Here is a 164,149-nt window from a genome sequence, read left to right on the forward strand (position 1 = left end):
CGGGCGGTTTCACGGACCTGCGCGGCGGTGGCCGCGGATTTCAGTTCCTCGAGGACGGTGAGGCGGTCGAGGGCGTCGGCTTCGGTTGCCGCCGAGGTCATCTCGACGAGTGAGGTGAGGACTTGACGGATATCGTCGGTCGTCTCGAACATCCCACCCCCACTTGATATCGAATATGTGTTCCATGGTACACGCGTGTGAGGATGCACGCCATAGGAAAATCGTTGACAGAGAACCTTTTTCCGTCGACCGAGCCGCAATTACGTTGACAGCGCTCGGTTTCCATTGATCGCGAGTGCGCCCACTGGATGTCACCCGCCGCGGGGCGATCGCGATCAGAAACCGCTCGGTGGTGTCGGGCCGGACTTCTTGCGTGAGGACCGGAAGAGCATGGCGCCGCCGTAGATCGCCAGGGCGATCAGGGCGACCCAGAACAGGCCCTTGAGGATCGGCCCGATCATCGCCAGGGCGATCAGTGCGACAGCGATGATGCCGAGGATCTTCCAGAAGGTCAGTCCGGATTCGGAGGTGGTCTTGTGTGATTCGGTTGATGTGTTCATGACTCCACGATGACGCGTCGGAAGGGAAATTTCACTGGTCAGAGCACGCTTTGGGGGAAAGATCAGGGGACTCCCCCATGCCGGTGGGCACCGCACTCAGCCGATGTGCGGGGCCGCACTGGGCGCGGTGTAGCTACATCCGAGTGCCGTCGGACTCGGGAAGGCGCGGCGGTCGCGGAACCAGGCGACGCAGATGCCGGCCACGGTTCGCCGGGATCGACTGAGGAGGTAGCCGTGAGTGCAGTCGCGGAAGCGATCCTCGTAATTCCACCGGTCGAGCATCGCGTTCGGCACGGTGTACGCGGCCACCGCCGGAATATCCATCACCGCCGTCGACAACCGCACCATCATCGTCCGTTCACGCAGCACCACGATCTGAGCGCAGGGCACATCCAGGTCATCATCGTCGGCATCCCCGGACCCGTCATGATCGGACGGACCGAGATCGAGCACCGCACCGGCGGGCATACCGGCCAGGGAATCGACCAGCCAGTCGTACATCGCCGACCATGCCGCGGCCTGCCGGACGCCCTCCGGATCGGAGCTGTGCGCGGCATCGGGGCCGTGTGCATCGAACATGAAAACCTCCTGGAGAAGATCGGATGTCCACAGTGAAGCACCGGCCACCGACAAGTTCGTCGAACGCGAGTGCGAAGCGTCGACGAGGCCGTCCCTACCGGGCGTCGTCCCCGGTCTCGCCACGCTCCCGGGCCGAATCCCGCTTCTGCTGCTCGTACTCCTCGGCGATGTTCTCGTCGTCGAAGGTGATGAGCGGCTCGCCGCCGAACTCCCGGTAGAGGGCAAAGGCGGCGAGCACCAGTCCCAGCACGCCACAGAGCCAGGTACTTCCCGGGACGTCGCCCACTCCGCGGTTGATGACGTCCACCAGCGCCCACACCACTCCGGTGAGACCGATGACGACCATGACCAGCCAGATCCCGATACCGCCCTGCGCGCTCGGTGCGCTACCGCCCTGAGGAGTGTTCACCCGGCGATCTTCCCACGATCGTCGATGCCGCGGGCCGATCCGACGGGCGCGTCGCCCGCCGGGCAAGATGGCACCCATGCCGATCCCCGAGTTCATCCGCGACCTACGCTCCCACGTCGGACATGCGCCGCTCTGGCTGTCCGGTGTCAGTGGGGTGGTCACCGATGACGCGGGACGGGTGCTGCTGACCCGACGCGCCGATACCGACGAGTGGGCCGTGGTCTCCGGGGTCCTCGAACCCGGCGAGGAGCCGGCCCGGGCGATCGTCCGGGAGATCGCCGAGGAGACCGGGGTGAGTGCCGAGGTCATCCGCCTGACCAGCGTCGATGTCACCGACATGATCACCTACCCCAATGGGGATCAGACCCGCTATCTGGACGTGTGCTTCCTCGCCCGACACATCTCCGGCGAGCCGCGGGTCGCCGACGACGAGAACACCGCGGTGGCCTGGTTCGCTACGGACACCCTCCCCGAACCGCTCGCCCAGACCTCGAGACTGCGCCTGGACAAGGCTCTCGCCGGCGACCCGCAGGCCTGGTTCCACCGCTGAGAAGATCGTCGGTCACCGAACCCCGGGAACCACGGGCGGATCACCCACCGGGCCGAGCGGCGTGGTGTCGGCTGCCACGCCGGTCGGCGCCTTGCCAACCTGGCCGAGGACCCGGGTCTCCCCCGGAAACTGCTCGAAATCACGGTCGTAGTCGCCGAACTCGTGATGGAGCGGGAGATTGAGGAACGGGCCGAAAGACGTGTGGTCGCCGGCGCCGTCGGTATGCAGGACCCTCGTCTGACCGTCGGGCAGATATTGATAGGTCTCCATTGACGGGTAATCGGTCACGTAACCCGAGATGCGGGCACCGCCCCCGTCACCCTCACCGGGCGTGATGATCGTCTGACCGTTGACCGACCAGCCGGCCTCCGCCGTCCCCGGCGGCGCAAGCGGATCCGCGGCGTCGTAGTTGACGAGAACGGTTCCGTCATCCAGTTGCGAAGCCCGAACCCGCGGCGTCCCGGTGCGCACGGTCGTCCCGTCGGCGGTCGCCGACGGATTCTGTCGGGCGATCACCAGTCCGGTCTCGTAGTCGACGACGTAGGTCACCCTCGTATCCTCCGGATCGAAGGCCGGGTCGAAACCGCGGTTGTCACCGAGGTGATCGTCGGTGCCGCCGTGCACCGTCGCAGTCGGGATGAACAGTCCGGTGGCCACAACCCCCTGCCCCGGAACCGGATTGATGCGCACCACGCTGATCTGCGGTGGTACGCCGTGGTTCTTCGGGGAGTAACTGTGCGGGTCGAGCACCTCGGCGACCCGCCAGTCGTTCTCCGAAATCGGCGGCCGCCCATAGAGCGAGCGGAACGCTGCGATCTGGTTGGCCTGTCGCGCAGCGGGATTGAAATCCGGGGTCTCGCCGACGGCGGTGAGCGCGATCCCGCCGCTCGCGGCGTTGAGCAACGCCGCCACACCGTCGTCGAAACGCTCTGCCCGGCTGCAGATCTCGGCGACGCGACGCGTGATCTCGGCGATGGCATCCTGATGGGCCTGCCGCTCCGCAAATGACCACCCCGCCATCGACGGCCACAGCGGGTCGGTCACCGCACCGGTGACCGGATCGATGATGAATCCACGCCCATCGGCTTGCGCCTGAACACTTCTCGCGTCACGGACGAGTGCCGTCGCCTCGTTGAAGCAATCCCGGGCGGCGGCGGCCACCTTCGCGTTCTCCACACCGTAGCTGTCGATGTCGACGCGTACCCGCCCCGCTGCCGCGCGTGCCGCGTCGGCGGCATCACCCTGCCACGACGACAGACTGTCCAGTGAACGAACAGTGGTGCCCAGCGTCGAGCAGGTCGCCTGCTGCGCGGAGCAGATCGCGAAGATCGATGAGATCTGTCCAGGGTCGAACCGCAACACATCACCGAAACCGACCATCTACAACCGCAATTCGATGTCGGATGGTCCTGCCGCATCAGGGCGATAAGGCATCACGCGCAACGACGCAGCACTCGTGTCGTCGGCGGCGAGGTAGGCGGTATCGGCCGCGGTGAGCATGGTCCCGTGGTCACCGACCACGCCGGCCAGTCCCATCCCGCGCCGTCGCCACGATTCGGCGAGAGTCATCAGCGCCTGACCGCTGTTGTCCCACAATCCGGTTGAGATCTCACACAGCGATCGGTGATGGCCGTCGAACTCGCGCGCGGCGTCGTCGGCGCCCGCGACGAACACCGACGACATCCACCTGAGCTCCGAACCCACGGCCTCGACGCGTCTTTCGGTCATGCGCTCCCCCTTCGCGTATCCCTGTCTGCGTATCTCTGGCGGCCTCACGACTGCGCCGACCATACGGGGAATCCGACCCGCCGCCGGCGCTCCCGCGCCCGCCTGTGGACAACCGCCCGTGAACAACTCACGGTCACGCATTTCGGACAATCGTGAGCGCAACGGAATAGTCGATGACCCGCCCGCCTTGAAGCTGTCATGGCCGACACGAGTGAGACCAACGAGAACACCCTCGACATCGACTCCGCCGCCGTCACCGCACGGCAGATGGTCGCCACCGCCTACGGAGATCCCGCGCAGGTGATCGAGCTGATCAAGGTGGAGTTACCCGTCCCCGATCCGGGCCAGGTAGTCGTGACCGTGCAGGCCATCAGCGTGAATCCGTTCGACGCGAAAACGGTGAGCGGCGTGATGGGCACCGACGAGTCGAAACTTCCACTGCATCCGGGTAGCGAACTGGCGGGGGTCGTCAAGTCGCTCGGACCCGATGTCACCGAATTCGCCGTGGGCGACGCGGTGATCGGCTACCCGGTGGCCGGCGCGTACGCCGACCATGTGGTCGTCGACGCCGACCGGCTGCACCGGCGACCGGAATCGCTCGACGTCGAGCATGCCGCCGGGCTGCTCCTCGTCGGCGTCACGGCGGCCGACACGGTCGCCACCGCGGGCGTCGGCGACGGCGACGTGGTTCTCGTCCACGGGGGTGCCGGCGCTGTCGGGTCGATCGCGGTGCAGCTGGCGGTGCGCGCCGGGGCCACGGTGATCGCCACGGCCGCCGAGGCCAATCACGACGCGCTGCGCGCGCTCGGGGCGATCCCGGTGACCTACGGTGACGGCCTCGCCGACCGCGTGGGTGCCGCCGTGCCGGCCGCGGTGACCGCGGCCATCGACACCGCGGGCACCGACGAGGCGATCGACGTCTCGCTGGAACTCGGCGTCGAACCGTCGCGGATCGTCAGCATCGCCGCATTCGGCCGCGCCGACGACGGCATCATCGTGATCGACGGATCGTCGGAGGCGACAAAGCGCCACCACGCCGAGGCCGTCGAGCCACTCATCGCCGCGGCCGCCGACGGCTCGCTGACCACCGAGGTCGCCGCGACGTATCCGTTGGAGCAGGCCGGTCGGGCACTCGCCGACGTCACCGCCGGCCATCCGCGCGGAAAGCTCATCCTGCTGCCCTGAGCAGACCACCTCATCATCGTCCACAACAAGTGAAAGGTGTTCCATGACAGTCCCTTCCATCACCCTCAACAATGGTGTCCAGATCCCGCAGCTCGGCTTCGGGGTATTCCAGATCGAGCCGCAGGACACCGTCGAGGCCACCCTCTCGGCATTCGAGGTGGGCTATCGCCACATCGACACCGCGCAGATGTACGGCAACGAGAAGGAGGTCGGCGAGGCGTTCGCCAAGTCGGGTCTGCCTCGCGACGAGGTCTTCATCACCTCCAAGCTCAACAACAACAAACACGCCTACGACGACGCCCTCGCTGCGACCGATGAGACCCTGGAGCGGCTCGGCGTCGATCAGGTCGACCTGTTCCTGATCCACTGGCCGCTGCCGGAGGTCGGCGACTTCGTCGAGACCTGGAAGGCGCTGGAGAAGATCTACGCCGACGGCAAGGCGCGGGCGATCGGCGTCTCCAACTTCCAGAAGCACCACCTCGAGCGTCTGTTCGCCGAAACCGAGATCGTGCCGGCGGCCAACCAGATCGAGGTGCATCCGTATCTGACGCAGGACGAGTTGCGCGCCTTCAACACCGACCACGGGATCGCCACCGAGGCGTGGTCGCCGATCGCGCAGGGCGATGTGCTCGACGACCCGGTCCTGGTGAAGATCGCCGAGGAGAAGGGCCGCTCGACCGCGCAGGTCGCGCTGCGGTGGCACATCCAGCGCGGCGACATCGTCTTCCCCAAGTCGGTGACCCGGTCGCGCGTGGAGGAGAACTTCGCGCTGTTCGACTTCGAGCTGACCGCGGCAGACGTGTCCGCGATCGATGGCCTCAACAAGAACAAGCGCCGTGGCCCGGACCCGGACACGTTCAACTGGGTGCCCTGATCTGACGCCACCGGCCGAACCACCGCGCCCGTCGCGCAGAATGTACCCATGCACATCTCGCGACGGGCGCAGCACGTGGCGCCGTTCTACGCGATGGAGTTCGCCAAGAAGGCCGGCGCCGTGGAGGCGGCCGGGCATCGGGTGATCCGGCTCAACATCGGTGAACCCGACTTCGGTCCGACGCCGCAGTTCCTGGCCGCGGCCCGGGAGGCCGCCGATGGCAGGCCGATGACCTATACCGATGCGCTGGGTACCGCGCAACTGCGCGAGGCGATCGCCGGGTTCTACCGAACGCATTTCGGCGCCGACGTCGATCCGTCGCGGGTGGCGGTCACCACCGGCGCATCGGCGGCGCTGCTGCTGGCCTGCGCCGCCCTCGTCGACCCCGGTGACGGGGTGCTCATCGGTGACCCGTCCTATCCGTGCAATCGGCAGTTCGCCGAGAGCTTCGGCGCCGACGTCACCCTCGTGCCGACGACGCCCGACACCCGCTTTCAGCTGACCCCTGACCTCGTCGACGACGCGTGGCGGCCGTCGACCCGTGGTGTCATCGTGGCGTCACCGTCGAATCCGACGGGCACCTTGGTGCCGCACGACGATCTGGTCGAACTGTGTGCTCGGGTGGCCGCCCGCGACGGCTGGAGCATCGTCGACGAGATCTATCTCGGGCTCGCCGATCCGGGCCCGGACGGCCATCCGCCGCACAGCGTGCTCTCCGAACCCGGAGCGCATACCGCGAACACCGCGGTCATCAACAGTTTCTCGAAGTACTTCGGCATGACGGGCTGGCGACTCGGGTGGGCCATCCTCCCCGACTCCCTGGTCGATGTCACCGAGCGTCTGGCGCAGAACTTCTATGTCAGCCCGCCGACGCCGGCGCAGTACGCCGCGCTGGCCTGCTTCACGCCCGAGTCGCTGGCGGTGGCGGAGGACCGCCGCCGCGAGTTCGTCAACCGCCGGCGCCTGGTGCTCGACGGTCTGGAACACATCGGATTGCGGGTTCCGGTGCAGCCCGACGGCGCGTTCTACGTCTACATCGACGTCTCCGACACCGGCCTGACGTCGGCGCAATTCTGCGACCGGGCCCTCACCGACGCCCACGTGGCCCTCACGCCGGGCAAGGATTTCGGCATCGCCACCGCCGACGACCACGTGCGGTTGTCCTACGCGGCGTCCACCGCCGATTTGGAGGAAGCGCTGGCGCGGCTGGACGCGTTCATCGGCGTGCTGTCGCGAACCGTGTGATGGCCCAGAAGAAGCAACCGTCGGCCCGGACGATGCTCGTCTGGCAGGTCATCGTCGCAGTCGGCGGGCTGGGTCTGGGTGCGCTGTTCTTGACCATGGGGATCGGCGGCGGCTTCGTCCAGGGACCCACGTGCGCCGACCGGCCGATGGGGCCGCTGGATCGGTGCGTCTTGATGCCGGGCACCAAGTACACGCATCCGGAACTGCTGGTGCCACCGGCCTTCGACCCCGCACATCCGGGACAGGATGTGCCGGCGGCAGACGGCCGGACACCCGACGAGGTGATCCGGTCGCAGCGCATCGTCGGGGTGATCCTGATCGTCGTGGGGTCGGTGAGCCTGCTCATCGGGTTGTCATCGGCGCAGCTGGTCGCCCGCAAGATCATCGCGCACCGTCGCAGTTCGGACCCCTCCGGCGAGGTGCCGGCGCCCACGGGGCACGATGGCTGAGATGAGCCACGATCCGACACTGCCCGGCGTCATCACCGGGGTCACCAACCGCGACGCCACGATCCACCTCGATGCGCACGGTCCGCGGACGGTCGGCGAACCCGAGGAGTTGCGCACCGACGCGATCCTCGCGATGTATTCGGTCACCAAGTCGTTGACGGCGACCGTCGCCGTTCAGCTCGCCGACGACGGACTCCTGGATCTCGACGTCCCGGCCGCCGAGTACGAGCCCCGCCTTCGCGGCGTCGAGGTGCTCGACGGATTCGAGGCCGACGGCACAGTCCGACTCCGGCCGCCCCGAACGTCGTTCACCACCCGGCAGTTGCTCACGCACACATCCGGTTTCGGCTACACCTTCTTCGACGAGGCGACGTCCCGCGCGGCAGAGGCACTGTCGGTTCCCGACGTCGCCGCCGGCAGCGTCGAGTCGCTGGGCACTCCCCTGGTCTTCGATCCGGGGACCCGGTGGTTGTACGGGATCGGCCTGGACTGGGTGGGCCTGGTGATCGAGGCCGTCGCCGGACGCCGACTCGGCGAGGTCATGCGCGAACGTCTTCTCGACCCACTGGGCATGCGCGACACCGCGTTTGCTCGTGACGATGCGATGCTCGAGCGGGCCGCGAGTCTGCATGCACGGCTACCCGACGGCAGCCTCAAACCGCTGCGACGACCGACCCGGCCGGACGCTCCCGCGGTCGATCTCGGTGGTCAGGGACTGTATTCGACGGTCGACGACGTCCTGCGCTTCCTGCGAATGTGGCTGTCGGACGGTCGATCCGACGACGGCGAGCAGATCCTGCGCCCCGACACCGTGGGCGCAGCCACGGCCAATCAGCTCGGCGATCTCGCCGTGACGGCGCTTCCCGGGATCGATCCCCGACGCACACACGACATGGAGTTCTTCCCCGGCCTCCGCAAGGGCTGGTCACTCGTCGCGATGACCAACGAGCTCGACGCCCCGACCGGCCGGACCGCGGGCAGCCTCGGCTGGGCGGGTCTGGCCAACACCTACTTCTGGATCGACCGTCGGGCGCAGATCGCCGGTGTGTGGGCGACCCAACTGTTCCCGTTCGCCGATCCGGTGGCCCTGCACTCGGCCATGGAATTCGAGACGTCGGCGTACCGCGCGATGAGTTCCGGAGCCGGGATCGGTCCATCCTCCTGACCTCACCGCATCACCACCGGCTCAGCGGCAGCGGCCAACTGGTGCGCGCGATGCCGTCGGACGGCCTGATCGACGAACTGCACCTGCTCGTCTACCCGTCATCCTCGGTGCGGGCGCCCGGTTGTTCGACGGCACCGGCGAGGCGGGCTTGCAGCCACTGGACCAGGAATCCTTCGACAACGGCGTCGTGCATCTGAGCTACGGGCCGGTCCGACATTTCCCCACCCGCCATCCGGCGGGCATCAACCACCGATTTCGCGTCGGGTCGGCGGTACCGGGCACTCCACAACCCTGCCTAGACTGTGACCCATGACACGTCCGAGGCCCGAGTTCGATCCCGAGCTGCGGGCCGGTCTCGCCGTCGTCGGCGGAATGTTCCCACCCACCGTCACACCCGAGCTGATCGGTTTCATGCGGCAGTCCTATGCCTCCCGCCCCGTCGACGAGACAATGCACGGCCGAGAGGTCACCCACACCGATTATGAGGTCCCCGGATACCGCGGCGACCCGATCACGGTGTCGGTGTTCCGATCACCCCGAGCCAACGGAGAGCGGCCCGTCATCGTCTACGCCCACTCCGGTGGCCTGATGTTCGGCGACCGGTTCAACGCGCTCGACGCGACGCTGGACTGGGTGGAGCGTCTCGGCGCCGTCCTGATCACGCCCGAATACCGCCTGGCCCCCGAGTACCGGGATCCCTATGCCCGCGAGGACATGTACGCGACCCTCGAATGGACTGCCGGCCAGTCGAATTCACTCGGAATCGACTTGCGACGGCTGATGGTCGCCGGCGCGAGCTCGGGCGGCGGGCTGGCGGCCGGCCTGGCCCTGGCCGCACGCGAACGCGACGGCCCGGCGATTCGCGCCCAAATGCTCAGCTATCCCATGCTCGACGACCGCGGAATCGCGCCATCGACAACACAATTCGACGGCGTCGGAGTGTGGGATCGGGTATCCAACGAAACCGGTTGGCGCGCATACCTCGGCGATGCCTACCGGTCACCCGAGGTCAGTCCGCTCGCCGTCCCGGCACGAGCCACCGATCTCACCGGTTTGCCGCCCGCGTTCATCGACGTCGGCGACTGCGAGATCTTCCGCGACGAGGCCATCGACTACGCCGGAGCCCTGTGGGGTGCGGGGGTCAATACCGAACTCCACGTGTGGCCCGGCGCATTTCACGCCTGCGACATCTTCGCCCCGCACACCGCCCTGGCGAAATCCATGCTGCACACCAGATTCGCCTGGATTGCCCGCATGCTCGCCGACTGACCTCGTCGAGAACCCGGGACAACTTTCCACCGCCCCATCCGCTTCACGAGAAAGAGGAATCACCATGAGTACACCCATCGTCAGTTCCAAGCGGGTCGCCGACGCCGCGGACGCCGTCGTGGCAGCCGCATCCACCGGCGACGATCGAGTGCCCGGTGTGGTCGCCGGCGTCACCACCGACCGCGAGACGATCCATCTGAGCGCATCAGGTCTGCGAGCGCTCGACGAGGACACCCCGATGAGCACCGACTCGGTGTTCGCGATCTTCTCGACCACCAAGGCGATCACCGGGACCGCCGCGCTGCAGTTGCTCGAACGCGGCGAGCTCGACCTCGACGCACCCGCCCGCGACTACGAACCGCGGATCGGCGAGATCCAGGTGATCGAGGGCTTCGACGACGCCGGCCAACCCCGACTGCGCGCCCCGAAGTCCGATATCACCACACGCCAATTGCTCACTCACACAGCAGGCTTCGGCTACGACTTCTTCAACGAAACGTACGCCCGACTGGCCACCGAACACGGCCAGCCGAGCATCGTGACCTCCAGCATGGCCGCACTCCAGTCGCCGCTGTTGTTCGACCCCGGAACACAGTGGGAATACGGCTCCAACATCGACTGGACGGGACTGGTCATCGAGGCCATCACCGGCAAACGCCTCGGCGAGGTGATGCGCACCGAGATCCTCGAGCCTCTCGGAATGACCGACACCGCGTTCACCCGCACCGACGACATGCGTGCGCGCACCGCCACCATGCATCACCGCAACGCCGACGGCTCGCTGACCCCCGATCACGACTTCGCCCTGCCGGACGATCCGGAGGTGCACATGGGTGGGCACGGCCTGTATTCGACGGTCGGTGATTACCTCACCTTCATCCGGATGTGGCTCAACGACGGCCGCTCGGATTCCGGGGAGCAGATCCTGCGTGCCGAGACGGTGTCACTGGCCGAGCAGAACCATCTCGGCGAACTGAAGGTGAAGATGCTGCCCGGCGTCATCCCGAGCCTGTCCAACGACGCCGAGTTCTTCCCCGGCATGCCCAAGTCGTGGGCGTTGACCTTCATGCTCAACGACGAGGTCGCCCCCACGGGCCGTCCGGCCGGCTCCCTGGCCTGGGCGGGTCTGGCGAATCTCTACTACTGGATCGATCGGCGCAACAAGATCGGCGGCTACTGGGCCACCCAGATCCTCCCCTTCGCCGATGCCAACTCGGTGGGCGGGTATCTCGACTTCGAGACCGCCGTGTACGGCGCGCTCGAGGGCTGACACGGCGTTCGAGGGCTGACACGGCGTTCGAGGGCTGACACGGCGTTCGATCGCGCCGGGAGTCGCACCCAACGATTTCCCGGCGCGATCGCACCGTGCGCGAGACACTGGAGCGCGCACCCCGGCCGACGCATCATCGTCGGCCGACAGAGACGACGCCGACAGAGACGACGCCGACAGCGACGACGCCGACAGAGACGACAAGGACACCCACACGTGCAGGAACTCCTCGGACGGATCGCGGCGCTGGACCCGTCCGCGAGCCTCGGCCTGCGGGTGATCGCCTGCTTCGACGAACTCGTGGTGGGCAACGTCAACCTGCACGGACTGCTCGCCACCGCCGCCGCCCTGGCCGGATGCCCCGCCGGAGTGCGCCGCGGCGATGCGGTGACGCGGGTGTCGGTACTCGGTGAGGCCCTGAGCGGTGATGCGCCCGGCGAGGTGCACGCGCTGGAGGTCGACGCGGGCACCGGCGGCGTTGCCACCCGGGTGTGGCTGGAACGTCACGGCCCCGAACTGGCCAACGACGCCATCATCGTGGAGCGTTTGGCGCTGGCCGTCGGAATCCGATACTCGGGAGGGTCGGGCGGCGCCACCCGCGACGTCGCGCGGCTGCTCGATCGCGACGCCGATCTCGATCGCCGACGTGAGGCGGCGGCGCGGCTGCATCTGTCCCCGACCGCGTCCTACCGTGCACTGGCGACGCCGCTGTTCGCCGACTGGTCCAGCCATCCGTCGTGGCCGGCCGATGTGACCGCCACCGCCATCGGCACCATCCACGCCGTGATCGCCCCCGGGGATCTCAACGTGTCGGCCGCCCCATCGACACCGTGCGGGCTGGGCGTCGCGACGACGATCGACGGCCTGGCCGACTCGTTTCGCACGGCCCTGATCGCCCTGCAGCTGTGCGAGCGACCCACCACCACCGTCGTCGACGCGGCCGAGTACGGCGGTCTCGTCCACCTGCTGGCCGAGTCACCGTCGGACGCCCGCAACCCCGACGCCGACAGCCTGGAGTCGCTCATGACGCACGCGTGGGCGCGCCCAACCATCGCCGCGCTGCTCGATGCCTCCAGCGTCCGGCAGGCCGCCCGAGCGCTCGACATCCATCACTCGACCATGCAGACAAGGCTCGAAAACGTCAGTGCCGGATTGGGTTTCGACCCGTTGGACGGTATGGGCCGGGCGCGTCTGGGCGTGGCGTTCCTGACCTGGCGGATGCGACACTCCCGCGCCCTGGAGCTCCCGCCGCAGCGCTGAGCGGCACCGCCGGAGAACGTGGGTTCTGTTGGAGAATATGAGTGCTAGCGCCTCCACGTTCGCATACACGACCCACGTGCTGTTGGCGGTGGGTGACCCGGCTCATAACGCCATCATCTCCAGTTGGACCAGCCACTGACCGATGAGTTCGACGACGCGGCCGGCCTCGAGGTCTGCCCACGTCCAGCCGATGACCATGACGTCCATGCTGCGGAGCTTGTCCTCGCGGGCCTTCTCGCGCAGGCTTCGCCCCGAGGCGCAGCGCGGAGTCGAAGACGGCGAGTGCCTGCGGGAAGGTGGCTGTGGCACAGGCGATGTCGACTGCTGTTCGCTCGATGATGGTGACGGCGACCCCCGCCACACCACCGATCCAGGTCAGTGAATGTGTGGTCAGTCTCACAGTGAGACGGGTGTGATTGCCATCACGAGGTTGTATCAATAGCGCTTCAGCCCGCAGGCCGGCACGTAGCCGGCTCTTCTACAGGAGGCGCACATTGAGCAGGCAGAGCTTGACCAAGGCCCATGCGAAGATCACCGAGCTGTCGTGGGAGCCCACCTTCGCCACCCCGGCAACCCGGTTCGGAACCGATTACACCTTTGAGAAGGCACCGAAGAAGGATCCGCTCAAGCAGATCATGCGGTCGTACTTCCCGATGGAGGAGGAGAAGGACAACCGCGTCTACGGCGCGATGGACGGTGCCATCCGCGGCAACATGTTCCGTCAGGTGCAGGAACGCTGGCTGGAATGGCAGAAGCTGTTCCTGTCGATCATCCCGTTCCCGGAGATCTCGGCCGCCCGCGCGATGCCTATGGCCATCGACGCGGTACCCAACCCCGAGATCCACAACGGTCTCGCGGTGCAGATGATCGACGAGGTCCGGCACTCGACGATCCAGATGAATCTCAAGAAGCTGTACATGAACAACTACGTCGATCCGGCCGGGTTCGACATCACTGAGAAGGCGTTCGCCAACAACTACGCCGGCACCATCGGCCGCCAGTTCGGTGAGGGCTTCATCACCGGCGACGCCATCACCGCCGCCAACATCTACCTGACGGTGGTCGCCGAGACCGCATTCACCAACACACTGTTCGTCGCCATGCCCGACGAGGCCGCCGCCAACGGCGACTACCTGCTGCCGACGGTCTTCCACTCGGTGCAGTCCGACGAATCGCGTCACATCTCCAACGGCTACTCCATCCTGCTGATGGCCCTGGCCGACGAGCGCAATCGTCCACTGCTGGAACGCGATCTGCGTTACGCCTGGTGGAACAACCACTGTGTGGTCGACGCCGCGATCGGCACCTTCATCGAGTACGGCACCAAGGACCGCCGCAAGGACCGCGAGAGCTACGCCGAGATGTGGCGTCGGTGGATCTACGACGACTACTACCGCAGCTACCTGCTCCCGCTGGAGAAGTACGGCCTGACCATCCCCCACGACCTCGTCGAGGAGGCCTGGAACCGGATCGTCAACAAGCACTATGTGCATGAGGTCGCCCGCTTCTTCGCCACCGGCTGGCCGGTCAACTACTGGCGCATCGACGCCATGACCGACACCGACTTCGAGTGGTTCGAGGAGAAGTACCCCGGGTGGTACAACAAGTTCGGCAAGTGGTGGGAGAACTACAACCGTCTCGCCTACCCGGGCAAGAACAAGCCGATCGCCTTCGAGGACGTCGACTACGAGTACCCGCACCGCTGCTGGACCTGCATGGTGCCGTGCCTCATCCGTGAGGACATGGTCACCGACAAGGTCGACGGCCAGTGGCGCACCTACTGCTCGGAGACCTGCGCGTGGACCGATAAGGTGGCCTTCCGCCCCGAGTACGAGGGCCGGCCGACCCCGAACATGGGACGCCTCACCGGATTCCGTGAATGGGAGACCCTGCACCACGGCAAGGATCTCGCCGACATCATCACCGATCTCGGCTACGTCCGTGACGACGGCAAGACGCTCATCCCGCAGCCGCATCTGGATCTCGATCCGAAGAAGATGTGGACGCTCGACGACGTCCGCGGCATCCCGTTCGCCAGCCCCAACGTGCTGCTGAACGAGATGAGTGACGACGAACGCCAGTCGCACATCGCCGCGTACATGGCCAACAAGAACGGCGCCGTCACGGTCTGACCCGTCTGCGTCCGTCGGTCGAGTGGTCCGAGCCCCGTGGGGCGACTACTCGACCGACGGGCACGCGGATCAGGAATCGACCGCCCCAGCCCAGGAGATTTCATGGCCGATACGCATCGGATCAGTTTCGAACCCGTCGACATCGAGATGGAGGTGACCGAGGACGAGACCATCCTCGACGCCGCATTCCGGCAGGGGATCCACCTCATGCACGGATGCCGGGAGGGACGGTGTTCGGCCTGCAAGTCCTACATGCTCGACGGTGACGTGCAGATGGACGACTACTCCACCTTTGCCTGCAACGACTCCGAAGAGGCCGAGGGGTACGTACTCCTTTGTCGCACATACGCATACAGCGACTGCGAGATCGAACTCCTCAACTTCGACGAGGACGAGCTGCTCGGCGGCGCACCCATCCAGGATGTGCTCACCCGCGTCGCGGCGATCGAACCGATGACCCGGGACATCGTCTCGCTCAAGCTCGACGTCGTCGAACCCGAGACCATCGAGTTCAAATCGGGTCAGTACGTCGACCTCTTCGTACCGGGCACCGAGGAGAAGCGGTCCTTCTCCATCGCCACCACCCAGGCCACCCCCGACCGCCTGGAATTCCTGATCAAGAAGTATCCCGGCGGTCTGTTCGCCGGCATGCTCGAGGACGGACTGTCGGTCGGCGACGAGATCAAGGTGAACGGCCCGTACGGTTCCTGCACCCTGCGCAGCGGTCATGTGCTGCCGATCGTCGCGATCGGCGGCGGTGCCGGCATGGCACCACTTCTCTCCCTGGTACGCCACATCAGTGAGACCGGCCTGAGCCGGCCGGTGCGCTTCTACTACGGCGCACGCACCGCCGACGATCTGTTCTATCTCGACGAGATCGCCACTCTCGGTGAGAAGATCGCCGACTTCACCTTCACCGCCTGCCTGTCGGAATCGGTCGACGGTGCCCCCGACGGCGTCACCGTCGCGGCGGGCAACGTCACCGACATCGTCAACGACAACGAAGCCGACCTGGCCCGAACGGAGGTGTATTTCTGCGGTCCCCCACCCATGGTCGACGCGGCTCTCGCACTGGCTGAACAACATTCGATGCCCAGAGACCAGATCTTCTACGACAAGTTCACCAGCCCGGCATTCGACTCCTGACCCCTGGTCGCCGAGTCCGCCTGAACGACAGGAACGAAAGGTATGTCCGCACCAGCACAACCACGGGAACGCAGCTTCCCCTCCATCGAGTTCACCGACGCCGAGGCCGGCGCACGGGAATTCCCGAGCAGCCGCAGCCGCAAGTACAACTACTATCAGCCGGCCAAGAAGCGGGCCACGATCTACGAGGACGTCACCATCGACGTCCAGCCCGATCCCGAACGCCACCTGACCCAAGGCTGGATCTACGGCTTCGGCGATGGCCCGGGCGGCTACCCCAAGGAGTGGACGTCGGCGCAGTCGTCCAACTGGCATCAGTTCCTCGACCCCAACGAGGAATGGGAGCAGACGATCTACCGCAACAACTCGGCGGTGGTCCATCAGGTCGACCTGTGTCTTCAGAATGCCAAACGCGCCCGCGCCTACGACGGCTGGAATTCGGCCTGGCTCAAGTTCATCGAACGCAACCTCGGTGCCTGGATGCATGCCGAGAGCGGCATGGGCCTGCACGTGTTCACCTCGATCCAGCGTTCCGCGCCGACCAACATGATCAACAACGCGGTCTGCGTGAACGCCGCCCACAAGCTGCGGTTCGCCCAGGATCTGGCCCTGTTCAACCTCGACCTGGCCGATGCCGAGGAGGCCTTCGACGGATCGGCACACAAGGAGGTCTGGCAGTCCGCCCCGGAATGGCAGCCCACCCGCGAGGCCGTGGAACGACTGACCGCGATCGGCGACTGGGCCGAGTTGCTGTTCTGCTCCAACATCGTCTTCGAGCAGCTCGTCGGCTCGCTCTTCCGGTCGGAACTGGTGATGCAGGTGGCCGCCCGCAACGGCGACTACATCACCCCGACGATCGTCGGCACCGGTGAGTACGACTACGACCGCGATCTCAACTACTCCCGCGCACTGTTCCAGATGCTCGCGCGCGACGAGAAGTACGGGGTCGACAACCAGAAGCTGTTCGCCGACTGGATGGCGGTGTGGGTACCACGCTGCCTCGACGCGGCCCGCGGACTCCAGCCGATCTGGTCGCAGCCGGCGGACAAGTCGGTCACCTTCTCCTCCAGCCTCGATCACGCCAAGACCAAGTTCGCCGACGTGCTGACCGCCATCGGCCTCGACATCCCAGAGGAGCTGAACAAGTGAGCACAATGCAATTCGGGGCCGACACCGAGTTCTCCAACATGTGTGGGGTGACGCTGATGAACACCCCCATCGGCCGGATCGTTGCCGACGTGATGGGCGCCAAGGACGGCGTCGAACTCACCGAGTACCCGTCGATGATCCGCGTCGACGGCGTCAACCGCCTCATCTTCGACTACGACGAACTGACCGACGCCCTCGGCCAGGAATTCGACGGGTCGATCTTCGAGGAGATCAGCTCCACCCACTACGGACGGATGGTGCACCTCGACGAACAGACCATCCTGTTCGCCAGCCCGGAGGACGCGGCCGAGTTCATCGGCTTCGACCTCACAGCTTCCTGATCGGGTAGCGGATCAGACTTCGCCGCCGGGGCCCCGCCCGCCCCCTTGTCGGCCCCGGCGGCGAATTCCATCCGATCCACCTCTCAGCCAACAGTTTCCAGCCCCACAGTTTTCAGCCCCACAGTTTTCAGCCCAGTACCAGCCCCCACAGCCCCGTCAACGCCGCGAGAGAGCGAGTGAGACCGATGTATGAGAAGAACGGCGAGAAGTATTTCATCGTAGATGCCCATGTGCACCTCTGGGACGGACGCGAGTCCAACCACCGCAACATCCATGGCAAGCAGTTCATCGACTGCTTCTACGACTACCACCGCAACCTGAGCCCGGAATCGGAGCTGTGGGACTACGACACCTACTGCTACTACGGTCCCGAACGGCTCATGCAGGATCTCTTCGTCGACGGGCCGGCCGACCACGCGATCTTCCAGGCCACGATCCTCAAGGACTTCTACGTCAACGGCTTTGCGCAGGTGGACGATTCACTCAAGCTGTGCCAGGACAATCCGGGCAAGCTCACTTACAACCACGCCTACGATCCGCGCGACGGCGAGGACGGCCTCGAGCAGTTGCGTCGTGACGCCGAAACCATGGACCTCAAGGGCGTCAAGCTCTACACCGCCGAATGGCACGGCGATTCCCGCGGGTACAAACTCGACGATCACTGGTCGCGACGCTACCTCGAGGAGTGCATCGAGCTGGGTATCAAGAACGTTCACGTACACAAGGGACCGACGATCCGTCCGCTCGATCGCGACGCCTTCGATGTCGCCGACGTCGACAAGGTGGCCACCGACTACCTCGACCTCAACTTCATCATCGAGCACGTCGGCCTGCCCCGCCTGGAGGACTTCTGCTGGATCGCCACCCAGGAGTCCAACGTGTACGGCGGACTGGCCGTGGCGATCCCGTTCATCCACACCCGGCCCCGCTACTTCGCGCAGATCATCGGCGAACTCCTCTACTGGATCGGCGAGGACAAGATCCTCTTCGCCAGCGACTACGCGCTGTGGACCCCGCAGTGGCTCGTCGAACGGTTCGTGGATTTCCAGATCCCCGAGGACATGACCGAATACGCGCCGATCACCACCGATCAGAAGCGGAAGATCCTCGGCCTCAACGCCGCAGCGCTGTATCCGCACATCGAGGTTCCCGAGGAGCTGCGGATCCCCACCGACGCCGCCGATCCCGGTGCGGAGGTGGCGGCCGGCGCGCAGGAGGCGGTGAACGCATGACCGCGCTGTCGGACCGCCACCACGTCGAAAGCGGGACGGTGCAGATCGAGGACACGGTGATGATGACAGACGCCGTGCTGGGCGCACTCGATACCGTTCTCGATCCGGAACTCGACCAACCCATCACCGAATTGAACTTCGTCCGTTCGGTTTTCATCGACGACGACGGGGTCACCGTCCATCTGCGGCTGCCCACGTCCTTCTGTTCACCGAACTTCGCGTACCTGATGGCCTCGGATTCGCTGGATGCCCTCGAGGACATCGAGGACGTCGGTCAGGTGCGGGTGATGCTCGATGATCACCACGACTCGGACAAGATCAACGCCGGTCTGGCCGCGCACGCCGGCTACAAGGGCACCTTCGGGGTCGAGGCCGAGCAGGATCTCGAAGAATTGCGGATGACCTTCCTGCGCAAGGCCCACACCGCGTCGATGGAACGCGCGGTCAGTGCGCTCATAGCCTCGGGGGCGGCCACCGCCGCCGACTGCGAGCATCTGCTGCTGCGGGACCTGCCCGACGGGCCCGCGAAGTACGCACTGCTACGGCGACGGGTACAGATCGGTCTGGGTGTGTGCCCGAACTGCCGGGTCGTAGTAGACGAGGACGGCAGTCCGTTGCCACCGGAGCAGGTGCCGGTGCGGCTGAGATTCGCACGGTCGGTGCGGATCTCGGTGGAGGGCAACTCGCACTTCTGCCGCGGCCTACTCGCCACCCGCTACGCCGACGACGATGCATGCGACGGCACCAGCGGACCGGTCATCACCAACGTGCGCACCCGCGCACTCCCCGACAGCAATTTCCTTCAGGAGAGGTCATCATGAGAGCCGTCCAGGTCGTCGGATATCACGACAAACTGCAACTCAACGAGATCCCCGACCCGACGATCACCGGTCCGCTCGACGTGATCGTGCGGATCGGCGGGGCCGGGGTGTGCCGCACCGATCTGCACATCCTGGAAGGTCAGTGGGAGGCGAAAAGCGGTGTCACACTGCCCTACACCATCGGACACGAGAACGCCGGCTGGGTGGAGGCGATCGGAGATGCGGTCACCAACGTCTCCGTCGGCGACAAGGTGATCCTGCATCCGCTGATCACCTGCGGACTGTGCCGGGCCTGCCGCGACGGCGACGACGTCCACTGCGAGAACAACCAGTTCCCCGGGATCGACACCGACGGCGGCTACGCCGACTATCTCAAGACCACCGCCCGCAGCGTCGTCAAGATCGACGATTCACTCGAGCCGTCGGATGTGGCCGCGCTCGCCGATGCGGGCCTGACCGCCTATCACGCCGCGGCCAAGGTGGCCCGGATGACGCGTCCCGGCGACACCTGCGTGGTCATCGGCGCAGGTGGCCTGGGGCACATCGGGATTCAGGTGCTCGCCGCCATCTCCGGGGTGACCATCGTGGTGGTCGACCGCAACCCGGATGCGGTGGCCCTGGCTCTCGAAGTCGGAGCGCACAAGGGCATCGTCGCCGACGGCACTCAAGTCGACCAGGTGCTCGCACTGACCGACGGGAAGGGCGCCGAGGCGGTCCTCGACTTCGTCGGTGAGGGTGGTGCCACCGCCGAGGGGGTGGCGATGCTGCACCGGGCGGGCAACTACTTCGTCGTCGGCTACGGCGAGAACATCAACGTCCCCACCATCGACATCATCTCCACCGAGATCAACTTCATCGGTAATCTCGTCGGTTCCTACAACGATCTCACCGAGCTGATGACCCTCGCCGCGCAGGGAAAGGTCAAGCTGCACACCGCAACCTATGCACTCGACGACTACCAGAGCGCTCGACGATCTGGATGCCGGTCGGGTGCGGGGCCGCGCGATCCTGATTCCCTAGAACTCCGTCACGGGACCTGCCCCGAGCTTCCCGGCTGACACGTCGAGTCACGGAGGTGTCCTCGATACACCTCCTCGCTTGGCTCGTCGGCACTCGGAGGGCGGGCGGACAACTGAATACAGCCCGACCACAACAACACCGAACACAGAGAAGAGGTTGACGACATGGCCAAAGAGTTGCGCTACAACGCCGAAGCGCGGCTGCGGCTGGAGCGGGGCGTGAACGCCCTTGCCGACGCGGTCAAGGTGACACTGGGCCCCAAGGGCCGTAATGCGGTCCTGGAGAAGCTCACCGGTCCCCCGACGATCACCAACGACGGTGTCACCATTGCCCGGGAGATCCAGCTGCGCGACCCATTCGCCAACATGGGCGCCCAATTGGTCAAGGAGGTGGCGATGAAGACCAACGGTGTCGTCGGTGACGGCACCACCACCGCAACCGTGTTGGCGCAGGCGATGGTGCGCGAGGGGTTGCGGGCCGTCGAGGCCGGCGCGAACCCGATGCGGGTGCGCCGCGGCATCGAACGGGCCGTCGCCGCGGTACTGGAATCCTTGTCATCCCAGGCGGTTCAGATCGGTGGTCGCAGTGACCTCGAGCGCATCGCATCGCTGGCCGCCAGCGATGACGAGGTGATCGGTGCGGTCATCGCGGCCGCCGTCGAACATGTCGGCAAGACCGGGGTGATCACCACTGAGGAGAGCGACACCCTCGGCCTGTCCGTCGACGTCGTCGACGGCATCGAATTCGATCACGGCTACATCTCCGGCTACATGGTCACCAATCCGGAACGGATGGAGGCGGTCCTGGACAATCCGGTGATCTTGTTGACCAACAAGAAGATCACCTCGGTGCAGGAGATCATGCCGGCCATCGAGACGGCCAAACGCGCCGACCGCCCGCTGCTTGTCCTCGCCGAGGACGTCGACGGACCGGCGCTGCAACTGCTCGTCGGTGGCAACATGCACAAGACGATGCTGTCGGTGGTGGTGCGCGCACCGGGCTTCGGACATCGCCGCATCGCCGAACTCGAGGACCTCGCGGTGGCGCTCGGCGGCCACGTGATCGCCAAGGACACCGGCATCGATCTGCACGAGGTGTCGATGGAACACCTCGGCACCTGCGATCGGGTGACCGTCACCGAGAACGAGACGACCATCGTCGGGGCGCACGGCGATCAGGAACTCGTCGACTCCCGGGTCCGGCATCTGGAGGCCCAACTCGAACGTGCCCGCATCGACGCCGATCGCGACGCCCTCGAACTGCGCATCGCACGATTGACCGGCCGGGTCGCGGTGATCCGGGTCGGCGGTGTGACCAGCGTCGAACTCAAGGAGCGGATGCTGCGGGTGGAGGACGCCCTCGCCGCCACCCGCGCCGCGGTGGAGGCGGGCATCGTCTCCGGCGGCGGCACCGCGCTTGCCCAGGCGCATCGGGCGCTGGAATCCCTCGAGGCCACCGGCGACGAGAAGGTCGGCATCGAGGTTGTCCGCGATTCCCTCGCCGAACCGCTGCGCTGGATCGCCACCAACGCCGGCTTCGACGGTGACGAGGTGGTCACGGTGGTCTCCGGACTACCGCTCGGACACGGCTTCAACGCCCTGACCGGTGGTTACGGCGACATGTTCGACGAGGGCGTCATCGATCCGTGCAAGGTCACCCGGGCCGCGCTGGAGAGCGCGGCGTCCATCGCGGCGCTGCTGATCACCACCGAGACCGCCGTGGTCGAGGAGGTCATGGGCAATCCCGGCGCGATCCCGGCGCCCGGTTTCGGTGACCTGGCCGAGGGTATGGTCCGCCCGTCCAACATCTACTGAACTGATCTGATCTTGTCCGGTCGGGGACACCGCGTTCGCCCGGTGAGGTGATTCCCGACCAGCCCCGGACTGGGCCGACCGCGATCCGAACGGGATCTGCCGTTCGCGGCGTTGATCGCGGTCGGCCCTCCCCTTCCCCCGACGAGGTAGACTCGTCGGAGAGGTGAGATACAGATCACAGAGGAGTCGCTTGCTCGGTGATTTCACAGCCCCCAGCCCAGCCCAGTACGTCCACCGCCACGGTCGCCCGCGCCCGGGAGAAATTCCTGAGCGACGACGGACTCGATGACGCCGTCCGAGAATCGATCTCGACGTCGTGGCGGCGATCCCGCGCGTTCAATGTCCGCGCCGATCGCCTCGAACTGCCTTTCGTCCGGGAACCGAACACCGACGGGCCGTTGATGACGGCCGCACGCCCGATCATCGATCAGCTCGCCGGCGATCTGTCGTCGGAGCCGATGTCGATCATCCTGACCTCGGCCGACGGCGTGGTGCTCTCACGCACCACCGCCAGTACCGGACTGCGTCGGATGCTCGACGAGGTGAGTCTCGCACCGGGATACAGCTACAGCGAGGAGTTCGCGGGCACCAACGGCATCGGCACCGCACTCGAGACCCGCCAACCCACCGTGGTCAGCGGCTCGGAGCATTACGCCGACAGCCTCGGCCCGTTGACCTGCGCGGGCGTGCCGATCGTGCATCCGATCTCCGGAGCGGTGGTCGGCGCTCTCGATCTGACCTGTCGCAGCGAACTCGAGCAGCCGTCGACGTTGTTGCTCTCGCTGGCCAAGTCAGCGACCTCGCAGATAGTGCAGCGCATGGTGTCGCAGGCCAGCGAGCGCGAATCACGACTGTTGAACGCGTACCTGGCCACCTGCCGGCGGGCACCGAATGCCATGGTGCTCGCGATCTCCGGCGACGTGGTCCTGATGAACCGGCGCCTGCGTCACAGCGTCGACCCGGCCGACCAACTCGCCATCCTCGAGCACGCCGTCGACCAGTCGCCCACGCGCGGAACACCGGGCCGGGTGAGCACGCTGCCCAGCGGGCGGGTCGCGCGGCTGTCACCGGTGTCGGAGTACTGCGACGACGGTGCGCAGATCGCGGTCTTCCGGGTGCATCTCGTCGACGCCGCACCCGCACCGTCGGTGGCCGCGCCGAAAACGCCGACGGCAACCCTGCCCGGAGTGGTGGGGCGTAGTTCGTCGTGGCGGCAATGCTGTTCGCGGATCGTCGGTCACGTGCGGGCCGGCCAATGGATCGCGGTGTCGGGCGAGGCGAGATCGGGGCGGACCGCGACCTTGCGTGCGGCCGCCGAACGCTACCAACCGGCCACCACCCGGGTGTTCGCCGCCGACGACTTCGCCGCCGACGACTTCGCCACCGACGCCCTCGACGACACCACGGGCGTCGCCGAGGACACCCTCGACGCGCTGGCCACCGAACTCGATCGGGACGGCTTCTGCGTCATCATCCGCGACATCGACACCATCGGCGCCGACGCCCAGGCGGCCATCGCAGACCTGCTTCCCGGCCGCGAACACGCCGGGTGGCTCGGCGTCACCACCGCGGCGTCCGCGGTCGAGGCGGGGACCACGCTGCTGCCCTTCTTCGGCCACACCGTGGAACTCCCCCCACTGCGGCATCGGATCGAGGATCTGCAGGATCTGGTGCCGACGTTGCTGCGGCAGTTGACGCGCGGCCGTGAACTGAGTGTGGCACCGGATGCGATGCGCCAACTCAGCAAGTATTCGTGGCCGGGCAATGTGGCCGAACTGCGCCAGACACTGCGTGAGGTGGTCACCCATCAACGCTCCGGCGTCATCGGCGTCGGTCAGCTGCCACCGCGGTGTCGCACCACCAGCCGGCACACCCTGACCCGCATCGAGGCCCTCGAACGCGACGCGATCGTGCGCAGCCTCGAGGAGAACGGCAACAGCAAGGCCGATGCCGCGGCCGCACTCGGCATCTCGCGGGCGACGATCTACCGCAAGATCAAGGAGTTCGGGATCGTCACCTGACGACGACCCATTTCGTCTTTTTGCGACGGCGCGCGCTATTGTTCATGACAGTCATTTTCAACAAGGAGCTGTCATGAAGGTTCGCGTATCCCTCCGATCCATCAAGAATCAACCGGGCGCCCAGGTCATCCGACGACGCGGCCGTGTCTTCGTCATCAACAAGAACAATCCACGATTCAAGGCACGCCAGAAGTGAGCCCCGCGGCCGCGCACCTCGGGCACAATCGAGCCGCTTGTCCTCCACATGCATGTCGATGGGTCTAACGTCGATGGGGTGGGCATCGACGATCACCGCGCCTCTCTGTGCGCGGCCGCGCATCATCTCGCGGCCTCGGCCGGGCTCACCTCCCGCACCGACGGCAACCTGTCGGTCCGCTCCGGCGACCACATCCTGCTGACACCGACCGGATGCCGACTCGACACCGTCACACCGGATCAGCTGGTCATCGTCGACCTCGACGGCGTCGTCGCGGTTCCGACGCCGTACCGCCCGACCAGTGAACTCGGTCTGCATCTGGAGATCTATCGCACCACCTCGGTGTCCGCGGTGGCCCACGCCCACTCGATCGCATCGGTGTCGGCAGGCACCGTCGTCGACGAACTGCCGGCCATCCACTACACCGCGGCCATGCTCGGCGGCACCGTACGCGTCGCGCCCTATGCCGTCTTCACCAGCCTGGAACTGAGTGAGCTGGTGGGCGCCGCTCTGCACGAGCGCACCGCCGCCCTCATGCGCAACCACGGTTCGATCGCGGTCGGCAGCAACATCGAGACGGCATGCGAGCATCTCGAACTCCTCGACTGGCTGTGCGAGGTCTACCTCCGGTCCGTCAGCGCCGGCACACCGGCCGCGCTCGACGATGCACAACTCACCGAGATCGTCGCCTCGGCCGCGCGGCAGTACTACACCCCGTTCCCCGGAACCGATCACTGATCACTGATCACTGATCACTGATCACTGATGGCCGACCTCAGGTCGCGAGCACCATCCGAAGGGCCATCCGCGCGTACATCTGCCCCACCGTCGCCGGGTCCCGGTGCGTCCGCGTGGGGAACCATCGGCACACGTCGACGCACAGCGACGAGATCGCGAGGACGACGTCGTCGGGATCGTCGGCCGCGAACTCACCCGCCTCGACCCCGCCGGCCACGATCGTCGCGATCATCTCGGTGGTCTTCCGCCGCAGTGCCGCGATCGTCCGGAAGTGCGACGGCGTCAACGCCCGCATCTCGTACTGCACGACCTTGGCCAGTTGTTGATGGCGCGCCTGCCAGCCGGCGAAGGCCGCCACCACCGCGGTCAACCGTTCGGTGTGCGACGCACTCGCGTCGTCGGCGGCGGCGATCGCCTCGTTCACCGATCGGTGCCCCTCCAGCGCGATCGAGTACAGCAGTTCCTCTTTGGAGCGGAAATGGGGATACATCGCCGCCGCACTCATCCCGAGGCCGGCCGCGATCTGCCGCGTCGAGGTACCGGCATAGCCGGACTCGGCGAACGACGCGATGGCTGCCTGCCTAATGCGCTGTGCAGCGGCGGATTCCGTGACGCGAACCGTGGTCACTCGAACCGGCCTCCTGTTGGTGATCGCCCGGCACTATTGACCCATCCGGGGGGTTACGGGCAGTATAAGCGAGTGCTTATAACTGAGCGAGTGCTTAGGTGCACGCACGACCGAACGGAGATGTGATGGCCGACCCCTTGTCGCGGCGCGACCTCGAATTCCTGCTCTACGAGTGGCTCGACGTCGAATCCCTCACCAGCAGGCCGCGCTTCGCCGACCACTCACGAGAGACCTTCGACGCGGTCCTCGACCTCTCGGCCGACATCGCGATCAGCCGGTTCGCACCGTTCAATCGTCTCGGCGACTCCCACGAGCCGTTCGTCGGCGACGACGGCACGGTGGTACTGCCCGACGAGATCACCGCGGGCATCCACGAATACCTCAAGGCCGGCCTGGTGGCCGGCTCGTTCGACGACGCCCTCGGTGGCATGCAACTGCCCACCGTCGTCGGCCACGCCTCCTCGGCCTGGTTCCAGGCGGCCAACGCGGCGATGTCGTCGTACGCCTTCCTGACCGTCGGCAACGCCAACCTCCTCGCCGAATACGGCACCCCCGAACAGATCGACACCTGGGTTCGCCCCATGATCGAGGGCCGCTACTTCGGCACCATGTGCCTGTCCGAACCCCAGGCCGGCTCCTCACTGGCCGACATCACCACCAAGGCCGCCCCCGCCGACGACGGCACCTACCGCATCACCGGCACCAAGATGTGGATCTCCGCGGGCGATCACGAACTCGGCGAGAACATCGTGCACCTCGTCCTCGCCAAGGCCCCCGGCGGCGGCCCGGGCGTCAAAGGCATCTCACTGTTCATCGTTCCCAAGTTCCTGCCCGACGGCACCCGCAACGACGTCGCGCTGGTCGGCCTCAACCACAAGATGGGCAACCGGGCCACCACCAACTGCCTGCTCAACTTCGGCGACGGGAGTTTTGCCACCGCTCGCTCCGCTCCCGGCGCGGTCGGCTACCTGGTCGGCGAGGAGCACAAGGGCCTGTCCTACATGTTCCACATGATGAACGAGGCCCGCATCGGAGTCGGATTCCTCGCCACCTCACTGGGTTACGCCGGATACCTCGCCTCACTGGAGTACGCGAAGGTGCGCACCCAGGGCCGCCCGGTGGACCAGAAGGACCCAGACGCCAAGCCCATCCCGATCATCGAGCACGCCGACGTCAAGCGAATGCTGCTGGCGCAGAAGTCCTATGTCGAGGGCGCATTGGCACTCGGGCTGTACTGCAGCAAGCTCGTCGACCTGCAGCAGACCGGCGACGAGACCGAGAGCGCCCGCGCCGGACTGCTGCTCGACGTACTCACCCCGATCTCCAAGTCGTGGCCGTCGCAGTGGTGCCTCGAGGCCAACAACCTCGCCATCCAGGTCCTCGGCGGCTACGGATACACCCGCGAATTCCCGGTCGAGCAGTACTACCGCGACAACCGCCTCAATCCCATTCACGAAGGCGCGCACGGCATTCACGGCCTCGACCTGCTCGGCCGCAAGGTCACGATGGCCGGCGGGGCCGGGCTCGCGCTGCTCGCCGAGACCATCGGCGACACCATCACCCGCGCAGGCCGGGTTCCTGAACTCAGTGAATATGCTGCGGCGCTGCGTGATTCGATCGACACCCTCGTCGCGACCACGGCCACGGTCTGGTCGGCCGGCGACGTCGCGGTGTCACTGGCCAATGCGACCGCCTACCTCGAGGCGACCGGACATCTCGTCATCGCCTGGATGTGGCTCGAGCAACTCCTCGCCGTGGGCGGAAAGTCCGGGGACTTCTACGACGGCAAACGAGCCGCTGCGGCATACTTCTACCGCTACGAACTGCCCAAGACCGCGGTGCAGTTCACCCTGCTGGCAGCCCTGGACCGCACCACCCTCAACACCGACCCGGCCTGGCTGTAGCGCGCCCGATACAGTCAGCGAATCTGAATCATTCAACAGCTTCTCGACAACAGCTTCTCGACAACCAAGGAGTGACCGCGTGTCCGTTCTCGACCTGTTCTCCCTCACCGACAAGGTCGTCGTCGTGACCGGCGCATCGTCGGGTCTGGGCGTCTCGTTCGCCACCACCTTCGCCGAGGCCGGCGCCGACGTGGTGCTCGCCGCCCGCCGCACCGACAAGCTCGCCGACACCGCCGCCAAGGTGGAGGCGATCGGCCGAAAGGCGTTGTCGGTCACCGCCGACGTCGCCGATCCGGAGTCGTGCCAGAAGGTCATCGACACCGCGATGGAGACCTTCGGTCACGTCGACGTGCTGATCAACAACGCCGGCGTCGGCACCGCCGTCCCCGCCACCCGGGAAACCCCGGAACAGTTCCGCAGCGTCATCGACATCAACCTCAACGGGTCGTACTGGATGGCGCAGGCCGCCGGTCGGGTGATGACTCCGGGCAGCTCCATCATCAACATCTCCTCGATCCTCGGCATCACCACCGCATCCCTGCCGCAGGCGGCGTACGCGGCCAGCAAGGCCGGGGTCATCGGTCTCACCCGCGACCTCGCCCAGCAGTGGGGCGCCCGCAAGGGCATTCGCGTCAACGCCCTGGCGCCGGGCTTCTTCAAATCGGAGATGACCGACGGCTACAAGGACGGCTACCTGGACTCGCAGATGCCGCGCGTGCTGCTCGGCCGCACCGGCGACCCCACCGAACTCGCCGCCACCGCGGTCTGGCTGGCCTCACCGGCCGGCGGTTACGTCACCGGACAGACACTGCCCGTCGATGGTGGGATCACCGTCACGTAGCGTCGCCCGACGTCGCATTCTCCGCGCGCTGGCGCTAGAACTCGTCGTTCTGGAAATCATTTGCATTACAGGTCGACGGAGAGGTTCCACAGATGGCGATGCATGCACTGTTGGTGAAGGCGGGTTCGGCGGTGGCCACCGGGATTGTCGGCGCCGCGGCGTATGACCTCGCCCGCAAGGCCGTGGCGAAGGCCCCGCTGCGCGAGGGTGCGGTGGTGGTCACCTCGTGGGGACTGTTGGGAACCCGCAAGGCCGAGGCCATCGCCGAGGACGCACGCCTGCGCACCGCCGACATCATCGCCGAGGCGTAGGATCGCATCGGCGAAGAGGCGAATCCACCCGGGGTGTCGGAACCGCACGATCACGAGCACTGATCCGCGGTGACCGTCGTCGCAGCCGACATCCGCTCGGATGCCGCCGGCCGACTCCGGCTGATCACACCCGATCTCCGTGGCGCCCCTGCCCGGCGGGCGGTGGCCGTCGAGGACGCACTGATGGCCGTGCCCGGTGTCCGTGCCGCACACGTCTACCCGCGCACCGGATCGGTGGTGGTCTGGTATCGCTCGACCACCGATCGCGCCGCACTGCATTCGGCGCTCGCCGACGGGCTGTCGGTCGACCTGACCAGCGTCGCGCGGGCTCACCCGCATTCGGCCGACATCACCAACACCGAGCTGGTCCGGCTCGGTATCGGCGCCGGGGCTCTCGTGCTTCTGGGCTTGCGGCGCTACGGTTTCCGGCGTCCGCCGCTCCTCGGGCCCGCGTCACGCACCGTTGCCACCGGCGTCACCATCTTCTCCGGGTATCCGTTCCTCAAGGGTGCGCTGCGGTCGCTGCGCGGTGGTCGCGCCGGCACCGACGCACTGGTCTCCGCGGCCACTGTCGCCAGCCTGCTGCTGCGCGAGAACGTCGTCGCACTGACGGTGCTGTGGCTGTTGAACATCGGTGAGTTCCTGCAGGATCTGACGCTTCGCCGGACCCGCCGGGCCATCTCGGATCTGTTGCGCGGCAACACCGACACCACCTGGATCCAGCTCGACGACGGTACCGAGGTGCAGGTGCCCATCGACTCGCTGGCCGTCGGCGACGTCATCGTCATCCACGACCACGTCGCCGTGCCGGCCGACGGGACGGTCGTCGACGGCGTCGCGGTGGTCGATCAGTCCGCCCTGACCGGCGAGAATCTGCCGGTGACCGCGGCGGTCGGTGATCACGTGCACGCCGGCTCGGTGGTGGTCAGCGGACGACTGGTGATCCGCACCTCCGCGGTCGGGACCGACACCGCCATCGGTCGCATCATCTCCCGAGTCGAGGAGGCCCAGCACGACCGGGCGCCGATCCAGACCGTGGGCGAGCAGTTCTCCCGGCGGTTCGTGCCCGCATCCTTCCTGCTGTCGGCGGCCACCCTGCTGGTGACCCGGGATCTCCGTCGCGCGATGACGATGCTGCTCATCGCCTGCCCGTGTGCTGTCGGCCTGTCCACCCCCACGGCCATCAGCGGCGCCATCGGCAACGGCGCGCGGCGCGGCATCCTGATCAAGGGCGGCTCGCATCTCGAGGCCGCCGGACGCGTCACGGCGATGGTGTTCGACAAGACCGGAACGCTGACCACCGGGCGTCCGATCGTCACCAACGTCATCTCCTTCGACGACGCCTGGACCCCCGAACAGGTGCTCGCGCACGCCGCGAGTTCGGAGATCCACTCGCGACATCCGTTGGCCGAGGCCGTGATCCGATCCACCACCGACCGTCGCATCGAGATCCCAACACACGCCGAATGTGAGGTCATCGTCGGGTTGGGGATGCGTACGCTGGCCGATGACGGCCGGGAACTGCTGTTGGGTAGCCCGGCCCTGTTCGCCCAGCATGACGTCGCCCTCAGCGACGACGCCCGGGACTGGGTCGATCGGCTCCGAAACGATTGCGAGACACCTCTTCTGCTGGCCGTCGACGGTCGGCTGGTCGGTCTGGTGAGCCTGCGCGACGAGGTCCGCGAGAATGCGCGCGAGGTCTTGGACGTCCTGCGGTCACGCGGTGTCGAACGCATCGCGATGCTGACCGGCGACCATGCCGCCACCGCCGCCGCGATCGCCGAGTCGCTCGGTATCGACGAGTGGCGTGCCGAGGTCCTCCCCGACGACAAACTCGCCGCCGTACGCGAACTGCAGGCGCAGGGCCACGTCGTGGCGATGGTCGGCGACGGAGTGAACGACGCACCGGCGCTCGCCGCGGCCGACGTCGGCATCGCCATGGGTCTGGCCGGCACCGATGTGGCCGTCGAGACCGCCGACATCGCGCTGGCCCGGGACGATCTCGCGATGCTGCCCGCCGTAGGCGATCTGGGCGATCACACCCTGGGGGTGATCCGGCAGAACTACGGAATGGCCATCGCCGTCAACGCCATCGGTCTGCTGATCGGGGCGGGTGGTGCGCTGTCCCCGGTCCTGGCGGCGATCCTGCACAACGCCTCGTCGGTGGCGGTGGTCGGGAACTCCGCCCGGCTGATCCGGTATCGGCTGGACTGACCGATCACTCAGTCACCGGCGTCGTCGTCGGCCCCCGCGTCATCGCCACCGCGGGCCCGCGCCGCCGAGATCGCCGGCGCCATCACCACGGCGAGGTCGGCGGCCACGTCGCGGTCGCTCTCCGGTGGCATCGCCACGTAGCTCAGGGCCATGCGGACGATGGCCCGCGCGATCGGGAGGGCGTCGTCGTCACCGAGTCCGATCCACGACGTGGTGAGCGTGTCGATGAGGGCCGCACTCGCGGTGGTGATCAATGGACCCGCGTCGGTGGTGATCAGGCGCAGCAGGTCGGGTTTGGCCTCGCCCCGCTGGAGGGAACCGATGAGAGGGTCGTCGGCTGCGGTGCCGAAGAAGTCGGTGAATCCCTGATACAGCGCGGCGTCGACATCGCCTGCGGTACGTGTGATCGCGTCGGAGACGATCGCGGAGAATTGCTGAGCCAACCGCATGGCGTAGGCCTCGGCGATCCCGTGCCGCGAGCCGAATTCGTTGTAGACGGTCTGGCGGCTCACCCCGGACACCCGCGCCACGTCGGCGACGGTCACCGACGGCCAATCCTGTTCGAGGAGCAGGTCATGCAGGCCGTCGAGCAGCGTCGTCCGCAGGAGTTCCTTGCTCGCCTCTGCGAATGTCCGCCTCGTCCTCACCCCGACGAGACTACCGAGGCACTCCCCGGCCGCCCGCCTCGCCGGGGTCGGGGCTCTCATACCGTCAGCCGGGTCAGCTCGGCGGTGATCTCCTCGCGCGCCGTACGACCCGCTCGCGGCCGCCCGATCGCCACCGCGCCGACGAGTTGTCGGTCGTCAAAGCACCGCACCACCGCATCACGTTCGGCGAGCGAGCCGTCGATCTCATACCGCGTCCCCGAGGCGGGCCACCCGGCGATCTGGAAGTTGACTCCGTAGTGAATCGTCCAGGCGAGCGGGACCTCGCGGTAGGCCGGCGCCGACCCTCCGGCGAGATCGGCGGACACGCTCAGCGCGGCCGCCATGCCCTGCTTGGTGGCCGACATCCAGTTCTCGGTGCGGGCGGGCCGCCCCGTACGCGGGTGCGGCGGCGCGGCCACATCGCCTGCGGCGTAGACGCCGTCGGCGCTGGTGCGCAGGTGGTCGTCGGTGTGGATTCCCGCCGCAGCCACCTCGATCCCCGCGGCAACGGCCAGCGTGACATCCGGGCGCAGTCCCAGCGCCGCCACCACCGGACCGTCGAGTCGCGCACCACCGCTCAGGGTGAGTCCGGCAGCGTCGGCCGAAGCCACCCGGGCGCCGCATCTCAGCACCACCCCCCGCTCGCTGTGCAGCTCGGCAATCACCTCGGAAACGATCTCGGGTACAACGCGTTCCATGACACGATGGGCGCGCTCGACGACATCGACCGGGTATCCGGCGGCCGCCGCGGATGCGGCGATCTCGAGGCCGATGAGCCCACCGCCGACGACCGACACACGCCCGGTGTCCGCGATCGACTCCCGGATTCGCTGCGCGTCGGACCGGGTACGCAGCGTCGGCACCCCGGCCATCGGTTCCGCGCTGGCGGCGCGACCGCCGGTAGCCAGGATGAGCGCATCGTAGGGCAGCGTCCGTCCGTCGGACAGTCCGATCAGCCGGCCGGCGGTGTCGAGGTCGGAGGCCATCACCCCACAGCACACCTCGATATTCTTCTCGGTCCAGAACGCCGACGGCCGCAGCCTGATCCGATCTGCCGACAGATCCGCGCGCAAGAGATCCTTGGACAGTGCGGTGCGCCGGTAGGGATCCTCGGGTTCGCTTCCGATCACCGTCACCGGACCACCGAACCCGTTGTCCCGCAATGTCTGGGCCGCCGTCATCCCGGCGATCCCGGTACCGACGATGACGACACCACCCGTCACGGCCGAGCCACCTCGATCATCTCGAAGTCGGATTTGGCGGCGCCGCAGTCCGGACAACTCCAATCGTCGGGGATGTCGTCCCAGCGAGTGCCCGGCGCGATCCCGTCGTCGGGCCAGCCGAGTGCCTCGTCATATTCGAAACCGCATTGGACGCAACGGAACAGCTTGAAGTTCATGATCGTTCTCCTGGAGTGAGTTGAGGAATGAGGGGCGGGCGATCGCTCACACCGCGGCGCGGACGGGCTCGAAGTCGACCTTTTCGCGGACGCCGCAGTCGGGGCAGGCCCAGTCGTCGGGGACGCCGTCCCACGTGGTGCCGGCCGGAAAGCCCTCGCGCGGAGCGCCGATCGTCTCGTCGTAGATGTAGTCGCAGATGGGGCATCGGTACGCGCTCATCGGGTGAGCCCCCCGCCGTTCGCGGCGGATGCCCCGTGCCGGGCCGCGATCCTGTCCGCCTTGCGCGGGTGCAGATTCACCCTGCTGATATCGCCGTCGTAGTGGTCGAGGACGCGGTGATCCATCACCCGCCGCCACAACGGCGGAAAGTAGGTGAGGCCGATCATGCTGGCATAGCCGCTCGGCAGGCTCGGCGCCTCGTCGAAGGACCGCAGTGTCTGATAACGCCGGGTGGGGTTGGCGTGGTGATCACTGTGTCGCTGCAGGTGATACAGGAAGATGTTGGTGCAGATGTGATCGGAGTTCCAGCTGTGCCGGGGCGCGCAGCGTTCGTAGCGACCGCTCGGGGTCTTCTGCCGCAGCAGTCCGTAGTGTTCGAGATAGTTGACGGACTCGAGCAGGCAGAATCCGTAGACCGCCTGGATAACCGCGAACGGCAGGACCTGCCAGCCGAAGATCGCGGTAAGGACACCCCACAGCACGATCGTCATCGCCCAGGCATTGAGCACGTCGTTGCTGTGGTGCCAGACGGGCCGCTCAAGGCGCCGCATGCGTGTGGCCTCCAACTCCCATGCCGACCGAAGGCTGCCGAAGATGCTGCGCGGCAGGAACATCCAGAAGGACTCCCCGAATCGTGAACTCGCCGGGTCCTCGGGCGTGGCCACCCGAACGTGATGTCCGCGGTTGTGCTCGATGTAGAAGTGGCCGTAGGCGGTCTGGGCGAGCGTGATCTTGGAGAACCAACGCTCGAGCTCGTCCTTCTTGTGTCCCATCTCGTGCGCGGTGTTGATCCCGATGCCACCCATGACGCCAATGGTCAGTGCCACACCGGTTTTCGAGACCAGGCCGAGGCCGCCGTCGATCCCGAGCCAGGACAGATCCGATGCCGTCCACAGGTAGCAGGCGAAGATCAGGCTGGCGAACTGAAACGGGATGAACGCGTAGGTGCAGTACCGGTAGTACTTGTCGTTCTCCAGTTGCTCCATCAACTCATCCGGCGGATTCTCCCCGTCGGGACCGAAGAAGATGTCGAGAATCGGCAACAGTCCGTAGATGAGGATCGGTCCGATCCACCACCACACCGGCGCGGCCACGTCCCAGCCGATCGCGGTGAATCCGGCGACCAGGCCGGCCGCGAGGAACAGCGCCGTGGGCGGGATCAGCCCCATCAACCACAGATACCGCTTCTTGTCTCGCCACTCGAGCGTGGGCGCGCTCGTCGACGTCGAGTCGTCGATGCTCATCGATTTACCTCCTGGTGTGTTGTGCATCACGAATGAACATGACAATAGATGGTGATTGATTCGTTGTCTAGACGAAAACGTGCTATTTGTACACTCTGGGAACTGATGACGGACCTATGTCAGGCACCTGCAGGCGTGAACCGACGCGTCACGACACGGAATGACCACGCGGACGGGCAGACCGAACAGCACGGAACGGCGCCCGCGACACCATCGGATCCGGCGCGGATTCAGACCTCGATCAGGCCGCGCAGACGATCGACGAACGCCACCTGGGCAGGGTTGAGCTTGATAGCCGCATCCGCAGTCGAAACCCATTGCGCCCGATCGACTTCCGGAAACTTCTGCACCCGCCCCGACCGCGGCGGCCAGACCATCTCGAAGGTGTTGCTCGCCACCATCGACACATCGAGATCACCCTCGACGGCGAAGGCGACGACCCGTTTACCGCTCTTGAGCCGGACCACGCCGAGATCAAGGACCTCGCCCTCAGGAGCGGGTTGCCCGATCTCCTCGGCGAATTCGCGTCGGGCGGCGGCCAGAAGATCCTCACCCTCGTCGACGAGGCCCTTGGGGATCGACCACGCGCCGTCGTCCTTGCGTGCCCATAACGGTCCGCCGGGATGGGCGATGAGGATCTCGATCCCGGTGCCGGACCGCCGGTACATCAGCAGCCCCGAACTGAGCTGGGAGGTTCGAGGCGCCATGCGGATATATTCTGCCGGAAACACATTCGACACACGAGCGCGTCAAATCGGAAATCTCGCCCTCGTAGACATGGGGAATGTCAGTTCTCGACACCATCAAGCACGGGCGCAGCACCGACCATCCGGTCGACGACATCCCCCCGTTCGCCAAGCTCTTCCCCCTCGGCCTGCAGCACGTCCTGGCAATGTACGCCGGTGCCGTCGCGGTGCCGTTGATCGTCGGTGGCGCGATGATCAGCGCGGGACAGATGCAATCCGACGAGATGGTGCATCTGATCACCGCCGACCTCTTCGTCGCCGGTATCGCCACGCTGCTGCAGGCGGTCGGGTTCTGGCGTTTCGGCGTGCGGCTGCCGCTGATGCAGGGTGTCACCTTCGCCGCGGTCGGACCGATGATCACCATCGGCCTCGGGCACGGCATCACCGCCATCTACGGTTCGGTGATCGCCTGTGGCCTCTTCATGATCCTGGTGGCCCCGATCGTCGGGAAGCTCATCAGATTCTTCCCACCACTGGTCACCGGAACCATCATCCTGATCATCGGCGTCTCGCTGATGCGCGTCGCGGCCGGCTGGTTCGGCGGCGGCACCGCCCAGGGTGAGGACTTCGGCGCACCCAAGGCCATCGGTTTCGGCTTCCTGACGCTGCTGATCATCATCCTGCTGGAGCGCTTCGCCCCGGCGACGATCAAGCGCGTCTCGGTGCTCGTCGGCCTGGTGATCGGCACCCTGATCTCCATCCCGTTCGGGATGACCGACTGGAGCAACGTCGGTTCGGCCTCCTGGGTGGCGATCCCCGAGCCGTTCTACTTCGGCCTGCCCACCTTCAACGTCAGCTCGATCATCGCGATGATCATCGTCGCTCTGGTGATCATGACCGAGACCACCGGTGACATCGTCGCCGTCGGCGAGATCGTCGACAAGAAGATCACCCCGCAGAAACTCGCCGACGGCATGCGCGCCGACGGTGTCGGCACCGTCCTCGGCGGCATCTTCAACACCTTCCCGTACACCGCGTTCGCCCAGAATGTCGGGCTCGTCGCCATCACCGGGGTCAAGACACGCCACGTCGCGACGTGCGCCGGCGTCATCCTGGTGATCCTCGGTCTGCTGCCGAAGATGGCCGCGATCATCGAGGGCATCCCGCAACCGGTCCTCGGCGGCGCGGGCGTGGCATTGTTCGGCATGGTCGCCGCCAGCGGTGTCCGGACCCTGACCAAGGTCAAGTTCAACAACACCAACATCCTGGTCGTCGCCATCTCCGTCGGCGTCGCGATGCTCACCGAGGCCAAGCTGTACTACACCGACCGCACCCTCAGTGATGCGCCGGTCAACGTCTCCCTCGACCTGTATCACCAGTTCCCCGACTGGTTCCAGACGATCTTCCACTCCGGGATCTCCGCCGGCGCGATCACCGCGATCGTGCTGAACCTGCTGCTCAACTGGCGCAGCACCTCCCCCGACCCGGTCGACTACCACAACACCGGCGAGATCGACGTCGCCGAGGCCGAGGGACTGTCCGGCTCCGACGCACCGCGTGGGGGCGCGTTCGACCCGCGCGACGCACTGGCCGCCGCCGACCCGAACACCCCGCCGGAGACCCTCAAGGTCCTCGCCGAACACGATCCCGGACTGCACCGATTCATCGTCACCAACCCGTCGGCACCCAAGGAACTGTGCGAGTGGATCAGGAGCCAGGGCGATCCGACCGCGACGGCTGTGCTGGACCGCTGGGACGGCGTCACCGACGGGAAATTCTCCAGTCGTGGTGAGGGATCGATGACCGTCGACTAGGAGTGTGCCTCGGCGCCGGTACCGCCGGTGCCGAGGCGATTGCGGCCGTAAACTTGACCCATGCCCCCCAGCCCACAGCCCGAAGAACTCGACCCCGCCGTCGACGATCCCGACATCCCGCATGACACCCCACACGAATCGGCGTTCGCCTTCGGTGACGCCACGCCGATCGGCGAGACCGACCGCATCGCCCGCGAACGGGCCATCTACGAGGCGGCCCGCCACGGTAACGACCTGAACCGGGGCCATGCCCTCGGCGGGAGTGACGGGACCACCGAAGGCCAGTGACCGCCCGGCCCGGCGCGTCGAACACCACGACCGGTGCGACGCGCCGGGCCGAGTCATGTCCGACCCGCCGGTAGCGGTGTAGACACTCTAGACATGGAGGTCCTCACCAGCCGCGTGTTGCTGCGTTCGGCTGATCCGGAGAAGCTGCAGCACTTCTATCGACATCAACTCCGGCTCTCGGTGGCGCGCGAGTACCCCGGCGGCATGGTCTTTCATGCGGGCAACGGACTCATCGAGATCCCCGGCCACATGAGTTCGGACATCAGCTCGGGCGTCGAACCGTCCGGAGCACTCTGGCTGCAGGTGCGCGATGCCGTCGCGACCGAACGTGAGTTGCGGGCCGCGCACGTCGACATCGAGCGTGAACCGGTGACCGAGCCGTGGGGTCTGATCGAGATGCACGTCCGCGACCCCGACGGGCGGTTGCTGATCGTCGTCGAGGTCCCCGCGAGCCATCCCCTGCGGCTCGACAACCGGTGACCGTCGCTCCCGGTCGTGTCGGCGCCCCATGACAGACTGGACCGCATGAGCACGTGGACCGCGCCCACCGTCGGCGGATCGGTGGACGCCATCGTCGAGTTGCCCGGCTCGAAGTCGATCACCAATCGTGCGTTGCTGCTCGCCGCCCTCGCCGACGGGCCGTCGACGATCACCGGCACCCTCCGCAGCCGTGACACCAACCTGATGCTCGCCGCGCTCACCGGGCTCGGTGTCGGCATCCGCGTCGACGCCGCCGACCCGACCACGGTGTCCATCGAACCCCGCGACATGCACGGCACCGACGTGTACTGCGGGCTCGCCGGAACGGTGATGCGATTCCTGCCCCCGGTCGCGGCGCTGGCCACCGGGCGGGTCGACTTCGACGGTGACGCACAGGCACGCCAGCGCCCCCTGTCCACGATCCTCGACGCGCTGCGTGATCTCGGAGTCGACGTCGACGGCGACTCGTTGCCGTTCACCGTCAACGGAACCGGGTCCGCACGCGGCGGCGAGGTCACCATCGATGCGTCCGGGACGTCGCAGTTCGTCTCCGGTCTGCTGTTGACCGGCGCGCGGTTCACCGACGGCCTCACCATCCGGCACGTCGGTCCCCCGGTACCGTCCATGCCGCATATCGAGATGACCATCGCGATGCTCGAGACCGCCGGGGTCACCGTGGACGTCAGCGAACCCGACGTCTGGCGGATCGCACCGTCGACGATCCGCGCGGTCGATTGGATCGTGGAACCCGACTTGTCCAATGCGGCAGCGTTTCTCGCCGCCGCCGCGGCCACCGGCGGCCGGGTGGGCGTGCAACGTTGGCCGGCGGTGACCACCCAGCCGGGCGCGCAGATCGCCGACATCCTCGCCGAGATGGGTTGCACCGTCGAACTTCTCGACGGGACGCTGACCGTGCGTGGGCCGCAACGGCTGACCGGGATCACCCGGGATCTGCGTGAGGTCGGCGAGCTGACCCCGACCGTCGCCGCCCTCGCGGCGCTGGCCGAGGGCGAATCACGTCTCACCGGGATCGCGCATCTGCGCGGACACGAGACCGACCGGCTCGCCGCACTGGCCACCGAGATCGGCCGCCTCGGTGGCGATGTCACCGAGATCGACGACGGCCTGATCATCCGACCGGCGGAACTCCATGGCGGGCGCTGGGAGTCCTACGCCGACCATCGGATGGCCACCGCTGGGGCCATCATCGGGCTGCGGGTACCGGCGGTCACCGTCGACGACATCGAGACCACCGCAAAGACGCTGCCGGACTTTCCGGGCATGTGGCAGAAGATGATCGGCCGTCCGTGAGTCGCCGCGCGGCGAGTTACGACGAATCCGACGTCCGGATCCGACCGGGCAAGGGTTCACGGCCGCGCACCAAGACACGCCCCGCCCACGACGACGCCGAATCGGCGATGATCGTCTCCGTGGACCGCGGCCGCTGGGGCTGCGCCCTCGGCGGCGACCCGGACCGCATCGTCGTGGCGATGCGCGCCCGCGAGATGGGCCGGACACCGGTGGTGGTCGGTGACGACGTGTCGGTGGTCGGCGACCTCTCCGGAAAACCCGACACCCTGGCCCGCATCGTCAAGGTGACCGACCGTCGAACAGTGTTGCGCCGCACCGCCGATGACACCGATCCCTACGAACGCATCGTGGTGGCCAACGCCGACCGCCTGCTGATCGTCACCGCCATGGCCGATCCTCCACCCCGCACCGGCTTCGTCGAACGCGCCCTGGCCGCCGCCTACGTCGGTGGGCTGGAACCGGTGCTGTGCCTGACCAAATCCGACCTCGCCGACCCGACAGAGTTCGTGGCGGCCTTCGACGGCCTCGATCTGCCGATCGTGCGTGCCGGGCGTGACGACGCCCTCGACGACCTCCTCGCCATCCTGCGCGGGCACCTCGCCGCCTTCATCGGACACTCCGGGGTGGGCAAGTCCACCCTCGTCAATCGCCTGGTGCCGGACGCGGATCGCGCCACCGGTGTGGTCTCCGGGGTCGGCAAGGGACGGCACACGTCGACGCAGTCGGTGGCCCTGCCGCTCCCCGCGTCGGCCGCCGATCCGGACGGCAGACGGTCCTGGGTGGTCGACACTCCGGGTATCCGGTCCTTCGGGTTGGCCCACGTCGAACCCGACGACATCATCGATGCCTTCGACGACCTGCACGAGGCGATCGAACGCTGCCCGCGGGGCTGTACCCATGTCGGCCCGCCCGCCGACCCGGAATGCGCTCTCGACGAGTTGACCGGTCCCTCATATCGGCGGGCAATGGCGGTGCGGCACTTACTGATCGCGGTCAGCGGAAGTGGCGGCAACAAAGACTCCGGCACCGGCGACGACGCGGCGCCCGATGCCCCCACCGGGTGAGGTCAGCGGTCGACGACAGTGGTCTCGAAGAAGTACCGGTCCGCGCGATAGGCGTGCCGGCCGACCTCGACTACTTTGCCCGCATCGTCGAATGCGGTGCGCTGCATGGTGAGTAGCGGCGCACCCTCGTCGACGCCGAGGAGGGCCGACTCGTCGGCGTCGGCCGCCTTGGCACCGATGACCTGACGCGCCAGCCGAATGTGCACACCGTTGGCCCGGAGCCCTTTGTAGAGGCCCCCGTCCTCGAGGTCGCCCGGGGGAGGGCAGATGTCGGCGGGCAGATGATTGGTCATCACCGCAAGCGGTTCACCGCCGGCGCTGCGCAGGCGCCGGATCGTCACGGCCTCCGCGTCGGCGTCGAGGCCGAGTTCGGTGCGCAGGGCGTCGTCGGGTACCGATCGGCGATACTCCAGCAACTGCGTCGCCGGATGCATCCCGGCGGAACTCAGGTCGTCGAAGAGGCTGGTCAGCTCGACCGAGCGATTGACCGGACTCTGCACCACCTGGGTGCCGACTCCCCGCTTGCGGACCACCACACCCTTGTCGACGAGTTCCTGGATCGCCTGCCGGATCGTGGGCCGGGAGAGCTTGAGTCGCTTGGCGAGATCGAGTTCGTTCTCGAGCCGGTCGCCGGGGGTCAATTCGCCGTTGATGATCGCCGACTCGATGGCCTGGGCGAGCTGATGGTAGAGCGGCACCGGGGTCGAACGGTCGAGATCCACCTGCAGCTGGGTGGCCTGTGTCATGCCTCACAGTATGTCATAACAACCAAACATTGGCCTCGGTTCATTCCGGCGGCATGTTGAACGGCGTGATCACCTGGATCTCCGACGCGCGCGGTCGATACTCCCCGGGCACCGCACCATGGTGACTCATCACCGTCTGGGCGACCTGTCGCATGTCCGCGCGAGGTCATGATGCAGCACCGCGGTGAGATGCCCGCTACGCAACAGATCGCGATTCGACGGCCCGAGGTCGTGGCCGAGGAACACCTGGCATGTCTGGTCCGCGGCGGAGAGCGCCGTGACGATTCCCTTGTTCCCGCCACCGATCGAATAAACGGCCGCGATCCGCGAATTGTGTTCCAGCGCCGTGGTGGTCAGCCTCCGGCTGGTCACGTCCAGACCGTCGGAGCCGGAGACATAGGTGACGTGCCGGTGCGGATCGTCACGGCGCATCGCGGCACGAAAACCCATCTCCCGCTCCTCTTCGCCCCGGAACTCCGCGCTGCTGGTCATCACGAGGACGTCGGCATCGACGTGCCGCAGCCACTGCGACATCAGGTAGGCCGCGGTCGCGCCGGCCGCCCGATTGTCCATACCCACATAGCCGATCCTTGTACTCATCGGCACATCGCTCACCAGCGTGATCACCGGAATGCGGGCGGCGCTCAACCTGCCGATCGCGGCCGCGACCTCGGGTGCGTCCGGCGCCTTGAGGATGACCGCGTGGCTACCGTGGCGCGCGATCGCGTCGAGTTCGGCGACGATCGCCTCGACCTCCCACCGCTCGTGGCAGTGGTAGCGCGCCCGGAAGGTCGCCGGTCGTAGGCTCGGCATCTCGAGCTCCAACGCGGTGCGCACCATGGACGAGAACCGTTGCGGGGTCTCCATCACCAGGTCGATCATGAACTGCCGACCGGAAAGCCGGAGTTGGGTGCGCTGCCGGTCGAGGTCGGCGATGGCCTGCTCGACCTGACGGCCGGTGGCTTCACGCACGCCGGATCGCCCGTGCAGCACGCGGTCGACCGTTGCCTCACTCACGCCCGCCTGCCTGGCGATGTCGCGCACCGAATAGCGATGTGGCATGGCCCACTCCTGAGGTATTTTTGATGGAGATCTGCCCTTGTTAGGACATTAGGATCTTGCCAGGGTTGTGGCAAGGGATTCCCCATCGATCCCTCCTTTTATGGACAGGAGCGCACACCCCATGACCGTGCACAACCCCTCCGGCGAGCGCACCTCGACTCACCGCGCCGACCGCTTCGGGCTCGACGAATGCCGCATCGACGACTTCGTCACCGCCATCGACGCCGAGACCGATCTCGCCGACTACCCGTACGCGACATCGGTCGACCACAACGTCCTCGTCTACGACGCGGCTGCCCTGCGGTCACAGATCGCCGATCCGGCCGTCCGCATCAGGGTCGGCGACGAGTTGGCACGAGCGCTGCTGACCGGGCCCGGCATCGTCGTGTTCGCGGGCGCATTCGACGAGCGGCACGGACTGGGCGAATCCACCCGGATCTTCTCCGACATCATCGACGAACAGCACGCCGCCGGCCGCAGTTTCGGCGACCATTTCGCCGCACCCGGAGCCAACGACCGCATCTGGAATGCCCTGCAGAAACTCGCCATCCGCAACCCGGAGACCTTCACTCGGTACTACGCCAACGACATCCTCGCGTTGATCTGCGAGGCGTGGCTGGGCCCGATGTATCAGGTGACCTCGGCCATCAACGTCGTCAATCCCGGTGGCGCCGCACAGAATCCGCATCGCGACTACCACCTGGGTTTCATGTCGACCGACACGGCCGCACAGTTCCGCGCGCACATCCACCGGTTGTCGCCGGCGCTGACCCTGCAGGGTGCGGTCGCCCACGTCGACATGCCGCTCGAGTCGGGTCCCACGACGTACCTGCCGTACTCACAGCGATACGAACAGGGATACATCGCGTTCAACCTGCCCGAGTTCCGCGATTACTTTGCCGCCCACCACATCCAGATTCCGCTCCGTGCCGGCGACGGGGTGTTCTTCAATCCCGCACTGTTCCATGCCGCCGGCCACAACACCTCCACCGACATCAAGCGCATGGCGAATCTGCTCCAGGTGTCGTCGGCGTTCGGGCGCGCGATGGATGCCGTCGACCGGTCGGCGATGCTGCGATCGCTGTATCCGTCGCTGCTCGACCTGGCGGCCTCCGGCGACCAGTCCGGCGTCGACCACGTCATCGCCGCCGCCGCGGAGGGATACGCCTTCCCCAGCAACCTCGACCTCGACCAGCCACTGTCGGGGCTGGCCGGCGAAACCCAGGCCGAACTGGTCCATCGTGCCCTCGCCGGCGGTTTCGACGCGGAGCGCTTCTCCCGCGAACTCGCCGAACTCGATCGGCGGCACACCGCATGAGCACCACGACCGGCCTCCGTATCGCCGCCGCCCCCATCTCCTGGGGTGTATGCGAGGTGCCCGACTGGGGCTACCAGGTTCACCGGGATCGGGTCCTGGGAGAGATGCGCGAACTCGGCGTGACCGCCGCCGAAACCGGCCCGGAGGGCTTCCTGCCCTCTGCCCCACAGGAACTGCGCGACACCCTCGCGTCGTTCGAGCTGACCTGTGTGGGTTCCTTTGTGCCCGTGGTCCTGCACGATGCCGACCACGATCCGGAACCGGAGGTCTCCGAGGTTCTCGACAGACTCGAGATCTCCGGGGGTGACGTCGTCGTACTCGCTGCCGCCACCGGTGTCGACGGTTACGACGCACGGCCCGATCTCGACGATGCGCAATGGTCCACTCTGCTGGCCAACCTCGATCGCCTCGACCGGATGGCTGCGCGCAGAGGTGTAGTGGCAGCATTGCATCCGCATGTCGGCACGCTGATCGAGAATCGCGAGGAGGTGTATCGAGTGCTGGAGAACTCATCGATCGGGTTGTGCCTGGACACCGGTCACCTGCTCATCGGCGGATCCGATCCACTCGAGATCACCGCAGCCTTCACCGACCGCATCCGGCACGCGCATCTCAAAGACGTTCGTCTCGACCTCGCGGAACAAGTACAGCGTGGCGAACTCACCTACACCGAGGCCGTCGCCGCCGGTATGTACGTCCCGCTCGGCGCGGGCCGGGCCCGCATCTCCCAGGTGGTGGGCGCGCTCACCGACGCCGGGTACCAGGGATGGTTTGTCCTCGAACAGGATACGATTCTCGCCGACGAGGCCGCCGCCGACGCGGCCGCTGCCGATGTCGCGGTCTCCATGTCGTATCTGCGCCGCGTGGCCCGCGGAGAGATCTACGTATGAGCCGCACACGTTCGGTTGACGAACCGTTGCGGATCGGCGTCCTCGGCGCCTCCCGGATCGCCGAGAACGCGATCGTCGGCCCCGCACGCGAACTCGGCCATCGACTGGTCGTGGTCGCCGCCCGGGACCGGCGTCGCGCCGAGGACTTCGCCGCGACGTACGGCGTTGAGCGGGTCGTCGACACCTATGACGAGGTGATTGCGGCCCCCGACGTCGACATGATCTACAACCCGCTCGCCAATTCGCTTCACGCGCCGTGGAATCTGTCTGCGATCCGGGCCGGCAAACCGGTGCTGACCGAGAAACCGTTCGCCCGCAATGCCTCCGAGGCCCGCGAGGTGGCCGATGCCGCCCGCGGGGCCAGCGTTCCGATACTCGAGGGGTTCCACTACCTGTTCCATCCGTTGATGGCGCGCACTCGGGAACTGCTGGGTGACGGCATAATCGGCGATCTCCGGCGCGTGGAGGTCGTGATGGGCATGCCCGAGCCGGCTCCGACGGATCCGCGATGGTCCTACGATCTTGCCGGCGGTTCGCTGATGGATCTGGGCTGCTACAGCGTCCATGTGTTTCGGCATCTGGGCGAGTTCGCCGGGGGTGAGCCGGTGATCACCGCGGCATCGGCCGTGGTCCGCGACGGCCAGGTCGACGAATCGGCGACGATCGACGTGCGGTATCCGTCCGGGGCAACCGGCGCCACGACCACGTCGATGGTCGACGCCGACTACACCTTCCGGTGTCGGATCGTCGGCGACACCGGTGAATTGATCCTGCACGACTACCTCTCGCCGAAGCGCGACGACCGCCTGACCATCATCAGAGACGGCACCGAGCACGTCGAGCACGTCAGTACCCGCGCGACCTACACCTTTCAGCTCGAGGCACTTGCCACCGCATTGCGGTCCGGCGAATCGCTGCCGATCGGGCCGGACGATGCCGTCGCCACCATGGAGTTCATCGATGCCGCCTATCGTGCCGCCGGGTTGATGCCGCGCTGAGTCACCGATCGGAGATCCATTGACGACTATTTGTTAGGACATTTGCACAAACTGGGTTACGATCCTCTTGTGACTGTCATCACTGACAGTGGAAGATGTAACCCAAGGCAAGGAGCACCATGTCCACCACCGATGACCATCCGGGTCTGAAACACGATCAGTCGACTCTGCCGCCGCTGGGAACGGGACCGTTCCGGCGGCGTCTTCATGCCGTGGCCCTGATCGCCACGCTGGGCGGTTTGCTCTTCGGCTACGACACCGGTGTCATCAACGGCGCACTGGAGCCGATGAAGACCGACCTCGGCCTCACCGCCTTCACCGAGGGTGTGGTCACCAGCTCCCTGCTGTTCGGCGCCGCGTTCGGTGCGCTGATCGGCGGTCGGCTGTCGGATGCCATCGGCCGCCGCAAGTCGATCATGGGCCTGGCGGTCCTCTTCCTCGCCGGAACCCTCATCTGCGTGTTCGCTCCGGGATTCGGTGTCATGGTGGTCGGACGTGTGGTGCTCGGACTGGCCGTCGGCGCCGCGTCGACCGTCGTCCCGGTCTACCTCGCCGAACTCGCGCCGTATGAGATCCGCGGCTCCCTCGCCGGCCGCAACGAGGTGATGATCGTCGTCGGTCAGCTCGCGGCCTTCATCGTCAACGCCATCATCGGCAACATCTGGGGCGAGGAGGATGGGGTCTGGCGCATCATGCTCGCCGTCGCCGCCCTCCCGGCGATCTGCCTGATGGTCGGCATGGTCCGCGTACCCGAGTCACCGCGCTGGCTGATCGCCCAGAACCGCCGCGAGGAGGCCTACGACGTTCTCGCCACCATTCGTTCGCAGCAGCGCGCCCGGGCCGAGGTCGACATGGTCGAAGAACTCCGCGAGATGGAGGAGACCGCGATCCACGGCAGCTGGACGGCGTTGCGCGACAACAAATGGATTCGGCGCATCGTGCTGGTGGGCATCGGAATCGGTGTGGCCCAACAACTCACCGGCATCAACTCGATCATGTACTACGGCCAGTCCGTCCTGAAGGACGCCGGATTCGCCAGCAACGCCGCACTCATCGCCAACATCGCCCCCGGCGTCATCGCGGTCGTCGGCTCGATCACCGCACTCTGGCTGGCGCAGAAGATCAATCGGCGCACCACCCTCATCATCGGCTACAGCCTCACCACCACCTGCCACTTCCTCATCGGCATCGCATCGCTGGCGTTGCCCGAGGGCAATCCCGCCCGTCCGTGGGTGATCTTGACTCTCGTGGTGATCTTCGTCGGATCGATGCAGACCTTCCTCAACGTGGCCACCTGGGTCCTGCTGTCGGAGATCTTCCCGCTGCACATCCGTGGTCTGGCCATCGGCATCTCGGTGTTCTGCCTGTGGATCACCAATGCCCTTCTGGGACTGTTCTTCCCGACCCTGGTCGAGGCGACCGGCATCACCGGCACGTTCTTCATGTTCGGTGGCATCGGCATCATCGCGCTGCTGTTCGTCATCACCCAGGCCCCCGAGACCCGCGGCAAGACCCTCGAGGAGGTCGAGGACGAGGTGTCCACCGGCCGTATTTACCCGAGCCGACGGATCAGGGAACTCATCTGAGCAGCCAAGACATCACCCGAACACGCGCGATTCCCGCACCGGATACCGGTGCGGGAATCGCGCTTTTCGGATTGCGTGACGAGTACGCCTTCACTCTCCAACCGGATTCCCACAACCGAACCCGGAGTTGAACGCCGCCGGCCATCACAGCAGATATAGATGCGGCCACACAGGTCACTCGCGCCGTATATCGACACCAGCCGCTCGTCACACCGCGTTCGTATCCGCCGCGGGTCGAGTGTTGGGTGGGCACCGACAGAGAACTGCAGCGCGACCCGAGAATTCAGGCCGCGCTGCAGTTGTCCGTGTGTCAGATTGTCAGCTCACCAACGCCGAGTCGGCGGCACGCAGGGTCTGGGCGGCCTCACGCAGTCCGTCGATCTGGCCGAGGGAGACGTCCTCGTGCTCGATGTTGACGGCCATGTTCGGGTCGACGGCCGCCAGTGCCGCGAGGAATCGCGTCCAGAATCCGATGTCGTGACCGCGGCCGACGGCGACGAAGTCCCAGGCGGAGTCCTCCGGCCACTTGTTGACCACATGCTTGCCGCCGAGTCCGGTCGGGTTCTCCGACAGCGGGATTCGGGTGAACCGCTCGTCGAGGACGCCGTAGATCGAGCAGTTGTCGTTGATCCGGGTGTCCTTGGCTGCGGCATGGACGACCAGCGGGCCGAGCCATTCGATGGCGGCCACCGGATCGATGCCCTGCCAGAACAGATGCGACGGATCCATCTCGGCACCGATGTTGGTGGCGCCGAGCCGGTCGACGAGCCGCTTCATCGTCGGCGGATTGAACACCAGATTCTGCGGATGCATCTCGATGGCGACGGTGACGCCGTTCTCGCGGGCGAGCGCATCGATCTCGGCCCAGAACGGCAGGGCCACCTCATCCCACTGGTAGTCGAGCGAATCGAGGTAGCCCGAATCCCAGGTATTGACGTGCCAGGCCGGCCACTGGCCACCCGGATGCGCATGAGGCAGTCCGGACATGGTGACCACGCGGTCGACGCCGAGCAGCCCGGCCACCCGGATCGCGTTACGCAGGTCGTCGGCGTCCTCGGGGCCCACCTCCGGGTCCGGATGCAGCGGATTGCCGTTGCAGTTCAGGCCGGCCAGGGACACGCCGGTGCCGTCGAAGGTCGAGAGGTAGTCACGGACACTCACCTCCCCGGACAGCAGTTCGGCCACCGGGAGGTGCGGGGTACCCAGGAAACCGCCGGCGTTGATCTCCGCGCCGGTCAGGCCGAGTGAGCCGATGACCTCCAGCGTCTCGGGCAGGGAACGGTCATGCAGGATGGCGGTGTACACACCGAGTTTCATGATGATGCCTCTTTCGGATGGATTGTGGTGCAGGTGAATACGGGTCAGACGATCTTGACGGTGGCGCCGGCCGCGGCGGCGGAGCCGGCGATGGCGGCGGCGACCCGCATGCTGTGGACCCCGGTGTCGAAGCCGGGCAGCGGGCCGAGGGCATCGATCCCGGCGATCTGGTCGAGGAAGGCGCGCGCCTGGTAGGCGAAGAACTCCGCCTTGCCGTGGCCGACGCCGCCGGCGTCCATCGGCAGCCCACCTCGGATGTAGGGATGGTCGGGTCCGATGATGACGCGCCGGGAGCCGCCGAGCGCCGGGTTGTCGCCGGCCAGGGAGATCTGGAACTCGGCCGGCCGGGAGAGGTCCCAGGACACCGATCCCTCGGTGCCGAAGGCCTCGAAGCCCAGGCCGTCGGGCAGGTTGTGCGCGACCCGCGAAGCCGAGAAGGTGCCGACGGCGCCATTGGCGAAAGTGGCCGTGAAGGTGGCGATGTCGTCGTTCTCGACCGGTGCGTTCTCGTCGCTTACGGCGCCCTTGGTGTGACCGTAGGTGGTGCCCAGCGGGATCGGTCGCTCGGTGATCACGGTGTGGAAAACCGCTCCGGACACCTCCACGATCGGCCCGAAGATGAATTCCGAGAGATCGAGCAGGTGGCTACCCACGTCGGCGAGCGCACCGGTCCCCGGTCCGCCACGGTGGCGCCAGGTGATCGGCGAGGTCGGGTCGAGTCCGTAGTCGCACCAGTAGTGGCCGTTGAAATGGATCGGCGCGCCGATGGTCTGTGCGGCCACTTCGCGGCGGATCTGTTCCACCGCCGGTGAGCGACGGTACGTGTAGCCCACGGCGGCAACCGAATCCGGCGCATCCTCGGCTGCGGTCACCATGGCCTCGGCGTCGGCGAGTGACGCGGCGAGCGGCTTCTCGCACAGGACATGCTTACCCGCGGCAAGTAGGCCCTCCACCATCTCCCGGTGCAGGTGATTGGCGACGACGACGCTCACCGCGTGGACGTCCGGCGCATCCGCGAGCGCCCGCCAGTCGTATTCGGCGCGTTCATAGCCGTAGCGTCGGGCGGTTTCGTCGGCGACGGCGGGGTTGGCGTCGGCGATGGCCACCAGACGCACGTCGGGGCGATCGACGTCGAACAGCGTCGACGCCATCCGGTAGCCGGCCGCGTGCGCGCGGCCGGCCATGCCGCCGCCGATGACGGCGACGCCAACGGGATCCTGGCTCATGGTTTCTCCTTGAAGTGCAAGAGGCGATGTGAATGCGCACGTCGAGCGCGCTAGACCGGTTTAGTAGACCGGTATAGTACGATACTATGACGGCGGTCACCCGCCGCTGTCAACACCCACGCCGCACCGAAGAAGGAGAACGACCGCCGATGGCCACTCGCGGGCGCGTCACGATGGCCGATGTCGCCGATCACGTCGGCGTCTCCAAGGCGACCGTCTCATTGGTGTTCCGGCAGGCGCCCGGGGTCGGCGACGACACCCGGGCCGCGGTCATGGCCGCCGCCGACGAACTCGGGTACCGGGTCAATCGCACCGCGGCACTGATGACCGCGCGGCGCACGCACCTGATCGGCGCGGTCGCCCAGATCCGCAACAGCTTTCACGCCGAACTCGTCGAGCAGTTGGTCCGCGCGGCCGATGCCGCCGGATACGAGATCGTGCTCGGTGCGGTCACCCCGACGCACGGCGAGAATCGCGTCGTCGACACACTTCTCGATTTCCGTTGCGAGGCAATGCTGCTCATCGGCACCGAACTGCCCGACGCCCAGATCGGCGAGTTGGCCACACGCGTACCGACCGTCGCGGTGGGCCGTCGCGTCGGCGGTCCGGACGTCGATGCCGTGCGCACCGATGATGCGCAGGGCATCGCGCAGGTGGTCGACCATCTCTACCGACTGGGGCATCGCCGGATCGTCCACGTGTCGGGCGGGTCGGGCGCGATCGCCGCCGACCGTCGCGCCGGCTTTCTGCGCGCGCTACGGTCCTACGATCTCGCACACTCCGGGTCGGTCATCGAATCCGACGGCTTCACCGAGGCCGCGGGCATGACGGCCGGACACTCGCTGCTCGCCGGAGACCTGCCGACGGCCGTCGTGTGTGCCAACGACCTACTGGCGGTCGGGGCCCTCGACGTGCTCCGCTCCGCGGGAGTCGCGGTGCCGGAGCAGGTCTCGATCACCGGCTACGACGACAGTCCGCTGGCACGACTCGGCAACGTCGCGCTCACCACCGTCTCGCAACGCCCTGCCGAACAGGCCGACCGTGCGATCGCCGCCGTCATCGAACGTCTCGACCGAGATCGCACCGAGCGGTCGACCGCCACGCTCACACCCGAACTGGTCGTGCGAGCCACGACGGGTCCTGCCCAGGACTCGACTTTGTCCTGACATCATGATTATCTTTCTGTGACCCGGTTCACCAGAGAGGACCCCTGCCATGACCGCCGATCTGTCGCTTGCCCGTGCCCAACTCCTCACCGACAAGGTGGTGCTCGTCAGCGGCGGAACGCAGGGCCTCGGCGCGCAGATCGTGCGCACCGCCGCCGCAGCCGGCGCGCGTGTCGCCTTCAGCGGCCGCAACGCCGAGAAGGGCAAGCGCCTCGCCGACGAATTCACCGAGTGCCCCGTCCGATTCATCGAGTCCGATCTGAGTGACCCGCAGGGGGCCACCGATTCCGTCACCGCCACCGTCGCCGAGTTCGGCCGGATCGACTGCCTGGTCAATGCCGCGGGAACCACCAGTCGTGGAACACTTCTCGACACCACGCCGGAGCTCTTCGAACAACACGTCGCGGTCAATCTCCGTGCCCGGTTCTTCACGATGGCGGCCGCGGTCCGCGACATGACCGACCGCGGCGCCCCGGGCACGATCGTCAACATCATCACGATGTCCGCGCACGGTGGTCAGCCGTACCTCGCACCCTATGTGGCGTCGAAGGCCGGCCTCATCGGCCTGACCCGCAACGCCGCGCACGCCCACCGCTGGGATCGGATTCGCATCAACGGGCTCAACATCGGCTGGACAGAGACCGAGGGAGAGGCGCAGGTGCAGAAGCGCTTTCACGGTGCGGATGACTCGTGGATCGAGGAGGCCAATGGATCGGTGCCGATGGGCAAGCTAGGCCAGCCCGACGAGATCGCCGATTTCGTGGTGTTCCTGCTGTCCGATCGCAGCGGCGTGGTCACCGGTTCGGTGATCGACTGGGATCAGACCATCCCGGGCGCGTACGACTAACCGAGCGCCGTTGACAGCGCTCCGAATTACGTTGACAGCGCTCCGTATTCCGTTGACAGCGCCCAGCGAGCACAGTCGGCTACAAGCAAAGCGCTGTCAACGTCAGAGAGAGCGCTGTCAACGCAATCAGGGTTACGCGGGGACCTCGGCGACGTCGTGGCCGACCCGGACGGCCTTGCCACCATTGTTCATCGATTCGATGAGTGCGTCGGCCACGACCGCGGCGCGGAGCCCGTCGGCGGCGGTGGCCAGCGTCGGCGGTCGGCCGTCCGCGATGGCACTGATCCACTCGGACAACTCATGTCGGTAGGCGTCGGCGTAGCGGGGGCGCCAGTCGGCCGGGTAGCCGACTGATCGCGTCCGGGCCCGATCGATCACCACCGCGGCGGGCAAGGTCAGTGCCGCGGCGCCGTCCTCGCCGACCACCTCGCAGCGCGTGTCATAGCCGTAGCCCGCGTTGACGAAGACCTCCACGGTGATCAGCACGTCGGATGCGGTGCGCAACAGCATGATCTGCGGGTCGACTCGGCGTCCGGCGTTGCGGCTCGACCGTCCCGCATGCCAACTCACCTCGACGATCGGGGAGCCGAGCAGCCACGGCATCACATCGAGTTCGTGGATGGCCGCGTTCGTGATGGTCGACGCCGAGTCACCGCGCGGATCGGCCGACACGGTGCGGCTGACGCAGTGCGCGACGAGGATCTCGCCGAGATCCCCGGACCTCACGACCCGACGAAGATCGACGTAGGACGGATCGTGGCGCCGCATGAATCCGACGCTGATCAGCCGCTGCCCGCCTCGAATCTCGGCCTCGCACACCTCGCGGGATTCCACCGAGGTGGGCGCCAGCGGCTTCTCGCACAGCACCGGTTTCCCGGCGTCGAGAGCCGCCAGGGTCAGTTCCGCGTGGGTGGAGTCATGTGAGGCGATGACGATGGCATCCACGGCGTCGTCGACGATGAGCGCGGTGGCGTCGCCGAACACCCGCGCTCCCCCGACCGCGGCGGCCACCCGGCGCGCGGCGTCGGAGTTCACGTCGGCGACCGCGGTCACCGCGGCACCGCTGACGTTACGGTGCAGGTTCTCGGCGTGGTCGGCACCCATGATGCCGGTTCCGATGATCCCGACCCGGACCGTCATGCGACGGCCTCCCCGGGGAACACGATGCCGATCTGCGCGCGGATGGCATCCATCGTCTCGAGTGCAGCCACCGCGTCGGCCAGTGGATGGACCTCGGATTCGTTGGCACCGAGACCGATTCGGCGCGCGGCGTCGACCGCCGAGTAGTGCAGCCCGTCCTCATGTGAGCCGTGCTCCTCGTCGTAGGAGAGCACCGCGCCGTCGCGGAGGCGGATCTCGAACGGTCCCGGTTGATAGAAGGGTCCGGGGATGATCACCTCGGCGTCGACGCCGCAGATCGCCGCCGTCGTCGGGGTATCGGACATGATGGTCGTGTTGAGCAGTGTGTGCCCGCCTGTGGTCGACCGCAGTAGCGCCGAGACCTGACCGTTGAGAACGTCATTCGCGGGTGTACCGAGCGCTGTGATCTCCGATGGCCGACCCAGCACCCACTGTCCGAAGGCGACCGGGTACGACCCGAGGTCGAGCATCGGCCCGCCGGCCAGGCTCGGATCGTAGATGCGGTGGTCGGTGGTGAAGAACTCGCCGTGGTCGGCCATCACGGTCCGGATCTCCCCGAGGATTCCGGCGTCGAGGACCTGTTGCAGGACATCGAATTTCGGCAGGAATCGAGTCCACATCGCCTCACCGGCGAAGAGCCCGGTCTCCGCGGATCGCGCGGCGACGGTGCGGGCCTGATCGGCGTTGATACCCAGCGGCTTCTCCACCAGCACATGCTTACCGGCGTCGAGCGCCGCCAGGGCACCCGCCAGATGTTCGGTGTGCGGCGTACACACGTAGACGATGTCCACGCTCGGGTCGGCGAGCAGGTCCGCGTAGGCGCCGTGCGACGCGGGAATGTCGAACTGCCGCGCGAACTCCTCGGCGCGCGCCGCCGAGCGGGAACCGACAGCCGTCACCCGCTGATCGGTGTGCTTGTGCAGTGCCGCGACGAATCGGGATGCGATCCAGCCGGGGCCCAGGATCCCCCAGCGCATCACCGGCGCCGAACGCGCATCGGGTGTGCGTGCGGCGGGCAGAGAGTATGTCACGGAATACCTTTCAGCTACGGGAGAGCGGCCGGGCGGTCGGTGGATGACATGATGCGACGTACCTGCTTGCCGGCCGTCGCGGAGCGGAGCGCCCACTCGTCGGCGAGGTCGTCATCAAGTGCGATGAGCACCGCATCGATGTCGGGGTCGTCGAGCAGATCCCCGTACAGCCCGTAGCTGGCGAGGATGCCGAGCCGGTCGGCGATCTGCCAGGCGTTCATGGTCGACGCACTCGCGACGACCTCGATGGAGCCGCTGACCAGAGCGGGGTCGGCGAGGGCATTCATGACGGTGTCGTCGAGGTGCTCGACCATCAGGCCCCACCGGAAGCGCGGTTCGTCGCGTTCGCGCGGCGGCCGCCGACGACGCTTGGGCGCCGCGGTGGTCGCCCGAACGATCAACTCGGGTTCGAGTGCCACGTCACCCAGAAAGCCGCATCCGCCGGGTTCGACGGAATCATCGGTCAGCACTCGACCGACCGCATCGATCGCCGCGGCCGCCAGACCTCCGATGTCCTGCCGGATCGTGGTGAGGTCGACGCCATCGACGCCGGCCAGATGACCGTCGTCGTAACCGACCACCGACATCTCGGCGGGCACCGAGACCCCGTGGGCTCGCATGACATCGATGAAGCCGAAGGCCATCCGGTCGTTGGCGAGGAACACCGCGGTCGGCCGCGGCAATCGATCGAGGAGTTCGCGGGCGACCCGCGCGCCGGCCTCCTCGGTGTAGTCACCCCGCAGGATCTGACAGTACTGCTGCAATCCGGCGGCGGTCATCGCCCCGATGTACCCGCGCTGCCGTTCGGCCGCGCACGGATGGTCGCCGCCACCGATGTGGGTGATGGCGGTGTGCCCCAGATCGATCAGATGCTGGACGGCCAGGTGGGCACCCTGCCATTCGTCGGTGCCGACGGTCAATGCGGGCAGATCGGCGATCCGTTCGCCGATGATGACGGTGGGCAGCGGCAGGTCAAGGGCGTCGTCGTGGGTGGCGCCGACGACGATGAGCGCGTCGCAGTCGACGTCGACGAGATCGGCGATCGCGCGGGCCCGGTTGCGTGCCCGGCCGTGGATGCTCGAGGCGATACGGTAGCGCGGGTGTGACTGTCCCGCTGCGGATTCGGCATCGACACGCGCGTCGGCGGCGGCGTAGACGGCGTCGACGAGGTCGGCCTCAAAGGGATTCGACGCGTCGAAGACCAGCCCGATGAGCGGCGATCGCACCGACTCCCGGGACACACTCTGCGTCATGTCGCGATCCTTTCCGTCGGGATTAGCCACCGATGTAATACCGATCACAACCGAATGTCAATACTTTGTCCGGACATTCTGATCATTTGCCATCAAGGGCATGGGCGCCCACCCGCGACGGAAGTCGGGCCGCACCGACACCGCAGACGACCATCACCACAGCCAGCACCAGGAATACGACCGAGTAGGCGCCCGCCGGGAGCCCGGCCGCGCCACTGCCCACCATCGCGATGGCCACCGACGCCAGTGCGACGCCGAAGGCATTTCCCAACTCCTGCACGGCGGCGTGCAGGGCATTGGCGTCACCGAGTTGCGTGGCGTCGATATCGGCGAAGGCCACGGTGTTGTAGGCAGAGAATCCGATCGAACGCAGCATGCCGGAGACGAACAGCCCGATGGCGATGAGCCCCGGCGGGGTCTGCTCACCGATCAACGCCAATCCCACGAACGTGATCGTCGAGGCCACCGCGACCGCCAGCAGCACCTGCCGAATCCCCCACCGGCGCATCAGCGGTGTGGTGGCCGGTTTGATGACGACATTGCCGGCGAACAGCGCCGCGACCATCGCGCCCGCAGTCACCGGCGACCAGCCCAGCCGCAGCTGCAGCATGAGTGGCACCACGAACGGCACGGCACTGATCGCCAGCCGGTAACCGGTGCCGTACCCGATCGCCGAACCGAACGATTTCACGCGCAGGACAGCGAGATTGAGCAGTGGATGAGCAGCGCGTCGCAGGTGCCGGATGGTCAGCGCACCGACCACTGCCGCGACGATCACGCCGATCACGACCAACAACCACCGGATCGGTGCGGCCGTCAGCATTTCGGCGACCGCCATCGCGGCACCGATGGCGAGAATCGCACCGACGGCGCCGATCGCGTCGAGCGGCGTGTCTCCGCGCGGCCCATCGGGCGACAGAATCCTGAGGGCCGCAACGACTCCCAGAACTCCGATGGGAATGTTGATCGCGAAGATCACCCGCCAGTCGGCATGCTCGACGATCAGCCCGCCGAGCAGCGGGGCGATCACCGGCGCGACCAGTGCGGGCCAGGTGAGGTAGGCGATCGCGCGGGCCACGTCACCGACGTGTACCGCCCGCAACACCGCGAGCCGCCCGACGGGGACCATCATGGCCCCGCCGGCGGCCTGCGCCACCCGCATCCCGATGAGCACCGGAAGTGACGGCGCCAGGGCGCATCCCAGCGATGCCACGGTGAAAACGACCATCGCGGTCAGGAACACCCGCCGCATCCCGAAGCGGTCGGCCAGCCAGCTGCTCAGCGGGATGAGCACGGCGAGGGTGATCAGGTAGGCGGTGACCACGCCGGTGGCGTCGATGGCGTCGACCCCGAGGTCGGCGGCCATCGACGGCAGCGCGGTGACCACGATGGTGGCGTCGAGGATCTCCATGAACATCGCGCCTGCACCCAGAAGGGCAAGTGCGCGAGGGAAATCCGCGTGCGGCGTGGCCGTCGCCTCCGATGCCACGTCGTCGGATCCCACGCCGGTCACCCGTCGTGCGACACCGATACCGACGACACCGATGCCGGTGACACCCACGCGCCGTGTTCCACCGACGCGGTCATCGCGTCGAGAACTTCGGCGGCCCGCACGGCGTCATCGATCGTGGCACCGGCACCGACGGCCGCGACGGCGTCGGGACCGATAATCGACGCGCAGAATCGCGCGGCCTCGATCACCTTGAGGTCGTCGTAGCCCATCGCGGTGGCCGAACCGGGCTGGAACGCGGCGTACTGGCCGTGGCCGGGCCCGACGAACACCGTCGAGGTCGGCAGATCCTGGATGACACCGAGGGTTCCGCTGCGGCCGATCTCGAGTTCGCCCATCCTCCGGAAGTCCCACCTCAGTACACCGGTGGTGCCGTGGACCTCGAAACCGTAGGAGTTCTGCTCCCCGACCGAGACGCGGCTCGCCTCGAGGACGCATCGGGCGCCGGAGGCCATGCGCAGTTGCGCCGACAGGTAGTCCTCGTTCTCCACCGGCCCGCGTTCCCCACCGGTGGCCAACTGATGACCTGAGGTGGCACCGGTGGGTTTGGGGCGGGAATCGATGAAGATGGCGGTGTCGGCCACCAGGGAGTCGATGTCACCGAGGAGGTACCAGATGAGATCGGCGCCGTGCGACGCGAGATCTCCGAGCACGCCGTTGCCGCCGCGCTCACGCGCGAACCGCCAGCTCAGCGCGCCGTCCGGATGGGCGGCGTAGTCGCTGAACAGGCGGAAGCGGGCGTGGGTGATCTCGCCGATCTCACCGGCGCCGATGATCTCGCGGGCCGCGGCGACCGCTGGAGCGTTGCGGTAGTTGAATCCGACGGCGGTGGCCACACCGGCGGCGTGGGCCGCTTCGGCGACGGCACGTGCATTCGCCGACGAGAGTCCCACCGGCTTCTCGATCCACAGGTGCTTGCCGGCACTGACGACGGCGCAACCGATCTCGCGGTGCAGGAAGTTGGGCGCGGTCACGCTGACCGCGGCGATCGAGTTGTCGGCGACCAGATCTCGCCAGTCGGTGACGAAGCCGGCGTCGAACTGTGTGGCGGCGGTGGCCGCACGGTCGACGACCTCGTCGGCGATGGTCATCAGCCGGGGCGCCGGGGTCAGGTGCGGATAGTGATGGCGCAGGCGCGCATACGCTTGGGCATGTGCCCGGCCCATCCACCCGAATCCGATGATGCCGACCGGTAGTGCGGTGGCCGCCGAACCCTCGGCCGTCGGCTGCGCATCGGGAATCGTGCTTGCTGTCATGGGAACGCATCCTTTCGTACATGGGGGTGTTGTGATCCGTACCACCGATCATGCCAGGTTCGAATGTCCTGACAAAGTCTTGACTTTTGGTTGTGGTCTGCCGCACAGTGGAGGGGCACTCCCGAGTGGCCCGCCCACCGCACATGAACTTCGACCAGGAGCGATTCGTGACCACAGACCGCCCATCAGCCCGCTTCGACGTGCTGGCGATCGGACGCAGCGGCGTCGACATCTATCCGCAGCAGATCGGCGTCGGCCTCGAGGACGTCACCAGCTTCGGCAAGTTCCTCGGCGGCAGCGCCGCCAACGTGACCGTCGCCGCCGCCCGTCTCGGTGATCGCTCGGCCCTGATCTCCGGCGTCGGAGACGACCCGTTCGGCCGGTTCGTGCGCGCCGAACTGACCCGCCTCGGTGTCGACAACCGTTACGTCGGCATCGACGACACCTACGCCACGCCGGTGACGTTCTGCGAGATCTATCCGCCGGATGACTTCCCGCTGTACTTCTACCGCAAGCCCTCCGCCCCCGATCTGCAGGTCGAGGTCGCCGACATCGACACCGCCGCCGTGGCCGATACCCGTCTCTACTGGTCGACGGTGACGGGTCTATCCGAAGAACCCTCGCGCAGTGCACATTTCGCCGCGTGGGAAAGTCGCGCCCGCCGGCCGCTCACCGTACTCGATCTGGACTACCGGCCGATGTTCTGGGACACCCCCGCCGCCGCCACCGAGCAGGTGCAGCGCGCGCTGGGACACGTGACCGTCGCCGTCGGCAACCGCGAGGAGTGCGAGATCGCCGTCGGTGAAACCGATCCCCACAAGGCCGCCGACGCGCTGCTCGACCTCGGAGTCGAACTCGCCATCGTCAAGCAGGGCCCGCGCGGCGTGCTCGGCAAGACCCGCCATGAAACGGTCGAGGTCGCACCGATCCCCGTCGATGTGATCAACGGACTCGGTGCCGGCGACAGCTTCGGCGGATCGCTGTGCCACGGCCTGCTCGCCGACTGGCCGCTGGAGAAGATCCTCCTGCACGCCAACGCCGCCGGCGCCATCGTCGCCGGACGCCTCGAATGTTCCACCGCCATGCCGACGGCCGACGAGGTCGCCGCACTCGCAGCCACAGCCCAGGAGCACATCCATGCCTGAACTCGCCACCGCGATCACCCCCGCCCCCACCGACTACCTCGCCGACGCGCCCCTGTGCGCCGACTACGCCGACGTCACCGCGATCCGGGCGCAGCGCCCGCACGTCATCGCCGAGGCGTGGGCCCGGCGCCGGCGCCGCGACACCGTCATCGGCGACGACCGCCTGATGATCGTCGCCGCCGACCATCCCGCCCGCGGTGCCCTGTCGGTCGGCAAGAATCAGACCGCGATGAACAGCCGCACCGATCTGCTCGACCGGTTGCGGACGGCGCTGGCCAATCCCGGTGTCGACGGGGTGCTGGCCACGTCCGACATCCTCGAGGACCTGCTGCTGCTCGGCGCGCTGGAGGGCAAGGTGGTGTTCTCGTCGATGAACCGCGGCGGCCTCGCCGGCGCCTCGTTCGAACTCGACGACCGGATGACCGCCGCCACCGCGGGCTGGACCGTCGAGGCCGGACTAAACGGCGCCAAGATGCTCTGCCGCGTCGACCTCGACGACCCCGGCACCCTGAACATGATGACCTCGTGTGCCGCGGCCGTCGATGAGCTCGCCGCCGGCAACGTCATCGCGATGCTGGAACCGTTCCTGTCCAACCGGATCGAGGGCAAGGTCCGCAACGACCTCACCGCCGACGCGGTGATCAAGTCGATGCACATCATCCAGGGCCTCGGCTCCACCTCGGCCTACACCTGGCTCAAGCTGCCGGTGGTCGACGAGATGGAGCGCGTCATGGACGCCACCACCATGCCGACCCTGCTGCTCGGCGGCGACCCGCAGACCGCGCCGGAGGAGACATACGCCAGTTGGGAACGCGCACTGGCCATCCCGTCGGTCCGGGGGCTCATCGTCGGCCGCACCCTGCTCTACCCCGCCGACGACGACGTGGCCATCGCCGTCGACACCGCCGTCAATCTGGTGAAGTGAGGGGCTCAGGCGTGAACAGCAAGTACTACATCCCCGCGGGAAGTGCGACGGCCCCACTGGCCGTCGATGTCACCCCGGAGTCGGCCGGCTGGACCGAGTCCTCGCTCTGGGTGGTCGAGTTGGATGCCGGCGAATCGGTGACGCGGCGGTCGGGACCGGACGAGATCATCGTCATCCCGCTGTCCGGATCGGCGGTCGTCGCGTGTGACGGCCGGCAGTTCGAACTCGAGGGCCGGGCAAGCGTTTTCGACGGTCCCAGCGACTTCGCCTACGTCGGCCGCGACTCCGAGTTCTCCGTGACCAGCGCCGACGGTGGCCGCTTCGCCCTGTGCGGAGCGCGGGCGTCGACGACACTCCCGTTCCGATACGGCCCGAAAGCCGCTGTGCCCGTGGAACTCCGTGGCGCGGGGAACTGCAGCCGGCAGGTCCACAACTTCGGTACCGCCGGCGCCTTCGAGGCCGATTCGCTGATCGCCTGCGAGGTCATCACCCCCGGCGGCAACTGGTCGAGCTATCCCGCACACAAGCACGACGAGAACTCCGAGGTCGAGTCGCAGCTCGAGGAGATCTACTACTTCGAGATCCAGGAGAACAGCGGCACAGCGGGTTTCGGCTATCACCGCGTGTACGGCACCCCCGAACGCCCGATCGAGGTCCTCGAGGAGGTGCGCAGCGGTGACGTCGTCCTCGTGCCCCACGGCTATCACGGCCCGTCGATCGCCGCGCCCGGCTATCACATGTACTACCTCAATGTGATGGCCGGACCGGGCGAGGAGCGCGCCTGGAAAATCTGTGACGATCCCGCACACACCTGGCTGCGGGACAGCTGGGAGCACCAGGAGATCGACCCGCGTCTACCCTTTCCGCTGGTCGAGTAGCACCCACCCCACCGCCAATCGAGTAGCACCCCAACCCACCCGCTGATCGAGTAGCCCGAGGAACGAGGGCGTATCGAGATCACCGACCATCACCCACCGAGAAGGAAGGCCCATCGTGGCACCGATCAACCAGGGACGCGCCGGCGGCGTGACCGGCGTCCGTACCGCACACGGTGAACCGACCATCCGCCTGACCGTCGCGCAGGCCACCGTGCGGTTCCTGGCCAACCAGTACGTCGAACGTGACGGGCAGCGGTCGAAGTTCTTCGCCGGCTGCTTCGGCATCTTCGGCCACGGCAATGTCGCCGGACTGGGGCAGGCGCTGTTGCAGCAGGAGGTCGACGACGTCAACTCAGGCGTGGAGCCCTCCCTGAAGTATGTGCTCGGCCGCAATGAGCAGGCCATGGTGCATTCCGCGGTGGGTTATGGCCGGATGAAGGATCGGCTGCAGGCGTGGGCCGTGACCGCCTCGGTCGGTCCCGGCGCCACCAACATGCTGACCGGTGCCGCGCTGGCGACCATCAACCGCATTCCGGTGCTGTTGTTGCCCGCCGACACCTTCGCCACCCGCGCCACCTCCCCGGTGCTGCAGGAACTCGAGCTCCCGTCGTCGGGCGATGTCACCGTCAACGACGCCTTCAAGCCGGTGTCGCGCTACTTCGACCGCGTCTGGCGTCCCGAACAACTGCCCGGCGCCCTACTCGGTGCGATGCGGGTGCTCACCGACCCGGTGGAGACCGGGGCGGCGACCGTCGCCATCCCGCAGGATGTGCAGGCCGAGGCCTTCGACTTCCCGGAATCACTATTCGCCGAACGCACCTGGCACATCGCCCGCCCGCTCCCGGAGAAGCGCGTCATCGCCGAGGCCGCCGAGATCATCCGCTCCGCGAAGCGACCGCTGATCGTCGCCGGCGGTGGCGTGATCTACTCCGGAGCCACCGAGGTCCTGGCCGAATTCTGCACGCGCACCGGCATTCCCGTCGGACAGAGTCAGGCAGGCAAGGGCTCACTGCCTTATGACCACCCGCAGTCGGTGGGTGCCATCGGTTCCACCGGCACCACCGCCGCCAACGCCCTGGCCGCCGACGCCGACGTCGTGATCGGGATCGGCACGCGCTACAGCGATTTCACCACCGCGTCGCGTACCGCATTCACCGGTGCGGGCGTGCGGTTCGTCAACATCAACGTTGCCTCCCTGGATGCGGTGAAGCACTCCGGCTACAGCGTCGTCGCCGATGCCCGTGAGTCGATCGAGGCCCTCGATGCGTTGCTCGACGGCCACAGCGTCGACCCGGCGTATCGTGCACGGGTCGCCGAGCTCGCCGCCGAGTGGGATCGCATTGTCGAGCAGGCATATTCGCCGACGACCACCGGTGTGAACATCGCCACCGGCGAGGAGGCCCTCACCCAGGGTTCGGTGATCGGGCTGGTCAACGAGACCTCCGATCCCCGCGACGTGGTGGTGTGCGCCGCCGGCTCCATGCCCGGCGACCTGCATAAACTCTGGCGCACTCGCGATTCCAAGGGCTATCACGTCGAATACGGATACTCCTGCATGGGATACGAGGTGGCCGGCGGCCTCGGGGTCAAGATGGCCAGCCCGGACCGCGATGTCTTCGTGATGGTCGGCGACGGCTCCTATCTGATGATGGCAACCGAGTTGGTCACCGCGGTCCAGGAGAATCTGAAGGTCATCGTCGTGCTGGTCCAGAACCACGGCTTCGCCTCCATCGGATCGCTGTCGGAATCGTTGGGGTCCCAGCGATTCGGCACCGACTACCGCTACCGCGGCGACTCCGGACGACTCGACGGCTCGACGTTGCCGATCGACCTTGCCGCCAATGCCGCATCGCTGGGCGCCGACGTCATCCGTGCCACCACCGCCGCGGAGTTCACCGATGCCATCAAGGCGGCCAAGGCAGCCGAGCGCACCACCGTCATCCACGTCGAGACCGATCCGCTGATCGGCGCCCCCGACAGTGAATCCTGGTGGGATGTAACGGTATCGGAGGTCTCCACGCTGGACTCCACCCAGCAGGCCTACGTCGTCTACGAACAGTGGAAGGCAGTCCAGCGACCGTACCTGTCCCCCACCAACACCCAGAACACCCCCACTCTGATCAACGGAGCTCAGTGATGTCGAAGATTCTCGTGGGTTCAGCCCCCGACTCGTGGGGAGTCTGGTTTCCCGACGATCCGCAGCAGACCCCCTACACCCGATTCCTCGACGAGGTCGCCGCGTCCGGCTACGAGTGGATCGAGTTGGGCCCCTTCGGATACCTGCCGACCGACCCGGATCAGCTGCTCACCGAACTCGGAGCGCGCGGTCTGAAGCTCTCGGCCGGAACGGTTTTCGAACATCTGCATCAGGACGACTCGTGGGATGCGGTGTGGAGCCAGATCGAGGATGTGGCCAAGCTGACCGCGGCCGTCGGCGGTAAGCACGTCGTGGTGATCCCGGAGATGTGGCGTGATCCCGCCACCGGCGCGGTCCTCGAGGACCGTGACCTCACCGACGAGCAGTGGCGCAAGAAGACCAACGGCATGAATGAGCTCGGCAAGGCGATGTTCGAGAAGTACGGTGTCCGTGCGCAATACCATCCGCATGCCGACTCGCACGTGGACACCGAGGCGAACATCTACCGGTTCCTGGAGAACACCGACGGCGAGTTCGTGAACCTGTGCCTCGACACCGGCCACGTCAGCTACTGCGGAGGCGACAACATCGCCATCATCCGCAAGCATCCCGAACGCATCGGGTATCTGCACCTCAAGCAGGTCAACGAGGAGGTCCGCGCGAAGGTCTCCGCCGACGACCTGCCCTTCGGTGAGGCCGTCAAACTCGGCGCCATGACCGAACCGCCGATGGGCATCCCGGAGATGCCGCCGCTGCTCGAGGCCGTGGCCGACCTCGACATCGACATCTTCGGCATCGTCGAGCAGGACATGTACCCGTGCTCACCCGACGCTCCGCTGCCGATCGCCCAGCGCACCCAGAAGTACCTGGGTTCGTGCGGGGTGCCGGCCGTCGCGTTCCGATAGTCATTCAGTCCGACACCACATTTCACGGAGAACACCATGACCGACCTGCGTATCGCAGTCCTGGGCGTTGGCATGATGGGTGCCGATCATGTCGCCCGCATCACCGACCGCATCAAGGGCGCCACCGTCACCGTCCTCAACGACTACTTCCCGGAGAAGGCCGAGGAACTCGCGGCCACCATTCCCGGGTGCCGGGTGATCAACGACCCGCTCGATGCGATCGCCGACGCGGATGTCGACGCTGTCATCCTGGCCACCCCCGGCCCCACCCATGAGAAGCAGCTGCTGGCGTGCCTCGAGGCAGGCAAACCGGTGATGTGCGAGAAGCCGCTGACCACCGATGTGGCGACCTCGCTGGAGATCGTCAAGCGCGAAGCAGAGCTGGGCCGCAAGCTGATCCAGGTCGGCTTCATGCGCCGATTCGACGCCGAGTACGCGCAACTGAAGGACCTCATCGACGCCGGCACCTTCGGTCAGCTCCTCGTCGCCCACTGCGTGCACCGCAATCCCGCGGTGCCGCCGAGCTTCGACTCGGCGATGATCGTCAAGGATTCGATCGTGCACGAGGTGGACGTCACCCGCTTCCTCTTCGACGAGGAGATCGCCTCGGTGCAGATCAACGCCCCGGGCTCGAATCCCTCGGCACCCCAGGGCCTCAAGGATCCGCAGATCGCGATCTTCACCACCGAATCGGGTCGGCACATCGACGTCGAGTGCTTCGTCACGACCGGTGTCGCCTACGAGGTGCGCACCGAGGTCGTCGGCGAATTCGGTTCGGCCTTCATCGGTCTCGACCAGGGCGGGGTGATCCGCAAGCAACGCAATCCCGGTGTCGCGGTATCCGGGGACGGCCGGAAGGTGGCCGGGATCTGGGGAGGCGACATCACGCCGTCGTTCGTCGAACGTTTCGGTGCCGCCTATGACACGGAGATCCAGCGATGGGTCAACGCGGTCAAGGCCGGGACCAACGTCGACGGCCCGGGTGCGTGGGACGGCTACGCCGCTGCCGCCGTGTGTGCGGCCGGTGTGCAGGCCCTCGAGACCGGTGAGGTCGTCGCCGTGGACATGGTGTCGCGCAATTCGATCGAAGGAGCATGACGATGAAGGTCGCACTCGATCCCACCCCGTATCATCACGATTATTCGTTGCTCGAACTCCCCCGCGTCGTCGCCGATCTCGGCTACGAGTATCTGCAGTTGACCCCGCATGTGGACATGATCCCGTTCTTCAATCACCCCAAGGCCGACGACGACCTCGTTGCCAGGTTCCGCACGGCGTGCAAGGATGCCGGCGTCGGTATCGCCTCGGTGCTGCCGGTGCTGCGGTGGTCGGGCCCCGACGAGGACGCCCGCGAGGCGGCGGTGCGCTATTGGAAGCGCGCCATCCAGATCACCGTCGATCTCGGTGTGAACGTGATGAACACCGAATTCTCCGGTCGCCCGGAGAAGCCGGAGGAATCCGAACGGGCCTTCTACCGGTCGATGGAGGAACTCGTCCCCATCATCGAACGTGAGGGAATCGACGTCCGGATCGATCCGCACCCAGACGATTTCGTCGAGGACGGTCTCGCCGCGATCCGGATGATCCGCGGGATCAATTCGAAGAACTTCGGCCTGGTCTACGTGGCCTGCCATTCGTTCCACATGGGCGGCAACATGCGTGAGATCATGACGACCGCCGGCGACATGCTGCGTCTGGTGCACGTCGCCGACACCATGGATCACCATGCGTCCCATGGTCTTCGGTACATCACCAACCCGCCGGGCAACGCAGTCCGCGTCCACCAGCACCTGAAGATCGGTGACGGTGACGTCAATTGGGACGAGTTCTTCGGCACACTCGGCGAGATCGGCTTCTACGACCGCGACGACACCGTCATGGTGTCGAGCGTGTTCGCCGAGAACGAGAACGCCGACGAGGTCTCGCGCTTCCAGCTCAAGACCATGACCGATTACGTCGCCAAGTTCAGCAGCTGAGTCACCACCCCGCCCACCCCACTCCTTCCCTTCCCCGCTGGTCGAGTGGCCACGAGCGAGCGCAGCGAGCCCGAGGCATATCGAGACCAACCCAGCGACAACACATCACAGGAGCACCTACCATGCCCACCACCATCTCCCACTGGGTCAACAACAAGGCCTTCCCCGGCACGTCGAGCAACACCGCGCCGGTCACCAACCCCGCGACCGGTGCCGTCACCGGCGAGGTCGCCCTGGCCAACGTCGAGGACGCCCGCGCCGTGATCGATGCTGCCGCAGCGGCATTCCCCGCGTGGCGCGACACCAGCCTGACCAAGCGCACCGCGATCCTCTTCCGGTTCCGCGAGCTGCTCAACGAGCGCAAGGGCGAGCTGGCCGAGATCATCACCGCCGAACACGGCAAGGTACTCTCCGACGCCCTCGGCGAGATCTCCCGTGGCCAGGAGGTCGCCGAATTCGCCTGCGGCATTCCGCATCTTCTCAAGGGCGGGTTCACCGAGAACGCCTCCACCAAGGTCGACGTCTTCAACATCCGTCAGCCACTCGGCCCGGTCGGCATCATCTCACCCTTCAACTTCCCCGCCATGGTGCCGATGTGGTTCTTCCCCATCGCGATTGCGGCCGGCAACTCTGTCGTCCTCAAGCCGTCGGAGAAGGACCCGACCGCCGCGATCTGGCTGGCCGAACTGTGGAAGGAGGCCGGCCTGCCTGCCGGCGTCTTCAATGTCCTGCAGGGCGACAAGACCGCCGTCGACGAGCTGCTGACCAACCCGAGCATCAAGTCGATCAGCTTTGTCGGATCCACCCCGATCGCGCAGTACGTCTACGCCACCGGCACCGCCGCCGGCAAGCGCGTGCAGGCGCTCGGCGGGGCCAAGAACCACGCCATCATCCTGCCCGACGCCGACCTCGACCTGGCCGCCGACGCCATGGTCAACGCCGGATTCGGTTCGGCCGGTGAGCGATGCATGGCCATCAGCGTGGCCGTGGCCGTCGGCGATGTCGCCGACGATCTCGTCGCCAAGATCACCGAACGCGCACAGACCATCCGCACCGGTGACGGCACCAAGAACTCCGACATGGGACCGCTGGTCACCGCCGCGCACCGCGACAAGGTCGCCTCCTACGTCGACGCCGGCGAGAAGTCCGGGGCCACCGTCATTCTCGACGGGCGTGGAGTCCAGGCCGATGGCGGCAAGGACGGTTTCTGGCTCGGCCCGACCCTGTTCGACAACGTCACCACCGACATGTCCATCTACACCGACGAGATCTTCGGCCCCGTCCTGTCGGTCGTGCGCGTCGAAAGCTACGACGAGGCACTCGAACTCATCAACTCCAATCCCTACGGCAACGGCACCGCGATCTTCACCAACGACGGTGGCGCGGCACGGCGGTTCCAGAATGAGGTCGAGGTCGGTATGGTCGGAATCAACGTGCCGATCCCGGTTCCCATGGCCTACTACAGCTTCGGCGGCTGGAAGGCCTCGCTGTTCGGCGACACCCACGCCCACGGCACCGAAGGAGTCAACTTCTTCACCCGCGCCAAGGCCATCACCAGCCGGTGGCTCGACCCGAGTCACGGTGGTCTGAATCTGGGCTTCCCACAGAACGGCTGAGGTATCTGGGAAGTGACGTGAGACGCGCCGGTACGGCGGCTACCTGATCCGGCAACTCTCGACGACGACAGCCCGGGTGCGCAACCGAGAGGTTCGCGCACCCGGGCTGTCGCTCATCCGTAGGTGGACAGTTCGATCAGGTTGCCGTCCGGGTCCCGAATGTAGATGCTGCGGATGGGCCCAAGCGCCCCCGTGCGTGACACCGGCCCCTCCTCGATCGCGACGTCCTTGTCGGTCAACGCGCGCAGCACATCGTCGAGATCCCGGCGGATCACGAAACACAGATCCGCGCTGCCGGGCGTGGGTGTCCGGGCAGCCGGCTGCAGTTCATGGCCGGAGAGGTGCAGATTGATCTTGCTCTCGCCGAATCGCAAGGCCTTCCGGTTCTCGCCGAAGGTCTCCTCCCGCATACCGAGCACTTCGGTGTAGAAACGGATCGACGCGTCGATGTCGGCAACCGTGAGCACCAGGTGATCCAACCGCTCGATGAGTTCGTCCGCCATGTCGACCGTGTCTCATCGCGGGCGGGTGGTGGTACCGGGCACCGTCAGCGACGGCTGCAGCGCGACGTCGTGGACGTCGATGGCCGCGCCCTCCACCATGCTCGTGGCCGGCCGAACCGCTTCTCGGGCCGGCGCAGGTGCATCCTGGTGGATGCTGGTGAGATCGATGCGCGGACTATCCGACGGGCGGCGCCGGCCACGTCCTCGGCGCGCCCCGGGAGGCTCGCCGGGAGCAATCCGTCATGGCCGAGAACCTCGGCTGCCGGGTTGATGTCGGCGACGAGTTCGGCCTCGGTGCTCAACTCGGCGCTGGGATCGACCGGAACCTTCGGACTGTTCGTCCTCGTCAACATCGCGTCCCTGGCCTGAGGTCAGAGGTGGATCGTGGTGCCCTCGGTGTTGCTTCGACGCGCAGCGTCGAGCACCTCGAGCACCGCGATCCCCTCGGTGGCCGGGACCGGTTGCGACCCATCATGATCGACGGCCGCAGCGAAGCGCCGGTAGAACTCGTCGGCCCGGCCCTGCGCGGACGGGACGGTGACGGTGCCGGCATCGGTACGCAGCACGCCGAGGCGATCCGGGCGCTCGTATCCCCAACCCGCCAGGTCATCGGCCGGGCGTCGACCGGCCAGGACCTGCTCGGTCTGCGCATCGGTGCCGTCGCTGACGTAGGAACCGCGCGAACCGTAGAGCCGCCATTGCCGCGTGGCGATGTGATTGAGCTTGCTCGCGGTGACCGTCGAGAAGACCCCGTTGCTGTGTAGCATCGAGACGCTGAATCCGACGTCGGTGCGCCCGACCTCGAGGTCGATCCAGTCCAGGTGCGCCGACACCGCCGACACCGGACCGAGCAGGACCAGCATCTGATCGACGAGATGCGCTCCGAGATCGCGTAGCAACCCACCGGTGGGACCGGCGTCGAGACCACCCGGCTCGTCGAGGTCGTAGCGTGATTCGACCCGCCACAACTCACCGAGCTCGCCGCGGATGCCGGAGACGGTCGCGAAGTCCGCGTCGAACCGTCGATTGTGGAAAACACTCAGCAGCACACCGGCTTTCGACGCGGCCTCCGCCAGCTCCCGCCCACCCGCGGCATCCGGCGCGAATGGCTTGTCGGCGACGACGTGCACACCACGCGCCACCGCCTCGAGCACCAGCTCACGTCGCGTCTGGGGCGGTGTCGTGAGGGTCACCGCGTCGACGCCGGCGTCGATCAGATCCGACAATGAATCGAACACCGGCGTGCCCGGGAGGTCACGGGCGACCTCGGCGCGACGGTCGGCATTGCGGGTGACGACTCCGACCAGCTCGATGTCCGGCACCGCAGAGATGTAGGGGGCGTGGAAGATCCGACCACCCGCTCCGTAACCAACAAGACCCAAACGCATCTGCTCACCTCTCCCGATTAATTGTCCGGACATTATCACAAATAATGCCCTCCGGGCGGTATCGCCGTCTGTCGGACGACCATATGGGGCGCGGTGACGATCTTCACCGCTGCACCGCCGCCGGCCAACCGGCGCGAGCGAGGCACGTCGCAAATCGTCGTAACCCACTACCGAAACATCCTCGGGGGCTGCATATCCCGCTCCAATGAGGACATCCATCACGCCATGGGCACATTCGTCGTTGAATGCCAGAACCGCGGTGGGTGGCACCGGTTCGGCCAGGATCTGACGCATCGCGCGAGCACCGTCGACCTCGGTGAGCCCGCCGCGAACCACCCGCGCAGTCGACGCCGTGCTGATCAGCGCTCCCGCGCACAGCCATGCCGACCTGGTGTGTCGCGCCGCGTCGGCCGGGCCATTCGCGCGCGCCGCGGACACCCTGGCGCTGGTGCGCGAGGTGGATTCGCCCCGCCTCCGGATGAACCCGGATCCATACCACGCGCAGATCGACCAGGAGAACACAATCGAATTACCCTGCACAGCATCGTCTTTCGTTGGCGACTATTCGGTCGCCGATGTTCCGGGACGCTGCGAGCCGGGCACCGGGGAGATCGCGTACGCGGCCATCGCGGCAGCGGCTTCGCGACGCGGGCTACCGCGGCGTGATCGGTCCCGAGGGATGGGCCAAGCACGATCCCGACACGGCCATCAATCCCTTCGTCGAGGCGCTCATTTGATCGGCCGGGCGCCATGACGGGGCCGTGATCGCCATCCGGACGACGAACCGCCCGGGTGACCACACACCCCTTGCTGGCATCGGTTATCATTACCGGCTATGACCTTCTTCTCCAGGCGGCTGGGACTCGTCGCGGCCGCGGCCCTCCTGATCCCACTCGGACTGGCCGGATGCAGTTCGGACTCCGGCACCGCGTCGTCGAGCAGTTCCGGACCCGCCGCCAACGCCCCCGCATGCCCGACCACCCCGGTGAACGTGGTGGTCAGCGTCGACCAGTGGGGTGACATCGTTTCCGAACTCGGTGGCAAGTGCGCCAACGTGAAGACGATCGTGGCCAGCAGCTCGGTCGATCCCCACGACTTCGAGCCCAGTCCGGCCGACAGCGCCGCCTTCACCGACGCGCAGATGGTCGTCGTCAACGGCGCCGACTACGACGCGTGGGCATCGAAGCTGGCCGCGGCATCGGCACCCGATGCACCGGTGGTGAACGCCGCGCAGATCACCGACACCGCAGACGGCGCCAACCCGCACCTCTGGTACAGCCCGACCGCGGTCACCAAGGTCGCCGACGCCGTCACGGAAGGACTGTCCAAGATCAGCCCGGACGCACAAGCCTACTTCGCCACGCAGCGTGCGACGTTCACCGACTCGCTGTCGGAGTACGACGATCTGATCGCCAAGATCAAGGCCGGCGCATCGGGCAAGGCCTTCGCCGCCACCGAGGGCGTGTTCGACTACGTGGCGCAGGCAGTGGGGCTGGTGGACAAGACCCCGGCCGGGTTCGCCGCCGCCGCGGCCAATGAGAGTGATCCGTCCCCGGCCGACCTCGCGGCGTTCATCAAGACCCTGTCCGATCGTCAGGTCGACGTGCTGATCTACAACACCCAGACCGAGGGATCGACCCCCGAGCAGATCCGAACCGCCGCCGAGAGCGCCGGGGTTCCGGTGGTCGAGGTGACCGAGACGGTGCCGCCGGGCCAGAACTCGTTCGAGTCGTGGCAGGTCGACCAACTGACGTCGCTGGCCAAGGCCCTCGGTGTCCAGTCCTGACCCGACGACTCCACCCGCACTGACGTTTGACGGCGTCAGTGCGGTTCGTGGGGGCCGGGTGATCTGGTCCCAGGGCACCTTCTCGGTACCCGCCGATGGGATCTTCGCGGTAATCGGAACCAACGGCTCCGGCAAGACCACCCTCTTGAACATGATACTGGGGCTGATTCCCGCGCGCGGCACGATCAGGGTGTTCGGTCGACCTCCCGGTGAGGACCGAGATCAGATCGGATACGTCCCCCAGCACTACGCCGAGGAATCCGGCGGCGCGATCCGGGCCCGGGATGCGGTTCTCCTCGGCCTCAACGGCACCCGGTGGGCGTTCAGTCGTACGTCTGCGGCGGATCGACGCCGCGTGTCGGAGGCGCTGGCGGCAGTCAACGCCGAGGAGTTCGCCGACCGTCGCCTGGCGACCCTTTCCGGCGGTCAGCGACAGCGGGTGGCCATCGCCGAAGCACTGGTCGGCCGGCCCACGATGCTCATTCTCGACGAGCCACTCGCCTCGTTGGATCTGCGCAGCCAGCACGAAATCGTCGACCTGCTCCATCGACTGCAGGTCGAGTACTCGATGACCATCGTGGTGGTGGCACACGACCTCAATCCGTTCCTGCCGTTCCTCACCGGTGCCATCTATCTCCTGGACGGCCACGCGCACTATGCGGCGACCGGCGAGGTGATCGACGAGGCATTGTTGACCCACCTGTACGGCACCCGGATTCAGGTTCTCCGCACGCCGCAGGGCGAGCTCTACACCAGGAGCGCGTGATCCCATGACGGCGTACGCGATCGGTTATCAATCCGACTGGTGGACCATCTTCACCACGTCGTTCATGCAGAATGCCCTCATCGGTGGCACGCTGGCGGCTCTGGCCGCCGGCCTGATCGGCTACTTCGTGGTGGTCCGTAACACCGCCTTCGCCGCACACGCGCTGGCGCACATCGGCCTCCCCGGCGCGACGGGGGCGGTACTGATCGGGGTTCCGGTCACCCTCGGCCTCGGGGTCTTCTGCGTGGGTGGCGCACTGGTCATCGGACTCCTCGGCAAGAAGGCCGGGGAACGCGAGGTGGTGACCGGCACCGTGTTGTCGTTCGCGACGGGCCTGGGATTGTTCTTCAATTCACTGGCCACCAAGAACTCTTCGACGATGACCAACGTCCTGTTCGGCAACCTGCTGGCCATCACCCACGGTCAACTCCTCGTGTTCGCCGGCCTCTTGGTGTTCCTGGCCTTGTGCATGGGATTCATTTACCGGCCGCTGCTCTACACATCGGTCAATCCCGGTGTCGCCGAGGCCAAGGGCGTCCCGATCCGTGCACTGTCCATCGTCTTCATGGCCCTGCTGGGCCTGACGGTGACCATGGCCGTCCAGGCGGTGGGCACGCTGTTGCTGTTCGCCCTCGTCGTCACGCCGGCGGCGACGGCGATCATGCTCACGCCCCGCCCGTTGCGCGCGATGATCGGCTCGACCGTCCTGTCCGTCGCGTCGGTCTGGGCGGGTCTGATGCTCGCGGCGATGTTCAACGCTCCCCCGAGCTTCCTGATCGTCAGCATCGTGTGCGCCGTCTGGCTGATCGTGTGGCTGAGCAACAATCGGGTGCGCGCGACGGCCGCGGCGCTGGACGACAGGGGGATCGTCGGGCACGGTCAGCAGGCGCACGCCGCGGTTTCGGTCACGAAGTCAGCACCGACAAGCTGATCTGCGACAACCGCATTCATGCCCGCGTTGACCACTCAGTCATCGCAGCAGTCGCATCGTGGGCGGTGGCGGAGGCATGTGCCTCGACCGATGGCGCGCAGCATGCATCCCCCTTCCACGCGTTGACACCTTCACGCAGGGCGATCGCCGCGATCACCAGGGCCGCGATCGGATCGGCCCACGACCAGCCCGGCCTCGCATTGAGGACCAGCCCGACCAGCAGTACCGCGGAGAGTTAGGTGCACAGCAGGGTCTGTACCGCGGCCCCCGAGGACACCTCGATCACCGAATCCGGCCCGAACCCGATCAGTGCGCCCGACGATGCCCGCATCCCCGCAGGCAGCTCAGGTGATTTGGACAGTGGTTGCCAGGTGACGCCGATCGACTCGGCCAGGTCGGACGGGTAGGCACCGCCGCTGCGTAAACGCAGCAAGACCTGGGTGCGCGTCGAATCCGACAGGGCGTAACCGAACGCGTCAGGGGCGTCCCGGGCGCGCCACATTCTCCACGCCCGCGACGGTACATCTGATCATGTATTCAGAGAAGTCTGTTCTGTTACCCGCCCGTCGGCCGACCCAGGTCGATCACCCGATCACAGAAGGCCACCTCGTCGTCATCGTGCGTGGCGATCAGGATCGCCTTCCCCAGTTCGGCCTTTTCGCGCAGCAGTGTGAACAGGACCTGTTTTCCTGCCGCGTCGAGGGCAGCCGACGGTTCGTCGAGGAGATAGAGGTCGGCCTGCTGCACCATGGTCTGCGCGATCATCGTCCGTTGCCGCTGCCCGCCGGAGAGGTCGCGCAACCGCGCGTTGCGATGCTCGACCATGCCGACTCGTTCGATCATCTCGTCGGCGGCCCGACGGTGACGCGCACCGAGCGGACGCCAGAACGGGACCTGCGCGTAGCGACCGATCCGCACGCAATCCCGGACCGTCAACGGAAGCCCGTCGATATGCTCGGTGCGCTGGGCCAGTATGGCCGGACACTGCGGATGTGGCCGAATCCCCCCGGCGTCCGGCCGCAGAATACCGGCAAAGATGTTGAGCAGCGTGCTCTTTCCCGAGCCGTTCCCACCCACGAGGGCGGTCACGCGGCCCGCAGGGAGGTCGGCATCGAAGCCGTCGAAGATCACCGTGGCGCCATAGCCGAAACCCAATCCACGAACGTCGAAGCCCGACACCGCACACCCCCATTCCTTACCGCAAATGACAACCGATAGCATTATGCCGTGCTTGTCGGACTATTCGAACCACTGGGTGTCGCCTTCGTCCAACGAGCACTCTGGGGCGGCATCGCCCTGTCGGCACTGTGCGCACTGGTCGGTGTCTGGGTGATCGCCCGCGGGCTGACATTCCTGGGCGAGGCCATGGGACACGCCATGCTCCCCGGCGTCGCGATCGCCTCCCTGTTCGGCATCGACCTCGTCGTCGGCGCCGCGGTGAGCGCGGTGGTCATGGTCCTCGGGGTCGAGGCCATGCGAACCCATCAGGATTTCGGCAGAGACACCTCGATCGGCCTCTTGTTCGTCGGACTGCTGGGGATCGGTGTCATCATCGTGTCCTATTCCTCGTCGTTCGCAACGGATCTCACCGCATTCCTGTTCGGCGACGTCCTCGCCATCACCACCGGCGACATCGGCCGGCTCCTGGCTCTCGTCGCCATCGTTGGACTCGTCACCACGGCGTTCTACCGGGCGTTTCTGGCGGTGACGTTCGACGAACGCAAGGCGCGCACCCTCGGACTGCGACCGGTCACGACCAATCTGATGATGGTGCTCACGCTCGCCGTTGCCATGGCCGGCGCCTTCAGCGTCGTCGGCACCCTGCTGGCCTTCGGGATGCTCGTCGCACCGTCGGCCAGTGCGCTGCTGATCGTGCGTCGGGTACCGGCCGCGATGGGGGTGGCGTTCGCATTCGGTTCGGCGTCGACGGTGATCGGCCTGCTGGTCTCGTGGCACGCCGCCACCGCGGCCGGCGCCACCATCGCGACCACCGCGGTGATCCTGTTCTTCCTCACCCTCGTCGCCCGGACCGCCGCCCGGGCGTTACGCCGCGTCACCAACGGGAACGTGGGCACTCACACACGAAAGGACCTGCGCAGGTGCGCAATCGAATCCGACCAGCCGCGATCGCGATGATCACCGGCGCCGCCGTCGCACTGTCGGCGTGCGGCGCGGATGATCAGACCCGTTCGGACGCTTCCGATGAGGCGACGCCGCACGGGTATGTCCAAGGCGCACAAGAGAAGCCCGAGCCCCAGATCTCGCTGGCCTATGCCGCCGCCGGCGACAGGCGGATTCGGCTGGTCGACGTGGCAACGGAAGCGACCTCGACGGTCGACCTGAGCATCCCCATCCGGCGCCTCGACGAGGACGGGCGGTTCGTCTACGCCACCGACGGCACCACGGTCGAGGTGGTCGACAGTGGCGGCTGGACGGTCGATCACAGCGACCACGTCCACTACTACCGGGCCCCCTCGGCCGCGCTGGGCACGGTGACGGCATCGGCGGCGGTCACCTCGATCGCCGGGGCGGGCCCGCTCACCGCACTCGGTTCCGAAGACGGCAGCGTCATGCTCCTCGACCGAAAAGCATTGGAGGACGGCGATGTCACAGAGCTACGCACCCTGTCCACCGGCAGCACGTCCGGGTTCGCGATCCCTTACCGCGACGGTCTGGTGATGGCTCGGGGAACCGATCCCGACAAGCCCGCGGACACCCTCGTCCACACCGACACGCAGGGCACATCACTCGGTACCGAGCAACAGTGCCTGGATCCCCGCGGAGCCGCGATGCTGCGCAACGTGGTGGCCGTCTCGTGTGAACAGGGCATCGCCCTGTTCACCACCACCGCCGGACGGGTCAGCAGTCAACTCCTCGAGTACGGATCCCGCGGACCACGGGCCACCGGCCTCACCTTCCGGCCCCGGAGCAACTACGCGGCGGCACCCACCCCGGCCGGGGTGTGGGCGATCAATTCCGCCACGCGAACCCTCGAGTGGACGGCGTCGGCAGACCCGATCGCGACCGCCGTGGCGCCGGGCCGGGACGCGAACGTCGTCGAACTCACCGAGGCCGCAACGTTACGCAGTGTGACCATCGGCGACGGACGGCGGATCGCGGCGGCCGAGATACCCGGCGCCAGAGTGGAATCCGCGCTGACCGTCGACTCCGATCGTGCCTACCTCTCGGCCCCGGCCACCCATCAGATCGTCGAGGTCGACCACGCCGACGCCTTGCGGATCGCCCGGACGTTTCCCACCGACGGCGCACCGGAGCTGATGGTGGAGGTCGGTCGGTGACAACCACCCCACGACACGCGATCACGCACCCGCCGGCTCGCCTTGTGGCCATGTTCGTGATTCTCGTCGCGGCCATCGCCGCGGTCGGGTGTGGCACCGGCGCCGACGACCGCCCGCAGGTGGTGGTCACCACCAACATCCTCGGCGACGTCGTCACCGAGCTCGTCGGCGACCAGGCCACCGTGACCACATTGATGAAACCCAATGCCGACCCCCATTCCTTCGGCATCTCCGCGCGCGAGGCGAACACCATGCGCACCGCCGGTCTGATCGTCTACAACGGCCTCGGACTCGAGGAAGGCATCGAACAACACGTCAGTGCCGCCGACGACGACGGGGTGCCCACCGTCGAGGCGGCCGCGGCGGCCCGGCCGCTGGCCTACACCACCGGGGACGCGGCCGGCACCCAGGATCCTCATTTCTGGACCGATCCCACCCGCATGAAGGATGCCGCACAAGCCATCTCGCGGGCGTTGGCCGAGGTGGACGGGATCGACACGGACCGGCTGCGGCAGGCCACCGACGACTACCTCGCCGAGCTCACCCGACTCGATCAGGAGATGACCGACCAATTCGCCACGGTTCCGGCCGACCGGCGCAAACTCGTGACCAATCACCACGTCTTCGGCTATCTCGCCGACCGATACGACTTCGAGGTCGTCGGCGCCATCATCCCGAGCGGAACCACGCTGGCCTCACCCAGTAGTTCCGATCTCGCCTCGCTGGTCGGCGCGATCAACGAATCATCGGTCCCCGCGATCTTCGTCGACACCTCACAGCCCGACCGCCTCGCACAGGCACTTGCCAAGGAGACCGGGTCCGACATCGAGATCGTCGCGCTGTACTCCGAATCCCTGGATCGTCCGGGAACCGAGGCCGATACCTATCTGAACATGTTGCGGTCGAACGCTTCTCGGATCACAGGTGCCTTGACTTCGTGACGTCACCACACCCGCGTATCCGACATTCCCGGCTCGGTGCAGTCGTACGCCCCGACTGGGCGCCGCCGCCACCGGCACCAGGCCGGAAGTGAGGCATCGCCGATCCTGCTGGGTGACCACTACGTCGACAAGGACGCCGAGTTCGAGGTGCCGACCCGGTTCGCGGTGGCGGAGAAGGTGAGCCAGAAGCAGACGGTGGTGCCGATGCCCGCCGGCGTCGGCTGCAGCTCCCGTTCGCCGGGTCGAGCCACGCATCCTCCGGTCGGCCCACAACCGGGCACCACTACGATGGGATCGGCATACGGCCCGTGCGAATCGACCGAGGAGGCGACGTGACGATCGACGCCGCAACCGATCTCGTCCGGTTACGTCGCGCACTGCACCGCATCCCCGAGATCGGCTTCTGCGAACACGAGACGCGCCGCACGGTGATGAGTTACGTGAGCACCTACGCGCAGTGCCGGCCGATTGCCACCACTGGCTTCATCGCCGACATCGGGCCCGCGACCGCGGCGCGGACGCTGCTACTGCGCGCCGATATGGACGGACTCCCCGTCACCGAGGAGACGGGGTTGACGTTCGCGTCGCAACACGACGGTCGCATGCACGCGTGCGGGCACGACGCGCACATGGCGGCCCTCGCGGTCGCGGGCGCACTGGTGGCCGCCGACCCTCCGGATGATCTCCGCGTACGCCTGCTGTTTCAGCCGGCGGAAGAAGGTCAGGGTGGTGCCCGAGCGTGCATCGACGAGGGTGCGCTCGACGGCGTCGACGTCGCATTCGGTATTCATGTCTGGAATGAACTGCCGGTGGGGACCGTGGCCGTGACCCGGGGCGCGGTCATGGCGGGCGTCGTCGACTTCGGCATCCGCGTCATCGGACAGGGCGGGCACGGAGCGATGCCGCACCGCGCACACGACCCCGTGGTCGCGGCCGCACAACTGATCACCGCGCTGCAGACGGTGGCCTCCCGCACCATCGCGCCGGTGGATCCCGTCGTGCTGACGGTGGGCAGCATTCACGGCGGCGATGCCTTCAACGTCATCCCGGACGAGGTGAACCTGAGAGGGACCTGTCGCGCATTCGCACCGCAGGTACTGGCCGACACCGAGGCCCGGGTGCGCGAGATCACCGCCGGCCTCGCCATGGCGACCGGCACGCGAATGGAGCTCACGTGGCACGTGGCGCCGCCGCCGACCGTCAACGATCGCCACGTCGCCGAGCTCACCGAGGCCGCAGCCACCCAACGCATGCAGGGCTTCGACACCGTTCTCACCGACTATCGCACCATGGCCGGAGAGGATTTCGGCGAGATACTCACCGAGGTTCCCGGATGCTTCGCCCTGGTGGGTAGCAGCAACGCCGACCGCGGTGTGACCGTCTCCCATCACTCGCCTCGATTCGACATCGACGAGGCAGCCCTGCAACTCGCCTGCGACCTGCACTGCGCGATGGTCGGCGAGATGGCCGACCACGGCGTGGTCGGCGCCTGAGGCCTGTCGGCCACTCCCCTTCCCGCTCAATCGCTCCCGGGGCGGGCAGCGGTCGCGATGATGGTGTCGCAGTTGACCTCGGACATGCCGTCGTCGGCGAGACGCCGCAAAAAGCCCGTTCGGATGTCGGTCACCTGCTCGGCATCCAGATCGAGGAGCGCCCCTCGCATTCCGCTGCCGAGCACCATCGCCCACGAGAAGTTGTCGGTGCGGGGGTACCCGCAACGGCAACACCGTCGCCGATGCGTGAACTGTGCCGAGGGATTCGAGCCAGGCGGTGATCTTGTCCACCGTGTCGATGCGGGTGATCGGATGCCGCGGGCCGTCCGACGGTGCGCGCAACGACGGCGGTGGCGGTGCACCGGTCACCCGGGACACCTCGGCGAAGTATGCGGCGGTGAAATCGTGCAGTGCGTCCTCATGCCAGACGGCAAAGGCGACTCGACCACCTGCGCGCAGCAGCGTCAGGAGGCTGCGCACCGTATCGTCCATGTCGGGGAGGAAGAAGACGCCGAAGCCACAGGTCAGGGCGTCGAAGTCGGACCGGTATCGCTGCGGCAGGGCTGTGACGTCGCCCACCCGGAAGTCGATGGTTCGCAGTCCCGCCGCATCCGCGTTCGCCGGGCCCGCTCGATCAGCTCGGCGGCGAAATCGACTGCGGTGACCGCACCCTCGGGGCCGACGAGGCGGGCGGCGGCCAGCGCACTGGCGCCGGTGCCGCAACAGATGTCGAGCACACGATCACCGGCGCGCAGGCCTGCGGCGGCGGCCAGCGCGGTCCCCGCGGGACCCCACACCTCGGGTGTCACGGCATCGAAATCCGCGCTCGTGGAATTGAAGACATCAGTGAGGCTCGGCCCGGTCATACCCACCGATCCTAGCCGTGGCGGGAACCGTTCTCGATAGCCCGTTCCGTCGTCACCTCGCGCACGATGTCGAGCACCGCCCGCGCCACCGTGGACGGCGTCCGGGTGGCCGAATGCGCGATGGAGATAACCCAGGTCAGATCCGCATCCCGGCAGTGCGCCGGACGCGCCCGTGGATGTCCGGCCACCACACTGGTGGGCACCAGACTCAGTCCGAAACCGTTGAGCGCCAACTGGATTCCAAAGTCCTGATCTGCCACCTCGATGACCGACCGCCGATTCGGCACATAACGATCCGTGATGGCCCGCGTCCCCCATCCCGGCGGGAAATCGATGGTGCGTTCGTCGGCGAGATCGGCCACCGAGAACGAACCCGCCTGCATCAGAGGATGATCCGGGGAGCCGACGAGCACCAGCGGTTCCGCGGCCAATCGGTGCGCGACCACGCCGGGGACCTGGTCCGGCAATCCACCGAGAAGAGCCAGATCGAGTGTCCCGTCCCGGATTCCGCGCACGTTGCCGGCACTGCCCTGCTGATTCTGGCGCATCGCGATCGTGATCCCCGGATGCCGCCGGTGCACCTCGCCGAAGGCCTCGGCCAGATCGATGGTGGCGATGTTGATCAGGGCACCCACCGACACATGCCCGGAGATGTCACCCCGCAATGCCCCGATCGCCTCCACGATCTCCGACCGCGCGCGTAGCGCGGCCCGGGCGGGTTCGACGATCGCCTGTCCGGCCTCGGTCAGGACCAGCGCCGTGGTGGTGCGGTCGAACAGTCGCGCACCGACCTCCTTCTCCAGTTTGGCCACCGACGACGACACCGCCGACTGCACCACGTGCAGTGACTTCGCGGCCGCGGTGAACGTGCCGGTATCGCAGCACGCGAGAAAGTACTCGAGCTGTCGGAGTTCCATGGTCTTCCTCCCGCCGAACCTGCTACCCATCTCGAGAAGAGATGTCTATATCGAAATCTATCGCTTTTCATCATGGCCGATGTGCGTCACGATGGTGACATGCACACGTCCACCGATACGCCGGCCTCATCGGCGAGTACCCGACTGAGTCGCGTCGTCGTCCTGCTGTTCGCCCTGACCGCCGGATCGTCGGCCGGGTGCCTCTACTATCTGCAGCCACTGCTGCATGAGGTGGGTTCCGATTTCGGGGTGTCCACCACCGCCGCCGGGCTGATCATCTCCGTCACCCAGGCCGGCTATCTGATCGGCCTCGCGCTCGTCGTCCCGCTCGGCGACTTCGTCAATCGGCGTCGCCTGGTCAGCGGCCTGTTGATCGTCTCGTGTGTCGGCCTGGCCATCGCCGCCGCGGCCCCCGCCTACGCGGTCCTGATGGTGATGGTGTTCGCCGTCGGGATCTCCGCGTCGGCGGCGCAGGTGGTCGTCCCGTGGGCGGCCGCGATCGCCGGACCGGGCGAGCGTGGCGCGGTGGTCGGCACCGTGATGAGCGGTCTGCTCATCGGCATCCTGTTCTCCCGCGTCATCTCCGGGCTGATCGCCGAGGCCGGCGGCTGGCGCACCGTTCTCGTCGTGGCCGCCGTCGTCCAGGTCGTGATGGCCCTTGCTGTCTGGTTCCGGGCCCCGCAGACGGCCACGTCGACGGGCGGAAACAGCTATCTGCGGGTGCTGGGGTCCATCTTCACCCTGATCCGCACCGAGAACGTCCTCCGGCATCGCATGCTGCTGGGTGGACTCAACATGGCGACGTTCAGCGCCATGTGGACGGCGATCGCGTTCCTGCTCGCCGGAGCGCACGGCTCGTCGTATCACTTCTCCGACGCCGCGATCGGGCTGTTCGGTCTCGCCGGCGTGGCCGGCGCGATGGCCGCACCCCGGGTCGGCAGGCTCGCCGACCGCGGTTTCCTGCGGCACACGCAGTACGGCGTCTGGCTGGTTCAGCTGGTGAGCTGGGGCCTGCTGTGGGTGGGTGCGCATCAGGTGATCGTGCTGATCATCGCCCTGCTGGTCTTCGACTTCGGGGTGCAGGGTGTGCAGATCGCCAACCAGGCGGCGGTGTACTCACTCGACGGCGAGGCCCGCTCCCGCCTGACGACGGCGTACATGGTCGCCTACTTCACCGGGGGCGTCATCGGCTCCGCGTTCGGCGGCTGGGCCTATCAGACCGGCGGGTGGTCACTGGTCTGTGCCGCGGGGGCCGGCGCGGCAGCGGCCGGACTGGCGCTGTGGGGGTGGTTCGCGATCACCGAACGCGGGCACGAGGTCCAGGGTGTCGCGGCCCAGGGGCGCTTACGCGCTCGCGCGACGGCGTAAACGCCGACGCCGACGCACCTCGGCGATGGCCGTCTTGAGGCCGAGAGCCCGGTCGGTGCCGACGAAGCGGCGCTCGGAGGCGGTTTCCGGGGCGTCGTCGGCGGTGTCACGCAGGAACCGATCCGGCAGGGCCAGCTTGTTGATGGTCCGCAGTGTCTTGAGGTACTGGAACCACAGCGAGCCGGTGGTGTAGGGCAGGTCGTACTTGTCGCACAGCGCCCGCACCCGGACCGCGATCTCGGCGAGCCGGTTGCTCGGCAGATCCGGGTAGAGGTGGTGTTCGATCTGATAGCAGAGGTTCCCGGACATGAACGCCATCGCCGGTCCGGCCCGAAAGTTGGCGCTGCCCAACATCTGTCGGAGATACCACTGGCCCTGGGTCTCGTTGTCCAGGGTGTCGACGGTGAACTTCTCGGCCCCGTCGGGGAAGTGACCGCAGAAGATGACCACGTACGCCCACAGGTTGCGGATCAGGTTGGCCGTGAGGTTCGCGGTCAGCGTGTGCCGGAAGTTGGGGCCGGTCAGGGCCGGGAACAGCACGTAGTCCTTGGCGACCTGCTTGCCGATCTTGCGGCCGAACTCCTGGATCTGCGGCCGCGCCTCCGACATCGGCTTCTTGCCCTCGAGGACGTCCTTGAGCGCGAGATCGTGCAGGCCGATCCCCCATTCGAAGGTGGCCGCGAGCATCACGTTGAACAGCGGCTGGAAGAGCCGGCGCGGTTCCCACTCCTCGTCGCGGGTCACGCGCAGGATCTTGTAGCCCACGTCGTGATCCATGCCGACGACGTTGGTGTACTTGTGATGGATGTAGTTGTGGGAGTGCTTCCAGTGCGGCGACGCGCACACCATGTCCCATTCCCAGGTGGTCGAATGCACCTCGGGATCATTCATCCAGTCCCACTGCCCGTGCATCACGTTGTGCCCGAGCTCCATGTTCTCGATGATCTTGGCCAGCGCGAGGGAACCCGTCCCGAGCAGCCACAACGGACGCTTGTGACTGCCGAGCAGCAACGCCCGGCCGGTGACCTCGAGGGCCCGCTGGGCGAGGATCGTGCGGCGGAGGTACCGGACATCGCGGAGACCGCGGTCGGCCTCGACCTCCCGTCGAAGGGCGTCGAGTTCGGCGCCGAGCGCTTCCACGTCGGCGTCGGTCAGGTGCGCGTACTCATTGATGTCGGTGATTGCCATCGCCGTCGATTATGCCCTCACCACACCCACCGGGGCCACCTGCCCTCAGGCCGCCCGCGACCCGATGACCTGGGACGACCGTCCAAGTCGGTTGCGACGATCCCCGTTTCGGCGGTCACGCAGCGCCCTGATGGCCGACCGCAGTCCCCGGCGACGCCCGGTCATCGGATCGGTGGTCGACGCCAACCGGGCCCCGGCCGGCAGGTCCTGCTTGAACCGGCGCTCGGATGCGGTCTCCGGCGCGTCGTCGGCGGTCGCCTTCAGGTACTTGTTCGGCAGCGACAGTTTGGCGATGGTGCGCCACGACTTCGCGTACTGCAGCGGGAACGAGCCGGTGGTGTAGGGCAGGTCGTACTTCTCACACAGCGCCTGCACCCGCACCGCGATCTCGGCGAGCCGGTTGCTCGGCAGATCCGGGAAGATGTGGTGCTCGATCTGATACGACAGGTTGCCGCTCATGAAGGCCAGGATCGGACCGCACCGGAAGTTGGCGCTGCCCAACATCTGTCGCAGATACCACTGCGCCTGCGTCTCGCTGTCGACATCCTGCTTGGTGAACTTCTCGGCACCGTCGGGGAAGTGACCGCAGAAGATGACCGCGTTGCTCCACACGTTGCGGATGGCGCTGGCCATCGCATCGGCGGTCACCGCCTTACGGAAAGCCGTTGCCGCCGAGCGCTTGTCGCCACCGACGGCCACCGCGGCCGCGGCCACGAGTGACGGGTGGATGAGGTAGTCCTTGGCGACCTGTTTGCCGACCTTGCGGCCGACATCATTCAGGTCACGGCGGAACTGCTCCTTGGCCTCGGGCGTCTTGCGCTTCTTGCCGAGCTCGAGATGCTGTGCGGCGACACCGTATTCGAACAGCAGGGCTAGCAGCGTGTTGTACACCAGGTTGCCGTAGTTGAACGGCCGCCAGCGCTGATCGCGGGTCACGCGCAGCAGACCGTAGCCCACGTCGTCGTCCATGCCCAGCACGTTGGTGTACTTGTGATGGATGTAGTTGTGGGTGTGCTTCCAGTGCGCCGACGGGTCGGTGTTGTCCCACTCCCAGGTGGTCGAATGCACCTCGGGATCGTTCATCCAGTCCCACTGCCCGTGCATCACGTTGTGGCCGAGTTCCATGTTCTCGACGATCTTCGCGACGCCGAGGGTGGCCGCGCCGGCCCACCACAGGGTCCGGTTGCGCGATCCGGCGATCATCGTCCGCCCGGCCAGTTCGAGGCCTCGCTGGAAGCGGATGGTGTTGCGGATGTAGCGGGCATCCCGCTCGCCGCGCGCCGCCTCGATGTCGGCGCGGATGGCGTCGAGCTCGGCCCCGAGGGCCTCGATGTCGGATTCGGACAGGTGGGCGTATTCGGGAATGTCGGTGATCGCCATGCGCTCCCTCTCGACTCACGCCGCGGGCAGAACCCCCTCATGCCTACGGCTACGTTTCCGTAACTTACGACAGCGTAGGTTGTCGTCGGGCGTGGTGTCCAGCGATGGCAATGAACGATGGTGAGGTGTGGCGCGGACCACCGGGCGGTCCGCGCCGGGGGCGGATCAGTCCCGCAGCAGCTCGTATCCGACGAGGTCCTCGATGCGCCCGTCGGAGCTGGCCGCGAGGGGCTGGGTCCCGAACTCGTGGAATCCGGCGCGCAACGCGAGCTTCTTGCTGCCCTCGTTGGAGTCGGCGGCGAACATCGTCAGCCGGCGCAGCCCGAGCACATCGAAGCTGTGCCGGACCGCCGCCGGGAACGTCTCCCCCAGCACGCCGAGACCGCGGGATTCGGGATGGGTGTAGAAGCCGGCCTCGGCACCGACGACGGGATCGATCTTGAACAGCGAGATGTCGGCCATGTACTTGTCGGTCTCGCGGTCGGCGACCGCCCAGGTGCAGGTCTGCCCGCACGCGGCGGTCCACCACTTGCGGGTGCGTTCGGCGGCGGCATGCTCGACGGTCAGCGGATCGGGACGGCCGAACAGGTATTTGCGTGAGATCGGGTCGTCGAGGGTCTCCCGGATCCGCTCGTCGTCCTTGACCTCCAGGGGCCGCAACCGGAACCGTTCGGTCTCGAAAGTCGTTGCATGCCAGGTAGTTTTGGGGTCGAAGCTGTCGCCGGCATGCCACTTGCCGCACCACGCGTCGACGACGCCGCTGTTCATCTCCAGCCAGTCCGGCAGCCGCCCCACCAGGGTGAAGCCTGCGGCGTGGGCGGCCTTCAGGCTCGACAGGTTGCCCTCGGCCGCCTCCCAGCGCACCACCTCGACGTCACGCTCGGCGACCGCGTACTCCATGGCGAGCACCATCGCCCGACGGACCAGGCCGAGACCACGCGCATCGGGGTGCAGACCGAAACCCATGTCGACGATCCGGCCGGAACCCCGCAGATCCATGCTGCCGATGAATCGGCCCTCGTGTTCGATCGCCCAGATCATGGACTTGCCGTCCCGCCAGCCCTGCAGCGCACCGATGATGAAACGCTCGGCGTCGGATCGGCCATAGGGTGAGGGCATCTTCGCCCAGCGCATCGTCAGCGGGTCGGTGGCGTACCCGACCACTCTCTCGACGTCGTCGGTCTGATGTGCCCGCAGCGTGATGACGCCGTCGGACAGGACCGGCACATCGCTCGTCGTCGTCAGTTCGATCAGTTCGGCTCGCACGCGGATCTCCTCCGTGGTCGACAGCGTCGCCCATCGAGCCTAACCCGTCGGCGGGGACGGCGGCGCGAACACCGGTATCGACCCCCGGTCGCGATGCGTGTCAGACGTCGATCGTGCAGTCCCCGGCCGCGGCGCTCACGCAGGTCTGGATGCGTTCCCCCTCGACGTGTTCGGCGCCGGACCGCAGGTCACGCACGCAGCCCTTGTCGAGCATCACCACGCAACTCTGGCAGATCCCCATCCGGCAGCCGAACGGCATGATGACCGCGGCCGACTCGCCGGCCTCGAGCAGGGTCGTCGCCCCGTCGACCTCTACGCTGCGGCCGGCCCGTCCGAAGGTCACCGTGCCGCCCTGTGCCCCCACGGCCCCGCGTTCGAGGGCGAACCGCTCGATGTGCAGGTTCCCGGCGACCCCGGCGGAATCGAAGGCCCCGGTCAGCATCTCCAGGAAGCCCGACGGCCCGCACGCCCAGGTGGCCCGCCCGGTCCAGTCCGGACACAGGGTGGTCAGATCGGCGGGGGTGAGTTTCCCGTCGACCCGGGTGTGGCGGACGTGCAGGTCGATCATCCCGGACGCGGCGAGGTCGTCGAGTTCGGTGGCGAACAGCAGACTCTCCGGCGTCGGGGTGGAGTGGATCAGCGTGATGTCGGTGCGCTGATGACGATGGGTCATGGTCCGCAGCATCGAGATGATCGGCGTGAGGCCACTGCCCGCGGTGGCGAAGAGGATCTTCGGTGGCAGCGGATCCGGCAGGACGAACTCCCCCTGCGGGGCGGCCAGCCGGACGATCGTGCCCGGTGTCAGTCCGTTGACCAGATGCGAGGACAGGAATCCCTCGGGCATCGCCTTCACCGTGATGGCGACGAGGCCGTTGGTCCGGGTGGTGTCGGGCACCGAGGTGAGCGAGTACGACCGCCAGGTCCAGCGGCCGTCGACGAGGACGCCGATGCCGATGTACTGGCCCGGGGCGTAGTCGAAGGTGAATCCCCAGCCCGGCCGGATGCGGATGGTCGCCGTGTCATCGGTCTCCCGGGTGACCGACTCGATCCGGCCGCGCAGTTCACGCGCCGACCACAGCGGATTCGCCAGATGCAGATAGTCGTCGGGCAGCAGCGGAGTGGTCATCCGCGCCACGGCGGCGCGCACCCACTGGCCGGCCCGGCTGCGTGCCGCGATTCCCGATACCGGCGCCTCGAAGCGATCCCGGATGCCCATCGATCACCGTCCTCTAGTTCTCGATCCGTGCGCCCCGACCGACGATCGAGGCGTAACCTACGCACCCGTAGGTTACGCCACCGAAACCTGATCCGCGATGGCGGTCCGGGGAGCAGGACTCAGAGCAACTCGAGCAGGAACGGCAGCTCCTGCGTGGCATACCAGGCGAGATCGAAGTCCTCGACGTCGCCGACGGCGAGTTCGGCGTCCTCGTCACCGAGATCGGCGGCATCGATCACCTCGACGGCCGTCCGCACCGCCGGCTCGGCGTCGGTGCCGTCGACGTGCACCGAGGCGATCGAGGTCCGCGGGATCGGGCCCGCCACCCGCACCACCGCGACGTCGAGATCGGGCCGCAGCGTGGCATCGGAGACGTCGGCGGCCACCACCACCCGCCGGATCGGCAGCTCCGAGGAATCGTCGGCGAGCAACCGCAGCGACGCCCGCGCGGCCTCCCGCATGGCGACCTCGGCGAGTTCCTCGTCGTCGCCGGCGAGGAACGACTCCCGCAGCGCCGGGGTGAGTGCGAACCCGGTGCCACTGACCGGCGTGAACTCCCCCGTCGACTGCAGCGCCGTCAGCATCGTCAACGTCGCCGGAAAATAGACCCTCATCGCCACACCTCGTCACACTCGCCGCCGCTGCGCCACACGCCGATCAGCGTAGGAGACGCCCCGACCGGCCGCCGGTCCGGGTCAGTCGGCACCGACGAGTTCCTCGAACGACTCGGTGACGTAGTCGGCCAGCGCCGGCAGGTCGGCGATGACGCCCCGGTCGGCGGTGAAGGCGAACCGCAACGCTCCGGCATACTCCACGACGCCGATCGACAGCGAATGCCCGGCCACCAGCCCGGGAATCGAGTAGATGCCGGATACCTTGCGCCCCAACACATACCGATCGGCGACGGGTGCGGCCCCGATGGCGATCGGGACGTTGTAACCGCGCTTTCCCCACGACCGGAACGCCCACGAACCCAGCTCGGGGAAGGGCACCACGCCCAGCTCCGACAGGATCGGGCGAGGCCCCTGGGTGACCCGCCGCGACGACTGCGAGTACCGATCGGCCAGCCCGGCCACCTGCGCGAGTCGCACGGTCGGGTTGTCCTCCCCGATCGGCAGATCGGTGACGAAACCCGGCGCGCCGACGTCGACCCACCGATCACCGGCTTCGGCGGAGGTGATCACCCCGGGATCGCGGGTGGTCAACGGGATCTCCACCCGCACGGTGCCGGTGATGGGGGCGGCCACGTCGTAGGACAGCAGCCACCGCCGCAGGACGCCGCCGATGATCGCCAGCACCACGTCGTTGACCGTGCAGCCGTGCCGCTCGGCGATCTTCGCGCAGTCCCGCCGGGGCACCGAGGCCACCGCGAACATCTGCGACGAGGTTCCCGGTGCGTCCAGCGGGCTCGACGGCGTCGAGTCGGTCACCTGGGCCAGCAGGTCTCCCACCCGGTCGACGGTGAAACCGACCAGCGAGCGGACCCCGCCGATGACACCGTTGCCGGCGACGACCGACTCGAACAACTCACCGGGACGCGACACCGCCTCGGCGACCGCCCCGATCGCCAGCGCGGCGGCGCCCGGGGGATGGCCGGGCATCCACACGTCGGGATCGAGGTGGCGGACCTGCGCCGATTCGTCGGTGATCACCTCCGACATCTCCGGCCCGTACGTGTCGACGAGGCATCGATGGGTCTTGGTGAGGAGGGCATGGCCGCCGTCGCCGAGACCTTCGATCAGATACATCTCCCACAGTGGCCGCGAGCGGTCGAGCGGCCGCGACATCACCCGGGCGATCAGATCGGCGAGATCGCCCATCGAACCGGGACGCGGCAGACCGGATCGCCGGATGTGGAAGTTGATGTCGAAATCGGGGTCGTCGGCCCACACCGGCCGGGCCAGACCCAGCGTCACCGGGCACACGACCTGCCGGTAGCGCGGCGCGATCTGCAGTCGGTTCTCCACCAGCGACACCAGCGACGGGTAATCGACGGGGGGTGTCTGATCGGCCTGCTCCGACGACGCCTCGTCGACGACGAGCAGTGCGCCCAGATGACTCGTGGCCCCCGTCGGATCCATGAAGTAGTACATCGCCTCACGCGGGGACAGCCGATTGACCACGTCGCCGATCCTAGGACATGTCTAACACTTCCCTTCGCGAGCGGTTGCCGTCGCAGCCCCCGCTGCAACTCCCGGCAACGCTTGACTCTCCGCCGCGACGGCGGTTTGACTCCGGGGATGCGGTGGTCATCGCCGAGCGCCGCACCCGATCAAAGGAGATCTCCATGCGTGCAGCCCGCTACTACGATCGCGGCGACATCCGGATCGAGGACATCGACGAACCCGTGGTGACACCGGGCACCGTCGGCATCGACGTGGCCTGGTGCGGCATCTGCGGAACCGACCTGCACGAGTATGCCGACGGCCCGATCTTCATCCCACCGGCCGGGCATCCGCAGCCGATCAGTGGGGAAAGCGCGCCGGTGACGCTCGGCCACGAGATGTCGGGGGTGGTGTACGCCGTGGGCGACGGCGTCGACGACGTCGCGGTCGGCGATCACGTGGTGGTCGAGCCCTACATCATCGGCGAGGGAGTCGACACCGGACCCGACAGTCACGACTATCACCTGTCGGCGGACATGAACTTCATCGGCCTCGGCGGATGCGGCGGCGGGCTGGGCGAGAAGATCGTGGTGAAACGTCGCTGGGTACATCCGATCTCGCCGACGATCCCGCTCGATCAGGCGGCCCTGATCGAACCGCTCTCGGTGGGTTTCCACGCCGTGGAACGCAGCGGTGCGCGCAGCGGCGACACCGCGTTCATCACCGGGGCCGGACCGATCGGGTTGCTCACCGCGGCGGTGTGCAAGGCCGAAGGGGTGAGGACCATCATCAGCGAACCGAGTTCGCTGCGCCGTCAGAAGGCACTCGACGCCAAGGTCGCCGACCATGTGATCGACCCGTCCGCCGAGGACGTCGCCGCGCGCGTGCGTGCGATCACCGACGGTCGGGGCGCCGATGTCGGCTTCGAATGCACGTCGGTCCAGCCCGGTCTGGACGCCCTCGTCGATGCCCTGGCACCCCGGGGCGTGGCGGTGGTGGTGTCGATCTGGAGCCATCCCGGATCGATCGACATGCAGAGACTGGTGCTCAAGGAACTCGACGTGCGCGGCACCATCGCCTACGTCAATAGTCATCCGGCGACGATCCGACTGGTCGAGGAGGGCCGAATCGACCTGGCACCGTTCATCACCGGACGCATCGGCCTCGACAACCTCGTCGACGACGGATTCGACACGTTGCTCCATCACAACGAGACCGCCGTGAAGATCCTCGTCTCCCCGTCCGGGGCGGGCCTCTAGACCACGCTCACGTGAGCGCGAATTCCACCAGCCGCCAACGGTATGCGACGCGCACCGGGATCGTGGGGCGATTGCGTGTGGGCGCCTGGCGAACCCGGCACGGCACCCGTTCGATCCGGCCGGCAAAGGCCCGCACCCGGCGTCCCCGCTCGTAGCTGCCGAAGATCTCCGCGGTGGTGGCATCGCGCATCTGGATGTGGACGCGCCGGACATGTGCCGCCACACCGACGCCCGCCGGATCGGTATGCGCGAGATCGGCCCGCACCAACGTGTCGACGTGTTCGACGAGGTGCGCCGACATCACCGGTTCGAGGTGATGGGCGGGGCGTCGCCGGTCGATCACCTCGAACACGGCGGTGATGATCGCGATGGCGAAGCGACGCGCCTCGATCGTCGCCGCCGGTACGCCGACGGGCGCCCGCCGCGCCGGCGCAACCGGGGGCGGTGGCGCCGACGCGAGCACCGCGGTGGTGTCGCCGGCGCTGCTGGGCACGCCGACGGGTTCACACGCCGGCGCCGGGACGATCTCCAGTCGTACGGGCGGGCCGTCGGGATCAGGTCTGTCGCGATCAGGCCTTGGGTCGGCGGCGGCGTGCGGTGCCGGGGGTTGCTGGGTCCGGATGAAAGTGCGCGTCATGCAAGATCGGACGCAGCGCACGCCCTTTCGGTTCCATCCGTTGCGAAGTTTTTTTCGCGGGCGTCCCTCAGCGGCGCTTCTTCTTGGATTTCGGCGGCTTGCCACCCGTGGTCTTGCCCTGGGCGCGGGCCGCGGCGCGACGCTCACGCCGCGTCGCCGACACCAGTGCCGGATCCTCGAGTTCGTCGGCCTCGCTGTGCACGACGGTCGATCCGTCCTCGTCGGGACCGGAGTAGCTGATTTCCGACTCATCCGGGGCCGAGTCGGACACCCCGACCGCCCGTAGTGCCGGTGGTGCCTGACGCGCGGCGGTATTCGCGGACCCGTTCCCGGCGGCGGCACCGGCCAGTGCCGGGGCCGGCTCGCGGCGGGTCGCGGCGGCCGGTGCGGGTACCGGCGGGGCCTCGGTCTGCACCTGCACGTTGAACAGGAACTGCAGCGTCTCCTCTTTCAGGCCCTCGAGCATGCCGCTGAACATGTCGTAGCCCTCGCGCTGATACTCCACGACGGGGTCACGCTGGGCCATCGACCGCAGGTGGATGCCCTCCCGCAGGTAGTCCATTTCGTAGAGGTGATCGCGCCACTTGCGGTCGAGGACGCTGAGCAGGATGGTGCGTTCGAGTTGACGCATCGCGCCCTCGCCGGCGACCTCGGTGATCTGCTCTTCGCGGCCCTCGTAGGCGGCCTGCGCGTCGGCGATGAGGATGGTCTTGAGTTCCTCGGCGGAGATGTCGTCACGCTCGCCGTACTCGTTCTCGCCGACGACCTCCTTCGGATCGAGGTCGACCGGGTAGAGGGTCTTCAGTGCCGACCACAATTCGTCGAGATCCCAGTCCTCGGCGTACCCGACCTCGGTCGCGCCGTCGACGTAGGCGCCGACGACCTCGGCGATCATCTCCAGGATCTGTTCCCGGTGATCGGTGCCCTCGAGGATGGTGCGGCGCTCGGCGTAGATCACCTTGCGCTGCTCGTTCATCACCTCGTCGTACTTGAGGACGTTCTTGCGGACCTCGAAGTTCTGCTGCTCGACCTGCGTCTGGGCACTGCGGATGGCCTTGGTGACCATCTTGGCCTCGATCGGCACGTCGTCGGGCAGATTGACCCGGTTCATGATGGATTCGAGGGCGGCACCGTTGAATCGGCGCATGAGTTCATCGCCGAGGGAGAGGTAGAACCGCGACTCGCCGGGGTCACCCTGACGGCCGGACCGGCCACGCAGCTGGTTGTCGATGCGGCGGGATTCGTGCCGTTCGGTGCCGAGCACGTAGAGACCGCCGGCGTCGCGGACCTTCTCGGCCTCCTCGGCGGCGTCGGTACGCGCGGTCTCGATGGCCTCTTCCCACGCCTCCTCGTACTGATCCGGGGTGGAGACCGGGTCGAGTCCGGCCTTGCGCAGCCGGATGTCGGCGATGATGTCGGGGTTGCCACCGAGCACGACGTCGGTGCCGCGACCGGCCATGTTGGTGGCGACGGTGACCGCGCCGGTGCGTCCGGCCTCGGCGACGATCTGGGCTTCTTGCTCGTGGAACTTGGCGTTGAGCACGTTGTGCGGGATGTCGCGCTTCTTGAGTTGGCGTGACAAGTATTCCGACCGCTCGACGCTGGTGGTACCGATGAGCACCGGCTGACCCAGCTCGTGCCGCTCGGTGATGTCGTCGACGACCGCGGCGAACTTGGCCTCTTCGGTCTTGTAGATGAGGTCGCCCTGGTCCTTGCGGATCATCGGCTTGTTGGTCGGGATCGGCAGCACCCCGAGCTTGTAGATCTGGTCGAACTCGGCGGCCTCGGTCTCGGCGGTACCCGTCATGCCGGCGAGCTTGTCGTACATGCGGAAGTAGTTCTGCAGGGTGATCGTCGCCAGGGTCTGGTTCTCGGCCTTGATCTCGACGCGTTCCTTCGCCTCGATGGCCTGGTGCAGGCCCTCGTTGAAGCGCCGGCCGTCGAGCACACGACCGGTGAACTCGTCGACGATGAGGACCTCACCGTTGCGGACGATGTAGTCCTTGTCGCGGTGGAACAGTTCCTTGACCTTGATGGCGTTGTTCAGGTAGCTGACCAGCGTCGAGTTCGCGGTGTCGTAGAGATTGTCGATGCCGAGTTGATCCTCGACGAACTCCACGCCCGCCTCGTGGACACCGATGGTCTTCTTCTTGATGTCGACCTCGTAGTGCACGTCACGCTCGAGCAGCGGCGCGATGCGGGCGAACTCGACGTACCACTTGCTCGATCCCTCGGTCGGGCCGGAGATGATCAGCGGGGTGCGGGCCTCGTCGATGAGGATCGAGTCGACCTCGTCGACGATGGCGAAGGTGTGGCCGCGCTGGACGAGATCGTCGAGGGAATGCGCCATGTTGTCGCGCAGGTAGTCGAAGCCGAACTCGTTGTTGGTGCCGTAGGTGATGTCGGCGGCGTAGGCCTCGCGACGCTGGTCCGGGGTCATCCCGGTGAGGATCACCGCGGTGTCCAGGCCCAGGAAGCGGTGGACGCGGCCCATCCACTCCGAGTCGCGCTTGGCCAGGTAGTCGTTGACGGTGACGACGTGCACGCCGTCGCCGGAGATGGCGTTGAGGTAGGCGGGCAGCACACAGGTGAGGGTCTTGCCCTCACCGGTCTTCATCTCGGCGATGTTGCCGTAGTGCAGGGCCGCGCCACCCATGATCTGCACGTGGAAGTGCTTCTGGTCGAGCACGCGCCAGGCCGCCTCCCGGGCGACCGCGAAGGCCTCCGGCAACAGTTCGTCGAGCGACTCGCCGTCGGCGTGGCGTTCCTTGAATTCGGCTGTCTTCGCCTGCAATTCGTCGTCGCTGAGCGCCTCGACCTCGTCGGAGAGTGATTCGACGTGCGATGCGATGGCATCGAGTCGCTTGACCATGCGGCCTTCACCGACGCGCAGCAGCTTGTTCAGCACCGTGGATCGAGTCCCTAACTCATGTCGACAAACGTGGAGAACCGGCCTGCGCAGCGCACAGACCGGTTCTCATGGTACCGAGGTCGCCTGAGGACCAACTGATCGGCCGGTGTGCCGACCAGCGAGTCCTCGGCTCGATCGGGTCAGGCCAGACGGATCAGGCCGTAATCGAATGCATGCCGCCGGTAGACCACCGAGGGCTTGTCGGTCTCCTTGTCATGGAACAGGAAGAAGTCGTGTCCGACGAGTTCCATCTCGTACAGCGCGTCGTCGACGGTCATCGGCACCGCTTGATGCTCCTTGACACGAACGATCTGCCCTGGCGTGCGCTCGGCGACCCCGTCATCCCACTGCGGTTCCGCGGAATCCGGGAGCGGCCCGTCCACCGACAGCTGGTTGTCCTTCAGCGGTGGGGCGCCGACCTCGGTCGCCTCGGCCACCGAGATGGGACGCCGATTACCGTAGTGCACCTTGCGGCGGTCCTTCACCCGACGCAACCGGGACTCGATCTTGTCGAGTGCCGACTCGAGAGCGGAGTAGAAGTTCTCGCCGTGCGCCTGGGCGCGGACCACCGGGCCCTTGCCTGCCGCGGTGATCTCCACCTGCTGACAGACCTTGGACTGCCGACGGTTGCGTTCGTGGTTCAGCTCGACGTCGAAGCGAATGATGCTGGGGTCATACCGTTCGAGTCGCGCGAGCTTGTCGCCGACGTAAATCCGGTAATGGTCAGGGATGTCGACGTTGCGACCACTGAACACCACTGTCGCGGTGGGTTCGGCGGGTTCTTCCGACTCGACGGTCCCGGGGGGAACGACAAATGCGGAATCGTTGTCGTAGTCGTCGACCGCGGCGACCTTGGATTCGCGCTGGCCCTTGCGGTGGATGACAGATGACATTCAACTACCTCCTGGAAAGTGCGCCCCCACGATGCCGCGAACCCGGCGGATCGAACCTCGGACGCCCAAGAGGATGTGAAAATTGTTGGCGCCCTGCGTATTCGACGATTCTGGTGTTCGCCCGGCAGTGAAGGAGCAGGAACCGAGTCAGTACCGACCGACGGTCGGCACCCATGACGCAGATGGCCTCACCTCCCGCGCGAACCACATCCCCGCGGTCCGCGATGACCTGTCAACCTCTTGTACCTTCGACCGTAGTCGGATGTTCGCTCCGCGGCCATGTTTCCGATCAGTGCGTCACAATCTCCCTCTTGAAGAGGGGACGAAGGTCCTCGACGGGGTCGGTCGGGCCCGTCGAACCGTCGGGCCGACGCGCCGCGATCCCCAGATCACCCGCCGTCCCCACCCGCGCCGATGGGCCGGTGCGGACCGACGCGTCACCGCCGACCGACTGTCACACTGGCGCCCGTGTCGGCGACCTCGGACCTGTATGCGGCGCTGCGCCAGATCGTCGTCGACGGCGTCGATCTGGCATTGCCCCGACGCTGCGCCGGCTGCGGCGCGCAGGGCCACGACTGGTGTGAGCAATGCGCGAAAGCAACTTACGACGCCCCGGTGGAGCTGCGTCCCCGGGTACCGATCGACATCCCGGTGTGGGCGGCGGGCCGCTACCGGGGTCCGCTGCGACGGGGGATCCTCGACCTGAAGGAGCATCAACGTCGAGGTCTCGCCGAGCCTCTCGGAGCGCTGCTGGGCTCGGCGCTGATCACCCTGGCCCGCTGGGGTGAGCTCCCCGACGCCCCACGGCTGCATCTGATCCCGGCGCCCACCCGCACCCTGGCCGCCCGTCGACGCGGCGGCGACCCGGTCACCGCGATGACGCGGGTCGCGGCGCGGCGGATCGGCCCGCGCGCCGGGGTGATCAGCGCCCTGGTCACCGCGCCGACCACCCGCGACTCGGCCGGACTTGATGCGCGGGACCGCCGGGACAACCTGCGCGGCCGTATCCGGCTGCGTCGGATCGATCCACTGCCGGTGGGTACGACCGTCCTCGTCGACGACGTGCTCACCACCGGGGCGACCGCCGCGGAATCCGTCCGGGTCCTGCGTGCGCACGGCATCGACATCGCGGCGGTGCTGGTGCTCGCCGGCGCCTGAGTTGTCAGGGGATCACCGGGATCGTGCCCGGCGTCATCGCCGGCTCAACCTCGGTCCAGTACTCGTCGGCCTGGCCGTTGGTGCTGCCCAGGCGCAGCACGCCACGCTGATCGGCGAGGTAGACCGTCGACGAATTCGCCACCACCGCGGTGACCGGCGGTGACACGTTCCCGCTGAGCAATCCCACCGCCGGGGTGCCGTTGATGGACAGTTGCGCCACCGGCGAATCGGTCGCATCCCGCGCGATGACCAGAGTGGTCGGCGACGCCCAGTCGAGCGACACCGCGCGATTGCCGATGTTGTACGCGGCGATCCGCGGCTGCTCGAGGGACAGCTGGCCGTCGTCGTTGGTGGCGATCACCGCGAACAGAACCTGTCCGTCGACGATCATCGCCACGCGCACACCGTCGGGGGCGATCTGCAGTTCGGTGATCGCGCCACGGACCAGACCGGTCACCTGATCTGCGTTGACATCGACGATGCGGGTGGCACCGCCGTCGTCGCGCATCCACTCGATCGGCCGACCGTCGACGACCGACCACACCGTGTTGTCCCCGGACCCGAACGACGGGCGGGTCATCGAGGTCCCGGAGGTGACGGTGACGACGTCGCCGCCGTAGTCGCCGATGGCGAGGTCCCGCCGGGCCGGATCCCCGGCGACCGCGAGGACCGCGGCCACCCGGGAGCCGTCGGGGGCGATCGAGGCCGCACGCACCAGGCGGGAAGTCCCGAGTTCGCCGGTGACCGGTGTCGTTCCGTTGTCGATCACGTCGAGCAGTGCGCCGTCGCGGACGATGTTGAGTCCGACGTCGGTGTTCGGTATCGCGTTCGGATCGAACGACCGGACATCGGCGGTCTGCCATCCCCCGGAGCGGTCGGCGACCAGCGGTGCACCGTCGGCGTTGATCACATACGGTCCGCCGACCTCGGCGCCGCTGAGCGTCCAGACCAGCTGGGCCGCCAGCACGGTCCGATCCCGGACGTCGGGGTTGCCGATGCCGGTGAGATCGATTCGTACGCCACCACCGGGGACCGGGGTGACCGGACCGCGCAACGCCGCACCGGCGGGCAACGCCGAATCCACCGCGGGCGCGAGGTCGGTGGCCGGACCGTTGATCAGTGTGGTGATCAACGCCGTCGGGTCGGAGTCCTGTCCGGAATACATCCAGCGCGGGTCGGTGACGAGATGGGTGCGGGTGCGGTCGGTGAAGTACACCGACACCTGCCGATAGCTGACCTCGAACTGATCCCGGTCGATGAGTGTCTGGTCGGGCAGCGTGCCGTCGATGCGCCATTGATTGTTGACGCGGATCATGGTGATGGTGGCCTCCACCTGCCCGCTCGACGGCAGCAGCTGCCCGTCGGGACGCAGCACACCGACGGTGTCGCCGACGAGCCGCATCCGCACGGCGGTCTCGCTGCGCTGATCGACGTAGGTGTTGATCTTCTCGACGACGATCGAATCGCCGCGGTCGTCCCACTGTGACGCCGAGGCACGGCTGAGGAATTTGCGCGCGGCCGCGTGCGCGTCGGTCGGTGACGCGGACGCCTTGAGGAAGGCCCGGACCAACGCCTCCGGGTCCATGTCCGACTCCGGTTCGGGCACCGAGTTGGTCGGGCCCTCACGTGCGAACGAACTGATCGGTTGGGGTGCGGAATCGTCGGGCACTCCCCCGCACCCGGCGAGCGTCAGCGCGGCCACCACGCCGCACACCGCCACCATCAGCCGACGACGAACCCGACGGGACCGAGCCCGACGGGGAGTGGACGATGCGCGCATCGGCTCAGTCATCGGCATCCTCACGCCCGGCGGTCGTGGTGGCCGCGGTGCGGGGGGCCTTGCCCGACCCCACCGGCTTGAGTGGCAGCGGGCTGCCCAGCACCTTGTGCCCCCGGACCAGCGGCAGCGTGAGACGGAAGCAGGAGCCCTGCCCCGGTTCACCCCACGCCTCGAGTCGTCCCTGATGCAGTCGGGCGTCCTCGATGCTGATCGCCAATCCGAGACCGGTACCGCCGGATCGTCGGAACCGGGACGGATCCGACCGCCAGAACCTGTTGAAGACGAGCTTCTCCTCTCCCGGACGCAGGCCGATGCCCTGATCACGGACGGTGATCGCCACCGCGTCGCCGTCGGAGCGCATGGTCAGCGTCACCGGGCGGCGTTCGCCGTGGTCGATGGCGTTGGCCAGCAGATTGCGCAGGATCCGTTCGACGCGACGGGGATCGATCTCGGCGAGGACCGGTTCGGCCGGAAGATCGAGGACCAGCTCGGTGCCGGTCTCGTCGGCGAGGTGACCGACGGTCGCCAGCGCCGCATCGATGGGGATCGCCATGTCCATGCGTTCGGCGGCGAGTTCGGCCATGCCCGCGTCGTGACGCGAGATCTCGAGCAGTTCGTTCAGCAACGTCTCGAACCGGTCGAGTTCCTTGTCGAGCAGTTCCACCGACCGCCGGCGCACCGGGTCGAGTTCGTCGCGGCCCTCGTAGAGCACATCGCTGGCCATCCGCACCGTCGTCAGCGGCGTGCGCAGTTCGTGGCTGACGTCGGAGGTGAACTGGCGTTGCAGGCCGCCGAATTCCTCGAGGTGGGTGATCTGCTTGGACAGGCTCTCGGCCATGTCGTTGAACGACATGGCCAGTCGTGCCATGTCGTCCTCACCGCGGACCGGCATGCGTTCCTTGAGCCGGCCGTCGGCAAACCGCACCGCGATCCGTGACGCCGACCGCACCGGGATGACGACCTGCCGCGACACCAGCCACGCGATGGCGGCGAGCAGCCCCAACAACACCAGCCCGCCGGTGAGCAGGGTGCCGCGCACCAGGTCGACGGTGTTGCCCTCGGTGGTGAGGGGGAAGACCAGATACAACTCGAGTCCCGGCACCGACGCGTTGGTCGGCGTCCCGATGATCAGCGCGGGCTGTGTCCCGCCACCGGCGGCCGGCACCGACGAGTACTGATAGGCGATCTGCCCGCCGGCCACCATGTCACGCAGATTGCTCGGGATCTCGGTGATCGGACCGACTCCGGTGACCGCGCCGTCGGCCCCGGGCACGATCAGGACGGTGTCGAAGGTGCCGACATTCCCCATCGTCTGCGGGCTGTCGGTGTCTCGGTCGGTCAGCAGCGACCGCGTCTGCCGTAGCCGGTTCTGCACCGACATGTTGGCGTCGCCGCCGGCCAGGTCGCGTTCCACCGCGATGCGGGCACGCTCGACCTCCTCGGTCGCGGCACTGAGTTTCACGTCGAGGAGCCGGTCGGTGATCTGACTCATCAGGACGAACCCGAGGATCAGCAGCACCACCACGGACAGCACCAACGTCGACACCACGACCCGCAACTGCAGGGATCGACGCCAGATCCGGCCGAACACCGAGGCCAGCGAACTCGCCGAGCGGGTGAGTCGCCCGAAGGTGCTGTTGACGCGTCGTCTGTTGCGGCCGATCACGGCGGGCCGGCCTTGTAGCCGACCCCCCTCACCGTCAACACGACCTCCGGGTTCTCCGGATCGGTCTCGACCTTTGCCCGCAACCGCTGGACATGCACGTTGACGAGTCTGGTGTCGGCCGGATGCCGGTAACCCCACACCTGCTCGAGCAGGACATCGCGGGTGAACACCTGACGCGGCTTGCGGGCCAGCGCCACCAGCAGGTCGAACTCGAGCGGCGTCAACGAGATCGGCACGCCGTCGCGGGTGACCTTGTGGGCGGGGACGTCGATCTCGACGGGCCCGATGGACAGCAGTTCGGCCGGCTCCTCGTCGGTCCGGCGCAGCCGGGCGCGTACGCGCGCGACGAGTTCCTTCGGCTTGAACGGTTTGACCATGTAGTCGTCGGCGCCCGATTCGAGGCCGAGCACCACGTCGACGGTGTCGGATTTGGCGGTGAGCATCACGATCGGTACACCGGAGTCGGCGCGCAGGACGCGGCACACGTCAATACCGTTCATCCCCGGCAGCATGAGGTCGAGCAGCACCAGATCGGGCCGGATCTCGCGCACCGCGGTGAGCGCCTGCGTCCCGTCGCCGACGACGAACGGTTCGAAACCCTCACCCCGCAACACGATTGTGAGCATCTCCGCGAGCGCGGCATCATCATCGACGACGAGGATCCGTGGCTTCATGGTGACAATGGTGACACTGTTGTGACCGTCCGGCCATGATCGACGCGCCGGGCGTGCATCGTCGAGCGAGAATCGCGGAGGAGAACACGTTGGGTCGTCTGATCGCTGTGGAGGGCCTCGACGGCGCCGGCAAGAACACACTCGTGACCGGACTTCTCGACCATTGGAACGGCCTGGGTGCGCGGGTCGCCACGGTGACCTTTCCGCGCTATCACCGATCGGTGCATGCCGACATCGCCGCCGAGGCGCTGCACGGTGATCACGGAGACCTGCGGGACAGCGTGTATGCGATGGCGTTGCTGTTCGCCCTCGATCGCCGCGATGCCGCCGCCGATCTCCGTGAGGCGCTGGACACCCACGACGTCGTCGTCGCCGACCGGTATGTCGCGTCCAATGCCGCCTACAGCGCCGCGCGGCTGCGCGAACCCGCCGACGGCGCGGTCGTCGGCTGGGTGCACGACCTCGAGTTCGAACGGTTCGCGATCCCCCGGCCCGACCACACCCTGCTCCTCGGTGTCGCCGCCGAGGTGGCCATGGATCGCGCGGCCTCCCGTGCCGCCGCCGACCCCGGCCGGCCACGGGATCACTACGAGAAGGATGCCGATCTGCAGGTGCGGGTGGACGAGCTCTACCGTCGGCTGGCGGTCGAATCGTGGGTGTCGCCGTGGACGCTGGTGAGCGACAACGACCCGGCCGTGCTCGGTGATCTGCTCACCGAATGACGGGTCACGGCCGGTCGGCGGCGACGTCGGATAGCCTGGTGCCGACCCCACGTCGCGAGGATGATTCATGACCTATCCGCCATCTCAGGGTGGCACCCCCGGCCCCACCGGTCCGACGGGTGGTTACGGCCCGACCACGACACATCGGGTCCCGATGGCACCTCACCAAGGCGGTTCGGCGGCTCCGGTTCCTCCGCAGGCGGCACCACCGGGCCCGGCGTTCGTCCCGCCGGGGCCACCCTCGCAGGGGTTTCCCGCACAACCCCATGGCGCTGCTCCGCAGGGCCCTCCACCCCAGCCCTTCGGCGCTCCGCCGCAGGGCCCGCCACCGCAGTATGGGCCGGGCCCGGGTCCCGGGATCACACCCGGCACCCCACCGCCGCCGCGCAACACCGGCGCACTCGTCGCGATCATCGGAGGTGCGCTCGCCGTGGTGGTGATCGTCGTGCTCGCGGTGACGCTGATCGTGGTGAACACCGGCGACTCCTCGACCACCGTCGCCGACGACCCGACCACCTCGACGACCACCCTGCCGCAGGGTGGTGGCGGGTCATATCCGACGGACGGGACCGAACCCCCGACGACGTCGGAGCAGTCGGGCAGTCCGGATCAGTCCACGCTGTACGCGATCGGCGACGCGATGCAACGTTACGTCGACGCCCTCAACACCCGGGACCGCAACCGGATCGCCGGCACCGTCTGCTCGGAGGCCCGCAGCGCGGTCGAGGTGCCCACCGAGCAGGGCACGCTGGTGCTGGAACGACTCGCCCTGCGCTCGGTCAACGGGGATATCGCCGAGTCGACGGTGACCACCCACCTGGAACTCGGTTCACAGCAGACGAGCCCGGAGCAGAACGCGGCGACGTTCCGTCGTGAGGACGCCACCTGGTACTACTGCCCGGGCGCCGAACCCGGCATCACCGCCTGAGACCTACCGACGACAACAGCCCGGCGGTCATCCGCCGGGCTGTTGTCATCTCGCTCGAAAGGTGAAGCCGCCGATCAGTAGCGGTAGTGCTCCGGCTTGTACGGGCCCTCGACGTCGACGTTGATGTATTCGGCCTGCTCCTTGGTGAGCTTGGTCAGCTCCCCGCCGAGTGCCTCGACGTGGATGCGCGCGACCTTCTCATCGAGGTGCTTGGGCAGCCGGTACACCTCGTTGTCGTACTCGTCGTTCTTGGTCCACAGTTCGATCTGCGCGATCACCTGGTTGGAGAAGCTGTTGCTCATCACGAACGACGGATGGCCGGTCGCATTGCCCAGGTTCAGCAGGCGTCCTTCGCTGAGCACGATGATCGAGTGACCGTCGTCGAAGATCCACTGGTCGACCTGCGGCTTGATGACGATCCGCTTGGCGCCGGACCGCTCGAGTCCGGCCATGTCGATCTCGTTGTCGAAGTGGCCGATGTTGCCCAGGATCGCCTGATGCTTCATCTGCTTCATGTGATCGAGCAGGATGATGTCCTTGTTGCCGGTGGAGGTGATGACGATGTCGGCGTCACCGATCGCACCCTCGACCGTCACGACGTCGAATCCGTCCATCAGCGCCTGCAGGGCGTTGATCGGGTCGATCTCGGTGACCTGCACGCGGGCGCCCTGGCCGGCGAGAGATTCCGCACAGCCCTTGCCGACGTCACCGTAACCGCAGATCAGCACCTTCTTGCCACCGATGAGGACGTCGGTGCCGCGGTTAATGCCGTCGATCAGCGAGTGGCGGGTGCCGTACTTGTTGTCGAACTTCGACTTGGTGACCGAGTCGTTGACGTTGATCGCCGGGAAGGCGAGGTCACCGGCCGCGGCGAACTGGTAGAGCCTCAGCACACCGGTGGTGGTCTCCTCGGTGACACCCTTGACCGATTCGGCGATGGTGCTCCACTTGGTGGCGTCCTTCTCGAAGCTCGCGCTCAGCAGGTCGAGGAACACCTTGTACTCGGCGGAATCGTTCTCGTCGGCGGACGGCACCACACCGGCCTTCTCGAACTCGGCGCCCCGCAGCACCAGCATGGTGGCGTCGCCACCGTCGTCGAGGATCATGTTGGCCGGCTCATCGGGCCAGGTGAGCATCTGCTCGGCGGCCCACCAGTACTCCTCGAGGGTCTCGCCCTTCCACGCGAAGACCGGAACGCCCGCGGGCGCATCCGGGGTGCCGTGCGGTCCGACCACGACGGCGGCGGCGGCGTGGTCCTGGGTGGAGAAGATGTTGCACGACGCCCATCGGACCTCGGCGCCCAGCGAGACCAGGGTTTCGATGAGGACCGCGGTCTGGATGGTCATGTGCAGCGACCCGGAGACCCGGGCTCCCTTGAGCGGTGCGACGTCGGCGTACTCCCGGCGCAGCGACATCAGTCCGGGCATCTCGTGCTCGGCGAGTTCGATCTCCTTGCGGCCGAAGTCGGCGAGCGCGAGGTCGGCGACCTTGAAGTCGATTCCGTTGCTGTGCTCTGCCTGGAGTGCGGTCATCTGGTCCCCTTGCGTATCGGCGTATCTGTCGGTGATGGTCAGATCTGTCGGTGCAGTGGTCCCCTCGCGCGCATCGGCGCACCACCGCGCTGTCCGAGCATCAGGCTATCGGACACAGACTGCACCGCCACCGGCGCCGTCGGTCAGGATTTGTCGAGGCTGACCTCGTCGTCGACCTCGCCGCGTTCCCGCTTGCCGACCATCGAGTGCCGCATGCCGTACAGGAAGTAGATCGCCACCCCGATCACCATCCAGACGACGAACCGGATCCAGGTCAGCGCAGTCAGGTTCAGCATCAGCCACACGCAGGAGATGATCGCGAGCACCGGGATGATCGGTCCGCCGGGGACGGTGAAACCGCGATCGAGATCGGGGCGCTTGGCGCGCAGGATCATCACCCCGGCCGCGACCACGATGAACGCGAAGAGCGTGCCGACGTTCACCATCTCCTCGAGCTTGTCGATCGGGAAGAAGCCGGCGACGACGGCCACGACGACACCGATCAGGATGGTCAGCCGGGCCGGGGTCCCGAATCGCGGGCTGGTCCGGGCCAGCCCACGCGGCAGCAGACCGTCGCGGCACATCGCGAACAACACCCGCGACTGCCCCAGCATCAGCACCATCACCACCGTGGTCAGACCGGCGAGGGCGCCGACGGCGATGGTCTTCTCCGCCCAGGTCACCCCGTTCAGTGCAAAGGCGGTGGCCAGATTCTTGGGTTCCCCGTCGCCGGCGGAGGTGGCCAGCTCCTTGTAACTGACCATGCCGGTCACCACGATCGTGACCAGCACGTAGAGGACGGTGACGATCGCCAGCGACCCGAGGATGCCGCGCGGCACGTCCTTGCGCGGGTTGCGCGTCTCCTCGGCGGTGGTGGCCACCACGTCGAATCCGATGAAGGCGAAGAAGACGATCGAGGCCGCCGCGAGGACGCCGTACCAGCCGTAGGAACTCTCACCGCCGCCGGTGATGAGGGAGAACAGCGAGGAGTCGACGGATTTGTGTGCGTCCCCGGCGGTTTCGGCCGGCGGCACGAAGGGACTGTAGTTCTCGGTCTTGACGTAGAAGAATCCGACCACGATCACCAGCAGGACGACGGCGACCTTGATGGCGGTGATGACCGCGCTGAACCGGGATGACAGTTTGGTGCCCAGGACCAGCAGCGTCGTCACCACCGCGACGATGATCACCGCTCCCCAGTCGATCGTCACCGATCCGACATCGACTGTGCCGCCGGAGAATCCGAAGACGCTACCCAGATACGACGACCAGCCCTTGGCCACCACGGATGCGCCGACCGCGAATTCGAGGATGAGATCCCATCCGAGGATCCAGGCGAGGAACTCCCCGAAGGTGGCGTAACCGAAGGTGTAGGCGGAGCCGGCCACCGGCACCGTCGAGGCGAACTCCGCGTAGCAGAGCGCGGCGAGCGCGCACGCGATGGCGGCCATGATGAACGACAACGAGATCGCGGGTCCGGCCTTGTTGCCCGCCGTCGTCGCGGTGATGGTGAAGATACCGGCACCGATCACCACCGAGACGCCGAAGACCATCAGGTCGAAGGCGGTGAGGTTCTTTCGGAGTTGGTGGCCGGGCTCGTCGGTGTCGGCCATCGACTGTTCCACCGATTTGATGCGTGTCAACGGGTTCGCCATGCGCTCGACCTCCTCATCTCCGCGGCGCGCGTGAGCGCCGGTGTGGACGTGATCTCCCCGACGCTATCGGACCGGCCGCTCACCCGCGCGCAAATCGCCTTCGGCCCAAGGACATGTCTTCGGGGCGCTCACCCGTCTCACCCCTGGCCGAGACCGCTGCGGTCGATGTCGGGTTCGAGGTAGATGATCCGCGCCTGCGGTACCGCCGCACGAATCCGCCCCTCGGCATCGTCGATCGCGGTGGCCACCGTAGCCAGGTCTGCCGACCGTGGCATGGCGATCTTGGCCGCCACGAGCAGTTCGTCGGGTCCGAGGTACTGGGTCTTCATGTGGATCACCCGGTCCACGCCGTCGGCGGCGAGGGCGTCGAGGATCTGGCGTTCCTCCTCGTCGGTGGCACCCTCACCGATCAGCAGGCTCTTCATCTCGACGATCAGCACGATCGCGATGACGCCGAGCAGCACACCGATGCAGACGGTGCCGATGCCGTCCCAGATCGCGTCGCCGGTGATCATGGTCAACCCGACGCCACCGAGGGCCAGGACCAGACCGATCAGTGCCCCGGTGTCCTCGAGCAGCACCACCGGCAGTTCGGGATTGCGGGAGTTGCGGATGAATCGCCACCAGCTCGACGATCCCTTCAGCGGACGGGATTCGCGCGCGGCGGTGGCGAAGCTGTAGGACTCCAGGCAGATCGCGACCAGCAGGATGATCACGGCGACCAGTGGCGATTCCAGGCCGTGATCGTGTGCGTGGGTGATCTTCTCGACACCCTCGTACAGCGCGAACAGGGATCCGAGGGCGAAGATCACCAGTGCGACGATGAAGGAGTAGAAGTAGCGGCTGCGGCCGTAGCCGAACGGGTGCAGTTTGTCGGCACGTTTGCCCGCCCGGTTCTGGCCGACGAGCAGCAATCCCTGGTTGGCGGTGTCGGCCACCGAGTGCACGCCCTCGGCGAGCATCGACGACGAACCGGTGATCGCGAATCCGGCGAACTTGGCAACGGCGATGCCGGCGTTGGCCGACAGCGCCGCGATGATGGCCTTCTTGGAACCCTCGGCGGACACGACTTCCTCCCAATTGCCGGACATGCCCAGATGGCGATGAACACACCGACTCTAGCCGGGATGAGCGCGACCGGGGTGGGCGCGCGGTCCTCCTCCGACCCGGCCGCCGTCGACTGCTCTCGATCCCGTCACCCGGCCGGGCGACGGGGGCGACGGGATCGAGAGACTTCTACCTCAGACCTCAGGCGAGTCCGCCGAAGCCCCGGGCGATGGTGCTGTCGGTGTCGGCCATGACGGTGCGGGCATTGGTGACGCCGCGCTGGATGCCCAGCAACTGCTCCCGGGACCCGCTGAAGACCCGGTCCCAGGTCTGTTGCGCCTGGTCGTAGGCCTGCTTCGCCGCCGGCGAATGCCAGTTGCCGTCGAGCGCGGCCACCTGGGTCTTGAGCTGCGATGCGAGGTCTTCGAGGCGGTTGAACTGGGCGCCGAGACCCCCTTCGAGGTCACCGAGGGCGCCGAAGTCGTATCGGATTCTTCCGGACATGTCGATCTCCTTCTGTCGTGATGCGATGTGGGTGAATGGGTGTGGCGGGGTCGGGGCTGGTCTACAGGTTGAGCGGACCCTGACCGCCGAACCCTGCCGCCGCGGCCCCGTCGTGGTCCTCGTAACCGGTGAAACCGGCGGTCAACTGCGTCCGGATGTCGTCGAGGGCCTGGTTCAGTGCCGTCGCCGACGAGTTCCAGTCCGAGTGGGTGGAGTCGAAGGCGGTGGACGCCCGGCCGTTCCAACTGGCCATGCCGGTCGACGCGGTGCCGGCGATCTGCCGGATGATTCCCTGCATCTCGTCGACGATCTGCGAAACCGATTGCGCGGTGGACATTCCCGACGCGACGTCGAGATCAACAGCTCCATTGAGATTCATCGGTGCTCCTCCTCATAGATGTCGGCACCGGCATTGCGATGCCCCCGAAGCGACAACCCGGGCGGGTGCCACTGAATGATTCCCTCACGGGCGATGACCCCGTCGGGACCTGACGAGGTCACGGAAACCACCCACCTCCCGGGATGGTCTCGAGCAGCCCGGCGATGGCCCGGCCGATGCGAGAATCGATCCCGGAGGTGAGGGTGGTCCACACGATCCCGTCAGGAGATTCGTTGGGACTGAACAGGATTCGTCCACATTCCGTGTCGGCGATGCCGACGGTCCCACGACACTGCACCGCGCGGCCCTCGACCCTGCCGACCGCCACGATCTCGGTTCTCCGCCGGCACGATACGAGGGCAGCACACAACTGGGCGGTGTCGGTCGAATCGGCACCGATACCGGCCAGTGCCGAACTCAGCGCCGCCCGGTCGCCGGCATGCCCCAGCACTTGCGCGAGTTCGTCTGCCGGAGCGCTGATATCGCCGATGCGCAGCGGTGGGCACACCCCGTGCAGTGCCGGTATCACCTCGCGGCTCACCAGTTCGCCGAGTCGCGCGGTGTCGGCGGCCTCGACGAGCCGCAGCACCATATGCGTACCATCGTCGATGACGAGCGTGTGCAGGGTGCCGCGCCGGACAAGGCAGGCGCGTTGTACCGTATCGGTTGCGACGGTGCGGATCTCGAGCTCACGCTCCGAGTCCGCGAGGACCTCCACAGCGTCGCTCACCCACGCGGCCGGCCGACCCGCGGCCAGCAGCCCGGAGGATTCGAGGATGCGATCGGCGTGAGCTCCGGCCGCCGCCGCCTCGTCGATCCGGTCCGCCCTCGGGTACACCGCCATCGCCACCGGCCAGTCGGTCATCCCACACCGCTGGGCGAGCCTGACCGCGGCACCGCTGTCGAGTCGGATCGAGGTGGCGATCATCGACCGCTCCCCTCGGCCAGCGTCACCGTCTGGGTCATGTGTCGGGAATCCGGCGCGCCGGACGCGGGCGCTGGCCCCGCCGCCACCTCGGCCCACGTCTGCGGCACCTCCGCGGAGTCCCCGGCCACCGGCACGGTCTCGGCGTCGACAACCGTACGCACGGTGGCCCGCTCACCGAGGGTCGGCGCTGCCGGCGACACCGGTGGCGGCAGACCGGCGGAGGGGGCGAGCGCGTCGCCGGAGACCTTCGGCGCCGTCGTCACCGGTGCCACCGGTGCCACCGGTGACGACGTCGGCGACACCGGGTGGTAGTTGCCGCGTGGCACCGCGACGGCCGGAACCATGGCTGCGGCAAGCGCTCCGGCTCCGGAGGCGCTCGCGGTATTCGGGTGGTGATGCTCCTGAACCGGGGGCCGCGGCGCCGGGTGCCGCTCGGCGATGAGGGCGGTATCGGACACCACGATCGGCGCCGGTGCGGCCACCGGTGGTCGGGTGCACAGCGGCGTACCGGCCGCCTCATAAGCCTCCATCACCCGGGCGGCGCGCATCCGTTGGTCGTGGACCGCCCGCTCGGCATGAGCGGCGGCGCCGGTCGCCAGGGGCGTCAGTGCCGTCACCGACAGCGCGGCGTCGGCGATCGAGGCGAGGAGGTCGATCTCACCGAGGTCGGGCATCGCCAGGCGGGCGGCGTCCACCGCGGCGGCCTGGGCACCGAGCGTCACCGCAGTGGCCGTGGCACGTGCTGCGGCCACGACCAGCCACCCGGTGAATGTCGCGAGGTGATCCAGCGCAGGCTGCGCCACCCCCGACTCCCAGTGCTCACGCAGCCGGGAGACGATGGATGCGTATTCCGCTGCCGCCCCGGCGAATTCGTCGGCAAGCCGCAGCCAGGACGCGGCGGTCTCGTGGAGTGGCGCGGCGCCCGGTCCGGCACCGAGATCGTCGGCGAGTCGTCGAGGTGTCCGCGCATCCCAGATGACTCCGGTGAATCCGGTCATCGGAACCCGGCCGCACTCGCGTCGTCGGCGGCGTCCATGCCGGAGGCCGCAGCGCGCAGCACCGCGGCGATCTTGCGTAACTCGTGGATTCCCGAGGCGGCGTCGACGCCGAACCGCGTCCCGAGTTCCGAAGCCGCCTCAGCAGTGCCCACCGACACCTCGTCACGCGCCGGCGCGGTCACCGCGGTGACTTGTCGCGCCATCCCTAGCGCATCGGTCAGTCGCTGTGCGATCCGGTCGAGATCGGCTGCAGCGGAGGACACTTCGGAGGGATCGATGGCGAGGAACCGATGTGACATGAGGACTCCAGGGGATCGGGGCGGGTTCGAGGGAACGAGGGATGACGGCCATCACGACCGTGGGAGGTCCGGACCGAGTTGCAGACGGATGTCGGGGCCGGGTTCGGTCTCGGCCTCCGCGTCGGCGCCGAGCACCGGCGGTGCCACGTCGGGCACCATGCCGACCACCCGTACCCCGTTGTCCTCGGTGACCAGGTAGTCGGGGATGTCGTGCGGATCGCCGGACACGCCCGCTCCGCGGGCCGCGCCGGCCGCCGCCAGCGGCGCCATCGAGGCGGGCATCGGTGCACTCGCCACCGCCGCGGTTCGCACGCCCGATCCCGGGGAGAAGGCGGCCGGCTCGGTGGCGCCGACCATCGTCGGTACCGACGGCCGGGCCGCGCCCAACGGCACCGCCGGGACACCGACACCACCGCCGCCCGACCCACCGCCGGTCGGCGCGGTTCCGCCGCCCGCCGTCATCGTGCGGCCGGTCTCGGCGCCTCGTCCGCCGGCGGGGCCGCCGGCCGTCGTGGTCGTGGTCTCATACGCCGCGGGCCGCATCGCGGGACCGGCCGCGGTCATCGCCTGCCGAAGCGGTGCGGCCACCATGGACGGGACCTGCCCCGCGGTGGACACCAGCGGCGACAGGGCATCGAGAACCGTGCCCGCCATCGCGAACGGAGACGGCGATGATCCCGCGGTCACCGCGGGTGCCCCGGTCACCGGGACGGGTGCACCGTTGACCGTCATATGCGTTGTGGGTGCCAGCAATTGGGCGCGCGTGGCGGCCACCACCGCGGACGCCTCGGCGAGCCCGGCCCCGGCCAGCGACACCGCCACCGGCAGCGCGGCGGGACCCGATAACGCCACCGCGGCGGTGATCCGGCCGATGGTGGCGACCAGGACCGCCTGCAGCGCCGCGACACCGGCCGCGACGATGCCCGCGGCGGCCTGGATGTCGATCGACATCCCGGTGCCCTGGGTGGCCAGGCGCCCACCGTCGACTCCGGCCTCCTCCGTCTTCGCGATCGCCGACATCGACGCCTGACCGCTCCAGAGTTGGTCTCCGATCTTCATCGCCGCCTGGGCCATCGACATCGAGGTCTCGAGGACCGTCGACAATCCGTCGAAGATCGTGGTGGGGTCGAACTCGGCCGTCGACAGGTCGCCGGTACCGAAGCCCCCGAGCAGATCGACGATGGGTTTGACCAGCTGACCCACGTCGATGACGGGCAGTGGTGGTAGGCCGGGCATCGGCGGAAGCGACGGCAGCTGGGGCAGTGGCGGCAGTCCCAGGCCGGCGATCACCTCGCCGACCGGCCGGTCGAGGATGGGTCCCAGCGGTGTCGCGGCGATCATGTCGTTGATGGACATCTCCGATGCGGCGGGGATCTCCGGCGTCGGCCCCGTGGCGCCGGGGTGCCCGCCGGTCACCGCCCCGCCCGGAGCGTGGCGGCACTGGCGGCGTCGACGGCCTCGAACTCGGCGAGACCGGCCACGGCCCCGGCCGCCGTGGCGGCGTGAACCGCCGCCAGATTACCCACGGACAGAAGGTGATTGGCTTGTGCGCCGATGAAGGCGGCCAAGAACTCTTGCCCGATGACGCCGAAGACGCCGATCATGGCCGCTGTCGTGGCCGCAGCGTTCACCGACCCGGCGGTGGCCACCGCGGTCCCGATCGCGGCATGGGTGGCCGCAAAACCTTCGAGCGTTCCCGGAGTGACTGTGACGTCGTCCACGTTCTCCCCCTTGTTGATCGGCTGGTTGATCGACTTCGTTGATCCATCACACCGACGTCGCCGGCGTGGTTGATGTGAATGCGTGGTTGATGTGATTGCGTGCTGTTGTGGTTGTCGGTTCACCCGGTGAACGCGGCCGCGAAATCCTCGGTCAGTTCGGCCCGCCGAGCGAAGGCGCGGTGCGCCGCGCGCATCGCGGTCGCCGCGATCGATTCGCCGAGGCGCGTCCCACCGAATCCGGCGGGGATGTCGGCAAGCCACAGTCCGGTCAGTGCCCCTGACCCGTCCACCTCGACGGTCACCAGATCGTCGGCCGAGGTCTCCCGGACGCTAATCGCGGCCAGCGCCTCCGAGAAATCCTGCAGGCGTCCCAACTGCGACGCCGCTCGGGCCTCCAATTCGTCCATCGCCCAGGTCATCTCGCCTACACCGACCGCAGCCAGGACGCCGGGGCGTCGTGATCGTGATCATCGCGAAGTTCCTGCCCGGCCAGATCGTCCGGCGTGGGCAGGCCCAGCGAGTCCAGGACGTCGGCCGAGGTGCCCGACTGTGCCAACTGCAGGCGCAGCGCGATCCCGGCCGCCATCGACGATTGGCGGCACAGCCGGAGGATCTCGTCGGCCAGCGCCTGCGGCGGGGTCGACAGTCGCGCGTCGGCGATGCGCACCGTCAGTGGGAGTCCCTCGGCGGTGGTCACCACCGAGACACCGCCATCTCGGGATCGCGCACTCGACGTCGGACGGTCACCGCCGTGCAGCGGCGGGTCGGCGTGATCAATCATCATGTCCCCCTCTTGATTCCTCACGTTGGACGCGCGTGCCGCCTCATCGGTTCCATCTCGACCGAGATTTTCTCTTCACCGGCATCTCGGTCGACTGGGATGAATCGGGCGCCGATCACAGTGAGATGAGATGATGCCACAGATCACAGGCCGCGCAGCGCAACAATCCACAGGTCCCCGGATCGGCGAATCTCACCCGAGACCGTTCGTCGACGGCGGCGCCGTGTATAAACTCGCCAAACTGCGATCACCAGCAGCAATGGACCCAGGAGCAATGACCAAGGTCCCATCGAGGGCAGGGGGAACGATGACTCACGACCACACGGCGCAACAGGAACCGACCCAACCGGATCTCCCGGCACCGCTGCCGCCGCCCTGGTTGCAGTTCGCTCCGGTGCCGCCCGTCGACCCGACCCCACCCATGCACCCAACCCCGCCCGATGCCGCACGCCCCGATATCGCTCCGCCCGACGCCGCCCCGGGACCGGGCGCACCGGTCGCAGTGGCCCCCGGGTACCCGATGCCGCACCCGACCGTCGCACCGGAAACGGGAGCGTTCCCGCCGGCCACTCCTCCGTCGGCTCCCCCACCCGAGCCGATGCCCGCGACCTATCACCCGCAACCCGGGACCGGCTTCGGCCCGCCCCCACCGGCATTCGGCCCGTCGCAGAACCTCGCACCCGTACACCCATCCTCACCACCACCGACCCCTGCACCGGCGCCGAACGGATTCCATTCGCCCGGGCCCACCCTCGACGAGGTCGCGCTGCTGCGCAAGGCCCGGCGGGCGCCGAGCCGCGGCTGGCGACGTGCGGTCCACACCCTCTCTGCGGGGACCATCAACCCGGGCGACTCCGCGGAGGATCTGCGCCATCAGCAACTCCTCGAGCGCCTGCGCCGGCCGGTCCGCGGCGACTACCGCATCGCGGTGCTCTCCCTCAAGGGTGGCGTCGGAAAGACCACCACCACAGTCGGTTTGGGCTCGACGTTCGCGTCGCTACGTGGTGATCGGGTGATCGCCGTCGACGCCAACCCGGATCTCGGGACACTCGCCCAGCGCGTCCCGCAGCAGACCGCGTCGACGGTGCGCAACCTGCTCGCCGACGACAACGTCTACCGCTACAGCGACGTCCGGGCCCACACGTCGCAGGCACCCAGCCGACTGGAGGTTCTCGCCTCCGAGCGGGATCCGGCGATGGCCGAGGCGTTCAGCGAAGAGGAGTACCGCGGCGTCATCACCATCCTGCAGCGGTTCTACAACCTGATCATCACCGACTGCGGCACCGGACTGTCCCACTCGGCGATGCGTGGCGTGCTCGACCTCGCGAACACGATCATCCTGGTGTCCTCACCGGCACTCGACGGGGCCCGCAGCGCCGGCGCGACGCTGGACTGGTTGCAAGCCCACGGGCATGGGCATCTGGTGTCCCGAGCGATCGTCGTGCTCAGCGCGTCGCGTCCCGGGGCGTCGACGATCGACACCGATCAACTCGCGCAGCATTTTCTGACCCGCTGCCGGGCGGTGCACATCATCCCGTTCGACGATCATCTCTCCGAGGGCGCCGACGTGGACCTCGAACTGGTCAGCAAGGCCACCCGCCACGCCTTCGTCGACCTCGCGGCGACGGTGGCCGACGATTTCGCCCCGATGCGTCACGAGGAGCCGTTCTACGGCTGACCGCCCACCTCGCGATCACCCACCTCGTTCCGGGCCGCTCCCCGTCGCCGCTGCAGATATCGGCGCGTCACCCCGACCGCCATCGGAACGGCCACCGTCAGGACCGACGCGATGATGAACACCTCGAGGTGATCGCGGATCAGCGGTACCTGGCCGAGGAAGTATCCGAGGAGGATGATCCCGGCGGCCCAGCAGACACTGCCGAGGATCGAGAACAGGGTGAACACCCGATGCGGCATGCCGCTGAACCCGGCGACCAGCGGGGTCAGCGTCCGCACGACACCGATGAAACGGCCGAAGAAGACGGTCAGCGGCCCATAGCGCTCGAAGTAGCGGTGCGTGCGGTCGATGTAGTCGGGTCCGACCGCCGCCAACATCCGTCCCTCGATCACCGACCGACCGACGCGCCGACCGATGAAGTAGCCACATTGATCGCCGAGCGCGGCCGAGATCGGCACCACGATGCACAGCCACCACACCGAGGCGAACGGATTCGGCTGGGCGGCAAGGACTCCGGCGGTGAAGAGCACCGAGTCACCGGGAAACAGGAACCCGATCAAGATGCCGGTCTCGACAAACATCAGCACGCACAGGCCGATCACGCCGCCGGTCGCGAGAAACGAGTCGATGTCGAAGGGATTCATCACCATCCACCCTAGGTCGTGCGGGGAGCGCGACGCCGCCACGGCCGGGGCCCGCCGAGGGTTTCGCCGGCACGTTAACTCGATGCAACACGGCGGGCGAGAAGTCCCAGCCTGGTGTTAACTCGACAGTAAGAATCCGGCGGAACGAAACCGCCGACAAGCGTTTTCACAACGCCGTGAAGTCGAGGAGTTCACCGTGTCCGGACCACAGCCCCCGGGTCCCACAGTCACCCGCCCCAAGGCATCGGCCGCCCCCAACCTGCGGCCGGTCTCCGACACCGAGGTCCGCGTGGAGTACCACACGATCCACGGATATCGACGCGCCTACCGGATCGCCGGGAGCGGTCCGGCGTTGCTGCTCATCCACGGCATCGGCGACAACTCGTCGACCTGGAACGAGGTCATCCCGATGCTCGCCCAGCACTACACGGTGATCGCACCGGACCTCCTCGGGCACGGCCGCTCGGACAAACCGCGCGCCGACTACTCCGTGCCGGCCTTCGCCAACGGCATGCGCGATCTGCTCGTCGTCCTGGGCATCAGCAAGGTCACCGTCGTCGGACATTCGCTCGGCGGTGGTGTCGCCATGCAGTTCTGCTATCAGTTCCCGCGATTCGCCGAACGGCTCGTGCTCGTCGCGGCCGGCGGTGTCACCCGGGAGGTGAACCCGGCCCTGCGATTGGCGACGCTGCCGGTGGTCAACGAGATCCTCACCCTGCTGCGGATTCCCGGCGTGATGCCCGCCGTGCGTACCGCGACCTCGGCCCTGGTGTCGCTGCCGCACGTTCCCTTCGTCCCCCGGTCCATCTCTCCGAAGAACGCACTCAACGACCACGAGGACCTCGTCCGGGTTCTCGGCGATCTCGCCGATCCCCACGCCTCCGCGGCGTTCCTGCGGACCCTGCGGGCCGTCGTCGACTGGCGCGGGCAGGCCGTCACCATGCTCGACCGGTGTTACCTCACCGAACGACTGCCGGTGCTGTTCATCTGGGGCGAGAAGGACACCGTCATCCCCTACGAGCACGCACTGATCGGCCATGCCGCGATACCGCATTCCGAGCTCGTGCCATTCCCGAACGCGGGACATTTCCCCTTCCACGACGACCCCGAGCGGTTCGTGCAGGTGGTCACCGGGTTCCTGGAACGGACCGATCCGGTGGTTTTCGATCCGCAGAACTGGCGTGAACTGATGTCGACCGGCGGGGTCCGTCCCCAGGAGTTCGTCGGCGACGAAGAGACTGTCGAGGCGGTCCTCGACGCCATCGAGGACGAACGCAGCGCCACCTGAATCGGCGCCGGCGATACCCTCGCCGGGTCTGTCAGAAGGATGACGCCGCGACACCCGATCCCGGGAAGCCATGAGAGTATGGGCGCATGAGTTATCCGCAGTACCCCGGACAGCCGGGTGATCAGGGCCAGTCCCCGTACGGTTCCCAGCCCGGCTATGGTGCCCAGCCCGGTTACGGCTCCCAGCCCGGTTATGGTTCCCAGCCGGGATACGGTGCGCAACCCTATGGCGCCCAGCCCGCCTACGGGGCCCAGCCGGGTTACGGGGCCCAGCCGGGTTACGGCGCCTACGGCGCCCAACCGGGCTATGGCGCTTACAACGTCGACCCGCTGACCGGCGAGCCGCTGTCGGACAAGAGCAAGCTGACCGCCGGGCTCCTGCAGCTGTTCCTCGGCGGTTTCGCCGCCGGACGCTTCTACATCGGTGACATGAAGATCGCCTGCTTCCAGCTCGGCGGCAACGTCTTCGGCTGGTTCCTGATCATCGTCGGTGCGATCGCAGCAGCCGCGTCCACCGGTGGAGGAGGAGCGGCCTTCGGCGGCTTCTTGTTACTCATCGGCTGGCTCATCCTCGCCGGTATCGGCATCTGGGTCTTCGTCGACGCCATCATGATGTTCGTCGGCAGTGTGCGCGATCCGCAGGGTCGCAAGCTTCGTAGCTGAGCGACCTCAACCGCCGGCGGCCAGCCGCCGCTACCCGAACCGGGGAGTTGACCTCCCCGTATCTGCGGTAGCCACCGCGACGGCAGACGACCTCGAAGAACAATTCGTCGTCGATGGTCGGGGTGAAGAAGTGGAAGAACTCCCCACCGGTGTCGTCGGCGTCGTACAGGACGTGATGACGCCGGAGGTCGTCGACGACCTCCGGTGCCAGATCGCACCTCGCCTGCAGGTCGTCGTGGTGGTTCTCGGGGATCGGTGGTGCGCTCAATCCCCGCTCGCCGCACGCCCGGGCGGTCGCGAGGATGTCGTCGCAGGCGAAGGCCACATGCGTGAGCCCGCCACGCCGACGAGGCGGCCAGCTCCGTCGAGTCGTGACGGCACCATGGATGCGACGAATCGCACCGCTGCTGCCTCGCCGTCGCCGGAGGTCAGTGCCTGGCTGCGCGTGGTGCCGACGGCATCGGGACCGTCGAGCCCGTCCTCGATGGCCATCCCGAACACCGAGCGCAGCAACAGCATCGCGCCCTCCCAGTCGGCCGGCTCATGCCGATCCCCATGTGATCGACGCCGGCGTAGAGCGATGGCGGCTTGGTCGCGGCACGCGGAACGAGGTCGAAGTGGCGCTTGCCAGAGCGCCGCCGACGGTGCCGGACGCAGGTCGATCGACAAGGCGTCGGTCACGTGGGGGCGGACGAACTCGGCCGCGCGCGCGGCCCACGCCGCCGGATCGTCGGTCCGCAGACCGATCTGCGCGACGGTCGGGGTGGCGCCGACGGCTCGCCGACCGCCGCAGTGCCTGACCCGGGCACCGCTGACAGCGCTTTCGCGAGCGCTGTCAACGTCCTCGTGAGCGTGCCGGGACCGCGCATCCCCGTCGCTGCGGGACATTCGCGAGTGCACGAACGATAGAGTTCATGTGTGACCGCTCCCTCAGCCCGACGCCGCGACGCCGAACGCACCAGAGCCAACATCGTCAAGGTCGCCACCAAGGAGTTCGCCGATACTACGGCGACAAGGACGGGCTCTACCGCGCGGTCCTCGATATCTTCCGCACCGACGACGACGCCCTCGACGTCCACCTGGCCATCAACAGCTTCTGCTTCTTCCGGGTCGACGACCGCTACAGCTGGAAGACCCTGTTCGCCCGCGATCTCGCGGCCACCGATCAACGCGACCGTCAACGAAAGATGCTCGGGGACATGATCGTCGCCTACCTCACCGACACCCACACCGGCACCGGCACCGGCACCGACCGATGACGGCAACACTGGTCGCGACCGGGATCGCCGGCGGCCACGGGCACCGCACACTCTTCGATCACCTCGACCTCACCGTCGCACCGGGCGATGTCCTCGGTGTGGTCGGGGCCAACGGCGCCGGCAAGACCACCCTGCTGCGCATTCTGGCCGGCGACCTCGCCCCGCTGGAGGGTTCGGTGTCGCTCGCGCCCGCCGACGCCTTCGTGGGCTGGCTTCCCCAGGAACATGAGCGAGTCGCCGGTGAGACCGTCGGCGAGTACGTCGCGCGCCGCACCGGATGCACTCGTGCCACCGTCGCGATGGATGCCGCGGCAGCCGCGCTCGCCGAGCCGTCACCGGCCGACGGCGTCACCGATCCGGCGGCGACCTACGCTGCCGCACTGGATCATTGGCTGGTCACCGGCGCCGCCGATCTCGACGAGCGCCTACCCGCGGTGCTCTCCGACCTCGGCCTCGGCGTCGACACGGTGAACCCGGAGGCGACGCCGATGACGGCGCTGTCCGGTGGGCAGGCGGCCCGGGTCGGGCTGGCCGCGCTGCTCTGCTCGCGATTCGACATCGCACTGCTCGACGAGCCGACCAACGATCTCGATCTCGACGGGCTGGCCCGATTGGAGTCCGTGATCACCTCCATGCGCGGCGGCGTCGTGCTCGTCAGTCACGATCGAGAGTTCCTGTCCCGCAGCGTCACCCGCGTCCTGGAACTCGATCTGGCACAACACACGACCGCCATCTACGGCGGTGGATACGAGAGTTACCTCGAAGAACGCGCAATCGCACGGGCACACGCGCGTGCGGAGTACGACGAATTCGCACGTAAGAAGGCCGATCTCGAGTCGCGGGCACGTACCCAGCGCGAGTGGTCCAGTCAGGGCGTGCGCAATGCGATCCGGAAGGCCCCCGACGACGACAAGATCCGCCGCAAGGCCGCCACCGAATCGAGCGAGAAGCAGGCCCAGAAGGTCCGGCAGATGGAGAGCCGTATCGCACGTCTCGACGAGGTCGCCGAGCCCCGCAAGGAATGGGTCCTCGAATTCACCATCGGCACCGCACCCCGGGCGAGTTCGGTCGTCGCCACTCTCAACAACGCCGTTGTGCGACAAGGGGATTTCACCCTCGGACCGGTGTCGCTGCAGGTCGATGCCGGCGACCGGATCGGGATCACCGGCCCGAATGGCGCAGGTAAGACAACGCTGCTGCGGCTGCTGCTCGGCCGGATCGAACCCGACGAGGGCAGCGCCGCGCTCGGAACCTCGATCGCGATCGGCGAGATCGATCAGGCGCGCGCCCTCGTCGCGGGCACACTGGCCGTGACCGATCGGTTCGAGGAGTTGCTACCGGACTGGACCACCGCCGACATCCGCACCCTCCTGGCCAAATTCGGGCTGCGCGCCGACCACGTCACGCGACCCGTCGACGACCTCTCCCCCGGCGAACGTACCCGTGCGGGACTGGCGCTGCTGCAGGCCCGGGGCACCAACGTGCTGGTCCTCGACGAACCGACCAATCACCTCGACCTGCCGGCCATCGAACAACTCGAGCAGGCGCTCGAATCCTATGACGGCGCACTGCTGTTGGTCACTCATGATCGGCGGATGCTCGAGCACGTGCGGCTCAACAGGAGCTGGGATGTCGACGCGGGACAGGTGACCGAAACCTGGTGAGACTCAGCCGCCGCAGCAGCCATCACCGGCCGCCACGTCGCCGGAGATCCCGCGAGACGACTCCGACCGCACATCCCGCGTAACCGCATTACGTTGCGCCAGTTCATCGTCGGCGGGATAGTCGACGCCGACCAGGCACAGCCCGCGGGCCTGCGCGACGGGTACCTTCGGGCTGCGTTCGCGCTCGGTCAAGAGTGCGCGGCACCAGTCGATGTCACGCCGACCATCACCGACCGAAGCGACGGCGCCCACCAGCGACCGCACCATCGACCAGCAGAACGCATCCGCGCTCACCTGACCGACGAGGACGCCGAGGTCGTCGCGCTCCCACGAAAAGCGTTGCAGGTCACGGATCGTCGTCGCACCCTCACGGCGCCGACAGAATGCGGCAAAGTCATTGAGCCCCACCAATGTCTGCGACGCCGCGTTCATCGCGTCGACGTCAAGGGGTTGTCGCCAGGTGGCGGTGGTCCGGGCGACGACGGGTTCGGCACCCCACCGCGTATCGGTGAGCCGGTACCGGTAATGCCGGCGTAGTGCCGAGAATCGGGCATCGAAATCCCCACTCACCTTCGAGACCGCCTTGATGCGTACATCATCGGGCAACATCTTCGCCAGACGCCCCACCAGGCTCGACGGATCACCGGCGATCGATCGCGTGTCCAACGCGGACTCGGGCACGTCGGCGTGGCAGACCTGCCCGGTGGCATGCACACCGGCGTCGGTGCGCCCGGCCACGGTCAGACGCACCGGTACCCGCAGCACCGTCGAGAGCCGGTCCTCGAGCACCTCGCATACAGTGCGTTGCCCGACCTGCCGGGCCCAGCCGGCGAAATCAGTTCCGTCATAACCGATGTCGAGTCGGAGACGACAGAACCCGCCGTCACCGGAATCGGTGACGGCGGGTCGTGTCGTTGCGTTGTCGCTCAGCGACTACTTCTTGTCTTCGGCGTCACCGTCGACATCGGCACCTTCGTCGGCGGCCTCGACTGCGGTCGCAGCGGTCGACTCGTCGTCGACGGCCTCGGCCACGGCCTCGGCGTTCTCGACAGCGGAGTCGGACGCGTCGGCCTCAACGGCCTCGACGACGTTCTCGGCCTCGGCAGCCGGAGCGGCCTTCTTCGAGGCGGCCACGCGGTTCGCGCGGTTGGCCTCGGTGGCCACGGTCTCACCGGTCACCAGCTCGATCACGGCCATCGGGGCATTGTCGCCCTTGCGCGGCAGCGTCTTGATGATGCGGGTGTAACCGCCGTTGCGATCGGCGAAGCTCGGGCCGATCTCGTCGAACAGGACATGCACGATGTCCTTGTCGCGGATGACCTTCAACACCTCACGACGGTTGGCCAGCTTGCCGGCCTTGGCGTGGGTGATGATCTTCTCCGCGTACGGGCGCAGGCGCTTGGCCTTGGCCTCAGTGGTGGTGATGCGGCCGTGCTCGAAGAGCGAGGTGGCGAGGTTCGCCAGGATCGCCTTCTGGTGGCTCGCCGACCCGCCGAGGCGGGCACCCTTGGTGGGCTTGGGCATTGTCTTCTCCTAGAAGGGACTTCCCCATCACGAGACGGAGAGGTCAGGGGTTGGCGACAGCCTTACAGCTGCTCGGTCTCTGCGAAATCCTCACCGGAGTCGCTGTCGAACGACACGTCGTCCGACCACGTTCCGGTCGCCGGGTCGTAACCGGCCACCTGCGACGGGTCAAAGCTCGCCGGGCTGTCCTTGAGGGCCAGTCCCAGTGCGTGCAGCTTGACCTTCACCTCGTCGATCGACTTCTGCCCGAAGTTGCGGATGTCGAGCAGATCCGACTCGGTCCGGGCCACCAGCTCGCCGACGGTGTGCACACCCTCGCGCTTGAGGCAGTTGTAGGACCGCACCGTGAGATCGAGATCCTCGATCGGCAGGCTGAACGACGCGATGTGATCGGCCTCGGCCGGGCTGGGCCCGATCTCGATGCCCTCGGCCTCGACGTTCAGTTCCCGGGCGAGCCCGAACAGCTCCACCAGGGTCTTGCCCGCCGACGCCAGCGCGTCACGCGCACTGATCGAATTCTTGGTCTCCACATCGAGCACGAGCCGATCGAAGTCGGTGCGCTGCTCGACACGGGTGGCCTCGACCTTGTAGGTGACCTTGAGCACCGGCGAGTAGATCGAGTCGACCGGAATCCGGCCGATCTCGGCACCCGACGCCTTGTTCTGCACGGCCGGGACGTAGCCGCGGCCCCGCTCGACGACGAGCTCGATCTCGAGCTTGCCCTTGTCGTTCAGGGTGGCGATGTGCAGATCGGGGTTGTGCACGGTGACACCGGCCGGCGGCACGATGTCGGCGCCGGTGACGGTACCCGGCCCCTGCTTACGCACGTACATGGTGACCGGCTCGTCCTCTTCGGAGCTGACCACGAGGCCCTTGAGGTTCAGGATGATGTCGGTGACGTCTTCCTTCACGCCGGGCACGGTGGTGAACTCGTGGAGCACACCGTCGATGCGGATGCTGGTGATGGCAGCACCCGGGATTGAGCTGAGCAGGGTACGACGCAGCGAGTTGCCCAAGGTGTAACCGAAGCCGGGTTCGAGCGGCTCGATGACGAACTTCGACCGATCCTCGGCGATGATCTCCTCGGTCAGAGTGGGTCGCTGTGAGATGAGCATTCTTGGATTTCTCCTTGTGAAGCCCGCTATATGACTTCGTAGAAGGTTGACCGAACAGCTTGTGCTGCTTGGATTCTTAAGTTCCCAAGTCCCCCGATCACCCAACGCAACCACGCGGGCTTTTCGGGGGTACACGGGGGCTTGGGCCCCCGTGCGTTTACTTGCTGTAGAACTCGACGATGAGCTGTTCCTGCAGCGGAACGTCGATCTGGGCGCGCTCGGGCACGTTGTGCACGAGGATGCGCAGCGTCGACGGAACCACCTGCAGCCAACCCGGGACCGGACGATCGCCGACGAGCTCCTTGGCGATCTGGAACGGAGTGGTGGCCAGCGACTTCGGGCGGACGTCGATGATGTCGTACTGGCTCACCCGGTAGCTGGGCACGTCCACCTTGACACCGTTGACGGTGAAGTGGCCGTGGCTGACCATCTGGCGGGCCTGACGACGGGTGCGGGCGATGCCGGCACGGTAGACGACGTTGTCCAGACGCGACTCGAGGAGCTTCAGCAGCTCGTCACCGGTCTTGCCGGTGCGGCGGTTGGCTTCCTCGTAGTAGCGACGGAACTGCTTCTCGAGCACGCCGTAGGTGAAGCGGGCCTTCTGCTTCTCCTGCAGCTGCAGCAGGTATTCGCTCTCCTTGATCCGCGCGCGACCGTGCTGGCCGGGCGGGTAGGGGCGACGCTCGAACGCCTGGTCGCCTCCGATGAGGTCGACACGCAGACGACGGGACTTCTTTGTTGCGGGGCCGGTATAACGAGCCATTTTTCTTTACCTCTTCCTTTCCCGCTAGACCCGACGCCGCTTGGGCGGACGGCAACCGTTGTGCGGCTGCGGGGTGACATCGGAAATGGTGCCGACCTCGAGGCCGGCGGCCTGCAGGGAACGGATGGCGGTCTCACGACCCGAGCCCGGTCCCTTGACGAACACATCGACCTTCTTCACGCCGTGCTCGGCGGCCTTGCGCGCAGCGTTCTCCGCCGCGAGCTGAGCCGCGAACGGGGTGCTCTTGCGCGAGCCCTTGAATCCGACGTGACCCGACGACGCCCAGCTGATGACGTTGCCGTTGGGGTCGGTGATCGAAACGATGGTGTTGTTGAACGTCGACTTGATGTGTGCGTTGCCGTGCGGGACGTTCTTCTTATCGCGACGGCGTGCGCCCTTCTTCGGGCCTGCGCTACGTGACTTCGGAGGCATTACTTCTTCTTCCCGGCGATGGTCTTCTTCGGGCCCTTACGAGTGCGGGCATTGGTCTTGGTGCGCTGTCCACGGACGGGCAGGCCACGACGGTGGCGCAGACCCTGGTAGCAGCCGATCTCGATCTTGCGACGGATATCGGCCTGCACCTCGCGGCGCAGGTCACCCTCGACCTTCACCGAGGCTTCGATGTACTCGCGCAGCTTTGCGACGTCTGCGTCGGTGAGGTCCTTGGCGCGCAGGTCGGCCGAGAGGCCGGTGGCGTCGAGGATCTCCTTGGAGGTGGTACGCCCAACTCCGTAGATGTAGGTCAGTGCGATCTCCAGCCGCTTCTCGCGGGGGAGATCCACACCAGCAACACGTGCCATGTGGCGTGATTTCCTTTACTTCTCAGAGGTCTGCTCCTGGTCCGTCCCCGTCTCTTCTACTGCGAAATGCCGCGGGGCTCCGGCCTCTGAACCGGAGGTGGGCGCCGACCCGTATGTCGGTGCTGGTGCCAGGAGGGCTTCACAAGTCTTTGTTCAGCTCTGGTCTTCGTATTCAGTTGTGGTGATTTCTCAAGCGACCCGGAGGGTTGCGAGTGATCAGCCCTGACGCTGCTTGTGACGCAGGTTCTCGCAGATCACCATGACCCGCCCGTTACGGCGGATCACCTTGCACTTCTCGCAGATCGGCTTGACGCTCGGCTGAACCTTCACGTCCGCTTCTCCTTGAATGTCCGGGCACGACGAAGCCGCACCCGTGCCGTCCTCACCCGTGTTCGGGGAAGGAAGTCCTACTTGTACCGATAAACGATGCGCCCACGACCGAGGTCATAGGGCGAGAGTTCCACGACGACCCGGTCCTCGGGCAGGATGCGGATGTAGTGCTGCCGCATCTTGCCGCTGATGTGGGCGAGAACCTTGTGACCGTTCTCCAGCTCAATACGAAACATCGCATTGGGCAGGGGTTCGATGACTCGTCCCTCGACCTCGATGGCCCCGTCTTTTTTCGCCATGTCCTCCGCGATCCTGGCTCCGGTCCCGCGATCTGCGTGACCGCGGGCGAGAAGCCCGGTTGAAACCGTGTTTATCCGTTAGGGTGTGGACAACATCTGCCGAGCCGCCGCGTCAGCCGACACGGCGAGGACGGCGTGCGGCGCACACCCGACGTTCTATGTTACGCGAACTGCGGGAACAGTCCAAACCGTCGCCATCGGCCGCCCTGCGATCGCCGCGGCGGTCGTCGCCCCGCTGCTCGCGTTGTTCATCATCCTGGTCGGCGTGATCGCCGCGTTCTACCTCGCGGTCATCATCCAGGGCGCCGGCCCCGGCAGCTACTGGCAGTCCTTCGGATCGTTCGCATCCCAACGAGATCTGCTGCTGGGCATGATCAAGGCCTCGATTTTCGGGGTGATCATCTCGGTGATCGGATGTCAGCGCGGACTGGAGGCCAAGGGCGGCCCCCGCGGTGTCGCCGACGGCGTGAACGCCACCGTGGTGGTCTCGACCGTCGGCATCATCGGCGTGAACTTCATCATCACGCTGATCTACACCGTGTTCTTCCCCCTGCAGATCGGCTGAGATGCACGACGACGAGCGTTTGGCACACTATTGACCATGCGTGCCTTTCTGATCCAGAGCGCCCTGTCCGGCCTCGCCCTGTGGATCGCCACCCTGATCGTGCCGGGACTGGACTTCGTCTACCCCGCCGACGCGGGCTTCGGCCTCAAACTCGGCATCGTCGTGCTGGTGGCACTGATCTTCGGTGTCATCAACGCGTTCGTGAAGCCCATCGTCCAGATCCTGGCGATCCCGCTCTACATCCTGACGTTGGGTCTGATCCACATCGCGATCAACGCGTTCATGCTGGAGATCACCTCGTGGATCACCCACAACACCACGCACTGGGGTCTGGAGGTCGACGGCTTCTTCTGGTCCGCGATCTTCGGTGCGCTGGTGATCTCGGTGGTGAGCTGGTTGATCTCGATGATCCTCAAGGAACCTGTCGACTAAGGAACCTGTCGACCCAGGATCGCGGCCAGCTGGGGTACCGGTGCGGCCGAACCGAGCACCTGAATGGCCACGTGGTCGGCGCCCGCGGCGAGGTGCTCGTCGATCTGGCTGCGGACCGCCGCGGCGTCACCGTGGGCGACGAGCGCGTCGATCAGGGCGTCGCTGCCGCCGTTGTCGATGTCGGCGTCGGTGTACCCGAGCCGCTTGAGGTTGGCGGTGTAGTTGCGCAGGTGCAGATACGGCTGGTCGACGGGCGGGCGGCCGACGGCACGCGCGGCCACCGGATCGGTGTCGAGGACCACCTTGTGCTCGGGGGCGAGCAGCACCCCCTCCCCCAGGATCTCGCGGGCCTGAGCGGTGTGCGCGGGAGTGGTCAGGTACGGGTGCGCTCCCAACGCCCGTTCGGCCGACATCCGTAGCATCCGCGGACCGAGAGCGGCGAGAAGCCGACGCTCCGGCGGCACCTTCTTGCCGTCGAGGGCATCGAGATAGTGCCCGACCGCCCGGAACGGCGAGGTGTATTCGGCAGTGGCCTCCGGATGCCCGGCACCGATCCCGAGATAGAAACGTCCCGGGAAGTCCTGCTCGAGTTGATGGAACTCACCGGCGATTGCATCCGGGTCGGTGTTCCAGATGTTGACGATGCCGGTGGCGACGGTGATGTTGTCGGTGGCCTCGAGGATCTTTCGGATCGGCTTCAGATGTTTCGGTGAACCGCCCAGCCAGATCGTGCCGACCCCGAGTTGTTCGATCTGGGCGGCCTCCTCGGGGGAGAACTGACCGAACCACCCCCAGATGCCGTATCGGCCGAAACGCTCGATGTGTTCTGACTTCGACGTCGATGAGGCGCTCATGTTGAGCGCCAACACCCGGGGTACGTGCACTATTCCGGCTCACCGCGATCGGCCCAGCCTGATTCATGACCGGACCGGTCCAGCGCGGCACGCGCGTAGCATCGGGGCAGCGGATGCCGGGGCGGGGCACGGCAGGAAAGCATGTGAATACCCGTCCACGTATTCGAAAGAGGCATCTCATGAAGGTTTTCTGGTGCGGAGCCGTGGTCCCCGACTGCGACGCGCGTTTCGAGGAGGACAGCGAGGAACGCATCCTCGAGGAGGTCACCGAGCACGCCGCCACCGATCACGGGATCACCGGACTGTCGGCGACGACGCGTGAACAGATCAGGAACGCGATCACCGATCGGGCGACGTGACGCCGGAACACCAACGGGCACCGTCGAACTCCGACGCCGAACTCATCGTCGACGCCCTCGTCCGCACCGGCCGCCCACCGCGGCTGGTGTTCCAGCCGGTGGTCGACATCCGACGCATGGTGGTGGTCGCATACGAGGCGTTGAGCCGCTTCCCCGGCCCGGTCGACCTCGCTCCCGACGCGGCATTCGCCGCGGCCGACCGCATCGGTTGCGGTATCGAGCTGGAGTCGGCAGCGATCGCCGCGGCCCTGTCCGCCCGCACCCGGCTGCCGACGAATTGCTTTCTGTCGGTGAATGTCTCACCGGAGGCGCTGGTGTCCCCGCAGGTCGGGCGGCTGCTGCGGGACGCCCCGCTGTCGCGGGTGGTGTTCGAGCTGACCGAGCATTCCGAGGTCGAGGACTACCAGGGCGTCCTGCGGGTGATCGCCGACATCCGCGCCGCGGGTGGGTTCGTCGCGGTAGACGACGCCGGAGCCGGCTACGCGAGTCTGCACCACATCCTGGTCATTCGCCCGGACTTCGTGAAGCTCGACCGCACCCTCATCGTCGGCATTCACGCCGACGAGGCCAAGGGGGCGCTGGTGGAGATGTTCGGGCACTTCACCAGCCGCACCGACGCCTGGCTGGTCGCCGAGGGGATCGAGAACCTCGACGAACTGCGCCGGCTGATCCAGCTCGGGGTGCCTCTCGGGCAGGGAAACCTGTTGGGCCGGCCCGCCGCAGAGATGGGTCCGATGGCGCAGGTGTGCCCCGACTCGGGCCAATACCCACCACCGTCCGCGGACATGATCGGTCACTTCGTCGAGGCCGCCCTGACCGCGCCGGTGGCCAGCACCGACGCGGCGCTCGATACCCGGCTCGGCAACGATCCGGGCCATCACGGGGTGATCCTGCTCGACCCGACCGACCGGCCCGCCCTGTACGCGGTCCGGACCGGCTGCTCGGGCATCGATCGCCGCGACGTGCTGCGCATGCTGGAGACCACCGACCTGCGTCAGGCCGTGTCCCGGGCGATGACCCGACCTCACCTGTCCCGCTTCGACCCGCTGGCCTGCTGCGATCGATCCGGCCGGCTCCGCGGCATGGTTCTGATCGAGCGACTCGTCGAGGCGCTGGCGTGGCGCTACACCCCACCGCAATGACGTGGCGGGCGACACGGCGGCGTGCCGTCACACCTGCGACAACGCCCGATCGCGACGTTCGATGATGTCTCGGCGCATCTGCGAGGTCAGCAGGTCCGCGGTGCCGAGTTCGATCGCCGCGGAGCCGGCCGGATGGACACCGATCGCCGCCAGCAGGGCACCGGCCCGCTGCGACACGCTCCCCGAGACGCCGAACCACGAGACGAAGTCGCCCACGGTCATGGTGGCGAACTCGCCGTTCAACGTGTGATTGGCCCGGCCGATGATCCAGCCGGCCGAGGCCGCCGACCTCGCCACCGATGCCCGGCGTCGAAATACCGCCGGATCGTTTCGTGCGACACGGGACAGCAAGCGGCGCATGGCCGTTCGGTGCTCCACATCGAAGAACTCGTCGGCCGCGGCGTCGCAGAGCGCACCGATGTCCGCGACGGCGTCGACGATGTCGGGGGCGATACCGGCGGTCTCGAACTCCTCGTCGGGCAGCGGCCGATCGTCAAGTGCCAGCAACGCCGGCCGGCCGCCGACCATACGGTCGAGCCGCGAGAGGGCGATCTCGGCCGAACCGAGCGCCGACGGTTCGTCCGCGCCGGTCAGTGCCGACCCCAGGGCGTGTGCCAGCATGTCCGCACTCGACGGCCGATCGCTGCGGCGGATCTCGCGGAGGTAGTCCGGCTCGTATTCATCGATGGCACGCAGGGTTTCGGCGGTCGAGGCGGCGGTGACCTCCTGCTCGGCGTGGGCGAATCGCACGAAGGCGCGCATGACGTCGGGATAGCCCGCCATCTCCTGCGGATCGAAACGGACCTTGCGCGGGATGCGGTCGAGCAGGAGGATCTCCACGACCACCGGGCTCCACCGCAGCGGATCGGCCTCGACGAGCCACAGGAACGCCTCGACCGCGTCGCGCGCCTCGGGGGTGTCGATGTCCCGGCCGTACGGGGAGGCGAAGAAGACCTCGGTGAGTTCGTCGAGGTCCTCGGCCGACCACTCCCGCGCCTCGGGTACGACACCACCGGGCGGCAGCAGACGCACCAGCCATTCCACCAGCGGCCGGCACATCGGCCAGGAGTCACTTTCCGGCGGCGGGAACACCCTTCTGCCGTCCTCGCCGGCACGCTCGATGATCGCGCGAGCGGTGACCGGGTCAACCGCCTCGATGGTGGGCGCGGACTGCGTCCTCGGCGCACTGGAGCGGATGTGGTCGAGCAGTTCCTCGTGCCCGCTGGGCACCACGAAGCCGTCCTTGAGCGCCGAGCCCATGTTGTGGTCGAGGAATGCCACCACCGATATCTCGTGTCCCGACGACAAGGCGACGGTGAACATGTAGTCGTCGCCGTCGCCGAGTTCGTGGGTCACCAGTGACACCCCGGAGGTCACCCGGACGTCGCCGAGATGACGCAGCCAGTCCGGCATCGGTTGCCGGCGGGAGGCCAGTTCCCGGGTGATCCGGGCGCCGAGCACCTCGTCGGGCAGGAACTCGCGAATGACCATCAGCGCGGCCGTCGTCTCCGCGAAGGAGATCTCCAGGAACGACTCGATCAGGGTCTCACGCTGTTCGGCCACATCGCCGCGACCCAGCAGGTCCCTGCGCGCGTCGGTGACCTCGAGGAGGCCACTGACGGCGATGAGCAGGTCGAGCGGTTCCTCGGACCGCAACGCTCCTCGGATCGACGCGATCAGCGGCTGGTCCTCCGCCCGCGAGGACTCCCGCGGCGCGGACGGCACCGGACGCAGGTGCCGTGGGCGTTGCTTCTTGGTGCCGCCGCGTTTCCCCGGCCGTGTTTTCTTGCCCATGGCCACAGCAGCCTACCGACCGCGCCCGGATTACCCTGACTGCTCATGCGAGCAGTGATCCAGCGGGTGACCGCGGCCCGGGTGATCGTCGACGACACGACGGTCGGCGAGCTCGACCTCACCGACGGCCGGCAAGGCCTGGTGGTCCTCGTCGGGGTCACCCACGACGACGGCCCGCCGCAGGCGGCCGCACTCGCCGACAAGATCTGGCGGTTACGCATCCTCGACGGCGACGGCGAGGTCCGCGAGGTATCCGCGGCCGACGTCGACGCCCCGATCCTGGTGATCAGCCAGTTCACCCTGTACGCGAACACCGCCAAGGGCCGTCGGCCGTCGTGGAACGCCGCGGCCCCCGGACCGGTGGCCGAACCACTCGTCGACGCCGTCGTCGAGGCGCTGCGGTCGGCCGGCGCCACCGTGGCGACCGGCCGGTTCGGCGCGCACATGGCCGTCCACCTGGTCAACGACGGACCGGTGACGATCACCGTCGAGGTCTGACACGATCGACGTCCCGCCCCACTCGCGCGGGCGCTCCACGTCCGCGCGGTACCCCCGCCCCCACGCGGTCATTGCACGACGCGCGCGAGCGTGGAGCAGGCGCGCGGACGAGAACCACCCGCGCCAAGCGGGCCAGTCACGCAGGAACCATCAGTCCAGCAGGCACCACGAGCCGTCACCGATCCGGCGGGCGTGCCCGGGGACGTCGGACATGTTGAGTGTCGGTGCGTAGATCGAGGCCGTGACCGTCGCCCGATCACCGTCGATCTCCACTGATTGCACATCGAGGTCGACATCGGCGGTCTCACCCTCCGGCGCGAACGCGCCGAGGAGATCGAGAACTCCGAGAAGCTCGGTGGACTCCGGGCAGATGTACCCCTTGGCGCCCTCGATGTCGTAGGTGCTCAACGCCTGGGTGTATCCCTCGTAGGCCGCGCGCACCGCCTGCTCATCGGAGCTCGACGACGCGAGCACCCCACCCGAACCGGATTGGCTCAGGAGGACGACTCCGCCGATGACGGCACCGATCACCACGACGACGCAGAGGATCACGACGGCCCAGACGCCACCCGATCCACGCCGCGGTGGCGGCCCCGCCGGCGGAAGGCCGCCGGGATAGAACTGCGGCGCGGCGGCATTCGGTGGATACGGACCAGGAGCGTACGGATTCTGAGGGTACGGATTCTGGGGATACGGATTCTGTGCGTACGGATTCTGGGGGTACGGATTCTGGGGATACGGCTGCGGGCTCGGGCCCGGCTGCGGATATGCCCCCGGCCCGTACGGCGACGCGGGCCGAGCCCATGGGTCCCGTTGCGGATCCGGTCCGGGCCAGGTCATCGCGACTCCATCCGATCGGGGTTGGCGTGAGCTCACTTTAGACCGGCGATGTGCAGGTCAGCGCCCCGGGAGGGGCACGTCGTCCGAACGGACCAACGGTTCGCGCGGTACCGTGAGGCCATGGGACGCATCACCGCTCGACGCCGCGTCGTCCGCGTCCGGCAGGGTGCCGAACCGACGTCGCGGGCCGACGTCCTCGCCGTCGAGGAACCGTTGGAGATCCGCGTCGACGGCCGCCCACTGGTCGTCACGATGCGCACGCCGGGTGACGACGTCGATCTCGCCACCGGCTTCCTCGTCGCCGAGGGCGTGATCGCGCGGGCCCACGACGTCTCGATGGCGCGCTACTGCGCCGGCGCCACCGCCGACGGGGTCAACACCTACAACGTTCTCGACGTCACGCTGGCGCCCGGCGTGGCACCGCCGGATCCGTCGCTGGCCCGCAGTTTCACCGTCACCAGCGCGTGCGGCGTGTGCGGCAAGGACAGCATCGACGCCGTCCGAACCCGGTCGCGGTTCACCGTCGACGACGACCCGATGGTGATCGACGCCGATCAGATTCTCTCCCTGCCGGATCGACTGCGCGAGAAGCAGAAGGTGTTCGACAAGACCGGCGGGTTGCATGCGGCCGGGCTCTTCGACGCCGTCACCGGTGAGCTGCTGGCGCTCCGCGAGGACGTGGGTCGCCACAATGCAGTCGACAAGGTGATCGGCTCGATGACGATCGCGGATCGACTTCCGTTGCGTGGCACCGTGTTACAAGTGTCCGGGCGGGCCAGCTTCGAGTTGGTGCAGAAGGCGGTCATGGCGGGCATCCCGATGCTGTCGGCGGTCTCGGCGCCGTCGTCGCTCGCCGCCGAACTCGCCGACGAGCACGGATTGACCCTCGCCGGTTTCGTGCGTGGCGGGTCGATGGTGATCTACAGCCGCGCCGACCGGATCCGAACCGCGACCACACAGGCCGGATCGCAGGTGGGCTGAGCCCCTCAGATACGGGTGCCGGTCGCGGTGTCCAACCAGTGCGTCTCCTCCGGCAACGGGGTCAGTCCCCGGCAGCGAACTCCCGGTGACGATCGGCGCGCACCACCACACGCCCGGACCGTGGCGTCACCTCGGCGGAGCAGTGGATGTCGCTCCTGGAGGACCGTGATGATCAGCAGGACGACACCATCGTCGTGGTGCCGTTGCCGAGCGGCCCGCCGCGGGTCAATCACGCTGATGATGACGAAGACCTGCAACGAGTTCAGCTTCACGGTGATCGACAGGAAGTAGGTGGTGGGCCGCAGTTGTGGCAGGAGGACCCGCCGGAAATGCCTCACCGGTCCCACCCCGTCGATCAGGGCCGCCTCGTCCAGATCTGCGCGTCGCCCCTGGAGTGCGGCGAGGTAGATCACGAAGGTGCACCCGACGTTCTTCCAGAGGTAGGTCACCGTGATCATCACCATCGCCCACCCGGGTTGCTGATAGAAGTCGGGCGCCGGCCCGAGACCGGAGATGTTCCAGTCGTAGAACGACATCCGGATGTTCTCGATCAGTGGCCGGTAGGTGAACACCACCAGCAGAACGAGATTGGGGCCGACGATGGCCAGGAACAACAGGTAGGTGCGCCACGGACGACGATGACCCGCTTGTGGTTCACCAACCGATGGTTAGCAAGGGTTCACATTCGCGGCCGCCGCGTCGACGGGCACGACCGCGTGGCGGGGCCGGAGGATGCCATCTCCGACGTGACCGGCGTGGTCATCCTCGGAGACTTTTCGTTATCCACACCACTTCGCTACCAATATGTGATTTTATACATGAGTTACAGAGTGACACTATCTGTAACTCTATGCCGAACCGAGATCGGGGGACCAGTGAGCGTCGACATGAACAGAAGGAATGCACTACGGGCCGGTGGCGCGGGAGCGCTCGCCGTCGCGGGTTCGATGGCGTTCGGCGCCAAACCCGCACGCGCACAACCGTGGTCATGGTCACCCGCCGGTTCGGTGCCCGGTACCGGAACCGGCGCCGATCCCCGCCACCTCTGGGACCCCGAGGCCGACGCGGTGATCGCCGACGTGATCGAACACCACGACGTCGCCGCCATCAACCGCGCGCTTCGCGGATGGGTCCGCAACGATCAGCCCATGCCCGCGTCCTTGCCGAGCAACCTCAAGGACTTCATCCACGAGGCCCGCAAACTGCCGTCATGGACCGACAAGGGCAAACTGGCGGATTCGTTCACCTTCGTCAAGAAGCAGGACACCATCATCTCCGTGCTGTACGCCTTCGCCGCGGGCATGATGGCCACCGTCATCCCCAACGAGGCGCGCTCGGTGTACTACTCCAAGGGCGGGCACCCGGTGTACTTCAAGGACCGAATCGCCAAGACCGCCAAACTGGGCTACGACATCGGCACCATCAACGCCTACGATCCCGACGGCCAGATGATCGTGACCTGCATCAAGACCCGGATGATCCACGCCGGCGTCCGCCACCTGCTGCCCCAGTCGCCGCACTGGCCCGACAACGTCGTGCCGATCAGCCAGGAGGACCTGCTGGTCACCTGGCACAGTCTGCCGACGACGATCATGCAGAACCTCGTCAAGTGGGGAATCCCCATCCCGCGCAACGAATCCCAGGGCTACCTGCACAGTTGGCAGCTCTGCGGCCACTTCCTCGGCATCCGCGACGAATACCTGCCGCAGTCCTGGGCGGAGGCCAATTCGCAGGCCAAGCAGGTCCTCGACCCGGTGCTGGCACCCACGCCGGAGGGCACGGTGCTCGCCGAACAGCTCCTCGAACTCGGACACGACCTCGACCTGAGCCTGCTGTCGAAGCCGATCCTGGGCGCCTTCACCCGCTACATCCTCGGCCCCAAGCTCGCCGATTGGATTCAGGTGCCCCGCGAGCCGGTGTGGAGCCCACTGCTCGAGACGGCCTGGCCGCCGTTCCTCCAGATCCGTTCGGGAATCCTGGGTGTCGCGCCGATCACCGAGAACGCCTACTGGCTGTTCGACGAATTCCTCCGCCAGTTCGTCCTCTGGTACGCCGCCGAACTGCGCATGCCCATCAGCATCGAGATCCCGACCGCGAACCGGCGATTCTGACGTTCCTCTCGGCAACGCCATGAAGCAGGCCAACGCGATCATCACCTCCCGGCGCCTGGCCGCCGGAGTGTTCGCCGCCGCAACACTCACCGCCGCCGGGCTCACCGGCCAGCTGGCGGTGGGCCACGCCGACGCCGGCCAGTCCGCCGGCGAGAATGAGTCCACGACGTCGGCCGCCTCCACGACGGTGGCGACCGCGTCCGGACCGTCGTCGACGATGCCACCCCGACGATCTGCCGCACGCACATCGGGCGCGCCGGTGCCACCGCGTTCGGCGACGCCCAGAACCGCCGCGACACCCACCGCCGCGGCACCCACCGCCGTGACCCCGACCGATACCTACGAGCCCCCCGTCGAACAGGCACCGGCCCAGACCGAGTACACCGCCCCGGAAGTGGTTGTCCCCGAACCCACTCCGGTGCAGCCGGATAGCCCCGGCGGCGACTCAGGTGCGGCCTCCGGCGGTGGCGGCGACGGCTGGGAGGCGCCGCCGCCGGTCCCCGAGACGGCCGCACCGCCCCAGACCCAGACAGCCTGATCATGATCGACACCCACCACGACTCCCCCGCCGTGCCCACGGCCGCCCCCGCAGCCGTCTCCACGGCCGGGTTCTCGGCCATCGGCACCACCGTCACGGTGCTCTGCACCCTCGCCGACGAGCTCGACGATGCCGCCGACCTGCTGCGTCGGCGACTCGCCGAACTCGATCGGGCGGCGTCCCGATTCCGCGCCGATTCCGAACTGGCACAGATCAATACCGTGAGCGCTGAGCGTGCCGCCGCCGATCCCGGCGACTCGGTGTGTCTGCCCGTCGGCGAGGTGCTCGCCCGATGCCTCCGCGCGGCGGTGCACGCCGAGCGACTGACCGACGGACTGGTCTGCGCGTCGCTGGGCGCCGACCTGGCGGCCTGCGGATACGACGACGACATCGACATCGTGCGCGCACGCACCGACATCGGTTCCCTGCCGGTACCCGAACACGCTGCACGGCAACCGGTCTCGCGGCGCACCGACTTCGACGAACAGCGTGCCCGGGTGACACTACCGGCCGGGACCGCACTCGATCTCGGTGCCATCGCCAAGGCGTGGGCGGCCGACACCATCGCCGAGGAACTCGCGCGGTCGGGCTCCGGTGGGTATCTGCTGAACCTCGGCGGCGACACCGCGGTGTCGGGTCTGGTCCCCGGTGACGGGTGGGCGGTGGGCGTCCTCGGACCCGACGGCGCACAGGTGCAGGTCGTTCGCTCCGACGGCCAGGCATTCGCCACCTCGTCGACGAGGCTGCGGACGTGGCGGCAGCACGGGCGCCACCGGCATCACATCATCGACCCGCGGACCGGGATGCCCGCCCACACGCGGTGGGCCCAGGCGACCTGTGCGGCTCCGACGGCGGTCCAGGCCAACGCCGCGTCGACCGCCGCGGTCATCCTCGATGACCGCGCCCCGGACTGGCTGACCGCCCGCCGGGTTCCGGCGTGCCTCATCGCCGCCGATCACCAGATCACCACCGCCCCCGGATGGCCCGGCATCACAACCCCTGCGGTGGGTGTGTCATGACCAGTCCGTGGCTATGGTTCGCCTCCCGCGCCTGCGGCATCGTCAGTCTGATGTTGCTCACCGCGGTCGTCGTGCTCGGTGCCGCCACCGCCGTCGGCCTCCGACCCGAGAGCTCCCTCACCGCGGTCGCGGTGAGCCTGCATCGCACCCTCGCCCTGGGCACCACCGTGTTCGTCGCCATCCACATCTCGACCGCCGTCCTCGACGCCTACGTCGACCTGGGATGGATCGCGGTGGTCGTGCCGTTCACCTCCGATTACCACCGCATGTGGGTGGGTGTGGGTGCCATCGCCGTCGACATCTTCATCCTCGTGCTCGTCACGTCGATTCTGCGGCTGCGCCTGTCCCATCGGGTCTGGCGGGCCGTGCACTGGCTGTCGTATCTGCTCGCGGCGAGCGCGGTCCTGCACGGACTGACGATGTCCGCCGACGATCAGCAGGCGTTGCGGATCGTCACCGTGGCCTGCGGTCTCGTCATGGCGGCGGCCACCGCGTGGCGCCTGCTCAGTCGCACCGCCGATCGCCGCCGGCGCGCCGAGATCGCGATCGGAGGTTGGACATGAACGCCATCGCCGACCTGCTGACCGACGCAGGCCTCACCGGGCGGGGCGGCGCCGGGTTCCCCACCGGCGTCAAAGTGGATCTGGCACACCGCCACGGCGCCGATCTCATCATCAACGCCTGCGACGGCGAGATCGACGCGACCAAGGACGGATGGGTCATCGCTCACCGCCTCGACGCGGTTCTCACCGGCGCCCGGCTGCTGACCGCCGGCCGGATTCGGGTTGCGGCACATCGCGGTTCGGCTGCCCTCGCCATCCTCGACGAGCACGGGTGTGACACCGTCGCGGTACCGCACCGCTACGTCGCCTCCGAGGAGTCCTCGCTGGTGAGTCTGGCCCATGGCGGGCAGGCCCGTCCGCTGATGCGGTGGTCGCCGGTGACCGCCGGCGCCCGCGGTCACGACGGTCGCCGACTCCGGCCGACGCTCGTCCTCAATGCCGAAACCGTGTGGCGTGCAGCCCAGATCGCCGATCGTGGAGTGCGCTGGTTCCGCTCCTTCGGTACGCGGGCCGAGCCCGGACCCCGACTGGTGACAGTGGCCAACGGTGTCGGCAGACCCGGAGTCGTCGAGGCGGAGGCCGGCCCGCGGGTCGGTGATCTCCTCGGGCTCGCCGGCGGTCAGACCGTTGCGGCACAGGCGTTCTGGCTCGGCGGACTCGGCGGCGGATTCCTGCCGGCCGCCGACGCGTCACGAACCGCGTGGTCTCGGGCCGGGTTGGCGCCGCATCACGTTCGCATGGGAGCTGCGACCGTCCGTCTGATCGAGGCCGATGCCGATCCGTGGGCGCAGGTGGCGGCCGCACTCGACTACGCCGCGGCCGAAACCGCCGGGCAGTGCGGGCCATGCATGTTCGGTCTGCCCGCGATCGCCTCCACCGTCGCCGACCTCCGCAACGCCGACGATCCCGGCGCGGCATCACACCTGACCCGTCGAGTCGCGATGGTGCGCGGCCGCGGTGCATGCCGATTCCCCGACGGCGTCGCGGATTTCGTCGCGTCGGCGCTCGAGGTGTTCGGAGCGCCTCGCCGACCCGAGTCTGCGCCGAGCGAGTTGACGCAGAGTGAGTTGACGCAGAGGGAGTTGACACGGACAGGAGCACACCCATGTCCTGGTTGACCTCGCTCACCGGCCGGGCCGGCACCGACGAATCCGGACCGGCACCGACCCTCGTCGTCGATCGAATTGCCTGCACGGGCAGGGGAATCTGCGCGCACCTGCTGCCCGAGTCCATCCACCTCGACGAGTGGGGATACCCCATCATCGTCGACGAGCATCCCGATCCCCGCGCCGCTCGGACCGCCATGTCCCTGTGTCCCACCGGCGCACTGCATGAGATCCGACAGGAGCGTCAGATCCAAAAGGAGCGGCAGATCAGCAAGAAGGAGTAGTCACCGAGACACCGCCACCGCTATCGCATACCGCCAACGATCACCATCCGAAACCGCACAACCCGAAGGAGTTTCATCCCATGAATCATTGGAACGACATCTTCTACGTCATCCAGAACCTGCTCAACCAGTTCGACATGATCTCACTGTTCCCCCACTACTGATCGTCGGCAGTTCACGGAATCGAGATCTCGTGTCGGTGATCGACGACTCCCATCCCGGTGCGGCCGTTCTACTCCAGCGCGTCCTCACCGATCAGGCGACATCCGGTGACAGCGTCGACGATGTGCGCACGCGCATCGTCGACGCTGCGCGGGACCAGTTCCTGATCAACATCCGGGATGCGCCGACCGCCGCCGAGGGCCGATACCTCATTCGGGGCGCTGTGTCAGAATGCGCGGGCCGTCGGCGGTCACCGCGACGGTGTGTTCCCAGTGCGCCGAACGTGAACCGTCGTCGGTGACGACGGTCCAGTCGTCGTCGAGTACCGATGTCTCGGTGGTACCCAACGTCAGCATGGGTTCGATCGCGAGGGTCGAACCGATCACCAGCAGTGGGCCTTTGCCGGGTTCCCCTTCGTTGGCGAGGAAGGGCTCGAGATGCATCTCGCGGCCGATGCCGTGCCCGCCGTAGCCGTCGACGATGCCGAAGGACCGACTGAACTTTCGTTCCGCGTCGTGGGTTCCGGTCTCGATGGCGTGGGAGATGTCGGTCAATCGCGCACCGTCGATCATGGCGGCGATCCCCGCCTCCATCGACAACCGCGTGGCCTCGGACAGTTCCGAATCCGCCTGCGACAGGTCACCGACGCCGAAGGTCCACGCCGAATCCCCGTGCCAGCCCTCGAGAACGGCCCCGCAGTCGATGGACACGAGATCGCCCTCGGCGAGGATCACATCCGCCGAGGGGATCCCGTGCACCACAACATCGTTGACCGAGGAACAGATGGTGCCGGGAAACCCGTGGTAACCCTTGAAGGACGGGACCGCGCCGGCCTGCCGGATGACGGTCTCGGCGATCTCGTCGAGATCCAGGGTGCTCACACCCGGCTTCGAGGCGTGGCGAACGGCGACGAGCGCCGCACCCACCACCGCACCGGCCGCGGCCATCGCGTCGAGTTCTCCTGCACTGCGGAAGGGCACTCGTTTACGCTTGCGAAATCCCATGACCGGCCCCGGTTCGGTTCCTTCGATTCGTTTGGAGGATGACGTCAGGACACGCCCGCGCCAAGCGCGCTCAGCACCCGCTGATGCACGTCCTGCACGTCGCCGACCGCGTCGATCGTCTTGACCTGATCACCGTAGTAGTCGAGCAACGGTGCGGTTTCCTTCTGATACACCGCCATCCGGTTACGGATGACCTCTTCGGTGTCGTCGGCACGACCACGCGCCAGCATCCGCTCAACCACCACGTCGGCGTCGACGACGAAGGACAGCACCGCGTCCAGCGAGGTCTCCAGTGCGGACAGGATGTCCTTGAGTGCATCGGCCTGCTCGGTCGACCGCGGGAAGCCGTCCAGGATGAATCCCTTGGACGCATCGGGTTCCCCGACGCGGGCGCGCACCATGTCGACGGTGATCTCGGACGGGACCAGGTCACCGGCGTCGAGGTAGCGCTTGGCCTCGATACCGACCGCGGTTCCCTGTGAGATGTTGGCGCGGAACAGGTCTCCGGTGGAGATGTGCGGGATGCCGAGCGCTTCGCTCAACAGTTCCGCCTGGGTACCTTTACCTGCTCCGGGGGGGCCGAGAATGACAAGTCTCACTTCAGGAATCCTTCGTACTTGCGTTGCATCAATTGACTGTTGATCTGCTTCATCGTGTCCAGTCCCACACCGACCATGATCAGGACGGCCGTGCCCCCAAATGGCAGGTTCTGAACACCACCGCTGTTACCGATCTCGAGGAACAGGTTTGGCAGTACCGCGATGATACCCAGGTAGATCGAACCCGGCAGCGTGATGCGACTGAGGACATAGCCGAGATAGTCGGCCGTCGGCTGTCCCGGACGAATACCCGGAATGAAGCCGCCGTACTTCTTCATGTCATCGGCACGCTCTTCCGGATTGAATGTCACCGCCACATAGAAATATGTGAAGAAGATGATCATCAGGAAGTAGACGATGATGTAGACGTAATTGCTCGGGTCGGCCAGATACGTCGCCACCCACCGCTGCCAGCTCGACTGCGTGCCGTCGGAGGACTGGGTGAGCTGGACGATCAGCTGCGGCAGATACAGCAGTGAGGACGCGAAGATCACCGGGATGACGCCGGCCTGGTTGACCTTCAACGGCAGATAGGTCGACGAACCGCCGTACATCTTGCGGCCCACCATGCGCTTGGCGTACTGCACCGGGATACGGCGCTGTCCCTGCTCGATGAACACCACGCCGGCCACGATGACCAACACCGCGACGACGACGAGACCGAAGACCAGGCCGCCGCGGCTGGTGAGGATGGCACGTCCCTCGGCGGGGATGCGGGCGGCGATACCGGCGAAGATCAGCAGCGACATGCCGTTGCCGATGCCGCGCTCGGTGATCAGCTCACCGAACCACATCACCAGGCAGGCACCCGCGGTCATCACCAGCACGATGATGGTCAGGCCGAAGATGCTCTTGTCGTTGAGGATGTTGTCGCCACAGCTGGCCGGCAGCAGATTGCCACGATCGGCCAGCGCCACGATGCCGGTGGACTGCAGCAACGCCAACGCCACCGTGAGGTAGCGGGTGTACTGCGTCATCTTGGCCTGGCCGGACTGGCCTTCCTTGCGCAGTTGCTCGAACCGCGGGATGACCACGGTGAGCAGCTGGACGATGATGCTCGCCGTGATGTACGGCATGATGCCGATCGCGAACACCGACAGCTGCAGCAGCGCACCACCGGAGAACAGGTTGATCAGCGAGTAGACCTGATTGCCGCCGCCACTGTTGATGGTGTCGATGCACTTGTGCACCTCGACGTAGTTGACACCCGGCGACGGAACCGTGGCCCCGAGGCGATACAGGACGATGATGCCGATGACGAAGAGGATCTTCTTCCTCAGATCGGGCGTCCGTAAGGCCGCGATGAGGGGGGAGAGCACTAATTCCTCCTAGAGCACACGTGCTCACCGCCCGGACCCTTCAGGCGCGCATGCTCGACAATCGACGATGATCTTGCGGGATGTGTGCAAGCAACGGTCACGGCATCGGTCACGAGGCCCGGTCACGAGGTGTGCACACACACAACGATGCAAACTCTAACAGCCGCGGAAAACCACCTGCGCAACGCCGGTCGTCGGCGTTGAGATGGCCTTTCTGCCGCGGCGACGCCAAGGTCCGCGGGTGTGGCGAGGCAATCTGCACACACTCCGCGGACCCGGCGAATCCGACTCAGAGTTCGGTGACGCTGCCACCGGCAGCGGCGATCTTCTCCTTGGCGGATGCAGTGAACTTGTCGGCGGTCACGTCGACCTTGACGCCCAGTTCCCCGTCGCCGAGGACCTTGACGAGCCGGTTCTTGCGCACGGCGCCGGCGGCGACGAGTTCGTCGACGCCGATGGTGCCACCCTGCGGGAACAGACGGGCGATGTCGCCCACGTTGACGACCTGGTACTCGACCCGGTTGCGATTGGTGAAGCCCTTGAGCTTCGGCAGTCGCATGTGGATCGGCATCTGGCCGCCCTCGAATGCGGCGGGCACGTTCTTGCGTGCCTTGGTGCCCTTGGTGCCGCGACCGGCGGTCTTACCCTTGGAGCCCTCACCGCGACCCACGCGGGTCTTGTCGGTCTTCGCGCCCGGAGCGGGGCGAAGGTGATGGAGCTTGATGGTCATTGCTTAAACCTCTTCGACTGTCACGAGGTGCCGGACCACGTTGATGAGGCCGCGGTTGACGGCGGTGTCCTCACGGGTGACCGACTTGCGGATGCCGCGCAGACCGAGGGTCCGCAGGCTGTCACGCTGGTTCTGCTTGGTACCGATGGTGCCCTTGACCTGGGTGATCTTCAGCTGTGCCATCTCTTACACTCCTTGGCCGGCACGGGCGCGGAGCATACCGGCCGGTGCCACGTCTTCGATCGGGAGTCCGCGGCGGGCCGCGACCTCTTCCGGACGCTGCAGCATCTTCAGGGCCGCGACGGTGGCGTGGACCACGTTGATCGCGTTGTCCGAGCCGAGGCTCTTGGCGAGGACGTCGTGGACGCCCGCGCATTCGAGCACGGCACGCACCGCGCCACCGGCGATCACACCGGTACCGGGGCTGGCCGGGCGGAGCATCACGACACCGGCGGCGGCCTCACCCTGAACCGGGTGGGTCACGGTGCCACCGATCAGCGGGACGCGGAAGAAGTTCTTGCGAGCCTCTTCGACACCCTTCTGGATCGCGGCCGGAACTTCCTTGGCCTTGCCGTAGCCGACGCCGACCATGCCCTGTCCGTCTCCGACCACCACGAGAGCGGTGAAGGAGAAGCGGCGGCCACCCTTGACCACCTTGGACACACGGTTGATGGCGACGACCCGCTCGAGCTGGTTGCGGTCCTGGTCGCGGCCACCGCGGTCGTTGCCGCCGCGACGGTCGCGGCCGCCCCGGCGATCGTTGCGGTCGCCACCTTGGTTGTTGTTGTTGTCGTTTCCGGCGGGTCCGTTTCCGCCGTCACGCTGACGTCCGGGCATCAGAGGTTCCCTCCGGTCATATTGGTCTTGCTGGTGTAGATGGTCATCATCAGAACTGCAGGCCTCCCTCACGGGCGGCGTCGGCGAGCGCGGCGATCCGGCCGTGGTATTCCTTGCCACCACGGTCGAACACGACGGTCTCGACACCTGCTGCCTTGGCGCGGGCGGCGATCAGTTCGCCGACCTTGCGGGCCTGCGCGGACTTGTCGCCACCGGCGGCACGGACGTCGGCCTCGATGGTCGACGCGGCGGCCAGGGTCTTGCCGACCTGGTCGTCGATCAGCTGCACGTGGATGTGACGGCTGCTGCGCTTGACGGCCAGACGCGGACGCTCGGCGGTGCCGGCGACCTTCTTGCGCAGGCGGAAGTGACGACGGTTGGTCGCGGTGCGACGACGCGTCGAGACGTCCTTGCCGAGCGGCTTGCGAACATTCTTGGTTGCTGTATCACTCATGGCTTACTTACCCGTCTTTCCGACCTTGCGACGGATCTGCTCACCCTCGTAGCGAATGCCCTTGCCCTTGTAGGGGTCCGGACGACGCAGGCGGCGGATGTTCGCCGAGATCTGGCCGACTTGCTGCTTGTCGATACCCGACACCGAGAACTTGGTGGGCGACTCGACGGCAAAGGTGATGCCCTCGGGAGCCTCGATCGGCACGGGATGGCTGTAACCGAGCGCGAATTCCAGGTCCCGGCCCTTGGCCTGGACGCGGTAACCGACACCGAAGATCTCCATCTTGGTGGTGTAGCCCTTGGTGACACCCTCGACGAGGTTGTTCACCAGCGAACGGTTCAGGCCGTGCAGGGCGCGATTACGACGCTCGTCGTTGGGGCGGGTCACCACGATGGCGCCGTCTTCCTGAGCGACGACGATCGGCGCGGTGACGTTGTGGCAGAGTTCGCCCTTGGGTCCCTTGACGGTGATGGTCTGTCCGTCGATGGCGACGGTGACGCCCGCGGGGATCTGGATCGGGTTCTTACCGATACGCGACATTGTTGCTACCTCCCCTTACCAGACGTAGGCGAGGACTTCGCCGCCCACGCCCTGGTTGGCTGCCTGGCGGTCGGTGAGCAGGCCCGACGACGTGGAGATGATGGCCACGCCGAGGCCGCCCAGAACCTTGGGCAGGTTGTTGGACTTGGCGTACACCCGCAGACCCGGCTTGGACACGCGGCGAAGGCCGGCGATGCTGCGCTCCCGGGAGGGGCCGTACTTGAGGGAGACGACGAGGTTCTTGCCGACCTCGGCGTCTTCGGTGCGGTAGTCGGTGATGTAACCCTCGCGCTTGAGGATCTCAGCGATGTTCACCTTCAGTTTCGACGAGGGCAGGGTCACCTCGTCGTGGAACGCCGAGTTGGCGTTACGCAGACGCGTCAAGAAGTCTGCGATCGGGTCAGTCATGGTCATGGTTGACCGTCAACCTTTCTCGTAGCGGTTCCCATACAGCGCCGATCCGTGAGGATTACTCCCCTGACCTGCGGTGGGCCTTCCACGAAGTGGATAGTTGTGTGATGTCTCGTCGCCGATGCCCTTGGCTTTTCGCCGGCATCGGAGACTATTCAGTTGTGTTCTGCACCGGGGTGCAGACGAACGTCCCGGACACCCGAGGTGCACAGGCAACCGGTCTAGTGTAGAGAATTCCCTGGCCAGACCCAAATCGTCGTTCGTGTGGGGGTCACGCCGCCATCAGCGAGAAGCGCACCAACCACCGGCGGAGGAGGCCGACGACGGTGCCCTTCTCGAGGTCGGTCCACAGCCAGCGGACGACCATGGTCCCCATCGCCCGCAGCCGATCCTCGCGCTGCTTCTCCCGGATCACGGCGTCGGAAGCCTCCTCCCCCGGCCGGAAGTGCTTCTGGTACTTGACCTTTCCGTCGAACTTGCCGACGAGCAGCCCATCCCGGTCAAAGTCGGTGCGCGCCACCCCCCTACCTCGTCGTCGACGGTGTGCTGCAGCCGCGGCTGGAGCAGGCCCGCCTCGATCATCTGCGCCCGACTCCACGATTCGCCGGGGCTTTCGGCTCTGCCGTCCGCCCACCCCGCAGCGCGCGTCGGGCGGTACTCACGCCGAGTCGGCGGCCACCTCCCGAGGTTGGCGTCGGTGAAGCCTGCGGCGATGGCCACGTGCCGGTACGTTGCGGACAAACCCGCGTGCCGCGGTTCCAGCTGTCATCGTCCGCACTCACCGATGTCGCCACCACCTGCACGTCGACGGATGGTCGATGGGTCGGGACTGTTCGGCTCGAGTCGATCGCGGAGGTCGACGAGGTGTGGCTGCTCTACACGAAGGGCGGCTTCATCGACCGGGATTGGTACCGCTTCGTCTGGCACTTCTGAACGTCTGGAAATTCGGCGTTCACGACCTATCCGGCGACGCGGGTGTGCCCACCGGATGACAGTCATGCTCGCCCACCGGAACCCGGCGGTAACCTGCCCGAATGGACTGGGAAGTACTGTCATGCGGGCTGCGTGGACACGAGACGTACCGGCCCGACGAAGCCGAGCTCGCCGACCGTCTCCAGGTGACCACCGTCGCCGGCGAAGCGTGGCGATGCCTGCGCTGCGGCGACTTCGTCGTCGGCGAGCCACGACGGCACGGTCCGGCCGACCATGCACCGGAAGTCCCACGAGGCGCATTGTTGCGCGACCTGATCATCATGCGGCTGCTCGCCGCCGAACGACTGATCCGCGGCCTGTTTCTGCTGGTGGCCGGAATCTTCGTCATCGAGCTGCGTCACAGCCAACAGTCATTGCAGGACAAGTTCAATCAGGAACTGCCCCTGCTCCGCCCGCTGGCCGACCAGATCGGCTGGAACATCGACGATTCCAAGGTCGTGCAGTGGGTAGAGAAGGCCACCAGCCTGTCGGCCACCGCCATCGTCCTCATCGGATGTGCGGTATTACTCTATGCCGCAAGCCAATTCGTCGAGGCTTACGGACTCTGGTTCGCCAAGCGATGGGGTGAGTACTTCGCGGTCATCGTCACCGGCGCGTTCATCCCACTCGAGGTCTACGAACTCCTCGAACGGACCACCGTGCTCCGCGTCGGACTGCTGACGATCAACATCGCCGCCGTGGTGTGGCTGATCTGGAGCAAACGCTTGTTCGGACTCCGCGGCGGTGGCGCGGCGTATCACGCCGAGCACAGTGCCGAGAGTCTGCTGACGGTGGAGCGCGCGGCGGTGGAATCACACGCCCAGGCCAGTCGCTGATCGTCCACGCGGTCACATCTCCCGGCCGCTTTGCCATTCGTCCGAACGTCCGACACGTCATACTGCAGATCACGCATATCGCCCTACAGTTGGGGGCTGCACGCGGACCGTTGCACACACGACATCGGAGGCCCCAGTGGGAGTCATCGCCAAACTCAAGGGTGAGCTCGTTGACATCATCGAGTGGCTCGATGATTCACGGACGACGCTGGCCTGGCGGTTCCCTCGCTATCAGAACGAGATCAAGAACGGCGCACAGCTGATCGTTCGCGAGGGCCAGCGGGCAGTGTTCGTCTACCGCGGCCAGCTCGCCGACGAATTCGGGCCCGGCCACTACGAACTCACCACCGAGAACCTGCCGATCCTGTCGACGCTGCAGGGCTGGAAGCACGGCTTCGACAGCCCTTTCCGCAGCGAGGTCTACTTCATCAACACCCGCCCGGTCACCGAGATGCGTTGGGGCACACCAAATCCCATCACCATCCGAGACCCCGAGTTCAAGTTGGTGCCGGTCCGCGCCAACGGCCTGTGCGTCGTGCGGGTCGCCGACCCGGCGATCTTCCTGCGTCAGGTGATCGGCACCGACAGCAACGTCGACGTCGACGAGGTCGGCGAGTTGTTGCGACGAGTGATCGCCCAGGCCTTCGCCGACCTCATCATCAAGTCCGGTGTCGGCGTCCTCGACCTGCAGGGTCGCGTCGGGGAGATCGCCGCCCAGTTGCGTCAACTGGTGGCCGAACGTGTCGACGACGAGTACGGCCTCGCCATCGACGACGTCATCCTCAACGTCTCCCTGCCCGAGGAGATCACCGCGGCGATCACGCGTGGCGTCGCCCGTGGCCTCGAGGAGCAGGGTTTCCTGGATCAGGTCGACGACATGCAGAAGTTCCAGCAGGGACGCCTCGGCGACGCCCTGGTGACCGGCGCACAGAACGGCGGCGGCGTCAGCGACTTCCTGGGCGCCGGAATGGGTTTGGCACTCGGACAGCAGGTCGGTGACGCGATCGCGGGCGCCCCGGCGGCGCAGCCGGGCGTGGCGCCGAGTGCACCACCGCCGCTGCCGACGGCGAGCTTCCATGTCGAGCAGAATGGCCAGGCCGTCGGACCGTACACCGTCGCGCAGATCCAGGCGTCGGTGGCGGCCGGCGCGGTCACCGCAGCGACACTGGTGTGGTCGCCGGAGTTGACCCAGTGGACCGCGGCCGGCCGGGTCCCGGCGCTCGCTCCCCTGTTTGCAGCGCCACCCCCGCTGCCGCCGCGACCGGCCACCCCACCGCCGCCGCCCACCGCCGGACCGAACGGCTGATCACCGCGCCGACCCTCGAGGACCGCAGATGAACGCACCCCAGCCACCCGGACCCGGGCAGTACCGGCCGCCGACACCACCGCCATTGCTGCCCCATGCGTCCGCGCCGCCACCAACCGTGCCGCACCCGGCCCCGCCACCACCGCCCCCGGTTCCGCAGCCACCGGTTGCTCAGCCCTCGCCGCCCGGGACGTTGCACGTCACGGAGAACACCCGCACCTTCCCGTGCGTCAACTGTGGTGATGACCTGGAATTCGACCCCGCGTCGGGCTTGTTGTCCTGTCCGAGTTGCGGATCCACCCGCGCGATTCAACTCGATCCCACCCAACACGTCGGGCAGCACGACCTGCGCGATCAGCGCGTCGGCCAACTCAGCACACCCGGACTGCTGTCGCCAAGTGACCCGGCGGCCGCCATCGAGCATCAGGTCACCTGCCAGAACTGCGGCGGCGCAGTCATTTTCACCGGAACGCTGACCGCCACCCGCTGCCCGTACTGCGCCTCGCCGATCCAGCGCGGCGACGTGCACGCCGCGCCCGAGGTCCTGCCGGTCGACGGGGTGATCCCGTTCCGGGTCGACGACGATGCCGCAACGAAATCCATTGAACAGTGGATACATTCACGATGGTTCGCCCCGTCGGAGTTCAAGAAGTACCGACAGCTGGGATCACTGCAGAGCGTGTACTTCTCGTATTTCAGTTACACCACCACGGCACACACGTCGTATCAGGGTGAACGCGGCGACGACTACACGGTGACCGTGGGTTCCGGCAAGGACCGGCGCACCGAGACCCGCACCCGCTGGCGTTCGGTGAGCGGACTCGTCACCGACCAGTTCACCGAGGTGCCGGCCCTGGCCAACGACGGCATCGATCCGCATCGGGTCGAGGCGCTCAAACCGTGGCCGGTCGAGCAGGCCCAGCCGTTCACCGGGCAGTTCCTCGCCGGGCATCTCGCGCGCAGCTATGACCACGGGCCCGACGAGACCTTCGGCCGTGCCCGCGCCGAGGAGATCGACCCGGCGATCGAGTCGTCGGTGCGCAGCGACATCGGTGGCGACAAACAGCGAATTCACTCCTCGCACACCGACTTCAATCCCCTGCGTTTCCGCTACCTGCTGGTGCCGATCTGGCTGCTCACCGTGATCTACGGCGGCAAGCCCTTCCAGGTCTACATCAACGGTGTGACCGGTGAGGTCCAAGGCGACCGGCCCTACAGCGTGGTCAAGATCGTCTCCGCGATCACCGCTGCGATCATCGTCATCGTCGGAATCTTTGTGCTGTACCGGTATCTGTCATGATGATCCTCGTTCTCGGCGCTGCCGTGGTGGTCGGCATCGCGCTCGTTGTGGCACTGGTGATTGTCGTCGTCGTGCTCATCAGATCCGGGCGGCAGCAATCGGAGAGTTCGGCGGTCCTCTATCCCGGACATCAGCCGAGTGCACCACCTGGTTGGGCGCTCGGCCATGATCCGGAGGTACGCCTCTACCGGCGCATGCAGCACGCGATGGGCCCGCTGTATGCGGTCTCCACGGGGGACGCCGGTTTCATCGACAGCCGCGTCCGACTCGAACTCTCGGTGGCGCAGATGGGTGCGCAGTTGGTGGCGCTGTCCGGCGCGGATCGCAGGTTCACCGGGCCGGTGCTCGACGGCGCCAACGTCTGGGTCTCCCACCTGGAGGCACTGATACCCGGCCTGCTGGCCGGCTCACCGGTGTCCTATGCCGAGGTCGACGGACTCGTCGGCGAACTGCCGAAGGCGTTGGGGCGCGGGTAGTCGACGTCGTGGTCGGCCACATCATCTTGAGCCAACTCACCCGCGGCGCGTGGGCACGACCCTGTTGATCAGCGAGTTCGGTCAAGACCTGCCGGTGGTGATGTACACGGCGACCGGTCAGGCCGAGCGCGGCGAACTCCGGGTGGTCGCGCACTACCGAACCGAGATCGAACGAGGGCTCGGTGACTCGATTCTGCCGGTTCTCGTCGAGTCCCTCAACGATTTCATGGGGGGCTCGTTGGGAGGATATGGTGGCCCGCCACGTGCGGCGACTTGCCGCCGACGGCGTCATCGGTCCGGACATCATCGCCGTCGGACGTTGGTGGAACAAGACCTCCTCCGTCGAAATCGACATCGCCGCGCTGTCACGCCGCGGTCGCAGAGTGTCCGGTGTGCGGAGAGGTCAAGTGGCGCAGTGTCATCGATGATCCGCGTATCTTGCGAGGGCTTCAGCGCAAGGCGGCCGAGCTCGCCGGCGACGGTCCCGTCAGCTATCTACTGGCCGCGCGTGACAGGGTCGAGACAGACGAATCCGTCCTCACCGTTACGGCTACGGACGTATTCGCTTTGCAACGTCCTACCGAAACACGCTCCCCTTGTTCTCCGACGCCTCAACCCGTTCGACAATCCACGCACTGATGACGGCCGTGCTGCGTTTACGGCTCATCTCTTTACGAGTGTCGAGCTCCTCCTCGGCGATGATGTCGCGGAGTTGTTCGAGATCGAGTGCACCGAGCTTCTCGGCCAGCCCAGCCGCACCCGACTCACGGTAGACGACAAAAGGATCGAGGACCGCTGGCCGACGAACCTGCTTCTTCGCGGGCGCGCGCTTGCGCGGCGCGGGTGCCGCAACGGGAGTGGGCGCAGCTCCGTCAGAACGCAGCGAGTCGATGACCCCGACGAGCGCCGCGGCAAAACGACTCGACTTGTCGGCCTCGTCGATGATGACCCGGGTGAGACCGGCGATCAGTTGCGCCGCTTGCGGATTCTTGGTGTCGAGCTGTGCGAGCGCACCACCGACGGCCTGATACTCGATCCGACGTCGGGCGTCGTCGTTACTCATAGTTTCTCCTGCGCCTCGGTCATGACGTCGGTCGTCAGACTGCGGAATTGGTCGAACTGGCCCTGGTTTCCGTACTTGACCTTGAGAGTCCCGTACGAGGTGAACTCCGCGGCTGCGGCAATGGAATTCGACTCGTTGATGTAGCTCGGCAACACGTTCTGGATGGACGGATCACGGCGGAGACGTTTGGTTGTCGAACGGTGCACGGCGGAGTTGGCCTTGTACTTGGTGATCACCACACCCAATTCGAAGATCTCCCTGCCGATCTCGTCACCGAACCTGCGGACACGGTTCTGAATCTGCGGAATACCGTAGGTGGACAGATGATCCGGGATCGTCGGGATGATGTAGGCGTCCGCCGCGGCCAGCCCGTTGAGGGTTACCGGACCGATGTTCGGTGGGCAGTCGATCAGGACGTAGTCATAGAAGTCGATCACCGGGGCAATCGCCTTCCGCAGAAAGCCGGTGCCGTCACCCGAGGCGTCACCCCGTACCCGCAGCGCGCTCAACTCCTCCTGCATCTCGATGAGATCGAGCGAGGAGGCGAGCAGATCCACCGTCGTCACCTTCTTCACCGGTGACACACCGCGTTCGATCGCCTCGTCGAGCCGGAAGTACTGGGTGCCGTGGACGGCGTCGGAGAACAGCGAGGCGAGGGTCCGTCCGTTGGTGTTGAGTTCGAACCAGCGTTCCTCGCTGATCATCACGGTGGTGAGGTTGATCTGCGAGTCGAGGTCGATGAGCAGCACCCGCTGCCCGAACTCCGCCGACATGAACTCCGCCAACCCGCCGGTGACGGTGGTCTTGCCGACCCCGCCCTTCAAGCTGATCGTCGCGATCACCTTAGCCATGGAAAACTCTCACCTTTCTTACGATCACGCACTTCTTACGATCACGCATCGACTATCGCTCCGGCCCCGACCTTGCGGACCGTGAACCCGACCTTGGGAGCCGGATCGGCCAGATACGGGAGTGCATAGGAAAACAGGGTCGCCACATCCCGCGGATCGGCCCGACCTCGCTTGTGCGCCCTGAAATGTCGACTCCCCTTCGGCGGATCGCTGGCGAACAGCAGGATCATTGCTCCGCGGGTCGGTTTCCGGAGCTGCGCGGCGAGCGGTCCGCCGACGTCCTTGTTGGGATTGCCGGCGATGTGCTCGATGGCATCCCGCTCACGCACCGCGGTACCGGTGAATCCGGTGCGATATTCGGCCTCTTCACGTTTGCGGTTCACCAGGGGTAGTTCGGTCGGAAAGTCGCCGATCAGCACCGGCTTCTTGGTTTTCGGTATCGGCAACAGGATCGCGAGATCCTCGAACGCCCCGCGCTCGATCGCCGACTCGAAGGCCCTGCGGTGGGGTTCGAAGTCCCAGTTGACATCCCACACGAACCGACTGATGACGTCGAGAACATTCTCGGCGTCGACGATTCCGTACCGCGCATCGAAGACTCGCGGCGTCTGGTCCTTGTCGATGAACGAGAACGAACCGGTCTGGTCGAGCGCGTCGAGCAGCGGACGGACCGCGCGAAAATGGTTGGCATTGTTCGCTCCGTCACCGCGCGGGGCCTGCATCGTGAAACTGAAACTCTGGCCACCGACGCTGCGATAGCTCAACTCCGCGTTGTACATCTTGTTGGTGGCAGTCGGTTTGAGCCACGGGAGACGCTGGAACACCATCGGCGGCACGTCGCGGGGGGTGACCATCGGCTCGCCGGCCTCGTTGAGTCCCTTGAATCGCCGCAGTTCATCGCGGAACTCCTCCTCGTCGCCGACGATGGCCTCGAACGCCGCATACATGTCGACGACCGTCCCACCGGGACCGGGCACCTCCCGACCGATGAACAGCCGCACCAGATCTCGATACCCGGGCCGGAAACCGAACCACCGTCCCATCTGCATCAGCGTGTCCGCCTGCGCGGTTCGGCGGGTGTAGTACGTGGTGGTCAGCCCTTCGACGGTGAAACCACGACTCAGCTTGGTACCGCCGACGAGGATCTTCCAGACGGCCCGCTCCTGGAAGTCCAGCGGTTCCTGCATGTAATCCTTGTCCGCCGCCCCGTTGACGATGATCACCGGACTGACACCGGCCCCGATCCGGTCGCACGCCTCCCCGATGAACGCCTCGAGCTCCTCGAAGGTCGCCGGGGCCGGTGTCTGCGGCTCGGCCCGATCGGCCGAGACGACCCGGAAGTCGCTCTCCCACAATTTCTCCAGGCGCGCCAATCCGTGCGGTTGGCTGTATCCGGCGTTCTTCCAGAGGCTTTCGAAGTCTGCGGCCAGCGACTCGTGTTCTTGCTGCTTGACCGATTCATGCACGAGCATCGTGTGATGCCGGAAGTTCCCGGCGACGCCGCGATCCCGGCGGAACAGTTTGATGGCACCGGACAAGACGTAGGAGTCCAGTGCCCACAGCCGTTCGGCGTCACGGTCCTCGTCGCACTGGGCGCGCAGATCCCGGACAAACGCCTTCTCATTGGACGTGGCCGGGGTCTTCTCGACCGTCTCACTCAGATCGTCGTCGAGATCAACAGCGCCGTCGTGGAAGTCGGCACCTCCCATGTACTGATTGGGACGGTCGAGGCTGACGATGAAGTCGTTCGGAAAGATGTTCACCGAATCATCCGGATCGACAAAGACATTCGCGAACGGCGTTGCGGTGTAGCCGACATACTGACTGCGTCCGAGCCGCCCCAGGAGCAACGAAATCTGTTCGTTGATCGCGGTCCGCTCAATCCGTCCGGCGGCGAAGGTCTTGGGGTTCTGGGTGTTCACCGACGCCTGATCGGCCTCGTCGTCGATGATCAGGGTCGGGATCTGATCGAGCGGCGTGGGGATCCGTCCGACATCGGCCACGAGTTTCTTCAACACGGCCGAATTCTTCTTGACCACGGCAACCCGAACGTTGCTCTGGTAGAGGTTGATCGGGTCGTACAGCGGCTTCGCATGGTCGACGAACTCGTAGTGCAGGGTGCCGATCCCCTTCGCAAGAGCCTTGTAGTCATCGACACGACCGGTCAGTCGTCGAACCGCCGGTGCCGCGTTGGAGTGATTCGGGTCCAGTACATGATTGAGGAACTTGCCTGCATGCCAGTCCTCATCGTTGGCGTACTCCACCTCGTCGATGTTCTGCATACCGATGAGTTCCATGTCCAGCCGACGCTGAGTCTGGCTGCGCAGCAATTCGATCGTGCCGGTCAACACGATGATCAGCCGATAGCCGGCGTCGATGGCCTTCGCGATCACACCGGTGAAGTTGGCGGTCTTGCCGCTCTGCACGTACCCCACGACCAGTCCCTTGGACTGATACGGCTCGTCGCGGGTCGGGTCGGCCAGGCGCTGCACGACGGCATTGGTCGCCACACCCAAGCCCTCGACGGTATCCGACTCCCATCCCTTCTCGACGAGGAGCCGACGATAGGCCGACCAGTAGAAGTCTTGTGCCGCACGACGTTCCGGAACGTACCAGGGTTCCCAGGGTTGCGGAGCAACGATCACCGTTGGCCCGCCCGCAATCGGGAAGATCTCGGTCAAGGGATCGAAGGCCTCGGCGGGAATTCCGAGGAGCGTGAAGATCAGGGTCCGCCGTTCCGGGGTGTGGGCTGCGGTGCCGTCGATCCACGCCGCGGCCTCCTCCGCATCCCAGCGGGTCAGCGCCAATCGCACCGCCGACTGCACCGCGGTGGCTTCGTCGGAGACGATGACGTTGATTGCCTGATCCATGGTGACGGCGGCCGGGTCGTGGCCGGCATCCATCACACGGCCGGCCACCGCACCGAGGAATCGGGTGGGTGCGAGGTCGGTCGTGAACTCGCGGACCAGCGCGTCGATCACCACGTCGATCACTGCTGACTCCCTTCGTCGGCGGCGAGTGCCGCGATCAGGACATGCTGCCAGGCGTCCATCTGTTCCACCTGCCGGGCACTGTGCCGAACGGCGTCGAACATGTCCTGCGCAAGGAGATACACCAGGGTCCGCAGAACAGGAACATCGTCGGCGGAGCGTCGCCGCCCGCCGAGTTTCCGGCGGAATCGCGCGTTCAGCCACAGGGTGCGCGATTCCAGATCGACCTCGAAGAACCGATCGGCCGCCAGCACCCGCCAGCCGATTCCGACCGGCTCCGCGGTCTCCACGAACGAGAAGCTGTCGGCGAACTCGTCGGCCACCTCGTCCGGCAGGCCGATCCCCGGTTCGACGACGCTGATCGGGCGGCGCTGCACCCGCCGTGCCGCGACAGCCGTCGTGGCTGCATCGTCGAGGTAGCCGTCGCTCAGCGCGTCGCGGAGCGCCGATGACAGTGTCGCATCGAGAGTCACGCCGGATTTCTCCGGATTGATGGTGATGTGCTGGGCCACAACCTCATCGAGGTCGATCACCACCCGCGCCAGAGCCCAGTCCGGACGAGGTCGGAGCACCCCCAGCCAGCCGCCGGCCTGGAGCAGTCGGTCGTGGCGATAGACGAACAGTCCCTGCGAGTCACGACCGGGGAGACCGCCGAGTCGGTACTCGGGTGCCGAGCTGCGTGCGGGCCAGATATGCGCTGTCACGGTGTCGTCGAGGACCGCCAGCGGCCGCGGGTAGCCGGGTCGTCCGCTCACCCGGTAGCCCAACGGGTCGATCGCTCGCACGGAGCGGGGCGCGCCGGCCCGGCCGACACCCTCGTCGAGAACGTCGATCGTGACGGTCAGGCCCCTCCCGATCAGTCGGTGGAACACCAGTCCCAGCCGGTCCTGCAGGTCACCGATCGTGGTCTCGAGCCAGGCTCCCTGCTCATCCGCGGTCGCAGTGTTGGGGAAGGTGCGGATACCACGCCATTCGACGACGGTGCCCGTCTCGAGCGGGAATCGAGGCCGTGTCGTGGCAAGAACCGTCGCAGCATCCGCATCGGGTAGCACCGTGAGTCGCGGTGCATCATGACGATCGTCGACGGACAGCCTGCGCGCGACCGGATCGGATTCGGCTGCAACCGAATACACCGTCATGGTATCGGCCTGACTGAGCGACGCGGCCTTGAGTCCGACACCGAAGTGCCCCTGCTCGCCGTCACCGTAGGTACGGCTCACCCCGTAACGCATCGCCGCGTCAATGGTGTGGCCATCCATTCCCCGGCCGTCGTCGACGATCCGCAGACCCATGATCCGTTGGCCGGACTGCAAGAACCGGACCAACACGTATCGGGCCCCGGCGTCGACGCTGTTATCGATCAGATCGGCGACAGCGGTCGCGACGGTGTGATGCAGGCCCAATGCTCGCTCTGTGGCGGTGAACTCGACGGGTTCGGTCGTCATCGTGCGGCCACCGTCCACGCCTGCTCCAACAGCGTGGCGACCGTATCGTCGCGGGACTGATATCGACTGAGGATGCGGCGCGGTTTGGTATCGGGATCGAGTCCGATCGCCGCCGCGAGCAGTGGCGCGGCGTCGGCGTCGGAGATGCTCTGCGGATCGGCCACGCCGATCAGTGCGAGCGCCCCGCGAATCGGGTCGGAGGGGTCGGTCTCGACACTGGGCACGACGTCGAATCCCCCGTCTGCCGAGGAGACGAGGAATACCAGATCCCCAGACTGCGAAGACAGTTCATTCAGGAATCGGCGGATGGTCCCGCATGTCGGATTGGTTCCGGTCCAGCGCACCGTCTGCGTGCCGAGCCGACTGGTCAGCTCACGCACCGCGCCCTGCGCGCACCCGACCGACTGCGCCACACCGACCGGTACCGTGAATCCGGAACCACGGAGATGCTCAGCGGTAACGCGCAGACGGAAGCACCAGGTATCACCGATCCGATACAGCCGCCGCGTGGGCCGGACAACAACGGCAGGCGCGTCCGAATCCCCCTCTGTGGACCGATGTTCGGCACCGGCGGAATGTTCGGCCGGTTGTTCCGATCTCGACTCCACCCCGAGAGAAGTTGCCAGACACCACTTTCCGCTTACGTAAGTGAATCGCTCGTCATCGCCGAGGTGCCGCTCGACGTACTGATCGGAGCGATCGGTGTTCAGCACATCGACCAGGTGGCCGATGTCGGTGGGCCCGAGTACCTCCAGTATCCCGGCAGCATGGTCGACAAGCCGGCGGGTGGACAACAGCACACTGTCGCCGACAACCGGAATCTCACAGTACTGCAACCACTCTCGGACCTCGTCCGTCGACAGTCGAAGCGTCGTGGCCGCTACCTCGATGGGCGCGACGGCGTTATCGGATTCAAACTGCTCGAGCATGACGATCGTGCGACCCTTGGCCGAGCGCAGGTCCGGAGCCACCGCCCAGGTCCCGATGACCTCGAATCCGTCGTCGAGACGATCGAGGGCCAACCACAACGGCACACCCAGCGACGGCACCTCGGTCCGCAGCACCGGCGCCATGTCGAGTAGTCGGTCCAGCGAGGTCACCGGCCGGATCTCGGCGCGGATACTCGCGAGCAATCCGCCCGCGGTGGTCTCGAACTCACACGCGGCAGCGAGATCCTGCTTGAGTTTGGCGACGATCCCACCGGCGCGTGGCTTGCTCACGTGCAACCGCACGCTGAGCTGCCCCATGCTGATCGGTTCGGCAGCCATCACGAACTCGGTGAGTGCCAGCGTCTCCCGTTCATCGAGCTGTTCGATCAGATTCTCGAGTTCGTCGACCGGATTCGACTCCACCGTCCCGGTGAAGTCTTTGCCCGTGATCGCCGCGATCCGGGTCGCGACGTCCTGCACCTGCTCGGGTGCGTCGTCCTCGATGTCGACGGCGATGAGAGGTAGACCAAGGCCGCCCCGTAGACCACGCCACCGCGCCAGCAAACGGAGGTCCTCGACGAGTTGCACGGCCACCGGACTGTCGGCATCCTCGTCGGGCAGTACCCCGGCCTCGGGTGACAGCAGGATGGATGCGCCGAGAACGCCTGCGGCGACCTCCTGCACGGTGTCGGGGCTCGTCCCTTTCAACGTGAACAACGACTCCACACTCACCGCCATCAGTGTCGGGACCGACGCACGGTCCGCCAGGCGTCGCACGACGGTCTCGGCCCGCGGATCCAGGCGCAGACCGGCGACGGGGATGGTCGGATCGAGGCGCGGTGCGAGCTCACCGAAGGTGATGTTTCGATGTCGGCGGACGGCCAGACGCGCCAGGCCGGCGACGAGTTCCTCGAGCGATACGTCAGTGGCGGTGTCACGTGGCGAGTCGGCGATCCACCAGTCCGAAACGTCGGGGACGAGTTCCTCGAGGCACACCGCGTCCGCGGATTCGTACCCATCCAGCCACGGGAACAGGTCCACCCAGGTGTCATCACGCAGGTCGGCGGCGTCATACTCCGAAAACGCGAACATCACCCTCGAGTTCCAACATATCGCCACCACGCACGAGGTGATGATCTTCTCTGGCGAGCTTAGTCAAACCCGATCACCGCGCATCCCGGGCGGCGCGCGTATCCGAGGGTTCACTCACCCGGTGGACATCGACGCCGAGGAGAATGTCAGACCCTCCTGCTCTACTGACCTCACCCGTCGAACATCAGGAGTGTGACATGGCCGATCGTATCCACGCCGTCCCCGGACTTCCCCGCTGGCATCCGAACCCGATCGTGCGGTCGGTCATCGAACGGATCCGCATCCACGGCTGGGCGGTGACCGCCGTCGGCGAGCACTGCATGGTCGAGGGATGCGACGGCTCCGACCAGCCGGACTGCCCGTTCGCGTACACCTCCGGACTCGTCATGCACGACATCCCGGAACTGGCCGTCTATGGACTCGACATGGGCACCGCCGGCCGCGTCCTCAACGAACTCGGCAACCTTCTGCACACCTACGACTGGGCGAAGATCGTGGCGGCGAGGGCACCAATCCCACTCAAGTCCCTCGACGTACCGGTGATGCTCATCGAGATCATCGACAAGTCCGACCTGTGCATGAGCAACGAGCTCTTCCCCAATACTCCTGCCCTGCAGGTGGTCTGGCCTGATGATCTCGGTACCTACCCCTGGGAGGTCGGATACTCGCTCTCGCAGCAATGCCAGACGATCGTCGGGATCCCGCCGACCACCACCGGTCGCGTCGTCGGCCCACGCACCGTCTCCACCCACGATGGCCGCAACCGGATGGAACGACGCGCAGCACAACGTCGCCGACCCCGAACATGACGGTGTCCGGGCACAATGGACGGCGTGATGTCGACATGAGACAGCTCTCCCCCGGTGAGAACACTGCCCTGCCCACGCCGTCGGTGACGGTGTCGGTGCGGTCTGCGTCGCCGGTCAACACCTCCGCGGTGCTGCTGACCTCTGCGGGGCGCGTGCGCACCGACGCCGATCTCATCTTCTACAACCAGCCGTCCGGTGCCGGCGTCACCTACCGGGCCGAGCGCGGCGTGGACGTCATCACCGTCGACACCGCGCGCATCCCCGCCGACATCGAAACCGTCGCGATCGCCGCCAGCCTCGACGGCACCGGTCCGGCGAGCTTCGCGACGGCCGGACGCCTCGACGCCACCGTGACCCCCATCGGCGCCGGTGAGGAGTTGGCCTTTCGACCCGACGCCCTGACGAGTGAGGCCGCGGTGGTCTGCCTGGAGATCTACCGCCGCGGCGAACAGTGGAAGGTGCGCGCCGTCGGGCAGGGTTACGACGCCGGATTGGCCGGATTGGCAACGGCTTTCGGGATCTCCGTCGACGATGACCCGGCCCCGGCGGCGCAGCCACCACGCGTCCGGGACCCGCAACCGTGGCCGCCGACCCAGCCGAACCCGCCATCCGCGCCGGCCACCGCCCCAGCACCTCCGCAATCACCCCGACCCCAGCCGCAACCGCAGGGAGCCGCCATGCACAGCGATCTGTTCGCCCCCAACCACGCCGAGGTTTCCGGGCAGGGAATCCAGAAGCAGGGTTCCAAAATGTGCCGGATCGGCCTGGCCGGCGAGGTGATGGCCCGCGCGGGGTCGATGGTCGCCTACCAGGGCGACCTGAAGTTCGAGGCCCTCGGCTCCGGCGGCTTCGGTCGGATGATGCGTCAGGCGTTCACCGGCGAAGGCGTCCCGCTGATGAAGGTCACCGGCCGCGGCGATCTGTTCCTGGCCAACGCCGCCTCCGACATCCATCTCATCGACCTCGACGGCAGCGATGGCCTGACCATCAACGGGTCCAACGTCCTCGCCTTCGAGTCCACACTGCGTTACGACATCGCCCGGGTTCAGGGGGCGGGCGCGTTGGGCAACGCAGGCATGTACAACTGCGTGTTCACCGGTCGCGGTCGCATCGCCATCACCACCGACGGCACCCCGGTGGTACTCAACGTCGACGCCGCGACCTACGCCGACCCGAATGCCGCGGTGGCGTGGTCGTCGAGCCTGCGCACCTCGATCAAGACCAACGATTCGTTCAACCTCGGTACCCTCATGGGCCGCAGCACCGGTGAGCGATTCACTCTCGCGTTCGCAGGCCAGGGCTTCGTGGTGGTGCAACCGTCGGAATTGCCGCCGGGCGGGATGATCGGCGGCAACGGCAGCGGCAACGACGCCGGCGTCGGCGGCATGCTCGGCGGTTTCCTGGGGCGCTGAACCTCTCCGCCCTGCGAGTCCGGTCGACCGATCCGATGAATCTCGCGGGTTCGAGTGAGCTCGCCACCATGGTTCGACCTACGATGTCATGTGCCGCACAGGAGGGTGAGCGATGTCCGAGAGCACGAACGATCGAGTGGGTGAGACCTTTGGTCCCTACCGGCTCGATTCCCTGCTGGGCCGGGGTGGGATGGGTGAGGTCTACCGCGCCTACGACACCACCAGGCAACGCGACGTCGCCTTGAAACTGCTGACGATGCAGTACGCGCAGGATCCGTCGTTCCAGGAACGATTCCGGCGTGAATGCCAGACCCTGGCGCGCCTCGACGAACCGCACGTCATCCCCATTCACGACTTCGGCGAGATCGATTCGACCCTGTTTCTCGACATGCGGCTGGTGAACGGTCGCGACCTGCGGGCGATCCTGCGTGAGCGGGGAACACTGTCGCCGGCCGACGCGGTCGGCCTCATCGAACAGGTCGCCGCGGCTCTCGACGCCGCGCATGCCGCGGGCCTGGTGCACCGCGACGTCAAACCCGAGAACATCCTCGTCACCGGCGCCAACTTCGCCTACCTCGTCGACTTCGGCGTGGCCCACGCCGACAACGACACCCATCTCACCAAAACCGGCACCGCCGTCGGGTCGGTCGCCTACATGTCGCCCGAGCAGTTCGAGGCCACTCCGGTGACGGCCGCCTCGGACGTGTACTCGCTGACCGTGGTGCTCTTCGAGATGCTCACCGGCCGTCAGCCGTACCCCGGCGAGTCGATCTCGACGGTGATGCGCGGCATCCTGTTCGACGAGACGCCCTCGCCCAGCGCGGCGAATCCGAATGTGACACCCGAGATGGACGCCGTGGTGGCGTGGGGTCTGCATCGCGATCCTGCCGGCCGATGCCCATCGGCCCTGGAATTGGCCGCCGCAGCGCGCAAGGCGCTGGCCGGTGAGGCGCCACCGGTAGCGGCGGCCGCGCAGACGTCGCTCACGAAGTCGCCGGGCGGTGCCCCGGCGACGCTTGCCGCGCCGTCCCCGATCGCCCCGCCACCACCGCCACCGCCCCCGGACTCCCCGACCGTCATCTCGAATCCGCAGACGCCCACCGCGGACCGGACGATGGTCGCCGGCGCGGGATACATGCAACAGCATCCCGGCCCGCAGGGAACCGCAAATGTTTCCGGCCCCCAGGTCGGAGGTCCGTATCCGTCCGGGCCGCACCCGTCGGGACCACACCCGTCGGGACCACAACCGGTCGGGCCCAACGTGTCCGGCCCGGTTCCCTACGGATATCCCGGTTACCCGCCGGCCCCCGCGCCGAGTTCGGGCGGATCGCGGCGGACCAACATGATCTTGGCGGCAGTGGTCGTCCTGCTGGTCGGCGCACTCGCCGGTGTCGGTGGCTGGCTGGTCGTCGATCAACTCGGCGGCAACGACGACGACGTGTCCTCGGCGGCCGTCACCACCGACACCACCGCGGCGACCCAGCCGACGGCGGCCGCTCCGACGACCGTGGCTCCCACCACCCCAAGCTACGTTCCGGCCGCGCCACCCCCGGACAATCAGCCGTGTCCGGGCGCCACCGGCGTCGGCACCGGCTATCCCCAGTGGACCGGATGTGAGTTCGCGATCAACGTGCGTGACGCCTATGTCGCCGGCGGTCCCCTGGGAGAGTCTCGGGTGGTCAACGGATGGGCACCGCAACAACGCAAGTACTACGTGATGTCGTGTGATCCCTACGCCGGAATCATCGCGTGCCGCGGCGGCAATCAGGCCGTTGTCTACGTCTACTGACGGGAACCCGAGTGCCCTTTTCCGCGCGACCACTGGTCTTCCGCCGCGCCGTCATCGCCTCGCTCGTCACGTCCATCGCCGTTGCGACGCTGACGGGGTGTTCGGACGACGCCGAGGATCCGACCCCACCGACGGCGGTCGCGGAATCCTCGGCCCTGTCGCCGGCATCCTCGGCAACCACGGCCCAACAATCGATTTCGGCATCGGCTCCCGCAAACCTACGGGCGAGTTTCGATCGCCTCGACATCCCGTCGAATGTCGGTGTGGCACTTGCCCCGGTCGGCGGTGGACCGGTCATCTCCTTCGGTGACCAGACCCCGCGCGTCGCGTGGTCGACGATCAAGGTGCCGCTGTCGATCGCCGCACTGCGCAAGTCGAACAGCGCGAGCACTCGCGCCACCGTGCGGACGACGATCATCAACTCCGACAACGAGGGCGCCCTGACGCTGCGCCGGTCGCTCGGAACCCCCGATCAGGCGCGCGTGGCACTGACCAAGGTCTTCCGCGATCTCGGTGACGAGACAACACAACTCGTGCGTATCACCGAACCCGACGAAACCTTCGGCCTCACCGTATGGCCGCTGGCGTCTGCGGCCACCTTCGCCTCACACCTGCCCTGCGAATCCGGCGACGACTACGTCGTGTCGCTGATGGGTCAGGTCGCCGGCAATCAGCAGTGGGGTGTCGAGGTGATGCCGGCACCCAAATCGACTGCAGTGAAAGGTGGTTGGGGGCCCGGGGATGAAGGTGGCTACGAGGTTCGCCAACTCGGGTTGATCACCCATGCCGATGGCCGGCAGACCGCCGTCACCATGGGCACCTACACGCCCGGGGAAACCTTCGAGGCGGGCACCGCCGTCCTCGACAAGGTCGCCGCATGGTTGAACAAGAACCTGACGAAGCTCCCCAGCGGGACCTGCGACTGACCGGATGGCCTGGGTGGGTGGCCTACCCGTTCAGGCGAACACCGCGACGGTCTGGGTACCGGTCATGACCAACTGACCGCCGGCATCCCACACCTCCATCGTCTGATACGAGTATCCGGCTTCGGCGACGACACTCGATGATCGCAGCAGGAACCATCCAGTGGCGTCGTCAATGGTGTTGGCGCACACGTCGACCGACCACATCACCGTGCTGACCGGCGCCCAGTCCGAGAAGGCGGTCATCGCCGCGGGCGGGAGACTGTCGCCGAGGGCGATCAACGCCACCGACGGGTCCACGCCACGGGCGTCACGGTGACGGACCCACCAGATCAGCTCGGGGACTTCGGCATTGGTGACCGGGATGGCACCGGCGGCCATCCGGCGTTCGAAGTTGGCGGCGAAGGACGGTTGCAGCGTCGACGGAGCGTCCAGACTCAGACAGTCCTCCGGCGCCGGAACATCCGGCCGCGTGATCATGGTGTGCCGCACCGAGCTCTCCCGGCCGGCCGAGAAGATCAAGGTCGATTGCGCCGCAACGGTATTCCCGCTGAGCGATTCCACCGCGACACTGGTCACCGATCGTCCCTCCCGCAGCCGACGTGCCTGCACAGCCAGTTTCTCGGTCGCCGGAGCGGTGAACGCGAACTGCGCTGCACGCAGCGGAGGAAGGGCACCCCCATCGGTCTGCTGCGCCGCCGCGACGGCCAGCGCCGCGGTCAGACCTCCGTAAGCCGTGCGTCCCTGAGTCCATCCCTCGGGGATGGCGAACTGCGCGTTCGGATCAAACGAAGCGAGAACCTCGGCCAGCGTCGTCATCGGCACTTCCCTCTCTCTGACGGTTGCCCGACATCCTATGACGGTCATCATAGTGACGCAAAAGCGGACGGCGACCCGACTTCCATGCGGTAACGTCCGCACTTGGCAGGCGTGAGTCCGGTCACACAACGCCGCCGCTTCGTCGCACACCACACGGAGTCTCATTCGGGGGAAGGATTCATCATGACCACCGTCCGCGCCACGAGGTCATATCGACACCGGGTGCGCCGACTGATCGCCGGGATCACCGTCGCCGTGGCGGGCATCGGCGTCGCCATGGCTCCCGGTGCTGCAGGAGCAGCAGACCAGCAACAGGCCATCGCCGACGCGATCGTCGCGGCGGGAGCTCCGACGCCGGTGGTCGGCGAGAGGTTTCTGATCAACGGCGACAGTTACTCTCGCATCCCCACCGGAAACGGACCCCGCCAAGACGCCATGCTTCCCGCCTTCGCGTACGGCCTGCTCCATCCCAACGTCGCGCCGGCCGGAGCCAACGACTGGTCATGCACACCCCGGCCCGGACAGAATCCGGTCGTCCTCATCCACGGGACCTGGGAGAGTTCCTACAACAACTGGGGATGCTCTCTCCCGCACTGAAGGACGCCGGATACTGTGTCTACGCAGTGAATTACGGGATCACCCCCGTTCAGAACGGCGGCGGCCTGGGCACCGTCCTGCCCGACGCCAATGCCACCGGCGACATCACCAAATCCGGTCCTCAGATCGCCGCGTTCGTGGACAAGGTGCTCGCCAGTACCGGCGCCGCCAAGGTCAACATGGTCGGGCACTCTCAGGGCGGAGTCTCTGCGCGCCAGTACATCCGATACGACGGAGGCAAGGACAAGGTCGCCAACCTGGTGACCCTCGGCGCGACCAACAACGGCACCACGGTCCTGGGCTTCGGCTACCTCGCCCGCGCCATCAACGACCTCGGCCTCGACCTGCTGGGCCCTGCGGCCCTCCTGATCGGCATCGGCGGAGTGCAGCAGATCGTCGGCTCGACCTTCCTCAAGAATCTCAACAAGGACGGCGAGTACGCGATCGGCGACGTGCGCTACACGATCGTCGGCAGTCGCTACGATGAAGTCACCACCCCCTACGATTCGACGTTCTTTCCTCGCGGCACCCGCAACACCCGAAATATCCTGCTGCAGAACGGTTGTGAGCAGGACATCTCCGATCACGTCGCACTGGCATATTCACCGCGAGCGGTGTCGATCGTGCTCAACGCCTTCGATCCGAGCAGTCCGCTGGTGTGTGCGTTCAATCCCTGGCTGGTCGGCTGATCAGATCGACTGATCCCCGTCGGCGCGCGCCATCTGGGCTTGGAGTTTGGATAGACCCACGGTGACATACGCACCGAGAGAACGCGTCGCCCCGTCGGAAACCCATTGGGCGAAAGCAACGGTGAAGATGCCGACGCCGATCTCGGCGATCAGCGAGGCAGTGGCACCGTCGATCCCTCGTGCGATCAAGTGCTCGGCAACAAGGGCGGCGAGGTCGTCGAGCTTGCGGAGTTCCCGCTCACGCAAACTCCCACTTGCAGCGATGACCGCCGATCGACGGATGGCGAACTCGGCACGGCCATCGAAGAATTCGGCAGTCGAAGCGAACGCCGACACGACGACGTCGATCGGTTGAGCACCGGGCGGCGCGCCGTCGACCGACGCGATCACGAGGTCCTGCATCGTCGACGACCCGTCGAACAGCACTTCCCGCTTGTCGGAGAAGTGCCGGAAGAAGGTGCGTTCGGTGACCCCCGCGCGAGCGGCGATGTCGCCGGCGGTCGTGGCATCGAAACCCCGCTCGGCAAAGAGGTCGAGGGCCGCTGTCACCATGCGACCACGCGCATCCGGTTCCCATCGGCCCATGCCGGACATCCTAATTGATGACAGATCCTGACATCGGCGCTACAGTGATGTCAGCGACTGACATCGCACGCCTTCTCTCGAACAAGGAGGCACGCGCATGCGTGTATTCGTCACCGGAGCGACCGGATGGATCGGCTCCGCGGTGGTTCCCGAACTGATTTCGGCCGGCCAAGAGGTCGTCGGGTTGTCCCGCTCCGACGCCGGTGCGCAACGGCTGACCGAGGCGGGCGCGCAGGTGGTGCGCGGTGACCTCGGCGATCTCGACATCCTCGAAGCCGCGGCCGCAGACGCCGACGGCGTCCTCCACCTCGCCTTCATCCACGACTTCACCCGATTTGCAGTATCGCTGCGGGTCGAGCTGAACGTCCTCTCCACATTCATCGAGGCGCTCGAAGGCAGTGGTCGGCCACTTCTGTTCGCCTCCGGAATTCCGAGCCTGGGCGACGGCACCGTGGCCACCGAACGCGATCACACCTCGGCCAATCCGCGAATCGAGCTCGAAACGCAGACTCTCGACGCCGTCAATCAAGGTGTCGGCGTGGTGGCGACCCGCTTCGCCCCGACGGTGCACGGCGTCGGCGACCACGGTTTCATCGCCCACCTCATCGCGGTCTCCGCGGAACACGGCGTCGCGGCGTATGTGGGTGACGGCGAGAACCGTTGGCCCGCAGTCCACCGCAGCGACGTCGCCTGCATGATCAGGCTGGCGTTGGAGAAGGCGCCGGCCGGGACGGTATGCCAAGCGGTCGGTGAGCAGGGCATCCCTACTCGGACCATTGCCGAAGCCATCGGCCGCAGTCTGGGAGTTCCGACCGAATCGGTGACGGCCGAGGAGATGACCGAGCGGGCCGGATTCATCGGGACCATGTTCGGCGCCGATCTCCCGGCGTCGAGCACGCTGACCCAGGAGCTCCTGGGATGGACGCCGATTGGCCCGACACTCATCCAGGACATCGATGCCGGTGCCTACGCCGATCTGTCGGCGTCCACATAGCGATGATCAGAATCGGGGGCCCCCCGGTGCGCCGAACCCGACGGGGGCCAATCAGTAGGGGGGGATGGGGACACAGAGGAAAAAGAA

At 67.0% G+C, this 164,149-nt stretch carries 166 protein-coding genes and 10 pseudogenes; 89 read left to right on the top strand and 87 right to left on the bottom strand.

Translation table 11 applies throughout. From position 1 onward, the window contains the following. Window positions 1-335: 335 nt before the first annotated feature. The 3 genes from ACWETB_RS11395 to ACWETB_RS11405 all read right to left on the bottom strand — a co-directional run bounded on the left by ACWETB_RS11395 (window position 336) and on the right by ACWETB_RS11405 (window position 1,548). The gene (locus ACWETB_RS11395; RefSeq protein ID WP_348804402.1) at window positions 336-560 is read right to left on the bottom strand and encodes a hypothetical protein; all 225 of its coding nucleotides are present in this window, start codon (window positions 558-560) and stop codon (window positions 336-338) included. A gap of 96 nt (window positions 561-656) precedes the next feature. Then, on the bottom strand, window positions 657-1,139 hold the full coding sequence (locus tag ACWETB_RS11400; protein ID WP_348804403.1) for a hypothetical protein: 483 nt from the start codon (window positions 1,137-1,139) through the stop codon (window positions 657-659). A 94-nt stretch (window positions 1,140-1,233) separates the two neighbouring features. Next, the gene (locus ACWETB_RS11405) at window positions 1,234-1,548 is read right to left on the bottom strand and encodes a hypothetical protein (RefSeq protein WP_452211206.1); all 315 of its coding nucleotides are present in this window, start codon (window positions 1,546-1,548) and stop codon (window positions 1,234-1,236) included. Between the two features lie 76 nt (window positions 1,549-1,624). Here ACWETB_RS11405 and ACWETB_RS11410 point away from each other — a divergent pair, with 76 nt between their 5' ends. Continuing rightward, window positions 1,625-2,098, top strand: coding sequence for an NUDIX hydrolase (locus tag ACWETB_RS11410; RefSeq protein ID WP_449743238.1), 474 nt, complete (start codon window positions 1,625-1,627; stop codon window positions 2,096-2,098). Window positions 2,099-2,110: 12 nt separating this feature from the next. Here ACWETB_RS11410 and ACWETB_RS11415 read toward each other — a convergent pair whose 3' ends face one another. After that, window positions 2,111-3,478: a hypothetical protein gene (locus tag ACWETB_RS11415; RefSeq protein WP_452211208.1), complete on the bottom strand. Its 1,368-nt coding sequence runs from the start codon at window positions 3,476-3,478 to the stop codon at window positions 2,111-2,113. Next, the gene (locus ACWETB_RS11420) at window positions 3,479-3,826 is read right to left on the bottom strand and encodes a hypothetical protein (RefSeq protein WP_449743240.1); all 348 of its coding nucleotides are present in this window, start codon (window positions 3,824-3,826) and stop codon (window positions 3,479-3,481) included. 198 nt (window positions 3,827-4,024) lie between these two features. On the opposite strand from ACWETB_RS11420, the gene ACWETB_RS11425 reads away from it, so the two are divergent. The 20 genes and pseudogenes from ACWETB_RS11425 (at window position 4,025) to ACWETB_RS11520 (ending at window position 25,153) form a co-directional block, all read left to right on the top strand. After that, entirely contained in the window at window positions 4,025-5,011 is a 987-nt protein-coding gene (locus ACWETB_RS11425) for an NADP-dependent oxidoreductase (RefSeq protein ID WP_452211210.1), read from the top strand. Between the two features lie 43 nt (window positions 5,012-5,054). Then, entirely contained in the window at window positions 5,055-5,885 is an 831-nt protein-coding gene (locus ACWETB_RS11430) for an aldo/keto reductase (protein WP_449743242.1), read from the top strand. A gap of 48 nt (window positions 5,886-5,933) precedes the next feature. Next, window positions 5,934-7,130, top strand: coding sequence for an aminotransferase class I/II-fold pyridoxal phosphate-dependent enzyme (locus tag ACWETB_RS11435; protein WP_449743243.1), 1,197 nt, complete (start codon window positions 5,934-5,936; stop codon window positions 7,128-7,130). Continuing rightward, on the top strand, window positions 7,130-7,579 hold the full coding sequence (locus ACWETB_RS11440) for a hypothetical protein (protein ID WP_449743244.1): 450 nt from the start codon (window positions 7,130-7,132) through the stop codon (window positions 7,577-7,579). Before ACWETB_RS11435 ends, ACWETB_RS11440 begins: the two co-directional genes overlap by 1 nt. Window position 7,580: 1 nt before the next feature. Further along, entirely contained in the window at window positions 7,581-8,744 is a 1,164-nt protein-coding gene (locus ACWETB_RS11445) for a serine hydrolase domain-containing protein (RefSeq protein WP_449743245.1), read from the top strand. 20 nt (window positions 8,745-8,764) lie between these two features. Beyond that, window positions 8,765-8,946: pseudogene (locus ACWETB_RS11450) on the top strand (dihydrofolate reductase family protein); the annotation flags it as partial. Window positions 8,947-9,053: 107 nt separating this feature from the next. Continuing rightward, window positions 9,054-10,013, top strand: coding sequence for an alpha/beta hydrolase fold domain-containing protein (locus ACWETB_RS11455; protein ID WP_449743246.1), 960 nt, complete (start codon window positions 9,054-9,056; stop codon window positions 10,011-10,013). Between the two features lie 64 nt (window positions 10,014-10,077). Continuing rightward, window positions 10,078-11,283: a serine hydrolase domain-containing protein gene (locus ACWETB_RS11460; protein ID WP_449743247.1), complete on the top strand. Its 1,206-nt coding sequence runs from the start codon at window positions 10,078-10,080 to the stop codon at window positions 11,281-11,283. Window positions 11,284-11,499: 216 nt separating this feature from the next. Continuing rightward, window positions 11,500-12,543: a helix-turn-helix domain-containing protein gene (locus ACWETB_RS11465; RefSeq protein ID WP_348804417.1), complete on the top strand. Its 1,044-nt coding sequence runs from the start codon at window positions 11,500-11,502 to the stop codon at window positions 12,541-12,543. Window positions 12,544-13,037: 494 nt separating this feature from the next. Continuing rightward, window positions 13,038-14,675: an aromatic/alkene/methane monooxygenase hydroxylase/oxygenase subunit alpha gene (locus ACWETB_RS11470; RefSeq protein ID WP_348809259.1), complete on the top strand. Its 1,638-nt coding sequence runs from the start codon at window positions 13,038-13,040 to the stop codon at window positions 14,673-14,675. A 102-nt stretch (window positions 14,676-14,777) separates the two neighbouring features. Beyond that, complete coding sequence (locus ACWETB_RS11475; RefSeq protein WP_449743249.1) at window positions 14,778-15,821, top strand: 2Fe-2S iron-sulfur cluster-binding protein; 1,044 nt, start codon at window positions 14,778-14,780, stop codon at window positions 15,819-15,821. 42 nt (window positions 15,822-15,863) lie between these two features. After that, entirely contained in the window at window positions 15,864-16,970 is a 1,107-nt protein-coding gene (locus tag ACWETB_RS11480) for an aromatic/alkene monooxygenase hydroxylase subunit beta (protein ID WP_348809257.1), read from the top strand. A gap of 5 nt (window positions 16,971-16,975) precedes the next feature. Next, window positions 16,976-17,311 carry a propane 2-monooxygenase effector subunit MimD gene (gene mimD, locus ACWETB_RS11485; RefSeq protein WP_348809272.1) on the top strand — a complete coding sequence of 112 codons (336 nt, stop codon included), beginning with the start codon at window positions 16,976-16,978 and terminating at the stop codon, window positions 17,309-17,311. Between the two features lie 185 nt (window positions 17,312-17,496). Then, complete coding sequence (locus ACWETB_RS11490) at window positions 17,497-18,543, top strand: amidohydrolase family protein (protein WP_348804421.1); 1,047 nt, start codon at window positions 17,497-17,499, stop codon at window positions 18,541-18,543. Beyond that, complete coding sequence (locus ACWETB_RS11495) at window positions 18,540-19,364, top strand: iron-sulfur cluster assembly protein (protein ID WP_425476220.1); 825 nt, start codon at window positions 18,540-18,542, stop codon at window positions 19,362-19,364. Before ACWETB_RS11490 ends, ACWETB_RS11495 begins: the two co-directional genes overlap by 4 nt. Beyond that, a pseudogene (locus tag ACWETB_RS11500) lies at window positions 19,361-20,384 on the top strand (NAD(P)-dependent alcohol dehydrogenase). The gene ACWETB_RS11495 and the pseudogene ACWETB_RS11500 overlap by 4 nt, the downstream one beginning before the upstream one ends. A gap of 164 nt (window positions 20,385-20,548) precedes the next feature. After that, window positions 20,549-22,198, top strand: coding sequence for a chaperonin GroEL (groL, locus tag ACWETB_RS11505; protein ID WP_348804423.1), 1,650 nt, complete (start codon window positions 20,549-20,551; stop codon window positions 22,196-22,198). A 197-nt stretch (window positions 22,199-22,395) separates the two neighbouring features. Then, window positions 22,396-24,219: a sigma-54-dependent Fis family transcriptional regulator gene (locus tag ACWETB_RS11510; RefSeq protein WP_452211216.1), complete on the top strand. Its 1,824-nt coding sequence runs from the start codon at window positions 22,396-22,398 to the stop codon at window positions 24,217-24,219. Between the two features lie 73 nt (window positions 24,220-24,292). After that, window positions 24,293-24,415, top strand: a complete 123-nt coding sequence (ykgO, locus tag ACWETB_RS11515) for a type B 50S ribosomal protein L36 (protein ID WP_348804425.1) — start codon at window positions 24,293-24,295, stop codon at window positions 24,413-24,415. A gap of 78 nt (window positions 24,416-24,493) precedes the next feature. After that, window positions 24,494-25,153: a class II aldolase/adducin family protein gene (locus ACWETB_RS11520; protein WP_449743252.1), complete on the top strand. Its 660-nt coding sequence runs from the start codon at window positions 24,494-24,496 to the stop codon at window positions 25,151-25,153. 37 nt (window positions 25,154-25,190) lie between these two features. Here ACWETB_RS11520 and ACWETB_RS11525 read toward each other — a convergent pair whose 3' ends face one another. Beyond that, window positions 25,191-25,781 carry a TetR/AcrR family transcriptional regulator gene (locus ACWETB_RS11525; protein ID WP_348804427.1) on the bottom strand — a complete coding sequence of 197 codons (591 nt, stop codon included), beginning with the start codon at window positions 25,779-25,781 and terminating at the stop codon, window positions 25,191-25,193. Between the two features lie 125 nt (window positions 25,782-25,906). Between ACWETB_RS11525 and ACWETB_RS11530 the strand changes: the two genes are divergently transcribed. The 4 genes from ACWETB_RS11530 to ACWETB_RS11545 all read left to right on the top strand — a co-directional run bounded on the left by ACWETB_RS11530 (window position 25,907) and on the right by ACWETB_RS11545 (window position 31,051). Further along, window positions 25,907-27,685, top strand: a complete 1,779-nt coding sequence (locus ACWETB_RS11530; protein ID WP_452211219.1) for an acyl-CoA dehydrogenase — start codon at window positions 25,907-25,909, stop codon at window positions 27,683-27,685. Window positions 27,686-27,764: 79 nt separating this feature from the next. Continuing rightward, window positions 27,765-28,526, top strand: a complete 762-nt coding sequence (locus tag ACWETB_RS11535; protein ID WP_348804429.1) for an SDR family NAD(P)-dependent oxidoreductase — start codon at window positions 27,765-27,767, stop codon at window positions 28,524-28,526. Window positions 28,527-28,618: 92 nt separating this feature from the next. Beyond that, complete coding sequence (locus ACWETB_RS11540) at window positions 28,619-28,837, top strand: DUF1490 family protein (protein WP_425476219.1); 219 nt, start codon at window positions 28,619-28,621, stop codon at window positions 28,835-28,837. Between the two features lie 69 nt (window positions 28,838-28,906). After that, window positions 28,907-31,051, top strand: coding sequence for a heavy metal translocating P-type ATPase (locus ACWETB_RS11545; protein WP_452211221.1), 2,145 nt, complete (start codon window positions 28,907-28,909; stop codon window positions 31,049-31,051). A gap of 8 nt (window positions 31,052-31,059) precedes the next feature. On the opposite strand, the gene ACWETB_RS11550 is transcribed toward ACWETB_RS11545, so the two are convergent. From ACWETB_RS11550 to ACWETB_RS11575, 6 genes are all read right to left on the bottom strand, one after another. Beyond that, a complete protein-coding gene (locus ACWETB_RS11550) occupies window positions 31,060-31,698 on the bottom strand; it encodes a TetR family transcriptional regulator (protein ID WP_348804430.1) in 639 nt (212 codons plus the stop codon). Window positions 31,699-31,754: 56 nt separating this feature from the next. Next, window positions 31,755-32,921 carry an NAD(P)/FAD-dependent oxidoreductase gene (locus tag ACWETB_RS11555; RefSeq protein ID WP_452211223.1) on the bottom strand — a complete coding sequence of 389 codons (1,167 nt, stop codon included), beginning with the start codon at window positions 32,919-32,921 and terminating at the stop codon, window positions 31,755-31,757. Beyond that, complete coding sequence (locus tag ACWETB_RS11560) at window positions 32,918-33,100, bottom strand: rubredoxin (RefSeq protein WP_348804577.1); 183 nt, start codon at window positions 33,098-33,100, stop codon at window positions 32,918-32,920. The genes ACWETB_RS11555 and ACWETB_RS11560 overlap by 4 nt, the downstream gene beginning before the upstream one ends. A gap of 43 nt (window positions 33,101-33,143) precedes the next feature. Next, a complete protein-coding gene (locus tag ACWETB_RS11565) occupies window positions 33,144-33,317 on the bottom strand; it encodes a rubredoxin (protein ID WP_449743255.1) in 174 nt (57 codons plus the stop codon). Beyond that, a complete protein-coding gene (locus ACWETB_RS11570; protein WP_449743256.1) occupies window positions 33,314-34,561 on the bottom strand; it encodes an alkane 1-monooxygenase in 1,248 nt (415 codons plus the stop codon). Before ACWETB_RS11570 ends, ACWETB_RS11565 begins: the two co-directional genes overlap by 4 nt. Before the next feature lie 230 nt (window positions 34,562-34,791). After that, a complete protein-coding gene (locus ACWETB_RS11575; RefSeq protein WP_452211226.1) occupies window positions 34,792-35,268 on the bottom strand; it encodes an NUDIX domain-containing protein in 477 nt (158 codons plus the stop codon). 77 nt (window positions 35,269-35,345) lie between these two features. On the opposite strand from ACWETB_RS11575, the gene ACWETB_RS11580 reads away from it, so the two are divergent. The 5 genes from ACWETB_RS11580 to rsgA all read left to right on the top strand — a co-directional run bounded on the left by ACWETB_RS11580 (window position 35,346) and on the right by rsgA (window position 40,204). Beyond that, on the top strand, window positions 35,346-37,061 hold the full coding sequence (locus tag ACWETB_RS11580) for a nucleobase:cation symporter-2 family protein (protein WP_449743258.1): 1,716 nt from the start codon (window positions 35,346-35,348) through the stop codon (window positions 37,059-37,061). Window positions 37,062-37,121: 60 nt separating this feature from the next. Next, entirely contained in the window at window positions 37,122-37,349 is a 228-nt protein-coding gene (locus tag ACWETB_RS11585) for a hypothetical protein (protein WP_348804436.1), read from the top strand. A 93-nt stretch (window positions 37,350-37,442) separates the two neighbouring features. Continuing rightward, window positions 37,443-37,829, top strand: a complete 387-nt coding sequence (locus ACWETB_RS11590) for a VOC family protein (protein WP_348804437.1) — start codon at window positions 37,443-37,445, stop codon at window positions 37,827-37,829. Between the two features lie 45 nt (window positions 37,830-37,874). Then, window positions 37,875-39,140: a 3-phosphoshikimate 1-carboxyvinyltransferase gene (gene aroA, locus ACWETB_RS11595; RefSeq protein ID WP_452211228.1), complete on the top strand. Its 1,266-nt coding sequence runs from the start codon at window positions 37,875-37,877 to the stop codon at window positions 39,138-39,140. Continuing rightward, window positions 39,137-40,204: a ribosome small subunit-dependent GTPase A gene (rsgA, locus tag ACWETB_RS11600; RefSeq protein ID WP_449743260.1), complete on the top strand. Its 1,068-nt coding sequence runs from the start codon at window positions 39,137-39,139 to the stop codon at window positions 40,202-40,204. Before aroA ends, rsgA begins: the two co-directional genes overlap by 4 nt. 2 nt (window positions 40,205-40,206) lie before the next feature. Here the strand turns inward: rsgA and ACWETB_RS11605 are convergent, their stop codons facing one another. Then, window positions 40,207-40,950 (bottom strand): GntR family transcriptional regulator, encoded by a 744-nt coding sequence (locus ACWETB_RS11605; protein ID WP_449743261.1) that lies wholly within the window; start codon window positions 40,948-40,950, stop codon window positions 40,207-40,209. 40 nt (window positions 40,951-40,990) lie between these two features. After that, window positions 40,991-42,012 (bottom strand): annotated as a pseudogene (locus ACWETB_RS11610) (LacI family DNA-binding transcriptional regulator). A gap of 121 nt (window positions 42,013-42,133) precedes the next feature. Here ACWETB_RS11610 and ACWETB_RS11615 point away from each other — a divergent pair. The 4 genes from ACWETB_RS11615 to ACWETB_RS11630 all read left to right on the top strand — a co-directional run bounded on the left by ACWETB_RS11615 (window position 42,134) and on the right by ACWETB_RS11630 (window position 46,804). Then, window positions 42,134-43,330, top strand: coding sequence for a phytanoyl-CoA dioxygenase family protein (locus ACWETB_RS11615; RefSeq protein WP_348804442.1), 1,197 nt, complete (start codon window positions 42,134-42,136; stop codon window positions 43,328-43,330). Then, a complete protein-coding gene (locus ACWETB_RS11620) occupies window positions 43,327-44,220 on the top strand; it encodes a sugar phosphate isomerase/epimerase family protein (RefSeq protein ID WP_452211231.1) in 894 nt (297 codons plus the stop codon). The genes ACWETB_RS11615 and ACWETB_RS11620 overlap by 4 nt, the downstream gene beginning before the upstream one ends. After that, window positions 44,217-45,218, top strand: coding sequence for a Gfo/Idh/MocA family protein (locus ACWETB_RS11625; RefSeq protein ID WP_452211233.1), 1,002 nt, complete (start codon window positions 44,217-44,219; stop codon window positions 45,216-45,218). Before ACWETB_RS11620 ends, ACWETB_RS11625 begins: the two co-directional genes overlap by 4 nt. A gap of 119 nt (window positions 45,219-45,337) precedes the next feature. Next, the gene (locus ACWETB_RS11630) at window positions 45,338-46,804 is read left to right on the top strand and encodes a sugar porter family MFS transporter (RefSeq protein WP_452211235.1); all 1,467 of its coding nucleotides are present in this window, start codon (window positions 45,338-45,340) and stop codon (window positions 46,802-46,804) included. 318 nt (window positions 46,805-47,122) lie between these two features. Here ACWETB_RS11630 and ACWETB_RS11635 read toward each other — a convergent pair whose 3' ends face one another. Continuing rightward, window positions 47,123-48,121: a sugar phosphate isomerase/epimerase family protein gene (locus tag ACWETB_RS11635; RefSeq protein ID WP_348804446.1), complete on the bottom strand. Its 999-nt coding sequence runs from the start codon at window positions 48,119-48,121 to the stop codon at window positions 47,123-47,125. Window positions 48,122-48,165: 44 nt separating this feature from the next. After that, window positions 48,166-49,347: a Gfo/Idh/MocA family protein gene (locus ACWETB_RS11640; protein WP_348804447.1), complete on the bottom strand. Its 1,182-nt coding sequence runs from the start codon at window positions 49,345-49,347 to the stop codon at window positions 48,166-48,168. Window positions 49,348-49,496: 149 nt separating this feature from the next. On the opposite strand from ACWETB_RS11640, the gene ACWETB_RS11645 reads away from it, so the two are divergent. Both ACWETB_RS11645 and ACWETB_RS11650 read left to right on the top strand, forming a co-directional pair. After that, a complete protein-coding gene (locus tag ACWETB_RS11645) occupies window positions 49,497-50,513 on the top strand; it encodes a LacI family DNA-binding transcriptional regulator (protein ID WP_348804448.1) in 1,017 nt (338 codons plus the stop codon). Between the two features lie 49 nt (window positions 50,514-50,562). Beyond that, window positions 50,563-51,360 (top strand): SDR family oxidoreductase, encoded by a 798-nt coding sequence (locus ACWETB_RS11650; RefSeq protein WP_348809250.1) that lies wholly within the window; start codon window positions 50,563-50,565, stop codon window positions 51,358-51,360. A 132-nt stretch (window positions 51,361-51,492) separates the two neighbouring features. Here ACWETB_RS11650 and ACWETB_RS11655 read toward each other — a convergent pair whose 3' ends face one another. The 5 genes from ACWETB_RS11655 to ACWETB_RS11675 form a co-directional block, all read right to left on the bottom strand. Beyond that, window positions 51,493-52,500, bottom strand: a complete 1,008-nt coding sequence (locus tag ACWETB_RS11655; protein ID WP_348804450.1) for a Gfo/Idh/MocA family oxidoreductase — start codon at window positions 52,498-52,500, stop codon at window positions 51,493-51,495. Next, the gene (locus tag ACWETB_RS11660; RefSeq protein ID WP_452211238.1) at window positions 52,497-53,531 is read right to left on the bottom strand and encodes a Gfo/Idh/MocA family protein; all 1,035 of its coding nucleotides are present in this window, start codon (window positions 53,529-53,531) and stop codon (window positions 52,497-52,499) included. The genes ACWETB_RS11655 and ACWETB_RS11660 overlap by 4 nt, the downstream gene beginning before the upstream one ends. A 14-nt stretch (window positions 53,532-53,545) precedes the next feature. Beyond that, window positions 53,546-54,784 carry a substrate-binding domain-containing protein gene (locus ACWETB_RS11665; RefSeq protein WP_452211240.1) on the bottom strand — a complete coding sequence of 413 codons (1,239 nt, stop codon included), beginning with the start codon at window positions 54,782-54,784 and terminating at the stop codon, window positions 53,546-53,548. Between the two features lie 82 nt (window positions 54,785-54,866). Continuing rightward, window positions 54,867-56,315, bottom strand: coding sequence for an MFS transporter (locus ACWETB_RS11670; RefSeq protein WP_452211359.1), 1,449 nt, complete (start codon window positions 56,313-56,315; stop codon window positions 54,867-54,869). After that, window positions 56,294-57,550, bottom strand: coding sequence for a Gfo/Idh/MocA family protein (locus tag ACWETB_RS11675; protein ID WP_452211242.1), 1,257 nt, complete (start codon window positions 57,548-57,550; stop codon window positions 56,294-56,296). The genes ACWETB_RS11670 and ACWETB_RS11675 overlap by 22 nt, the downstream gene beginning before the upstream one ends. A gap of 143 nt (window positions 57,551-57,693) precedes the next feature. On the opposite strand from ACWETB_RS11675, the gene iolC reads away from it, so the two are divergent. From iolC to ACWETB_RS11715, 8 genes are all read left to right on the top strand, one after another. Next, entirely contained in the window at window positions 57,694-58,695 is a 1,002-nt protein-coding gene (iolC, locus tag ACWETB_RS11680; RefSeq protein WP_452211244.1) for a 5-dehydro-2-deoxygluconokinase, read from the top strand. After that, complete coding sequence (locus ACWETB_RS11685) at window positions 58,688-59,620, top strand: Cgl0159 family (beta/alpha)8-fold protein (protein WP_348804456.1); 933 nt, start codon at window positions 58,688-58,690, stop codon at window positions 59,618-59,620. The genes iolC and ACWETB_RS11685 overlap by 8 nt, the downstream gene beginning before the upstream one ends. A gap of 11 nt (window positions 59,621-59,631) precedes the next feature. Further along, complete coding sequence (iolB, locus tag ACWETB_RS11690; RefSeq protein ID WP_452211246.1) at window positions 59,632-60,498, top strand: 5-deoxy-glucuronate isomerase; 867 nt, start codon at window positions 59,632-59,634, stop codon at window positions 60,496-60,498. Window positions 60,499-60,622: 124 nt separating this feature from the next. Then, the gene (gene iolD / locus ACWETB_RS11695) at window positions 60,623-62,635 is read left to right on the top strand and encodes a 3D-(3,5/4)-trihydroxycyclohexane-1,2-dione acylhydrolase (decyclizing) (protein WP_452211361.1); all 2,013 of its coding nucleotides are present in this window, start codon (window positions 60,623-60,625) and stop codon (window positions 62,633-62,635) included. Next, complete coding sequence (locus tag ACWETB_RS11700; protein WP_348809249.1) at window positions 62,635-63,540, top strand: sugar phosphate isomerase/epimerase family protein; 906 nt, start codon at window positions 62,635-62,637, stop codon at window positions 63,538-63,540. Before iolD ends, ACWETB_RS11700 begins: the two co-directional genes overlap by 1 nt. Window positions 63,541-63,576: 36 nt before the next feature. After that, complete coding sequence (locus ACWETB_RS11705) at window positions 63,577-64,638, top strand: Gfo/Idh/MocA family protein (RefSeq protein WP_452211248.1); 1,062 nt, start codon at window positions 63,577-63,579, stop codon at window positions 64,636-64,638. 2 nt (window positions 64,639-64,640) lie between these two features. Then, on the top strand, window positions 64,641-65,516 hold the full coding sequence (locus tag ACWETB_RS11710) for a sugar phosphate isomerase/epimerase family protein (RefSeq protein WP_452211250.1): 876 nt from the start codon (window positions 64,641-64,643) through the stop codon (window positions 65,514-65,516). A 122-nt stretch (window positions 65,517-65,638) separates the two neighbouring features. Next, complete coding sequence (locus ACWETB_RS11715) at window positions 65,639-67,132, top strand: CoA-acylating methylmalonate-semialdehyde dehydrogenase (protein WP_452211252.1); 1,494 nt, start codon at window positions 65,639-65,641, stop codon at window positions 67,130-67,132. A gap of 113 nt (window positions 67,133-67,245) precedes the next feature. Here ACWETB_RS11715 and ACWETB_RS11720 read toward each other — a convergent pair whose 3' ends face one another. After that, complete coding sequence (locus tag ACWETB_RS11720) at window positions 67,246-67,635, bottom strand: VOC family protein (protein WP_452211254.1); 390 nt, start codon at window positions 67,633-67,635, stop codon at window positions 67,246-67,248. A 147-nt stretch (window positions 67,636-67,782) separates the two neighbouring features. Here ACWETB_RS11720 and ACWETB_RS11725 point away from each other — a divergent pair, with 147 nt between their 5' ends. Beyond that, complete coding sequence (locus ACWETB_RS11725) at window positions 67,783-68,004, top strand: hypothetical protein (RefSeq protein WP_452211255.1); 222 nt, start codon at window positions 67,783-67,785, stop codon at window positions 68,002-68,004. Between the two features lie 2 nt (window positions 68,005-68,006). Here ACWETB_RS11725 and ACWETB_RS11730 read toward each other — a convergent pair whose 3' ends face one another. Together ACWETB_RS11730 and ACWETB_RS11735 are read right to left on the bottom strand one after the other, a co-directional pair. After that, window positions 68,007-69,023 (bottom strand): Gfo/Idh/MocA family oxidoreductase, encoded by a 1,017-nt coding sequence (locus ACWETB_RS11730; RefSeq protein WP_452211363.1) that lies wholly within the window; start codon window positions 69,021-69,023, stop codon window positions 68,007-68,009. A 162-nt stretch (window positions 69,024-69,185) separates the two neighbouring features. Continuing rightward, window positions 69,186-69,545 (bottom strand): annotated as a pseudogene (locus ACWETB_RS11735) (substrate-binding domain-containing protein); the annotation flags it as partial. On the opposite strand from ACWETB_RS11735, the pseudogene ACWETB_RS11740 reads away from it, so the two are divergent. From ACWETB_RS11740 to ACWETB_RS11755, 4 genes and pseudogenes are all read left to right on the top strand, one after another. Further along, window positions 69,439-69,760, top strand: a pseudogene (locus tag ACWETB_RS11740) (TIM barrel protein); the annotation flags it as partial. The pseudogenes ACWETB_RS11735 and ACWETB_RS11740 overlap by 107 nt on opposite strands. Window positions 69,761-69,858: 98 nt before the next feature. Beyond that, window positions 69,859-70,809, top strand: coding sequence for a metal ABC transporter solute-binding protein, Zn/Mn family (locus ACWETB_RS11745; protein WP_452211257.1), 951 nt, complete (start codon window positions 69,859-69,861; stop codon window positions 70,807-70,809). Then, entirely contained in the window at window positions 70,796-71,575 is a 780-nt protein-coding gene (locus ACWETB_RS11750) for a metal ABC transporter ATP-binding protein (protein ID WP_452211260.1), read from the top strand. Before ACWETB_RS11745 ends, ACWETB_RS11750 begins: the two co-directional genes overlap by 14 nt. A gap of 4 nt (window positions 71,576-71,579) precedes the next feature. Beyond that, window positions 71,580-72,506, top strand: a complete 927-nt coding sequence (locus ACWETB_RS11755; RefSeq protein ID WP_452211262.1) for a metal ABC transporter permease — start codon at window positions 71,580-71,582, stop codon at window positions 72,504-72,506. A gap of 35 nt (window positions 72,507-72,541) precedes the next feature. Here the strand turns inward: ACWETB_RS11755 and ACWETB_RS11760 are convergent. The 3 genes and pseudogenes from ACWETB_RS11760 to ACWETB_RS11770 form a co-directional block, all read right to left on the bottom strand. Next, window positions 72,542-72,762: pseudogene (locus tag ACWETB_RS11760) on the bottom strand (hypothetical protein); the annotation flags it as partial. 68 nt (window positions 72,763-72,830) lie between these two features. Next, a pseudogene (locus tag ACWETB_RS11765) lies at window positions 72,831-73,008 on the bottom strand (ArsR family transcriptional regulator); the annotation flags it as partial. A 53-nt stretch (window positions 73,009-73,061) separates the two neighbouring features. Next, window positions 73,062-73,685, bottom strand: a complete 624-nt coding sequence (locus tag ACWETB_RS11770; RefSeq protein WP_452211264.1) for a metal ABC transporter ATP-binding protein — start codon at window positions 73,683-73,685, stop codon at window positions 73,062-73,064. A 48-nt stretch (window positions 73,686-73,733) separates the two neighbouring features. Here ACWETB_RS11770 and aztB point away from each other — a divergent pair, with 48 nt between their 5' ends. From aztB to ACWETB_RS11795, 5 genes are read left to right on the top strand one after another with little or no spacing between them, the layout of a single operon-like run. Next, a complete protein-coding gene (aztB, locus tag ACWETB_RS11775) occupies window positions 73,734-74,642 on the top strand; it encodes a zinc ABC transporter permease AztB (RefSeq protein ID WP_452211266.1) in 909 nt (302 codons plus the stop codon). Then, window positions 74,606-75,805 (top strand): hypothetical protein, encoded by a 1,200-nt coding sequence (locus ACWETB_RS11780; protein ID WP_449744212.1) that lies wholly within the window; start codon window positions 74,606-74,608, stop codon window positions 75,803-75,805. The genes aztB and ACWETB_RS11780 overlap by 37 nt, the downstream gene beginning before the upstream one ends. Window positions 75,806-75,855: 50 nt before the next feature. Next, on the top strand, window positions 75,856-76,746 hold the full coding sequence (gene aztC / locus ACWETB_RS11785; RefSeq protein ID WP_452211268.1) for a zinc ABC transporter substrate-binding protein AztC: 891 nt from the start codon (window positions 75,856-75,858) through the stop codon (window positions 76,744-76,746). Window positions 76,747-76,782: 36 nt separating this feature from the next. Continuing rightward, window positions 76,783-77,082: a hypothetical protein gene (locus ACWETB_RS11790; RefSeq protein WP_449744211.1), complete on the top strand. Its 300-nt coding sequence runs from the start codon at window positions 76,783-76,785 to the stop codon at window positions 77,080-77,082. Next, window positions 77,079-78,239, top strand: a complete 1,161-nt coding sequence (locus ACWETB_RS11795; protein WP_449744210.1) for a M20 metallopeptidase family protein — start codon at window positions 77,079-77,081, stop codon at window positions 78,237-78,239. Before ACWETB_RS11790 ends, ACWETB_RS11795 begins: the two co-directional genes overlap by 4 nt. Window positions 78,240-78,265: 26 nt before the next feature. Here ACWETB_RS11795 and ACWETB_RS11800 read toward each other — a convergent pair whose 3' ends face one another. The 3 genes and pseudogenes from ACWETB_RS11800 to ACWETB_RS11810 form a co-directional block, all read right to left on the bottom strand. Further along, window positions 78,266-78,409 carry a hypothetical protein gene (locus tag ACWETB_RS11800; RefSeq protein ID WP_452211271.1) on the bottom strand — a complete coding sequence of 48 codons (144 nt, stop codon included), beginning with the start codon at window positions 78,407-78,409 and terminating at the stop codon, window positions 78,266-78,268. A gap of 274 nt (window positions 78,410-78,683) precedes the next feature. Continuing rightward, a pseudogene (locus tag ACWETB_RS11805) lies at window positions 78,684-79,105 on the bottom strand (class I SAM-dependent methyltransferase); the annotation flags it as partial. An 11-nt stretch (window positions 79,106-79,116) separates the two neighbouring features. Further along, window positions 79,117-80,022 carry a LysR family transcriptional regulator gene (locus tag ACWETB_RS11810; protein ID WP_452211273.1) on the bottom strand — a complete coding sequence of 302 codons (906 nt, stop codon included), beginning with the start codon at window positions 80,020-80,022 and terminating at the stop codon, window positions 79,117-79,119. 99 nt (window positions 80,023-80,121) lie between these two features. On the opposite strand from ACWETB_RS11810, the gene ACWETB_RS11815 reads away from it, so the two are divergent. Continuing rightward, a complete protein-coding gene (locus ACWETB_RS11815) occupies window positions 80,122-81,390 on the top strand; it encodes an MFS transporter (protein ID WP_348804477.1) in 1,269 nt (422 codons plus the stop codon). Here ACWETB_RS11815 and ACWETB_RS11820 read toward each other — a convergent pair. The 6 genes from ACWETB_RS11820 to ACWETB_RS11845 all read right to left on the bottom strand — a co-directional run bounded on the left by ACWETB_RS11820 (window position 81,367) and on the right by ACWETB_RS11845 (window position 88,563). Continuing rightward, complete coding sequence (locus tag ACWETB_RS11820) at window positions 81,367-82,578, bottom strand: fatty acid desaturase family protein (protein ID WP_452211275.1); 1,212 nt, start codon at window positions 82,576-82,578, stop codon at window positions 81,367-81,369. The two genes, ACWETB_RS11815 and ACWETB_RS11820, sit on opposite strands and share 24 nt — an antisense overlap. A gap of 45 nt (window positions 82,579-82,623) precedes the next feature. Continuing rightward, window positions 82,624-83,958, bottom strand: a complete 1,335-nt coding sequence (locus ACWETB_RS11825; protein WP_452211277.1) for a fatty acid desaturase family protein — start codon at window positions 83,956-83,958, stop codon at window positions 82,624-82,626. A gap of 165 nt (window positions 83,959-84,123) precedes the next feature. Then, window positions 84,124-85,224 carry a GNAT family N-acetyltransferase gene (locus ACWETB_RS11830; protein WP_449744205.1) on the bottom strand — a complete coding sequence of 367 codons (1,101 nt, stop codon included), beginning with the start codon at window positions 85,222-85,224 and terminating at the stop codon, window positions 84,124-84,126. A 100-nt stretch (window positions 85,225-85,324) separates the two neighbouring features. Next, complete coding sequence (locus ACWETB_RS11835) at window positions 85,325-86,440, bottom strand: ferredoxin reductase (RefSeq protein ID WP_452211279.1); 1,116 nt, start codon at window positions 86,438-86,440, stop codon at window positions 85,325-85,327. A 119-nt stretch (window positions 86,441-86,559) separates the two neighbouring features. After that, entirely contained in the window at window positions 86,560-87,054 is a 495-nt protein-coding gene (locus ACWETB_RS11840) for a DUF6912 family protein (protein ID WP_348809238.1), read from the bottom strand. An 81-nt stretch (window positions 87,055-87,135) separates the two neighbouring features. After that, window positions 87,136-88,563: a wax ester/triacylglycerol synthase domain-containing protein gene (locus ACWETB_RS11845; RefSeq protein WP_449744204.1), complete on the bottom strand. Its 1,428-nt coding sequence runs from the start codon at window positions 88,561-88,563 to the stop codon at window positions 87,136-87,138. A gap of 164 nt (window positions 88,564-88,727) precedes the next feature. Here ACWETB_RS11845 and ACWETB_RS11850 point away from each other — a divergent pair, with 164 nt between their 5' ends. Further along, entirely contained in the window at window positions 88,728-89,804 is a 1,077-nt protein-coding gene (locus ACWETB_RS11850; RefSeq protein ID WP_348809236.1) for a 2,3-butanediol dehydrogenase, read from the top strand. Between the two features lie 7 nt (window positions 89,805-89,811). Here ACWETB_RS11850 and ACWETB_RS11855 read toward each other — a convergent pair whose 3' ends face one another. The 3 genes from ACWETB_RS11855 to hpf form a co-directional block, all read right to left on the bottom strand. Further along, window positions 89,812-90,441, bottom strand: coding sequence for an Rv3235 family protein (locus tag ACWETB_RS11855; RefSeq protein WP_452211282.1), 630 nt, complete (start codon window positions 90,439-90,441; stop codon window positions 89,812-89,814). Between the two features lie 67 nt (window positions 90,442-90,508). Continuing rightward, window positions 90,509-93,349: a preprotein translocase subunit SecA gene (secA, locus tag ACWETB_RS11860; RefSeq protein ID WP_348809234.1), complete on the bottom strand. Its 2,841-nt coding sequence runs from the start codon at window positions 93,347-93,349 to the stop codon at window positions 90,509-90,511. A 143-nt stretch (window positions 93,350-93,492) separates the two neighbouring features. Then, window positions 93,493-94,245, bottom strand: a complete 753-nt coding sequence (gene hpf / locus ACWETB_RS11865) for a ribosome hibernation-promoting factor, HPF/YfiA family (protein WP_348809233.1) — start codon at window positions 94,243-94,245, stop codon at window positions 93,493-93,495. Between the two features lie 468 nt (window positions 94,246-94,713). On the opposite strand from hpf, the gene ACWETB_RS11870 reads away from it, so the two are divergent. Next, window positions 94,714-95,403, top strand: coding sequence for a ComF family protein (locus tag ACWETB_RS11870; protein WP_348804488.1), 690 nt, complete (start codon window positions 94,714-94,716; stop codon window positions 95,401-95,403). A gap of 4 nt (window positions 95,404-95,407) precedes the next feature. On the opposite strand, the gene lpqB is transcribed toward ACWETB_RS11870, so the two are convergent. The 3 genes from lpqB to mtrA are packed head-to-tail and all read right to left on the bottom strand — an operon-like array spanning window position 95,408 to window position 99,532. Next, window positions 95,408-97,195: an MtrAB system accessory lipoprotein LpqB gene (gene lpqB / locus ACWETB_RS11875; RefSeq protein WP_452211285.1), complete on the bottom strand. Its 1,788-nt coding sequence runs from the start codon at window positions 97,193-97,195 to the stop codon at window positions 95,408-95,410. Continuing rightward, window positions 97,188-98,849, bottom strand: a complete 1,662-nt coding sequence (mtrB, locus tag ACWETB_RS11880; protein ID WP_348804489.1) for an MtrAB system histidine kinase MtrB — start codon at window positions 98,847-98,849, stop codon at window positions 97,188-97,190. The genes lpqB and mtrB overlap by 8 nt, the downstream gene beginning before the upstream one ends. Beyond that, window positions 98,846-99,532 carry an MtrAB system response regulator MtrA gene (gene mtrA, locus ACWETB_RS11885; protein ID WP_348804580.1) on the bottom strand — a complete coding sequence of 229 codons (687 nt, stop codon included), beginning with the start codon at window positions 99,530-99,532 and terminating at the stop codon, window positions 98,846-98,848. Before mtrA ends, mtrB begins: the two co-directional genes overlap by 4 nt. An 80-nt stretch (window positions 99,533-99,612) precedes the next feature. On the opposite strand from mtrA, the gene ACWETB_RS11890 reads away from it, so the two are divergent. Continuing rightward, window positions 99,613-100,245, top strand: a complete 633-nt coding sequence (locus tag ACWETB_RS11890; RefSeq protein ID WP_348804490.1) for a dTMP kinase — start codon at window positions 99,613-99,615, stop codon at window positions 100,243-100,245. Window positions 100,246-100,312: 67 nt separating this feature from the next. After that, the gene (locus ACWETB_RS11895; RefSeq protein WP_348804491.1) at window positions 100,313-101,173 is read left to right on the top strand and encodes a hypothetical protein; all 861 of its coding nucleotides are present in this window, start codon (window positions 100,313-100,315) and stop codon (window positions 101,171-101,173) included. A 74-nt stretch (window positions 101,174-101,247) separates the two neighbouring features. Here the strand turns inward: ACWETB_RS11895 and ahcY are convergent, their stop codons facing one another. The 13 genes from ahcY to ACWETB_RS11960 all read right to left on the bottom strand — a co-directional run bounded on the left by ahcY (window position 101,248) and on the right by ACWETB_RS11960 (window position 111,020). Further along, window positions 101,248-102,705, bottom strand: a complete 1,458-nt coding sequence (ahcY, locus tag ACWETB_RS11900) for an adenosylhomocysteinase (RefSeq protein WP_348804492.1) — start codon at window positions 102,703-102,705, stop codon at window positions 101,248-101,250. Window positions 102,706-102,848: 143 nt separating this feature from the next. Then, a complete protein-coding gene (locus tag ACWETB_RS11905; RefSeq protein ID WP_348804493.1) occupies window positions 102,849-104,360 on the bottom strand; it encodes an APC family permease in 1,512 nt (503 codons plus the stop codon). A gap of 137 nt (window positions 104,361-104,497) precedes the next feature. After that, window positions 104,498-105,427: a cation diffusion facilitator family transporter gene (locus ACWETB_RS11910; RefSeq protein ID WP_348804581.1), complete on the bottom strand. Its 930-nt coding sequence runs from the start codon at window positions 105,425-105,427 to the stop codon at window positions 104,498-104,500. 181 nt (window positions 105,428-105,608) lie between these two features. Further along, window positions 105,609-105,911 carry a WXG100 family type VII secretion target gene (locus ACWETB_RS11915; protein ID WP_348804494.1) on the bottom strand — a complete coding sequence of 101 codons (303 nt, stop codon included), beginning with the start codon at window positions 105,909-105,911 and terminating at the stop codon, window positions 105,609-105,611. A 61-nt stretch (window positions 105,912-105,972) separates the two neighbouring features. After that, the gene (locus tag ACWETB_RS11920; protein WP_449744198.1) at window positions 105,973-106,290 is read right to left on the bottom strand and encodes a WXG100 family type VII secretion target; all 318 of its coding nucleotides are present in this window, start codon (window positions 106,288-106,290) and stop codon (window positions 105,973-105,975) included. Beyond that, window positions 106,287-106,412 (bottom strand): hypothetical protein, encoded by a 126-nt coding sequence (locus ACWETB_RS11925; protein ID WP_452211289.1) that lies wholly within the window; start codon window positions 106,410-106,412, stop codon window positions 106,287-106,289. The genes ACWETB_RS11920 and ACWETB_RS11925 overlap by 4 nt, the downstream gene beginning before the upstream one ends. Continuing rightward, on the bottom strand, window positions 106,409-107,218 hold the full coding sequence (locus ACWETB_RS11930) for an ESX secretion-associated protein EspG (protein ID WP_452211291.1): 810 nt from the start codon (window positions 107,216-107,218) through the stop codon (window positions 106,409-106,411). The genes ACWETB_RS11925 and ACWETB_RS11930 overlap by 4 nt, the downstream gene beginning before the upstream one ends. Continuing rightward, window positions 107,215-108,216, bottom strand: coding sequence for a PPE domain-containing protein (locus ACWETB_RS11935; RefSeq protein WP_452211293.1), 1,002 nt, complete (start codon window positions 108,214-108,216; stop codon window positions 107,215-107,217). The genes ACWETB_RS11930 and ACWETB_RS11935 overlap by 4 nt, the downstream gene beginning before the upstream one ends. Next, on the bottom strand, window positions 108,213-108,515 hold the full coding sequence (locus ACWETB_RS11940) for a PE family protein (RefSeq protein ID WP_449744195.1): 303 nt from the start codon (window positions 108,513-108,515) through the stop codon (window positions 108,213-108,215). The genes ACWETB_RS11935 and ACWETB_RS11940 overlap by 4 nt, the downstream gene beginning before the upstream one ends. Window positions 108,516-108,566: 51 nt before the next feature. Further along, complete coding sequence (locus tag ACWETB_RS11945) at window positions 108,567-109,871, bottom strand: hypothetical protein (protein ID WP_452211365.1); 1,305 nt, start codon at window positions 109,869-109,871, stop codon at window positions 108,567-108,569. A 56-nt stretch (window positions 109,872-109,927) separates the two neighbouring features. Continuing rightward, a complete protein-coding gene (locus ACWETB_RS11950) occupies window positions 109,928-110,236 on the bottom strand; it encodes a type VII secretion target (RefSeq protein WP_449744194.1) in 309 nt (102 codons plus the stop codon). 119 nt (window positions 110,237-110,355) lie between these two features. After that, window positions 110,356-110,655: a YbaB/EbfC family DNA-binding protein gene (locus ACWETB_RS11955; protein ID WP_449744193.1), complete on the bottom strand. Its 300-nt coding sequence runs from the start codon at window positions 110,653-110,655 to the stop codon at window positions 110,356-110,358. Between the two features lie 5 nt (window positions 110,656-110,660). Beyond that, entirely contained in the window at window positions 110,661-111,020 is a 360-nt protein-coding gene (locus ACWETB_RS11960) for a hypothetical protein (RefSeq protein WP_449744192.1), read from the bottom strand. 304 nt (window positions 111,021-111,324) lie between these two features. On the opposite strand from ACWETB_RS11960, the gene ACWETB_RS11965 reads away from it, so the two are divergent. Then, on the top strand, window positions 111,325-112,695 hold the full coding sequence (locus ACWETB_RS11965; RefSeq protein ID WP_452211296.1) for a MinD/ParA family ATP-binding protein: 1,371 nt from the start codon (window positions 111,325-111,327) through the stop codon (window positions 112,693-112,695). Here the strand turns inward: ACWETB_RS11965 and ACWETB_RS11970 are convergent. Further along, entirely contained in the window at window positions 112,686-113,339 is a 654-nt protein-coding gene (locus ACWETB_RS11970; RefSeq protein ID WP_449744190.1) for a DedA family protein, read from the bottom strand. The two genes, ACWETB_RS11965 and ACWETB_RS11970, sit on opposite strands and share 10 nt — an antisense overlap. 196 nt (window positions 113,340-113,535) lie before the next feature. On the opposite strand from ACWETB_RS11970, the gene ACWETB_RS11975 reads away from it, so the two are divergent. After that, window positions 113,536-114,627 carry an alpha/beta fold hydrolase gene (locus tag ACWETB_RS11975; RefSeq protein WP_449744189.1) on the top strand — a complete coding sequence of 364 codons (1,092 nt, stop codon included), beginning with the start codon at window positions 113,536-113,538 and terminating at the stop codon, window positions 114,625-114,627. Between the two features lie 86 nt (window positions 114,628-114,713). After that, complete coding sequence (locus ACWETB_RS11980; RefSeq protein WP_449744188.1) at window positions 114,714-115,289, top strand: NINE protein; 576 nt, start codon at window positions 114,714-114,716, stop codon at window positions 115,287-115,289. On the opposite strand, the gene ACWETB_RS11985 is transcribed toward ACWETB_RS11980, so the two are convergent. Both ACWETB_RS11985 and ACWETB_RS11990 read right to left on the bottom strand, forming a co-directional pair. Then, the gene (locus ACWETB_RS11985; RefSeq protein ID WP_452211299.1) at window positions 115,234-115,557 is read right to left on the bottom strand and encodes a hypothetical protein; all 324 of its coding nucleotides are present in this window, start codon (window positions 115,555-115,557) and stop codon (window positions 115,234-115,236) included. The two genes, ACWETB_RS11980 and ACWETB_RS11985, sit on opposite strands and share 56 nt — an antisense overlap. After that, complete coding sequence (locus ACWETB_RS11990; protein ID WP_452211301.1) at window positions 115,554-116,189, bottom strand: hypothetical protein; 636 nt, start codon at window positions 116,187-116,189, stop codon at window positions 115,554-115,556. The genes ACWETB_RS11985 and ACWETB_RS11990 overlap by 4 nt, the downstream gene beginning before the upstream one ends. Window positions 116,190-116,203: 14 nt before the next feature. Here ACWETB_RS11990 and ACWETB_RS11995 point away from each other — a divergent pair, with 14 nt between their 5' ends. Beyond that, entirely contained in the window at window positions 116,204-116,548 is a 345-nt protein-coding gene (locus ACWETB_RS11995) for a hypothetical protein (protein WP_449744187.1), read from the top strand. Then, window positions 116,545-118,212 carry an ABC-F family ATP-binding cassette domain-containing protein gene (locus ACWETB_RS12000; RefSeq protein WP_452211303.1) on the top strand — a complete coding sequence of 556 codons (1,668 nt, stop codon included), beginning with the start codon at window positions 116,545-116,547 and terminating at the stop codon, window positions 118,210-118,212. The genes ACWETB_RS11995 and ACWETB_RS12000 overlap by 4 nt, the downstream gene beginning before the upstream one ends. A gap of 3 nt (window positions 118,213-118,215) precedes the next feature. Here the strand turns inward: ACWETB_RS12000 and truA are convergent, their stop codons facing one another. The 8 genes from truA to infA all read right to left on the bottom strand — a co-directional run bounded on the left by truA (window position 118,216) and on the right by infA (window position 123,043). Beyond that, window positions 118,216-119,142 carry a tRNA pseudouridine(38-40) synthase TruA gene (truA, locus tag ACWETB_RS12005; RefSeq protein ID WP_348804583.1) on the bottom strand — a complete coding sequence of 309 codons (927 nt, stop codon included), beginning with the start codon at window positions 119,140-119,142 and terminating at the stop codon, window positions 118,216-118,218. 3 nt (window positions 119,143-119,145) lie between these two features. Further along, window positions 119,146-119,736, bottom strand: coding sequence for a 50S ribosomal protein L17 (gene rplQ, locus ACWETB_RS12010; protein ID WP_348804509.1), 591 nt, complete (start codon window positions 119,734-119,736; stop codon window positions 119,146-119,148). A gap of 62 nt (window positions 119,737-119,798) precedes the next feature. Beyond that, the gene (locus ACWETB_RS12015) at window positions 119,799-120,851 is read right to left on the bottom strand and encodes a DNA-directed RNA polymerase subunit alpha (RefSeq protein WP_348804510.1); all 1,053 of its coding nucleotides are present in this window, start codon (window positions 120,849-120,851) and stop codon (window positions 119,799-119,801) included. A 157-nt stretch (window positions 120,852-121,008) separates the two neighbouring features. Continuing rightward, window positions 121,009-121,614 carry a 30S ribosomal protein S4 gene (rpsD, locus tag ACWETB_RS12020; protein WP_348804511.1) on the bottom strand — a complete coding sequence of 202 codons (606 nt, stop codon included), beginning with the start codon at window positions 121,612-121,614 and terminating at the stop codon, window positions 121,009-121,011. A gap of 24 nt (window positions 121,615-121,638) precedes the next feature. After that, complete coding sequence (gene rpsK, locus ACWETB_RS12025) at window positions 121,639-122,046, bottom strand: 30S ribosomal protein S11 (protein ID WP_006338095.1); 408 nt, start codon at window positions 122,044-122,046, stop codon at window positions 121,639-121,641. Then, a complete protein-coding gene (gene rpsM, locus ACWETB_RS12030; RefSeq protein WP_348804512.1) occupies window positions 122,046-122,414 on the bottom strand; it encodes a 30S ribosomal protein S13 in 369 nt (122 codons plus the stop codon). The genes rpsK and rpsM overlap by 1 nt, the downstream gene beginning before the upstream one ends. A gap of 216 nt (window positions 122,415-122,630) precedes the next feature. Then, on the bottom strand, window positions 122,631-122,744 hold the full coding sequence (rpmJ, locus tag ACWETB_RS12035; protein WP_005207978.1) for a 50S ribosomal protein L36: 114 nt from the start codon (window positions 122,742-122,744) through the stop codon (window positions 122,631-122,633). A 77-nt stretch (window positions 122,745-122,821) separates the two neighbouring features. Then, entirely contained in the window at window positions 122,822-123,043 is a 222-nt protein-coding gene (gene infA, locus ACWETB_RS12040; protein WP_005170487.1) for a translation initiation factor IF-1, read from the bottom strand. Window positions 123,044-123,128: 85 nt separating this feature from the next. Between infA and ACWETB_RS12045 the strand changes: the two genes are divergently transcribed. Next, on the top strand, window positions 123,129-123,608 hold the full coding sequence (locus ACWETB_RS12045; protein ID WP_449744186.1) for an ABC transporter permease: 480 nt from the start codon (window positions 123,129-123,131) through the stop codon (window positions 123,606-123,608). A 36-nt stretch (window positions 123,609-123,644) separates the two neighbouring features. After that, window positions 123,645-124,040: a phage holin family protein gene (locus tag ACWETB_RS12050; protein WP_348804522.1), complete on the top strand. Its 396-nt coding sequence runs from the start codon at window positions 123,645-123,647 to the stop codon at window positions 124,038-124,040. Here ACWETB_RS12050 and ACWETB_RS12055 read toward each other — a convergent pair. Beyond that, a complete protein-coding gene (locus tag ACWETB_RS12055; RefSeq protein ID WP_348804523.1) occupies window positions 124,037-124,894 on the bottom strand; it encodes an LLM class F420-dependent oxidoreductase in 858 nt (285 codons plus the stop codon). The two genes, ACWETB_RS12050 and ACWETB_RS12055, sit on opposite strands and share 4 nt — an antisense overlap. A gap of 179 nt (window positions 124,895-125,073) precedes the next feature. Here ACWETB_RS12055 and ACWETB_RS12060 point away from each other — a divergent pair, with 179 nt between their 5' ends. After that, window positions 125,074-125,253: a DUF1059 domain-containing protein gene (locus tag ACWETB_RS12060; protein WP_348804524.1), complete on the top strand. Its 180-nt coding sequence runs from the start codon at window positions 125,074-125,076 to the stop codon at window positions 125,251-125,253. Further along, a complete protein-coding gene (locus ACWETB_RS12065) occupies window positions 125,250-126,395 on the top strand; it encodes an EAL domain-containing protein (protein WP_452211308.1) in 1,146 nt (381 codons plus the stop codon). Before ACWETB_RS12060 ends, ACWETB_RS12065 begins: the two co-directional genes overlap by 4 nt. Window positions 126,396-126,422: 27 nt before the next feature. Here ACWETB_RS12065 and ACWETB_RS12070 read toward each other — a convergent pair whose 3' ends face one another. After that, window positions 126,423-128,189, bottom strand: a complete 1,767-nt coding sequence (locus ACWETB_RS12070) for a hypothetical protein (protein WP_348804526.1) — start codon at window positions 128,187-128,189, stop codon at window positions 126,423-126,425. A 45-nt stretch (window positions 128,190-128,234) separates the two neighbouring features. Between ACWETB_RS12070 and dtd the strand changes: the two genes are divergently transcribed. Then, window positions 128,235-128,687: a D-aminoacyl-tRNA deacylase gene (gene dtd / locus ACWETB_RS12075; RefSeq protein ID WP_348804527.1), complete on the top strand. Its 453-nt coding sequence runs from the start codon at window positions 128,235-128,237 to the stop codon at window positions 128,685-128,687. Window positions 128,688-128,837: 150 nt separating this feature from the next. On the opposite strand, the gene ACWETB_RS12080 is transcribed toward dtd, so the two are convergent. Further along, entirely contained in the window at window positions 128,838-129,527 is a 690-nt protein-coding gene (locus ACWETB_RS12080) for a hypothetical protein (RefSeq protein ID WP_348809201.1), read from the bottom strand. 120 nt (window positions 129,528-129,647) lie between these two features. Here ACWETB_RS12080 and fdhD point away from each other — a divergent pair, with 120 nt between their 5' ends. Then, a complete protein-coding gene (fdhD, locus tag ACWETB_RS12085) occupies window positions 129,648-130,508 on the top strand; it encodes a formate dehydrogenase accessory sulfurtransferase FdhD (RefSeq protein ID WP_452211311.1) in 861 nt (286 codons plus the stop codon). Window positions 130,509-130,692: 184 nt separating this feature from the next. On the opposite strand, the pseudogene ACWETB_RS12090 reads toward fdhD, so the two are convergent. Further along, window positions 130,693-131,125 (bottom strand): annotated as a pseudogene (locus ACWETB_RS12090) (carbohydrate ABC transporter permease); the annotation flags it as partial. 270 nt (window positions 131,126-131,395) lie between these two features. On the opposite strand from ACWETB_RS12090, the gene ACWETB_RS12095 reads away from it, so the two are divergent. Genes ACWETB_RS12095 through ACWETB_RS12120 form a run of 6 tightly spaced genes read left to right on the top strand, consistent with a single transcriptional unit; the run spans window position 131,396 to window position 136,129 of the window. After that, window positions 131,396-132,619: an oxygenase MpaB family protein gene (locus ACWETB_RS12095; protein ID WP_452211313.1), complete on the top strand. Its 1,224-nt coding sequence runs from the start codon at window positions 131,396-131,398 to the stop codon at window positions 132,617-132,619. A gap of 19 nt (window positions 132,620-132,638) precedes the next feature. After that, window positions 132,639-133,157 carry a hypothetical protein gene (locus ACWETB_RS12100; RefSeq protein ID WP_452211315.1) on the top strand — a complete coding sequence of 173 codons (519 nt, stop codon included), beginning with the start codon at window positions 132,639-132,641 and terminating at the stop codon, window positions 133,155-133,157. A gap of 2 nt (window positions 133,158-133,159) precedes the next feature. Then, the gene (locus ACWETB_RS12105; protein WP_452211317.1) at window positions 133,160-134,176 is read left to right on the top strand and encodes an FAD:protein FMN transferase; all 1,017 of its coding nucleotides are present in this window, start codon (window positions 133,160-133,162) and stop codon (window positions 134,174-134,176) included. Continuing rightward, entirely contained in the window at window positions 134,173-134,739 is a 567-nt protein-coding gene (locus ACWETB_RS12110) for a ferric reductase-like transmembrane domain-containing protein (RefSeq protein WP_452211319.1), read from the top strand. The genes ACWETB_RS12105 and ACWETB_RS12110 overlap by 4 nt, the downstream gene beginning before the upstream one ends. Next, a complete protein-coding gene (locus ACWETB_RS12115; RefSeq protein WP_348804538.1) occupies window positions 134,736-135,857 on the top strand; it encodes an NADH-ubiquinone oxidoreductase-F iron-sulfur binding region domain-containing protein in 1,122 nt (373 codons plus the stop codon). The genes ACWETB_RS12110 and ACWETB_RS12115 overlap by 4 nt, the downstream gene beginning before the upstream one ends. Next, complete coding sequence (locus ACWETB_RS12120) at window positions 135,845-136,129, top strand: ferredoxin (RefSeq protein WP_452211321.1); 285 nt, start codon at window positions 135,845-135,847, stop codon at window positions 136,127-136,129. The genes ACWETB_RS12115 and ACWETB_RS12120 overlap by 13 nt, the downstream gene beginning before the upstream one ends. Window positions 136,130-136,500: 371 nt before the next feature. Here the strand turns inward: ACWETB_RS12120 and map are convergent, their stop codons facing one another. The 10 genes and pseudogenes from map to ACWETB_RS12170 all read right to left on the bottom strand — a co-directional run. Then, window positions 136,501-137,295: a type I methionyl aminopeptidase gene (gene map / locus ACWETB_RS12125; protein ID WP_452211323.1), complete on the bottom strand. Its 795-nt coding sequence runs from the start codon at window positions 137,293-137,295 to the stop codon at window positions 136,501-136,503. 44 nt (window positions 137,296-137,339) lie between these two features. Beyond that, window positions 137,340-137,894 (bottom strand): adenylate kinase, encoded by a 555-nt coding sequence (locus tag ACWETB_RS12130; RefSeq protein ID WP_348809196.1) that lies wholly within the window; start codon window positions 137,892-137,894, stop codon window positions 137,340-137,342. Continuing rightward, entirely contained in the window at window positions 137,891-139,213 is a 1,323-nt protein-coding gene (gene secY, locus ACWETB_RS12135; RefSeq protein WP_452211325.1) for a preprotein translocase subunit SecY, read from the bottom strand. Before secY ends, ACWETB_RS12130 begins: the two co-directional genes overlap by 4 nt. 289 nt (window positions 139,214-139,502) lie before the next feature. Beyond that, a complete protein-coding gene (rplO, locus tag ACWETB_RS12140; RefSeq protein WP_348804544.1) occupies window positions 139,503-139,943 on the bottom strand; it encodes a 50S ribosomal protein L15 in 441 nt (146 codons plus the stop codon). A gap of 3 nt (window positions 139,944-139,946) precedes the next feature. Next, window positions 139,947-140,126, bottom strand: coding sequence for a 50S ribosomal protein L30 (gene rpmD / locus ACWETB_RS12145; RefSeq protein WP_348804545.1), 180 nt, complete (start codon window positions 140,124-140,126; stop codon window positions 139,947-139,949). A gap of 3 nt (window positions 140,127-140,129) precedes the next feature. Beyond that, complete coding sequence (gene rpsE, locus ACWETB_RS12150) at window positions 140,130-140,780, bottom strand: 30S ribosomal protein S5 (protein WP_348804546.1); 651 nt, start codon at window positions 140,778-140,780, stop codon at window positions 140,130-140,132. A gap of 49 nt (window positions 140,781-140,829) precedes the next feature. Then, the gene (gene rplR / locus ACWETB_RS12155; protein ID WP_449744174.1) at window positions 140,830-141,234 is read right to left on the bottom strand and encodes a 50S ribosomal protein L18; all 405 of its coding nucleotides are present in this window, start codon (window positions 141,232-141,234) and stop codon (window positions 140,830-140,832) included. Between the two features lie 3 nt (window positions 141,235-141,237). Continuing rightward, the gene (rplF, locus tag ACWETB_RS12160; RefSeq protein WP_452211328.1) at window positions 141,238-141,774 is read right to left on the bottom strand and encodes a 50S ribosomal protein L6; all 537 of its coding nucleotides are present in this window, start codon (window positions 141,772-141,774) and stop codon (window positions 141,238-141,240) included. Window positions 141,775-141,789: 15 nt separating this feature from the next. Further along, window positions 141,790-142,188: a 30S ribosomal protein S8 gene (gene rpsH, locus ACWETB_RS12165; RefSeq protein WP_348804549.1), complete on the bottom strand. Its 399-nt coding sequence runs from the start codon at window positions 142,186-142,188 to the stop codon at window positions 141,790-141,792. Window positions 142,189-142,456: 268 nt separating this feature from the next. After that, a pseudogene (locus tag ACWETB_RS12170) lies at window positions 142,457-142,862 on the bottom strand (hypothetical protein); the annotation flags it as partial. Window positions 142,863-142,932: 70 nt separating this feature from the next. On the opposite strand from ACWETB_RS12170, the gene ACWETB_RS12175 reads away from it, so the two are divergent. The 6 genes from ACWETB_RS12175 (at window position 142,933) to ACWETB_RS12200 (ending at window position 147,503) form a co-directional block, all read left to right on the top strand. Next, the gene (locus ACWETB_RS12175) at window positions 142,933-143,118 is read left to right on the top strand and encodes a hypothetical protein (protein WP_452211367.1); all 186 of its coding nucleotides are present in this window, start codon (window positions 142,933-142,935) and stop codon (window positions 143,116-143,118) included. Between the two features lie 101 nt (window positions 143,119-143,219). Then, on the top strand, window positions 143,220-143,993 hold the full coding sequence (locus ACWETB_RS12180) for a DUF2127 domain-containing protein (RefSeq protein WP_449744171.1): 774 nt from the start codon (window positions 143,220-143,222) through the stop codon (window positions 143,991-143,993). 136 nt (window positions 143,994-144,129) lie between these two features. Continuing rightward, a complete protein-coding gene (locus ACWETB_RS12185) occupies window positions 144,130-145,299 on the top strand; it encodes an SPFH domain-containing protein (RefSeq protein ID WP_449744170.1) in 1,170 nt (389 codons plus the stop codon). Between the two features lie 28 nt (window positions 145,300-145,327). Further along, the gene (locus ACWETB_RS12190) at window positions 145,328-146,599 is read left to right on the top strand and encodes a hypothetical protein (protein ID WP_449744169.1); all 1,272 of its coding nucleotides are present in this window, start codon (window positions 145,328-145,330) and stop codon (window positions 146,597-146,599) included. Continuing rightward, complete coding sequence (locus tag ACWETB_RS12195; RefSeq protein ID WP_348809190.1) at window positions 146,596-147,075, top strand: hypothetical protein; 480 nt, start codon at window positions 146,596-146,598, stop codon at window positions 147,073-147,075. Before ACWETB_RS12190 ends, ACWETB_RS12195 begins: the two co-directional genes overlap by 4 nt. 182 nt (window positions 147,076-147,257) lie before the next feature. Further along, window positions 147,258-147,503 carry a DUF234 domain-containing protein gene (locus tag ACWETB_RS12200; RefSeq protein WP_452211332.1) on the top strand — a complete coding sequence of 82 codons (246 nt, stop codon included), beginning with the start codon at window positions 147,258-147,260 and terminating at the stop codon, window positions 147,501-147,503. Between the two features lie 149 nt (window positions 147,504-147,652). Here the strand turns inward: ACWETB_RS12200 and ACWETB_RS12205 are convergent, their stop codons facing one another. From ACWETB_RS12205 to ACWETB_RS12225, 5 genes are read right to left on the bottom strand one after another with little or no spacing between them, the layout of a single operon-like run. Next, window positions 147,653-148,138, bottom strand: coding sequence for a hypothetical protein (locus ACWETB_RS12205; RefSeq protein ID WP_449744167.1), 486 nt, complete (start codon window positions 148,136-148,138; stop codon window positions 147,653-147,655). Next, a complete protein-coding gene (locus tag ACWETB_RS12210) occupies window positions 148,135-148,989 on the bottom strand; it encodes a ParA family protein (RefSeq protein WP_449744166.1) in 855 nt (284 codons plus the stop codon). The genes ACWETB_RS12205 and ACWETB_RS12210 overlap by 4 nt, the downstream gene beginning before the upstream one ends. A 41-nt stretch (window positions 148,990-149,030) precedes the next feature. Beyond that, window positions 149,031-151,982, bottom strand: a complete 2,952-nt coding sequence (locus ACWETB_RS12215) for a Z1 domain-containing protein (RefSeq protein ID WP_452211335.1) — start codon at window positions 151,980-151,982, stop codon at window positions 149,031-149,033. Next, complete coding sequence (locus ACWETB_RS12220) at window positions 151,979-153,424, bottom strand: ATP-binding protein (protein WP_452211337.1); 1,446 nt, start codon at window positions 153,422-153,424, stop codon at window positions 151,979-151,981. The genes ACWETB_RS12215 and ACWETB_RS12220 overlap by 4 nt, the downstream gene beginning before the upstream one ends. Beyond that, window positions 153,421-155,445: a hypothetical protein gene (locus ACWETB_RS12225; RefSeq protein ID WP_452211339.1), complete on the bottom strand. Its 2,025-nt coding sequence runs from the start codon at window positions 155,443-155,445 to the stop codon at window positions 153,421-153,423. Before ACWETB_RS12225 ends, ACWETB_RS12220 begins: the two co-directional genes overlap by 4 nt. 197 nt (window positions 155,446-155,642) lie before the next feature. On the opposite strand from ACWETB_RS12225, the gene ACWETB_RS12230 reads away from it, so the two are divergent. The 4 genes from ACWETB_RS12230 (at window position 155,643) to ACWETB_RS12245 (ending at window position 160,381) form a co-directional block, all read left to right on the top strand. Further along, window positions 155,643-156,254 carry a DUF4262 domain-containing protein gene (locus ACWETB_RS12230; protein WP_452211341.1) on the top strand — a complete coding sequence of 204 codons (612 nt, stop codon included), beginning with the start codon at window positions 155,643-155,645 and terminating at the stop codon, window positions 156,252-156,254. Window positions 156,255-156,289: 35 nt separating this feature from the next. Continuing rightward, on the top strand, window positions 156,290-157,666 hold the full coding sequence (locus ACWETB_RS12235; RefSeq protein WP_452211343.1) for an AIM24 family protein: 1,377 nt from the start codon (window positions 156,290-156,292) through the stop codon (window positions 157,664-157,666). Between the two features lie 112 nt (window positions 157,667-157,778). After that, a complete protein-coding gene (locus ACWETB_RS12240) occupies window positions 157,779-159,455 on the top strand; it encodes a serine/threonine-protein kinase (protein ID WP_452211345.1) in 1,677 nt (558 codons plus the stop codon). An 11-nt stretch (window positions 159,456-159,466) separates the two neighbouring features. Continuing rightward, window positions 159,467-160,381, top strand: a complete 915-nt coding sequence (locus ACWETB_RS12245; RefSeq protein ID WP_452211347.1) for a hypothetical protein — start codon at window positions 159,467-159,469, stop codon at window positions 160,379-160,381. Window positions 160,382-160,411: 30 nt separating this feature from the next. Here ACWETB_RS12245 and ACWETB_RS12250 read toward each other — a convergent pair whose 3' ends face one another. Next, window positions 160,412-161,197 (bottom strand): thioesterase family protein, encoded by a 786-nt coding sequence (locus tag ACWETB_RS12250; protein WP_452211349.1) that lies wholly within the window; start codon window positions 161,195-161,197, stop codon window positions 160,412-160,414. A 183-nt stretch (window positions 161,198-161,380) separates the two neighbouring features. Between ACWETB_RS12250 and ACWETB_RS12255 the strand changes: the two genes are divergently transcribed. Then, complete coding sequence (locus tag ACWETB_RS12255; RefSeq protein WP_452211351.1) at window positions 161,381-161,794, top strand: hypothetical protein; 414 nt, start codon at window positions 161,381-161,383, stop codon at window positions 161,792-161,794. Beyond that, on the top strand, window positions 161,776-162,483 hold the full coding sequence (locus ACWETB_RS12260; protein ID WP_452211353.1) for an esterase/lipase family protein: 708 nt from the start codon (window positions 161,776-161,778) through the stop codon (window positions 162,481-162,483). Before ACWETB_RS12255 ends, ACWETB_RS12260 begins: the two co-directional genes overlap by 19 nt. Here the strand turns inward: ACWETB_RS12260 and ACWETB_RS12265 are convergent, their stop codons facing one another. Then, on the bottom strand, window positions 162,484-163,068 hold the full coding sequence (locus ACWETB_RS12265; RefSeq protein WP_452211355.1) for a TetR family transcriptional regulator: 585 nt from the start codon (window positions 163,066-163,068) through the stop codon (window positions 162,484-162,486). A gap of 97 nt (window positions 163,069-163,165) precedes the next feature. On the opposite strand from ACWETB_RS12265, the gene ACWETB_RS12270 reads away from it, so the two are divergent. Further along, window positions 163,166-164,062 carry an SDR family oxidoreductase gene (locus ACWETB_RS12270; protein ID WP_452211357.1) on the top strand — a complete coding sequence of 299 codons (897 nt, stop codon included), beginning with the start codon at window positions 163,166-163,168 and terminating at the stop codon, window positions 164,060-164,062. Window positions 164,063-164,149: the final 87 nt, after the last annotated feature.

Source organism: Gordonia sp. NPDC003950 (assembly GCF_053605205.1).

Coding starts and splice junctions, on each gene's coding strand:
- ACWETB_RS11395 (WP_348804402.1), bottom strand. CDS start 560: ATGAACACATCAACCGAATCACACAAGACCACCTCCGAATCCGGACTG.
- ACWETB_RS11400 (WP_348804403.1), bottom strand. CDS start 1,139: ATGTTCGATGCACACGGCCCCGATGCCGCGCACAGCTCCGATCCGGAG.
- ACWETB_RS11410 (WP_449743238.1), top strand. CDS start 1,625: ATGCCGATCCCCGAGTTCATCCGCGACCTACGCTCCCACGTCGGACAT.
- ACWETB_RS11415 (WP_452211208.1), bottom strand. CDS start 3,478: ATGGTCGGTTTCGGTGATGTGTTGCGGTTCGACCCTGGACAGATCTCA.
- ACWETB_RS11420 (WP_449743240.1), bottom strand. CDS start 3,826: ATGACCGAAAGACGCGTCGAGGCCGTGGGTTCGGAGCTCAGGTGGATG.
- ACWETB_RS11425 (WP_452211210.1), top strand. CDS start 4,025: ATGGCCGACACGAGTGAGACCAACGAGAACACCCTCGACATCGACTCC.
- ACWETB_RS11430 (WP_449743242.1), top strand. CDS start 5,055: ATGACAGTCCCTTCCATCACCCTCAACAATGGTGTCCAGATCCCGCAG.
- ACWETB_RS11435 (WP_449743243.1), top strand. CDS start 5,934: ATGCACATCTCGCGACGGGCGCAGCACGTGGCGCCGTTCTACGCGATG.
- ACWETB_RS11440 (WP_449743244.1), top strand. CDS start 7,130: ATGGCCCAGAAGAAGCAACCGTCGGCCCGGACGATGCTCGTCTGGCAG.
- ACWETB_RS11445 (WP_449743245.1), top strand. CDS start 7,581: ATGAGCCACGATCCGACACTGCCCGGCGTCATCACCGGGGTCACCAAC.
- ACWETB_RS11455 (WP_449743246.1), top strand. CDS start 9,054: ATGACACGTCCGAGGCCCGAGTTCGATCCCGAGCTGCGGGCCGGTCTC.
- ACWETB_RS11460 (WP_449743247.1), top strand. CDS start 10,078: ATGAGTACACCCATCGTCAGTTCCAAGCGGGTCGCCGACGCCGCGGAC.
- ACWETB_RS11475 (WP_449743249.1), top strand. CDS start 14,778: ATGGCCGATACGCATCGGATCAGTTTCGAACCCGTCGACATCGAGATG.
- ACWETB_RS11480 (WP_348809257.1), top strand. CDS start 15,864: ATGTCCGCACCAGCACAACCACGGGAACGCAGCTTCCCCTCCATCGAG.
- mimD (WP_348809272.1), top strand. CDS start 16,976: ATGCAATTCGGGGCCGACACCGAGTTCTCCAACATGTGTGGGGTGACG.
- ACWETB_RS11490 (WP_348804421.1), top strand. CDS start 17,497: ATGTATGAGAAGAACGGCGAGAAGTATTTCATCGTAGATGCCCATGTG.
- ACWETB_RS11495 (WP_425476220.1), top strand. CDS start 18,540: ATGACCGCGCTGTCGGACCGCCACCACGTCGAAAGCGGGACGGTGCAG.
- groL (WP_348804423.1), top strand. CDS start 20,549: ATGGCCAAAGAGTTGCGCTACAACGCCGAAGCGCGGCTGCGGCTGGAG.
- ykgO (WP_348804425.1), top strand. CDS start 24,293: ATGAAGGTTCGCGTATCCCTCCGATCCATCAAGAATCAACCGGGCGCC.
- ACWETB_RS11530 (WP_452211219.1), top strand. CDS start 25,907: ATGGCCGACCCCTTGTCGCGGCGCGACCTCGAATTCCTGCTCTACGAG.
- ACWETB_RS11540 (WP_425476219.1), top strand. CDS start 28,619: ATGGCGATGCATGCACTGTTGGTGAAGGCGGGTTCGGCGGTGGCCACC.
- ACWETB_RS11565 (WP_449743255.1), bottom strand. CDS start 33,317: ATGAGCGCGTACCGATGCCCCATCTGCGACTACATCTACGACGAGACG.
- ACWETB_RS11570 (WP_449743256.1), bottom strand. CDS start 34,561: ATGAGCATCGACGACTCGACGTCGACGAGCGCGCCCACGCTCGAGTGG.
- ACWETB_RS11575 (WP_452211226.1), bottom strand. CDS start 35,268: ATGGCGCCTCGAACCTCCCAGCTCAGTTCGGGGCTGCTGATGTACCGG.
- ACWETB_RS11580 (WP_449743258.1), top strand. CDS start 35,346: ATGTCAGTTCTCGACACCATCAAGCACGGGCGCAGCACCGACCATCCG.
- ACWETB_RS11585 (WP_348804436.1), top strand. CDS start 37,122: ATGCCCCCCAGCCCACAGCCCGAAGAACTCGACCCCGCCGTCGACGAT.
- ACWETB_RS11590 (WP_348804437.1), top strand. CDS start 37,443: ATGGAGGTCCTCACCAGCCGCGTGTTGCTGCGTTCGGCTGATCCGGAG.
- aroA (WP_452211228.1), top strand. CDS start 37,875: ATGAGCACGTGGACCGCGCCCACCGTCGGCGGATCGGTGGACGCCATC.
- ACWETB_RS11605 (WP_449743261.1), bottom strand. CDS start 40,950: ATGACACAGGCCACCCAGCTGCAGGTGGATCTCGACCGTTCGACCCCG.
- ACWETB_RS11615 (WP_348804442.1), top strand. CDS start 42,134: ATGACCGTGCACAACCCCTCCGGCGAGCGCACCTCGACTCACCGCGCC.
- ACWETB_RS11620 (WP_452211231.1), top strand. CDS start 43,327: ATGAGCACCACGACCGGCCTCCGTATCGCCGCCGCCCCCATCTCCTGG.
- ACWETB_RS11625 (WP_452211233.1), top strand. CDS start 44,217: ATGAGCCGCACACGTTCGGTTGACGAACCGTTGCGGATCGGCGTCCTC.
- ACWETB_RS11630 (WP_452211235.1), top strand. CDS start 45,338: ATGTCCACCACCGATGACCATCCGGGTCTGAAACACGATCAGTCGACT.
- ACWETB_RS11635 (WP_348804446.1), bottom strand. CDS start 48,121: ATGAAACTCGGTGTGTACACCGCCATCCTGCATGACCGTTCCCTGCCC.
- ACWETB_RS11640 (WP_348804447.1), bottom strand. CDS start 49,347: ATGAGCCAGGATCCCGTTGGCGTCGCCGTCATCGGCGGCGGCATGGCC.
- ACWETB_RS11645 (WP_348804448.1), top strand. CDS start 49,497: ATGGCCACTCGCGGGCGCGTCACGATGGCCGATGTCGCCGATCACGTC.
- ACWETB_RS11650 (WP_348809250.1), top strand. CDS start 50,563: ATGACCGCCGATCTGTCGCTTGCCCGTGCCCAACTCCTCACCGACAAG.
- ACWETB_RS11655 (WP_348804450.1), bottom strand. CDS start 52,500: ATGACGGTCCGGGTCGGGATCATCGGAACCGGCATCATGGGTGCCGAC.
- ACWETB_RS11665 (WP_452211240.1), bottom strand. CDS start 54,784: ATGACGCAGAGTGTGTCCCGGGAGTCGGTGCGATCGCCGCTCATCGGG.
- ACWETB_RS11675 (WP_452211242.1), bottom strand. CDS start 57,550: ATGACAGCAAGCACGATTCCCGATGCGCAGCCGACGGCCGAGGGTTCG.
- iolC (WP_452211244.1), top strand. CDS start 57,694: ATGAACTTCGACCAGGAGCGATTCGTGACCACAGACCGCCCATCAGCC.
- ACWETB_RS11685 (WP_348804456.1), top strand. CDS start 58,688: ATGCCTGAACTCGCCACCGCGATCACCCCCGCCCCCACCGACTACCTC.
- ACWETB_RS11700 (WP_348809249.1), top strand. CDS start 62,635: ATGTCGAAGATTCTCGTGGGTTCAGCCCCCGACTCGTGGGGAGTCTGG.
- ACWETB_RS11705 (WP_452211248.1), top strand. CDS start 63,577: ATGACCGACCTGCGTATCGCAGTCCTGGGCGTTGGCATGATGGGTGCC.
- ACWETB_RS11710 (WP_452211250.1), top strand. CDS start 64,641: ATGAAGGTCGCACTCGATCCCACCCCGTATCATCACGATTATTCGTTG.
- ACWETB_RS11715 (WP_452211252.1), top strand. CDS start 65,639: ATGCCCACCACCATCTCCCACTGGGTCAACAACAAGGCCTTCCCCGGC.
- ACWETB_RS11720 (WP_452211254.1), bottom strand. CDS start 67,635: ATGGCGGACGAACTCATCGAGCGGTTGGATCACCTGGTGCTCACGGTT.
- ACWETB_RS11730 (WP_452211363.1), bottom strand. CDS start 69,023: ATGCGTTTGGGTCTTGTTGGTTACGGAGCGGGTGGTCGGATCTTCCAC.
- ACWETB_RS11745 (WP_452211257.1), top strand. CDS start 69,859: ATGACCTTCTTCTCCAGGCGGCTGGGACTCGTCGCGGCCGCGGCCCTC.
- ACWETB_RS11755 (WP_452211262.1), top strand. CDS start 71,580: ATGACGGCGTACGCGATCGGTTATCAATCCGACTGGTGGACCATCTTC.
- aztC (WP_452211268.1), top strand. CDS start 75,856: ATGTTCGTGATTCTCGTCGCGGCCATCGCCGCGGTCGGGTGTGGCACC.
- ACWETB_RS11800 (WP_452211271.1), bottom strand. CDS start 78,409: ATGCGAGGGGCGCTCCTCGATCTGGATGCCGAGCAGGTGACCGACATC.
- ACWETB_RS11810 (WP_452211273.1), bottom strand. CDS start 80,022: ATGGAACTCCGACAGCTCGAGTACTTTCTCGCGTGCTGCGATACCGGC.
- ACWETB_RS11815 (WP_348804477.1), top strand. CDS start 80,122: ATGCACACGTCCACCGATACGCCGGCCTCATCGGCGAGTACCCGACTG.
- ACWETB_RS11820 (WP_452211275.1), bottom strand. CDS start 82,578: ATGGCAATCACCGACATCAATGAGTACGCGCACCTGACCGACGCCGAC.
- ACWETB_RS11825 (WP_452211277.1), bottom strand. CDS start 83,958: ATGGCGATCACCGACATTCCCGAATACGCCCACCTGTCCGAATCCGAC.
- ACWETB_RS11835 (WP_452211279.1), bottom strand. CDS start 86,440: ATGGGCATCCGGGATCGCTTCGAGGCGCCGGTATCGGGAATCGCGGCA.
- ACWETB_RS11840 (WP_348809238.1), bottom strand. CDS start 87,054: ATGAGGGTCTATTTTCCGGCGACGTTGACGATGCTGACGGCGCTGCAG.
- ACWETB_RS11850 (WP_348809236.1), top strand. CDS start 88,728: ATGCGTGCAGCCCGCTACTACGATCGCGGCGACATCCGGATCGAGGAC.
- ACWETB_RS11855 (WP_452211282.1), bottom strand. CDS start 90,441: ATGACGCGCACTTTCATCCGGACCCAGCAACCCCCGGCACCGCACGCC.
- hpf (WP_348809233.1), bottom strand. CDS start 94,245: ATGTCATCTGTCATCCACCGCAAGGGCCAGCGCGAATCCAAGGTCGCC.
- lpqB (WP_452211285.1), bottom strand. CDS start 97,195: ATGACTGAGCCGATGCGCGCATCGTCCACTCCCCGTCGGGCTCGGTCC.
- ACWETB_RS11895 (WP_348804491.1), top strand. CDS start 100,313: ATGACCTATCCGCCATCTCAGGGTGGCACCCCCGGCCCCACCGGTCCG.
- ahcY (WP_348804492.1), bottom strand. CDS start 102,705: ATGACCGCACTCCAGGCAGAGCACAGCAACGGAATCGACTTCAAGGTC.
- ACWETB_RS11905 (WP_348804493.1), bottom strand. CDS start 104,360: ATGGCGAACCCGTTGACACGCATCAAATCGGTGGAACAGTCGATGGCC.
- ACWETB_RS11915 (WP_348804494.1), bottom strand. CDS start 105,911: ATGTCCGGAAGAATCCGATACGACTTCGGCGCCCTCGGTGACCTCGAA.
- ACWETB_RS11920 (WP_449744198.1), bottom strand. CDS start 106,290: ATGAATCTCAATGGAGCTGTTGATCTCGACGTCGCGTCGGGAATGTCC.
- ACWETB_RS11930 (WP_452211291.1), bottom strand. CDS start 107,218: ATGATCGCCACCTCGATCCGACTCGACAGCGGTGCCGCGGTCAGGCTC.
- ACWETB_RS11935 (WP_452211293.1), bottom strand. CDS start 108,216: ATGACCGGATTCACCGGAGTCATCTGGGATGCGCGGACACCTCGACGA.
- ACWETB_RS11940 (WP_449744195.1), bottom strand. CDS start 108,515: ATGTCACATCGGTTCCTCGCCATCGATCCCTCCGAAGTGTCCTCCGCT.
- ACWETB_RS11945 (WP_452211365.1), bottom strand. CDS start 109,871: ATGTCCATCAACGACATGATCGCCGCGACACCGCTGGGACCCATCCTC.
- ACWETB_RS11955 (WP_449744193.1), bottom strand. CDS start 110,655: ATGACCTGGGCGATGGACGAATTGGAGGCCCGAGCGGCGTCGCAGTTG.
- ACWETB_RS11960 (WP_449744192.1), bottom strand. CDS start 111,020: ATGATGATTGATCACGCCGACCCGCCGCTGCACGGCGGTGACCGTCCG.
- ACWETB_RS11965 (WP_452211296.1), top strand. CDS start 111,325: ATGACTCACGACCACACGGCGCAACAGGAACCGACCCAACCGGATCTC.
- ACWETB_RS11970 (WP_449744190.1), bottom strand. CDS start 113,339: ATGAATCCCTTCGACATCGACTCGTTTCTCGCGACCGGCGGCGTGATC.
- ACWETB_RS11980 (WP_449744188.1), top strand. CDS start 114,714: ATGAGTTATCCGCAGTACCCCGGACAGCCGGGTGATCAGGGCCAGTCC.
- ACWETB_RS11995 (WP_449744187.1), top strand. CDS start 116,204: ATGTGTGACCGCTCCCTCAGCCCGACGCCGCGACGCCGAACGCACCAG.
- ACWETB_RS12000 (WP_452211303.1), top strand. CDS start 116,545: ATGACGGCAACACTGGTCGCGACCGGGATCGCCGGCGGCCACGGGCAC.
- rplQ (WP_348804509.1), bottom strand. CDS start 119,736: ATGCCCAAGCCCACCAAGGGTGCCCGCCTCGGCGGGTCGGCGAGCCAC.
- ACWETB_RS12015 (WP_348804510.1), bottom strand. CDS start 120,851: ATGCTCATCTCACAGCGACCCACTCTGACCGAGGAGATCATCGCCGAG.
- rpsD (WP_348804511.1), bottom strand. CDS start 121,614: ATGGCTCGTTATACCGGCCCCGCAACAAAGAAGTCCCGTCGTCTGCGT.
- rpsK (WP_006338095.1), bottom strand. CDS start 122,046: ATGCCTCCGAAGTCACGTAGCGCAGGCCCGAAGAAGGGCGCACGCCGT.
- rpsM (WP_348804512.1), bottom strand. CDS start 122,414: ATGGCACGTGTTGCTGGTGTGGATCTCCCCCGCGAGAAGCGGCTGGAG.
- infA (WP_005170487.1), bottom strand. CDS start 123,043: ATGGCGAAAAAAGACGGGGCCATCGAGGTCGAGGGACGAGTCATCGAA.
- ACWETB_RS12050 (WP_348804522.1), top strand. CDS start 123,645: ATGCGTGCCTTTCTGATCCAGAGCGCCCTGTCCGGCCTCGCCCTGTGG.
- ACWETB_RS12055 (WP_348804523.1), bottom strand. CDS start 124,894: ATGAGCGCCTCATCGACGTCGAAGTCAGAACACATCGAGCGTTTCGGC.
- ACWETB_RS12060 (WP_348804524.1), top strand. CDS start 125,074: ATGAAGGTTTTCTGGTGCGGAGCCGTGGTCCCCGACTGCGACGCGCGT.
- ACWETB_RS12070 (WP_348804526.1), bottom strand. CDS start 128,189: ATGGGCAAGAAAACACGGCCGGGGAAACGCGGCGGCACCAAGAAGCAA.
- dtd (WP_348804527.1), top strand. CDS start 128,235: ATGCGAGCAGTGATCCAGCGGGTGACCGCGGCCCGGGTGATCGTCGAC.
- ACWETB_RS12080 (WP_348809201.1), bottom strand. CDS start 129,527: ATGACCTGGCCCGGACCGGATCCGCAACGGGACCCATGGGCTCGGCCC.
- fdhD (WP_452211311.1), top strand. CDS start 129,648: ATGGGACGCATCACCGCTCGACGCCGCGTCGTCCGCGTCCGGCAGGGT.
- ACWETB_RS12095 (WP_452211313.1), top strand. CDS start 131,396: ATGAACAGAAGGAATGCACTACGGGCCGGTGGCGCGGGAGCGCTCGCC.
- ACWETB_RS12100 (WP_452211315.1), top strand. CDS start 132,639: ATGAAGCAGGCCAACGCGATCATCACCTCCCGGCGCCTGGCCGCCGGA.
- ACWETB_RS12105 (WP_452211317.1), top strand. CDS start 133,160: ATGATCGACACCCACCACGACTCCCCCGCCGTGCCCACGGCCGCCCCC.
- ACWETB_RS12110 (WP_452211319.1), top strand. CDS start 134,173: ATGACCAGTCCGTGGCTATGGTTCGCCTCCCGCGCCTGCGGCATCGTC.
- ACWETB_RS12115 (WP_348804538.1), top strand. CDS start 134,736: ATGAACGCCATCGCCGACCTGCTGACCGACGCAGGCCTCACCGGGCGG.
- ACWETB_RS12120 (WP_452211321.1), top strand. CDS start 135,845: ATGTCCTGGTTGACCTCGCTCACCGGCCGGGCCGGCACCGACGAATCC.
- map (WP_452211323.1), bottom strand. CDS start 137,295: ATGGGATTTCGCAAGCGTAAACGAGTGCCCTTCCGCAGTGCAGGAGAA.
- rplO (WP_348804544.1), bottom strand. CDS start 139,943: ATGACCATCAAGCTCCATCACCTTCGCCCCGCTCCGGGCGCGAAGACC.
- rpmD (WP_348804545.1), bottom strand. CDS start 140,126: ATGGCACAGCTGAAGATCACCCAGGTCAAGGGCACCATCGGTACCAAG.
- rpsE (WP_348804546.1), bottom strand. CDS start 140,780: ATGCCCGGACGTCAGCGTGACGGCGGAAACGGACCCGCCGGAAACGAC.
- rplR (WP_449744174.1), bottom strand. CDS start 141,234: ATGAGTGATACAGCAACCAAGAATGTTCGCAAGCCGCTCGGCAAGGAC.
- rplF (WP_452211328.1), bottom strand. CDS start 141,774: ATGTCGCGTATCGGTAAGAACCCGATCCAGATCCCCGCGGGCGTCACC.
- rpsH (WP_348804549.1), bottom strand. CDS start 142,188: ATGACCATGACTGACCCGATCGCAGACTTCTTGACGCGTCTGCGTAAC.
- ACWETB_RS12180 (WP_449744171.1), top strand. CDS start 143,220: ATGGACTGGGAAGTACTGTCATGCGGGCTGCGTGGACACGAGACGTAC.
- ACWETB_RS12190 (WP_449744169.1), top strand. CDS start 145,328: ATGAACGCACCCCAGCCACCCGGACCCGGGCAGTACCGGCCGCCGACA.
- ACWETB_RS12195 (WP_348809190.1), top strand. CDS start 146,596: ATGATGATCCTCGTTCTCGGCGCTGCCGTGGTGGTCGGCATCGCGCTC.
- ACWETB_RS12205 (WP_449744167.1), bottom strand. CDS start 148,138: ATGAGTAACGACGACGCCCGACGTCGGATCGAGTATCAGGCCGTCGGT.
- ACWETB_RS12210 (WP_449744166.1), bottom strand. CDS start 148,989: ATGGCTAAGGTGATCGCGACGATCAGCTTGAAGGGCGGGGTCGGCAAG.
- ACWETB_RS12220 (WP_452211337.1), bottom strand. CDS start 153,424: ATGACGACCGAACCCGTCGAGTTCACCGCCACAGAGCGAGCATTGGGC.
- ACWETB_RS12225 (WP_452211339.1), bottom strand. CDS start 155,445: ATGTTCGCGTTTTCGGAGTATGACGCCGCCGACCTGCGTGATGACACC.
- ACWETB_RS12230 (WP_452211341.1), top strand. CDS start 155,643: ATGGCCGATCGTATCCACGCCGTCCCCGGACTTCCCCGCTGGCATCCG.
- ACWETB_RS12235 (WP_452211343.1), top strand. CDS start 156,290: ATGAGACAGCTCTCCCCCGGTGAGAACACTGCCCTGCCCACGCCGTCG.
- ACWETB_RS12240 (WP_452211345.1), top strand. CDS start 157,779: ATGTCCGAGAGCACGAACGATCGAGTGGGTGAGACCTTTGGTCCCTAC.
- ACWETB_RS12250 (WP_452211349.1), bottom strand. CDS start 161,197: ATGACGACGCTGGCCGAGGTTCTCGCTTCGTTTGATCCGAACGCGCAG.
- ACWETB_RS12255 (WP_452211351.1), top strand. CDS start 161,381: ATGACCACCGTCCGCGCCACGAGGTCATATCGACACCGGGTGCGCCGA.
- ACWETB_RS12260 (WP_452211353.1), top strand. CDS start 161,776: ATGCTCTCTCCCGCACTGAAGGACGCCGGATACTGTGTCTACGCAGTG.
- ACWETB_RS12265 (WP_452211355.1), bottom strand. CDS start 163,068: ATGGGCCGATGGGAACCGGATGCGCGTGGTCGCATGGTGACAGCGGCC.
- ACWETB_RS12270 (WP_452211357.1), top strand. CDS start 163,166: ATGCGTGTATTCGTCACCGGAGCGACCGGATGGATCGGCTCCGCGGTG.